Consider the following 229,745-nt stretch of genomic DNA (forward strand, 5'->3'; position numbering starts at 1 on the left):
GATGTGACGGCCTGCGCGCCTCGCTCGGCAATCCTGCACGCGGCCCCGGCCCCCGCCGGCGCTACGCTGCGCCAGTCACGGCGTACATCCGCCCTCAGCCGCCGGGCGGTTAAACCTGTATTGTGCCTGAAAACAGAAGCGCTCCCCTAAAATGGGGGCGAGTTCCGAAATAAACAGGTCGATTTTCGCTGCTTCCTGCCCAAATTTTGAGCAGCACCGCTGCGACTCCGAGGTTCTCCCCGGAGCCGCCCTCAGGTCAGCCCAGCCTTAGCCCTTCAGGGTCTGCTCGAGCACGTGCAGTTCGTGGTTCAACTGCGCGTCCTTGCTCCGCTCGTCGGCAATCTTGCGCACCGCGTGCAACACCGTCGTATGGTCGCGCCCGCCGAACAGTTCGCCGATTTCCGGCAAACTCTTCTGCGTCAGTTCCTTCGCCAGATACATCGCAATCTGGCGCGGCCGCGCAATGTTCGCCGGCCGCTTCTTCGAATACATGTCGGCGACCTTGATGCTGTAAAAGTCCGCCACCGTCTTCTGGATGTTTTCCACCGAAATCTGCCGGTTCTGCACCGTCAGCAGGTCTTTCAGCGCTTCTTTGGTCAGCTCGATGGAAATTTCGCGGCCATGGAACTTCGAGTACGCGAGGATCTTGCGCAGCGCGCCTTCCAGTTCGCGGACGTTCGAGCGCAGGTGCTTGGCGACGAAGAACGCCACATCCTCATTCAGGCTCACGCCTTCGGATTGCGCCTTGCGCATCAGGATTGCCACGCGCATTTCCAGCTCGGGTGGCTCGATCGCCACCGTCAGGCCCGAGTCGAAGCGCGAGATCAGCCGGTCGTCGATGCCCGATATTTCCTTCGGGTACGTATCGCTCGTAATGATCACCTGGGCCTTGTTGGCCACCAGCGCTTCGAACGCGTAGAAGAATTCTTCCTGCGTGCGCGACTTGCCCGAGAAGAACTGAATATCGTCGATCAGCAGCAGGTCGAGCGAATGGTAGTAGCGCTTGAAGTCGTCGAACGCCTTGCGCTGGTACGCCTTCACTACGTCGGACACATACTGTTCCGCATGGATATAACGAATCCGCGCGCCGGCCTTGTCCATCAACAGTTGATTGCCGATCGCATGAATCAGGTGGGTCTTGCCGAGGCCCACGCCGCCGTACAGAAACAGCGGGTTGTACGAGATGCCGGGGTTGTCCGCCACCTGGATTGCGGCCGCGCGCGCCAACTGGTTGGCCTTACCGGTCACGAAATTGTCGAAGGTCAGCACCGGGTTGAGCTTCGAGCGCTCGTACATCGAGTCGCTTTCGGCGTTGCCTTGCTGAGCGGCGCTCTGGCCCGGGCGCCACGTGCGGCGCGCCGCGGCGGCTTCGTTGGCGTCGAGGCTCGGCAGATCGAGGTCGGCGCCGTCGTCGGCGTCGTGCTGTTGCGCGCTGCGGGCGCCATTCCCGGCGTTTGAAGCGTACGCGGCAGCAGCGGCGCCGTTGCTGCGGGCGGCCTGCGCCGCCTGCACCGCGCCGACGGCCGCATCCACGGCAGCCGTGCTGCTGTTACCGGCAAATTGCGACGGACGCGCCGGTGCCGGCGCGGCAGCGGCGCGCATGCCGGCTTTCGGGTCGAGGACAAACTGGACATCGACAGGCGCGTGCCAAAAATCACGTGCCATATCGGAAATGCGGCCGGAAAACTGGCTTTTGACCCAGTCAAGCTTGAAGCGGTTGGGCGCTGCGATGCTCAGCGTGTTCGCTGCCGCGTCGAAGGCAACCGGGGCCAACGGTTTGATCCACGTCACATACTGCTGGGGCGTTAGCTCACGCTCTAGCAGTGCGGAACAGTGTTGCCAGAAATCGTTCATCGAGTTGCTGTCGTTATGTTTGCACGGCGGCCCGCCGGCGCCCCTGTTGCGGATACACAACAAGGCCCTGAGCGACCAGGCGAAACAGCTCCAGGCGCTTGTGCCACAAGGGTTTGCGGAGCAAGCGAGCCGGAGCGGCGTGCAGGATTTTTGGGAAGTAGGACGAGATTCTACCGCCAAAACAACCAGGAAAGGGAGTTATCCACAGGGACGGATCATTCGTCTGTCGCGGGCCCAGCCTGTGGAATACGTCGCTAAACTATTGACGACCAAAAGAAAACGGGTTTAAATAGCGGGTTCCGCGAAAACCAATTTTTGAACCACCGGCCATTGCACTTTCCGCGATGCTCGCGCGGTTATTTCTCTGCCAAGTGAGAGCAACATGAAACGTACTTACCAACCTTCCGTTACCCGTCGCAAGCGCACCCACGGCTTCCGCGTTCGCATGAAGACCGCTGGTGGCCGCAAGGTCATCAACGCACGTCGCGCAAAGGGCCGCAAACGCCTCGCCATCTAAGGCTGGCGAGCGGATTGCGCGCTCCGTCTGTGCAACCCGAGACCCGCGACAGCGCGGGAACGGCTGGAGCAGCGCAGCAACAGGGCTCGGTTCCGTTGCGAGCGCAAGCCGCCTTCCCCAAAGCCGCAAGGCTGCTAAAAACGGATGAATTCTCATCCGTTTTTCGTTTGCGCCCGTGGCGCCGCACCGCACACTTCGTTGTGTACGCCCGGCCTACCGGCAAGGACGCGCGCCTCGGCCTAGTAATCGGCAAGAAGTATGCGCCGCGCGCGGTCACACGTAATCTGGTGCGCCGTCTCGCGCGCGAGGCCTTCCGGCTGCGGCGCGCGGATTTCGGCGGTTGGGACGTGCTACTGCGTTTGCACACGCGCTTCGACAAGAAGGCAATGCCTGCCGCCTCGTCGCCGCCTTTAAAGGCGCTGTGCCGTAGCGAAATAGAGGCGTTGCTCGACAAGGCAGCGCGCGAAATTGCCCGTCGTGAGGCGCCACCCGCGGATGCGCCTGCGACGCAATGACGCTCATGGAGATGCTCGCGCGGCCCTTTAAGCGGTCCGGCCGCCTGAGCGTCGCCCGGTATCCTTTCTTGGGCGGCGCCGCCTGGCCGCACTAGTCATGCAAACGGTACTTTTCGCTTTATTGCGTTTCTACAAGGTTGCCGTGAGCCCTCTGCTCGGCAACCGGTGCCGTTTTTACCCTTCCTGCTCTGATTACGCGCGCGAAGCAATCCAGTATCATGGCGCCGCGCGTGGTAGTTACCTCGCCGCAAGGCGCCTGTGCCGCTGTCACCCGTTTTCGGCGGGCGGCATCGATCTTGTCCCGCCTCCCACTTCTGAAAAGCGCTGACGCGCCGTTCCATCGACACTGAGACAACGCATGGATATCAAACGCACCGTCCTATGGGTCATCTTCTTCATGTCAGCGGTCATGCTGTTCGACAACTGGCAACGCGACCATGGACGCCAGTCGATGTTCTTCCCGAGCGCCACGCCGACGCAAACCGCGGCCAGCGCTGCGCCGGGCACAACGACGCCGGGAACCCAGTCCGCGGACCTGCCGCAGACGAACACTTCCGCTCCGGGCAATGCCACAGCGCCCGCAGCCCAGGCCCAACTGATCCCGTTCACGACTGACGTCTACAGCGGCGAAATCGACACGCGCGGCGGTACGCTGTCCAAGCTGTCGCTGATCAACAAGGGCAACGGCACGCAGCCGGATCTCGTCATCACCCTGTTCGACCACACCGCCGATCACACGTATCTGGCGCGCACGGGTCTCTTGGGCGGCGATTTTCCGAACCACAATGACATCTACACGCCGGTCCCGAACCAGCCGCACGATCTGACGGGCGACGCCAAGTCGTTCCAGCTCAGCTTCGAATCGCCGGTCAAGGGTGGCGTGAAGGTCGTGAAGACCTACACGTTCACGCGCGGCAGCTACGTGATCGGCGTCGACACGAAGATCGTCAACGTGGGCACGGCGCCGGTGACGCCGACCGTCTATATGGAACTGGTGCGCGACAGCCAGCCGGTGGAAACGCCGCGCTTCTCGCACACCTTCATCGGACCGGCTGTCTACACGGATCAGCACCACTTCCAGAAGATGACGTTCAGCGACATCGACAAGAACAAGGAAGATTACGCGACCTCGGCCGACAACGGCTGGATCGCGATGGTCCAGCACTACTTCGCGACGGCATGGATTCCGCAACAAGGCGTCAAGCGCAACATCTATGTCGAGAAGATCGATCCGGCGCTGTATCGCGTGGGTGTGAAGGAACCGGTGCCGACCATTGCGCCGGGGCAATCGGCTGATGTGTCCGCGCGTCTGTTCGCCGGTCCGGAAGAAGAGCGCATGCTGGAAGGCATCGCCCCGGGTCTGGAACTGGTGAAGGACTATGGCTGGGTCACGATCATCGCCAAGCCGCTGTTCTGGCTGCTGGAAAAGATCCACAGCTATGTCGGCAACTGGGGCTGGTCGATCGTGCTGCTCACGCTGCTGATCAAGGCCGTGTTCTTCCCGCTGTCGGCGGCCAGCTACAAGTCGATGGCACGCATGAAGGCGATTACGCCGCGCATGCAAGCCCTGCGCGAACGCTTCAAGGGCGATCCGCAGAAGATGAACGCGGCGCTGATGGAGCTGTACAAGACCGAAAAGGTCAATCCGTTCGGCGGCTGTCTGCCGGTCGTGATTCAGATTCCGGTGTTCATCTCGCTGTACTGGGTGCTGCTGTCGTCGGTGGAAATGCGCGGCGCGCCGTGGATTCTGTGGATTCACGATCTGTCGCAGCAAGATCCGTTCTTCATCCTGCCGGTGCTGATGGCCGTCTCGATGTTCCTGCAGACGCGTCTGAACCCGACGCCGCCGGACCCGGTTCAAGCCAAGATGATGATGTTCATGCCGATCGCGTTCTCGGTCATGTTCTTCTTCTTCCCGGCCGGTCTGGTGCTGTACTACGTGGTCAACAACGTGCTGTCGATCGCCCAGCAGTACTACATCACGCGAATGATGGGGCAATCGAAGCCCAAGGCGGCGTAAGAAGCGCTACCGCCCGAGGGCTGGAAGCAAACCCGGCGGGTTTGCTTCCCCCACGGCAACAAGCGAGCTGCAAAAAAAGCCGCCCGGTGCGAAACCGGGCGGCTTTTTTACTGGGCGCGCGGTTCGCACGGGATTCACTCTTTGCCGGCGTCGTACAGGCTGTCGAGAAGTTCTTCGAGGAGATGGCGGCGCTTCGGATCGAGCGCCTCGATCTTCGAAGCAAGCTGGAGCGTTTCCGGTGTCAGCGGGTAGGTTTCGCCCGGGGCCAGCGGCTTGGTTTTCGTGCCGCCCACCGGCGGTGGCGGTCCATAATGAAGCCAATGCACACCTACGCCCAGCCAGTCGGCAAGCGTCTGCAGTTTATCCGGCGTTGGAATGGTTCGGCCCGTCAGCCACTTGTGCGCGGTCTGCGGCGACACAGGCGCCTCGCCGCGATGCAGCAGATTGAATTGCCTGGCGAGTTGAGTCCCGCCCTTGACGTTTTTCCGGGCAATCTGATCTTGCAGCCTTTTGGCAAACGCCAGTTTTTCTTTGGAGGTCGGCATGGACCAGATTGTGCAATCCGGCGCTCCATCAGTGGACAACCGTTTAGGCTATAAATTCGCGCAATTAAGCTATTTTTAGCCCAAGATAAGCGCCAGATAAAGCGTCGCGCAATTTCGGCGAGGTGGGCTTTTTTCCTTCTGCCGTGGACGTCTTGCGCCCCAAGCATCCATTTGACAATCGAACTTGCCTGACAGATTTATCTTAACTTATGTGAGATAAGTCTTTATTTGTCTGACAAAACGGTTGAAAATCCGACTCGCCGCTTCCACCCGGAGTCACGCGAACAGGCCGCGTTACAATGCCTCGCGCTCCTTTTAGGGGTCTCCCGTTCCTCCGTTTTCGCTCCTGAACCCATGCTCGCCACTGACTCCGATCCCATTGTCGCCATTGCCACCGCGCCCGGTCGTGGTGGCATCGGCGTAGTCCGGATTTCGTTCGGACGGGCCGGCGCGGCAGCAGCCGAACCGCTGATGCACGCGCTCACCGGCCAGTCGCTGGCGCCGCGGCACGCGAGCTACGTGCCGTTTCTCGATGCCGGCGGCAACGCACTGGACCGCGGCATCGCGCTGTACTTTCCGGCGCCGCACTCCTACACCGGCGAGCATGTGCTCGAGCTGCAAGGCCACGGCGGCCCGATCGTGCTGCAACTGCTCCTGCAGCGCTGCATAGACGCTGGGCGCGAGATCGGACTGCGTCTGGCGGAGCCCGGCGAGTTCACCCGCCGCGCCTTCCTCAACGACAAGCTCGATCTGGCCCAGGCCGAGGCCGTCGCGGATCTGATCGAGGCAAGCACCGAGGCGGCCGCGCGCTCGGCCGGCCGCTCGCTGGAAGGCGCGTTCTCGCGCGACATCCACGCCATGGTCGAAGACGTGATCACGCTGCGGATGCTGGTCGAGGCGACGCTGGATTTCCCCGAGGAAGAGATCGACTTCCTCGAAGCCGCGGATGCGCGCGGCAAGCTCGCCCGGATCCGCGAGCAACTGGCTCACGTGCTGAACGAGGCCCGCCAGGGCGCACTGCTGCGCGAGGGGCTGTCGGTGGTGCTGGCGGGGCAGCCGAACGTCGGCAAGTCGTCGCTGCTGAATGCGCTGGCAGGCGCCGAACTGGCCATCGTCACGCCGATCGCCGGCACGACGCGCGACAAGGTTGCGCAGACCATCCAGATCGAAGGCATTCCGCTGCACGTGATCGACACGGCCGGCCTGCGCGAGACCGAGGACGAGGTGGAGAAAATCGGCATCGAGCGTACGTGGAACGAGATCGAACGCGCGGACGTCGTGCTGCATCTGCTCGATGCACGGATCGGCATGACGGCCGAGGATGACGCGATTGGCGCCCGTTTCCCAACCGGTGTGCCGGTGGTGCGGGTGTTGAACAAGACGGATCTGACCGAACTCGCTCCTGCGGTGCAAACGCTGGATGACACCGCAGGTGTCGATTTGCGCGAAGTGCGCTTGTCCGCAAAGAAGGGCGACGGCATCGCGTTGTTGCGCACCGAGCTGCTACGGATCGCCGGATGGCAAGCCGGCGCAGAAAGCGTTTATCTGGCGCGTGAGCGGCACCTGATTGCCCTGCGCGCGGCCCAGGAGCATCTGGCAACCGCAGCGGCACATGCGGACCAGAATGCTCAGGCGCTCGATCTGTTCGCCGAGGAATTGCGACTGGCGCAGGAGCAACTCAATTCGATCACTGGCGAGTTTACGTCGGACGATCTTTTGGGGGTGATTTTTAGCCGATTCTGTATTGGGAAGTGACCGGTTGCTGCGAGCTGGTTACAAAAATCCATAAAACACCCAATTTCATGGGTCAAATCAACCGAGCATCGCTATACTTCAAGGCTCTTTCAGCCCTCATTGTTTGGTACACAAATCAGCGTTTCCCCGATTTCAAGTACTCTGTGTACCAAAAACCCAGCCATGCCGAAAAGAGTCCCTCCTCTCAGCGAAACCCAGATCCGCGCCATGGAACCCCGCGCAACCCGCTACTCCGTCGCGGACGGCAATGGGCTGATCCTGGAGGTCATGCCGACCGGCAACAAGGTGTGGCGCTTTCGCTATACGCTCGACGGCAAGCGGCAACCGCTCACAACCATTGGGGACTACAAACGGATTTCGCTGCGCGTCGCGCGTGAGCGGGCACGCAAATACGCTGAGATGGTCGCGGCGGGCGTATCGCCGGCGGCAACCGCGCGGCGCGACCGGGGCGCGGAAAAGCGCGTCGACCTGCTGCGCGACGCGGCCGAGCTGTACATGACGGCGGCCATGGCCAGCAAGTCCGACGAATACCAGCGTACGACGCGGCGCGCGCTCGACAAGGACGTGCTGCGAGCCATCGGCAACAAGCCGATCGGCGCGGTGACGTCCGACGACGTCCTCGCGATTTGCGAACGCATCAAGTCGCGCGGTTCGCCCAAGATGGCGCTGCATACGCGCAATGTCGTCAAGCGGCTATACGAATTCCTGATCGCGCGGCAGCTCGCCACTCACAATCCGGCAGAGATTATCCCGGCGCGCTTGATCGCCACGCCGGACAGCCGCACCCGCGTACTCACCGCCGAGGAGCTCGGCACCACGCTGCGCGCCATCGACGTCTCGCGCATTCGCCGGCCGTTGAAGCTCGCGTTGCATCTGCTCGTGCTGACGATGGTCCGCAAGTCCGAACTGATCGAAGCGACCTGGGCCGAGTTCGACCTCAAAGCGGCCCTATGGAAAATCCCCGCCGCACGGATGAAAAGCGGCCGCGAACACGAAGTGTATTTGCCGCATCAGGCCGTAGCGATGCTGCGCGAGTTACGCGGAACGAAGAGCAGCCGGACCTTCGTGTTTCCGACGGTCAGGGGTGAGGATCGTCCCATTGCGAAGAGCACGCTGAATCAGGCCGTCAAAGCGCTCGGACTCGACGTGGAGCACTTCGTTTTGCACGACTTCAGACGTACAGCGCAGGCACATTTGCAGACGATGGGCCTACCGACTGACGCTATCGAGATGGCGCTGGCGCGTACGCCTAAAGAGAACGCGTCAGACGCAGCGGAGCTGAGCGCCGGGCAGCGTAGTGTGTTGCAGCAATGGGCGGATTTCGTGGAGGCGCAGATCGCGCAAAGCCCGCAGGCCGGCGCAGACCGCGCTCGGGCGGTGTCCTAGCGGTTGGAGGCGCTGAACCTAGTAGGACAGATTGGAAGCATTGGCGTGTGTTGATTGAAGTACTTTTTTGGTACACAGCTTTATGCTTCAATCGATGTAACTCACGTCAGAAAACAAACAAATGTATTTTCGCAAGGTTACTTGACGTAGACACACCTGCGACGAATCTATCCAGCCGCAGGCGCTCCCGACCACCCGGTTGATCCGCAACTTCGCCCACGCCGCTCGTCCGCAATCGCTACGCACTCGCCCCTCGCGGCCTTGGAGCGGGATGCACTAAACATCCCACCCGGGCACCGCAATAACGTCTTACGGACGGCTATACATCGCGTTCCAGTCAGCGGTCGATACCTTGCTGCGGCCCGAGTCCGACACGCCGCTCCCGACTCCACCGTAACCGCTAGCCGCGCCGTTCAGAGCGGCAATGCGCGCTTCGGCGGCCTGCACGGCCACGGGGTAATGAATTTCGTCGTCACCCGGACGATAGCCGGCCTTTTCAACCTGAACGAGCTCGGCACGAACCTGAGCACGAGTCACAGGCGCATTCGATTGGGCAAACGACAAGGCCGGAGCGACCAAAGCAGCGGCAACCACAACGGCTTGAATCAGCGATTTCATGATGACTTACCTCGAGAATCTGTTCTTGTCCTGCTACGAACACCCTTGTTCGCAACCAGTGATGACAGTCTAGGTAAGTGCACACTTAAAATTAAGCATCGCGCCCGGAAGGGATTGTTATCGGATCAGGAGTAAACCCTGATCAAACCGGTGACGAGCCACAGCGCGCAAGGCTGCAACTGCGCCCCGACATGCCAGCGCCGCACATGGCGGGCGATCGCCACAAGAGCCGGTCACACCTGCAACCAAACCGCCGTACGCGGTTTCGTCGGATGGCTTTCGGCAGCCATGTTCACCGCCCGACCGTTAGCCATCCAGAACAATTCATCGCGCGCCGGATTGCCCGGTACGCGCGAGACATTTAACAGCCAATGCAGTCCGATTCCGACAAATCACAGAATGATGCGGCGCTCAAGACGCATCCTCAATTGCGATGGCTTAGAGTCAGTCCCGTGCGTGATCCCCCGCGCATGTTGTACCGTTTTTGGCCGCCGATTTGGCGGCCTTTTTGTTGACCTCCTTCACCGCGCATGTCCAGCGTGCTTTCCGCGGGCAATTCCCACGTGTTTTGCCACGCCGGACGCCACCGCGAAATTCAACCGTCACGCCTCCCCTCGCCCATTTCTGGCCGCCTAAACTACAAGCAAGGTTGCATGCTTGGGGGAGGCAGCCATGACAGAGTCAATGCTTGCGATATCGATGGCGGCCATCCTGGTCGTGTTCGGCACCGCGATACGGGCGACCCATATCAACCGCGACCGGCTGATCAAATGGTTCGAGAAACACAACATCCGCTGAGCGCACTCAGTGCCTGGGCCGGGTGAAATCGTACAGGCGCTGTCCATGCATCCCGCGAATCAAACGCCGCCGCAAGTGCTCGCGCCGGTAGTGTCCGATCACGAACAACACGGCAATCAGCAGCACCGAGAAGCCCATCGCGACACCCACTGTTGTCTCGTCCATGGTTGCCCCTTGTCTCGTCGGTAATCGTCACCAGACGTTGAAAACCGGTGAGATTCATCTTAGGTTGCCGCTAACGCTTTTAATAGGTAAATGTCCAATTACCAGGACATGGGTGAGGACGGCGATCGGGATCCCTCGAACCTCGATGCCGCCCGTCCTTCTGCGCACAAGAAAGAAGGCCCGCACGAGGCGGGCCAAGGGATACTGCTCTTCTCACACGCGCTATCCGGGGACCGGCGTAGCGCAGACGCATCGTCGCTCAGTCCGCTGCCCGCGGATGTGCGAAGGCAAACCAAGATTGCGCTTAAGTTTGGCGATTTTATGCTGGCCCACTGGCACGAATCGACTTCAGTTAACACCCTGCTTTCGCGCGGCGATCGCCTAAAATAAAACGATGAACGGTGCGGCGCTCGCGAGTTCGACGGAGGGTCTCATGAATGAATCGGTAATGGCTTATTTGCTGGGACCACTGGTCATGGCGGTGGTGGGAGTCGCGTTGTGGGCCGTTTCGCATTTCCGTCACGATGGTGACCACGGCGATCGGAGCGGGCGTCGGGAACGCTGGCTCGATACGCATCACGTGGACTGGATGCGGCACCGGCACTGAGGCGCGGCGCACGCGCAGGCAGCGTGCGCAGCCCGCGATGGGGGAACCGGCAGCCGGCCCAAGGTCTGAAGCCTGTGACCTATCGACCGTCGAGTATGCGCAATACGTCCCGCGCAAATTCCTCGTCCGCAGCCTCCCAATCGGGTGAGCCGACTGCGTAATCGACCGGATTTCTCTTTCCCTGAGCCTTGCGGATGGCAGCGACGCTCAGCGCGAGTGCTCGCGCCTCGAGATACTGCGAATCGTCCGGCCCGAAAGGGATGAATCGTTCGTTGTTCATTGCCAGGATGACGGCCAATTGTGCACAAACTTTAGTGCTCGGGCACAACACGCGGGTTTAACCCATAGAGTGAACCTACTAGGAGACGGCGGCCGCATTCATGCGGAATCGGTCACGCCGTCTCATGCACGAGACACTCTTTACAACCCGGCTTACCAACCCGGCTGGGGCGGCGGCGCATAGCCATACGGCCCCGCCGGAACCGGGCCGCATGCAACGTATGCCCCTTGGTACCGATCGTAGCAATATCCCGGCGGCGGCCCTGCATCCACAGGCGCGGGCTGGTACACCGGCGCCTGGTAGACGACCGGCGCCTGATACACGGGCGCATAGGCCGGTGCCTGATACACGACCGGCGGCGCAGGATTCAGCGCCGAGCTGACCACCGCGCCCAGCACCGCTCCGCCGATCAGCGCGCCGACCACATCCGCCCCGTCGTGAGCCGAAGCCTGACCGGCGACGACCAGACCGCCGACCATCAATACCGCTGCCGCTATTTTTCGCATTTTTTGCTCCGCCATCAGGCCATGTAAGCACATGGAGCGGATTGTGATCGCGAACGGCGGATACAGATGATGCAAGTGGTAACCGGGCATTACCGGCGTAAGCAGCGGGAAGCGCCGCCGCTTGACAGCGCGTCGCTCATGCAACGCCCCTCTGCTTGCGCCCGGCAGGCAGTCGCATCATGATCCTGTGGTAAAAAAATCCGCTGCGCTTCACGCAAAGACACGCAACCCTACGCAACCGCACACGCGACAACCCGACCCACTCAAGGAGCGCCATGAAATACGACGAAAGCAATCCATTCGCGAGAATTTTGCGGGGTGAACTACCGTGCATCAAAGTCGCGGAGACGGATGACACGCTGGCCTTCATGGACCTGATGCCGCAAGCGGACGGGCATGTGCTGGTGGTGCCCAAAGAAGCCGCCGCCGAGATCTTCGACCTCTCCGACGCGGCAACCGTGTCATGCATGCGCATGACGCAGCGAATCGCCCTCGCGTTGCGCGAGGCGCTGCGGCCGGACGGCATGTTTATCGGCCAGTTCAACGGCGCAGCGGCGGGACAAACCGTCGCGCATGTGCACTTTCACGTCATCCCGCGTTGGGACGGCGTGCCGTTGCGCATGCACGGGCGAGAAATAGCCGAGCAGGCGACGCTCGAAGGGTTCGCGCAACGCATCCGTGCCCAGCTAGGCAACGGAGCGCGCTGAACACCTCGACGCTCCATCAATGGCGATGCAACAGACTGCGCAAAGGATGATGCCAGTCGATATGCCACGGGTGATCTTTCTGAGCGCGCAGCCGATGTTCCTGCCATAACTCATCGGAGAAAAGGAATGCGACGATCAGCAGCGGCACGACCAGAAATGCGCCCAATATCAGGTGCTCCATCACAGCATCCTCCTATTGCCCAATCCTTGATTGCATTGTAGCCGCACTCCGTGTGTTCGGAATGTGTCCCCGCGCTCACAAGCATCCTGCCCCATCTGCGGCAACGCGCCGCCCCGCCTCTGCAAATCCCTTGCCACGCCTTGTCGCGCGAGCATCGCGGCGTCGCGGTCCGGAACGTCTGCCTCGAACTCCCTGGCGCGGCGCCGGACTAACCCTGACTCGCTGGAAATCAGGGCCGCTGGACATGCTGGTCATGTCGTTTCGTCGTGGTCAATCCGGCGCAATCAAAACCAATAATTCTCGAGGGGAATCCCATGACTATTGAACGCGATACCAGGCTGACCTTAAGGCCGCTGGAGCGCCACGATCTGCGCTTCGTCCATGAAGTGAACAACAACGCGAAGATCATGCGTTACTGGTTCGAAGAACCATACGAAACCTTCTCCGAACTGTCACAACTCTACGATCGGCACGTGCACGATCAGCGCGAACGCCGTTTCGTCGCGATCGATAACGACGGCGAGACGGTTGGTCTCGTCGAGCTGATCGAACTCGACTACATCCACCGGCGCGGCGAATTCCAGATCATCATCGCCCCGCAGGCACAGGGCCGCGGCTACGCGAGCGTCGCCACCCGGCTCGCGATCGATTACGCATTTTCGGTGCTGAATCTGCGCAAGATCTATCTGATCGTCGACAAGACGAATGCTGCCGCGATACACGTCTACGAGAAATGCGGCTTCAGGCATGAAGCCGAACTGATTGAAGAGTTTTTCGGCAACGGCGAGTACCACAATGCCTTGCGCATGTGCATGTTCCAGCAGGAGTTCTTTGCGGCGAATCCGCGCAACGATTGACGCAGGTTCCCGTAGCCACGAGCGAGCGCATCGCCGTCCCCCTCGCATGTCGAGTGCCAGCAGACCTGGCACTCTTTTTATTCTGCATTTACCCCCTTATCTGCCGCTTTTTAAATTATCTGTGGAATGACTTTGTGTGCGCCGCATCAAGTCTGCAGATTTTCGTATTAAGTCGCTTAATTAGGGGTGCTCGTTTACTCGTATGCACCCCGCGGAGGGTTGTCAGTTAAAGCAATGCGCGCTATCTGACTTTAAGGAATCCGTCACAACGCGGCCTTTTAACGTCATTCAGACGCTGCAAATACCCTGCGACAGCGGGTGCGGCAATTCGCCACTGTTGCGAGCGCACACAAGATGTGCTTGTCGCCCGCCCGGTTTCTTCTAAAGTGCAAGATGCGGGTGTGATCTAGAAGTTAAATACATAGCTAACCTGAGCAATTACCCGCACGGAGGCACATATGAAAGCACAAGTCGCTATTCTTTTCGCCGTTGCGGGATTGGTAGCCGCATCCGCGGTGCAGGCCCAAGACAGCGTGATCAAGCCGCAGCAAACTATCCAGTTCAAGCCGAACGCATATGGCTGCCTGTCGAAGGATAAGCTCGACGCCGCCGATCAGCATGCGCAGGCCGGCGAACAGCAGCAGATGCAGGAATTCTTCTCCGGCTACCAATGCATTTCGACTCCGGAGAATTCGAGTTTCCGCGTCGTCCGTGTAGTTGGACATGACGTGGAATTCGTCAATGCGGCCAATAGCGATACGCAAGGCCTCTGGGCTAACGATCGATTCATCAAGCAATAAACGCGCTACGACCGGGTTTTAAATCCGGCCTGCATGATTGCTACGCTGCGGTCCTTTAAACGGGCCGTGTGATGAATTGGTATGGATAAAAGTTTGCGTTGGCGATCGACGCCAATGAGAGCGGCTGGGCAATCGCCCGGCCGTTTCGTTTTCCAGGCTCAGTCCGCTCAACGAACTGATGCTCAGTGATACGTTTTAGCATCAAGTCTCTCGCAGGGAAATGCGACGAGCACTCACTCAGGCGCCGACTCCGGCGTGACCGGGCCGCCCACCTCTAACCGGCAGGCCGGCCTGAACCTGGCTGTAAATCTGGTACATCAATCGCTGCAACACGGCGACGTCCCGAAACCGATCCCAATGGTCCGACGATGCAGAATTGAGACGTTCCGGACCATCGACGCGCTCATCTCCGCGTTCGCCGTCAGCGGCGCCGACGGCGGGAAAGGGCGGGAAAGCTTGCGCACAGCGGCCGCACGCGTGTAAGGTGCGGCCTTCGACCTCGCGATGGCACGTTAAATGCTGAGGAATGGCTGCAGACAGCAGCCACGGCAAGCGACCCATCGTGCATGACCGACCTCGCCATCTAACGGCTGCAGCCCGGCCGGCGCCGTTTCGCTGTCATCTTCATCTGGCAACGTTGCACGGCCCCCGCAGCCTGTGGAGGAGCGAGCGATGTACAAACAACACGGCAAGCGGCAACAAGCCGCCGATGATTCCTTTTCTGTGCGGTCCGCCGGTGCGGGCCCCTGGTGTGGCATGGCTCTCAAATCGACGATTTACAAGGCGGAACTGCAGATTGCTGACATGGATCGGCACTACTACGCCGATCACGCGCTGACGATCGCGCGCCATCCGTCGGAAACCGACGAACGCATGATGGTGCGCGTGGCGGCGTTCGCGCTGTTCGCGCAGGAGCGGCTGGAATTCTGCAAAGGCTTGTCGGACACCGACGAACCCGATCTGTGGCAGAAAGACCTAACCGGCGCAATCGAAACCTGGATCGAGGTCGGCCAGCCCGACGAGCGGCGCATCGCCAAAGCGAGCGGCCGCTCCAATGAGGTCGTGGTGATCGCTTACGGCGGCCGGACTTCCGAGATCTGGTGGCAGGGGATTCGCAACAAGGTGGACCGGCTGCGTAACGTAACGGTCTGGACGCTCGGCGAAGACGTCGGCGCCGCGCTCGGCAAGCTGGCTGAGCGGACTATGCGGCTGCAATGCACGGTGCAGGACGGCGCAGCCTGGCTCGGCAGCGCCGATTCGGACCCGGTGCCGATCGAATGGACCGTGCTGAAGGCGCCGGCTAACGCCTGACGGGGCGGGGCGGCACGCCGCCCACGCCGGCCCGTCACGTTGCCTCACCTCACGGATCAGCTCTCTACAGCGACGTTGCTCGCGCCGCTTCCGGCGGACCCTTCAGTTCGACCATATTGCCCTCGGGGTCGAACAGATACAGCGACGGCCCGAATCCATCCGCGCCGTAGCGCACGCCCAGCTCGCCGATCCGCACGCCGTGCCCGCTCAAATGCGCCTTGAGCGCGTCGCCATCGAAGCCTTCGACCCGCAAGCACAGATGATCCATATTGCGTCCCGCGCCGGGCGTACCGCTGTCCGGCCGGTCGATTTTTGCGCCCACCTCCAGTAAATCGATCAGCGAGCGCCCGGCACGCAACTGGACGAGGCCGATCTCGCGCTGCTCTTTTTCGATGCTGCAGCCGAGCACGTCGCAATAGAAGCGGGTAACGGCTTCGAGATCCGCCACCCGGATGACCACGTGGTCGATCTCGCGAATATGGATTTTCATGAAAAAACGCCCTTTGGCCAGTTGTCGAAGCAATGACTGGGAATCACTCGAAGTGTAGGAGAAAGGCGGAGCCGCGAGGGGAACCGGGAAGCAGGGCGGATGGACGAGCCGCCAGGAAGGGCCCGGCCGGCACATAGCCGGCAAAATCGGCAAAACCCAATGGACAAAAGCAACCGCGCAAAAGCAGCGGGCAAAAAAAAGCCCGCTCTCTGGGAGCAGGCTGAATCCATATCAGGAGGAGACATGGAGGAGACAGGAACTACTATACACACGGGGTTGGTGCGACGCAATAACTTTTTAAGGGAAAACCCGATACGGTGGCGTTTTGTCGCATCCTTGCGGGAACTGACCCCGAAACCCCTGTCACAACAGGAGTCGAGCAATGACAGAGCAAGAACCGGAGCGTAGTGTGGGGACTTGCCAACTACATTGGTGACCATCGAAACTGTCTTTTCGAGGACATCATGAACCGCACCGTGACACCTGTCTGGTCTACCGACGCCGAACGCTGGGCCGCCGTGAACCAACGCGACCCGCATGCCGACGGCGCCTTTTTTTATGGCGTCAAAACCACCGGCGTGTTCTGCCGGCCGTCGTGCGCATCGCGTCAGCCGCGCCGCGAAAACGTCGATTTCTTCGCTACGCCGGAGGCGGCTCGCAGCGCCGGCTATCGCGATTGCAAGCGCTGTCAGCCGGGCGGCCTGCCGCGCGAGCTCGAGATCGTCAAGCGCGCCTGCGCCGCGCTCGACGCCGACCCGCAGCAACGGCTCACGCTCGCCCAATTGAGCGACGCCGTGCATGTGAGCCCGTTCCACCTGCAACGGCTCTTCAAGCGCGTCGTGGGAGTGTCGCCGCGCCAGTATCAGGCCGCCCAGCGCGGAGCGGCGCTGCGCGACGCACTCCAGCGCGGCACGGACGTCACGCGCGCCACCGTCGACGCCGGCTTCGGCTCGCCGTCGCGCATGTACGAATCCGCGCCAACCGAGCTGGGCATGGCGCCATCTGCCTACCGCCGCAAAGGCGCGGGCCTGACGGTGTATTACGCCAGCGCACCGACTTCGCTCGGCTTCGTGCTGGTGGCCGCTACCGCCAAGGGCATCTGCAAGATCGGCTTCGGCGATGACGCCGCAGTGCTCGCAAGCGAATTGCACGGCGAGTTCGTCAATGCCGAACTGGTCGAGGACGCCGGCCGGCTCGCGCCGTTCATCGCGCAAGTCGACGCGTACCTGCACGGCACCCGTCAGCGCTTCGACCTGCCGCTCGATATCGCTACGACCGCCTTCCGCCAGCGTGTTTGGGACGCTCTGCGGCGCATTCCGTACGGCGAGACGCGCACCTATTCGGAGATCGCGGAGGCGCTCGGCTCGCCGCGCGCAGTCCGGGCCGTGGGCAGCGCCTGCGCATCGAACCCGGTCGCGCTGGCGATCCCGTGTCATCGGGTCGTGCAAAAGAGCGGGGCGCTGGCCGGCTACCGTTGGGGCCTGCAGCGCAAGGCAGCGCTGCTCGAGGTCGAAGCGCAGCCCGCGGCCACCACCACCACTCCTGACCTGGATCATGCCGCGTGAGCACTGCCACCGACCTCGCCATCCTTGAACTGCCGTTCAAAGCGCCGTTCGACTGGCCGCGCATCCTGCGTTTTTTCGCCGGCCGCGCCACGCCCGGCGTCGAAGCGGTCGAGGGCGGCGCGTACCGCCGCGCCATCGACTGGGCCGGCGACAGCGGCACCCTGACGGTGCGGCCGCATGCCCGCAAGCGCTGCCTCGTCGCCACCATCGAAGGGCCGGCCGGGCGGCACGCCGAGACGCTGCGCGAGCCGATCGCGCGCATGTTCGACCTGCACGCCGACCCGAAGGCGATCGGCGCGTACTTCGCCTCCGACCCATGGCTTGCGCCGCTCGTCGAAGCCGCGCCGGGCCTGCGCGTGCCGGGCGCGTGGTCGGCCTTCGAACTGGTGGTGCGGGCCATCGTCGGACAGCAGGTCAGCGTGAAAGCCGCGACCACGATCATCGGCCGGCTGGTACAGCGCGCCGGCCGGCGAATCGAAGACCATCCGCACGAGGGCACCGCCTGGCGCTTCCCAACGCCCGCTGCGCTGGCGGCAGCGGACATGGCGCAGATCGGCATGCCGGGCAAGCGTGTCGCGGCCCTGCAGGGCCTTGCTGCGGCGGTGGCTAGCGGTGCGGTGCCGCTCGACACGCATACCGCCCAGAGCGCCGACACCACCGCCTTGCGCGCCGCGCTGCTGGCCTTGCCCGGCATCGGGCCGTGGACCGTCGAATACGTGGCGATGCGCGCCTGGCGCGACGCCGACGCATGGCCCGCGTGGGATCTGGTGCTGATGCAGTCGATCGCGTCGCGCGATCCCGCGCTGCGACGCCCGACCCAGCAGCGCGTGCGCACCGACGCGTGGCGTCCGTGGCGTGCCTACGCGGCGATGCATCTGTGGAATGAAGTGGTGGACCGCGCGGGCGGCGCGCGCGGCGGATAGCTCGCCAGCACCCGGCGCAGCGCCTTGCTGCGTCTGCCACAAGCCCGCTCGGCCGCGTCCGGGTGGACCTCAAGCAGGGCTTCTGGCGAGATGTTAAAGTGCCCGCTACTGAAAATTCCGCCGGATGTTGTCAACCGCACATAGCCTGACGTGAGCGGCACATGGCGGCCGACAACGTCCGACTCGTATCAATGCAAAACACAACCATTTCTCGCACGACCGATCTGCTTTCGCACCGCCTGTCCTTGCTGGCCGCCGGTGCGCAAAGCCATGTGCTCCTGACCGGCCTGCGCGGCATCGAGAGGGAAAGCCTGCGCGTCACACACGACGGCCAGCTCGCGCTGACGCCGCATCCGCGCGCGCTCGGCTCGGCGCTTACGCATCCGTCGCTGACCACCGACTATTCGGAGGCGCTGATCGAGTTGATCACACCGGCGGAACACGATCCTGAGCTCACGCTCGACAAGCTCGATCAGTTGCATCGTTTCGTCTACTCCAAGCTCGACGGCGAGATCCTGTGGAACAACTCGATGCCGGGCCTGCTGCCCGCCACCGACGACGGCATTCCGATCGCGCAGTACGGCTCGTCGAACATCGGCAAGCTGAAGTACGTGTATCGCGTCGGTCTCGCGCTGCGCTACGGCCGCGCGATGCAAACCATTGCCGGCATCCACTACAACTATTCGCTGAACGAAGAAGTGTGGCGGGTGCTGCATGCGGACCAGCAATCCACGGCAAGCGCGGTGGATTTCCAGTCCGAGCGCTATCTTGCGTTGATCCGCAATTTCCGCCGCACCAACTGGCTGCTGATGTATCTGTTCGGCGCCTCGCCGGCGCTGGACCGGCGCTTTCTGCGTGATCGCAAACACACGCTCGAAACCTTCGATGCCGACACGCTGTATCGCCCCTACGCGACCAGCCTGCGCATGAGCGACCTCGGCTATTCGAACACCACCGCGCAAGCAGCGCTGCATGCGGACTACGACACGCTGCCGGGCTACCTCGACGCGTTGGCCAAGGCCGTGAGCCAACCCTATCCGCCATACGAAGCGATCGGCACGCAGCGCAACGGCGAGTGGGTGCAGATCAACACCAACGTGCTGCAGATCGAGAACGAGTTCTATTCGACGATCCGCCCGAAGCGCGTCACCTATCCGGGCGAGCGTCCGCTGCATGCGCTTGCCTCGCGCGGCGTGCAGTATGTCGAAGTGCGCTGCATGGACATCGATCCGTTCGAGCCGAGCGGGATTGCGCTCGAAACCGCTCGCTTTCTCGACGCGTACCTGCTGGTCTGCGCGTTTGAAGACAGCCCGCCGCTGCCGCCTGCGGCCTACTGCGAAGCCAACCAGAACTTCGGCCGCGTGACGATGGAAGGGCGCAAGCCCGGCCTCGAACTGACGCGCGACGGCAAGCCGATTGCCATGACCGAGTGGGCCGAGGAGTTGTTCGCGAAGATCGAGATCGCAGCGAAAGCGCTGGACGCCTTGCACGGCGACGACATGCACGTACGCGCACTCGCTGCACAGCGGGCAAAGCTCGCCGATGTCTCGCTGACGCCTTCGGCGCGCGTGCTGCAAACGATGCGCGACAAGCAGCAGAGCTTCCTCGCCTTCGGCCTCGAACAGAGTGAAGCCCATGCGGCGTATTTCCGCGCGCGGCCGCTCGACGACGCAACCGAGCAGGCCTTCGCGGAACTCGCCGCGCAGTCGCTCGACGAGCAGGCGCGGCTCGAGCGTGAAGAGGTCGGCTCGTTCGACGCTTTCGTGGCCGCGTATCGCGCCTACACGTTGAACCGCTTTAGCGTCTGAGGGCGCGGCGCGCCGGCCACGCCGACAAAAGACCGGTAACGGCTACCCAACCGGCGCACCTCCGGTTGGGTGCTTCGGCAAGAAATGTCCCGCCGGGATGTTTCGACCACGCGTATGAAACACCGCCCGCTCACGCGAGTCCAACCCTTACTGGATGACCATCCGCGTGCCGGCTGCGCGCATCCTGTCGTCTCCAAGCAGGGAGGAAGCAACGCGATGAAGAAGGCTATCCTGGCAACATTGTGTGTTCTCGCCGCCTCCGGCTGCTCGACGCGCGGGCAGGTGGATCCCGACGTCATGCAGATTGCCACCACGCCGCTGACGTGCGCGAGTGCGAACGAATGCAATCTCTGGTGGCAACGCGCCCAGACGTGGGTCACGAATCATTCCACCTACAAGATCGAAGCCGTCACCGATTCGCTGATCCAGACCGCCGGGCCGGATGGCGGCAAACGCGCACTGGCTTATCAGATCACTAAAACGCCGAACAACGACGGCACGGCCACGATCGGCTTCGCTGCGCATTGCGACAGTTCACTCGGCTGCAAGCCGAATCCGTGGGAAGCCGGCGCCGATTTCAAGGAATTCGTGCGTAGCGGGACCGCGAGCAGCGTCCCGCCGCAAGGCACTAACGGCGCGGCGCCGACGAATCCATCGCTGGAGGCCGCGCCGGCGCAGTCGATGAGCCCGCCTGGCGCCGACCCTGTCACACAGTAATCGAACGCCCTGCGAGGCGGCGCCGCGCGTGCGCCGCTTGTGAGCAGGCGCGTGGCGCCGCTCAGTGACCCATCGACGGCCCCGCACCCTTGCGCGGCTTGGTGATCCACACCAGCCCAGCCAGCACGATGAAACTGACGCACGAAATCCGGAAGAAGTCGTTGGTCGCCATCATGTACGCCTGTTGCGTCACGGTCTGGTTCAGTTGCGCGGTCAGGCTCTGGCCGGCGAAACCGAGGCCCGTCAGCGCATCGCTATAAGCGTTCGTGTTCGGCGCGTAGGTGCTGACCGATTCCGTCAGCACCGCGTGATGATAAATCGTGTCGTTTTCCCAGAAGGTCGTGCTGATCGCAGTGCCGATTGCGCCCGAGAGCGTGCGGAAAAAGTTCGACAGACCCGAGGCGCTCGCGAGACGCTCGTCGGACACGCTGGAGAGCGTGATCGTCGTCATCGGCACAAAGAAGCAGGCAACGCCGATCCCCTGCACGAGACGCGGCAAGATCACCTGATTGAACGGCACATCGAGCGTGAAGGTCGAGTTCCAGAACGACACGAATGCGAACACGATAAAGGCGAAGCTCGCCACCATCCGCAGATTGAGACGGTGCATGTTGCGGCCGATCATCGGCGAGAGCACCAGCGCGAGTAAGCCGACGGGCGCCGTCGCCAGACCCGCGAGGCCGGCCGTGTAGCCCATCACCGTTTGCAGCCAGAGCGGGAAGATCACCACCGAGCCGAAGAACGCCATAAACCCGAACGAGATGATCAGCACGCCAAGTGCGAAGTTACGGTCCTTGAAGAGCGACAGATCGACGACCGGCTCCTTCTCGGTCATTTCCCAGACCAGCATGAAGGCAATCGAAATCACAGCGATGATCGCCAGCGCGACAATGAACTTCGAGTTGAACCAGTCGCGGTCCTTGCCAAGGTCGAGCATCATCTGCAGGCACGACACACCGATCACCAGGAGTGCGAGGCCGATCGCGTCGATTCGTTGCTGGGTTGTCTTCGTCTCGCGCCCGCGCAGCAGCAAAAATGCGCACGCCGCCGAAAACAGGCCGATCGGCACGTTGATGTAGAAAATCCACGGCCACGTGTAGTTGTCGGTGATCCAGCCGCCCATCACGGGCCCGAAGATCGGCGCGACGATCACCGTCATCGCCCATAGGCCGAGCGCTAGGCCGCGTTTTTCGGGTGGGTACGAGCGCATCAGGATGGTCTGCGAAAGCGGCACCATCGGCCCGGACACCAGCCCCTGAATCAGCCGGAAGGCGATCAGCGACTCGAAGTTCTGCGCGAAGCCGCACATCGCGGAGGCGATAGTGAAGAGCAGCACCGAGAGCGTAAAGAGGCGCACCTCGCCGACCCTGCGGGCGAGCCAGCCGGTCAGCGGCACGGCAATCGCGGAGGCGACCGAATATGACGAGATCACCCAGGTGCCCTGACTGGTGGCGACGCCGAGGCTACCGGAAATGGTCGGCACGGCAACGTTGGCGATCGACGTGTCGAGCACTTCCATGAACGTGCCGAGCGCAAGGCCGACGGTGAGCAACGCCAGCGTGCCGCCGGCGAGCGGGGCGGGTTCAGGGGCGGGTGCGGCAACTGCGGGAGCCGTAGCGGCCATGATTGAATCTCCTGTCGATCGGAGTTAGCGCTAAAGCTGTGACTCCGGTCCCATGCAAAGCTGCCGGCAAAAGCTTGACCGGGCATGCATATTTCGCCGCGAGACCTGATGGCTTGCATGTTCCGGCATCTTCTGCCCAGACAGATATTTACTTGAACCTCGACGCGGAAATCGCGCGTCTCGGGGTTACACCTCGCCGTCTTGCGGCGCCGGGAACTGCTCTGCTACCACTCGGGTCTCGCACGGCGTGAACCCGCATGCTTCTTCGCCGCAGCCCGAGCCGTTCGCAATCAGGCGGCCGAGCAGTTTCGTCAGCGTCACGATCTCCTCGGCGCTAAAACCTTGCAACTGCTCGTTCAGCACCGTCGAGCCGACGCGCGGCAACTGCTGGGCAACTTCGCGTCCGCGCGGCGTCAGTTCGAGCTTGACCATGCGACGGTCGGCATCGCTGCGCGTGCGGACAATAAAGCCTTTCTTTTCAAGGCGATCGAGCATGCGCGTCATCGACCCGCTGTCGTACGACATGGCGCGCGACAGTTCATACGGCGTATGCGCCCGCTCGCACGACAACATCAGGATCACGCCAATCTGCTGCGCGGTGAGCCCTAACGGCTTGACCGCCCGGTCCATCCGCTCGACCAGCACATTGCGCGCTTTCGACAGGTAATAGCCAAGACTCGACTCGAGATGAATCTCGTCGGCGTTGTAGGGACCGTCTGTCATCGAAATTCGCTTTGATACTTCAGTTGACGCCTGAGTGACTACAGCAGGAAGCTGACCGAATTTTAGCTGCCTAAGCAGACAAGTCAATCTGAGGTTTGGTGAGCTCGACTGTCACGCTGTCGAAAAAACAACACGGCAATCTGGCGTGATGAAGAGTATCTTGAAAATTAATTGCATAGTCAATATTATGACAGGCAACGAGTTACGCGCCACCAGCGCCACCCGAGACCATGTTCTGACCGCCTTGCCGCGCACCGTGCCTGCGCCGTGCGTAGAGGATTCCCCGTTATGCTGTACCTGAAAAACACCCTGGGCGGGCTGAGCCGCTCACTTCACGATTCCGCCGTGCAGTCCTTTCAAGGACCGAACCGCTGGTGGAAGCTGGCGCTGTACGTCGTCATGTTCGTGTTGCCGGGTGGATCGCTCGGGGTGTTGTTCTTTGCGTGGGTCGAGCATCGCCGCAACGGCAGTAAGGCCAAGCAGAGTCCGGCGGCGAGCGCTGCACCCGTAGTGGCGCTGCGCGCCGGCGCGGCAAGGGTGCTGGCGCCAGGAGCCGCTACCGCGCCGGGTCTCCCCACGGCCTCGGCCTGCCACGTCCGCGCCGACGCGCCGGCCTGCCGCGCCGCGGCAGGCAAACAGGCTCGCCAGGCTAGCGCCGATCTGCGCGCCTGAATTTCCCGCCTGAAGCCTTCGAGGGCGCGCCGCGCATCTGTTATGCGGCCACGTCGTAACGGCGCGTAACCGTCACCGCCGCGCCGGTTACACACCCGCAGCGCGCGGCGCATTACTCTTTCGGTTTGCCGCGCCGTCGGCGTCGCGTAAGCTACCATTCCGGATCGTCGCGACTTCCCGGCCCGTGTTGCCGGTTATTGCCAACGGGCCATCAGGGCGGCCGCCCGCCAATCCTTCCATGACCCGTGGATCTCTGCGCCGGGGTTTTGCGTCGGCCGAATCGACAGGAATTCATTGCATGCAGTTTGACCGAAGCTCGCGCGCGCGAACCCTTGCACCGCGCGCCCTGACCCTCGCCGTCTCCGCAACGCTGGCCACCGTGCTGGCCGGTTGCGCGGTCGGCCCTGACTACAAGCAACCCACCGCCAAGGTGCCGGCCTCCTATAAGGAAGCCGCGCCGGGCTGGAAGGTCGCGCAACCAGCCGATCAGCACGACCGTGGCGCGTGGTGGACCATCTACGACGACCCGCAGCTCAATGCGCTCGAAGACCAGTTGAACACCTCGAACCAGACCGTCGCGCAATACGCGGCCGCCTACCGCCAGGCCCGCGCGCTGGTCGGCGAAGCGCGCGCGGCGTATTTTCCGGTGATCAGCGGCTCGGCTGGCCTGACCCGCTCGGGCAACGGCTCGTCCGCCAGCACCTCGGGAAGCTCGCGTTCCAGCGTCAGCAACAGCTACAACCTGCAACTCGACGCCAGTTGGGAGCCGGACCTGTGGGGCAAGGTTAGCCGTACGGTCAGCGCGCAGGAAGCGAGCCAGCAGGGCGCTGCAGCAACGCTCGCCAACGCGCGACTGTCGGCGCAGGGCACGCTCGCCCAGACCTATTTCTCGTTGCGCTCGCTCGATGCGATGCAGAAGTTGCTCGACGACACCGTCGCTGCCTACGAAAAATCGCTGAAGCTCACGCAGAATCAGTATGCGCAGGGCGTCGCTGCGCGCTCCGACGTGATCCAGGCGCAAGCGCAACTGCAATCGGCTCAGGCCGCGGCGATCGACAACGGCATCGCCCGCGCCCAGGACGAGCATGCCATCGCCGTGCTGGTCGGCGAGCCGGCCTCGACGTTCTCGATTGCGCCGTCGCCGCTCACCGCCACGCCACCCACCGTCCCGGCGCAGATGCCGTCCGCGCTGCTCGAACGCCGGCCCGACATCGCGGCGGCCGAGCGTGCCGCCAAGGCTGCCAACGAGCAGATCGGCGTCGCCATCGCGGCGTTCTTCCCGTCACTGACGCTGTCGGCGACCGGCGGCTTCCAGAGCTCGGTGCTGTCGCAATTGCTTACCGCACCGGCGCGTTTCTGGACGCTCGGCCCGCAGCTCGCCGGCACGATCTTCGACGGCGGCCTGCGCGAGGCACAGACCAATGCGGCCCGCGCGACCTACGACGAGGACGTGGCGGTTTACCGTCAAACCGTGCTGGCAGCGTTTCAGGACGTGGAGGACAACCTCGCCTCGCAACGGATTCTCGCGCAGGAAATCGTCGTGCAGCAGCAGGCCGTCGCTTCCGCCCAGCAGGCGCTCGACATCGTCACGAATCAGTACAAGTCAGGCACCGTGGGTTACCTGAGCGTCCTGACTGCGCAAACCACGGCGTTCACTGCAGAGCAGAAACTGGCCAGTCTGGCGGGGCAGCGGATGGTGTCGTCGGTGGGACTCGTGAAGGCCCTCGGCGGTGGCTGGGATGTCTCGCAGATGGCGCGCGAGACGGGCAGCGTAGCCGCGCCAACGGCAGCCGCCAGTGCGGATGCAAAGGCAACCGGCGCAGCGGTTGCCCCTGCGGCAGCGCCCGCGCCGGCCGCGTCCAACGGATCCGGCTCAGCGGGCTAAAGGTTTCAACGAGAAGGTCAGCGAGCGAACGTCAGCGTCACCGTATTCGGACCGCTCGGCCGCCCGAGCAGATTCAGCAGGCCGGCGAGGTTATCGCGCTGCTCCGGGGCCGCGCTCGCCGTGCCGTTAAACGACGAGGCCGCACCGCCCAGCACGCCGTGGCCGTTCAGCATCAAGGGACCTTTCAGCGTCGAGAGATCGATCGTCGAACTGCCGCCTTCCGCCTGCACCACCACCCGGTAGGAACCAAGCGGCTTGACCAGCGAGACACGTGAGCTTGCGTCGCTCAGCGTGACCGTCAGTTGTCCGAAGGCTTGCTTGCCGAAGCTGCGCCAGTCGCTCCACGCGAGCCGCACGTCGCCCTGCAGATCGAGCGTGTTGAACGGCGCGCCGAGACCGGCGAGCAACGAGGCCGGCACGGCGATCGTCCCCTGCGACACCGTAGAACCGCGCCCAGTGGCATCGACGGTGATCGGGGTGGGCATCGCCTCGCTTTGCAGCATGGTCATCCGTACGCGGCCGGTGAAAAGCGGCCAGAACGCGGTATGCCATTCGATCCGGCCCGGCAGCAACGTCGAGGCGCTGGTGTCCGAGCCGGCGGCCAGCATCAGCGTGGCCGAGCCGTGCCACAGCGAGCCTGCCGGGTCGACCAGATTGACATGGCCGCCGCTTGCCCTGGTGAAGGCTGGCGTGATCCACGCCGCGGGTAATAGCACCAGCAATACGGTACCGCTCGATAACACCGCGACCAGCAGCCACGGCAGGGCAGCGCGCAAGCGCCGCATCCAGAAATTCATGCGAGATCCTGTGGCTGCACCGTCATTTCGCGGTCGACGGCTGCAGCGAGGCTGTCAGGTCGACCTGTCCATCGTCCTTGAGTGCGGTAATGTGCGCCTCGGCGATCTGCACCTTGAATTGCCGCCGCACGTCGTTCACCCACGTGGTCCAAACCGGGAACGACGCGTTTTTCAACTGGACCTGCACCGCATTGCCCAACAACTGCACCTGCAGCGGCGCGAGGCCGTGGTCGGTGAGCGAAGCGGTAAGGGCATCCTTGAGCGCGCCGCCGGTCGGCGTCACGCCTTGGGCCGCGCCCGACAGACGGCGCGCTTCCTCAGCCTGGGCGGTCATCTGCGCGAGTTGACGCTGCATCGCCGGCAGTGTTTCCCGCAAATGCGCGCGTCCGTCCTGGGCCGGAGCCCACAGGATCGACCACGCAATCACTACGCCCAACGCCGCGCCGCCCCATGTCAGCAGGTTCTTCTCGCGCTCGGTACGCCCGTCCCAGAATCCGGCCCATGTTTGAGCAAGTTCAGTTTTCATTGTCCGCTCCTGATGCTCCACTTGCCCGTATTGCTGTCGATCGCGCCGGCGAGGCCGTTGCCCGACAAGCGCTGCGCGAGGCCCGGGTCGACCTTGATTTCAGGCTTGAAGGTCACGTCGAGACGGTGATCGTGATAATCGAGCGCCGCGATCCCATTGACCGGCACCGGCCCAAGCGAGCGCGAGAGTCCGGCCGCGAGCGAAAGGAAATCGTCCGGCGACAGCTCACCCGCCGCCACGCGCAGTTGCTGCATCTGGCGCGACATCTGGTCGGGCGCGTCGAGCACGACAGTCGTTTTCGGGAAAGTGTTGAGCAACAACTCGGTCATCTGCGCGTTGATCGCGTCGCGTTGATGCGCGAGCATCAGCCACTGCACATTGGCGCCGATGATCGCGACCACCAGCGCGCCCGCGGCGAGCAGCACCGGCAAGCGCAGACGGCGCAGGGTGGCGCGGTCGAGACGCCAGGGCTGTGCTGCGAACTCGAACTGGCAGAGGTCGAAACGGCATTCGAGCGCGCGGCGAGCGAGCTTTTCGAACGGCAGCGGCTGCGCGCCGGCTATCTGGGCAGCGAGCTTCGCTTGTGCACTTGAACCCATGCCAGGTTCGTTGCCTGGTACTTCGGTGAGCAGATAGAGCGAGACCGGCGCGGCGCCGGACAGCGCCTCGAGGGTCGCGTTGACAGCCGTCGCGGGCACCGCGAGCCCTTCACCCTGGACGCCGCGCGCAATCGCCAGTTCCACGCGCGTGGTGCTGGACTCCTGGGTCATCTCGAGAAGCAGGGCGGGCGCAGTCGAGACTACGGTGCCGAGCACGGCCGCAACGACCGGCGACGGCGGCTCGACCTGCAAAGCGGCTGCGAGCTTGTCAGCCACGGCGGGCTGCGCGTCTGCTTCGGGTTGCGCAAGCGACGCGGTAGCGGCCGGCAGCGGCAAGCAGCGCGTGACCGGCACGGCGCGCATGCTGCGATGACCGGCCGTGGTAAAGGCTTCGCAAATGAAGCGGAACCAGCCGCGATCGACGATGGCGAGCAGATGCCGACCGCTGCCGAGCGGTTGCGGGTCGAGCGCGATATGACAGGTCTGCGGATCCTGGATCAGTTGATCCTCGACGATGTTCGGCAACGCCTGGCGCAAACGCGGCCCCTTCAGCGGGGGCAGGGTGGCGGGCATCATCAGGAGGTCGCGCGCGGCGACCATCAGGACCGTCGACGAGGCGCGCGGCAACAACGCGAGCGCGGAGCGGCCCGCGCGTTGCGTGCGGCCCGACTTGTCGAGCAGCAGGAACGGCAATTCCGGCAGTTGCCATTCCTGCGATGGCACCGCCGGGTCACGCGGCGGCAAAAGGACGATCAGCGTGCTCAAAGGCCACTCTCTCCGGGAAAAGCGTTATTCATAGTTGATCTTGTACGCGCACGATGCGGGTGGTGTGCGTCAGCGCATCGCGATAAACGAGGGTCGTGCGATCCACTTCCGCGCGTTCGTGATCGACACGGCCGTGGATGAAAAAGTAACTGGTATTGACGTCATAGAGACTGGAATCGATCGCCGTTTGCTGAACGCCGGTCGCTTGCAAGGCCAACAATACATCGCCGACGTTACGAAAGAACACCGTCGTGCGGCGCGCGACGAGCGCTTGCGCGGAGGACAGGTTCATCTCCGGCACGACGGCGGCGATCACTTCGGCCGGCGCGGTGTTCATGTTGACTGCCGTGGTGGTGGGCAGATAGGTCACGAACGGGCGCAGTCTGGCGATCATTTCCGGCGTGAAGCCGGGCACGTCGAGCAGCGAGTCGACGCGGGTCATCTGGAGCGGGGCGACATCGGGGTTGCTTTCGGTGTCGTCGAGGCCGGGTTTATCCGTGAAATTATTGCCGCCGATCGCGCCGCCCATGACGGGGGCGCCGGTAGCGCCGGTCGCCGCGGTTTGCGCCTGGAAACGCGTGGCGGATTGGGCCAGGCTATCGCGGATCTGAAGGGCGGCGGTTTTTGCCAACTGGCTGTTGAGGCTTAACAGGGCGAGCAGGCGCTGGAAGGCCTGGACTTGCTCCACGTTTACTTGCAGTACGCCTGGGGCCGGGCTCGAGACCAGGTTGCGCAGGTTGAATTTGCTTTGGGCGTCTTCGATCGAGCCTGATAGATAGGTTGAGGCGCCTTCGGCGGAGCGGACTTCGCCTATTTGGCCCAGGAAATCCGATAGGCGAGTTCGGGCTATGGGGACGCCCCATATGCCCCCCAGGTACGTGATGCCTGCTGAGGTGTCGCCTTCGGATCTCAAGATCAGTCTTGTCCAGTCTAAGGCGCCTCTGGAAATCCATTGGGCCTGGGATAGCAGGCGTTGGTTTTCTATCCGGCGGATTTGTACTTGCTGGCGCCAGAGGATGCCTGATACCAGGATTGCTGATAGGGCTACTACTAGTAATGCGCTGATTATGGCTACGCCGGTCTCGGTTTTTGTTTTTTGTTTGCCTGCGGCGGTTGTCGTTGTTCTTGGGGTGTTGGCCTTTCCTTGCTTTGTTATCGGTCTATTAGCTTCGCCCCTGTGCGGGGCGGCACTTACTTTCTTTGCCGCCGCAAAGAAAGTAAGCAAAGAAAGCGGGCTGACAACCGCCAGCCTGTAGGTGTCCACCACGTAAGCCACCTCGGAGGGGTCCGCACGAAGACCGGCCCTCGCACCACTCACGTTAGTGACACAGCACTCATCCATCCCGCCCTCGCACTCCGTGCGCGTCGGTTCGGCATAACCCTTTGTGGTTTGCAAGGCGTGCAGCCTGTTGGCAAAACCAGCAGTGGTTTGCGCGGGGCGTTGTGCCCTTCGGCGGGGCGCGAAGCGCGACGCTGGAGCGGATGACTGCTGTGTCACTAACGTGGGGAGATATGAGAGCAGGTCCTCGTGCGGACCCCTCCGTGTTGGCCTAAGTGGTGGACACCTAAAAGCTAGCGGGGTGAGCGGCTTTCTTTTGCCTACTTTTCTTTGCCGCGGCAAAGAAAAGTAGGTGCTGCCCCGCACAGGGGCGACGCTAATAGACCAAAAGCAAAACAAGGAAAGGCCAATGCCATAGGCAAACAGAAAAGCCTGCGCAGCAACAGGAGAGAAAGAAGAAAGAGCAAACCCCAACGGTAGTAAATCAACAAACATAAATTCACTCTCCGACGAGAAAAACCCGCGTAACAGGCCGCGCCAGCGAACTAGCCCCAATAATGACCTCAAGCCCCGTAACAGACCGCGGCAGCGGCGCATTGCCGAGCTGCGGCACTTTCAGGTTGTTATCGCTCTCGGTAATCGCGGCCTGCACATCCTTCATCTGCGTCGTCCACCCCACCTTCGGCACAAACAGTCGCGCATCGATCGAGCCAACGCCCCCCATCAAAGGCACCGCGCTCCAGTCGTCTCCCTCGCCGCCCCGCAGGGCCCGCCGCAACTCGCCAACATTGCCGAGCGGCGGCGATGCGTAGCGGATCACCCGGCCATCGGCCACCCGATACCGCACCACCTGCAAGCGTGGTGCCGTCTCCGGCATATCCAGTTCCCGCACGATCTGCAGGACATCGCCGTTCACCGACACCGCCGCTTGCCCCGATTCGTCATCGGTCGCGGCATGCCGCACATCAATGCGCATCTGGTCGAACAACTGCGCAAACACCCGCTCGTCTTCCATCGCGTTCGTAATCGTCTGGCGGCCACGGATGATCTGATCCAGGCCGCGCCACGACAACACCGCGATCACCGCCAGAATCGCAATCGCAACCAGCAGCTCGATCAGCGTAAAGCCATGCGCCGGCCGGCGGCCGCGGCGCTCAGAGCGAGCGGTTCGTTTCATTCGCCACCACCGTCACCATCTGGGCAAGATTGCCGGCGCGGCCCGGTGTCGTCACCAACACCTCAACGCGACGGAACACCGGATTCGGCGTCGCCGTCACCCGTTCCGTACAAAGCAACTGCAAATTCCCCTGCGAACAGTCAAAGCTGCTCGACCCCACATCCGGCCAGCTATGCGACAGCTTCAACTGCGCCAGCATGTTGTCCGCACTCCAGCCCGCCAACAACCGTTGATGCAACTCCACCTCGCTGCTCGCCAGATTGCCCACCGCGCGCAACGACGCCGCTAACGCCACCGCGATAATCGCCAGCGCCACCAGCACTTCGATCATCGTAAAGCCGCGCTGCGTCCCGCCGCATGACCGTGCGCGCACCTTCCCGAGCGGGCCGCCCATCTCAACGCACCTCATAGCGGCCATTACCTGTACCTACGATCGTCGCCTGTCCCGCGGCGGAAAACAGCGTGACCTGGACCGGCGCGTCGATGCTCTCCGTGCCGAACACCACCCGCGGCGGATGCATGTCCGAACCCGGATAGTCGATCGTCACGCTCGTCACGCCACCTTCCCAGCGGCGTGGTCCAAGCAGGTCGTCGCGCAACGGACGCCAGCCGTCATCGGTATGCATGTCGAATCGAAAACCGCCGTCCAACGGTTGCCATGCAATAGGCCGTGCGCGGACCTGCGCTTCATCGCCAGCCGATTCGAACAGCAAGGCCAACCGTTGCGCTTCTTCATTCAGATCCGTGCGCGGATTGCGCGTCATCGCGATCGACGCCAGCGATACCAGCAGCCCGGCAATCACCAGCACCACCAGCATCTCCAGCAACGTGAAACCCGCTTGCCGCGGCATGCGCTGACGATGCGCGCCGCATGCCCTGTGCGGCATCCTCGCCGCACGCGCCGCGGCAACACGAAACTTGCAATCGGGCAGGGACATGGTGCCGGCGTCAAGCGAGAGAGCGGGTAACAAGCTCAAGCGGTTAGTCCCACGAGCCTATGTCGGCGTCGTTGCCTTCACCACCTGGTTTGCCGTCGGCGCCGTAGCTGAAGACGTCGATTTCACCGTGCACGCCAGGGTTCAGGTACTGATACGGATTGCCCCACGGATCGTTCGGCAAGCGCTCTAGATAGCCGCCGTCCTTCCAGTTGTTCGGCACCGGATCGGTGGTCGGCTTTTCGATCAGTGCGCGCAGCCCCTGGTCCTGGGTCGGATAGCGGCCGTTGTCGAGACGGTACAGCTTCATGGCCTGCATGATCGTGCCGATGTCCTGCTTCGCAGCAACACGACGCGCCTCGTCCGGACGGCTCATGATCTTCGGTACGATCAGCGCGGCCAGAATCCCGAGAATCGCAATCACCACCATGATTTCGATCAACGTAAAACCGCGTTGACGGCGGTTACGCAGACCCGCAATTTCGGTGCGGCGAGTGGTCCACATTTGCATAGCTTGCTACCTCTTTTCAGGAAGATTTTCGTGTCAGGCGAGTGTTGCGCAAACCAGGGTCCGGGCGCGATTTAACACTGCCGTTCAGTCATTTTAATGTCATGCAGTTGAAGGGTTGTGAGAAAACACCGGGCCGCCTTACGTTTTCTCAATCCCTCGGGGGGCCTGGCGCGAAGCGCCAGGTTAGGGGCGCTTTCAACCAACGCAAAATTCACAATAGTCCGTACAATGATGTGCATGAACGCCATCCAGATCCGCCTTCTGTCGCTCGCGCTCTTCGCCGTATTCTGCGCGACGCTTACCTACTGGCTCGTCACGCTCACCGCGCTGCGCGGCGGTCCGTTGCCGGCGGCCGCCGTGCATGCGCCGATCTCGGTCGAACAGGCGGCCACGCTGTTCGGCGGGCAACTGCAGCGCAGCGCCAACCAGGACGTGAGCCTGTTCGGCATTCTGTCGCTGCAGGAAGGTGGCGCTGCCATCATCAGCGCGGGTGGCCAACCGCCGCGGGCCGTCGCGCTCGGCAGCACCATCATGCAGGGCGCCAAGCTCTACGAAGTGCGCCCCCGTTCGATCATCATCGACCGCAACGGCGTGCATTCCGAAGTGTTCCTGCCCGCCAACCCAGCCGGTCCCACCATCTACGTGCGTTGAGTCAGCCATGCGGCCGCAATCGCGGCCGCCGCGCCGCCTCACTGCACCAGGTTGTTCAACTCGATGATCGGCAGCATCACCGCCAGCACGATCACCAACACCACGCCCCCCATCGCCAGAATCAGCAACGGTTCGAGCAGGCTCGTCAGGAACATCGTGCGCCGTTCCAGTTCGCCCGCTTCGCCTTCCGCCGCGCGGTCGAGCATCGTCGTCACGTCGCCGGTCGCTTCACCTGAGCGAATCAGGTGCACCAGCACCGGCGGAAACGTCCGCGTATTGCCCAATGCGCGCGACAGCGACGTGCCTTCGCGCACCCGCACGATGGCGTCGTCGATGTTGTCGCGCATGGCCCGATTGCTGAGCGTTTCGCTCGCTGCCTGCAGCGCGCGCAAGATCGGCACACCAGCGGCCGTCAGGATCCCGAGCGTGCTGGCAAAGCGCACCGTGTTATAGCCGCGCACCAGCTTGCCGAGCAGCGGGGCGGTCAGGAGCCAGCGGTCGAAGGCGAGACGCGGGCCCGGCTGCGCCAGAACCGACCGCACGAGATACGCGAGCAGTGCGACTCCGATCAGCACCGCCCACCACCATTTCCGCACGAAGCCGGAGAGCGCCATCATCATGATGGTGAGAAACGGCAACTGCTGCTTGGTGCTGGTAAACACATTGACGACCTGCGGCACCACATAGCTCAACAGGAACGTGACGATGCCGAAGGCGATGATCGTGACGATAGCCGGATAGGTGAACGCCAGTACGATCTTCTGCTTGAGCGCGTTGCGCTGCTCGATGTAGTCGGCAAGGCGCGACAGCACCAGGCCGAGCTTGCCCGTGTGCTCGCCCGCCGCCACCAGCGCGCGATAGATCTCCGGAAAATCTTTCGGATGCTGCTGCAGCGCATTGGCGAGCGAGTGGCCGCCGAGCACTTCCGCGCGAATCGACGCCATCAGTTCGCGGATGTAGTCGCGCTCCGACTGTTCGGTCAGCACGGCGAGTGCTTCGTCGAGCGGTAAGCCGGCGATCAGCAGACTCGCCAGTTGGCGCGTGAGAATCGCCTGCTCGCGTTGCGACAAACGCCGCCCGAGCGAGAGCCGCTGATTGCGCTCGCCGCGCGTGCGGCTGGCGGCCGGCTCGACCAGCAGCGGCGTCAGTCCCTGGCCGCGCAGATGGGTACGGGCGCCACGCGCACTGTCCGCGTCGAGTACGCCTTTTTGCGCCTTGCCCGTCGCATCGATCGCTTCGAAACGAAATGCCGGCATGGACTTAGGCTCCGCCCGTCACGCGGATCACTTCCTCGAGCGAGGTCAGGCCCGAAGCGAGCCAGCGGTCGGCGTCCTCGCGCAGTGTGCGCATGCCCCGGCTGCGACCAGCGGTGAGGATCTCCGAATCGGCAGCGTTACGGTGAATCAGCGTACGAATCGCGTCGTCGATCAGCAGCAACTCATACACGCCGCGCCGTCCCGCATAGCCGGACTGGCCGCATTTGTCGCAACCCACCGGATGCCATTGCACGCGGCCGTCTTCATCCGTGCGCTCTTCGCGGCACACCGGACAGAGCCGGCGCACCAGCCGCTGCGCCAGCACGCCGAGCAGCGAGGACGCCAGCAGATACGGCTCCACGCCCATGTCGGTCAAACGCGTCACGGCCGAAGCCGCGTCGTTGGTGTGCAGCGTCGCCAGCACGAGGTGACCCGTCAGCGAGGCCTGCACGGCGATCTGCGCGGTTTCCAGATCGCGGATTTCACCGATCATGATGATGTCCGGATCCTGCCGCAGGATCGAGCGCAACGCCCGCGCGAAGCTCATGCCGATCCGCTCGTTGACCTGGGTCTGGCCGATGCCGGACAGATCGTATTCAATCGGATCTTCGACGGTCATGATGTTGGTCGTCGCAGTCTCGAGGCGCGACATCGACGCATACAGCGTGGTTGTCTTGCCCGAGCCGGTCGGCCCGGTCACCAGCACGATACCGTGCGGGCGGCCGATCAGCTTGTCGAATTTCACGAGCGTGTCCGGGCCCATGCCGAGCGCTTCGAGATTCAGACGCGAAGCATCCTTTTCCAGCAGACGCAGCACCGCACGCTCGCCGTGCCCGGTCGGCAGGGTCGACACCCGCACGTCGACCGGCCGGCCACCGACGCGCAGCGTAATGCGGCCGTCCTGCGGCAAACGTTTCTCCGCGATATCGAGCTGCGCCATGATCTTGATCCGCGAGATCAGCGCGCCGTGCAGCGCTTTCTTGGGCCGCACCACGTCGCGCAAGGTACCGTCGACACGGAACCGCACCACCGAGGCATTCTCGAACGGCTCGATATGAATATCCGAAGCCTGTTCGCGAGCCGCCTGGGTGAGCAGGGCGTTGATCATGCGGATGATCGGCGCATCGTCTTCCGATTCCAGCAGGTCCTCGACCTCGGGAATCTCCTGCATCAACCGCGACAGATCGACTTCGCCTTCCACCTCGCCGACCACTTGCGCGGCGGTGCCGTCCTGGCGCGCGTACGCCTGGTTGATCGCCAACGAGAGTTCGTCCGCCGGCAAACGCACCACCGTCAGCGCGCCGAAATTGCGCGCCACTTCGGCAAGTGCCGCATCGCTCGTGCGTTCGCTGATCCAGACTTCCAGTGCGTCGGCGTGCTGATGCGCAACCAGTATCTGGCCGCTGCGCGCAAAGCCATACGGCACGAGTCGCGCGGCGACCGCCGACGGCGTGATGCGCTCGGCAGGTTGCCCGGCAACCGCGGCACCGGCTCGCGCCGCCGCGGATGACGCAGAAGCTGACGGCGGCGTGGACGGCGTACTCACGGCTGCACTCCCGGCGATGCCGTGGAAGATGCGGCCGGTACAGGGCTGGCCTGCACGGCGCCGTTCGTTGCCGGCGCGGAGGTCGCCGGTGCGGGAGCGGGCCGCGGCGCCATCTGCTGACGACGCATCGCGTCGAGATTGAACAGGTTCATCTCGGCCGATCCGCCCTCGGCCGGACCAATCGGCTTCGGCGGAACCACCGGGTCGTCGTTGTCCTTGATCAGGTTATTGTCCGACTTGTAGGCACCCTGTACGCCCTGGATATAGTCGTAGCGGTTCGACGTGACGGCCTGCGCGGTATTGCGATCGCTGATGATCACGGGGCGCAGGAACACCATCAGGTTGGTCTTGTTGCGGCTCTTCGATTCCGAGCGGAACAACTGGCCGATCCACGGAATATCGCCCAGCAGCGGCACCTTGCTGTTGCTGACCTGGTAGTTGTCCTGCATCAGGCCGCCCAGCACGATGATCTCGCCGTTATCGGCGAGCACGGTCGACTGGATCGAACGCTTGGTGAACTCCGGGCCGGCCGGGTTGGTCGCCGCGTTGGTCGTGCCGTTGACGATCGCCGAGTCTTCCGTGTAGAGCTGCAGCTTGAGAATCCCGCCGTCGGTGATCTGCGGCTTGACGTGCAGCGTCAGACCGACATCGACGCGGTCGTAGGTATTGAACGCGCTGCTCGCGGTGCTGCTCGTGAGGTTCGAATACGAACCCGTCTGGATCGGCACGTTCGTGCCGACCACGATCTTGGCTTCCTCGTTGTCGAGCGTGATGAGGTTAGGTGTCGACAGCACGTTTGCGTCGGCGGTCTGCGAGAGCGCCTGCAGCAGCGCACCCAGTCCCTGCACACCGAAAATGTTGTGCACCCAGCCGACGTTGAGGCCTTGCTGGAGATTCGAGGCTCCAAGCGCTCCCGCCAGACCGCCGGTGGTCGCCGTCGCGGCCGCTGCGGTCAGATTGATGATGCTGTTGCCGGTGCCGGTGGCCAGGTTGGTGCCGGCAAGCACCGAACCGTTTGCGACCTGCCACTGAATCCCGAGATTGGCGTTCGTGTTCGAGTTCAGCTCGACGATCAGCGCCTCGATATAGACCTGGGCGCGCCGCGCATCGAGCTGGTCGATCACCGCCCGCAGGTTGCGGTACACCGGCTCGGGCGCCGTGATGATCAGCGAGTTGGTCGCCGCGTCCGCCTGGATCATGCCGCCCGGTTGATTCTCTTCCTTGTCCTTGTCGCCGCCAAGCAGCTCGCTGCTGGAACCATAGCCGCCGCTCGAGCCCGATGTCCCGCCGCTGCCGCCGAGCGGTGACGAGCCCGAGCTGCTGCCGAGACCGCCAGACGGCAGCGGCGGCGTACCCGAGGTGCCCGTCGAACTGCTGCCGTACGAGCCGCCGCCACCCTGGTTGAACGAATTCGCACTGTTCGAGGCGCCGCTCGACGAGCCGGAGTCGCTGCCTTTACCGAGCATTCCGCGCAAGGTCTTGGCGAGCGTCGCGGCGTCGGCGTTGCGCAGCGGCACGACGTGCATGTTGCCGGGCACGGCGCTCGGTGCATCGAGCTCCTTCGCCAGTTCCTTCGCGGCTGCGAGCCGCGAGCCGTTCGAGGCGCGAATCAGCAGCGAGTTGGTACGCGGGTCGGCCGTGATCGATACCTTGAGCGTCGCATCGGTGGCGCCGATCGCGCCCGGATCGAGCATCTTCGACAGTTGCGGCGCGATGTCGAGTGCATTGGCATTCCTCAGCGGCACCACCTGGACCTGGGTGCCCGCAGCCGTATCGATACCCGCGATGATCTGCCCGATGCGCCGCACGTTGTCGGCGTAATCGGTCACGACGATCGTGTTGTTGGACGGGTAAGCCGCCACCGTGTTGTTCGGAGAAATCAGCGGACGCAGCACCGGCAGCACGTTATTGGCCGATTCGTTCTTGAGCTGGAACACCTGCGTGATCACCTGATCGCCGCTCGCCACCGGCGTATTGCCGACGTAGGTCGGTACGCCCTGCAGCTTCGCATCGGCCTCCGGCACCACCTTCAGCACACCGTGATCCTGCACCAGCGCAAAGCCTTGCATCCGCAAGGCGGACTGCAAGGTCTTGAGCGCCTGGTCTTCGGGCACCGGGTTTTCGGAGACGAGATTCAACTGACCCTTGACGCGAGGGTCGACGATGATCGTTTTGCCGGTTGCGGCGCCAATCGCCTTGGCCACCTGATCGATGTCGGCGTTGACGAAGTTGAGTGTCACCTGAGCGTGTGCGATCTGCGCAGTGATCAATCCAGCCACCAGCAGCGCCGTTGCGACGCGACGCAATGCCATACGATTTCTTCTCATGGAGTGTGATGTCGATGCCGAGCGCCGAAGCGATCGACTGTCATGCGCAACGAACATAGGCGCGAACGAGAGGGTCCTTCGGCCTGCTCGCGCCCCCTCGGATGCGGGCAACCCAGACTACCTTTCAACCTATGTCCAAAAAGAAATGAACAGTAACAGCTTTTCATGTCGGATTTGTCACAAAACAACAGCTCCGGTGCGATTACTCTAATCAGCCATGCACACTGTCAAACTTTTGAAAGCTCTAGTAGGGACTTACTCAAGCGTTTTGCCATGTTCGTTTTTCGCGAGCTTATGTCGGGTAGCTAACTTGACGCTCGACCACCTGCCAGTATCATAGGGGCCGTTCTCCCTGATGACCGCCGCTTGCCTACACGGGTTTTCCCCGATGTCTGGCACAGGCTTGCTGTTGGCGGGTTTGCAAGCGATTGGGAGCGCATGCTACCCATGCAGAACGCCTTACGTAATCTTACCTTCGTGAATTGTTTAGTCATCTTGACCGATGAAACTGGCCTTTGTCACCGTTGGCGCGGTACTCGCTACGCTGCTCGCAGCGGGGCCGGCACACGCCGACTGTTTCGATGAAGCGGCCCGCTATCAGAAGGTCAACCCGCTGATCTTGCGGGCCATTGCCTGGCAGGAATCGCATAACCGGCCCGAGGCGCTGCATAAGAACGCCAATGGTTCGACCGATTACGGCCTGATGCAGATCAACTCGATCCATCTGCCCACGCTCGCCCAGTACGGCATCTCCAGCAACACGCTGATGGAGCCGTGCAAGAACGTCTATATCGCCGCCTGGCATCTGCGTCAGCAGATGAACAAGTACGGCAACACCTGGCAAGCTGTCGGCGCCTATCATTCGGAAACACCGGCATTGCGCGACAAGTATGCGCAACAAATCGTGGCTATCCTGCAGAAGTGGAACCTGATGCGCGCCTCGCGCTGAGCGTGGGCGGCGCGGTTTTGGGCGACCGGCGTGGGTTTGATGCACAATGCAGCTTCGTGCTGCCGTCGGCCATGCGTCTCGCTTGAACGTCCGGCACGCCTCCTAATCCTCTCCGTTTCCGTACTGCGATGAACCAGCCGACCTTGCCCGTCACCGTGCTCTCCGGTTTTTTGGGCGCCGGCAAGACCACGCTCCTGAACCATATTCTCGCGAACCGCGCCGGGCTGCGCGTGGCCGTGATCGTCAACGATCTGGCCGCCGTGAATATCGATGCGAGCCTCGTGCGCGATGCCGCCGCGCTCTCGCATGTCGAAGAACAACTGGTCGAGATGACCAATGGCTGTATCTGCTGCACGTTGCGCGACGACCTGCTGACCGAGATCCGGCGCCTTGCCGGCGAGCAGCGCTTCGACGCCATCCTGATCGAATCGACCGGCATTGCGGAACCCATGCCGATCGCCGAAACCTTCACCTTCGTGGACGATGACGGCGCCTCGCTCTCCGATGTCGCGCGGCTCGACACGATGGTCACGGTGGTGGATGCGTTCAACTTCCTGCGCGACTACGCCTGCGCCGACGCGCTCGCCGAGCGCGGCATTGCCGCGAACGAAGAAGACGACCGCACGCTGGTTGAATTGCTGATCGAGCAGATCGAGTTCTGCGACGTGCTTGTCGTGAACAAGGCGGATCTCGTCAGCGCGGACGACCTCACGCGCCTGCAACGGATTCTGGCGCGCATCAATCCGCGAGCAGTGCAGGTGGTGAGCCGTTTCGGCGTGGTGCCGCTAGATGAAGTGCTGGATACGAAGCGCTTCGATTTCGACGAGGCATCGAGCGCGCCCGGCTGGCTCGAATCGCTGCATCACGAACACGATCACAGCGGCGAAGCAGACGAGTTCGGCATCGGCAATTTCATCTATCGCGCGCGCCGGCCGTTTCATCCCGAACGTTTGTGGGCACTCCTGCACGAAGAGTGGCGGGGCGTGCTGCGCAGCAAGGGATTTTTCTGGCTGGCCACCCGCAATGACATTGCCGGTTCGCTCTCGCAAGCCGGCGGTGCATGCCGTCACGGCCCGGCAGGGATGTGGTGGGCGGCCCAGGATCGCAGCGAGTGGCCCGACGGCGATGACGAGCTCGCCGCGGAAATCGCCGCCGACTGGTACGGCGATGCGAACGATTTCAGCATCGGCGACCGTCGTCAGGAACTGGTGATGATCGGCGTCGGTATCGAACCCGCCGTGTGGCAGGCGAAGTTCGATGCGTGCCTGTTGAGCGACGATGAGTACGCGTTGGGCGCGCAAGGCTGGCAACAATTCACCGACCCGTTCCCGGCATGGGACCTCGACCCGGAAGAAGACCACGATCACGGCGAAGGTGAGATTGTCCATCACCACCACTGAGCGCACGCCGTAAAACCTCACGGCTAAACGCCAGGTCCGCGCACGGCATGCGCCATGCGCGGGCGAAAAAAAACCCGCCTGTGGCGGGTGTCAACATCCAAGCAGTGATGTGCTTAGCGCTTGTTGACTGCGTCCTTGAACGCCTTGCCAGCCGTGAACTTGACGGTCTTGGCGGCCGGGATCTTGATGGTCTCGCCAGTCTTCGGGTTGCGGCCCGTGCGTGCTGCGCGCTTGCCCGAACCGAAGCTACCAAAACCGATCAACTGGACCGCGTCACCCTTCGACACAGCCTTCTTGATGACTTCGAGCAACGTGTCCAGCGTTTCGCCGGTTTGAGCCTTGCTGGCGCCCGTCTGACCTGCGACGGCGTCGATCAGTTCCTGTTTGTTCATTAAGGTTCCTTTCTGGTTTAGGTTGACACGAACAGCGCGAACGCGCCGATTATACGTGCGCGGGCCGCGCCGTCGAGCAGCTACGGCTCCCGAGCGCGCCGGACAAACCCGTGGGGCAGGTCCGGCAAAACGGCCGTGCTGCCGCTTCCCTTCGCGGCGCTTGCTATGATAGCGCAGCGCAAACCCAATCTGGATAAGGGTTTCGAAGAATTACGCGGTTGCCAGGCGAAGTTAGGCAAGAAATGACGATTTTTGTTATTCCTGGAATCCAAACGGGCGCCAAAGCGGGGCTTTACGGGGGTCCGGCGTTGGTTTTTGCCAACGCTCCACGCGTCGAGCGACCCGCAATCGCCCGCTGCGCGATGGCCGGCGCGCTGTGTCCGGCGCAGATCGACCTGCCTGTCTGATGGTTTTTTGCCTCGCATGACCGACCCGCTGATCCCCGCCATCCTCGCGTTTCGCGACAACGGCACGCCGTTCTCGCCGCGCCACGACGACATCTATCACAGCGCCGTGGGCGGTCTTGCCCAGGCCGAATACGTCTTCCTGCAAGGCAACCGGCTGCCCGAACGGTGGCAGGGCAGGCGCCTTTTCACCGTGCTGGAAACGGGCTTCGGCATGGGCATCAACTTCCTGATGACCTGGGCCGCCTGGCGCGCCGACCCGGCCCGTTGCGAGCGGCTCCATTTCATTTCGACCGAAAAGCACCCGTTTTCAAGGGCTGATCTGCTTAGCGCCTATGCCGCAACGGTTGCGGACGCATCGATTGCCGAACTCGGCCAAACCTTGGCACAGGCGTGGCCAATCCTCGTGCCGGGCACGCACCGGCTCGAATTCGAAGGTGGACGGGTCGTCCTCACGCTGGTTTTCGGCGACGCCACCGAAACGCTGCCCACCCTCTGGCTGCGCGCCGACGCGTTCTATCTGGACGGCTTTGCTCCGGCGAAAAATCCCGAATTGTGGACACCGGCGATTTTCAAAACGCTTGCCCGGCTCGCCGGCGACGGCGCCACCTTTTCGACCTACACAAGTGCAGGCGACGTGAAGCGCACCCTCACGCAATCCGGCTTCGAATACCGCAAGGTCGAAGGCTTCGGCTGGAAGCGCGCCATGCTGGTGGGCCACTTTGCACCGCGTTGGCGTGTACGCCGCCACGAGCCGCCAGCCCCGCTCGCGGCAGACGAACGGCACGCGGTGGTAATCGGCGCAGGGCTGGCCGGCTGTGCCGTGATCGAGCGGCTCGCCGCGCGCGGTTGGCGCATCACGTCGCTCGAACGGCATGACGCACTCGCACGCGATGCTTCGGGAAATCCGGCCGGCGTGTTTCATCCGATGCTCTCGCGTGACGACGGCGTCGCCTCGCGCATCACGCGGGCCGGGTTTCTGTATGCATTGCAGCGCTGGGCGATGCTCTCGCAGGCGGGCCACGCGCTCACGCGTGGCGCTGAAGGACTGCTCCAGCTAGCCGCAAGCGCCGACGAAGCCAACACGATGGCCGAAGCATTGGCCAGGTTCGCGTATCCGCCTGAGTACGTGACGCTACTTGGTCGCGCCGAAGCAGAGAGGATTGCGAAGCTCCCAGTGAGCCAGGGCGGTTGGCTGTTTCCGCACGGCGGCTGGATCGACCCGGCGTCGTTGTGCGCCGCTCAGTGCGCCGCCGCCGGCGCGCAACTCGAGCGGCGTTTCGGTGTTGAAGCGGCGCGCGTCGAACGTGTGGGAGATCAATGGCGTGTGCTCGACGCGCACGGCCAAACGCTTGCCGAGGCGCCGGTGGTCGTTTTCGCGAATGCGCACGACGCCGCGCGTCTGGCCGGCCTGCAATACGCACCGACCCGCAGCGTACGCGGTCAACTGACGCTGCTGCCCGCCGGCAGCATGCCGCCGCTCGCCATGCCGGTGATCGGTGACGGTTACGCCGTGCCGCTCGCCGACGGCGTGACGCTAACCGGCGCGACCTACGATATCGACGACCCCGAACGCGCCGTGCAAACCGCCGGACACCGCGAAAATCTGCAGCGCCTCGCGCTGATGCTGCCCACATTGACGAGCGCTTTCGACGCGTTGGACCCTGCGTCCCTAGCCGGTCGCGTAGCGTTTCGCTGCGTCACCAGCGACCGGCTGCCGATGATCGGCGCACTGGCCGACGAAGCGGCCGCAATCCACGACAGCGAGCGCCTGCGCGGCGCCTGGCCGCTCGATCTGCCGCGCGCGACGGGTCTATACGGCGCCTTCGCATATGGCTCGCGTGGCCTGGTGTGGGCCGGCCTTGGCGCCGAGCTGATCGCCTCGCAAATCGAAGGCGAGCCTTGGCCGATCGGGCGCGATCTCGCCGAAGATCTCGACCCCGCCCGCTTTCTGCTGCGCGCTTTACGCCAGCGCACGGCCCGCTGAAATCATCCATGGTGCAAAAAGTTATCCACGGCTTGCTGTGGATAACTCGTCTGATTACAGGTGCAACTCGTGTGGACGGGATGTGGACGTAAACGGGGTAACTTCGATGCGCGCCGAAAACGCAAAAAGTTACCCACTTCCCACCATTGCAGCCGCACACGCTGTGCAGCGGGTTGTGCAGTCGGCAAGACACTGATTCGGTTCGGTAAACCTAAGTTATCCACAGAAACGGCGCGGACTTGTTAACTGCTACTACGTATACATACGAGTAAACCAATAAACAGAAAGGCCGTCGCCTCACAACGCTTATCGACCACGCACAACCCCTGATCGACTGAATCTTTCCAGCCGGCGAAGCACAACGAATGCTTTCCATTGGTCTGCTTTCGACCGGTCGCTTTTTCTTGTTCTTCTGCGAAACAGGTGCATTTTTACCGCTTCCAGCACCTAATCGAGCGTTTTCAATCGACGCGGAAAAGCTATGGCACAATCGCCATTCTTTCCGCGTCCTGCCTTCTGTCAAACGGCGGACGCGCCAATGGAACGGTGCCGGTCCATCAGACTCTGATTCAAGTCGACGGCGTTCTTTCACCTATACCGGGATCTGCTGCTATAGCGAGTCATGCTGCGGCAGCACACCGGAACTCACTGCTTGCAGGTTTGCAGGTCCGGCGCGTTCAGATTTCACCCGATCATTGATCGATCGCTGACAACACTCAACGCAGGTCGGCACCAGGCGAACGTCGCGATGAGGGCATTGCGCGTACGCGCGTACATACGCTTGCCGGTGTTTTTGCCAGTTCGTGTCGCCTGCCGACAAAGGAGAACCCACCAAGATGAAGTCGGCGTTTTCATTCTTTCCTGGCTGGCCGCTCTCACCTGATGCCATCTTTTGGGCAGGCCTTGCCTTGCTCGCAGCCGGTTTGTGCGGCGAACTTTGCTATCGCGCGTGGCGACTGCCACGCATTTCCGGTTATGCCGTGATCGGTCTGATTGCCGGCGGCGCCGGCTTCGGTGTGATCGATGCCGATTCGGCGAAAGCTGCCCGGCCGCTGCTCGACGTCGCACTCGGCCTGTTGCTGTTCGAACTCGGCAGCCGGCTCGACTTGCGCTGGATCCGCCGCAATCCCTGGCTGATTCTGTCGAGCATCGCCGAATCGACTTTGACGTTTGTGCTGGTGTTGCCGGCCCTGCTGTTTCTGCATGTGCCGCTCATCGTCGCGCTGGTGCTCGCGGCTATCGCAATGGCCACTTCGCCGGCGATGGTGATCCAGTTGAAAACGGAATTGCGTGCAGAAGGTCAGGTCACGCAACGGTTGATGACCTTAACCGCGCTCAACAGCATGTATGCGGTGGTGATAGAGAAACTCGTGTCGGGCTGGTTGCATCAGGAAGCCTACGGCAACGTATTCGCCACCATCCTGCAACCGCTGTATCTGCTGGTCGGCTCACTGGTTCTCGCGTTTGCGCTGGCGCGCACCTGTATCTTTTTCTATCGCCGCATGAACATGCAGGACGAGCATTCGTTCGTCGCGCTGTTCGGTCTCGTGCTGCTGGCGATTGCCATTGCGCATCTGTTCAAGCTCTCGACGATTCTCAGCCTGCTCGCCGCAGGCATCATCGTGAAGAACATGGAGGCGAGGCCGCAACTGTGGCCTCAGCATTTCGGCACAGCCGGCTGGTTGCTTACGGTGATTCTGTTCGTGCTCACGCTGACGTCATTCGAATGGCGTGATATCGCTATCGGCGGAGTCGCTGCACTGGGACTGATCGTTGCGCGCCTGATCGGCAAACTGGTCGGCGTGCTTGCGTTCGCGAAGCCGAGCGGCCTCGACTGGAAGCAGGGCGTGGCACTCGGTCTGTCGCTTTCGCCAATGTCGGCGCTCGCGTATTTGCTGGTCGACGACACCTACAGCCTGTATCCGAATCTGGATCCGAGCCTGCGCGCGATCATGATGTGCTCGATCGTCGTGTTGCAGATCGTCGGACCGTGGCTCGTCTATCGGTGCCTCGCTATGGTAGGCGAGCGGCGTGAGTGAACGGCTTGCCGTTGCGCATGCCATGCCGCACGCTGTTTTTCTGCACGCATTTGCGACATTGAAAACGGTGGGGCAGGCCGAGCCTGTCCTACCGACTTGAATCAGGGGACGCCATGTCACTCGAACGTTTCGTCGATTCGCAACCGTTCACCTTCGGTATCGAACTCGAGATGCAGATCGTCAATACCCATGACTATGATCTGACCAAAGCCGCTTCCGATCTGCTGCGGCTCATCAAGGATGAAAAGATTCCCGGCAACATCACGCCGGAAATCACCGAAAGCATGATCGAACTTTCCACCGGCATCTGCACCACGCACGAGCAGGCGCTGGCCGATCTGCGCACGATCCGCGATACGCTGGTGAACGCCGCCGATCACCTGAACGTCGGTTTGTGCGGCGGCGGCACTCACGCGTTTCAGCAATGGAGCGACCGGCAGATTGTCGATACGCCGCGTTTCCAGTACCTCTCCGAGTTGTACGGCTACCTCGCCAAGCAGTTCACGGTGTTCGGCCAGCACGTGCACATCGGCTGTCCGGATTCGAACAGCGCGCTGTATCTGCTGCATTCGATGTCACGTTTTATTCCGCATTTCATCGCACTGTCGGCATCGTCGCCGTTCGTGCAAGGTGTCGACACCGGCTTTCATTCCGCGCGTCTGAACTCGGTGTTTGCGTTTCCGCTCTCGGGCCGTGCGCCGTTCATGCTGACGTGGGACAGCTTCGAAGAATATTTTTCGAAGATGGTTCACACGGGTGTCGTGAACAGCATGAAAGATTTTTACTGGGACATTCGTCCGAAACCAGGCTTTGGGACGATCGAGGTGCGGGTGATGGATACGCCGCTGTCGGTCGACCGCGCCGCGGCGATTGCCTGCTACATCCAGACGCTCGCGCGTCATCTGTTGCTCGATAAACCGCTGACGCCGAGGGAGGACGATTACCTCGTCTATACCTTCAACCGTTTTGAAGCGTGCCGTTTCGGACTGGCCGGCACCTGTATCGATCCGCAAAGCGGCGAGCGCAAGACGATTTCGGAAGACATTCTCGAAACGCTCGAACGGATCGCGCCGCATGCCGAGGCGTTGGGATCGGGCAAGGCGCTGGCGGAAGTGGCGTCGATCGCACGTGGTCAGGTCAACGATGCAACCTGGCTGCGTACTGTGTTCGAGCATGAAAAATCGCTGCACGAGGCGGTTCGGCAACAGTGTCTGCAATGGCGCGCGTGATCACGTAAGGCTTGGTGAGGCAAACGAAAGGAGCGCCTGGCGCACTTCCCGAACCCGGAGAACCCGGGTTTTTGCAGATTTTTTTCGTGCTCCTGATTCCAGATAAGTCTTCCTTAGAAGTTTCTGAAGTTTACGTATACAAACGTAGTAGTAGTTAACAAGCATTGCAATCGGCTGTGGACAACTGAATAATTCCCTTCAAAGTCAATATCATGGGTAAATGATAACCATGCGGTTCCGGGGCGTATCCGGGCCGCAGGCTGCGGATAACTTTGGCGGATGAAAACAGTGCGAGAGGCTTGTCAAGAATCGGTGCACACGCTATTCCGGGCGTTTTACCGTGGTTATCCACAGGTTGCGGTGAATAAGTTAGCTGTACGATTCGCCGCTCTCGCATAGAATGTCGGTTTCGCAGCTCCGACGCATTGGTGTTGCCGGCCGGAAGTTTGGACGGCATGCGGGTCGGGGACGGCAAAAAGTGTTGTAGGGTGCGCCAGGATTGGCGTGCGAAGCGGTACATTTTCAAGGTAGTAGATTCGGTCCGCCCGTGATCCGGGCGAGGCTGCCCCCACACAGGCTGCCGGCGTGTTTGGCACCCGACGGCCGGCTAAGCAGCGGCATGCTGTCAACAACCAACGAAAGATTATGAGCGAAGGCGTATACGGAGAGCAGGCAACCGGGCGAGTCACCCACAGCCTATTGCGACTGAGCACGGCCATGCGAAGCCAGGCATGGGAGTGGGCAGAAGGCGCAGGCTTGACGCCCACCCAAGGCGAGATTCTGGTGTTGCTGATGCAACGCAAGGGTCCGATGCGCCTTGGCGAAATCGCACGTGAAACGGCGCTGACCGCCGCGACCACGAGCGACGCGGTCAGCACCCTGGAAAGCAAGGGGCTGGTCGAAAAGCGTCGTGCGCTCGACGACGGCCGCGCCCTCGCGGTGCGTCTGACGGCCCGTGGCCGCACGGCTGCCAAGCGCGCCGCGCAATGGCCGGACTTCCTGGCCAAGGCAGTCGGTACGCTGCGCGAGGACGAGCAGGCGGTGTTCTACCGCACGCTGCTGAAGACGGTGCGCCAGCTCGAAGAGCAGGAAGACATTCCGCCGCACCGCATGTGTCTGAGCTGCACGCACTTCGAGCCGAGCAAGAATCCGAAGAAAACGCCGCATTATTGCGCGTTGCTCAAGCTGAAGATGTCGGACACGGACGTGCGTCTCGATTGCTCGGTCCACGAAACCGCTGACGTCGCGACCCAGAAGAAGAACTGGAAGATCTACGCGGTATAAAGCGGGGTCTGCCACACTGCCAGGCCGGCCGCGGCAGCCGCTCGATGCGGCTTGTCCGGCCGGTCTTGCGCCGTTTTGCGGCGTGTCCTTTTGTCAAACTGAAGGTGGGCTGTGCCGATGATTCACGAAGTTCTGGCGATTCGCCATGTCCACTTCGAAGATCTGGGCAGTCTCGAGCTGGTGCTGGGAGAGCGCAGTCGGCCGGTACGCTATCTCGATGTCGGCCTGGCCCGCATCGAGGCGCCCAATCCCGTGGCGCCTTCGTTGATGGTCGTGCTGGGCGGCCCGATCAGTGCTACCGACGACGCTCGCTACCCGACGCTCGTGCCCTTGCTGTCGATGATCGAAAAGCGGATTGCGGCCGGTCTGCCGACCCTCGGCATTTGCCTCGGCGCGCAACTGATTGCCCGAGCGCTGGGCGCCCGGGTCTATCCGGCAGGGCAGACTGAGCTCGGCTGGACACCTCTCACGCTGAGCGACGCCGGTCGCCTGTCACCGCTTCGTCATCTGGACGGGGCGCAGACTTCCATGCTGCATTGGCACAGCGATACCTTCGAGCTGCCGGCAGGCGCCACACGCCTGGCCTCGACCCCTGCTTGCGAAAACCAGGCCTTCACGTGGGGGCAACACGTGCTGGCACTGCAATGTCACCCGGAAATCCGCGCGGATCGCTTCGAACCCTGGCTGATCGGTAACGCCGGTGAAATCGCCGCTGAAGGCCTTGACGTGCGCGAACTGCGTGCCGACACCGCCCGTTTCGGTCCTCGGCTGGAAGAGGCGGCGCGAAGCATGTTCGCCGAGTGGCTCGATCAGGTCGAGAAAAAGGCCTGAACCCTACGCACTGCCAGGCTCAATATCCCGCTCGTTTTCCTGCTCGGACGCCACCGCCGACGGACGCGGCCGGTTTGTCCGGGTGAACCCAGGCGCTGCGCCGTGGCCGACCTGCACCGGCACCTGTCCTGCAGCGAATCAGACCCGGTGCTATGCTCGTTCGCTCCTCGGCTTTCCTTGGGCGTAATCCATGAGCGCGCTTTTTTCTCCGCTCACGCTGCGTAGCGTGACGCTTGCCAATCGCATTGTCGTGTCGCCGATGTGTCAGTACTCCGCAGAACGCGGCGAAGCCACCGCATGGCACATGATCCATCTGGGCAGCATGGCGTTATCGGGCGCAGGACTGCTGTGCATCGAAGCCACCGCCGTCGAACCCGATGGCCGCATCACGCCGGGCGATCTCGGTCTGTGGGACGACGTCACCGAAGCCGCGCTGGTGCCCGTGCTGGCCGCCGTCCGCAAACATTCCTCGATTCCCGTGGCGATGCAACTCGCGCACGCCGGCCGTAAGGCCTCGAGCCATGCGCCCTGGGACGGCGGTCAACTGATTCCGGTCGCCGAGGGCGGCTGGTTGCCGCATGCGCCGTCGGCCTTGCCGCACAAAGCCGGCGAAGAGCCGCCACTGGCGCTCGATACGGCAGGCCTCAACCGGATCCGCGAAGCGTTCGCGGCGTCGGCACGGCGCGCAGCGCGTCTGGGCATCGACGCACTCGAAGTGCATGCCGCACACGGCTACCTGTTGCACCAGTTCCTCTCGCCGCTCGCCAATCAGCGTGAGGACGAATACGGCGGCTCGCGCGAAAACCGCATGCGCTTTCCGCTGGAGATCTTCGAGATCGTGCGCGCGGCGTTTCCGGCCGACAAGCCGGTCGGCGTGCGCGTCTCCGCAACCGACTGGGTGGAAGGGGGCTGGAGCGTCGACGATACGATCGCCTTCGCGCTCGAGCTGAAAAAACGCGGTTGCGACTGGATCGACGTGTCGTCCGGTGGTGTCTCGCCGTTGCAGAAGATCCCGCTCGAACCGGGCTATCAAGTGCCGTTCGCCCGCGCGGTGAAACAGGCCACGGGTCTCACGACGATCGCGGTGGGTCTCATCACCGATCCGCTGCACGCCGAGCAACTGATCGAAGAGGGCGATGCCGACCTGATCGCACTGGCGCGCGGCCTGCTCTACAATCCGCGCTGGCCGTGGCACGCCGCGGCTCAACTGGGCGCGACCGTCGAAGCGCCGCCGCAATACTGGCGCTCGCAACCGCGCGATCAAAAGGCGCTGTTCGGCGAGATTTCGTTCGGACAGCGTTAGGTTTGTCACGGGCAGAACGCGCTGATACTTGTTTGACGGTTGAAGGAAGCCATATCAAGCGTGTACGATGCCGGATGTGACGCATGTGCGTCGCAACCTGACGCGGCGCCCGCAAGGCGCCGCGTTTGCTATTCGCGTCAGAAAAGCTGGCCTTCATCATGCAGCCGGCGCTGACGAGAACCGAGATGTTCACCCCCAGTTCTTCACAAGGATTCATTCAATGAGTTCACGCAGGATCGCCGTGCGCCGTTCGGGAGTGCATGGCAAAGGCGTGTTTGCCCTCGAACCGATTGCGGCCGGCGAGCGCCTGATCGAATACAAGGGCGAGCGGATCTCGTGGAAGGAAGCTTTGCGACGTCATCCACACGATCCGAAAGAGCCGAATCACACGTTTTACTTCGCGCTTGACGACGGCGGCGTGATCGACGGTAAGGTGAACGGCAATAGCGCTCGCTGGATCAATCATTCGTGCGCGCCGAATTGCGAAGCCGAGGAGATCGACGGGCATGTCTATGTGCACGCCTTGCGCGACATCGTGGCCGACGAAGAACTGTTCTACGACTACGGCCTCGTGATCGACGCCCGCCAGACCAAGAAGCTGCAGAAGGAATACGAGTGCCGCTGCGGCGCGCGCAAGTGCCGCGGCACCATGCTGGCGCCGCCGGAAAAGGCCGGCAAGAAGAAGGACAAGAAAAAGAAGAAGTGATGAATCGACGCGCGGGCTGCGCTCATGCAGCCCGGCCGCGAGTGCGCGTCATCCCTCTGTGGAATGACGATTGCGGAACTACAGATCGATCGGCGCCGAGTGCGCCGATTTTTTTGCCGTGCGCCGGTTTTCGCCGTCGCGCAGCGGATCGGTGCTGGTCAGCGGAATCCGCACGATAAAGCGTGCACCGCCGTCGGGTGCGTCTTCGTAATGCACGCTGCCACGATGCAGCACCATGATGTCGTGGACGATGGCGAGGCCAAGACCCGCGCCGCTATCGACGCCGCTTTCGCTTTGGCCGTCGCCGCGGAAAAAGCGCTTGAAGAGATCGGCCTGCTGGCTCAACGGTACGCCCGGCCCGTTATCCTCGACGATGATCTCGGCCATGGCGACATTTTCGATCCGGCTCTGCGACACCGTGACCGTGATCCGGCCGCCGTCGAAACGCGAGGGCGGCACATACTTCAGCGCATTGTCGAGCAGGTTGGCGATCACCTCGTGCAGCAGCACGGGATTGCCGCGCACGGTCAGCGGACGATCGTTGGCCGGGTCGTCCAGCCGCTGGAAGCCGAGGTCGACGTGCACCCCGAGTGCGCGCGGCACCCATTCGGCACCGGTTTCGAAGGCGAGCGCCGCCATATCGACGTTGACGAAACGCGCCGCCTGCTCGCCCGGTTCGGCACGCGCGAGCGACAGCAACTGGTTCGACAGCCGCACCGCACGGTCGGCGGCGGCGCGCAGCTCGCGCACGGCAGCTAGCGTATGTTGCGGGTCGCGAGCCACGGCGGCCTGCTCCGCATGCAGTTTGACGGCGGTCAGCGGCGTGCGCAGTTGATGCGCGGCGTCGGCAATGAACTTGCGCTGCGCGTCGAGGGCGGTTTTCAGGCGATCGAGCAGGGCGTTCAACGCACCGGTAAGCGGACGGATTTCGACCGGCACATAGGTTTCGTCCACCGGCTCGAGCGACGTGTGCGTCTGCCGGTTCAGCGAATCGGCCAGGTCGGTCAGAGGATTGAGCTGCTGATTCACGACTCGCCACACGATCACCCAGCCGGCGAGCAGCAGCAACAGCAGCGGCATCATGATGGCAACGAGGAATTCGGCGGCGATCTGGATGCGATGCTGGACCGGCTGACCGACCTCGACGACGATCGGATTGCCCTGCGGCTGGTCGACCCGCACCTGCGCGACACGCATGGTGACGCCTTCGTACTGCGCTTCGAACACGTAGGCGTAATGCATGCGGCGCACGCTCTGGCCCTGCAGCGGCAATTTCGAGTCACCGGCGATCTCGCTTTCCCCGTCGCTGATGCGGTAGACCAGATGTTCGACAGGATCGGAGAACATCGCCTGGGCGAGCGGACGCACCGTGATCGAGGCATCCCGGCCGGCGATCTGGATCTGCTTGGAGATGGCGGTGGCGAGGTCGGCGAGCGACCGGTCGACCACATGCTGCGTGTATTGCCACGCGAGCCAGTAGGCGATCAGGCCGCTCATCAGTGCGAGCAGGGAAAGGGGAGCGGCGAGGCGGCGCAGCAGCGTGCGACGCAGGCTATTCGCGGCCGGGTGGGGCATGGTCGAACGCGATAAAAGAGGCAGGGCGGCAGAAGCGCCGCCAAAGCCGCTGGGAACCGGCATAGCGCGCATCCGTGCGATGCATGCGCCTGCCGGCCCAGCGCCGTCAGGTTATCGGACCATTACAGTTGCCATGGTCCAAGCCTTCATGGCCATTATGCGGCCTGACGGATTTCCTGCAACAGATAGCCGAAGCCACGTACCGTGACGATTTCGACACGGCAGTTTTCGAGCTTTTTGCGTACACGGTGCACGTAGACTTCGATGGCGGTATCGCCGAGGTCGCCGCCGAAGTGCGTCAGGTGGTCCTGCAATTGGGCCTTGCTGACCACGCGGCCATGGCGTAGCAACAGCATTTCGAGCACCGCGAATTCGCGCGGCGACAGTTCGAGCGGCTTGTCGTCATTGAAGATGCGGCGATCGACACCCGACAGGCGCACGCCGCCGAGCGACACTTCCGGACGCGGCATGTCGCCGTGCGGGCCGCTGCGACGCATCACGGCACGGATGCGCGCTTCGAGTTCAGCCGGCTCGAACGGCTTCAGCATGTAGTCGTCGGCGCCGGAATTCAGGCCCTGGACGCGGTCGTTCAGCTCGTCGCGCGCGGTCAGCACGATCACCGGCGTGTGCCGGTTGCTCTGACGAAAACGGGCGAGCAACGTCATGCCGTCGATGCCGGGCAGACCCAGATCGAGGATCACGAGTTCGTGGCGGTTTTGCGTGAGGGCCTGTTCGGCAAAAATGCCGTCGTGGACCATGTCGACCGTGAAGCCGGCTTGTTCGAGACTGCTTTGGATGCCGCGTGCGATGGGGCGGTCATCTTCGATCAGAAGGAGTCGCATGGATTTCGCTCAAGTACAATGGATTTAGGCGTTCGGGCACGCGGTTCGCCGGGGCGCCTGCTGCACAGGGTGCCTGGCGGCGTCGCCGTGCCTGCGCGGCCATCGAGCGATCACGAAAGTCATGTCCGATATTACGATCCACGAACTGGAAGCCGCGATCAACTTCTGGCGCGCCCGCTCACCTTCGAGCGGCGACGAACTCGTTCTGTGCAAGGAGGCAAGCGCGCTCTCCAAGCCGTATGCGCTGATGATTGTACAGCGTCAGAACACGCTATCACCGGAAGGTTTGGATGGGACCGCCCGGGAAGCATGGAATTCTTACGTTCGCCTTAAGAATGGCCTGTAGAAGTGAAGGTTTGCGCGCCGGAACCCCTGCAAAGTCCTTTCATCGTACTGCAAATGCCGGGCTCCGTGCGTCTTGTGGTTAGCCCTGCTGAGACCCTTTGGCGACCTGATCGATAAAACGGGCCAGGGCAATATCGCGCTCCGTGAGACCGTCAGCGTCGTGCGTCGAGAGCGTGATTTCCACCTTGTTGTAAACGTTGAACCATTCCGGGTGATGGTCCATTTCCTGGGCCTTGATCGCCACCCGCGTCATGAAGCCGAATGCCTCGTTAAAATCGGCAAACTTGAAGTGCCGCTGGATCGCGTCCCGGCCGGTCACGGCCACCCAGCCGTGCAGTTGGCCCAATTGCGTGGAACGCTCTTCGGAAGTGAGTTTGTGAATCATGAGGGTGCCTCGCTTGTCTGGAGGGGCGCGCTCAAGCGCGTCCCGGTGGCTGGCCACGCGCCCGCCACGAAGCGGTGCGCACGGCGCAGGCATCCAGCTATTTTTTCACGGATCGCGACGCGCCGCTCTCAGACATCCCCGTCAGCCTGCCAGCCTTGCTGGTTGCCGCGATTGAGCACGCGGTCGCCGTCCAGTACGGCGCCGGCCGGGTACGGCGGTGCGTCGGCCAGCTTTGCCAGCAAGGGGCCGAGATCGGTACTCGCCAGCTCGAACAGTTGCGCGAAATCGTCGAGGACGAAGTAGGTCTTCTGAAACGTGTCGATCCGGTAGCGCGTCTGCATGACGCGTGCGAGGTCGAAGCCGAGCCGGTTCGGCGCCGCGCTCTCCAGGCTGTAGAGCGTCTCGCTCTTGCTCGATACGATCCCCGCTCCGTAGATCTGCACGCCGCCCGGGCTCGCCGCATTGCGGATCAGGCCGAATTCGACGGTGTACCAGTAAAGGCGCGCGAGCAGCGGCAGGGCGCCGAGGTTGTCTGCCGCGAGCGCCGCGCGGCCGTAGGCCTGCATGTAGTCGGCGAACACCGGATTGATCAGCAGCGGCACATGGCCGAACAGGTCGTGGAAGCAGTCCGGCTCCTGCAGGTAATCGAGCTGATCGGGACGGCGCATCCACCATGTCACCGGGAAGCGGCGGTTCGCCAGATGCTCGAAGAACACCTGCTCGGGCACGAGCCCCGGCACCGCGACGATTTCCCAGCCGGTGGCCGGCGTAAGCTGGGCATTGATCGCGGCAAACGACGGCACGCGCTCGGCCGACAGGTTCAGACGCTCGACGCCCGCCAGAAACGCATCGCACACCCGGCCCTTCAGCAGGGCGGTCTGGCGCGTGTAGAGCTGCTTCCAGACGGCGTGATCGACCACGCCGTAGCGATGCAATGGCTGGTCGATGGTGAAGTCGGCACGGGTTTCGAGGCCGGCGTCGAATTGCTCCTGCAGTTTGGCGGTGTTGGGACTGGACATGATGCGGTTCGCTTGCGGCGCTGTTTCAATGTGACCAGTGTAGAGCGGGTGGGCCGCGGGAAGGGCGCAAAGAGAGCGTAGATATCACTAAATATGCAATAATCGTGCATTAAATACTGTATTGATGCGGAGATTCATCATGCTTGAACTCGATCACTTCGATCTCGCGCTGCTGGAGGTTTTGCAGCGCTTTGGCCGGGCGACTCATCAGCAACTCGGCGAGCAGGTGCCGCTGTCACCGTCGCAGATCGGCCGGCGGCTGCAGCGCCTCGAACAGGTGGGCGTGGTGGACGGCTATCGGGTTGTGCTGCGCCCGGAGAAGCTCGGTCTCGGCGTCACGGCGTTCACGAGTCTCAAGCTCAAGCATCACGGCGATTCGATCATCGAGCAGTTCCAGCAACAGATCGATGTGCTGCCCGAAGTGCTGGAGTGCCACGCGGTAGTGGGCGATGCGGATTATCTGCTGCGCATTGTCGCGCCGGATCTGAACGCGCTGTCGTCGTTCGTGATGAAGAAGTTGATGCGGGTGCCGGGTGTGGATAGTGTGCGCTCGAATATCGTGCTGACCACCTTCAAGCGCAATGGGCCGCTGCCGTTGGGACATCTAGCGCCGGGCGCAGCCGCTAGCTGAGACGGCGGGCGGGACCGCGCGTGACGACTCGCCCTGCCGGCGCCGAAGCAGCGCCGGCAAACCTCGCTGGCAAACCTGTTTACGCCGCCTGGCGCGGCTCGCTGTCCGGACTCAGCAGATCCACATACGCGACGGCCACCAGATCCGATTCCGGCACGCCGAGCTTGGCGAACATCTCACGTGCTTCGGCGTGACCGCCTTCTTCGTCGTCGTCCTGGGCGAGGAGCACTTCCAGTTCGACAAAGTCGCCAAGGCCGTCCACCCGGTCGAGGTGAATCCGCGTGCGTCCGGTCGTGAAGACGTGGCGTTCCTTGGTGACGATGCCGCGCGTGGTCAGGGCGGTGGCGAGCAGCGCGTGCATGGCTTCCGGATTGGTCACCGGGCTGCGCGTGTAGTACGACGCCTTCGGACCGTCACGGTCGTCGCGCTGGTAGAAGATCAGTTCGGCCGGGGTGCCGTCGTCGAACTGGCGCAGTTTCAGCCGTCCGCGCGGCACATCGTAGAAAAAGTCCTGCTGGCGGAAGATCAGCGGAGCCTCGGGCGAAAGTTCGGCGGCGCGTTCGCGAAGTTGATCGAAGTGCTGGGCGCGGGCTTTGATTTCGATGTTGCGTGCCATGTCAGGCTCCTGTGGAAGCATGGATTGTCGGCGGCCTCAGGTGGGGCGGAGGTGAAGCGCGCCGGAAAGGACAAACTCGAACGAAAGCAGAAAGCGGAGGCGGGCGCGGACCACACGCGCAAACCCTGAATCTAGCAAAAAGCGCGTGACGGTGGTGTTACGGCGTCCACGATCCTGTGCCGCAGGGAACGAAACTGTCATGAGCGCGACTCATATCGCCCATTGCTCCTCGATCAATCTGAGCGCAGCGGCAATCACCGGATCGTCCTGGCGGGCCGCCAGCGTAACGAAGCTCAACTGGGTTGGCACCGTGACGCCTTCGACGATCGTCAGCGCGTGCGCATGCGCTTCGGCGATAGCGATGGCGTCGCGCGCGAGCGTGAGGCCGACGCCCGATTTGACCAGATCGAGCATCGACGGCTCCTGATCCACTTCCGCGACCTTGACAGGCTTGACGCCGGCATCGGCAAAGCGCCGCGACAGCAGCCGGTGATGCGCGGAGGCGGGCGGCGTCCAGATCCACGGCAGCGCGGCAAGCGTGCGCCAATCGCGCGCGCCTTTCACGCGATCTTTCCAGCCGGCGGGCGCGAGTACGCGGTACTGGAAATGCGTGAGCGTGACGGCATGAAACGCGGCGCCGTCGCGCGCATCGTCTTCCGACGGCTGGCCGATGTAGTAACCGACATCGAGCTCGCCGGCGCGGATCTGCTCGAGCACCCAGCCGGACATGCCATGCCGCAAGGCCGTTTCGATATGCGGCCAGGTTTCGACGAGCTGCTTGAGAAAGCCGCCCAGGCGCAGGAATTCCGGATCGAGGATGGTGCCGATGCGTAGCCGTCCACGCACCTCGTGACGCAGCGAGGCGGCGGCGCGCTGCACGTCGCCGGCCGCGCCGAGCGCGCGTTCCGCATGCGGCAGCAAGGCCTGGCCATCGCGCGTCAGGGACAGCCCGTGGGAGGTGCGCGTGAACAGCGTCAAACCGAGCGTTTCCTGCAGATGCTTGATCTGCAGGCTGACGGCCGGTTGGGTGAGATGCAGTTGCAGCGCAGCACGAGTGAGGTTGCCCTCATTGGCGACGGTGACGAACGCACGCAGCAGGGTAAGGTCCATCCCCTGATATTAGCGCGCCTTATAGCGCAATTGAGCATTACTCATTGGATTTCGGAGGGGGTTGGCGATTACGCTGCGAACATCGCGAGGAAAGGCCGAGGTACGGCTATCAGGTCACTGACGCGAGCTATTTCATCGGACGAGGCAAACCAACATGAGCGAGACACATCGGAGCGAGACGCGCGCCCGCGCGCTGACGCATTTCATCAACGGCCATGCGATCGACGGTACCAGCGACCGTTACGGCGACGTGTTCAACCCGGCGCTCGGCTCGGTGAGCGCGCGTGTGCCGCTGGCGAGCGTGACGGAGGTCGACGTGGCGGTGGCGGCTGCCAAAGCGGCGTTTCCGGCATGGAGCGAAACGGCGCCGATCAAGCGCGCTCGCGTGCTGTTCAAGTTCAAGGAATTGCTGGACCGTCACCACGACGAGCTGGCTGAGCTGATCACGCGCGAACACGGCAAGGTGTTCTCGGACGCGAAGGGCGAAGTGATGCGCGGCATCGAGGTGGTCGAATTTGCCTGCGGCATTCCGAATCTGTTGAAGACGGATTTCACGGACCAGATTGGCGGCGGCATCGACAACTGGAACCTGCGCCAGCCGCTGGGCGTGGTGGCGGGCATCACGCCGTTCAACTTTCCGATGATGGTGCCATGCTGGATGTTCCCGGTGGCGATCGCCTGCGGCAATACGTTCGTGCTGAAACCCTCGGAGCGCGATCCATCGGCATCGATTCGTCTTGCTGAACTGCTGAAGGAAGCGGGTTTGCCGGACGGCGTGTTCAACGTCGTGCACGGCGACAAGGTGGCGGTGGACGCGTTGCTGGCGCATCCGGAGGTGAGTGCGTTGTCGTTTGTCGGCTCGACGCCGATTGCGGAATACATCTATACGGAAGGGACGAAGCGCGGCAAGCGGGTGCAGGCGCTGGGAGGGGCGAAGAACCATCTGGTGGTGATGCCCGATGCGGATCTGGACCAGGCGGTGGATGCGCTGATCGGCGCGGCATATGGTTCGGCGGGCGAGCGCTGCATGGCGATTTCGGTGGCTGTCGCGGTGGGGCATGTTGCCGACGAACTGGTTGAACGGCTGACACCGCGGGTGAAGACGCTGAAGATTCGCAATGGGATGGAGCCGGACGCGGAGATGGGGCCACTCGTGACTGGTGCGCATCGCGCGAAGGTCGAGGGGTATATCGATGCGGGTATTGCAGAGGGTGCGAAGCTGGTTGTGGATGGCCGTGGGCATCAGGTGGATGGGCATGAGCAAGGGTTTTTCCTTGGCGGCACGCTGTTCGATGATGTGCAGACCGATATGAAGGTTTATAGAGAAGAGATCTTCGGGCCGGTTCTCTGTGTGGTCCGGGTGCCGGATTTTGCATCGGCTGTTGAGCTTATTAATGCCAATGAGTTTGCTAATGGGGTGGCGTGTTTCACCTCCGATGGCGGTGTTGCCAGGGCGTTTTCACGGCAGATTCAGATTGGGATGGTTGGCATTAATGTGCCTATTCCTGTGCCGATGGCATGGCATTCTTTTGGTGGGTGGAAGCGGTCTCTCTTTGGGGATCATCATGCCTATGGGGAGGAAGGTGTCAGGTTCTACACCCGGTATAAGAGCATCATGCAGCGGTGGCCCGATAGTATTGCCAAGGGGGCTGAGTTTACGATGCCTGTGGCTAAGTAAGGTTTTGGGGGTTTTTTGCCTGCGCGGCGCTTTTGGTGGTTGTTCTTGTGGTGTTGGCCTTTCCTTGCTGTGTTATTGGTTTATTAGTGTTGCCCCTGTGCGGGGCGGCACCTACTTTTCTTTGCCGCCGCAAAGAAAAGTAGGCAAAAGAAAGCGGGCTGACAACCGCCAGCTCGTAGGTGTCCGCCACTCAGGTCACCGCGGAATGGTCCGCACGAGGACCTGCCCTTGCGCCGCTCCCGTTAGTGACACAGGGCTCATTCATCCCGCCAGCGCACTGCGTGCGCGGCGGATGGGTCTGCTAGTGGTGGGATGCCAGGTCTGGCTGGTGGTGCTGGGGCGACCAAGTACTTGGAAGGTCTGACTGGTGGTGCCAGGGCGGTAAGGTATTTGGATACCTAAGTATGAATGTGATGAAACGAGCGTATCGAGACAGAGTTATGCCCCTCGGCGGGGCGCGAAGCGCAACGCTGGAACGGATGACGGCCTTGTCACTAACGCGTGCGGTGCGAGGGCAGGTCCTCGTGCGGACCACTTCGTGTTGGTTTGAGTGGTGGACACCTAAGAGCTAGCGGTTGTCAGCCCGCTTTCTTTTGCCTACTTTTCTTTGCGGCGGCAAAGAAAAGTAGGTGCCGCCCCGCACAGGGGCAACACTAATAAACCAATAACACAGCAAGGAAAGGCCAACGCCTTAAGAACAACAACCAAAGCGCCGCGCAGGCAAAAAGAAGCATCACTAAGCTGTACATACCGCTTGAACCCCGGCGGAAGCCAACACAACCCGCTATGCCGAATGCCACGAACGGTGGCTCGACAAGGAGACAAAGGGTGAGCACGAACAGCAGGACAAGCACAGGCCCGCGCAGCGCGGCAACAAGAACGCTTGAGGGCGAATTCGACTACATCGTGGTGGGCGCCGGTACCGCTGGCTGCGTACTGGCAAACCGCCTGAGCGAAGACCCAGAAACCTCAGTACTTCTACTGGAAGCCGGCGGCAAGGACGACTACCACTGGATCCACATCCCGGTAGGGTACTTATACTGCATCGGCAACCCCCGCACAGACTGGCTCTACAAAACCCGGGAAGAACCCGGCTTGAACGGCCGCTCCCTCTCATACCCCCGCGGCAGAGTCCTGGGCGGCAGCTCATCCATCAACGGCATGATCTACATGCGCGGCCAGCGCGAAGACTACGACGAATGGGCTCGCCTCACCAACGACCCAACATGGTCCTGGAACAACGTCCTCCCCATCTTCAAACGCAGCGAAGACTACTACGGCGGCGCTAACGAATCCCACGGCGCGGGCGGTCCCTGGCGCGTCGAAAAGCAACGCCTCAAATGGAAAATCCTCGAGACCTTCTCGCAAGCCGCCCAACAAACCGGTATCCCCGCCACCGATGACTTCAATCGCGGCGACAACACCGGTGTCGGCTATTTCGACGTCAACCAGAAACGCGGCATCCGTTGGAACGCCTCAAAAGCCTTTCTGCGCCCCGCGCGCAATCGCCCCAATCTGACCATCATCACCGGCGCACTCACGCAGCGCGTCGTGTTCGAGGGGCGGCGCTGCAGCGGCGTCGAATATCGCGGCGGTGACACCGATTATTTCGCCAAGGCCCGTTGTGAAGTGATCCTCAGCTCAGGTGCGGTCAACTCGCCGCAATTGCTCGAGCTCTCCGGTATCGGCAACGGCACGCGGCTGCAAAACCTCGGTATCGACGTCGTTCAGGACCTGAGTGGCGTAGGTGAGAATCTCCAGGATCATCTGCAGTTGCGCATGGCTTACAAGGTCCAGGGCGTGCGCACCCTCAATACCGCCTCCGCGCATTGGTGGGGCAAGCTCATGATCGGGCTGCAGTACGCGCTGTTTCAAAGCGGACCCATGTCGATGGCGCCGTCGCAGCTCGGCGCCTTCGCGAAATCGGATCCCGAGGATCCGTCGCTGACGCGGCCCGATCTCGAGTATCACGTGCAGCCGCTGTCGCTCGACCGCTTCGGCGAACCGCTGCATCGCTTCAATGCGTTCACCGCCTCGGTGTGTCACCTACGTCCCACTTCGCGTGGCAGCATTCATATCACCTCGCCCGAACCCAACGCGCCGCCGCTGATCGCGCCCAATTATCTGTCCACCGATTACGACCGGCATGTTGCCGCCAATGCGCTGCGTCTCACCCGGCGGATCGCTGCCGCGCCGGCACTGGCCCCGTATCGGCCGCAAGAAATTCTCCCCGGCGTCGAGTTTCAAAGCGAAGCAGAGCTGCAGCAGGCCGCCGGTAAAGTGGGCACGACCATCTTTCATCCGGTCGGCACCTGCCGCATGGGTGCCGCCGACGATCCCGCGGCCGTCGTCGATCAGCGCCTGCGTGTAATCGGGGTCGAAGGTTTGCGCGTGGTCGATGCGTCGGTCATGCCTACCATTACCTCCGGCAACACCAATTCGCCGACGCTGATGATCGCCGAGCGCGCAAGCGAGATGATTCGCGAGGATCGTCGCGCACGGCTTGCTGCACAAGCGTCGCCGAATCCTTCGGCAGCTTCGATGTCCGTTGCGTGACAGACAGGTCCGGAGCGCGCTGCGGCTTACCGGCGCGTTCCAGATACTAAGTGCAAATCCCAATGAATGCGCTGCATCATTGGCGCGACAATGGCGCCATGCCGCGTGGCGCGCCATGGATTACCGTCCGCATTGGTGCACCACGCCAACGATCGACACGGGGGTGTCGTCGCCATCACACGTCGCGCAGCCTCTGGCGCGGAAGATCGTAGTGCTTCGCCTCACTTCGCATGGAAGGGAACATGATTCTCGGCGATACGATTCTGGAAACGCGCGGGCTAACGAGGGAGTTCAAGGGCTTTGTCGCCGTCAACGGCGTCAATCTGCGCGTACGCCGTGGCTCGATTCATGCGTTGATCGGCCCGAACGGCGCCGGTAAAACCACCTGTTTCAATCTGCTGACCAAATTCCTCGTGCCCACCTCGGGGCAGATCGTCTACAACGGCATCGACATCACCGGCGAACGGCCCGCGCAAATCGCCCGCCGCGGCATCATCCGCTCGTTTCAGATTTCCGCCGTATTTCCGCACCTGACAGCATTGCAGAACGTGCGCATCGGTTTGCAGCGCGCCTTGGGCACCGCATTTCACTTCTGGAAGAGCGAGCGTTCGCTGCATCAACTCGATGATCGCGCCATGGATCTGTTGACCCAGGTCGGTTTGACCGATTTCGCCGACGTGCTGACGGTCGAACTGTCCTATGGCCGCAAACGCGCCCTCGAAATCGCCACCACGCTCGCCATGGAACCGGAACTGATGCTGCTCGACGAGCCGACCCAGGGCATGGGGCATGAAGACGTCGATCGCGTCACCGCGCTGATCAAGAAGGTCTCGAGCGGCCGCACCATCCTGATGGTCGAACACAACATGAATGTGATTGCCGGCATCTCCGATACGATTACCGTTCTGCAGCGCGGCGAGGTGCTCGCCGAGGGCACCTACGCCGAAGTCTCGAAGAGTCCGCTCGTGATGCAGGCCTATATGGGGAGTGCCGATGCCGCGCTCGCCGGAGCGCATGCATGAATACGATTGCGGAGCGCGAGAACGTGGAAGTGAGCGGGGTCGCCAACGCGGAACCGGCGCTCGAGATTGCGGGCCTGCAGGCCTGGTACGGCGAATCCCACATATTGCATGGGGTCGACCTGACCGTGAACCGCGGCGAGGTCGTCACGCTGCTGGGCCGCAACGGTGCTGGGCGCACCACCACGCTGCGCGCGATCATGGGGCTCACGGGCCGGCGCACCGGCTCGATCCGCGTCGGCGGGCGCGAGACGATCGACCTGCCGACCCATCGCATCGCGCATTGCGGCATTGGCTACTGCCCGGAAGAGCGCGGCATCTTTTCGAGCCTCTCGTGTGAAGAAAACCTGCTGCTGCCGCCGCCGGTCGGCGACACCGCACACATGATGTCGCTCGACGAAATCTACGCGATGTTCCCGAACCTGCAAGAACGCCGCATGAGCCAGGGCACACGGCTCTCGGGAGGGGAGCAGCAGATGCTCGCGGTCGCGCGCATCCTGCGCACCGGCGCGAACCTGTTGCTGCTCGACGAAATCTCCGAGGGCCTTGCACCGGTCATCGTGCAGGCGCTCGCGCGCATGATTGTGACGCTCAAGGCGCGCGGCTACACGATCGTGATGGTCGAACAGAATTTCCGTTTTGCCGCGCCGCTCGCCGATCGCTTCTATGTGATGGAGCATGGCGGCATCGTCGAGCACTTCGGCGCCGGCGAACTCGAAAGCAAGATGCCGGCACTGCACGATCTGCTGGGCGTCTAGGCTATAGCGACAGGCGCCCGATTGCCTCTGATAACCACAAGCAAGAAAACCAGGAGACAGCAATGAAAATGAAAACCCTCGCGCGACTTTCGGCATTCTGCTTTGCAGCCGCGGCCGGCGCCGCGCTGACGATGAGTAGCGCGCGAGCCGCCGACGACGCAGTCAAGATCGGCTTCATCACGGATATGTCGGGCCTGTACGCCGATATCGACGGCCAGGGCGGCCTCGAAGCGATCCGCATGGCGGTGGCCGACTTCGGCGGCAAGGTCAACGGCAAGCCGATCGAGGTCGTGTACGCCGATCACCAGAACAAGGCCGATATCGCCGCCTCGCGGGCGCGCGAGTGGTTCGACCGCGATGGTCTCGATCTGCTGATCGGCGGCACCAACTCGGCCACGGGTCTGTCGATGAACCAGGTGGCGGGCGAAAAGCACAAGGTCTACATCAGCATCGGTGCGGGTGCGGACACGCTGACCAACGAGCAGTGCACGCCGTACACGATCCACTATGCGTACGACACGACCGCGCTCGCCAAGGGCACCGGCTCGGCGGTGACGAAGCAGGGCGGCAAGACGTGGTACTTCCTGACGGCCGACTACGCATTCGGCAAGGCGCTGGAGAAGGCGACCTCGGACGTGGTGAAGGCCAGTGGCGGCCAGGTGCTCGGTGAAGTGCGGCATCCGTTGTCGGCGTCGGACTTCTCGTCATTCCTGTTGCAGGCGCAAGCGTCGAAGGCGCAGGTGCTGGGCCTGGCCAACGCCGGTGGCGACACGATCAACTCGATCAAGGCGGCCAAGGAATTCGGCATCACCAAGACGATGAAGCTCGCGGCGCTGCTGATCTTCATCGACGATATCCACAGCCTCGGTCTGGAGACCACGCAAGGTCTCGTGCTGACGGACTCCTGGTACTGGAACAAGGACGCCACCACGCGCAAGTGGGCCGAGCGCTACTTCGACAAGATGAAGAAGATGCCGTCGAGCCTGCAGGCCGCCGACTACTCGGCGACCATGACGTATCTGAAGGCGGTGCAGACGGTCGGCTCGACCGATGCGGACAAGATCATGGCGCAACTGAAGAAGACGAAGATCGACGACTTCTACGCCAAGGGCTACATCCGCGAGGACGGCAGCATGATTCACGACATGTATCTGATGCAGGTGAAGACACCGGCCGAATCGAAAGAGCCGTGGGACTACTACAAGATCACAGCGACCATTCCGGGCGAGCAGGCGTTCACGACCAAGGCGGAAACGCGCTGCGCGTTGTGGAAATAACGCGGGGCTGAAGCGGTCTGCCCGCCGTCCCAGGGCGGCGCGGCAGGCGTAACCGTTCTTCATGCTGCGCGCGGGCTGTGTTCGGGGAGCCGCGCGTAGCCGCATCGCGCGCGTCTCGATCTCACCTTGACGAAGGGTTAAGGGCTAAGGGGTTCAATGGAAATCTTTGGCATTCCGCTCTCGGCGACGCTGAGCCAGTTGCTGCTCGGGCTCGTGAACGGCTCGTTCTACGCGATCCTGAGCCTCGGCCTCGCGATCATCTTCGGCCTGCTCAACGTGATCAACTTCGCGCACGGCGCGTTGTTCATGCTTGGCGCGATGCTCACGTGGATGGGGCTGTCGTATTTCAACCTGCCGTACTGGGCGATGCTGGTGCTCGCACCGCTGGTGGTGGGTGCGTTCGGCATCCTGATCGAACGCTCGATGTTGCGCTGGCTGTACAAGCTCGACCACCTGTACGGCCTGCTGCTGACCTTCGGGCTGACGCTGGTGGTGGAAGGGGTCTTCCGCTCCATCTACGGCTCGTCCGGCCAACCTTACGACGTGCCTGAGGCGCTCTCCGGCGCGACCAATCTCGGCTTCATGTTCCTGCCGAATTACCGCGCATGGGTGGTGGTGGCCTCGCTGGTGGTCTGCTTCGCCACCTGGTTTGTGATCGAGAAGACGCGTCTGGGCGCCTATCTGCGCGCCGGCACCGAGAACCCGAAACTGGTGGAGGCGTTCGGTGTCAACGTACCGTTGATGATCACGCTGACCTACGGTTTCGGCGTGGCGCTCGCGGCTTTTGCCGGCGTGCTCGCGGCGCCGGTGATCCAGGTGTCGCCGCTGATGGGGCAGCCGATGATCATCACCGTGTTCGCGGTGGTGGTGATCGGCGGGATGGGTTCGATCATGGGCTCGATCCTCACGGGCCTGCTGCTCGGCGTGATCGAAGGGTTCACGCGGGTGTTCTACCCCGAGGCCTCGGCGACCGTCGTCTTCGTCATCATGGCGCTGGTGTTGCTGGTGCGTCCGGCGGGTCTTTTCGGCAAGGAAAAATGATGCAAAGAAAAGCGCTCTACGGCCTGCTGTTGCTTGGTCTCGTCGCGGTGCCGTTCATCGGCATCTATCCGTTGTTCGTGATGAAGGTGCTGTGCTTCGCGCTGTTTGCCGCGGCCTTCAACCTGCTGATCGGCTACACCGGGCTGCTGTCGTTCGGACACGCCATGTTTCTGGGCATGGCCGGCTACACCACCGGCTATGCGATCCAGACGCTTGGCTATTCCCCCGAACTCGGCGTGCTTGCCGGCACGGCGGCGGCGGCCCTGCTCGGGCTGATCGTCGGCCTGTTCGCGATCCGACGTCAGGGCATTTACTTCGCCATGGTGACGCTCGCGCTCGCGCAGATGATCTACTTCGTGTTCCTGCAGGCGCCGTTCACGCAGGGCGAAGACGGACTGCAGGGCGTGCCGCGCGGCAAGCTGTTCGGCTTGCTGAGCCTGTCGTCGGATGTGGTGCTCTACTACGTGGTGCTGGTGGTGATGGTGCTGATGTTCCTGCTGATCGTGCGCATCGTGCACTCGCCGTTCGGCCAGGTGCTGGTCGCCATCAAGGAGAACGAGCCGCGGGCGGTCTCGCTCGGCTACGACACCGATCGCTTCAAGCTGCTTGCGTTTGTGTTGTCGGCAGGCATTGCCGGACTCGCGGGGGCGCTGAAGGTGCTGGTGCTCGGCTTCGAGACGCTGAGCGACGCATACTGGACCATGTCCGGTCTCGTGATCCTGATGACACTGGTGGGCGGCATGGGCACGCTGTTCGGACCGTTGCTCGGGGCGGCGCTGATCGTGTCGCTCGAAGACCGCCTGGGTGACATCGGCGGCGCCCTCGCAGCGGTGACCGGGGTGCAGTGGTTCAATTCGCTGGGCGAATCGGCCACCATCGTGACAGGTCTGATCTTTATTGCCTGCGTGCTGGCGTTCCGGCGCGGCATAGTCGGCGAGATCGTGGCGCGGGTCCGGCCGCTACGGGCTTAAGGCCCGGATGGCCGAAATGCTTCGGCCTCCGATATAAATTTCAATAAATAGGGCCGTGTGGCTGGCGCACCAAGGCTGCCTGTGGGTGCCTTAAAATGTGCCCCAATTCAGTGCTGCGATGCACCACTAGGGTAAATGCTAGTTGTCCGGATGGGAGCGGTTGTTTAATCTTCGTGCAGTTCTGATGAACACCGAATTTGCAGGTGGAGAACGAGGAGACATGAGGCACTAAGTGCCCAGACGAAAGCGCTGTTGGATATTGATCCAACAGCGCTTTTTATTTGTCTTTTCATAAAGTCGGCAATGCTGTTTTGCGGATTTTCGCCGGCTTCTTTCTGCGCATTTTTCCGTGGTTTTTTCATGCGCTTTCTTTCTTGACACGGCCCTCGTTTTTTAGCGCCGCTGATCCTCTGCCTTCCCCGCCAGTGCTTGCAAAACGCTTGCCGCAGGCCTCTTGCGTCCGCTACACTCGTTATTCACCGACCATTGAGTCGGGATATGAATGGGCAGATTCAATTTCAAGCGAATCACGGGGCAGCATGAGGAGCAGGATGAATTTGGTATGGCGGGCGTTGAATGCGGCATTGATAGCGGCCGACATGCCGGCTTCATATGGCATCTGCAAGATGAGCGCGAACGACCCATCTGGTTGTGGGCAGAGGGCGCGCACCATGGCGCGGAAGCTCGACGGCGGGTTCGAGCTCGTCGGCTGCTGAGCGAAGGCGAATTAGCGAATCTGAACCAGACACAAGGCGCGTGCAGTTGACGCGCCTTTTTTGTTGCACGCGAGACGGTGGGTTCGCGGCGTGCGATGGCTGCAGGGAAAACCATGCTAGGCACATCGGAACCCGATCAATAGATTCAGACACTCGGCCCACGAGCCGGATAACAGATGGCGCATCAAGCGTTTGGAGACAGGCAATGAAAAAGACAAAGCAGTGGGCACGCACGGCCATCGCGCTGGCGTTGGTATGCGGTACGAGTGCGGCGCTGGCACAAGTGAAGATCGGGGTGACGCTCTCGACGACGGGGCCGGCAGCCTCACTCGGGATTCCTGAGAAGAACACCATCGCCTTGCTGCCGCAGGAGATTGGCGGCAAGAGCGTGCAATACATCGTGCTCGACGATGCGTCCGACACCAGCAAGGCCGTGCAGAACACGCACAAGCTGATCGACGAGGATCATGTCGACGCGATTATCGGCTCGACGGTCACGCCGAATTCGCTGGCGATGCTCGACGTGGTCTCGCAGGGCAAGACGCCGATGATCTCGCTCGCGGCCTCGGCGGCGATCATCGCGCCGATGGATGCGAAGCGCGAATGGGCCTTCAAGACGCCGCAAAACGACAGCCTGATGGCTGACGCGATCGCCGGCTATATGGAGAAGCGCGGCGTCAAGACGGTCGGTTTCATCGGCTTTTCGGATGCGTATGGCGAGAGCTGGTACAACGTGTTCAACGCCGCCGCGGCCGCGCATCATCTGAAGCTCGTCGCCAATGAGCGCTACAACCGCACCGATGCATCCGTCACCGGCCAGGTGCTGAAGACGATGTCCGCGAATCCGGACGCCGTGTTGATCGGCGGTTCCGGCACGCCGGCGGCACTGCCCGCCAAGACGCTGAAAGAGCGTGGTTACAAGGGCGCGATCTATCAGACACACGGCGTAGCCAACAACGACTTCCTGCGCGTGTGCGGCAAGGACTGCGAAGGCGAACTGCTGCCGGCCGGCCCGATTCTCGTGGCCGACCAGTTGCCGGATTCGAACCCGGTGAAGCAGTCGTCCGAGGCCTATAAGAACGCCTATGAGAAGGCGTATGGCGCGGGCTCGGTGGCGACCTTCGGCGGCCACGCCTGGGACGCCGGCCAGATGCTGCAGCGGGCGATTCCCGAAGCGCTGAAGAAGGGGCAGCCGGGCACCGAGGCGTTCCGCGTGGCGTTGCGTGACGCGCTTGCCAACGTCAAGGAGCTGCCGCTCTCGCACGGCATCATGAACACCACGGCCGCCGACCACAATGGCCTCGATAATCGCGCTCGCGTGATCGTCGAGGTTGTCGACGGCAAGTGGAAGCTGCAGACCGAGTAACGCGCTTCATCGCGCGAGGCGCATAGCTCTTGCGCACAGCGTGCGGTGGATGACGCCGCACCGCCATTCTGTTCGATGACAATGACTTGAACCGCCTTACCGCGCCGCGCTCACACGCGGCGTGGCGCTCGGGTCGTGCTGTTGTGCTGCGGTCGAGTTGCGCCGCTTTTCGGCGGGCAGTCTGTCTTGCCGTCATCCCCGCCATGACAGTGTTCTCTAGTGTTGACCAGAGTTAGCGCTTTAGCGCGTCATAGCGGTCGATTTCGACGTTTCAGAACGAGGAAGTATGGATCTATCTATTGCGGCGATCCTCGCGCAGGACGGCATCACCACCGGGGCGATTTACGCGCTGCTCGCGCTCGCCTTGGTGCTGGTGTTTTCCGTGACGCGGGTCATCTTCATCCCACAGGGCGAGTTCGTCTCGTACGGTGCGCTGACGCTCGCCGCACTGCAGTCGCAGAAATTTCCGGCCACCTGCTGGTTGCTGGTGGCAATGGGCGCGGCGTGTTTCGTGATCGAGACCGCGGGGCTCGTGCGGCATCCGCCGCGGCGCGCTAATACGGCCCGAACGCTGGTGACGCTGGCGGCGAAATATCTGCTGTTCCCGATCGCTGTATACGCGCTCACGCACGGCCTGTTCGCGCAACCGTTGCCGATGCTCGCGCAGATTGCGCTGACACTGCTGATCGTGATTCCGATGGGACCGTTCGTCTACCGGCTGGCCTTCGAGCCGATCGCCGAAAGTACGACACTGTTGCTGCTGATCGTGGCGGTGGCGGTGCACTTTGCGATGGTCGGCTTGGGCCTCGTGATGTTCGGCGCGGAAGGCTCGCGCACCAACGCGTTCTCGGACGCCACCTTCAATCTGGGCAGCCTGTCTATCTCCGGTCAGAGCATTTGGGTGGTCGGCACGGCGGTGGTGCTGATCGCGGTGCTCTATCTGTATTTCGACCGCTCGATCTCGGGCAAGGCGTTGCGCGCGACCTCGGTCAACCGGGTCGGCGCGCGGCTGGTCGGCATCGGCACGACCCAGGCCGGCAGGCTCGCGTTCACGCTCGCAGCAGGGCTCGGGGCGCTGTGCGGCATCCTCGTCGCACCCCTGACCACCATCTACTACGACTCGGGCTTCCTGATCGGTCTGAAGGGCTTCGTGGGGGCGATTATCGGCGGGCTGGTCAGCTATCCGCTCGCGGCCGCCGGTTCGGTTCTGGTGGGGCTGCTGGAGTCGTATTCGTCGTTCTGGGCGAGTGCCTATAAGGAAGTCATTGTGTTCACGCTGATCATTCCGGTGCTGCTGTGGCGCAGTCTCGCCAGCCCGCACGCGGAAGAAGACGAGGAGTGACACGATGAAACGCATCTTGCAAAACAAGTTCTTCTGGTTGTTCCTCGTGGTGATGTTCGCGCTGCCGGTGCTGCCGCAGCCGCTTCATGTGCCCGAGTATTGGGTCACGCTGCTCAATTACATCGGCCTGTATGCGATCGTGGCGATTGGTCTCGTGCTGCTGACGGGCATCGGCGGCATGACGAGCTTCGGGCAGGCGGCGTTTGTCGGCGTCGGCGCCTATGCGACCGCATTTCTGACGACGCAGTACGGCGTCTCGCCGTGGCTCGCACTGATCGTCGGCGTGGTGCTGACGGCACTGATTGCGTTGATGCTCGGCGCAGTGACGATGCGGCTCTCAGGACATTTCTTGCCGCTTGGCACAATAGCGTGGGGGCTGGCGCTGTTCTACCTGTTCGGCAATCTCGACATCCTCGGCAAATACGACGGTATCAACGGCATTCCAGTGCTCAACGTGTTCGGCATCAATCTGGAGTCCGGACGCCATATCTACTACCTGATCTGGGTGGTGGTGCTCGGTGCGGTGGTTTCCGTTCAGAACCTGCTTAATAGCCGGCCGGGACGGGCGATTCGCGCGCTGCGCGGCGGCGGCGCGATGGCAGAAGCAATGGGCGTCAATACGGCGTGGATGCGCGTGGTGATCTTTGTCTACGCCGCCGTGCTGGCGTCGATCTCCGGTTTCCTCTACGCGCATTTGCAGCGCGCCGTGAATCCGACGCCGTTTGGTTTGAACCACGGCATCGAGTTTCTGTTCATGGCGGTGGTGGGTGGCGTCGCGCACGTCTGGGGCGCGGTGCTAGGTGCCGCGATCCTCACCATCCTGCAGGATTATCTGCAGACGCTACTGCCCAAGCTGCTGGGGGAGAGCGGCAATTTCGAAGTGATCGTGTTCGGTGTGCTAATGGTGGTGTTGCTGCAGTACGCGCGGCAAGGCGTGTGGCCGTTCGTGGCGCGCCTCTTTCCGCGCGGGCCGCAGGCTCACGTGCCGGAGCAGGCGGAGCCGTTGCCGCAGCGCAGCAAGCCGGCGGCCGGTGAAACGCTTTTGACCGTCGACAAGGCGCGCAAGCAGTTCGGCGGCCTGGTGGCGGTGAACGACGTCAGCTTCGAGATGAAGGCGGGGCAGATTATTGGCCTGATTGGGCCGAACGGAGCGGGTAAGTCGACGACCTTCAACCTCGTGACGGGCGTGCTGCGCGCAACCAGCGGCGAGATCACGTTCCGTGGCGAACGGATCGACGCGCTTACCTCCCGTCAGATCGTTAAGCGCGGCATTGGCCGCACGTTCCAGCACGTCAAGTTGCTGCCCAGTATGAGCGTGCTGGAGAACGTGGCGATCGGCGCGCATTTGCGTGGTCATGCGGGCGTGTGGCGCAGTGTCGCCAGGCTGAACGGCGCGGAAGAAGGACGCCTGATGGCGGAAGCGGCCCGGCAGATTCGCCGCGTGGGGCTCGAGGCGCATATGTACGACGAAGCGGGGAGCCTCGCTTTGGGGCAGCAGCGGATTCTCGAAATTGCTCGTGCCCTGTGCTGCGATCCGACGTTGCTGTTACTCGACGAGCCGGCGGCCGGTCTTCGCTATCAGGAAAAGCAGCAGCTCGCCGTCTTGCTGCGCAAGCTCAAGGAAGAGGGGATGAGTGTGCTGCTAGTCGAACACGATATGGATTTCGTGATGAACCTGACGGATCGGCTGGTGGTGATGGAGTTTGGAACGCGGATCGCAGAAGGCTTGCCGGAGGAGGTGCAGAAAGATCCGGCGGTTCTCGAAGCGTACCTGGGCGGGGTGGACTGATGAGAACGATGATGAATTCCGCTGTGCCGATCCTGGACGTCGAAGGCTTATCGGTCCGCTACGGCAAGATCGAGGCGCTGCATGGCGCCAGTATCAAGGTGAGGCCGGGACAGATTGTCTCGGTGATCGGTCCGAACGGAGCGGGCAAGTCGACGCTGCTGAACGCGATCATGGGCGCGCTGCCGGTGACTGGTCACGCAAAAGGCGCGATCGTGTATCACAACGAGGATGTCAGCGCGGTGCCGGTCGAAAAGCGGGTGGCGCGTGGCATGTGCCTGGTCCCGGAGAAGCGCGAGCTATTCGCGACGATGAGCGTCGAAGACAACCTGGTGCTCGGGGCGTATCGGCGCAAGCGGGCGGGCGAGCGCAATTATCTCGATCAGCTCGAACCGGTCTTTATGCTGTTTCCGCGCTTGAAGGAGCGTCGCAAGCAGGCGGCTGGAACGCTTTCCGGCGGCGAGCGCCAGATGCTGGCGGTCGGCAGGGCGCTGATGGGCAAGCCGGAATTACTGATGCTCGACGAGCCGAGCCTTGGGCTCGCGCCGCTGATCGTGAAGGAGATTTTTCACATCATTAGCGCGCTGCGGCAGACCGGAGTGGCGACGCTGTTGATCGAGCAGAACGCGCGCGCCGCGTTGCAGATTTCGGATTACGGCTACGTGCTGGAGACTGGCGAGTTGGCGCTCGAGGGCCCGGCGGCGGATTTGGCGCAGAATCCGCGCGTGATCGAGACATATCTCGGCTTGACGAAGAAGGTAGCGTAAAGCCTTCTGCTTCAACGGTTTGCGGTAGATCGGGCGGTGTGTTTCACGTGAAACACACCGCTTTTTTTATATCTGTCCCATTCGGACGAAATTCGGGCCAAAAGCGAACCCGCTATAATTCGCCCATACATTTTCCTTAGAAGGTTCACGCGGTGTCCTGGCGTGAGATCCGCGATGCTTTATCCCACAGAATTTGACGTAATCGTCGTTGGTGGCGGCCATGCCGGCACCGAAGCCGCTTTGGCTTCCGCTCGCATGGGCAACAAGACGCTCCTGCTGACGCACAACATCGAAACCCTCGGCCAGATGAGCTGCAATCCGTCGATTGGCGGTATTGGCAAGGGCCATCTGGTGAAGGAAGTCGACGCGCTCGGCGGTGCGATGGCCGCAGCCACTGACGAAGGCGGTATCCAGTTCCGCATCCTGAATTCCTCTAAAGGTCCTGCCGTGCGTGCAACTCGCGCGCAGGCCGATCGCTTGCTGTATAAGCAGGCGATTCGGCATCGGCTTGAGAATCAACCGAACCTCTGGTTGTTCCAGCAGGCGGTGGACGATCTGATGGTGGAAGGGGACCGGGTTGTGGGCGCGGTGACGCAGGTTGGAATTCGCTTCCGGTCGCGCGCTGTCGTGCTGACGGCGGGCACCTTCCTGGACGGCAAGATTCACGTGGGTCTGAACAACTACACCGGCGGCCGTGCGGGCGATCCGGCGGCGGTGTCGTTGTCGGCGCGTCTCAAGGAATTGAAGCTGCCGCAAGGCCGGTTGAAGACGGGGACGCCGCCGCGGATCGATGGCCGCACGATCGATTTTTCGAAGCTCGAGGAACAGCCGGGCGATCTGGATCCGGTTCCAGTATTTTCGTTCCTGGGGCGCGTCGAGCAGCATCCGCGTCAGGTGCCGTGCTGGGTCACGCATACCAACGAGCGTACCCACGACATCATCCGCGGCGGGCTTGACCGGTCGCCGATGTACACGGGCGTTATCGAAGGGGTGGGGCCGCGTTATTGTCCGTCGATTGAGGACAAGATTCACCGCTTCGCGTCGAAGGAATCGCACCAGATCTTCCTGGAACCGGAAGGGCTGACGACCAACGAGTTTTACCCCAACGGGATCTCCACCAGCCTGCCGTTCGACGTGCAACTGGAACTGGTTCGCTCGATGGTCGGCCTCGAGCACGCGCATATCCTGCGTCCGGGCTATGCGATCGAGTATGACTACTTCGATCCGCGCGGCTTGAAGGCCTCGCTGGAAACCAAGGTGATCAACGGGTTGTTCTTCGCCGGCCAGATCAACGGCACGACCGGATACGAAGAGGCCGCGGCGCAAGGCCTGTTGGCTGGGATCAACGCGGGCTTGCATGTACAGGGCCGGGATGCCTGGTGCCCGCGCCGCGATCAGGCGTACCTCGGGGTGCTGGTCGACGATCTGGTGACGCGCGGCGTGTCGGAGCCGTACCGGATGTTCACGAGCCGCGCCGAATATCGCCTGAGCCTGCGGGAAGACAACGCGGATATGCGTCTGACCGAGATTGGCCGTGAACTTGGCGTGGTCGACGACGTCCGCTGGGACGCGTTCAGCCGTAAGCGCGATGCTGTTTCACGTGAAACAGAGCGCCTGCGCACGACGTGGGTGAATCCCAAGTCGCTGTCCGCGGAAGAAGCGACAGCCTTGCTCGGCAAGCCGATCGACCACGAGTACAGCCTCGCCGATCTGCTGCGCCGTCCGGGGGTGACGTACGACGGCGTATGTGGCTTGCGTGAAGGCGTCTGTGCGCCGGCGGAAGCCTTGGCCGACGACGACGTTCTGCTGGCGCAGATCAAGGAACAGATCGAGATCGGCATCAAGTATCAGGGTTACATCGAGCGTCAGGCTGGGGAAATCGAGCGCAACGAGTCGCATGAGAACACCCGTTTGCCGGAAGGGCTGGACTACGCTGAAGTGCGCGGCCTTTCCTTCGAAGCGCGCCAGAAGCTGACCCAATTCCGCCCGGAAACCATTGGTCAGGCCTCGCGCATCTCCGGCATTACGCCGGCGGCGATCTCGTTGTTGATGGTTCACCTGAAGCGCGGTCTCGGGCGCCGCTCGACCCAATCCGCCGGCACCACCGATAGCGACACCACGCCGGTGACGCAATGACGGCTCGGCAGAAGGGGTTCGGCGGCGCGGACAGCAGGGAAGCGCTGGGCGCGTTGCTCACCGAGGGTGTTCAGGAACTGGGCCTCGGCCTGAGCGACGCGCAGATCGGCAAGCTGCTCGACTACGTCGCGTTGCTCGCGAAGTGGAATGCGGTGTACAACCTCACGGCCATCCGCGACCCGCGCCAAATGCTGATTCAGCACATTCTGGATTCGCTTTCGATCGTGCCGCATCTCGCCGGCCTGGGTCCGTCGTCCGCGCTCGACGTCGGCTCCGGCGGTGGCCTGCCGGGCATCGTGATGGCGATCGTCTTGCCTGACTGGACGGTCACGCTCAACGACATCGTTCATAAAAAGACCGCATTCCAGGCACAGGCAAAAGCGGAACTCGGCCTGACCAATCTCTCGGTGGTGACCGGCCGCGTCGAAACGCTGAAACCTGGCGTAGAAGTGCCGGCAAAGTTTGATGTAATCGTCTCACGTGCATTCGCAGAGCTCGCGGATTTCGTTACACTGGCCCGTCATCTGGTTGCGGAGCAGGGCGCGATCTGGGCCATGAAGGGTGTGCGCCCGGACGGCGAGATCGAACGGCTGCCGCAGGGCTCGCACGCGAAACAGATCATCCGGCTCAAGGTGCCGGCGCTCGATGCCGAACGCCACCTGGTCGAGGTGGTGCTGGACGCCGACAGTTGACGTCCCGGCGAAGCGAAAGCAAGAGCACTCCAATTCATCAAGGCAGCAAAAAGGGACACACCAACGATGGCAAAAATCTTCTGCGTTGCGAACCAGAAGGGTGGCGTCGGCAAGACGACGACAACGGTCAATCTCGCCGCGAGCCTCGCATCGCAGGGACAACGTGTCCTGCTCATCGACCTGGACCCTCAGGGCAATGCCACGATGGGCAGCGGTATCGACAAGGCCGCCTGCGCGAATACCGTCTACGAAGTGCTGGTGGATGGCGTGGCCGTGACCGATGCACGCGTGCGGCCCGAAGCGGTTTCGTATGATGTGTTGCCGGCCAATCGCGAGCTGGCGGGCGCCGAAGTCGAACTGGTCAATGTGCCGAATCGCGAGCGTCAGTTGAAGGACGCGCTCGCGCTGGTGATCGGCGAATACGACTTTGTGCTGATCGATTGTCCGCCAGCCTTGTCGTTGCTGACGCTCAATGGCCTGTGCGCCGCGCACGGCGTGGTGATCCCGATGCAGTGCGAGTACTTCGCGCTGGAGGGGTTGTCGGACCTCGTCAACACGATCAAGCAGGTGCACGCGAACCTGAATCGCGATCTGAAGGTGATTGGCCTGCTACGTGTGATGTTCGACCCGCGCATCACGCTGCAACAACAGGTTTCGGATCAATTGAAAGAGCATTTTGGCGACAAGGTGTTCGACGTCGTCATTCCGCGCAACGTCCGTCTTGCCGAAGCGCCGAGCTACGGGCTGCCGGGCGTGGTATTCGACCGGGCCTCGCGCGGCGCGCAGGCCTATGTGCAATTCGGCGCGGAAATGATTGAACGGGTGCGCGCGATCTGACGCGCGAGCATGGATAACTTGGGACCGCCCGGCGTTTTCCTGAAAGGAAGCACGATGAATGCAGTAGCAAGAAAGAAGGGATTGGGCCGCGGGCTGGAAGCTTTGCTCGGCGGCAGCGCGGACATCACCGAGGCCGTGAAGATCGACGGCGCGCCGCACGTGTTGCCGCTCGGCAAACTGCAGGCCGGCAAGTATCAGCCGCGCACGCGCATGGACGAAGGCGCGTTGCAGGAGCTGGCGGCCAGCATCCGCGCGCAGGGGCTGATGCAGCCGATCCTCGTGCGCCCGGTCTCGGCAGAGAAGTACGAAATCATTGCCGGCGAGCGGCGTTTCCGCGCGGCGCGCCTGGCCGGTCTGGACGAAGTACCGGTGCTGGTGCGGGATGTGCCCGACCAGGCCGCGGCCGCGATGGCGCTGATCGAGAACATTCAGCGCGAGGACCTGAATCCGCTGGAAGAGGCACAGGGTATCCAGCGCCTGCTCGACGAATTCAGCTTTACGCATGAGCAGGCGGCGGAGTCGGTGGGGCGCTCGCGCAGTGCGGTGTCGAATCTGCTGCGTCTTTTGAATCTGGCCACGCCCGTGCAGACGATGCTGCTGGCCGGCGATCTCGACATGGGTCATGCCCGCGCCTTGCTGGCGGTGGACGCCGCCACGCAGATCACGCTCGCCAACCAGGTGGTCAACAAGCGCATGTCGGTGCGTGAAACCGAAAAGCTCGTGACCACGACCACCAAGGCAGCGCCGGCGGTCAAAGCGAAGGCGAACAATGACGGCGGCCGCGATACGCGCCGCCTCGAAGAAGAGTTGTCGGATCTGCTGGCCGCCACGGTCAAAATCAAGCTCGGCCGCCGCGGACGCGGCCAGGTGCTGGTGGACTTCGGCGACCTCGACGCGCTCGAAGGCATCCTCGCCCGCCTGCGCGGCAATGCTACCGCCTGACCGATCGATTGCCGTGACGGTTGTCGAGCGCCGGTCCGAAACCACCCCACGTCATCCGCTGCATAAGCTGATTGTCCTCGCGACGAAGGAGCCGGTCCTCTCCGTGCTCGTCGTCGCGCTGATCGCGCTGCAGTGCCTGCACCCGCGCCCGTGGCGCTCGTTACCGGATCTCGTCGACTGGCAGACCGTCCTGACACTTGCAGGACTCCTGATCTTGACCAAGGCCATCGAATTATCAGGATTCCTGATGTGGATGGCGCATCGCGTAATCCATTCCATCCACTCGGAACGGGGTCTCGCCTTTTTGCTGATCGGGCTGGCGGCAGGGCTCTCGACGCTGCTGACCAACGACGTCGCGTTGTTCGTGGTCGTTCCGCTCACGTTGTCGCTGCACGAACTCGCGCCGTTCCCGCTCAAGCGCCTTGTGATCTTCATTGCGTTGTCGGTGAACGCGGGCTCGGTCCTGACGCCGCTCGGCAATCCGCAAAATCTCTTTCTCTGGCAAACCGGCGGGGTCTCATTTGGCCGCTTCGTCTGGGGCCTGGCTCCGCTGTGCGTCGCCTTGATGGCGATGCTTTACCTGCTGGCGGCGTTCAGTTTCCGCGCGAAGCCGCTCGATCTCTCGAAAGACGCGGGCGCCCACGACGTTGACCGGCGACTGGTCGGCGTTGCCGCGCTGCTGTTCGTCGCCTTCGTGCTGCTGGCGGATTCGCACCATGCGGGCATCGGACTCGCGGGCGTGATGGGCGGTTTCCTGCTGTGGCGGCGCGAGATCGTACTGAAGATCGACTGGCTGCTGCTGCTGATCTTCGTGTTCATGTTCATCGTGTTGCGCAGCGCCGCGGCGCTGCCGTGGGTGCATCAGACGGTCGGCCAACTGGGCCTGGCGACTCCGCTGCGTGCTTTTGCCGCAGGGGCCGTTCTGTCACAAGGCATCAGCAATGTTCCCGCGGCGATCATGCTCGCCGAGTTCACCAAAGACTGGCGTGCGCTGGCATTCGGTGTCAGCGTCGGCGGCTTCGGTATCGCGATCGGCTCGCTGGCGAATCTGATCGCCGTGCGGCTGTCGAAGCAGCGCGGCATGTGGTGGCCGTTTCACCTGTACGCCGTGCCGTTCTGGCTGGCCGGCGGGGCAGTGGGCGGCTGGCTCCTGTTGCATATTTGATACGGACGCCAGAGCGTCCTTCGTGCTAGTTATCCCTCGTTAATCTGGCCGATTCATCACGCATTTTTCTCCGCCGCCCGGCCGCCTTACAGTTGACGTCGTTTGACCTTCGAAACGGGTTTTCCCGCATCATGAGGTGCCTTTTCACACGGGTTATTGAACGGCCTAAAGTCTTGAATTGCCTGCAACTATCGCTTACAATCGCCCGGATTTAATTGCACGGCAACCCCGTAAGCGTCGCGTAAGCGGACGGGCGGCATCAGACTTTCGGAACACTGCGATGGCGGTCAAAACGTCGAATCAAGCGCCGCAAAATGGGCGCGACGAACACCGCGCAGAACGCAAGTTTTCCGCTGCGTCCGGCCACCAAGTCACGCATGACGAAGCGTGGGATGTCGAGCAACAAGATAACAATATCGTTCCGCTCACGCGGGCTGAGGCAGAAAAGCTGTTTGGCCCGAATGTGAGTCGTCCATCGCGTGTCACGCCTTTCAAGGTGGTGGCGGCGCAAATGGTTTTGTCCCTGGGTGCTACGCTGGTGTGGTGGCTGTTCTACAAGCCGCCGGGCGCTGCTGCGCTGTCCGCGTTCCTGGGGGGAGCGATCTGCTGGGTGCCGGGCGCGATGTTCGCGGCACGCCTAAGAACACTGAGCGGCGCCGAAACGGTGATGAGCTGGGTACTCGGCGAAGCGCTCAAGATGGGGACAACGATCGCGATGTTTGTAGCCATCGCTTTCTGGTATCACGACGTACGCTGGGTTCCGCTGCTCGTGACCTACCTCATAGCATTGAAGACGTACTGGATCGCGCTCGCCTGGCGGTGAGCGGTGAAGTAACGCAAAAAATACTGGCTGGCGCACGGCGCCGGCAAAACGGCGCGCGGGTAAGACATGACCTGCGCCGGCATGTTCCCGCAATACACTGTTGCGGCGGGAGCGGCCCGGAACGATTTTCGACAATTTGGGTGGCATTAACGATATGGCAGCTAGCGAAGGAACGCGCGCGATGGATCCGTCCGAGTACATCGCGCACCACTTGCAGAACCTCTCCACCGCGCACCAGACGTCGATTTTCGATATCCACGTCTGGAATCTCGACACCCTGTTCTGGTCGATCGCTTGCGGCCTGCTCACCATCTTCATCCTGCATCTCGCTGCCCGTAAGGCGACCCCCGGCGTGCCGGGCCGCTTCCAGTGCGCGATCGAAATGCTGGTCGAGATGGTCGAAGACCAATCGAAGGCCATGATTCACGGCAGCCGCACGTTCATTGCGCCGCTCGCTCTGTTCGTGTTCGTCTGGGTCGCCCTGATGAACTCGCTCGACTTTATCCCCGTCGACCTGCCGGGCCGCGTGATCGGCTGGCTGGGTCTCTCTCAAGTCATTCCGCACCACCGCATCGTTCCGACGGCCGACCTCAACGGCACGATCGGCATCGCGCTCGGCGTGTTCGTGCTGATGATTTACTACAACTTCAAGATCAAGGGCGCCGGCGGCTTCGTGCACGAACTGCTGTCCGCTCCGTTCGGCGCGCATCCCCTGCTGTGGATCCCGAACCTGGCACTGAACATCATCGAGTTCGTCGCAAAGACGGTTTCCCTGGGCATGCGGCTGTTCGGCAACATGTACGCGGGCGAACTGCTGTTCCTGCTGATTGCCCTCTTGGGCAGCATCTGGAGCTTCGGCGCGGACACGACGGTGCTTGGCTTCATCGGCCACGTGATCGCCGGCAGCGTGTGGGCCATCTTCCACATTCTGATCGTGCTGCTGCAGGCGTTCATTTTCATGATGCTGACGCTGGTATACCTCGGCCAGGCACACGACAAGCATTAATTTGCGCTGTCGAACCACGAATCGCTTTAGCTTTTTGGTTTTTTAAATCCTAGTTTTCAAAAGACTTTTCACAAAGGAGTGATCATGCAAGCTTTCATCGCCAACATCCAGGGTCTGACCGCCATCGGTATCGGCATCATCATCGGCCTGGGTGCTATCGGCGCCTGTATCGGTATCGGCCTGATGGGCGGCAAGTACATTGAAGCATGCGCTCGCCAGCCGGAACTGATGAACCCGCTGCAAACCAAGATGTTCCTGCTGGCTGGTCTGATCGATGCGGCGTTCCTGATTGGCGTTGGTGTGGCAATGCTGTTTGCGTTCGCGAACCCGCTGCTGTCGAAGCTGGCAGGCTGAGGTTCCTCGGAAGTTTGCGCCTGAGCTATAACTGGTAAAGGTGCAGGGCGGAACGGGCACTCGGGCGCTGATCGAATACAGAATCGATGAGCGCCTTGCCGTTTCACTTTCCGAACTAGCAACGTTTAAGGAAACACCGTGAATCTCAACGCAACCCTGTTTGCGCAAATGGTCGTGTTCCTGATCCTCGCGTGGTTCACGATGAAGTTCGTGTGGCCGCCGTTGGTCAACGCCCTCGACGAGCGCGCGAAGAAGATCGCCGAAGGTCTGTCTGCCGCTGAAAAGGGCAAGGCGGAGCTGGAAGCCGCGCACAAGCGCGTCGACCAGGAACTGGCACAGGCACGCAACGACGGCCAGCAACGCATTGCTGACGCCGAAAAGCGCGCAGTGACCCTCGCTGACGAAATCAAGGCCCAGGCCCAGGCTGAAGCCGCCCGCATCATCGCGCAAGCGAAGGCCGATGCCGAGCAACAAGTCGTCAAGGCGCGCGAAGCGCTGCGCGGCGAAGTCGCTACGCTCGCCGTCAAGGGCGCTGAACAGATCCTGAAGCGCGAAGTCGACCAGGCAGCTCACGCTGACCTGCTGAATCAACTGAAAGCCGAGCTCTGATCATGGCCGAACTTGCAACCATCGCCCGTCCGTACGCAGAAGCGCTGTTTGGCGTGGCCGAAGCTGGTGACATCGCCGCCTGGTCCACGCTCGTGCAGGAGCTGGCAGAGGTTGCGCGTCTGCCCGAAGTGCTGTCGATCGCCACGAGCCCGAAAGTAAGCCGCACCCAGGTCAGCGATCTGCTGCTGGCCGCGGTCAAGTCGCCGCTCAAGGACAACGCCCAGGCGAAGAATCTGGTGCAAATGCTGGTGGACAACCACCGTCTGCAACTGCTGCCGGAAATCGCCACGCAGTTCGAAGCGTTGAAGAACGCGCGCGAAGGCGCGGCCGATGCGCTGATCGTCAGCGCATTCCCGCTCGAAGGCGCGCAGTTGAACGACCTCGTCGCCAGTCTCGAACGCAAGTTCAAACGCAAGCTGAAGCCGGTGGTCGAGGTCGACTCGTCGCTGATCGGCGGCGTGCGTGTGACGGTCGGCGATGAAGTGCTCGATACCTCGGTCCGCGCGCGGCTTGCCAGCATGCAGACGGCTCTGACGGCCTGACGCGCTTCATAAGCGCTGAAGCGGCTGGCACGCAACAGAATTGACTATCAGGAGCGAATAATGCAACTCAATCCCTCTGAGATCAGCGAGCTGATCAAGAGCCGGATCCAGGGCCTTGAAGCGAGCGCAGACGTTCGCAACCAGGGCACCGTGATCTCCGTGACCGACGGTATCGTGCGTATCCACGGCCTGTCGGAAGTGATGCAGGGCGAAATGCTCGAATTCCCGGGCAACACCTACGGTCTCGCGCTGAACCTCGAGCGCGACTCGGTCGGCGCCGTGATTCTGGGTGAATACGAGCACATTTCGGAAGGCGACATCGTCAAGACGACGGGCCGCATTCTCGAAGTGCCGGTGGGTCCGGAACTGCTCGGCCGCGTGGTCGATGCACTCGGCAACCCGATCGACGGCAAGGGCCCGGTCAACGCCAAGATGACCGACCCCATCGAAAAGATCGCACCGGGCGTGATCTGGCGTAAGTCGGTGTCGGAGCCGGTCCAGACCGGCCTGAAATCGATCGACGCGATGGTGCCGGTTGGCCGTGGCCAGCGCGAGCTGATCATTGGCGACCGCCAGTGCGGCAAGACGGCCGTGGCTGTCGACGCGATCATCAACCAGAAGGGCAAGAACCTCTTCTGTATCTACGTCGCGATCGGCCAGAAGGCTTCGTCGATCATGAACGTGGTGCGCAAGCTCGAAGAAAGCGGCGCGATGGAATACACGATCGTCGTGGCCGCTTCGGCTTCGGAATCGGCTGCGATGCAATACCTCGCACCGTACGCCGGCTGCTCGATGGGCGAATACTTCCGCGATCGCGGCCAGGACGCGCTGATCGTTTATGACGACTTGACCAAGCAAGCCTGGGCATACCGCCAGATTTCGCTGCTGCTGCGCCGCCCGCCGGGCCGTGAAGCTTACCCGGGCGACGTGTTCTATCTGCACTCGCGTCTGCTCGAGCGTGCAGCTCGCGTCTCGGAAGAGTACGTCGAGAAGTTCACGAACGGCGAAGTGAAGGGCAAGAGCGGTTCGCTGACGGCACTGCCGATCATTGAAACGCAAGCAGGCGACGTGACCGCATTCGTTCCGACGAACGTGATCTCGATTACCGACGGCCAGATCTTCCTGGAAACCGACCTCTTCAACGCAGGTATCCGCCCGGCAATTAACGCCGGCGTGTCGGTGTCGCGCGTCGGTGGTGCGGCCCAGACGAAGGTTGTGAAGAAGCTGTCGGGCGGTATCCGTACCGACCTGGCGCAGTACCGTGAACTGGCTGCGTTCGCGCAGTTCGCTTCGGACCTCGACGAAGCCACCCGCAAGCAGCTCGAACGCGGCCGCCGCGTGACCGAACTGCTGAAGCAGCCGCAGTATCAGCCGCTGCAAGTGTGGGAACTGGCGGTTGCGCTGTTCGCTGCGAACAACGGTTACCTCGACGATCTGGAAGTCGCGCAAGTACTGCCGTTCGAAAAGGGCCTGCGTGATTACCTGAAGTCGAAGCACGCGGACCTGATCAAGCGCATCGAAGACACCAAGGAACTCTCGAAGGACGACGAAGGCACGCTGCACGCTGCCCTCAAAGACTTCAAGAAGTCCGGCGCTTATTGATCCGCGAGTGACCCGCAAGGCATAAACACCTTGAAGCGGCGCGGGCCGCATGTGAATGTCCCCGCGCTGCTTCGATCGCTTTGCATGGGCCCGAGTTACCGCTAAAGCGCTAATCCGGGCCGACAAGGAGCAAGCAATGGCTGGAATGAAGGAAATTCGCGGCAAGATCAAGAGCGTGCAAAACACGCGCAAGATCACGAAAGCGATGGAGATGGTGGCCGCATCGAAGATGCGCCGCGCTCAGGAGCGCATGCGCGCTGCTCGCCCGTATGCCGACAAGGTCCGCGACATCGCTGCGCACATGAGCCGTGCGAACCCCGAGTATCGCCACCCGTTCATGGTGGAGAACGAGGGCGCGAAGACGGCCGGCATCATCCTCGTGACGACCGACAAGGGTCTGTGCGGCGGCATGAACACGAACGTGCTGCGCGCTGCGCTGCAGAAGTTCAAGGAACTGGAAGGCCAGGGCAAGTCGATCGAAGCAACGGCGATCGGCAGCAAGGGTCTCGGCTTTCTGAACCGCCTGCGCGCGAAGGTCGTGTCGAACGTCGTGCATCTGGGCGACACGCCACACCTCGAGAAGCTGATCGGCGCGGTGAAGGTGCAGTTGGACATGTACTCGGAAGGCCAGATTTCCGCGGTGTACCTGGCGTACACGCGCTTCGTCAACACGATGAAGCAGGAAGCGGTGATCGAGCAACTGCTGCCGCTGTCGGCAGACCAGTTCGAGCGCAAGGAAGACGAAGGCACGACTCCGCGCACGTCGTGGGACTACATCTACGAGCCGGACGCACAGGCAGTGGTGGACGAGTTGCTCGTGCGTTATGTGGAAGCGCTGGTGTATCAGGCTGTCGCGGAAAACATGGCGTCGGAGCAGTCGGCACGGATGGTCGCAATGAAGGCCGCTTCGGACAACGCGAAGACGGTCATCAACGACCTGCAGCTCGTGTACAACAAGAGCCGCCAGGCAGCGATCACGAAAGAACTGTCGGAAATCGTCGGTGGTGCGGCGGCTGTCTGAGCGTAACGATCAGGCATACCGCTTCGTGTGCGCCCATGGGGGTGGCCCCACCGAAACTGCGCCTTTGCGCGAGTGAAGAATTGAGTATCTAAAGGAAAAGCGATGAGTACTACTGCTTTGGTAGAAGGCAAGATCGTACAGTGCATCGGCGCGGTGATCGACGTGGAATTCCCGCGTGAGCACATGCCGAAGATTTACGACGCGCTCGTTCTCGACGGTTCCGAACTGACCCTCGAAGTCCAGCAGCAGCTGGGCGACGGCGTCGTGCGGACCATCTGTCTGGGTGCATCCGACGGCCTGCGCCGCGGTACGACTGTGAAGAACACCGGCAAACCGATCAGCGTGCCGGTCGGCAAGCCGACCCTCGGCCGGATCATGGACGTGCTGGGTCGTCCGATCGACGAAGCCGGTCCGATCAACTCGGACGTCACGCGCGGCATTCACCAGAAGGCTCCGGCGTTCGACGAACTGTCGCCGTCGACCGAGCTGCTCGAAACGGGTATCAAGGTGATCGACCTGATCTGCCCGTTCGCCAAGGGCGGCAAGGTGGGTCTGTTCGGTGGCGCTGGTGTGGGCAAGACCGTGAACATGATGGAACTGATCAACAACATCGCCAAGGAACACGGTGGTTATTCCGTGTTCGCCGGTGTTGGCGAGCGTACCCGCGAAGGGAACGACTTCTATCATGAAATGAAAGACTCGAACGTTCTCGACAAGGTCGCGCTGGTGTACGGCCAGATGAACGAGCCGCCGGGCAACCGTCTGCGCGTCGCGCTGACCGGTCTGACGATGGCTGAGCATTTCCGTGACGAAGGTCTGGACGTGCTGTTCTTCGTCGACAACATCTACCGTTTCACGCTGGCCGGTACCGAAGTGTCGGCACTGCTCGGCCGTATGCCGTCGGCAGTGGGCTATCAGCCGACGCTGGCTGAAGAAATGGGTAAGCTGCAAGAGCGTATTACGTCGACCAAGACCGGCTCGATCACGTCGGTGCAGGCCGTGTACGTCCCTGCGGACGACTTGACCGACCCGTCGCCGGCTACGACCTTCGGCCACCTTGATGCAACCGTCGTGTTGTCGCGTGACATCGCTTCGCTGGGTATCTACCCGGCAGTCGACCCGCTCGATTCGACCTCGCGTCAGATCGACCCGAACGTGATTGGCGAAGAGCACTACTCGATCACGCGCGGCGTGCAGCAAACGCTGCAGCGCTACAAGGAACTGCGCGACATTATCGCGATTCTGGGCATGGACGAACTGGCGCCGGAAGACAAGCTCGCCGTCGCGCGCGCTCGTAAGATCCAGCGTTTCCTGTCGCAGCCGTTCCACGTCGCTGAAGTGTTCACTGGTTCACCGGGCAAGTACGTGCCGCTGAAGGAAACCATCCGCGGCTTCAAGATGATCGTTGGTGGCGAGTGCGATCACCTGCCGGAGCAGGCGTTCTACATGGTCGGCACGATCGACGAAGCCTTCGAAAAGGCCAAGAAGATCCAGTAACGGTCGGGTGTAACGAAGCGGGCGCCGGTCCGCGTGCAAATCTACCTTTGGGCTAGTTTTTGCAAAACCGGCGCCTCTTACTACGCTCAACCAGCGTTGCATGGGACGAGGCGCGCTCGCGCTGTATGGGACCGGAGCAAGTGCTAAGGTACTCACTCCGGTCGACATAAGCGCTAAAGCGCCAACACTCGTCGAGCGATGCATGGGACCAGAGTAAGCGCTAAAGCGCTAACTCTGGTCGACACAGGAGTCGATATGGCAACCATTAAAGTAGACGTCGTCAGCGCGGAAGAGCAGATCTTCTCGGGTCAGGCGAAATTCGTGGCGCTGCCGGGCGAAGCGGGCGAACTCGGCATTCTGCCGGGCCACACGCCGCTCATCACGCGGATTCGTCCGGGTGCGGTGCGCATCGAAGCTGAAAACGGCGAGGAAGAGTTTGTGTTCGTCGCCGGCGGTATTCTCGAAGTCCAGCCGGGTGCAGTGACGGTTCTCGCGGACACGGCTATTCGCGGCAAGGATCTCGACGAAGCCAAGGCCGAAGACGCGCGCAAGCGTGCGGAAGAAGCGCTGCAGAACACGGGTTCGAACCTCGAATACGCGACCGCTCAGGCGGAACTCGCGTACGCGACGGCTCAGCTCGCTGCGATCCAGCGTCTGCGCAAGTTGCGCGGTCAGCACTAAGCGAGAGTCGCAAGCATTAGGGAAAAAGCAGCCTTACCGGCTGCTTTTTTTTCGGCCAAGATTGACGTATACGGAAAGGGGGCGGAGTCATTGCCGTGCTGTGCCGAACGCCCCTGCGGGTAACACTTGATGCCGTGCGGTCGTACCCCAGTGGCACAATCGGCTTCAAATTCACGTCCCAGGAACTGGGCGGGTCACTCCCGCATTCGTGACCTCAGCGGGTGTCTGGAGCGAAGCGGCAGGCCTTGCGACGATTAACAGAGCGACAATCCGCTCACGGAGACAACACCATGGCAACGCACGCCTCGGGTGAGGGCGCACTCATCGAACCGAAGAATGGGCTGTCGTACGTACGCGGTTCAACCGACATTCCGCTGAGCGACGCGACGCTCGGACAGTTCCTGGCCGATACCGCGCGCCGCTTCGCCGGCCGGCCGGCCGCGGTGTTCCGCGAGCAGGGCATCCGCTGGACCTGGCAGGTCTTCGCGCAAGAGGTCGATGTGCTGGCGGCGGGGCTGCTGGCGCTGGGCATCGAGAAGGGCGATCGGGTCGGTATCTGGTCGCCGAACCGGGTCGAGTGGCTGCTTACGCAGTTCGCCACCGCGCGCATCGGCGCCGTGCTGGTCAACATCAATCCTGCGTACCGGCTTGCCGAACTCGAATACGCGTTAAACAAGGTCGGCTGCAAGGCGATCATCGCCGCCGACCGATTCAAGTCGTCGATGTATCTGCAGATGCTTGAGGAGTTGGCGCCCGAGCTGGCAACGCACGCCCCCGGCGATCTGCATGCCGCCCGCTTGCCCGATCTGCGCATCGTGATCCGCATGACCGACCGCGGCGCATCGGGCATGTTGAGTTTCTCCGATGTCATCGAGCAAGGGCGTGCGACGCTCGATCCCGCGAAGTTAAATGCAATTGCCGCCACGCTCTCGGCCGACGACCCGATCAACATCCAGTTCACCAGCGGCACGACCGGCAATCCGAAGGGCGCGACGCTCACGCACCGCAACGTCGTCAACAATGCGCGCTACATCGCGATGGCGATGCGTCTGTCCGAACAGGACGGGCTTTGCATTCCGGTGCCGCTGTATCACTGCTTCGGCATGGTGTTGGCGGTGCTGGCGTGCGTTTCGGTCGGCGCCAACATGGTGTTTCCCGGTGAAGCGTTCGATCCGGCTGCAACGCTCGCCGCTGTCGCTGAAGAAAGATGCACGGCGTTGCATGGCGTACCGACCATGTTCATCGCCGAACTGGATCACCGTGACTTCGCAAGCTTCGACCTGTCGCGTCTGCGAACCGGCATCATGGCCGGCTCGCCATGCCCGATCGAGACCATGAAGAAAGTCGTCTCCAGGATGCACCTTGCGGAAATCACGATCGCCTACGGCATGACGGAAACGAGTCCGGTGTCATTCCAGAGTTCGACCACCGACCCGCTCGACAAGCGCACTTCGACGGTGGGCCGTATCCAGCCGCATCTCGAAGTGAAGGTCGTCGATGCGCTCGGCAACATCGTGGCTGTGGGGGAGACGGGAGAGTTGTGCACCAAGGGCTACTCGGTGATGCAGGGTTACTGGGGCGACGAGGCCAAGACCCGCGAGAGTATCGTCGACGGTTGGATGCACACCGGCGACCTTGCCACGCTCGATGCGGACGGCTATTGCAACATTGTCGGCCGTCTCAAGGACATGCTGATTCGTGGGGGCGAGAATATCTACCCGCGCGAAATCGAGGAGTTCCTGTTCCGCCATCCGAAGATCCAGAGCGTCCAGGTGTTCGGGGTGCCGGACGCGAAATACGGCGAGGAGGTGTGCGCCTGGATCGTGCTGCGCGCTGGCGAGCAGTCGAGCGCCGAGGAGATTCAGGATTTCTGCCGTGGCCAGATCGCCCACTACAAGGTGCCGAAATACATCCGCTTTGTCGACGAATTGCCGATGACGGTTACCGGCAAGGTACAGAAGTTCGTGATGCGTGAGCGGATGATCCAGGAATTGCAGGCCAAGGAAGACAAAACGGCCTGAGGATTTGGCATAGCGACGACGTCACGCAACCTGTGCGTGAAGCCGCCGTACGCCACCATCCACTACACAAGAGGATAACCACCGTTTGCGAAGCCCGGCTGCAACAACCCGGCAAGGCCCACCTGAGCAACGCGCAAACGTTTGGCTAGAGAAAAAAAAAGCGGGCCTGGAGCCCGCTAAAAACCACACGCTACGGGGTTAGCGCGAGGAGACCATTGGAGGAACCGACTGGGTAAACGCACTACGCGTCGACCACGGCCCCAGCAGGGATGCCCCTTTCCAGGGCTTCGGCGTGACGCCGACCGGCAAGTGCATCGTATCCGCTCACACCACGCACCCAGCCACATCCGTGTTGAAACCGTTGAAAGGCATTGTGGGCGAATAACTCCAGCAACGCGGTAACAAAGTGTTTCAGGTTGTAACGCCCGCCAGATAAGGCTTTGCGGGATTTTTTGCCATTGAAAGGCGTTTAAAACGTAATAACTACCGATGTGTTGATTGATTGTTGCGAGAGTTCGATTGATGTTAGCTGCAGTGCATCATCCGCCGCTTCCGGTTCGGTTTTCACTGCATGAACGCGTGGGCTGCGCTGCCTTATGGCCGCTGCATAGGTACTAGGGTGGGTCGATCGAGGGCCAATAAGCTGAGGGATCGTAAGGAAAACGCGCCCGTGACGTTGCAGCGCACTCTTGAGTGCCCCCAGCTTATCGCCGGGCCCGGCCTTAGGAATTAACCACATCGGCCGGGCTATTCGCTACCGGCTCACATGTCGACCCGGGTTACAGGATTGTGGCGCTGAGCCCGGCAAACACGGAACTCTAACCGTTCACTTCAACCACTTATCCGAAATGGCCTGGTATTCCCCGGTGGCCCGGGCGAGATGCAGCCACTGATCCACGTACTGCTGGAACACCACATCGCCGCGCGGCAGCAGCCATGCCTTCTCGCCGTACTGGAACGGCTTGTCCGGATGGACCGAGCACAGCCCCGGATTGAGTTTCTGCTGCAGCAAGGTCTCGGACGCGTCGGTCACCATCACATCGGCCTTGCCGGCCAGGATCTGCTTGAAGATAGTGACGTTGTCCGGATACACGGTCAGGTTGGCATGCGGGAAATACTGCTTGGCAAAGCGCTCGTTCGTGCCGCCCGGGTTGACGATGACACGCACGGCCGGCTGGTCGATATCGGCGACGGTTTGATACTTGTTCACGTCGTCGCAGCGCGCGATCGGCGTTTTGCCGTCGACCATGTAGGGCTGCGTGAAGAACGCGCGCTTTTGCCGCTCGAGGGTAGGCGAGACGCCGCCTACGCCGATATCGCATTTCGCGATGAAGTCGTTCATCAGGTTCGACCACGAGGTCTTCACATACTCGGCCTTTACGCCCAGCGACTTCGCGAGCGACTCGGTCATGTCGATGTCGATGCCCTCGAATTGCCCGTCGCCTTTGTAGAACGAGTACGGCCGGTAGTCGCCGGTCGTACAGGCGCGCAATGTGCCGCGCGCCAGAATCTCGTCGAGCCGCGACGGCGCGGCCGCGGTGGCAGCACCGCCAGCCATGGCGCCAGGCGCGGATGCGGTTTGCGCGCTCGCCATATCCACACCACCGGCAGCGCCGCACAGCGCCACGATCAGGACCCAGCCTGCATTCTTCATCGCTTCTCCTCGAACAGCGTAATTGTTTGGTAAGGCTGCCGATCATAGCCCGGCAATTCCCGGTTGAACATTGGCCGAAGAGCTGAGGCGCACCATCGCAGCGGGCTGTTATCGCCTGCATCAACGAAGATGCACGATCGCTCGGGCAGGGTCCGGTAAAATGGCCCTTTGCTCTCAGTCGCATGCAACGTGGCCCATAACCTTCTCAACGACACTTTCCTGCGCGCGTTGCTGCGCCAGCCGACCGACTACACGCCGATCTGGCTGATGCGTCAGGCGGGTCGCTACCTGCCGGAATACAACGCCACGCGTAGCCGCGCCGGCAGTTTCCTCGGTCTTGCGAAGAACCCGGCGTATGCGACCGAAGTCACGCTGCAGCCGCTCGAGCGCTATCCGCTGGATGCGGCCATCCTGTTCTCGGACATCCTCACGGTGCCTGACGCAATGGGCCTCGGGCTGGAGTTCGTCGCCGGCGAAGGACCGACGTTTGCCCGCCCGGTGCGCACCGAAGCCGATGTCGCCCGTCTCGCCGTGCCGGATATCGACGCCACGCTGGGCTACGTGACCGACGCCGTGCGCGAAATCCGCAAGGCGCTGACGGACGCGCAGGGCCGCCAGCGGGTGCCGCTGATCGGCTTCTCCGGCAGCCCGTGGACGCTTGCGTGCTATATGGTGGAGGGCGGCGGTTCGGACGACTTCCGCACCGTGAAGTCGATGCTGTATGCGCGCCCGGATCTGATGCAGCGCATCCTCGAGGTGAACGCGCAGTCGGTGGCGGCGTACCTGAATGCGCAGATCGAAGCGGGCGCCCAGGCTGTGATGATTTTCGACACCTGGGGCGGCGCACTCGCCGACGGCATTTACCAGCGTTTCTCGCTGCATTACATCGAGCAGGTCGTCCGTCAGCTCAAGCGCGAACACGACGGCGAAAAGGTCCCGGTGATCACCTTCACGAAGGGTGGCGGCCTCTGGCTCGACGAGATCGCGGCGAGCGGCGTCGACGCGGTCGGCCTCGACTGGACGGTGAATCTCGCCGCGGCGCGCGAGCGCGTCGGCGGCCGGGTGGCGCTGCAGGGCAATATCGATCCTTCGGTGCTGTTCGCCCCGCCGTCGGCGATTCGTATGGAAGCGCGCGCGGTGCTCGACAGCTTCGGCAATCATCCGGGCCACGTCTTCAATCTCGGCCACGGCATCTCGCAATTCACGCCGCCGGAAAACGTCGCCGAACTGGTCGACGAGGTGCATCGCCACAGTCGCGCCATTCGCGCTGCTGGAGCAGGCGGCACGGCGCCAGACGCGTGACAGTTTTGTTGCACTGCGGCGAGCTGGGCTCTCGAGCTAAGGGACAAATTATGTTAACTGGGCCGCTGGATGGCGCTTCCGCCGTTGTCAAGACTTGACTTATACACATTCATCACGCTGCGGCGCGGTAGAGGCTTTCATCGCAGCATCACGCTTGCAAGTTGCGTGCGCATTTGATCAAGTCCTTGACTGGCAAGGGTTTTGCGGGTGCCGGAAGAAGTGTGCGAAAGCCCACACAACGCAGCAACGGCGCGGTTTTCCAGCCATCGGGGCGGAGTTGTTAACAAAGTTATCCACAGGTTGTACGGACCAGGCGCAATTGTTCAGTCGAATCCAAAACTTAGCGCAGGAAGTGAAGTTTTACTTTAACTTCGCCGGGCCTACTGCCTTTTCACGGTGCACCGTCCCGGTCAGCGTCTCGTATCTGCCGGTTTCGACTCCGAATCAGAACCCAACGTGAGCCCCGTCTTCGTCCGCGTCGCGCTCGATCATCCGCTGCCGACCCTGTTCGACTATCGCTGCGACGCCGTCGAGCCGCCACGGCCCGGCACGCTCGTGGCGGTGCCGTTCGGCAGGCGGCAGGTGGTGGGGCTCGTGTGCGAAGTGACCGCTCACAGCGACGTGCCGGCAGACAAGCTGCGAGCCGTGGACAGCATCTGCGAGGCGTGTCCGCCTTTATCGGCCGAATGGCTGGCGCTCGCCGCCTTCGCGGCGGACTACTACCAGCGAGGACTCGGCGAAGTGGCGCTGCCTGCGTTGCCGCAAGCGCTGCGCGACGCCTCGCGTTGGGGCCGCCTGCTCGCGCCGCAGGAGCGCTACCGTCTGTTGCCGGCGGGGCGCGCTGCGCTGCCGGACGTGTTGCCGGTCCGCGCGAACGCTTTGCGGCGCCTCGCCGAGGCGCTGCGGGAGAGCGAAGCGCTGCCGCTGGCCGACGCCCGCGTGATTCATCCGAAGGCCGCGGCCACGCTCGATGCATGGCAAACCCAAGGCTGGGTGGCGCTGCAAGTGACCGAAGCGGCTGCCGCGGTTGCGTCGCCGCTGAGCCAGACGGCGCAAGCGGCGGCCTTGCCCGTGCTGCCGACCCTCACCGGCGAACAGGACGCGGCCGTCGAGGCGATCCGCGACGCCCAGGGCTTCGCGCCGTTTCTACTGCACGGCGTCACCGGCAGCGGCAAGACCGAGGTCTACTTGCGCGCGCTCGCCGCGATCCTCGCGGCGCGACCCGACGCGCAGGCGCTTGTCCTCGTGCCCGAAATCAATCTCACGCCGCAATTCGAAGCCGCGTTCCGCGCCCGTTTCGCGGCGCTCGACGGCACCTCGATCGTCACCTTGCACAGCGGTCTCGCGGAGGGCGAACGGGCGCGCAACTGGTTCGCGGCGCACAGCGGGCGCGCGCGTATCGTACTCGGCACGCGCCTAGCGATCCTCGCGTCGCTGCCGAAACTGGCGATCATCGTCGTCGACGAAGAGCACGATCCCGCCTACAAGCAGCAGGAGGGCTTGCGCTACTCGGCGCGCGATCTGGCCATCTGGCGCGCCAAGCAACTCGAACTGCCGGTGGTGCTCGGCTCCGCCACGCCGTCGCTGGAAAGCTGGTGGCAGGCCGACCAGGGGCGCTACACGCGGCTCACGCTGTCGCGCCGCGCGGTCGCCGAAGCAGTGCTGCCCACCGTCAAGCTGATCGATCTCGAAGACGAGCGGCGGCGAGGCCGGGCGTCGGTGGAAGGGCTGTCCGGACCGCTCATCGCGGCCTTGAAAACGCGCCTCGAAAAGGGCGAACAAAGCCTCGTATTTCTCAACCGCCGGGGCTACGCGCCGCAGCTCGCCTGCGACGCCTGCGGCTGGGTGGCGGGTTGTCCGCGCTGTAGCGCCTATGTCGTGCTGCACAAGCCGGAGCGGGCGCTGCGCTGCCACCATTGCGGCTGGGAAGCGCGTATCCCGCGTTCGTGTCCGGAGTGCGGCAACGTCGACATTGCGCCGCTCGGGCGCGGCACGCAGCGCGTCGAGGAAACGCTGGCGAGCGCAGTGCCGGGGGCGCGCGTGCTGCGTATCGACGCCGACAGCACGCGCCGCAAAGGCAGCGCGCAGGCGCTGTTCTCGGACGTGCATGCCGGGGATGTCGACATCCTAGTCGGCACACAGATGATCGCTAAAGGCCACGATTTTCAGCGCGTCTCGCTGGTGGGCGTGCTCAATGCGGACACGGCGCTGTTTTCGCACGATTTCCGCGCGAGCGAGCGGCTGTTCGCCCAGTTGATGCAGGTGAGCGGCCGGGCCGGCCGCGCCGGGTTGCCCGGCGAGGTGCTGGTGCAGACGCGCTATCCGCGCCACGCGCTGTATCACGCGCTCGCGCGGCACGACTATGTCGGTTTCGCGAACTCCACGCTGACCGAGCGCCGCGACGCCCATCTGCCGCCGTTCGTCTATCAGGCCTTGTTGCGGGCCGAAGGGCGCACTCTCGAAGCCGCGCTCGTCTTTTTGCAGCAAGCGGCCGCGTCGCTGGCGGAGATGCCCTCGGCCGAACGCGTGACCGTCTACGACGCGGTGCCGCTGACCATCGTCAAGGTGATGCATGTGCACCGGGCCCAACTGCTGATCGAGAGCGCGTCGCGGGCCGCCTTGCAGGCGACGCTGCGCGCCTGGCAACCCGTGTTGCGGACCCTGAAGGGCGTGCTGCGCTGGAATCTCGAAGTCGATCCGCTCGATATCTGAGGCGAGCCGCCTCCGTCTCTGCCGGCGCAACGAACTTTCAGCGCGAGTCGCCCCGGAAACCGCCGTGCGTGCAAATCCCTTTCAGTCATATTCATAGAGCGAAAGGTCGTTTCAATTCTGAAAGCCGCTCGACTATATTTCGCTCGAATCGGCGCAGTTTCAACAACAATCCCAACTTCTCCCGCGCCGACGCACCTCACCTTTCGGGGCCTTGCGATGAGCGATACCAATCACAGCCTGCCGGCGGGCGCAGCACCGGCGAAACCCGATTCCAACCACGAGACCGCTACGAGGCGCGGCGGCGGCCTGTTCGCCACCGAAGACTGGTGGGCCGTCTGGATCGGCCTGCTGGTGATCGTCGTCGCGTGGGCCTTGTTCGCTTCAGGCAGCAGCATCAAATGGCTCGCGGTTGCGCCGGCGAAATGGTCGGACCCGGGTCTCGCCGCTCAGGACCTGCTCAAGCATCTGCCGAATTACGTGGCGCTGTTCGTTGTCTTTGCGGTGCTGTTCGGGGTGAGCCTTGCTGCTTTGAAGCAGCGGCTCGCGCATTTCCTGCCTGCGTTCCTGATCCTGTTCGTCGTCTCCGTGCTGATTTTCACGCTGGGTGCATGGACCAACGCGTCGAAGTACAACCTCGAGCCGCCGCTGGTTGCACTCGCGCTCGGTCTGGTGATCTCGAATGTGTTCCGGTTGCCCGAATGGTTCTCAGCGGGGTTGCGCGTCGAGTTTTACATCAAGGTGGGGATCGTGCTGCTCGGCGCGACGCTGCCGTTCACCTTGCTCGTCTGGGCCGGCCCGGTCGCGGTCGGGCAGGCGAGCATCGTTTCGCTGGTGACGTTCTTCGTGATCTTCTTCGCCGGCAAGGCGTTCGGCCTCGAGCGCCGCTTTGCCGCGGTGCTCGGCGTGGGTGGCGCGGTGTGCGGCGTGTCGGCGGCCATTGCGATTGCGGGCGCCGTGCGCGCCAAACGCGAGCAGGCTTCGGTGGCGATCACGCTCGTGATCCTGTGGGCCATCGTGATGATCTTCGTACTGCCTTTCGTGTCGCGTTCGCTCGGACTTTCGACGGCGGTTGCCGGCGCCTGGATCGGCACGTCGGAGTTCGCGGATGCGGCCGGCATCGCTGCCGCCCAGGCCTATGGGGATTTTGCGAAGCATGCCGGCGGTGCGATTGCCGGCGCGCCCGAAGCCTCGTTGCAGGCGTTCACCCTGATGAAGGTGGTGGGCCGCGACATCTGGATCGGCATCTGGGCGTTCGTGCTGGCGCTGGTTGCAACGACGCGCTGGGAGAGCGAGGACAGCGGCGTCAAAGCCACCGCAAATGCGGGCGAGATCTGGGCGCGCTTTCCGAAATTCGTGATCGGCTTCGTGATTGCGTCGGCGCTCGTGACGTGGATCGCGAGCCACTATTCGCTGGCGGATTACCGCAAGGTGGTGACGCCGGAGTTCGTCGCGCCGATTACCGCGCTGCGCACCTGGGCGTTCATTTTCTGCTTCCTGAGCATCGGCTTGACGACGCGGTTGCGCCTGCTGAGCGCCACCGGCGTCAAGCCGTTCCTCGCGTTCACGGCCGGCGTCGTCGTCAATATCGCCATCGGCTACGCGCTGTCCGCGCACGTGTTCGCATCGTATTGGAATAGCTTGGGGCAGGGATCGTGAGCGCAGTCCCGCAACGGGCCGAGGCCGCCGAGGCTGCCACGCGGGCGCTGCGTGCGTGGCGGCCAAGTTGCGCCGGCTGCCGGTATCGCGCTGACGATCGAGAAACGCTTGAGCAGAGCATCCCGGGCCTCGCTGTGTTCAGTTCAGGGTTTGGGGCAAGCGTGGCGGCGAGCCGGCTCTGTCGTCTGCACGACCGGTTCGTCTCGCCGGAGGACGCCTGCGGCCAGTTCGCGCCGCCCGCCTGAGGGCGCTTATTCCCGGACGGCGTCGCCGCGTGCGTCGTCGGAGGAACTGCGGGTGCTGACCGCTTCCCGCGCCACCGAGGCGGTTGCTCCGCGGATGAAGAACACCGCGCACATGGCGCACATCGTCCAGATTCCTGCCACTACCAGTAATTTTTCCATCTTGATCACCCCTTGAAGCCCCGTAACCTGCACTTTTTACGTATCCATGAACTGGATAACGGCACGGTTTGCATTTCGATAAGGGTTGTCAAAAAAGAAATTTCTAAGGGAAAGTACTGAGGCCGGATGACGCCGGCCCGGTGCGCCGCCACCCGCCGCAAACCCCGGTGGCACAAGGCTTTGCCAATGGTGCAACCATGCTGGTTGAATGGTTGCACCTTTTTATTGGGAGGCGTACGATTCGGCCAACTTTTTAGTCTTTGGCCGGTGCGGGTTGGCTGGCATCTGAAGAAGGAAACATGGCTAGCACCACCCTTGGCGTCAAGGTCGACGACCTCCTGCGTTCCCGGCTGAAAGATGCCGCCACCCGTCTCGAACGCACTCCGCACTGGCTGATCAAGCAGGCCATCTTCGCCTACCTCGAACGGATCGAGCACGGCCAGTTTCCCGCCGAGCTGTCCGGCGTGCATGGCTCGGCCGATCTGGCCGACGCTGCGAGCGTCGAATCCGAAGAGGACGGCGCCTCACACCCGTTCCTCGACTTCGCGCAGAACGTGCAACCGCAATCGGTGCTGCGTGCCGCGATCACCGCGGCTTACCGTCGTCCCGAGCCGGAATGCGTGCCGTTCCTGCTCGGTCAGGCGCGCCTGCCGTCGAATCTCGCCAACGACGTCGAGGCGCTGGCGAGCAAGCTGGTCGAAACGCTGCGCGGCAAAAGCCGCGGCGGCGGCGTCGAAGGGCTGATCCACGAGTTTTCGCTGTCGAGCCAGGAAGGCGTCGCGCTGATGTGCCTCGCCGAAGCGCTGCTGCGGATTCCCGATCGCGCCACCCGCGACGCGCTGATCCGCGACAAGATCAGCAAAGGCGACTGGAAGTCGCATGTTGGCCAGGCGCCGTCGCTGTTCGTCAATGCTGCCACGTGGGGCCTGATGATCACCGGCAAGCTGGTGACGACCAATAGCGAAACGGGTCTGTCGTCGGCGCTTACGCGTCTGATCGGCAAGGGCGGCGAGCCGCTGATCCGCAAGGGCGTCGACATGGCGATGCGCCTGATGGGCGAACAGTTCGTCACGGGCGAGAACATCTCGGAGGCGCTCGCCAACAGCCGCAAGTTCGAAGCGCGTGGTTTCCGCTACTCGTACGACATGCTCGGCGAAGCGGCCACCACCGAAGCCGACGCACAGCGTTACTACGCGTCGTACGAGCAGGCGATCCACGCTATCGGCAAGGCGGCCGGCGGACGCGGCATCTACGAAGGCCCGGGCATCTCGATCAAGCTGTCGGCGCTGCACGCGCGCTATTCGCGCTCGCAGTACGAACGCACGATGAACGAACTGCTGCCGCGCGTGCGTTCACTCGCGATCCTCGCGCGCCGCTATGACATCGGTTTGAACATCGATGCCGAAGAAGCCGACCGCCTCGAAATCTCGCTCGACCTGCTCGAAGCGCTGTGCTTCGATCCGGAGCTGGCGGGCTGGAACGGCATTGGTTTCGTGGTCCAGGCGTATCAGAAGCGCTGCCCGTTCGTGATCGACTACATCGTCGATCTGGCGCGCCGCAGCCGTCACCGCATCATGGTGCGCCTCGTGAAGGGTGCGTACTGGGACAGCGAAATCAAGCGGGCGCAAGTGGACGGCCTCGAAGGCTATCCGGTCTACACGCGCAAGATCTACACCGACGTGTCGTACCTCGCCTGTGCGAAGAAGCTGCTCGGCGCGCCGGATGCGGTCTATCCGCAGTTCGCCACGCACAACGCGCATACGCTGTCGGCGATCTATCACCTCGCGGGCCAGAATTACTATCCCGGCCAGTATGAGTTCCAGTGCCTGCACGGCATGGGCGAGCCGCTCTATGAAGAAGTCACCGGACGCGACAAGCTGAACCGGCCATGCCGCGTGTATGCGCCGGTCGGCACGCACGAAACGCTGCTGGCGTATCTGGTGCGGCGTCTGCTGGAAAACGGCGCGAACACCTCGTTCGTGAACCGCATCGCAGACGAAAACGTCGCGATCAAGGAGCTGGTGGCTGACCCGGTCGAAGAAGCCTCGAAGATCGTGCCGCTCGGTGCGCCGCACGCCAAGATTCCGCTGCCGCGCAATCTGTATGGCGCCGAGCGTCTCAATTCGATGGGCCTCGATCTGTCGAACGAACATCGTCTCGCGTCGCTGTCGTCGGCGCTCTTGGCGAGCGCGCATCATCCGTGGCGCGCGGCCCCGATGCTCGAAGACAACGAAATCGCCGTAGGCACGTCGCGCGACGTGCGCAATCCGGCCGATCATCGCGACCTGGTCGGGACCGTTGTCGAAGCCACTTCGGAGCACGTGAGCGCCGCGCTTGCGCATGCCGTGGCCGCCGCGCCGATCTGGCAGGCGACGCCGGTGGAAGCTCGCGCCGATTGCCTCGCGCGTGCTGCCGACCTGCTCGAAGCGCAGATGCATACGCTGATGGGTCTGGTGGTGCGCGAAGCGGGCAAGTCGCTGCCGAACGCCGTGGCGGAAATTCGCGAGGCGATCGACTTCCTGCGTTACTACTCGGCGCAGATCCGCACCGAGTTTTCGAACGACACGCATCGCCCGCTCGGTCCGGTCGTCTGTATCAGCCCGTGGAATTTCCCGCTGGCGATTTTCATGGGCCAGGTGGCGGCTGCATTGGCTGCCGGCAATACGGTGCTGGCGAAGCCGGCCGAACAGACTCCGCTGATCGCGGCGCAAGCCGTGCGCATTCTGCGCGAAGCCGGCGTGCCGGCCGGCGCGGTGCAACTGCTGCCGGGCGACGGCGAAACGGTCGGTGCGGCGCTGGTGGCCGATGCCCGTACGCGGGCGGTGATGTTCACCGGTTCGACGGAAGTCGCGCGTCTGATCAACAAGACGCTGTCCAGCCGTCTGGATGCCGATGGCAAGCCGATTCCGCTGATCGCCGAAACCGGCGGCCAGAACGCGATGATCGTCGATTCGTCGGCGCTCGCCGAACAGGTGGTGGCGGACGTGTTGAACTCCGCGTTCGACTCGGCCGGCCAACGCTGCTCCGCACTGCGCGTTCTCTGTTTGCAGGACGACGTCGCGGAGCGCACGCTCGAAATGCTGACCGGCGCGATGCGCGAGCTGGCCGTGGGCAACCCGGATCGCCTCTCGATCGACGTCGGTCCGGTGATCGACGTGGACGCAAAGCGCGGTATCGACGCGCATATCGTCTCGATGCGCGACAAGGGCCGCAAGGTCGTGCAACTGCCGATGCCGGAAGGCGCCACTGCCGGCACCTTCGTGCCGCCGACGCTGATCGAGCTCGACAGCATCGACGAACTGAAGCGCGAAGTATTCGGCCCGGTGCTGCACGTGGTGCGCTATCGCCGCAGCGCGCTCGACAAGCTGCTCGAACAGATCCGCGCGACCGGCTACGGCCTGACGCTCGGCATCCACACGCGCATCGACGAAACGATCGCGCATGTGATCAGCCGCGCGCATGTGGGCAACATCTATGTGAACCGCAACGTCGTGGGCGCGGTGGTCGGCGTGCAGCCGTTCGGCGGCGAAGGCCTCTCGGGTACGGGTCCGAAGGCCGGCGGCGCGCTGTATCTGCAGCGTCTGCTGGCGACGCGTCCGGCCGGGTTGCCGAAAACGCTGGCGCAGGCGCTTGTCACCGATACCCCGCAGGCGGCGGAAAACAGCGACAATCCGTCCTCGGCGCTGACGGTGCTGCGTGACTGGCTGATCAGCGAGCGCCAGGCGTCATTGGCGGCGCGCTGCGACGGCTACCTGTCACAAGGCCTCGCGGGCGCGACGGCCGTGCTGCCCGGACCGACCGGCGAACGCAACACCTACACGCTCGGCGCGCGCGGCACGGTGCTGTGCGTGGCGTCGACGGCAAGCGGTGTGCGCGTGCAGTTCGCGGCGGCGTTGGCCACCGGCAATCGCGCGCTGTTCGAAGGCGCCGCCGGCGAGCAACTGGTGTCGGTGCTGCCTGCCGCGCTCAAGCCGTACGCGAGCGTGAAGAAGAGCGCCGACACGCCGTTCGACGCAGTGCTGTTCGAAGGCGACAGCGACGAGCTGCTGGCGCTGGTGAAGGAAGTCGCCAAGCGCGCCGGCCCGATCGTTTCGGTGCAGGGCGTGGCGGCGCGCGCGCTGGAAAGCGGCGAAGAGGACTATGCGCTCGAACGTCTGCTGACGGAGCGTTCGGTTAGCGTGAACACCGCGGCAGCAGGCGGTAATGCGAATTTGATGACGATCGGTTGAGCGAACCTTTAACGGTCGATTCAATAAAAGGAAGCGGTACGGCGACCCCGAAACCGCTCCACTCACACCTGGTACCAAGGAGAAGCTATGCAACACAAGATGAAACAGCTGGCAGGCGCGGCGCTCGTCGCAGCAATGTCGCTGGCGGGGACGGCACACGCACAGCAGGTCGAAGACGTGAAGGTTGGCTTTGCGGGCCCGATGACGGGCGCACAGGCTCACTACGGCAAGGACTTCCAGAACGGCATCACGCTGGCCGTGGAAGAAATCAACGCCACCAAGCCGGTGATCGGCGGCAAGCCGGTGCGCTTCGTGCTGGACGCAGCCGACGACCAGGCTGACCCGCGCACCGGTACGACCGTCGCGCAGAAGCTGGTGGACGACGGCATCAAGGGCATGCTCGGTCACTTCAACTCGGGCACGACGATCCCGGCTTCGCGCATTTACGCGAACGCGGGCATCCCCGAAATCGCCATGGCGACGGCGCCTGAGTACACGCAACAAGGCTTCAAGACGACCTTCCGGATGATGACGTCCGACACGCAGCAAGGTTCGGTGGCCGGCACGTTCGCGGTGAAGAGCCTCGGCATGAAGAAGATCGCGATTGTTGATGATCGTACTGCTTATGGTCAGGGTTTGGCTGATCAGTTTGAGAAGGCTGCTAAGGCATCGGGTGCGACTATCGTTGATCGTGAGTTCACCAATGACAAGGCTGTTGACTTCAAGTCGATTCTGACGAAGCTGAAGTCGGCTAACCCGGACCTGATCTATTACGGTGGCGCGGATTCGCAAGCTGCTCCGATGGTCAAGCAGATGAAGACGCTGGGGATCAAGGCTCCGCTGATGGGCGGCGAGATGGTGCATACGCCGACGTTCCTGTCGCTCGCTGGCGATGCGGCTAATGGGACGGTTGCTTCGCTCGCGGGGTTGCCGTTGGAGCAGATGCCTGGTGGTGCTGATTACGTTGCCAAGTACAAGAAGCGCTTTAATGAGGATGTGCAGACGTATTCGCCGTATGCCTATGATGGCGCTATGGCTATGTTCGATGCCATGAAGAAGGCTAATTCCACCGATCCGGCTAAGTATTTGCCTTTCCTCGCCAAGACCGATATGCCGGCTGTTACTACTACTCATCTTGAGTATGACACCAAGGGTGATCTTAAGAATGGTGGGATCACGCTTTATAAGGTTGTTGATGGGAAGTGGGCTACTTTGCAGAGTGTGGGTGGGAAGTAAGGTTTTTTTTGCCTGACGGCGCTTTGGGTTTGGCTGTTTAGCCGTTTCTATCGCGTTGGATGTTTGGCTTAGTGTTGTTGCCCTGCGGGTCTTCTGGTCCGTGGGGCTTTTCTTTTTTTGTTTTGGCCTTTCCTTGCTGTCTTATCGGTCTATTAGCGTTGCCCCTGTGCGGGGCGGCACTTACTTTCTTTGCCGCCGCAAAGAAAGTAAGCAAAGAAAGCGGGCTGACAACCGCAAGCCTGTAGGTGTCCGCCACTTAGGTCAACACGGAATGGTCCGCACGAAGACCGGCCCTCGCACCACCCTACTTAGTGACAAAGCACTCTTCCGTTCCAGCGTTGCGCTCCGCGCTCCGCCGCTGGGCATAACCTTTGCCGCACCTCGCACCTCGCACCTCGCACCTCGCACCTCGCACCTCGCACCTCGCACCCGTCACTTGTGCCCCGCATTGGCCATTCGAACGACTCCCCGTTTGATAAAAACTCCTCAACAATTGTGACGTGTCCACGAACAAGTTGCAGTTGACAGTTCGTACGATAACTGTCGTACAATTTGGAGGTGCTTTTGACGGTGCCAGTTAAATATAGCGAGGTGAAGCGGGCGGTCATCGCGGCGCTTAGGTCCGGCAGGTTTCAGCATGAGTCGCGTCACGACATCGAAGTCAAAAACCTGCTTGCCATGGGAAGCGTGACGCAGCAGTTCGTGGAGCGCCTGATCGTCAAAAGCGACGGGACGCAGCACACATCGTCGCCGCATCACAGCATTGAGGCGGTCGATGTTCATGTGATCGCGTCAGGTGGCTGGTACGTGAAGTTTTACTTTGTCGGCGATCCAGACACCCTGTTTATCAGCGTTCATCAGTGAGCGGAGCCATGAACACGAAACTGTATGAAGAAGGCGAGAAGAGCAAGGCGATCTGCCACAGTTGCAAGCAGATCGTGAGCACGACCTTCGCCCGGCGCGATGTGCCGTTTAGTGGCGGTAAGGGCGAGGTGAAAGACATCCTTGTTGCGGTCTGCGACCTGTGCGATCAAGTCGTCGCTATTCCGGCCCAGTCCACGCCGGCTATTCGCGAAGCGCGTCTGAAGGAAGCGAAGTCCATCGAAGCGCAACTGCCCGCCATTTATCTCGACATGCTTGACTTCGCCGCCTACACGATTGATAGCGAGAGTTCCACCGAGTTTCGCAAGGTTCTAATGACCTTGTACCTGCATCGCTTTGCCTCCGGCGAATATCCCAGAGCGCGGTTGCTGAAGGCGCATCGTTCAGCCGTGGCACGCTTCAAGGAGCAACGTGGAGCAACACGCAGGCGCCTCTCGATGAAGGTGACGCCGCGCATCGCCGAAGACATCAAAACGCTCACTGAGGAGACGGCGATGAATCAAACGGAAGTGCTGAAGTCCGTCATCTACCAGATCCAGGCGGACGTCGTCGAAGCGCGCAAACCGGCTCTCATGAGGGAGCTCAGCGCCTTGTCTGTGATTTCCGCCTAGCGGCGGCGGAGCGCCGCTAGCGCGTTCGAAGGCCCAGGTAAGCAGGACCGTCCTATCACCCGTTATTTCGCCTCACCCCGCAGCCTGCGCCCCTGCTCCCGAATCTGCTCCAAGGTTGCGCCAGGCGTGCTCGCCTCCTGCGGCATGCGAATCTCGATCACCGCCGCGCGTTTCGCCGCCAGCGAGCGCTCGAGCGCCGGCAGGAAATCATCGGTGCGTTCCACCGTCTCACCATGCGCGCCGAATGAGCGCGCGAACGCCGCGAAATCGGGATTGGTGAGGCCTGTGCCATGCACGCGGTTCGGATAGTGCCGTTCCTGGTGCATGCGGATCGTGCCGAAGTGACTGTTGTTCACGACGATGAACAGCACATGCAGGTCGTACTGCATCGCCGTCGCCAGTTCTTGGGCAGACATCATGAAACAACCGTCGCCCGCCAGCGCCACCACCGCGCGTTGCGGATAGAGCGACTTCGCCGCAATCGCCGCCGGCACGCCGTAGCCCATTGCGCCGCTGGTCGGCGCAAGTTGGGAGCGGAAATGCCGGTATGAGAAGTGCCGATGCAGCCACGTGGCGTAGTTGCCGGCGCCGTTGGTGACGATCGCGTCCTCGGGCAAATGCGCGCGTAGTTGCTGGATCACTTCGCCCATCTGCACGTCGCCGGGAATCGGGCGTGGCACCCGCCAGTCCAGATACGCGCGGTGAGCCTCTTCCGCACTGCCTGCCCAAGCCGGTGTTCCCGCCGGTTTTAGCGTCGCCAGCAGCGCGGCGAGTTCCGGCATCCCGGATACGATCGGCAGGTCCGCGGCGTACACGCGGCCCAACTCCTCTGCGCCTTGATGCACATGAATCAGCGTCTGCCTGGTCTTCGGAATATCGAGCAGCGTGTAGCCGCCGGTTGTCGCTTCTCCCAGGCGCGGTCCGAACGCGAGCAGCAGGTCAGCGTCGTTGATGCGTTTGGCCAGCGCGGGGTTGATGCCGAGGCCCACATCGCCCGCGTAGTTCGGGTGCTCGTTGTCGAGCGTGTCCTGAAAGCGGAACGCGAGGCCAACCGGCAACTGCCAGCTTTCGACGAAGCGCTGCAGATCGGCACACGCTGCAGGCGTCCAGCCGCTGCCGCCGGCAATCACCATGGGACGCTGCGCGCGTTCGAGCAACGAGCGAAGCTGATCGATCTGCGCAGCCGACGGCGACGCCGCCACCCGGTGATACGCAGGCGCGCCAGGCATCGCAGCACACGCATCGCTCAACACGTCTTCCGGCAACGACAGCACAACCGGGCCAGGCCGTCCGGAGGTGGCCGTATGGAATGCATGACTGAGATATTCGGGAATGCGCCGCGGGTCATCGATCTGCGCGACCCACTTCGCCATCTGGCCGAACATGCGTCGATAGTCGATTTCCTGGAAAGCCTCGCGGTCCAGATGCTCGCGTGCGCATTGGCCGATCAGCAGGATCATCGGCGTCGAATCCTGGAACGCGGTGTGTACGCCGATCGAGGCATGTGTGGCGCCGGGGCCGCGCGTGACCAGCGCCACGCCGGGACGGCCGGTCAGCTTGCCGACCGCTTCGGCCATATTGGCCGCCGCGGCTTCGTGCCGGCAGACAACGGTCTGAATGCGTTCGGTCTCGTCGTGCAGCGAATCCAGTACGGCAAGGAAACTCTCGCCGGGTACACAGAAAACACGTTCGACACCGTGCGTCAGCAGGGCATCGACTACAAGGCGCGCACCAGTGGTGGTGGCGGAAGCAGGCATGTTCGGCAGCGGCATTGCGATGAAGCCTCCAGTCGGGTCGTCGGTCGGCTGGTCGGCCACGTGGGGCCGACGGGCTTCGACAGCTTACGCCGACTCGGCAGCCGGTGTCACTGGAAAGGCAATGCCGCAGCGCGGTAACGGCGTGGCGCGGCAAGCAGATATTCGCCGCGACTCAGTGAGGTTCGGCGCTGCAAGCGAGCACTCGCCGCGATTCAAATAGAGAGCGAAAGCCGCACGCCACGCGGCTTAACTACCCCGCTCCGACATCAACATTCGACGATATTCACCGCCAACCCGCCGCGCGAGGTTTCCTTGTACTTGGTCTTCATATCCGCGCCGGTTTCGCGCATCGTCTTGATGACGGAATCGAGCGACACATAGTGACTACCGTCGCCACGCAGCGCCATCCGCGCTGCATTGACCGCCTTCACCGACGCCATCGCGTTACGCTCGATGCACGGAATCTGCACCATGCCGCCGACCGGATCGCAGGTCAGCCCAAGGTTATGTTCCATGCCGATTTCAGCCGCATTCTCGACCTGTTCCGGCGTGCCGCCCATGACCGCCGCGAGCGAGCCCGCTGCCATCGAGCAGGCCACGCCCACTTCACCCTGGCAGCCCACTTCCGCACCCGAAATCGACGCATTCAGCTTGTACAGAATGCCGATGGCCGCAGCCGTCATCAGAAAATCGATCACACCTTGCTGGTTCGAGCCCGGCATAAAGCGTGTGTAGTAATGCAGCACCGCCGGAATGATGCCGGCCGCGCCGTTGGTCGGCGCCGTGACCACCCGTCCGCCCGCCGCATTCTCTTCATTGACGGCAATCGCGTACAGATTGATCCAGTCCACCATCGACAGCGGATCGCGCAACGCCAGTTCCGGGTTGCCGGACAAGGAACGGTACAACTGCGGCGCGCGCCGCTTCACCTGGAACGGCCCGGGCAGATTGCCGTCCGCATCCGGATTGCCGATGCCGCACCCGCGCGCCACACACGACTGCATCACGTCCCAGATCTTCAGCAGACCCGCGCGTGTCTCCTCTTCGGTATGCCACACGCGCTCGTTTTCCCACATCAACTGCGCGATGCTCTTGCCGGTGGCCTTGCACAGCGCGAGCAGCTCATTGCCGCTGCGGAACGGATGAGGCAACTGATCGACGGCGCTCAGCACCTTGGTATTCGGCGCGCCCGCCGTAACCACGAAGCCGCCGCCGACCGACAGATACGTCGATTCGCGCAACGTCTCATCTTGCGCATCGAACGCGCGCAGCTTGAGCCCGTTCGGATGCTCGGTGAGCGCCTGGCGATAAAACGAAATGTGGTCCTTCTGCACGAACGGCACCGGGTGCGTGCCGAGCAGCGCCAACGTGCGCGAGGTGCGCACGGCTTCTAGGCGCTGCGCGATCGTGTCCGGGTCGACGGTATCCGGCGCGTCGCCCATCAGGCCGAGCATCACGCCGCGATCGGTGCCGTGGCCCTTGCCGGTCGCGCCGAGCGAGCCGTACAGGTCCACCTTCACAGAAGCCGTGCGCGTCAGCAGTCCGTCGCGCTCGAGCCCCTGGACGAACATCAGCGCCGCGCGCATCGGCCCGACCGTATGCGAACTGGACGGCCCAATGCCGATTTTGAAAAGGTCGAACACACTGACTGCCATTACTGCTCCTGCAAATAGAAGTATCGGTTTAACGTGCCGGCAACGGCAGGCACACGGCCAGCCATGCGGGCGGCGTCGGCGCCAGCCGCAGCGCGATCGGCGTATAGCGGCCATCGAGCCGCGCTGCCAGGTGAAACAGTTCGGTCGCGTTCTTCGGATCCCACTCGCCCGAATAGCCAGGCAAGCCGGCTTCGCGACGTTTTGCATCGAACGATACGTTCGAATGCACAAATTCCTCATGCGTCTTCGTGCCCACCGCGTACGGCGTCAGCCAGTTCAGCGCGGCGGCCAGCGTCGCGCCGTTGATGGCTTTCTCCGGCAACCAGTTGCGGTTGTGGCGGCGCGCCGCCAGCGCCGCCGTCACGAGCGGCTGCAGATCGTAGGTCACGTAATGCAGCGCATCGCGTTCCTGGAAGTCGATCGTCGAACCGTCCGGCTCGATGTTGTCGCCAATGTGCTCGACAAACAGCCGCTGCGCCCCATTGATCATCTTGCGGTTGTCGAGCGTGAAGGCGGCCATCGCAATCAGCTTGACCCGGTGGCTCTGCCAGTTGTTGCGAAACGTGCCGGTGAGCGGGCGCGGCTGCGCGTCGATCTGCGCGATGTAACCGTTGCCGAGTTTCGTCAGAAACGCCATCGACGCGTTACGCGTTTTCACCGGCAGCGCGCTCGCGGTCATGTCGTAGGCGAGGATCAGGCCTTCGAAATGGGTTTCGTCGATCGGGTTGAAGCTCGGCTCATAGGTGGTCACCCAGGCGTACAGCAGACGGTCGACCAGCTTCAGATAGCGATCGTCGCTGGTGGCGCGCCAGGCCAGCGCGGCGTCGCGCAGCAGGTCGAGATCCTTCTCGGCTTCGACGCTCTGATCGTAGATACCTTCGTGCGGCAAGGTGCCTTCGGTATGCAGCTTCGCCACGGCGTGCGCAGGCTCGTTCAGATGCGCTTCCACATTGGCGACCAGTGCCTTGACGCCGGGATCGGCATTCGTGCGCTCGCTGGTTTGCAGCGCAGGCGCTGCACAAAAATTCATCGCTGCGCGGGCGTGCCGCACCGGCAGCATGACGGCGCCGCACACCAGCAGCAGGGTCGCGAGCGGCGTGCCCGCGGCCTGCCAGGACGGCATGCGCCGTGAATAGCTCCGGCTTTCCATCATTAGCACCTTTCGCACCATGCGAAACTCCTTCGTTGGGCTGATTCGGTGTGTGATGTTAGCCGTTCCCGGGCGCGAACGACAGGACCGCACGCCGCCGTAAGGCGGTGCGCGGTTCAAGGCAGCTACTGCGGCGGCGTTACGCGTAATCCGCGATCGGCACGCAGGAGCAGAACAGATTGCGGTCGCCATACACGTTGTCTGCACGGCCGACAGGCGGCCAATACTTCTTCGCGATCAGCGACGGCAGCGGGTATGCGGCGGTTTCGCGCGTATACGCATGCTTCCAGTCGTCGGCAATCACGACGGCCGCGGTGTGCGGCGCATGCTTGAGCGGATTGTCTTCGCGGTCCGAGCGGCCTTCTTCGACGGCGCGGATTTCCTCGCGGATCGCAATCATCGCTTCGATAAAGCGGTCGAGTTCTTCCTTCGATTCCGATTCGGTCGGCTCGACCATCAGCGTGCCCGGCACCGGGAAGCTCATCGTCGGGGCGTGGAAGCCGTAGTCGGCGAGGCGCTTGGCGACGTCGTCGACGGTGATGCCGCTGGTTTCCTTGAGCGGACGCAGATCGAGAATGCACTCGTGCGCGACCAATCCGCCGGGGCCCGAGTACAGCACCGGGTAGTGCGGCGCCAACTTGTTGGCGACGTAGTTGGCGTTGAGGATCGCGGTTTCGGTGGCAGCGGTGAGGTTCTTCGCGCCCATCATTGCGATGTACATCCACGAGATCGGCAGGATCGAAGCGGAGCCGTAAGGCGCGGCGGAGACTGCGCCGATGCCGTCAGGCGTGCGTTCATAGCCCGACGAAACCTGGTTCGGCAGGAACTTCGCGAGGTGCGCGCCGACCGCGACCGGACCGACGCCCGGGCCGCCGCCGCCGTGCGGAATGCAGAAAGTCTTGTGCAGGTTCAGGTGCGAGACGTCGCCGCCGAACTGGCCCGGCGCCGTGAGGCCGACCATCGCGTTCATGTTCGCGCCGTCCACATACACCTGGCCGCCGTGCGCGTGCACGATTTCGCAGATTTCGCGCACGTTCGCTTCGAACACGCCGTGCGTCGACGGGTACGTGATCATGATCGCGGCCAGCTTGTCCGCGTGTTGCGCGGCCTTCGCCTTCAGGTCTTCGATATCGACGTTGCCTTGCGCGTCGCAAGCCACCACGACGACCTGCATGCCGGCCATCTGTGCCGACGCCGGGTTCGTGCCGTGCGCCGAAGCGGGAATCAGGCAGACGTTGCGATGACCTTCGCCGCGCGAAGCGTGGTACGCGTGGATGATCAACAGACCCGCGTATTCGCCTTGCGAGCCGGCGTTCGGCTGCAACGAGACCGCCGCGTAGCCGGTTGCCGCCACCAGCATCTGCTCGAGCTGATCGATCATTTCGCGGTAGCCGACGGTTTGCTCAGCCGGCGCGAACGGGTGAATCTGACCGAACTCGGGCCAGGTGACCGGCAGCATCTCCGAGGTCGCGTTCAGCTTCATCGTGCAGGAGCCGAGCGGGATCATCGAGCGGTCGAGCGCCAGATCCTTGTCGGAGAGGCTGCGCAGGTAGCGCAGCATTTCCGTTTCCGAATGATGACGGTTGAACACATGGTGCGTGAGGTACGCGCTGGTGCGTTCGAGCGCCGCCGGCATCGTGCTTTCCACCGGCAGTTCGGCGTCGAGCGCGTCGATTTGCGGCGCTTCGTCGACGAACGCCGCTTGCGCGAACGCTGCCAGCAGATCGGCCAGGTCGCTGCGCTTGGTGGTTTCGTCGATCGAGATGCCCACGCGTGTGTCGCTCACGCGGCGCAGGTTGATGCGCTTCGCAGTCGCGGCGTCATGCAGCGCCTGGGTACGGGCGCCGGTTTCGAACGTGAGCGTGTCGAAGAAGGTTTCGTTGACGAGCGTGTAGCCGAGTTTTTTCGCACCGGCTGCAAGCAGCGCAGCGATGCGGTTCACGCGCTGGGCGATCGTCTTCAGGCCGTGCGGGCCGTGATAGACCGCGTACATGCTGGCCATGATCGCGAGCAACGCTTGCGCGGTACACACGTTCGAGGTCGCCTTTTCGCGGCGGATGTGCTGTTCGCGCGTTTGCAGCGCGAGACGCAGGGCGGGCTTGCCTTGGGCATCGACGGTCACGCCGACCAGACGGCCCGGCATTTGCCGCTTGAATTCGTCGCGCACGGCAAGGTACGCCGCGTGCGGGCCGCCGAAGCCGACCGGCACGCCGAAACGCTGCGTATTGCCGACGGCCACGTCCGCGCCCCATTCGCCCGGGGGAGTGAGCATGGTGAGGGCGAGCAGATCGGCGGCAACGACCACATGGCCGCCCGCTGCATGGATCGCTTCAGCGAGCGCGCGGTAGTCGCGCACATCGCCGTTCACGCCGGGGTACTGCAGCAGCACGCCGAACGCGTTGGCGTTCGCGGCCTCCGCAGCCGGACCGACCTTCACTTCGATGCCGACCGGGATGGCGCGCGTCTTCACCACTTCGATGGTTTGCGGCAGCACGTCGTCGGCGACGTAGAAGATATTCGACTTCGGCTTGCCCACGCGCTGCAGCAGCGTCATGGCTTCGGCGGCGGCGGTCGCCTCGTCGAGCAGCGACGCGTTGGAAATGGCGAGGCCGGTCAAATCGATGATCATCTGCTGGAAGTTCAGCAGCGCTTCGAGACGGCCTTGCGAGATTTCCGGCTGATACGGCGTGTAAGCCGTGTACCACGCCGGGTTTTCGAGGACGTTGCGCAGGATCACCGTCGGGGTGTGCGCGTTGTAATAGCCCTGTCCGATATACGAGCGGAACACCTGGTTCTTGTCCGCCAGTTCACGCAGCGCGGCGAGCGCTTCGGCTTCGCTCTTCGGTTGGGCGAAGGGGCCGAGCGGCAGCGTTTCGCTGCGGCGGATCGTCTGCGGAATCACGGCGTCGATCAGCGCGGCGCGCGAGGCGAAGCCGAGGGCTTCGAGCATCGCTTGCTGGTCGGCCGAATCCGGGCCGATGTGCCGTTCAGCGAAGGCGTCATGCACTTCGAGCGCGGCGAGCGAGAGAGGAGTGCGGTTCATCAGACGATCCGGGTGTTCGAGCTTCATGAGGTGTTCCTGGCGGTGCGGCCGTCCGCGTTCAGCGGACGCCGCACCTGACGGTTAAATATTTAGGCGCCGATCGACTTGCTGTACGCGTCGGCGTCGATCAGGCGGTCATGCGTTGCGTCCGCTGCCGGCTTGATCTTGAACAGCCAGCTTTCGTACGGCGTCGTGTTGACGGCGTCCGGGGTGTCGGCGACGGTCGTGTTCGCTTCGATGATTTCGCCCGAGACCGGCGCGTAGATATCGGAAGCGGCTTTCACGGATTCGATGACCGCGACGGTGTCGCCGGCGCTGACGGTCTTGCCCAGTTCCTGGACTTCGAAGAAGACGATGTCGCCGAGCGCTTCTTGCGCGTGGTCGGTGATGCCGACCGTCAGCGTGCCGTCTGCTTCGGTGCGGACCCATTCGTGCGATTCGGTGTATTTCAGATCGGCCGGGATGCTCATCGGATGCTCCTATGCGGTGTGTTCGGTATTGACTTAAAAGAGAAAGCGCACGCGACGACGCTTAAGCAGCAAGCACTTTGCCGTTGCGCACGAACGGCAGTTTTACCACGCTTGCGGGAAGGGCTTTATCACGGATTTGCACGTGGACGATATCGCCGGGTTTCACGTCCTTCGGCACACGTGCGAAGGCGATGGATTCCTGCATGGTGGGCGAGAACGTGCCGCTGGTGATTTCGCCGTCGCCGTAAGGCGTGACGACCTTCTGATGGGCGCGCAGCACGCCGCCTGCCTTGCCGTTTTCCTTTTGCAGGATCAGGCCGACGAACGCGGAGCGGCAACCGTCGGCTTCGAGCTTCGCCTTGCCGACGAAGTCGCGCGGCGAGGTCAGATCCACGGTCCAGGCGAGGCCGGCGTCGAGCGGCGAGACGTTGTCGTCCATATCCTGGCCGTACAGGTTCATGCCGGCTTCGAGGCGCAGCGTGTCGCGTGCACCGAGACCGGCCGGGCGCACGCCCTGGCGCTGCAGCGCGTCCCAGAACTCGCATACGGAAGTGGCCGGCAGCACGATTTCGAAACCGTCTTCGCCGGTATAGCCGGTGCGGGCAATCATCAATTCGCCAAACGGCGTGTTGTCGACGATTGCGGCGTTAAACGGCTTGAGTAGTTCGGTCGAGGTGCGGCTGGACGGCGCGACTTGCCAGACTTTTTCGCGCGCATTCGGACCTTGCACGGCGACGATCGACAGATCGCGGCGCGGCGCGATGGTCAGGCCGTAGCTGCCTTCGGTGTTGAGCTGGCTGAACCAGACGACGTCTTTCTCGGCGGTGCCGGCGTTGACGACGAGGCGGAAGTGCGTCTCGCTGAAGTAATAGACGATCAGATCGTCGATCACACCGCCGTTCGGGTTCAACAGGCAGGAATAGAGCGCGCGGCCCGGCGTTTGCAGCTTGCCGACATTGTTGGCAAGCGCGTGTTCGAAGAAGGCGCGCACGCGCTCGCCGGTGAAATCGACCACGCACATGTGCGACACGTCGAACATGCCGGCGTCGCTGCGCACGGCGTGGTGTTCGTCGATTTGCGAGCCGTAGTTGACGGGCATGTCCCAGCCGCCGAAATCGACCATGCGGGCTTTCAGCGCGCGATGGGTGGCGTTAAGCGGGGTGTGTTTGAGTTCGGTCATCAGGGCCTCAGGCAATTCGACGGATAGCAAAAAGGCCATGCGGTTTGATCCCTCGCGGCAAGAATGCCTGCGAGCGATGCCATGCATGACCCCTCTGTCCTCGATACCTGAGAGATTGCGCCGCCGTGCGGATTTGCAATGCTTTGCAAGCCGTCACGGTGAAACGCGCGCCCCTTCGGTGGGCAGCCTGCCTGGTTCGACGAGAGTCGAGACCGCTGGCTACTGCCGCTCTCCAGAGTGCGAAAAACCGGTGTCTGAAGAAAGCCCGGAACATGCCGGAATCAGACGGGTTTTTCGACGCGGTCGGTCCTTTTGCCTGAGAGTTTGCGGGTGTGCCCCTTCGGCGGCGCGGCCTGCTAAAAACATGGCGGCCAGCGCGCTCTCCCGACGCGTGCGGCGAATGTACGCGAGGCCCACAGGCTTGTCAATTGAAGGCTTCGCAGCGTGGCGCGGCGGCGCGCTGCGCTTGGCGCGCGCCAAAAAAAAGCGCGGGGAGTGACTCCCGCGCCTTTGCCGTGACAGCAGATTGCTGCAGGCTTACTCGCCGATTGCGTGAGCTGCGCCGTCGAGTTCCTGGTTCAGCACGCGCTGTTCGTCGCCGGACAGGCCGCCACCATGCTGAGCCGACATGTCGTGCGCTTCCTGACGGATCACGTCGAGGCGGTGATGCAGTGCGCCGCCTTGCGGGGGCGGGTAGTAGCCTTGATTGACGTGATTGTCGATGCGGCGGTTCAGGTTGTCGATGCGGCCAAAAACCTGATTCAGGCGCTCAATGGCGATTTCGTGCTGGTCAGGGTGCGGCGCCGGCGCCTGCGGAGGCGGCGAGACCACGCAAGCGGCCAGCGAGGAAGCCAGCGCCAAACCAGCCAGCGCACGGATGAAACGTTGCATACCCACTCCTTGTCTTGTCGTCATCTTTTGTGATCGATGCTCAGATCGATACCGTGTAGCAACGGCTAGCCGCTGCTACACGATGACCTGAAAACGGCAATATATTGTAACGGGGCGTTCCTTTCGGAACTGTTAGCAGCGGCTGCTGGCATGTAAGTCGTGAATTGTGCTGACTTGGGCGGCAATCTCAGCGGATTCGTTCGAACGGCAGACGACAGCCTTCCGCCTCGCTGCGCGCGGCCAGTTCGATGATCGTCATGACGTCGACAGCATCCTGCGGACTGACCGGGAAACGCTCGCCGTCGAGGATGGTGGCCGCGAGCGCGCGATAGAAGCCGACGTAGTCGCCGTCGCGGGTCGGCAGGGCACGTTCGACCTCCTGACCCGCGGCGTCGAGCACCCGCAGCAGGCCTGCTGCATTGCCGCCGGCAAAACCGGCGTCGCCGGGGCGCAGGCCGGCCTTCAACTGATCTTCCTGGGTGTCGAGTTCGCGTTTGACGTAGCTGCCGCGCGTGCCGTCGATGGCGAAGCGCGGCGGCGCCAGCGCGGTGAGGGCGCTCGCGTGCAGCACGACTTCGAGATCGGCATAGCCGAGTTGCAGATGCACATAGTCGGGCGCGCCGCCGCCGTCGCGATGGGTCTTGACCGTCGCCGATACGGTGGCCGGCGTGCCGAACAGCGTGAGCGCCTGGTCGATCAGATGCGGCCCGAGATCGAACAGCAGGCCGCCGCCGCGCGACGCTTCCTCGCGCCAGCGCGGCCGCACATCCGGACGGAAGCGGTCGAAGTGCGACTCGTAGTGGGTGATGCGGCCCAGCTCGCCGCTCGCCAGCAAGTCGCGAACGGTGAGGAAATCGCCGTCCCAGCGGCGGTTGTGAAACGGCGCAAAGGTGAGGCCGTGCGCCAGCGCCAGGTTGGCGAGCGTGAGCGCTTCGGTGGCCGTCAGCGTGACTGGCTTGTCGACCACGACGTGCTTGCCGGCTTCGAGCGTGCGTTTGGCGAGTTCGAAATGGGTGTCGTTCGGCGTGGCGATCACCACGCATTGGATATCGTCGAGCGCGAGCAGTGCGTCGAGGTCCGACACGACGGCGGCGCGCGGATAGTCGGCGCGGGCCTGCTCGGCCTTGCTGGTCGCAATCGCGGCGACGGTGGCCCGGCCGCAGTGTTCGATGACCGGCGCGTGGAAGGTCGCGCCGGCGAAACCGTAACCCATCAATCCTGTTTTGAGCGGTGCAGACATGTGAGTTTCCTGCAAGAAGGCGCGCCGCTTTGCCACCGCGGCGGCGGCGCGTGGCCTGTCATTGTGGCATGCCTCGCGCGGGAGGACTTGGGCGAGGGCGTGTCACGGGGTTCGTCAGGTGTTCGTGTTAACATCGCTGCTCTCGCGCGAGACGGATTGGCCGGCAGGTCCATCGCAGCACCGCACCGCGCCCTCAACCGCTACACCCCCGCCCACACACGATGTCTGCAGGCCTGAATCCCGCTCAAAACGAAGCGGTGCGCTATCTCGATGGTCCTTGTCTTGTGCTCGCCGGCGCAGGAAGCGGCAAGACGCGCGTGATTACGCAGAAGATTGCGCACCTGATCGAAGTCAAAGGTTTCGAGCCGCGCCATATTGCGGCCGTCACCTTCACGAACAAGGCCGCTGCGGAAATGCGCGAGCGCGTCGGCAAACTGCTCGAAGGCAAGACGCTGACGACGCCCGGCAAGGAAGGCCGCAAGGTGCCCGTCAATCAGTTGACGGTGTGCACGTTCCACTCGCTCGGCGTGCAGATTCTGCGCCAGGAAGCGGAGCACGTCGGCCTGAAGCCGCAATTCTCGATCATGGATTCGGACGACTGCTTCGGCATGATCCAGGAGCAGGTCGGCTCCACCGATAAGGGCTTCATCCGCAAGATCCAGTCGATCATCTCGCTGTGGAAGAACGGCCTGATCATGCCGGAAGAGGCGATGGCGATCGCGGCGAACGAGGACGAGCATCAGGCGGCGATTGTCTACCGCAACTACGTCGCCACGCTGCACGCGTATCAGGCGGTGGACTTCGACGATCTGATCCGCCTGCCCGCCGAACTCTTCGCCAGGAACGAACAGGTGCGCGAGCGCTGGCAGAACAAGCTGCGCTATCTGCTGATCGACGAGTACCAGGACACGAATGCGTGCCAGTACGAGCTGCTGAAGCAACTGGCTGGCCCGCGCGCCGCGTTCACGGCGGTGGGCGACGATGACCAGGCCATCTACGGCTGGCGCGGCGCGACGCTGGAAAACCTCGCGCAGCTCGGCAAGGACTTTCCGAAACTGCATCTGGTGAAGCTGGAGCAGAACTACCGGTCGACGGTACGGATTCTGACCGCTGCCAACAACGTGATCGCCAACAATCCGAAGCTGTTCGAGAAGAAGCTGTGGTCCGAACACGGCATGGGCGACACGATTACCGTGACAGGCTGCAACGACGAAGAGCACGAAGCCGAATCCGTGGTGTTCCGGTTGTCGGCGCACAAGTTCGAGCGGCGCGCGCAGTTTCGCGACTACGCGATCCTGTATCGCGGCAATTTCCAGGCGCGCATCTTCGAACAGGTGCTGCGGCGCGAGCGGATTCCCTATGTGCTGTCGGGCGGGCAATCGTTCTTCGACAAGGCGGAGATCAAGGATATCTGCGCGTATCTGCGCCTGATCGCCAATGCCGACGACGATCCCGCGTTCATCCGCGCCATCACCACGCCACGGCGCGGCGTGGGCAATACGACGCTGGAAGCGCTTGGGTCGTTTGCGGGTCAGGCGAAAGTGTCGCTGTTCGAGGCGGTGTATATGGGCGGCATCGAGGCGCGCTTGTCGGCGCGCCAGGTCGAGCCGCTGCGGACCTTCTGCGATTTCATGCAGCGCCTCACCGACCGCGCGGAAAAAGATCCCGCCAGCGAGGTGCTCAACGACCTGATGGACGCGATCCACTACGAAGCCTACCTGTACGACGCGTTCGACGAGCGCCAGGCGCAGTCGAAATGGCAGAACGTGCTCGAGTTTATCGAGTGGTTGAAACGCAAGGGCACCAAGCCCGAGCCCGAGGCGGGCAGCGAAGCCACCGGCTACGACAATGCGGACGGCCTCGCCGACACCGGCAAGAACCTGCTGGGGCTGATCCAGACGGTCGCGCTGATGTCGATGCTCGAAGGCAAAGAGGAAGATCCGGACGCGGTGCGGCTCTCCACCGTGCACGCGTCGAAGGGACTCGAGTATCCGCACGTGTTTCTGGTGGGCGTCGAGGAAGGCATCATGCCGCACCGAGGCGGCTCGGACGATGCGCCGATCGACGATGCCCGCATCGAGGAAGAACGCCGCCTGATGTACGTGGCGATTACGCGGGCGCAGCGCAGCTTGCATCTGAACTGGTGCAAGAAGCGCAAGCGGGCGCGGGAGACGGTGGTGTGCGAACCGTCGCGCTTCATTCCCGAAATGGGGCTGGACGAGGCGCCGCCGCCGACGGCTGAGGAAGCGCCGATGTCGCCGAAGGACCGGCTGGCGAGTTTGAAGGCGTTGCTGCAGAAGCCTTGAGCAGGATGGCGGCGGGGTTCTTCGGCAAGACCCCGCTTGCGGCAGGTCCATCGGCGCTGCCGGAGCGGCGGCACGCTACAGTGGCGCGGCCCGCTCAACGGAGATCCGCCCGCATGACCAGTTTGCCGCTCGCGCGCTACCGCAGCGCGCTCGAAACCTATATTGACGCGAAGGACAACACGCGTGCCGAGCGCATCGCCGAAGTGTTCGCGTCCGACGCCGTTCTCACCTTTTCTCTCGCAACCTCGAATATCGCGTTCCCGGCCCGCACGGTCGGGACGGCGGCGATCGCGAGGACGCTGGTCAGCGATTTCGGAGCGCAGTATGCGCAGTGCCGTACCTACTATGTGTGCGATTCGCTGGCGGTGGTGAACGACGTGATCGAAGCGTTGCCGTGGCTCGTGGTGATGCGCGAGCCGGCGACGCAGGCGTTGCGCGTCGGGCATGGGGTGTACCGGTGGACGTTCGGTTCGGATGCGACGGCGGATGCCGGGCGCGTGAGCGCTTTTCATATCCACATCGAGCGGATGGATGTGGTGCCCGATCCTGAAGGCGACTTGCTGGCGGCGTTGCAGGAAGGGTTGAGTTATCCGTGGCTGGCGCCCGCCGCGCTGCGTGAGCATCTTGAGGCGCTGGCCGGGTCGATCCCGGCGCTGGCTTTTGTCCGTGCCTTCGCTGTGCCCGCCATGCCCGTTGCGCCACGGAGCAACGCCTGAACGTAAAAAATCCCTGCCCGTGTTGTTGTCACGTTGCAGGGATTTCTTTTTAGTCTGCAAGTCTTGCTGGCTGGTGTCGAAGCTAAAGCCGCCGCGCCACCCGCCGCTTATTTTGCCGCGCTGATCATGTAGTCAACAGCTGCCTTCACGTCGGCATCGGATGCGTTCGACCCGCCTTTAGGCGGCATCGCGCCCTTGCCATGCAGGGCGTAGTTGTAAATCGTGTCCATTGGGTCCTTGAGACGCGGCGCCCACGCATCCTTGTCGCCGAACTTCGGCGCATTCAGGACCCCGGCGGCGTGACACGCCTGGCAGACCGTCTGGTAAAGCACCTTGCCGGCCTGCGAAGCGTCCGCGCTCTCGGTCGCGCCGCTGGGCGCGGCTGCCGGTGCGCTGGCAATCGCGGCCAGCGCCGCCGCTGCCTGGGACGCCGCTGTGCCTGCGTCGGCAGTGGCGCCGGACGCGGGGGCCGCCGCCGCGGTCGCGCCTGACGCCGCTTGCGCCGCGGTGGGCACCGGCGGTTCGGCAAAGCTGGCGCCCGAATTGTTCGCCATATAGACGACGGCGCGGGCAATTTCGTAGTCGCTATAGTCGTCCGGGCTGGTGCCGCCGCGTGCCGGCATCGCACCCTTGCCGGTCAAGGCGGTGTGCCAGAGCGTGTCGAAGCCTTGCGCGATGCGTGGCGCCCAGTCGGCGGAGTTGGTGAATTTCGGGGCGCCTGCTGAGCCGGTGGCGTGACAGGCCGAGCAGACGGCCTTGTAGACTTCCTCGCCGGTCTTGTAGGCGCGCGGCGCGTTGGCGTCGCGAATGTCGACCTGGGCGAGCGGCGCGATGCGGGCGCTGACCTCGGCGTCCGAGAGACTGTCGGTACCGGCACCGGTGCGGATCCAGTTGTCCGCGTAGACCGCGAGCAGGACGATGATGACGATCGGAACAGCAAAACCAGCGATGATCGCGGCAACGAGCTGCGCGGGGGTTTTGATCGGGGCTTCGTGATTATTTGGTGCTTCGCTCATGCTTGTCTCGTCTCCCGTGGGTATTGTGAGCGGTACAGCGTGACGGCAACGACCTTTTCTTTTTTCTTTATCAGCCACGGACGATTATAGACGGAAGGTTTCGGCGGCGGCGAGCCGGCGCTGGGGGTCTTCAGCGGGCGTTTACCCGTATCGGTGGTGTTGGATGGCGGTGCGGCGTGGAGGCTGGCGGGGCCTCTCCAGGGCGGTCGGTGGACGGGTCGCCGGAAACCGGGTATTCTCTCGGTCTCGCTTTAGCGCTGCTTTCGTGGCGCTTTCGTGTTTTTCGTTTCTCATGTCGATGCGCCCGTAGCTCAATGGATAGAGTACTGCCCTCCGAAGGCAGGGGTTGCTGGTTCGATCCCAGCCGGGCGCGCCAATTTGTCGTTTGGAATCATGGGCTTGCGTCCTTCAAGTCTGCGCTATCCGGTACAAATTCTATCCCTTTCTACCCGCTTAGTGTCCGACAGCAGTCCGACGATTTCCGCTAGGTTGCGCCCTATCGGAATTGACTAGGCCCACTCAGTTTACCAGCGGTGACCACTGCCTACATGGAGCCATGATGTGATGCGCTCGGTCTGTAGCGACTTCTTCCACTCGCCCGTACGAATTCTGCGCTCGGCTTCTAGTGTTACCTTCCGGAAAACTTCACTAGGATTTGTAATCGGAATTTCCGCCTCGTGCCCGCACCCATTGCACTGACAGACCATTTGCAAAGGCCCTCTAAATGCGAAGTTCTGCAGTTCATAGTCGCATTCGGCGCAGAACATTTTTAGATTACCTACGTGACCATTCGGCAATACAACCCAACGCCAACGAATTCCGTAAATCACATCGGTCAGATAGTCCCTCTGAGGCAGCAGTGGCGAACGTGGATTTGCCGTTCCGACGCGCGTCGGAAGATCGCCTATCAGTTGCTCAGTTCGTCTTAAGTAGGAACGCATTCCCCAAGCGCCGATAATCAGTGCGGCAAGGGTAATGAAAGAGAACAGCAAAACGGTCATGTGTGTGTCTGTCATCGCGAGATCACGCACGGCCGCTGCGATCCTTTGCGGGGTGGATACGGTTAAATATCCCTCGACGCGAACCCACATAACTCCGCTGAAGGTCGCAATAACCCCTGCGATTAGTTTGCTCCATACCGGGTCTTTCCACACCCGCTTGACCGCTTCCATACGGTGACGCTCCTTTAAGCGCGCTTCGATATCAGTAATGTGCCAGCAATCGCCGCTTTTTTGGCTAAGTAGTTGAGGCTGTCCAGGGCGTTGAGTGATAGTAGAAGGGGGAGCCCAAGGGCGGCGCCGCGCAAGCGCTCTCAGGCCGTTTTAACGAAGCCGCGCCCGTCAAGCGCCCTTCACGCGTCCCGTTAGGTATGACGCCGATGCACGGCACGGCTGTAACTGCCCGGTCAAGGCAGTTGTCATTAGTTAGCCGTTTCGCGCTGGTTTCGTGGCAGCATAGTCAAGCGCATTTCGGAGTGCGCCAGTTGTCGGAGTGTCATCGATCCTCGCCCACGATTCGGGGTCTGCTCGCTCTTCGGGTGGTGCAAGCGCCTTGACAACCGCCGTAGACGCCGCAAAGTAATAGTCCGACAGCACATATCCGATCGCCGCAGCTATGAGATCAGCTTCCCAACGATCCGGGTCGCGATGTTCGCCAGCTACTTGATCGAGAACCGCTCTGATAAGGTTTTCGACAATTTCCTTCTTTCCGTAGTTTGGCTCGGCCCGAAATTCTTCCTCACTCGGAAGCGCATCCAAAATTTCGTCTCGATTCATGTCGTCTCCTAGTGGGCGTAATCAAGCTGGAGGGGAGCACTTCAGCATAGCACCGCCGTTCGATTACACTCAGCCGTGGCCCATTCGAACGAGGATAAACATGGCTGAGCTCAATGCCGCGCTGATCGCGATTGCTGGCGTGTTGGCGGGCGGATACGTCAATAACTTTCTGGCCGAAGATTACAAGCGCTTTCGCGATGGCCGTGCGCTGGCGGGTGCGCTCGCAGGCGAACTCCAATCGCATAGTGAGGCGATACCTTGGATTAAGACAGGCTTGGAGAACATGGAGAAGGGTCTGCGTGATGGGCAAAAGCTCACCTTGCCAGAGTGGCCTGCTCCGCCAAGCCCGCTGTTCGATGAGAACGCGGGAAAGATCGGCCTGTTAGGCCCGGCCATGTCCGGGGATGTGGCCTATGTCTATGAGAATCTTCGCGCGTTCCGACAAAGTTTCCATCAACTATCGAAGAATCACGAGACGATGCCGGTCTTGTGGAGCCAAGCCAGCATCATAGGCTGTTTGGCGGCAATAACGCGGGCGGAAGCCAGAGGCGCGCAGTTAGTCGTGAACCTGAGGAATCATGCCGAATCGAGATATTGGAATCTCCCCGAAACGAGAATGCAACTGAAATGGGCCGGTGTGGGACTAGCCGCGTTTCTGATCGTGTTGAAGCTATTCGCGTGATTGAAGTCCAGCCCGCGCCCCGCGATGGCTTCGTATCTTGCCGCGTGGGGCGTGGACTGCCCAAGCTAGGCGGTCGTGGGTTCGGCTATGGGTGGTGTGTCGCTGTATGTGATGAAAGACCTGCTTGGGCACTCGTTTATTATTGTGACGGAGAGATACACGCATCTTGCACTGCATGTTGGCCGGTCGGTTGTACAGCTACTGTTGCCGATGATTTAAAGATGTCGGACATTTTGACGATTTGGCTGGGTTTGTATTATGCGTCCCCGGCCCTTATCGTTTTCCCGGGTGAGCTGGCAACCGAATTCAAGCAGAGCACACTCCGTGTCGTTAACGTGACTAATGACTGATTGCCTGATGGCACTACAATCGCTGTTCGGAAAAACAATGCAGCAGGGATAACACTTATAACGCCAGGAGCTTTGATGGGTGCGGGCGGGTCCAATAATAATTGGAAGCGCTGTGAGAGGTACCCTCTTTCGTCCGGGCAACTGGTAACGCCACTTCAGAGGGGCAGATGGCAGAAACCGTAAATATTGGCGAGATTGCGAATCGTCTTTCCGAAGATATTTTTTCGTTCTTTCGCTGGAACGTTCATCCAAGACGTGATCAAAATTTCCCATGCCACAACAAGGGGCATACCTCAAAAGGCAAAAAACCAACGCCGAAACTGACTCATCCGGCAGATGTGATCTTCTTTTACGATGATCCATATCTAGATCGACGCGTCTATTTGCTAACCGATCTAAAGAGTTACGCTAAAACGTCAATTGGAACGGTGAAGATACGAGCAGCAATCGAGTCGCTCGCGATGACTGTGGAATGTGCTCAAGGCTCGAACGCGTGGCGACAGGCCTACTCCATCCCCGATGATGAGCAATTTGATATTCGTGGTTTGTTATTCGTACACAATCACGACGGCAAACATGTTGACGAATTCCAAAAGGCCATCGCGAAGACGGACCTATCGACTGTTCCTATTGCTCCTAATGTATATGTTCACTTTTTAGGCCCCACTGACATCAATCGTCTCTATACGATTACCAATGATATCGTTCGATTGAAATATCAAAAGTTGGTGCCAGAGAAATATTCTTTCTATTATCCTGACCTTGTTATGTCACGTCGACGTGGTGAAGTGTCAGGACAAGCTGCCACCATCGAAGCACTTACGGCGCCGTACTTTATTCTTACCTTCGAGGCATATGACGGAAACCCGCAAGGTTTCGTGGTGTATTACAACCGCCCCGGGGCTTCCGCGCCAGAATTCGAGTACTTTTTGGATAGTCTTTCGCGGTATCAACTCCTCGATGAGAATAAAGAGATTCGAATCAGGATGGTCGACGAAAATCCGAATGCGGACTACCTTAGCAATTTCTCGGCCGCGAAAGAGCGATATGTGAAGTCGTGGGGCCTCGACCCGGCACGTAGGGAGATTCTCAATAACATTCTCTTGGAGCGTGTCGTCGCAGTCACGACTTCATACAGTGTGTCGGAAATCGGTTGGAGAGAATCATGAATAATGGTCCGTCGCTTTACTACGCGTCCGATAAGAATGTTTTTGATGCTTTGAATCAGTCCAAGGTGGATCAAGATACTATTCAGGCAATGTTCCGACGCCGGAATATAGTTTGTTCAAAGCAGACAGGCCGCCAAGAATTGGCAATGTTCTTCAGCAGGCTGACCCACGATTCCATTGATCATCAGGATTTGTCGCGTCGGCTCGGTATTAATAAACGCCAAGAGCGAGTAACCGCGCTTGATCTGAAAGGGGAAATTTCGAATGATTCGATTGCCCGCGCTGTCGAAGTTGTGCGCCAAAAGGTATTGAGTAACGGCGATACGCTGCAAGTCGTGAACACTGGTTCATCAATTGTGTTGAATTTCCGATATACAGAGGTCGATTTTCGTCGCTCGGAATTCAGTCAAGTACAGCATAAAGAGGGATACATCGAGCTCATACGTGAGAAGGATGAAATCGTTATCCGAAGCACTCAATCTGGTCATGTCGAAATCGTTCGAGATCAATTGGTTCGGGCCATGGAAGATGACGCACTGGTGAAGTTTGAACGATCAGAGATAACTCTTTTTCATCAAAAGAGTCATACCGTTCGAAGCAAGTTTTTTTATGATCTCATGACGGGCTTGGCCGACTATATTCACCGAGATGTCACAGATGTTTTTGTTTACAAAGCAAAGCCTGACAATTCGGAAGAAGACGATACGGTCATCGATGAGGGTGGAGAAAGCCACATAGAAAAAGTGCTTCTTCGCGGGAATGGGGTATCGCGGTCTGATCTGCTTCGCGAACTTACACAAGAGAAATCCTACTACATCGTAAGAGCAAGGTGGATCGCAACTGAGCGTCTCGGCCTAGGATTTGGGTTTGACATCGAAGCTACTTTTGCGAACCCGACCGACTGCACGGGTTTCTCCTATATTCTTCACGGCGTTCATGAGCTCGACGATAACGGTCGGCTGCTGAGGCAGCGTCGAGGCCCGACGACCGTCGAAATCGACGCCGTGGCACGTGCAATTGAGGTTCGAGCACGAGAGCAAATACGCGTCCTCAACTCCTCGCTTCAGGAGGACAAACCGTGACACGTTTAAAGTGGTATCGGATTCGGGTGGCGGGCGCTCCTGGGGCATTTTTACGTCGTATAAAGGCCGCCAAATTTTCGATCGACGCAAATTCAGGTTTTTTGCCCGCTTTTGAAGGCGGAGCGGGAGCGAACAATCTGCGCTTTCTGTGGCGCTCCTCCATTGTCGCAATCAGCTTCGACGAAGCGGGTAATCGGACGAGTCAAACTTTCAGGAGCGTCGAACAAATTACGCTCAATTTGTACCCGAGTAGCGACTTCTTGTGGATGCGAATTACTGATCCACCTAGAGGAACTCGCGAACTATTTAACGCGCTAGAGCGCATTGGAGGGATGGGCATGTCCATCGAGCCAGAGGTGTTCACGCCGAAACAGCAAGCGCAGATGCTGAAGCGCTGTGATGACTTCCGGCTTGTGGGCCTTCGTGGTGTAGGCACGTCGACTGAGCATCGCGTAGTAGCGCGTATTGAACTCGCCTCCAAGGAGGGTATAGAGCCAGAGCGATTGCTATTTCTCGATCAATTGCAATTTGCGGCCGATCACTCGTCCTATGAAATTGTGGAACAAGGCTTGAAGGGGCAGGTGACGTTTACAGCGACTGGAGCAGTGCGGATTACCGGTGGAATCCTACCGTTTATCCTCAGCCAGCTTGAGGCTCAGTTAGGTATTGGCGAATAACCGCAACGAGTCGTCGCGCAAATAAGCGGCCGCGTGCGGCAAGAAGCTGGTGATTTCGTTTGCCTGATTGTGGGGCGTTGTAATGCTGGTCAAGGTGCACGCAACTCTATAACTGCAAGCGGCTTCGTCCGTCAGATGTCCCACGGTGGCTTCGAGCGTTGCCGCGCGGGACGTGGGCTGCCCTGATTAGGCAGGGGGAGTTCGATCTCATCCGGCTGCGCCAATTCTGGCACATGTCCAACACGACTTGCCCCTGTTTTTCTCGTTCTTGAATTGCGACTACCTGCTGCCCTTCTCCAAACAAGGCACACGCAGTCGCAGCTAACAGAACCAAAACCCCCGCCAACCGCCCCTCACCACCCCCTCCGCCTCCTCCCGAATCCGCCCCAACATCCGCCTCCGAATAAGCCCACTAACCGGCCGAATGACATACCAATAAGGAGCAAATCTCCGCCGCACCTCATCAGTCGGACAAAGCACCCGCGTCTCAGTACTCAACACCGCCGCCCCCGCTACCCCAGCTTCGACCGTGAAGCCCATCACAAGCCGACAAACATCCACCCGATCATTCGCCACAAACTCCTCCGCAGACCGAACCTCAACCAACCCATAATCCGTCTGCCAAAACGCCCCGGTCAGCCCAAACGCAACCCCACGATCCCCATCACGCCCAAGAAACGTGAAATCGTCGAGATCAAACGGCCGCGGGCGCGGCGTATTCATCAGTCGAGAGGGCAATTCCCGCAATTCTTCTCCTTGACGGACGTTTCTTGACTAACAGCGGCCTTGCGGGACGAGGATAGCAACTACAGCAGCCGCCAGTCATTTGCGGAGAAGAGGCGGACGATGTCGTCAGCGGGTAGCATGCCGAGGCCACCGTAAAATCCAAGTGGAGTATCCGGGGGCCGGGTAGGGGAGAGTGGGCCGCGCCACGGCGACCACCGTGTGGTCCTCTCGCCGCATTCGGGTTCCGCTTGGCTGAGTGGTTTTTGTGCACCTAGCCGCTGGATGCGATGCTCGCGGCCTTGAGGCATGTCTTTTCGTTGAATTACTTTCGCGCAAAAATGATATGTATTGATGCACGTCGGCGCACTTCGATGCGAGCTGAGGTCAGCGCGCGCAACTGAGAGTCGCGATTTTGTCGGCATAGATTTGTTTGGCTCATCGGGTCGCGTCAGTTCCCCGATAGTGACGTTCGACCGTGTCGCCTTGCAGGATACAGCCTATGCGGCTTCGGTATCTTCCCCCATACATGAGCTCGTTGCGGGACGGGATACGATTCGGTGATGAATTGCTCAATTTTCAATTTACGGCTCCTTGACCGTTGGTATGCACAATGCAGTTGCCGTCCCATCCATTCGCGCGGTGCTGCTGCGGCGCAGCTTGATTTTCTTTGACGCTATAAAGGAGGCGTTTCCATGAACCCGTTGTTCCACATGATTGCCGGTGCGCCTGATCCAGTTGCGCCTTTCAGTCACGCCGTTGAATCCGAAGGCTGGGTGTTCGTCACCGGACAGATGCCGTTTAGCGGGTCTTCAATCGACAGCCCGTACCCTGAAGGCGTCGAGGCGCAGACGCACGCCGTGATGGCCAACCTGAAGACGGTGCTGGCGGGGTGTGGCCTCGATCTGTCGCATGTATTGTGTGCGCGCGTGTTCCTCACGCATTTCAATGAGGATTACGATCGAATGAACGCGGTTTACAGCACCTACTTCCAGGCTGGACGATTTCCCGCTCGGACCTGCATTGGTGTCACCGGTCTGGCGAAAAACGCCCGCGTCGAGATCGATTTCATCGCGCGGCGGTAGATCCCGGCCGGCATGGGCCGGGTAGTCTGGACGGTGCCCTTGCCGCGGCGAAGGCAGCATCCGTCGTCCGCCCGGCCCGAACACCACGTTTTCGTTGCTGAAGACGCCTGCTAGCCCGGCCTGGATCAATGTCCGCTGGGCGACTCGCCTCGAGAAAGCGGCAAACACAGGAACAGTGCCTGCCGATGCCGCCGAGCTGACGAGAAACTGCGGTGAGCTCCAGAACACCAGAACAACACTCACGGGTGCTCACCCATCTCCGCGCGTGGCGACTGCGCGTCACATAACCTCCGACAGTACGTTTGGCCCATTCAGCTTCAAGCACACCCCATCTAACCTTGTGCTGCGAGCGCGGTTCACACAAAGCATCCAGCGCTCGCCATCAAGTCAAACTTTATTTTGGAGGTGTTTATGCCTGCATTGAAGATAGAGAAAGTCGGCGGTCTTTGGACCGCGTCCGTCCCAGATTCGAACGTCCACTACCAGTTTCTCGGCGCGCGCGAATCGGATCAAGAACCGAACTTGCACCAGTTCGTCGCCGCAATCGACGATGGGAGGAATGCGCTCATCGCGGGGGCTTCCGAGATTTTCGTACTCCCACCGGGGGTAACGGCCACCGCGGCAATCGATTCCCTATTCACTACCACTGATTCCCTGAATTATGAGGGGCGGCCGATCTGGAGTTGCGTCGGAAACGACACGCTGCTCGACGATCACCACGACGTCGCGGAAGTTTTGCGAAGGGCGCTGCGCGGCGAGTACGCGGGCTAAATCCTCGCAGCGACGGGTGCGGTTAGTTGACCGCGGTGCAGCGGATTTATCCGCTGCTTCGGAAGTTCGACCGGTGCCGCTCGGTCGTCGGATTTAAGGACGTTCTGCATCAAATCGACACGAACCAAGTCGATGCGACTGCTCTTTGAAAAAGCATGCCGCCCACCGGCGAGGTGTATTTCGACAGCCTGTGAGGGCATCACTCGTCCCCAAGGAGCGTTTACGCCTCACAAACCCAAAGCCAACCCCTCCGCCTCGTCCCGAATCCGCCCCAACATCCGCCGCCTGATAAGCCCACTAACCGGCCGAATCAGATACCAATAAGGCGCAAATCTCCGCCGCACCTCATCAGTCGGACAAAACACCCGCGTCTCAGTACTCAAAACCACCGCCCTCGCCACCCCACCCGCCATGGCAAACACGCTCACCCCGAATGAGCGCATCGAACATCGAACCCCTTTCCCAGATTGCCTAAACTCATAAGAGACCAGCGCGCGCTACAACGCGCGCCGGCGCGGCGTTCGTCCGGCTACCCCGGGCGAGCAGCCTATCAGCGTGAGACACAATCAAGCGTGGAGACACACAATGAGCCCAACGAGCCAGCCTGAGCCGTTGCGTCTGCATGTGCCGGAGCCAACCGGGCGCCCTGGCCGCAGAACCGACTTTTCCTACCTGCATCTTTCCCCCGCCGGCGCGGTACGCAAACCGCCAATCGACGTCAGCCCCATCGAAACCAGCGACCTCGCGCGCAGCCTCGTGCGCGTCCTCGACGATCAAGGCCACGCAGTCGGCCCCTGGGCTCCGGATCTCACTGACGAGCAACTGCTCGCCGGCATGCGTGCCATGCTCAAGACGCGCATCTTCGATGCCCGCATGCTGATCGCCCAGCGCCAGAAAAAAATCTCGTTCTACATGCAAAGCCTCGGCGAAGAGGCGATCGGCGCGGCCCAGGCCATGGCCTTGCGGCGCGACGACATGTGCTTTCCGACCTACCGGCAGCAGAGCATCCTGATGGCGCGCGAAGTGTCGCTGGTCAGCATGATGTGCCAGTTGATGTCGAACGAAGCGGACCCGCTCAAAGGCCGCCAGTTGCCGGTGATGTATTCCGACCGTGAAGCCGGCTTCTTCTCGATCTCCGGCAACCTCGCCACGCAGTTCATCCAGGCGGTGGGCTGGGCGATGGCTTCGGCCATCAAGGGCGACACGAAGATCGCCTCGGCGTGGATCGGCGACGGCGCGACCGCCGAGTCCGATTTCCACACCGCGCTCACCTTCGCCCACGTCTATCGCGCTCCGGTCATCCTGAACGTGGTCAACAACCAGTGGGCCATCTCGACCTTCCAGGCCATCGCCGGTGGCGAAGGCACGACCTTTGCAGGGCGCGGCGTCGGCTGCGGCATCGCCTCGCTGCGCGTCGACGGCAACGACTATCTCGCCGTGTACGCGGCCTCGTGCTGGGCGGCGCAGCGCGCCCGCCGCAACCTCGGGCCGACGCTGATCGAGTGGGTCACCTACCGCGCAGGCGCGCATTCGACCTCCGACGATCCCTCGAAATACCGCCCCGGCGACGACTGGAGCGATTTCCCGCTGGGCGACCCGATCGCGCGTTTCAGGAAGCACCTCAACGCGAAGGGCATCTGGTCGGATCAATTGCACGACGAGCTGGTGGCCTCGCTCGAAGCCGAGGTCATCGCGGCGCAGAAGGAAGCCGAACAATTCGGCACGCTGAACGACGAACGCTTTTGGAGTCCGGCCACCATGTTCGAAGATGTCTATAAAGACATGCCGGAACACCTGCGCCGTCAGCGCCAAGAACTGGGAGTATGAACATGGCGGAATTCGACACGATCAAAGAGACGAACTCGGCCACCAAACCGATGACGATGATCCAGGCGCTGCGCTCGGCGATGGATGTGATGCTCGGGCGCGACGACAACGTCGTGGTGTTCGGCCAGGACGTGGGCTATTTCGGCGGCGTGTTTCGTTGCACCGAGGGTCTGCAGGCGAAGTACGGCACCTCGCGCGTGTTCGACGCGCCGATCTCCGAAGGCGGCATTGTCGGCGCGGCGGTCGGCATGGGGGCGTACGGCCTGCGGCCGGTGTGCGAGATCCAGTTCGCCGACTACTTCTACCCGGCGTCGGACCAGATCGTCTCCGAGGGGGCGCGCTTGCGCTATCGCTCCGCAGGGCAATTCACCGCACCGATGACCATCCGCATGCCGTGCGGCGGCGGCATCTACGGCGGCCAGACGCACAGCCAGAGCCCCGAGGCGATGTTCACCCAGGTCTGCGGATTGCGTACGGTGATGCCTTCGAATCCGTACGACGCCAAAGGACTCCTGATCGCCTCCATCGAGAACGACGATCCGGTGATCTTCCTCGAACCCAAGCGGCTCTACAACGGACCGTTCGACGGCCATCACGAACGGCCGGTCACGTCGTGGGCGAAGCATCCGTCGAACGCGGTGCCCGAGGGCTACTACACCGTGCCGCTCGATACGGCGGCGGTCGCGCGCCCCGGCAATGCGGTGACGGTGCTGACGTACGGGACCACGGTCCACGTGTCGCTCGCGGCGGCGGAAGAAACCGGCATCGACGCGGAGGTGATCGACCTGCGCTCGTTGTGGCCGCTCGATCTCGACGCCATCGTCAAGTCGGTGCGCAAGACGCGGCGTTGCGTGGTCGTCCACGAGGCGACGCGCACCTGCGGCTACGGCGCGGAATTGGTGTCGCTTGTGCAGGAGCACTGCTTTTACCATCTGGAAGCGCCGATCGAACGGGTCACCGGCTGGGACACGCCGTATCCGCATGCGCAGGAATGGGCCTATTTCCCCGGCCCTCGCCGGGTTGGGGAAGCACTACGACGCGTGATGGAGGCCTGAGATGGGTGTGCACATAATCAAGATGCCGGATATCGGTGAAGGCATTGCAGAAGTGGAACTCGGCGCCTGGCACGTCGAAGTGGGCCAGATGGTCAAGGAAGACGGACCGCTCGCCGACGTGATGACGGACAAGGCCGCGGTCGAGATTCCGTCGCCGGTCGCGGGCAAGGTGATTGCGCTTGGCGGCAAGGTTGGGGATGTGCTGGCGGTCGGCAGCGAGTTGATCCGTCTGGAGGTGGAAGGCGAGGGCAATCTGAAGCCGGATGCGGCAGCGCAAGGAGCGAGTGGAACGAAAGGCGCGAACGGAACGAATGGAGCGCATGGGGCCACTGACTCTAACGGAACACACAGCGCCAATGGTACGCACGACGCGCAAAACGCTGCGGCGGCGAGCAGCGCGGCTGCCCAGCAGCACGGGAACGAAGCGAACGTGGCATCCGCATCTGCAGCCGCGGGTGGTGCCGTCGCTCCGGCTACACCCGTGGCAACCTCGGCGCCACGCCCGCGTGACGAATACACCGCGTCTACTTCAGCGACGCCAGCCACGTCCTCCACATCCCGCGCGTTAGCCACAAATCAGCCCGCGCTTGTCCGCCAGCCCGACGAACGTCCGCTCGCATCACCGGCGGTCCGTCAGCGTGCATGGGACATGGGCATCGAACTGCGCTTCGTGCACGGCACCGGCGAAGCAGGGCGCATCCTGCATGCGGACCTCGACGCCTACGCACAGAATCGCGGCGCGACGTCCTCGCCGTTGCAGGCACGCTCGGGTTATGCGGAGCGCCTCGACGAAACCGAGGTGCCCGTGATCGGCATGCGGCGCGCCATCGCCCGCAAGATGCAGGAGGCCAAGCGACGCATTCCGCATTTCAGCTATGTCGAAGAGATCGACGTCACCGAACTCGAAGACCTGCGCGCGCAACTGAACAAGCGCTGGGGCGAGGCACGCGGCCGTCTCACCATGCTGCCGCTGCTGATTCGCGCGATGGTGATCGCGCTGCGCGACTTCCCGCAGATCAACGCGCGCTTCGACGACGAGGCCGGCGTGGTCACGCGTTATGGCGCGGTGCACGTCGGCGTCGCCACGCAGACCGACGCGGGCCTGACCGTGCCGGTGCTGCGTCACGCCGAGACGCGCGACGTCTGGTCGATGGCGGCCGAGATCGTGCGGCTCGCCGAAGCGGTGCGCAGCGGCAAGGCCAGCCGCGATGAACTGGCGGGTTCGACCATCACGATTTCCAGCCTCGGCGCGCTCGGCGGGATCGTCTCGACACCGGTCATCAATCATCCCGAAGTCGGCATCGTCGGCGTCAATCGCATGGTGGAGCGCCCGATGATCCGCGATGGCGCCGTGGTGGCACGCAAGATGATGAATCTGTCGTCGTCGTTCGATCACCGGGTCGTCGACGGTATGGATGCCGCCGAGTTTATCCAGTCGGTTCGAGCGCTGCTGGAGCAACCCGCGCTGCTGTTCGTGGAGTGAGCATGAGTCAGATTGAGAACACAACCTTGCTGGTCATCGGCGGCGGGCCGGGTGGCTACGTTGCCGCAATCCGCGCCGGACAGCTCGGCATTCCGACCGTGCTGGTCGAGCGCGAGTACCTGGGCGGCACCTGTCTGAACATCGGCTGCATTCCGTCCAAAGCCCTGATTCATGTGGCCGAGGAATTCGACAAGACCTTGCAGTACGCGGAAACTTCGCCGCTCGGCATTCGTGTCCGCGCGCCGGAGATCGATATCGAACGCACGGTGGCTTGGAAAGACGGCATAGTGCAGAAACTGACGCGCGGTGTCGGCGCGCTGCTCAAGAAGCATGGCGTCAAGGTCGTGCAAGGCGAGGCGCGCGTGATCGACGGCAAGACGGTGGATGTCACCACGAGCGGTCAAGCGCAAGATGAGCGCGTCCGTATTCACTGCGAGCACCTGCTGCTGGCGGCCGGCTCTGAGCCTACCGCGCTGCCGTCGATGCCGTTCGGCGGCAAGGTGGTGTCGTCGACGGAAGCGTTGTCACCTAAGACGCTGCCGAAGCGTCTCGTGGTGGTCGGCGCGGGCTACATCGGCCTCGAATTGGGCACGGTGCACCACAAGCTCGGCGTCGAGGTGAGCGTGGTCGAGGCGCTGGACCGCGTTCTGCCCGCCTACGACGCCGAACTGGTCAAGCCGGTGGCCGATGCCCTCACGCGCAAAGGCGTCGCGGTGCTGCTCGGGCATAAGGTGCTGGGCCTCACCGCCGACGGCCATGCGGTGCGTGTCCAAGACCGCGAAGGCGGCGAAAAGGCGTTGCCGGCCGATCAGGTGCTGGTGGCGGTAGGCCGTCGTCCGCGCACGCAGGGCTGGGGGCTGGAGAGCCTGCAACTCGATCGCAACGGTGCCGCGCTACGCATCGACGATCAGTGCCGCACCTCGATGCGTGACGTGTGGGCGATCGGCGATCTGGCCGGCGAGCCGATGCTCGCGCATCGTGCGATGGCGCAAGGCGAGATGGTGGCGGAGCTGATTGCCGGCAAAGCACGCCGCTTCGTACCGGCGGCGATTCCTGCGGTGTGCTTCACCGATCCGGAAATCGTGACCGCGGGGATGTCGCCGGCCGACGCGCAAGCGGCCGGTCTCGACTGCGTGAGTGCGTCGTTCCCGTTCGCGGCGAACGGCCGCGCGATGACGCTCGAAGCCACTGACGGTTTCGTGCGCGTCGTGGCCCGTCGCGACAACCATTTGGTCGTCGGTTGGCAGGCAGTGGGACGGGGTGTGTCGGAACTGGCTGCGGCGTTCTCGCAGTCCATGGAGATGGGGGCGCGTCTGGAGGACATCGGCGGGACCATCCACGCGCATCCGACGCTAGGCGAAGCGGTCCAGGAAGCGGCGTTGCGTGCGCTGGGGCACGCGCTGCACATTTAAGCTGACCGGCGATCGAGTCCTAAGCAGCAAGGTGCCGGCTTCATCCCGGTGCCTTGCCCCGACCGTCCATGTAGCGATGCAGCAACGCACCCGCACAGCGCGCGACCGCCCCGCTTCATTTACCAGACGCCGCCGCCGCGTCCTCGCCCTTGAACACCGAGCGCCAATCGTCCTTCATATCGACGATCAGCCACCCCTTCACGTTTGCCTCTTCCAGCCCCTTATCCAGCTTGCCGGTGTGCGCCGTGCGGTCATACGCATACTCGCGCTGCGCATCCGTGTGATGCACGAGCGCCGCAAACCGCGGCCCGTCGCCTGAGGTGGTCCATTCGAGCATCGGCAGATCGGCGTCCGAGTTTCCAAACGCCATCAACGGCCGCCGTCCGGCTACGGCCTGAATCGTCTGCGGCTTCGTCGTGCCGTCGTTGAGGGTCTCGACCTGTGCGAGCCGCGTCAGCGTTGCCGCGCCGTTCGCCGTCCCGTACTGATAGCGGACGGTGCTGCCGATTACCTCATCGGGCGGCACGCCGTACATGCTCTGCGAGATCGCGCGAATGAACTCGACGCTGTCTGCCGACACGATATAAGTCTTGAAGCCGTTGGCGTGCAGGTAGGCCAGCAATTCGACCATCGGCTGATAAGCCAGACCGCTATAAGGACGGTTGAAGCGCGGATCGCTGGCGCTGTCGAACCAGTCATGCACGATCGACGCAAAACTGTCCGTCGTCATCCCTGCGTGAGTGGCCGCCAGCAGTTTCATCGAACCTGCGTCGCCGCTGTTGGCCACGCTCTTCAGATTGCCCCGCAGGATCGAGCGGTACGGCTCTTGGCGCTTCCATTCCGGATGGCGCACCGCGAGCGTCTTCACCCGTTGCAGCGTAAACACGAGCTGCACCGGAGCCGGCTGTTCGGGCCACAGCGTTCCGTCCAGATCGAAGACCGCGATCCGCTCCGCACGCGGCACGAAGTCCTTCGACTCCGGCGTCGTCACGCGCGTCACAAAGTCGACAATCGAGCGTTCCGCCGGCGTGTCGTTCCATGCGGTGAGCGTGGCATTCCCGGACGCTGCACGGGCCGGCCGGGCGGCCTGGGTGTTGCTGGAATGCGGTGTGGTGGTGCAGGCGCAGAGAGCGGCGACGGTCAAGCCGATCCAGCGTCTGCGCATCAAGCCAGTCATGAGAGCCTCGTTGGTATGTGATTCATGCGGCGCGTCATGCTTCGCCATTTTTATTTCGCGCCTACTAGATATCACATTCCGGGAGTTTGTTTAATGGTCTGTCTCGCATTTCGTCGACCGTAAGCGGGTCCGTGCCAAGCGCGGGAGGCTCGTCTGGCCGCCTTGCACCCGAAATGCACCCCAAACTAGCGCCTGTTTTCCGAATTGAAGTGCGCCCACCGGGCGTAATCTCCATCAGTCAAAAGAGGAGCGATGCCCGTGAGCGGCCTTGCCGCCCTCGAGCAGACAATCGGCCGTTGCCCGCCTGGCGGACAAATCTCGGCCGACTACAGGAGATTTCGGTTAATGCCAGTCGTCAGTATTCTGATCCCCGCTTACAAGCGTCAATACCTCGAGCGTGCCATCACCAGTGCACGAGCCCAGACTCTCCAGGACATCGAGATTCTGGTCGGGGATGACACAGCCGACGCAGCGCTGGCGGACCTCGTTAACGGAATCGGGGATCCGCGCATCCAGTACTTTCATCATGGCTTTGGAAAGGGCTCCCGGAATTGCCAGGCGCTGTGGGAGCGTGCGCGCGGCAAGTATGTCAAGTGGCTGTTTGACGACGACTTGCTGATGCCGGGTTCGGCTGAAGCGCTGGTTATGGCGTTGCAGGCGAATCCCGATGCTGCGATGGCTTTCCATGAGCGCGTCTTTATCGATGGCGACGACAACATGACGTCGGCTCCGCCGCAGATGCTCAAAATCGGGCAGACGGTTCGGCTCGATCGGGCGTTTCTCGTCCACCGTATGGTCGGCGAGGCGAGCAACTTCATCGGCGAGCCGAGCAACGTCATGCTCGATCGCGAGCGCTTCGACGGGACGCGCCTGTTTTTCTACGGTTCCTCGCAACTCGGCTTTCTCGGTGATGTAGCGACCTACCTGAATGCGGCAGAATACGGCCCGGTTATCGCGGTGGGCGGCTATATGAGTGCGTTCCGACAGCATGCGAACCAGGCTTCCGACAGGCTGAGCCCGCATGTCAGCGCCGGCATGTACGAATGGGAGCTCATAATCCGCAGCGAAGCGGCGGCAGGGCGTTTGAGCCCCGCTGCCCTCGACGGCGCCCGTCGGCGCCTCGCGCTGCTCTACAAGCTCTGGGGCGGTCCGTTTCCTGAGATCGCTCGCTTTGCCGCCAATCTTGACGAATTGCTTGAACTTGAACCTTCCAAACTGCTCGAGTCTGAGCGGTTCCAGCGCGATCTGGCACATGCGCGTACCGCGCTCGCGGCGCGTATCGCCAACAGCAGAAAGAGCAAGAGTCCGCAGCAGAGCACGTGCGCCGTGTGCGAGAGCCCTGTGGGAGGGTGGCTACCCCATCCCGCGCTGAATAGCGACCGTGCTTTTATGAAACAGGTTGGTTCGGTTGGCTCGACGCTTGAGCGCCACTTCTGTCCGAATTGCGGCTGTAACGACCGCGAACGGCATCTCTGGCTCTACCTTGGCCGCACGAAGCTGCTCGCGGACGCTTCGCAAAAGCGCATTCTGCACGTTGCGCCTGAGCGCGGGCTCGAGCATAAGATTCGCGCGCTGCAGCCGCTCGAGTACGTCACGGGCGATCTGTCGCCGCAACGCCCGGACCAGCGGAAGATCAACGTCGAGAAGCTCGACTTTCCCGACGGCTATTTCGATCTTGTGATCTGCAATCACGTGCTCGAGCATGTCGACAGGCCGGATGCGGCGCTGGCCGAATTCAAGCGTTGCCTTGTGCCCGGCGGACATCTGATCGCGCAAACACCTTATTCGCCGATGCTTAAGTACACGTTCGAGCTGACGACCCGGCCCGACGAGGACTTTGCCACCCGATACTTCGGCCAGAACGATCACATCCGGCTGTTCGGCATGGATATCGTCGAGCGTTTCCGCGCGGCAGGCCTGAACGGCGATCTGTATCCGCATACGACCGTGCTTGGTGACATCGATGCGGATAGCTGGGGTTGCAACGCACGCGAGCCGTTCTTCCTGTTCGCCAACGGTGCGGCGCCGACGTTCCCTTGCTGATGAAACGCGGCGCGAAATAGCGCCAAAAACCGATTCTGTTTCGCTGATTGATACAGGGCATCCGTCGTTAAGCTCATATCGGCGCTCAGTTTTCCCTTTGAAAGTGGCCTGCCTCGCATGGAATATCCAAAATCCGATTACAAGGAGTACCCGAAGCTCCTCCCGCCGGACGACCTGTGGGGGCAGGTGCGCCGCACGGTCTATGGCAAGCCGGTATCTGACGAGCAGATCCAGATGATCGTCGATTCGATCCGGGCCGGCCTCGCATTGACTGGCGATGACCGGCTGCTCGAACTGGGCTGCGGCAACGGTGCACTTTCACATTTCCTGTTCGATGGCTGCGTCGAATATCTCGGCGTCGATTTCTCGGACTATCTGATTTCGGTAGCACAGCGCAAATTCCAACGGCCGGGTTTTGCATTTGCCGCGAATGATGCGATCGCCTATTTGCGGGCCGAAACCGAGCCTGCCCGCTTCAATAAGGTGCTGTGCTACGCAATGTTGTCGTATTTCTCGGATGAGCAGGCGCAAGTCCTGCTGACCGAACTTGCCATCCGCTTTACCGGCATCACCACCCTGTTCATTGGCAACCTGCCGGACCGTGAGCTCGCGTATCGGTTCTTCCCCGAAGGCAAGGACTTCAGCGCTGAACTCGACGACCCGGCCTCGCAGATCGGCCAATGGCGCTCGCCGGCGCAGCTCGAAGCGCTCGCAGCCCGAGTGGGGTGGACCACACGTATCGAACGGATGCCCGATGCTTTTTATCAGTCGCACTACCGCTATAACGCCGTGCTCGAACGTGCACGCTAATCGGATCGGGGAGTAACGGTTCCATGTTCAGCAAGACCCAGCCTGCGGATCTCGCAGTCTTCGGCGGGCCACCTGTGTTCGAGACGATCCGGTCGATCTCCAACCTGGTTCAGCCTGACATCGAGCAATTCCTGGCGTATTCCAAGGTGTTTTATGAGGCGCGTCAGTACACCGACCACGGGCGGGTCGAGCAGATGCTCGAGCGGCGCCTCGCCGAGTTTCACCAGGTTGAGCATTGCGTGTCGTTCGCCGGTGGCTTCTGGGGCCTGGTGCTCGCGATGAAATGCCTGGCGTTGCCTGGAAAGACTGAAGTGGTGATGCCGTCGCTCACCTATCGGCGGCTTGCGGACATCGTGGCGTGGGCGGGACTTGTTCCGCATTATTGCGAGGTCGATCCGGTCAAACTTTCGATTACGGCGGAAACGGCTGCGCCGTGCATCAACGAGAACACCGCACTGATTCTCGGCGTGCACCCGATCGTCAACTGTTGCGACGTCGATGGGCTTGAACAATTGTCGGCGCGCACGGGCATTCCGCTGCTGTTCGACGCAGTGGAGTCGGTGTACGAATCGTATCGAGGACGCAAAATCGGCTCGTGCGGCAGTGCCGAATGCTTTTCGATGCAGTCGAGCAAGCTGTTCAACGCTTTCGAAGGCGGTTACGTCACCACCAACGACGCCGCGCTAGCGGCACGCTTGCGTGACATGCGCCACTTCGGCCTCAAGGCTGATGGCGCGCTTGACGACGTCGGTATCGACGCGAAGCAAAACGAAATTCACGCCGCGATGGCGCTGGCCGCGATCGACGACGTAGACGCGCAGGTGCTGCGCAACCGGGATCGTTACCACGCCTATCGGCGCCTCATGCCTTCAGTGCCCGATCTGCGGCTCCTTGAGTTCGATGAAAGCGAGCGTTGCGGCTACAAGAACATCGTCGTCGAACTGCTGGACCACTGGCCTGTGAGGCGTGACCGTCTGCTGGCGATCCTGCATGCCGAACACATGCTGACGCGCCCCTACTACTTTCCGGCGCTGCATCAGAAGCGCACTGAATATCCGACGGTGGCGGGCGACCTGAGCGCGACCGAACGCCTGGCCGAGCGATTCCTGATGTTGCCATGCGGTCATTTCGTCGACGAGTCCGACATCGAGGCAATCGTGTCGCTGCTCGGTTTCGTTCACCAGCACGCGGCTGAAATCAACGAACGTTTCCCGACATGAACACACGCGCCCACACCCACGGCGACCTGGCGATCTTCGGCGCGGCGCCGGCGCTGTCCCGCCCGTTGTCGCTCGGCCAGCACAATTTCCCGAGCTGGGAGCGCTACGAAGCCGCGTTTCGCGACATCTTCGCGCGCCAGTACTACACCAACCACGGCCCGCTTGCCCAGGCACTCGAAGCACGCCTTGCGCAGATGCTGAATGTCGGACACGCGATCTGCGTGACCAATGCGACGATTGCCCTCGCGCTCGCGGCGCAGGCGCTGGGCTTCAAGGGTAAGGTGATTGTGCCTGCCTTCAGCTTCGTCGGCACCGCACAGTCGCTCGCGTGGGCTGACGTCGAGGTGGCGTTCTGTGACGTGTCGCGCGAGACTGGGCATCTCGCCCCGGAAACCGTCGAACCGCTGCTGCAAAGCGATGACATCGGCGGTATTCTCGCGGTCAACCTGTGGGGCGACGCAGCCGATGTCAGGGGCCTCCAGCAGCTTGCGGACAGCTACGGTGTGCCGCTGTATTTCGACTCGGCACAGGCTTTCGGTTGCGAGATCGAGGGCAAGCCGGTCGGTGGCTTCGGCCGCTTGGAGGTGATCTCGTTCCACTCGAGCCAGATTCTGAGCGCAACAGAAGGCGCGGTTATCTGCACCAATGACGACGATCTTGCCGCACACATTCGCAACATACGCAGCAACTACGGAATGGGCCACCCAGTACCAGTCGGCAAGACCGGCAATGGTCGATTGTCGGAAGCACAGGCCGCCATCGCCCTGATGAATCTGGATGACCTGCCGGTGCTTATCGAGCGCAACCGGCAGGCCTTCGACATGTACGCCGCGCTGCTCGCGGATGTGCCGGGGCTGCGCCTGCGCAAACCCCAGCAGGTCAGCAAGAGCAATTACCAGAACGTCGTCTGCGAGGTGGACTCGAACCTGTTCGGTCTGTCACGCGACGCCTTGGTTGCCGTGCTCCGCGCAGACAATATCGAGGCCGCGGGCGACCGCGGACTCGGCGCACGGCGCCACGATGACGCACGTGCTGATCACGCACTGCCGAACACAGCGCAGCTTTGCGAATCGATCCTGCAGTTGCCGATCGGAGCACAGGCGGACGCGGCGAGCATCGAGCGCATCGCGGAAGTGATTCGCCTCGCTCAACGCCATGCGGCGCACGTTGCCGGGAAGCTCGGATTCGGAGCCTGATGTGAAGCTGGGCATCATGCAGCCGTATTTTTTTCCGTATCTGGGCCACTTTGCCCTGATCGCCCACGTAGACGCGTGGGTGGTATTCGACGTCACGCAGTACACCCCCAAGACGTGGATGAACCGTAACCGGGTTCTGCATCCGAAAGAGGGCTGGAATTACGTCAACGTACCGCTGACCAATTCGTCGATCTCGATCCGTACGAACGAGGCACGCGTGCTCGATCTCGCCGAAACGCGCAGCAATGTACTCGGCAAGCTCACTCACTACAAACGTAAGGCGCCCTACTATCGGGCCGTAGAGGCGCTTGTCGAGTCGACCATGGCGAACTCCGACGATCCATCGCTCGTACACCTGAATGTGCGTGGCTTGCGTGCCGTGTGCGAGTACCTCGGATTGCCGTTCGATTACCGGATCTGCTCGGACCTCGATTTGCCCCTGCCTGAAAAGATGGCACCCGGCGAATGGGCCCCCGCGATTTGTTCGATGCTCGGGGCGAGCGGCTACATGAACCCGGAGGGCGGTCGCGAACTGTTTGCGCTGGAGGATTTTGCCGCGCGCGAGATCTCGCTGGAATTTCTGTCGTTCAAAGGATTCGTCTATGAAACGAACCCTTATCAGTTTGAAGCCGGTCTTTCGATTCTCGACGTGCTGATGTGGAATTCACCCGAGGTGGTAGTGGACGCGATACGAACCGGCACGACCCTGCTGCCGGCCTAAGTCTATTCACCGCCGGCCTTCGATAGCCGCGCGCAATTCGGCCACCACTAAGTCGATCTCCTCGTCGCCGTAGCGCTGGTCGCACGGTAGCGCCAGACACTCGTTCGCCAGACGGAACTCGAGGTCCTCTGGTGTGCCGCTCGCACCCCGCATGTTGGGCCAATACCGGGCGACAAATATCCGCTTGGCCGCGAGCGCCGCATGCAGGTCATTGCAGCCATTCCAGAATGGATAGCTAAGCGGCGCGTGGATGGCGTCGTTACCAAGCGGGAACTGATTTTCGCCGCCGAGCAGTTGATGGTACCTGCTGAAGTTGTGGTTGCGACGCGCGATCGCTGCGGGATAGTCGATGTGTTCAAGCAGGCGCTGGGTCAGTGTCGACATGCGCTTCGGGGTCTGGCTTCGCAGAGTGGCCCGTGCGGCGCGAATCCCTTCATATCCCGCTTCCGCCCCTTGATCGATCCGGATGAGCAACGGTGCAAAGCGGTCGATCGAGCCGGTATCCTGTTCCTCGGGCAACGCAACCGGAAGCTGGGTGACAAGATACCCACCGTCTGGGATGCCAAAGAACTTGCGCGGCGAATACAGGGTCGCGAGGCACTCGCGCGGTGACGCAAACAGGGCTTGTGAGTTGTCGACCACAACCCGCTCGCGGGGAAACCGGGCGAGCACCCGTTCTATGCGGCTATCGCACAGCCCATGGTAGTTGACGTAGAGGAGCCAGTCGTTCTCACCGAGTTCAATGTCGTCGGCAATGCCCAACTGCTCGTCTATCCGATACCGATGCACGGGAATGCCCGCCATGGCCGGCGGTTCAAGCATCGTTTTGCAGTTGTACCAGGGCATCCATATGCGCTGTGGCCGCCCCGCCTGGAGCAACGCTAAGAACGCGGCGCGAGCGGACTGGAAGCGTAGTGCGTTGGGATAGAGTTCACCGTGACCGGGCGGCAATTCCAGTTCGAAGTATCCGCCAATGGCGTCGCGCTTCCTCATGTCGATTCCGGCCTAAGGCATGTTCGGGTTGGGTCAGGCGCATTCCAGAACGATTTCGATGATGCGGTTCTGTACGCTTTCTCCCATGGTCGGGAAGATTGGCAGACAGAGTACTTGCCGAGAGATGGCGCTGGCAACCGGCAGGTTGAGTGCATTGGACGAGGGCAGGCCGCGATAAGTCGGGAATTCGCTGATGAGCGGATAGAAATAGCGGCGTGCAGCGATCTGATTGGCGCGCAATTTCTCGTACAACGCATCGCGGCTCAAACCGAACTCGGGCGTGACGAGGAGCGGAAAATACGCGTAGTTCTTCGTACATTCCTCTGGCACCTCGTGCATCTCGAGCCCGCGTACGTGACGGAACGCCTCGCGGTAGCGCGCGTCGATTTCCGCCCGCTGCGCAAGCACATGATCCATATACTTCAGTTGCAAGACCCCGAACGCCGCCTGCACTTCGTTCATCTTGCCGTTGATGCCCGGGGCGACTACCGTCGTCTCATCAACAAAGCCGAAATTCTTCAGATTGTCGATGCGCCGCTTGGTCTTTTCGTCGCGCGAGATGATCGCGCCACCCTCGAAGGTATTGAAGACCTTGGTGCCGTGAAAGCTGAGCACCGACATATCGCCGTATTCGAGGATCGAGCGGTCGCGAATCCGTACGCCGAACGCGTGTGCGGCGTCGTAAATGACGCGCAGGCCGTAGGTATCGGCGATGGTCTCGATCCGTTCGACATCGCAAGGATTGGCGTAGACGTGCACCGGCAGCAGCGCGGTGGTTTGCGGCGTGATGGCCGCCTCGATCTTTTCCGGATCGAGATTCATGCTTTTCGGATCGATGTCCGCGAATACGGGTTTGATGCCGTTCCAGTGCAGAGCATGCGTCGTGGCTACGAAACTGAACGGCGTGGTAATCACTTCACCGGTGATCTTCAATGCCTGCAGCGCGGTGATCAAAGCGAGCGTGCCGTTCGAGAACAAGGACAGATGCTCGACGCCCAGGTAATCGCACAGTTGTTGTTCAAGCAGCCGGTGGAAGGGCCCGTTGTTGGTCACCCATTTGTTGTCCCAGATTTCCTGCAAATACGGCTGGAACTCTTCCAGGGGCGGCAGAAACGGCTGGGTAACAGGAATGAAGCCGCGTTGCGGGGGCGCTTTGGATATCTTCGAAGGCGCGGCCGACACAGGACGTGCGGGGATGTCGGGAGTTGTCGCTGCTTCGCACGGCTCGCTGTTGTCGAGCAAGAGATTCATGGCCATGAAGGGCACCGCCATTGGAGTTGCCCTTCGGGCGCGCGCGCCGGAGAGCTGGGAATATCGCCTTCGCCGGCAGGCGAAGGAGGGCTTTCTATAGTGTGTCCCCGGGACCGTCTGGATGATTGGTCAAATAAGCGGGTGGAAGCGCGCCAATTCGTCAAAATGGGCGCTGCTTCGGAGCGGTTTTAGTGGGGCACGCCCGCAGGCGCATCGTCCGGCGCCGAGCTACGTCTTGCCGCCCGCCGCCACAGACGCCTTCAACCGTTCGTTCACGCTATTGCGCAACTGCAGATACGCGGACACGTACTCGGGAAAGCCCGTCGCATTGGCGGCGTACTTCAGCGCGTCGAGCGCGACAAGATCCGCACCGAAACGACTCAGCGGTGCGCTTGCGGTCGGCAGCGTCATCGGATTGAAGTTGCGGATTTTCCACTTGGGCTGCGTACCGAGTATCAACGACGCGATGCGCTCGATGATGAACACCTTGGCCGGTGCGCGCTCCTGTTCATACTTCACTTCTGCGTTGAGCCGCAGGGCGAGTTCGGTGTCGCGTGCTTCGGCGGCCCTGAAGATGATCTCGCATTTTTGCAGCCACTGTTGCCAGAACGCAGGCTTCGCAATCAGATAATTGCAAAAGACGGTCTGCATGGAACTCATGAAGGTGGCGCCGACGTTCAGCTCCGGTGCGATCAGGCGCAGCGCGCCGCCAATCGCGTGTTCGATGCCCGGATGGCAGGCGGTGGCGTGCTCAAAGACGTTGGTGAAGAACGCGGCCTGATCGAAGTACAGCGAGAAGGTGATCACATCCACGTCGTCGGGCGTGGCATTCACAAACTCTCTCACCTGCGCCGACGTCAGTCCTGTCTTTTGCGTGAACTTCGGCGAAAAGAAGCCATAGCGCGCTTCCGGGTTCAGCGTGTTGTTGAGGAAGAACTGGCGCATCGGCCAGTATTCACGCCAGTCGGGGCGCTGTCCCGTGTTGTCGAGCGGGATGAAATCCGGAGCGATCAGCTTGCGCGTGTCGTCCGAATAGAAGATCTGGTAAATGTCGTTGTTCACGGATGGTCCGCATTGATGGGAGTTAGCCGGCTACGTCGAACGACTGCGCGGGCAGTCCTTCGCACCAGCGATGCCACATCGTGCGCAGCGCGCGGCTCATGCCGTCCGCGATCTTTTCCGGGCGGAACATCGGCGATTGCTCGCAGCGTTCGCGCATGGTGGAACGCAACTGGGCGAGCGCCGGCAAATCGGCGGCCAGAGCGGCCGCCTTGCGTACATAGTCGTCCTTGTCCTCGGCGATGAATTGCGTGAGGCCGACGTGCGACATCGCGGTGAAGCCGCTGCGGCCCGGTACGGTGTGAGCGGGCAGCGTCAGGGTCGGCACGCCCATCCACAGCGAGTGAAGCACGGTGGTGAGGCCCGAGAACGGGAAACTGTCGAGACAGATGTCGACATGGTGATGCTGTTGCAGGTACACCGCCACGCTCGAGCGAGCGCGGAAATCGAGTCGCTCGCGGACGATGCCTTCTTCAGCGAACCATTCGACCAGCTCGCCCAGCCCCCCGTCGCGTGGCATCGCGCCGATCAGCAGGCGCGAGTTCGGTACCTCGCGCAGCACCCGCGCCCACAGCGCGATGACGTCGCGCTGCAGCTTGTCGAGGCGGTTGAAACTGCCGAATGTGACGTAGCCGTGATGCAGCGCGGGCAACAGGTTGACCGGCGGGCACATCTTGTCGGCTTCGAACGGCGCCACGGCAGGCAGGTAGGCGATCTGCTCGGAGAACTGGCTGCTGAACTGTTCGGGCACCCAGAAACGGTCGGCGAAGAAATAGTCCACCGCGTCGAGACCCGTCGTCCCAGGATAGCCGATCCAGCTGGCCTGCAGCGGCGCTGGTTTGCCGGCCATGCAGCGCAGGCGGTTCTCCGCGGTGTGACCGGCCAGGTCGATCAGAATGTCGATGCCGTCCGCGCGAATCAGCTTGGCGACCGCTTCGTCCTGCATGCCGACGATGTGGTGCCAGCGGCCAAACAGACCGCGTAGCCGCGTCGTCGTTTCGTCGTCGATCTGCGTATTGGAGTAGGCGTGCAGCGACAGGCTGCTGTCGCGCGACAGGTGCATGAGAACCGGCTCGAAGAAGTTCGCCACCGCGTGGCGGCAGAAATCCCCCGAGATGAAGCCGACGCGCAGGGTCCGGCCCGGGTCGCGCGCATTGGCATGCGCCGGCCAGTTGGGCTTCAACGGTGTTTCGAAACGTTCGGCAAAACGGCGATGCTCGGTGAACAGTTCGGCCGGTGTGACGTTCTCGCTGTGCGTGAGACAGAAGGCCAGGTTGCTGTAGGCGAGGTCGCTGTCAGGATCGACTTCGATCGCGTAGCGGAATACCTCGGCGGCTTCGCTGAGCCGCCCCTGCTTCATCAGGACCACCCCGAGCGGGTTGCAGGTGATGCCGGACGCGCCGGCCAGCTCCAGCGCCGTCCGGCAGAGCCGTTCCGCTTCGTCGAAGCGCCCCGTCGACGACATGATGACGCCCATCACGCGGTGGGCTTCCGCGTACGTCGGCCGCAGTTCCATCCAGCGGCGGCAGAGCGCTTCGGCCGGCTCGTAGCGGCCTTTCGATGTCAGTATGCCGGTTGCCACCTGCAGCACGTCGGTATCGTCGGGATTCAGCTCGAGCGAGGTCCGCGCGTGCTGGAGCGCTTCGTCGTACTGCCCCGCTTTGTGCAGGGCGACCGAGAGTACCTTCCAGCCGAATCCATGCTCAGGAAAGCGTTGCGTGAATGCGCGCGCGGCCGCGAGGGCTTTTTCGACCCGCTGCGAGTTGTACAGCTCGGCCAGTTCACGCATCTGCTGCTCGGTCGGCACCGCCCGCGGAACCTTTTTCTTGACCGCCGGCGTCTTGTCGCCGTTGCCGGCCGGCTCGTCCGATAGCGCGATCTGCGGTGTTGCGGCGTCGTCCGGCTGCGCCGGCTGGGTCATCTTGAAAGTGGGCTCCGTCGACACCTTGGTCATGATGCCGATCAGCTTGTCGATCGAGGGACCGGCAAGGCCGCGTTGCTGCGCCATTTCGAGCGCAACCCAGGCTGCCTTCAGGCGGTCGGCCTGGAGCAGGCCGTCGATGTAGTTGGCCCAGTACTGCAACTGATTCGGATTGGCGCCCAGCGCTTTTTCCAGGTAGGGCAGCGAGGCCTCGGGCTGGCACAGCCTGATGGCGATCACGCCGAGCTTGTGGTTCGCGTCGGGATGCTCGGGGTAGGCCTCGAGTACGACCTGATAAAGCGACCCGGCCAATTGGTATTCGCCGCGGCTGTCCGCGGCGAGCCCGTCTCGCATCGCGTACGCAGCCTTCAGGTGGCGCTGCACCTCGGTGTCGTCATGCAGCAGGGCGGACGCGTTTTCGAGGGGGGCGATAGCGTTCGCAAGATCGCCGCGCCGCAGATGCGCGTAGGCCAGCGTTTTCCAGCCGAAGCCCTGGTTCGGCAGCACCTGCACCATCTGTTGCGCCAGCGCTTCGGCATTGTCGTGCAGATTGCGCGCCGACAAGGTCGCTATGGTTTCGATAAATTCGCTCGCCAGCGCGTCAAGCTCGCCAGGCGCAGGGTCTGCGGCCAGCGGCGCCGCTGCCGGGATCAGCACATGACCGTGTTGCAGCCCCAACTCGCAGGCGCGGCTCACTTCCTCAGTCTCTCCGAGCAGAACCAGGGCGTCGATGTAGCTTGACCAGAACTCGCGCCGCTCGGGCGATGACTCAACGGCCGCCTTCAGAAACGGCAGGCCCTCGGCCGGCTGTCCTTTCTGGAGCGTCAGCAAGCCGAAATTGTGGTTGGCCTCCGGGTGATCCGGCTCCAGCAGCAGTACGGCGCGATAAGCCTGCTCTGCCTCGGGGAGGCGCTGAGCCAGGTGGTGGTGTACGGCCTGCTGCAGTTCGACATCGGTGGTCATGTGTGTCCTTGAGTACCCGGACGAAGCGCGTCGGCGAGCCTCGCCCCGATCCGGGCGGGCTGGCGGCGGACGCAATATCCTTCAGGTAGTCTAGCGACGCGCGCCGCAGCCCATCGAGCGAGTAAAGGCCTGATTTCCCCCCATTTCGGTGCTCGCGCAAGTGCACCGGCGCCCGGGCGCAGACGAAAAAAAGCCCGCATGACGCGGGCTCGAGTCGAACGAGCGCGCCTTTGCTCCGGCGCGTTTTAGTTATTCTGGAAAGCTGGCGACAGCCTGTGCTCTGGTTCAGGCTATTGGGTTCGGACCGTTCGGTCTCCGCCAGAGGGGTGCGGTTATCAGAACATGGCGACGCGGTTGTACTGCTGCGCCGCGCGTGTGCTTTCCATCGCGGCCTGGAACTCCTTGGTCAGCTCCGCTTCGGTGACGCGGGCGTTGTCCATGAGGGCGCTGTCGATAGCCTGAATACGGCGGATCAACGCGAGTGCGGCCGGATCCTGTTGCGCTTCGATCGCATGTACCAGCGGCGAGCGCTCTTCGGCCAGACGCGCCGCCAGTTGCCAGTCGGAGAGCTGCCCGGCCTGGCTGATCGCCTCGGTCAGTTCCAGCACGCGCTGGATCAGTTGCGTCTGACCCGTTTCGTTGCGTTCTGCGGTCATATGCCAGGTCTCCCGTTATGACGAGTTCTTGGCCAACGCACCGGCGCTATAGGTACCGCCGAACAACTGGGTCAGGTACTGCGTATCGTTGTTGGTGGTTGCCATCAACGAGTTCAGTGCGGTGAACTGGTTGTTGTATTGCGACGTCAGTTGCTGTGTGTAGGCCGTCAGCGCGGTCGTCTGGGTCGTCACGTTCTTCAGGTCGTCGCTCAGCGCCGTGGTGCGCTGGTCGATGATGCCGCCAGTCTGCGTGAACACGCTGATACTGCTGTTCAACTGCTGACCAATGCCGTTGGTCAGGTTAAAGAGTGCCGATACCTGCGTTGGATTGTTTTGCAGCGCGGTGTTAAGCGTGTTCGTATCGACCGACAGCGTACCGTCCGAATTCAGCGTCACGCCGATCGACGACAGCGTCGCCGTGACGCCGGAGGCCTTGACGCTGCCGCTGACGATGCCCCCGAGCGCGGACTGGATGATATTGACCGTCGAGTCGCCGAGCAACGGACCGCCTTGCGAACCCGCAGTGGCGGCCGAGTTGAACGAGGTCAACGAACTGATGGTGCTCACGACCGTGTTGTAGTCGCTAACGAAGTTCTCGATGTCGGTCGCCTGAGTCGACGTATCGGATGCAACCGTAAGCGTCTGCGGCGACTTCCCGGTGGAATCCACCGCGGCCGAGGTGAGGTTGAGCGTCACGCCTTTCAGCACGCTGGTCACGGTGTTGGTGGAGCTTGTCGCGGACGTGCCGTTGACCGTGAATAAGGCGTCGAGCGCGGCTGAACTTTGTGTCCAGCCGGTTGCCGTGCTGATGGTCGACGTGCTGCCGGAGGTGGTGTCCGTCGCCGCCGTGGTCGTCACGGCGAGACTGTTCAGCGGCGACGTGGTCGAGGACGCATTGCTAACGCTGACGTTGATCGTGTTTGACGCGCCTGTCGCGGTCGAGCTGAGCACCAGGTGGGCGCCGTCGCTGCCGGTGACGACCGAGGCCGAGATGCCGGGGTTGCTATTCGACGAGTTGATCGCGGAGGCGACATCGGCGAGGGTGTCGTTCGACGACGTAATGTCGAGACTCATCGACTTGCTGCCGACCGCGACGGTCAGCGTACCGGTGCCCAGCGCTGCGGCGTCCGTCGAATTGAATGCTTTTGAGGTGATGCTTTGCGCCGACGCAATTTGCGACACGTCGACCGAATAGGTGCCGGCCACCGCTCCCGAGCCTGCTGTTGCGGTCAGTCCGGTGCCGCTGGCGGTCGCGGTAAACGACGTCAGCAAGGAACCGTTGGTGAGCGGGGAGAGACCGACCTGCAATTCGGACAAGGCTGCGGAAAGCTTGCCGATTGCGGAAATCTGGGTGTTGTCGTTGGTTGCTTCAGCGGTCAATGCGGCGGTCTGGCCTGCCGTTTTTGCGCTGACGAGAGCCGAGACAAGCGACGAAACGTCCAGTGAACTGTTACCCGTCGAGCCGCTGATGATGGACTGGGCTGCTTGCTGAAGCGCCGACTGGGCTGCGGCCTGGACTGAGGCGACCGATGCGCTTGAACTCGTTCCGGTAATCGTCGACATGTAAGGCTCCCTGCTTGCTGGACCGCGCGACTGAAGTGTCGTGACTGATGTGCCAGGTCCGGACGTGGTGACGGGAGGACGAGCCTCCCGGTGAAATAACTGCGCGGATGAACCGTGATACTACGCTACGGTTCATCCGCGTGACTGCTGGAGACTACCTTATTGCAGCAGCTTCAGAACTTGCTGCGGGTTCGAGTTCGCTTGAGCCAGCACCGAGATACCAGCTTGTTGCAGAACTTGCGCCTTGCTCAGGTTCGCGGTTTCCTGTGCGAAGTTCGCGTCGGTGATCTGCGATTGTGCGCTCGACAGGTCGGTCGACTCGGCTTGCTGCGACGTTGCGATACCGGTCATACGGTTTTGAGCCGCACCGAGCGTTGCCTGGATGTTGTTGATCGTCGTCAGTGCGTTGTCGATCGACTCCATCGCCAGGTTAGCACCAGCGGTGGTGCTGACGTCGATGTTCGCAACCGACGACGGCGTGTTGTTGTAGTTGATCAGGTTCAGCGACGTGGCACCCGTGGCGGCGCTAGCCGTGCTGACGCCCGATGCACCGATCGTGCTGGTCGGCGTGGTCGCGAAAGCGAGTGTGCCGGAGCTCGACGATGCTGCAAACAGGCCGCTTGCTGCGGAGCTGGACAACTGGTTGCCGTTCTGGTCGAGGTACTGGAAGCCGCCGCTGCCGTTCGATTCGACCGTGATCGACGTGATGGCGTTGGCCGTGCCCGCACTTGCGGCGAGGCCGGTCGTCGGGTTGAGGTTCAGACCCGACAGCGTGCCCAGCACCGTGCCCGACGTGGCGGTCGAGCCAAAGCCCGTTTCAGCGCTGTTGATCGAGCTCAGTTCGTTGGCGATGGTGAGACCGCCGCCGGAATTGACTGCGATGCCGTCGATACCGCTGCTCGTAGCCGTGATCGTGAACAGGGCAGCCGCTGCCGTGCTCGAAATCGCCTGGTTGTTCTGGTCCGTGAACGTGTAGCCGCCCGTACCGTTAGCCAGCACGTTGATCGAGGTGATCGCGCCCGTGCCGCCCGACGAGTTTGCCGCGCCGGTCGACGTCAGGTCGAGGCCGGTGATCGTGCCGACCGTGTTGCCAGCCTGCACCGGGCCGCTGCCGAGCGATGCTGCCGACACGCCTTGGCTCAGGTTGAGGCTGATCGTTTGGCCAACGCTTGCGCCAACTTGAACCGAAACTTGACCTGCCGTACCGTTCAGCAGGTTGATACCGTTGTACGTGGTTTGCGAAGCAAGACGGTTCACTTCAGCGACTTGCTGGGCAACTTCCTGTTGCAGCGCTGCCTGGTTGCTTGCGGACAGCGAACCGCCCGCGGCTTCGTTCGCCAGCGAACGGATGGTTTGCAGCGATTGCGTGATTTGCGACAGGCCCGTGCTGGCCGTCTGCACCATCGACACACCGTCGTTTGCGTTCGACACGCCTTGGTTCAGGCCGTTGATGGCCGTTTGCAGCGTGGTCGAAATTGCCAGGCCTGCTGCATCGTCCGCTGCGCTGTTGATGCGCTTGCCCGAGGACAGGCGGGTAATAGCTTGCGAGAGTGCGTTGCCGGAACTGTTCAGGTTTTCCTGAGCGGTCAGCGACGAGATATTACTGTTGATGCTGAGCATGAAAATCTCCCAAGAGGCTGTTGCCCTAAAGTTACTGCCACGTTGACATGGGCGGTGCACTCGTTCTTTGCTGGCCGCCTCTGAGCAGGATTTCGGCGCGGGAAAAAAAAACTTGAGGGACTTTGTTCAATTCGGACCCAATTGCTTTACTGCAAATTACCGGGATGGTTGCCCGAAAGGCCGCTTGAGCCGCCTGTTGGCCGGGTGTCCGGGTCGAGCGCAGAGCTTGAAAAGTCGGCGTATTCTTTTTGTCTCCAGAGTCGCATTTCTCGGAGAAATCATGCAAAGACGCAGGATTGGCAATTCTGAATTGCAGGTTGCACCGCTCATGTTCGGCGGCAATGTGTTCGGCTGGACCGCCGACGAGGCGACGTCGTTTGCGATCCTCGATGCGTTCGTCGACGTCGGTCTCAACTTCATCGACACCGCGGACGTTTACTCCGCCTGGGCGCCGGGCAACCAGGGCGGCGAGTCGGAAACCATTCTCGGCAAGTGGTTTCGGGCGAGCGGCAAGCGCGGACAGATCGTGCTGGCGACCAAGGTGGCCAAGCACCCGCAGCGCAAGGGGCTGTCCGCCGGCAATATCCAGGCGGCGGTGGAAGATTCGCTGCGCCGTTTGCAAACCGACTACATCGACGTGTATTTCTCGCACGAAGACGCGCTCGACACGCCGCTCGCCGAAACGCTCGGCGCCTATCAGCGCCTGATCGAGGCGGGCAAGGTGCGGGTGATCGGAGCGTCGAACTATAGCGGCGCGCGCATCCGCGAGGCGCTGGCGGTATCGCGGCAGCACGGCCTGCCCGAGTACCAGATCATTCAGCCCGAATACAATCTTTACGACCGCGAAGCCTATGAAACCGATCTCGAGCCGGTGTTGCAGGCCGAGCATCTGAGCGCGGTGGTGTATTACAGCCTTGCAAGTGGCTTTCTGTCAGGTAAGTACCGTTCGCCGGCGGATCTGGCGAAGAGCGCGCGCGGCAGCCGCGTCGAAAAATACCTGAACGAGCGCGGTACGCGGATTCTCAAGGCACTCGACACGGTCGCCGACCAGCACGGCAGCACGCCCGCCACCGTGGCGCTGGCGTGGCTGATCGCACGGCCGAGCGTCACGGCGCCGATCGCCAGCGCGACCTCGGTCGCGCAACTCGAGAGCCTCGCTGCGTCCGTACACCTGATGCTGACCGGCGCCGACATGCGTCTGCTGGGTGACGCAAGTGCCTGGCGGAATGGCTAAAATGGTGGTAGGCACGGTATTTTCCTGATATTATCGGGAGTGAATTGAGATCTTTGCCTGTTTCGTCCGCTTTCGGGCGGATGAAACGGTAACAGACGCGGCGCTTGTGATGTGCGTCTGGCCGCGTTAAGCGGTGAACTCCCCACCTCTCTTTTCCGGCCTCCGTGGCCGCTTGCCTCACGCTTCGTGCATGGTTTCGTTTTCCTGTTATTGGCCATGAAATCGAAGCGACCGGAGGGCCGGCGCGTGAGCGGCGCATTTTCTTGTGTCGCCACGCAATTACCCGTATCCAGCGATTTAGTTAGGAATTACATGACGACGATTCTTCTGAAGGAAAACGAGCCGTTCGAAGTGGCGATCCGCCGCTTTCGTCGCGCAATCGAAAAGAACGGCCTGATCGCAGAACTGCGTGAACGCCAATCGTACGAAAAGCCGACGACGGCTCGCAAGCGTAAGAAAGCTGCTGCTGTGAAGCGCCTGCACAAGCGCCTGCGCAGCCAGCAACTGCCGAAAAAGCTGCACTAAGCACGCTTTTCAAGCACAGCCGAACGGCGGTGTGAGCTTCGTAAGAAGCCACACCGCCGTTTTGCATTCTGCGGGGAAAATTGGTGCGATGTCAGGCAGCGCGGTAACGGTGGTGGTAAAGGGGCAGCGATCAGGCTGCGTCCTTGATCTGCGCCGTGGACAGTCCGAACTGGCGGGCGATCGACACCAGCCGCTCCTGCCATTCCCACGTGCCGAACACGTCGTGCACGTTTTGCAGGCAGCTAAGCAGATCGACCGTGGCCGGATCGTAGATATTGATGCGGGCGCGCAGCAGGGCTTTCTTCAGCGCGGCAATGCCGACATCCATATAGGCGGGCACTTCGGCCGGCGCCTTACCTACGTAGCGCACCGGAACACCTTCCATCGCCGTCATATAGTCGCGCGGCTTGATGAAGCTGCCGACCGGGCAGCCGCCGCAGTAACCCCGGTAGGCGCCGCCGCCGCGTGGCAGCAGGGCGGTCCGTCCCTGGCTGTCGAGGTGGCTGACGGCCCGGTTGAATATCTCCTGATGCGTCAGGAAGTTTTGACTTTTCATGGTGCTTCTCCCCTGCGCCGTGCGTGCAGCGGTTCTTTCATGGGTTATTCGAGTGCATCGGCTGTCCCTTCAATCGTTATAACGACTGAAATCGGTAAAAACGCAGCAGTGCTTTTCCGTAGCGCGCAATTTTGACACGGCGAAGCGGTGCATGCAGCTTGCTGGCCTCCGGCAAAGCCACGTGGGATAAGGCTTCCGCCTGCCGCCACGGGCCCGCTCGGGACTTTCCCGCAGACACCGAATTTCGCTTCCGAAGTGTGGTGAAAACCACACTGGCTGGCCGGCGTTTCGCGGTACTTCTTCAGCCCGCCTTCCGGCTGCGGCCCTTTTTGCCGAGCGCGGCGCAGCGTGCGCGACAGTCGCAATCGGCCTGATGGTCGTTGACCATGCCCACCGCCTGCATGAACGCGTAGCAGATGGTGGTACCGACGAACTTGCAGCCATAACGCTTGAGCCCTTTACTGAGCGCGTCCGAGATTTCGGTCGAGGCCGGCGCGTGCTGGTAAGAGCTCCAGTCGTTCTGGAGCGGCGTCTGGTCCACGAATGACCAGACGAAATTGGCGAGCGATCCGTGCTCCGCCTGAATCTGTTGCACGGCGCGCGCGTTGGTGATGGCCGCTTCAATCTTGCCGCGGTGGCGCACGATGGACTCGTCGAGCACGAGGGCATCCACGTGCTTCGGCGTGAAGCGGGCGACCTTGTCGATCTCGAAGCCGGCGAACGCCCGGCGATAGCCGGCGCGCTTGTTCAGGATGGTCGACCAGGACAACCCCGCCTGCGCGCCCTCCAGTATGAGCATTTCGAAGAGGTGCTGGTCGTCGCGCGAGGGCACGCCCCACTCGGTGTCGTGATAGTGTGCGAGCGCTTCGCTCGATACCCAGCTGCATCTCTGTGTCACGTTGCGGCTCCTGCGTGGTCATGTGTCGAAGGCCCGGTCCGTCCGGGCTTTGCCAGCATATCGGAATGCTCGTAAGCCGCAACTAGGCCGTTCGGCCAGTTGCCGGATCGAAACGGACCTGCCACGCTATGCGGCAATCCCTGTACGGCAACTCCTCTCTACTTACTCTTCTCCGATGAACACAGACCTCTTTCTGATCGGCATCGACGGCGGCGGCACCGGCACCCGGGTCGTGCTCGGCGACGCGCACGGCCGCGAACTGGCGCAGGCGGCGAGCGGTCCGTCAGGGCTTGGCCTTGGCGTGGAGCGGGCGTGGCAGGCCATTCAAACGGGCTGCGGCGAAGCGTTCAAGCTGGCCGGCATCGAACCGCAATGGGAGCGTTGCGTGCTCGGTTGCGGCCTCGCCGGGGTCAACAACCGCGACTGGCTCGCCGCGTTTCGGGCTCAGGCGCCCCGGCTGACGGGACTCGCGGTGGAGAGCGACGCCTACACGACGCTGCTCGGCGCGCACGGCGGCGCCCATGGGGTGATCGTGGCGCTCGGCACTGGCAGCATCGCGGCGGCTGCAGACGGCGCGGGGGAGTGCCGGATCGCCGGCGGTTTCGGCTTCCCCTCGGGCGACGAGGCCAGCGGCGCGTGGCTCGGCTTGCGTGCGGTCGTGCACGCGCAGCAGGCGCTCGACGGCCGCGCTTCTCTCGACGAGTTCGCCACGGCGTTGCTCGAGCGGGTGGGCGCGTCGGACCGCGATAGCCTGGTCGTGTGGTTGTGCTCGGCCAATCAGACGGCTTACGCGAGCCTCGCGCCGGTCGTGCTTGCACACGCCAGCCATCCGTTCGCCGCACACCTGCTCGCCAAAGCGGGTGTGGAAATCGGCAAGATCATCGAGGCCCTCGATCCATCGGCACAGTTGCCGGTCGCCCTGTGCGGCGGTCTCGGCGGACCGTTGCGCAACTATGTGCCGCAACGCTTCCAGGCGCGGCTGCGTGCACCGCTGGCCGATTCCGCGCATGGCGCGCTGCAACTAGCGTTGCAGGAGGCTGCGCGGCTCGGGGTGAAACCGGCGTGACAGCGCAGCTAAATTGCAGGCGCATCTTGATCCGCTGAAATCGGGACTCCGTCGGCGGCTCCGAAATCGAAGCGAAAGCATCGAGCGAAACTCCCGGCGACGCTAAAATACGCCCTTTGACGCTGCCGGGCCGCCTCCATCATGTACAAAGTCATCGCCACCGATCTCGACGGCACCTTGCTCAACGGCGACCATCAGGTCGATCCGTTTACCGTCGCCACGGTGCGCCGGCTGGAAGCCGAGGGGCTGCAGTTCATCATCGCGACCGGCCGGCACTACCGCGACGTGGCGGGCATTCGCGATCTGCTGGGCGTGCGCGCCTATCTGATCACGTCGAACGGTGCACGCGTACACGCGCCCGACGACACCATGATCTATGCCGACGATCTGCCGCCTGCCGCCGTGCACCGCCTGGTGCAGCCGGAAATCGCCGGTGCGCACGGCCGGGTGATAGTCAACCTGTTTGCCGATCAGGAGTGGCTGATCGACCGGCATGCGCCGGAGCTGCTGCGTCTGCATCAGGACTCGGGCTTTAGCTACGAGGTGACGGACCTGCGTCAGCACGACGGCGCCGGCATTGCGAAGGCGTTGTATATCGGCGAACCCGCCGACCTGGCGCCGGTCGCGGCGAACCTGCAACGCGAGTTCGGCGACGCGCTATACGTCACCTACTCGCTGCCGGACTGTCTGGAGGTCATGACCTCGAACGTCTCGAAGGGCCGCGCGCTGAAGTTCGTGCTGGACCGGCTGGGCGTGGAAACGGCCCGCTGTGTTGCCTTCGGCGACAACATGAACGATATCGATCTGCTCGAAACCGCTGGCCATCCGTTCATGATGAACAACGCCAATCCCGATCTGATCAAGCGTTTGCCGAATGTGCCGCGAATCGGCAACAACTTCGAAGCGGGCGTCGCGCATCACTTGCGCAAGCTGTTCGCGCTGGATGACGAACTCACGTCGTGACGCGCCAGTGACGACCTGAACCGCCGCCTACTGCGCTGCGCCGGAAGCCGCAGCCGGCGGTAGCGTCGCGCAAGGGCAATCCGCCGACCGGCCGTTCAGGCCTTCCGTGCTGTGTTCGAACGTCGCGCGTGGCGTGCCGCCGCGCCAGTCGAGCTTGACGATATAGATGCTGTCGAAGTCGTCGTTATGCCATTTGGGTACGTCGCCGGCGCTGCCGCCGTGGGTGCTCACGATCTGCCGCACCAGCTTTTCGATCAGCTTGTGCTCCCATGCCAACACGACCAGCTTGTTGCGATACGCGGGATCGAGCAGCGCACTGCCGAGCTTGTCGATCTGCGCGTAGCCGTACGGCGTTTGCACCGGCATCTGGAACTGGATGGCGGTCGGCTCGATAGTCGCCAGCGGCCGCACATAGTAGTAAGGCTTTCCGCCGTCGTTCTTTCGCTGGCCGGGATCGGGCGCGAAGATCGCATCGGGCTTGCCGAACTTGGCCGCGATTACCGCGGGCAGCGCCAGCGAGCGGTTGAGGCCTTGGCAATCAAGTTGCCCGAAGCCTTGAGCCGGCTTCTCGCCGTGACGGACAAACACCAGGGTCTCGACCTGGCTGTCAGCCGCTTGCGCTGTGGCGGGCAGCATGGCGCCGCCGCATGAAGCGGCGAGCCAGAGCGCGACGCCGCGCAGGTAACGGCGGGAACGGATCATCGGGAGCCTCTTTGCGAGCCGTGTGAAAGTCGGACGATTCTAGCAGCGGCTTGGCGTCTGGCAGCGAATCGGTCGCACCCAACGCCAGTTCGAATGCAGCGCTACACATCGGCGCAAATGCAAAGCGGGCGCCGCAGCGCCCGCTTTGCAGAGCCTGTCTCGCAGCCCGTCAGTCGGCCAGCGCGGCGCGCGAGTCGAGCGGTTCGCGGTCTGCCGCGATAGCGGGATAGACGAGGCCGGCAATCACTGCGCCGAGGATCGGGGCGACCCAGAACAGCCAGAGCTGGTCGATCGCCGCACCGCCGACGAACAGCGCCGGACCGGTGGAGCGCGCCGGATTGACCGAGGTGTTCGTCACCGGAATCGAGATCAGGTGAATCAGCGTCAGGCACAGGCCGATGGCGATAGGCGCGAAGCCGGCCGGCGCGCGCTTGTCGGTCGAGCCGAGAATGACGAACAGGAAGAACGCGGTCATCACCACTTCGCAGATGAAGGCGGCCATCAGCGAGTAGTGGCCGGGCGAGCGGTCGCCGTAGCCGTTGCTGGCGAAGCCGCTCGCCACCAGGTCGAAGCCCGGCTTGCCGCTCGCGATCAGCGACAGCACGAACGCGCCGAGCACCGCGCCGATCACCTGGGCGACGATGTACGGCACGAGGTCGCGCGCCGGAAAGCGGCCTGCGACGGTCAGCCCGACGCTCACGGCCGGATTCAGGTGGCAGCCCGAGATATGGCCGATTGCATACGCCATGGTCAGCACGGTGAGGCCGAAAGCGAACGCAACACCCACGAAACCGATGCCCAGCCCATGCACCGGGCCGGCGAAGTTGGCGGCGAGGACGGCGCTGCCGCAGCCCCCGAGGACAAGCCAGAAGGTGCCGAACAGCTCGGCAGCGAGGCGCTTTGACAACTGCATGGTGTGGAATCCTAAAAAGTTTGACTTGCTGGAGGCGGTACCGGGCGAATTCAGTTATCCACCTTCGAGCGCGGAATTTTAGGCAAATATTGACGAACCGGGTGTCAAGAATTGTCAATCGTCCGGCGTGTGGGCTGAATTGTTTCTCGATAAAGAACAAGCCGATTTAACAATTCATCAATCGATAATAAATTTATCAGACGATATCTCGAATTGTGAGTATTACTGTCCATTGCGAAATTCGCTAATTGCAGCTAGTCTCCGTGACAATGCGTTCTACAAAAAGGGAGAACTGAAATGTCGCAATATGCTGAACTTAAGGCGCAGATCGCCAAATTGCAGGCTCAGGCGGACGAAGCGCGGCGTACCGAACTCGACAATGTCATCGAAGAGATTCGCGGCAAGATCGCCGAGTATGGTTTGACGGCTCAGGATCTGGGTTTCGCGGTGGCCGCCCGGCGCGGACGCCCGCCCAAGAAGGCGCCGTTGCCGCCGAAGTATCAGGATCCGAAGTCGGGCAATACGTGGAGTGGCCGCGGCAAGCCGCCCAAATGGATCGCCGGCAAGAACCGCGAGCGCTTTCTCATCGAACACGTTTAGTCGCGGCTGGCGTTTTTCGCCACGAAAGCTTCCTGACGGTCGGTGCCATTCGGGAGGCTTTATCGTTCCTAATATGTATCGAATTTGTGGCGGAATTGGACGGTAAAAAGCCACCTCTGGGAGGTGGCTTTTTAGAAGAAGGCCGGTTTATCTGTGCGGTTCCGCTCGCGCAAACGATTCACATGGCGCTTTTCGACGCATTTTGGGCGCAATTAGCCGGCCGAGGGCAGGCAAACTTAACCCGCCGCCACCCGGCGCAAGAGCGGGCGGCCTTCCGCGGGGCGGCCCTCCGCTTCGATCAGCGCGGTATAGCCGTCCAGATAGTTCTGCGCCATGGTTTTCGCACTGAAACGGCGTTCGAACTGGGCGCGGATTTCCGTGCGCGACAGTTCGTCCAAGCGCTGCAGCGCGGCTACCGCCCCTTGCACGTCTTCGACCACGAAGCCCGTCACACCGTGATCGATCACCTCGGGCACCGAGCCGCGGTTGAAGGCAATCACCGGCGTGCCGCAAGCCATCGATTCGATCATCACGAGGCCAAACGGCTCCGACCAGTCGATCGGAAACAGCAGTGCCTTGGCTCCCGAGAGGAATTCCGGCTTCTGCGCTTCGTTGATCTCGCCGACGAATTCGACGTGCGCCTGTGACAGCAGCGGTTCGATCTCCGTCTTGAAGTATTCCTGGTCGACCTTGTCCACCTTGGCGGCGATCTTCAGCGGCAGACCGCTTTGTGCAGCGATCCTGATGGCTGTATCGACGCGCTTCTCCGGACAGATACGGCCGAGGAACGCCAGATATTCGGGCTTCTTGTGCGGCTGCGGCGTGAGCAACCGCTCGGGCAGGCCGTGATAGATGGTGTCGAGCCAGTTGGCCTGCTTGAGCGGCAGACGCTGCGAATCGGAGATCGACACCACCGGCACTTGCGAGAACGTGTCGAACACCGGCTGCAGCTCGGGCAGGTCGAGACGCCCATGCAGCGTGGTGACGAACGGCGTGTCGAGCGTGGAGAACAGCGGGAACGGCAAGTAGTCGAGGTGAAAGTGCAGCACGTCGAATTCATGAGCGATGCTGCGCACCTTTTCCAGCAGCAGGATGTGCGGAGCCATCGCGTCGCGCACGGTCGGGTCGAGACGCAGCGCGCGCGGCCAGGAGGCCTCGAGTTTGGCCGAGGTGACCGAGTCGCCGCTGGCGAACAGCGTCACGTCGTGGCCGAGTTCGACCAGCGCCTCCGTCAGGTAGGACACTACCCGTTCGGTGCCGCCATAGAATTTCGGCGGCACGGCTTCGTATAAAGGCGCAATTTGTGCGATTCGCATGCGTACTCTCCTTTTTCGACCGGAGTTAGCGCATTAGCTCTTACTCCTGCCCTATGCAACATGGTTGCGGTAGCGGCTTCGCACAACGGCGCCCGGGTCGAGCGAGGGGCGAATGCCTTGCGGACGGTTGGGCGCGGTAGGCTGCCGCCCGGAGGTCACCCGACCCTGCATCGGGTCATCCCTGAAGGCCATTATCGGGATCGCGCGGTGCAATTCGAGTTATTTTTCAAACGCTTAATGTTGTTACAGCGCGATACATGATGCGTAACAGGTCGTGCCGGGCCGCTCCACGGCTGGCAGCCGCCCGAGCAGCAAACACTGTGCCGCGCCCGGCGGCTTCGGGCGCCAGACAATCCAATGCGTCGCGCATAGCCAGGGTTTGTTGCGCTAGCATGAAAAACATCTATAATTCGCTCGCCTGGATCAAAGGTGCGTAAAATAGATCAAGATCACGCACCGATCGATCCCCCAAAAGCGCCTCCCTTCTTTCACTCCCCTTTCGATCTCTGTTTTGTAGGAAAAACTCCTACAAGATATATGGAGCATTCCGTCAGTCTGACGGGGTGTCTGTCCGATTTCCGTTCGCTTTTCCTTTCGACACAATGCTGGCAAGACCATAAACGGGCCGTTCGTGCGTTTGTAGCGCGCGCGTTCGAGCAAACGTTTCCGCAACGGCCTGACCAGCCAGATCGACTCGGGGGAATCATGAGCACCACTAGTGAAATGCTCAACGAGATAAGAGAAGTGAACCTTTCTTATCTCCTGCTCGCTCAGCGTCTGCTGCGTGAAGATAAGCCCATGGGCATGTTCCGCATGGGCATTTCGGATCAGTTGGCCGATGTGATTGCGAATCTGTCGTTGGCGCAGACCGTCAAGCTGGCCGCGTCCAGCCAGGTTCTATGCCGCTTCCGCTTCGACGACCATGCCGTTCTGTCGACGCTTGCCGACAAGGGCAAGACCAGCGCCATTGCTCAGGCGCATTCCGCGATCCTGATGGCTAGCCAGCCCGTCGAGCAGGTCGGCTGATGCCGGCACTCCACGGCAGCAACACCGACCAGCAACACCAGGACGCGGGAAGCCGAGCGGATGGCCACTAAAAGCGTAGTACTCGAAGTCAGGGAAATTACCCTGGCGATCGAACTGATCGAACTCGGCGCGCGTTTGCAATTGCTCGAGGCCGAGACCAGCCTGTCACGCGACCGGCTCATCAAGCTGTACAAGGAACTGAAAGGGGTGTCGCCACCCAAGGGCATGCTGCCGTTCTCCACGGACTGGTTCATGACCTGGCAGCCGAATTTTCATTCGTCGCTGTTCTATAACATTTACCGCTTCATGGCGGACCACGGCGGTTGCGAGACGATCCAGTCGATCGTCAAGAGCTACCGGCTGTATCTGGAACACGTCCAGTTGCACGACGATGAACCGGTGCTGAGCCTGACCCGTGCGTGGACGCTGGTGCGCTTTTTCGACTCCGGCATGCTGCAGATGACATCGTGCTGCCGCTGTAGCGGGCATTTTGTCGCACACGCGCATGATCCTCAGCATGGATTTGTCTGCGGATTGTGTCAGCCGCCGTCCCGCGCAGGTAAGACAAAGAAAGTTGCCGAAGCCAAGGTGCGCGCGAGCCAGCTCGCCGAACTGGAACTTTGAGCCGGGGCGCGGGCAGCCCCGCCCCGCTTGCATCGCAGCCCGGGCACCCGGCCCGGCTCCAGCGCATCCCTCCTGTGGTTTACACCGCCTCGCGATCTCGCTTTTACGCCAAAGTTTTCCGCCTGGTTGCCGTAAACCAGATTAACGACGGTAACCGTCGCTTCCTTGTGAGGGCTCGGCTGTGCTGATTTTCGTGGGAACACTCGTGACGCTGTTGTCCGTTTTCGGCGGTTATGCGCTGGAAGGCGGTCATTTGGGCGCGCTGCTTCAGCCAGTCGAACTGCTGATGATCGGAGGCGCAGGGGTAGGCGCATTCGTTCTCGGCAACGGGATGAAAACGATCAAGGCGACGCTGGGCGTGCTTCCGACCCTTTTCAAGGGATCCAAGTACAACAAGGACGTCTACATGGAGTTGATGGCGCTCCTCTACGTCCTGCTGGCGAAAGCGCGCAAGGAAGGCACGCTGACGCTCGAAGCCGATATCGACGATCCGTCGAAGAGCCCGATCTTCACGCAGTACCCGAAGATCCTCGCCGACAAGCACATCATCGAGTTCCTGACCGACTACCTGCGTCTGATGGTGGGCGGCAACATGAACGCGTTCGAAATCGAAAGCCTGATGGACGAGGAAATCGAAACCCATCACACCGAAGGCGAAGCGCCGGCGCATGCGCTGGCCAAGGTCGGCGACGCGATGCCGGCGTTCGGGATTGTCGCGGCGGTGATGGGCGTGGTGCACACCATGGCGTCGGCCGACAAGCCGCCCGCCGTGCTCGGCGAGATGATCGCCCAGGCGCTGGTCGGCACCTTCCTCGGCATTCTGCTTTCGTACGGTCTGATCGGGCCGCTGTCGAGCGTCGCGGAACAGCGCGTCGCCGAGTCGACCAAGATGTTCCAGTGCATCAAGGTGACGATTCTCGCGAGCCTGAATGGCTACGCGCCGGCGATCGCCGTCGAATTCGGCCGCAAGGTGCTCTTCTCGACTGAACGCCCGTCGTTCAGCGAGCTGGAAGAGCATGTGCGCCGCGTGAAAGCCAAGTAACCGCGCGGGCCAGGAACTGATTCGATGAGCAAGGACAAAGACCGCGCAATCGTCGTCAAGCGCTCCGCACCGAAGAAGGCGGGCCATCATGGCGGCGCCTGGAAGCTCGCGTATGCGGACTTCATGACCGCGATGATGGCGTTCTTCCTGCTGATGTGGCTGCTCAGCTCGGCTTCGACCGTGCAGTTGAAGGGCATTGCCGATTACTTCAACCAGCCGCTCAAGATCACGCTGTGGGGCGGCGACCGGAGCGCGGAAGATTCGAGCATCCTGAAGGGCGGCGGCCGCGATATTTCGACCGACCAGCAAGGCATCACGCGTCAGAGCGACGGCTCGACGATCCGCGCCGACCACACCATGGCGCATAACGACGACGAGTCGGTGAACCAGACCCGGGGACAGCTCGAGCGGCTGGAGCAGGTCCGCCTGCACGACCTGCAGGTCAAGCTGATGGCGGCGATCGAAGCCAATCCGGTGTTGCGCCAGTTCAAGCAGCAGATCCGCATCGACTCGACCCTGGAGGGGCTGCGCATCGAGATCGTGGACTCGCAGAAGCGGCCGATGTTCGCCACCGCGAATGACGAAGTGGAGCCGTACATGCGCGACATTCTGCGCGCCATCGGCAACACGCTGAACGATGTGCCGAACCGCATCATCGTGCAAGGACACACCGACGCCGTGCAATACGCCGGCGGCGAGAAGGGATACAGCAACTGGGAACTGTCGGCGGACCGCGCGAACGCATCGCGTCGCGAGCTGATTGCGGGCGGGATGGACGAAGCGAAGGTGATGCGCGTGCTAGGCCTCGCGTCGACGCAGAACCTGAACAAGGCCGATCCGCTCGATCCGGAAAACCGCCGCATCAGCATCATCGTGCTGAACAAGAGGTCGGAGGACGCGTTGGAGCACGACGACTCCACCACGACCACCTTGTCCGACGATGCAGCCGGTTCCGCGCAGCCGCCCTTGCTGCAACAGATTACGCAACCGGCGACGGTTGCACCCAAGGCGCCCAGCGTGGCGCCGCATTGAAGGACACGATGGCCTGAGCCGCGTCGCCGTCCATCCGGCGCGCGGTCCCAGGCGATCCATAGTGAGCGCAGCGAGGTTTTAATGATCAGGCACATTCTGGCAATCGACGACTCGGCAGCGATGCGGCAGATTCTCGCCGCCACGCTGACGACAGCCGGCTATCAGGTGACGCTCGCGGCCGACGGAGACGAGGGCTTGGAGAATGCGCTCGCGATGCCGTTCGACCTCGTGCTGACGGACCAGCACATGCCGGGCAAGACCGGCCTGGATCTGATCACCGCGTTGCGCGGCAACCCGGCTTACCAGGTGACGCCAATCCTCGTCCTCACGACGGAATCCGGCGAGCCTTTCAAGGCGGCGGCGCGGGCGGCGGGGGCGACTGGCTGGATCGAAAAGCCGCTCGACCCCGACATGCTGACCGAACTGGTCGCGGCGCTGGCCGAGTCCGGCGACGACTGAGCCCACTCACGTTTACACAAGCGGCACGGCTGACAAAGCCTAGACAGGAACTCTCGCGGTGACCCAGGCATGACACTCGACATCACTCAGTTCTATCAGACGTTCTTCGACGAAGCGGACGAACTGCTCGCGCAGATGGAGCAGTTGCTGCTCAATCTGGACATCGGCCATCCCGATCCGGAAGACCTCGCGGCGATTTTCCGCGCGGCTCACTCGATCAAGGGCGGTGCGGCGACGTTCGGCTTCACCGCGCTGACCGAAACGACCCACATCCTCGAATCGCTGCTCGATCGCGCGCGCAATAACGAACTCGTGCTGCGCAAGGACATGATCGACACGTTCCTCGAAACCAAGGACGTGCTGTCCGGCCAGCTCGCGGACTACCGCGCGAGCGCCGAGCCGGATGCGGCGGTGGCCCGCGCGATCCAGGCCAAGCTCGAGCAGCTCTATGCGGAAAGCCGCTTCGGCGAGACGCATGCGGCGGCGGCGCCCGCACCGGCTGCAGCGCCGGCCGCACCGGCACCGACGCCCGCGCCGGCAGCGGTTGCAGGCGGCGATGGCCATCCGCCCGAGCATGTGGTCGAGCAGGCGGTTCAGGCAGCAGGCGAACTATCAGGCAACGAACCGGCACAGACCGGTGCGGCAACGACAAGCGGGGCGGCGGACGCAGACGGCGGCCCCCATCTGAAAATCACGCTACGGGGTGTAGGTGAGAAGGACCAGGAACTGCTGACCGAAGAGCTCGGCAACCTGGGGCATATCGTCGGGCAGGTCAAGGCGGGCGGCGATCTGACGCTGTGGCTGCAGACCGATGTCACGTCCGACGACATTATTGCCGTGTGCTGCTTCGTGATCGACGACAGTCAGATCTCGATCGGCCGCGGCACGGCGCCGGTGGATGAAGCGCAGCAAGGCGAACCTGGAGCGCCTGCCGCTGAGCAACAAGCCCCGGCGCCCGCGCCGGCTGCCGCACCGCCGGCAAGCACAGCCGCGCCGACGCATGGGCTGTTCAATGCACCGGCCCCGGCGCCCGCGCCGGCGGCCCCGCCGCCGCCGGTTGCAGCCGCACCCGCTCCTGCGGCGGCCCCGGCGGCACCCGTTGCCGCAGCCCCGGCTGCCGCAGCCCCGGCTGCCGCGGCAGCGGCCGGCGCGGAAACCGAGCGCAAGGCGCGTCCGGCAGCGGCCGCCGCGGCCGAAGGCAGTTCGATCCGGGTCGGCGTCGAAAAGGTCGATCAGCTGATCAACCTGGTCGGCGAACTGGTGATTACCCAAGCCATGCTGGCCGAGACCACCAGCACCTTCGATCCGGCGTTGCACGACCGCCTCTTCAACGGCATGGCGCAACTGGAGCGCAATGCCCGCGATCTGCAGGAAGCGGTGATGTCGATCCGCATGATGCCGATGGACTACGTCTTCAGCCGCTTCCCGCGTCTGGTGCGCGATCTGGCGGCGAAGCTGGGCAAGGAGGTCGAACTCGTCACCTTCGGTCAGGCGACCGAACTCGACAAGAGCCTTATCGAGCGGATCATCGACCCGCTGACCCACCTCGTGCGCAACAGTCTCGATCACGGCATCGAAACGGTGGAAGCACGGCGCGCGGCGGGCAAGGATTCGACCGGGCAACTGGTGCTGTCGGCCGCGCACCATGGCGGCAACATCGTCATCGAAGTGAGCGACGACGGCGCCGGCCTGCGCCGCGACAAGATTCTCGCCAAGGCGGCGAAGCAGGGCATGCAGGTCAGCGAAAGCATGACCGACGACGAAGTCTGGAACCTGATCTTCCTGCCGGGCTTCTCGACCGCGGAGCAGGTGACCGACGTGTCGGGCCGCGGCGTCGGCATGGACGTGGTGAAGCGCAACATCCAGTCGATGGGCGGTCACGTCGAAATCAGCTCGCAGGCAGGCAAGGGCAGCACCACGCGGATCGTCTTGCCGCTGACGCTGGCGATTCTCGACGGCATGTCGGTGAAGGTCGGCAACGAGATCTTCATTCTGCCGCTGAACTTCGTCATGGAGTCGCTGCAGCCGCGCGCCGAGGACATCTATACGGTGGCCAACGGCGAGCGGGTGGTGCGGGTGCGCGGCGAATACCTGCCGCTCGTCGCCCTGCATGAAGTGTTCTCGGTGGCGGACGCGAAGTCGGAGCCGACGCAAGGCATCGTCACGATCATGCAGACCGAAGGACGGCGCTTTGCGATGCTGATCGACGAACTGGTCGGCCAGCAGCAGGTGGTCGTGAAGAATCTGGAAACGAACTACCGCAAGGTGCACGGCATTTCCGCCGCGACCATCCTCGGCGACGGCAGTGTCGCGCTGATCGTGGACGTGGCGGCACTGAATCGCGAGACGCGCAACGCGCATGGCGCAATGAGCCTCGCGTAAGCCTCGGGCAACTTTTTACTTAACTCATTTCATCCCAACCGTTTGGGGGCTAACGTGGCAGAAGTCCAATCCAACAATTCGAGCGTCGCAAACGCGAGCGGTACGAATGGCCGCCGCGACGCGCTGCAGGCAGATGCCGGCGGTCAGGAGTTTCTGGTCTTTACGCTCGGCGCCGAGGAATACGGCATCGACATTCTCAAGGTGCAGGAAATCCGCGGCTACGACAGCGTGACGCGCATCGCGAACGCGCCCGAGTTCATCAAGGGCGTGATCAATCTGCGCGGCATCATCGTGCCGATCGTCGACATGCGGATCAAGTTTCATCTGGGCCGCGTCGAGTACGACCACCAGACCGTCGTGATCATCCTGAACGTCGCGCATCGCGTGGTCGGGATGGTGGTGGACGGCGTGTCGGACGTGCTGACGCTGCAGATGGACCAGATCATGCCGGCGCCGGAATTCGGCGCCACGCTCACGACCGAGTACCTGACGGGTCTCGGCACGGTCGACGGCCGCATGCTGATCCTGATGGACATCGAAAAGCTGATGACCAGCCGCGAAATGGCGCTGATCGAATCGCTCGGCGGCTAAGCGCCGCCAGCGTGCATATGACTGGACAACAGGGAGCATCAAGATGCTAAGCAGGTGGTCGATTCGTACGTCGTTGACCGTGGTCGGGATCGTTCTGGTTGCGCTGACGATCGTGGTCGGCGCGCTCGGCCTAACCGCGCTGAACCGCGCAAGCCAGTCGCTCGACGGCATTGCGCGGGGCGACCTGGTGGCGATTCATGCGCTCGACGATGCGTCGGCGTATCTGTTGCGCTCGCGGATCGCGATCGACCGGTACAACACGCTGATCGCCGCCGGCAAGGCCGACGACGCGAAGACGGTGCTGGACCGGGCTCAGGAGCTGCTCGGCACTGGCAACACGAGCTGGCAAGCGTTTTTGGATGCGCCCAAGGCCGGCATCGACCAGGCATTGCTCGACGATCTGCAGGCGCGTCGCGCAACGATGATGCATGACGGCGTGGAGCCGGAGTTCGCGGCGCTGCGCGCCGGCGACCAGGCGGGCTTTCACGCGATCGCGGACACCAAGATCAGCCCGCTTTTCATCGCTTACGACAAATCCGCTTCGGCGGTCGTGAAGGCCTTGCAGGACCGCGCGGCCGATCAGCAGGCTCAGGCGCAGTCGAACGTCACGCTCATGACCACGCTGATCGTCGCGGTGGGCCTGTTCGCGCTGGTGCTGGTGGTGCTGATTCGCTTTGCGCTGCGTGGCCTGATCGTGCAGCCGCTGCATGATGCGACGGTCTGCTTCGAGCGGATCGCCGCGGGCGACCTGACGCAAACGGTGAACGTGTTCAGCACCAACGAGATCGGGCGTCTGTTCCGCGGCATCAAGCAGATGCAGGAGAGCCTCGCGACGATGGTCACGGCGGTGCACACCAGTACCGAGTCGATCGACACCGGCGCGCGCGAAATCGCCATGGGCAACACGGATCTGTCGCAGCGCACCGAACAGCAGGCCGCTTCGCTGCAGCAGACCGCCTCGAGCATGGAGCAACTGACCGGCACCGTGCGGCAGAACGCCGAGAACGCGCGCCAGGCAAGCCAGCTTGCGGTCAACGCCTCGGACATCGCCACGCGTGGCGGCGACGTGGTGGGCCAGGTCGTGCATACGATGCAGGACATCGCCAGCAGCTCGAACAAGGTGGTGGACATCATCGGCGTGATCGAAGGCATCGCCTTCCAGACCAACATCCTCGCGCTCAACGCGGCGGTCGAAGCGGCGCGTGCGGGCGAGCAGGGCCGCGGCTTCGCGGTGGTGGCGGGCGAAGTGCGCAGCCTCGCGCAGCGCAGCGCGAGCGCCGCCAAGGAAATCAAGGAACTGATCGGCGACTCGGTCGACAAGGTGCAGAGCGGCTCGGCGCTGGTGGGCCGGGCAGGCACGACGATGGAAGAGATCGTCCAGGCCGTACGTCGCGTGACTGACATCATGGGCGAGATCAGCGCGGCGTCGGAAGAGCAGTCCACCGGCATCGAGCAGGTCAACCGCGCCGTGGTGCAGATGGACGAAGTCACGCAGCAGAATGCGGCGCTCGTCGAAGAGGCGGCCGCCGCGGCGGCGTCGCTCGAAGAGCAGACGCGCCAGTTGCAGACGGTGGTCGGCGGCTGGCGGGTGGACGGCGGCCAGCGTGCTGTCGCTGCCGTGCGCAGCAGCGCTGCTCCGGCCGCACGCAGCAAGGCCGTGCCGCGCGCGCGGGCTGCTGCGGCGGCGCCGAAAGCGCTCGCGGCTCCGGCGGCTGCCGTGGCTCCCGCGGCTGCGGCACCCAAACTGGACGCGCCGCGCACGGCTGCGCCGGCGCGCACCGAACCTGCGCTCAGGCCCAGGTCTTCCACAGGCGCGGCCGAACCCGCCGCACGGCCGGCCGTAACCGGCGCCGCTTCGGCAGGCTCGGATGCGGACTGGGAAACGTTTTAAGGAATGGCATTCGGATATGCAGGCTTTCGGCTCCTCGCCGCAGTACGGGCGATTCATTGAAGCACGCTCACAAGGCGTGATTCGGGCCGCCGGCCGGTTGGAAACATTCGCGGGCGGGCGCGACCCCGCGGTGCAAGTCCTCGCACGGGACGTTTCGTATCGCAGGCAGGAAACCTCATGATGGCAACGCGCGCACAGCATCGTCCCGACAAGGCGGAACCGGCGAAAGCAGGGGATCAGGGACGTGATTTCGAATTCACCTCGGCGGACTTCGCTCGCATTCGCGAACTGATCCACCGCGGCGCCGGCATTTCGCTGTCGGATCACAAGCGCGACATGGCGTACAGCCGGCTTGCGCGGCGTTTGCGTGCGCGCGGGCTCGACAGCTTCCGGGAATACCTCGACCTGCTCGAATCCGAGAACGATCCCGCCGAGTGGGAAGCGTTCACCAATGCGTTGACCACCAACCTGACCGCGTTCTTCCGCGAGGCGCATCACTTTCCGATCCTCGCGGAGTTCGTCGCCAAACGGCAGCAGCCGGTTTCGGTGTGGTGCTCGGCGGCTTCGACCGGCGAAGAACCGTATTCGATCGCCATGACGCTGATCGAAGCGCTCGGCGACAGCGCCGCGCGCCAGGCGACCGTGCTCGCCACCGACATCGACACCCAGGTGCTGGCCAAGGGTGAAGCGGGCATGTACCAGTTCGACCAGGTCAAGCACCTCTCGCCCGAACGGCTCAAGCGTTTCTTCCTGAAGGGCACCGGCGCCCATGCGGGGATGGTGAAAGTGCGGCCGGAAGTGCGCGCGATGATCCGCTTCCAGCAACTGAACCTGACGGACCGCGATTACGGTCTGCGCTCGCAGTTCGACGCGATCTTCTGCCGCAACGTGATGATCTACTTCGACAAGCCGACCCAGTCGCAGGTGCTGTCGCGCTTCGATCCGCTGATGAAGCCGGGCGGCCTGCTGTTCGCCGGCCACTCGGAAAACTTCACCTACGTTACGCAGTCGTTCCGTCTGCGCGGCCAGACCGTCTACGAACTGACCCGCGACGCGGGCGCCGCGCGCGCTCCGCAACGCAGTGCGGCACCGGCTCACCCTTCGACTAGTGGGGTGAGCGCATGAGTAGCGGCCTGCCCATCGCCACCAATCTTTACTACGACAACCACTTCCAGCGCCCCGGCGTGAAGCTGTTGCCGAACGAGTTCTATACGACCCATGAGGACATGGTGCTCGTCACCGTGCTCGGCTCGTGCGTGGCGGCCTGCATTCAGGACCGCACCGCGGGCATCGGCGGCATGAACCACTTCATGCTGCCCGACGACGGCGCCGATGTCGGCCAGGCCGCCTCGGACTCGATGCGCTACGGCGCCTACGCGATGGAAGTGCTGATCAACGAGCTCATCAAGGCCGGCGGCCGGCGCGAGCGCTTCGAAGCCAAGGTGTTCGGCGGCGCGGCCGTGCTGGCGGGCATGACGACGATGAATATCGGCGATCGCAATTCGGAGTTCGTGCGCCGCTACCTGGCGCTCGAAAAAATTCGCATCACCGCCGAGGACCTGCAAGGCGGTCATCCGCGCAAGGTAGCCTTCATGCCGCGCACCGGCCAGGTGATGGTGAAAAAGCTTCGCCTGCAGCAGGAAGCGGGCGTGGCCGAACGCGAGCAGGCGCTCGCCCGGCAGACCTCCGAGCAGCGCGCCGAGCGGCTCGCGCGGGCCCGCGAACGGGTCGAGCTGTTTGCCGCGCCGGCCGGCCAGGGCAGCCCGGCTGCGCGGCCACGGGTCGAACTGTTTGGCGCAGGTTCGACCGCGGGTGGGGGATCAGGGACGAGCGGCACGGCCGCCAAGCCGCGCATCGAGCTATTTGGCGCAACCCCGCGCCCGATTAATTCAAACAACGCCAGAACTGCCGAGGAGGCGTGAGAGCTGTGCAAAAGATCAAGGTATTGTGCGTCGACGATTCGGCGCTGATCCGCAGCCTGATGACGGAAATCATCAATGGCCAGCCGGACATGACCGTCGTTGCAACTGCGCCCGACCCGCTGGTCGCGCGCGAACTCATCAAGCAGCACAACCCGGACGTGCTGACGCTCGACGTCGAAATGCCGCGCATGGACGGTCTCGACTTCCTCGAGAAGCTGATGCGCCTGCGGCCGATGCCGGTCGTGATGGTGTCGTCGCTGACCGAGCGCGGCAACGAAATCACGCTGCGCGCGCTGGAACTGGGCGCGGTCGATTTCGTGACCAAGCCGAAGGTCGGGATTCGCGACGGCATGCTCGACTACTCGGAGAAGCTCGCCGACAAGGTGCGCGCCGCTGCCCGTGCGCGCGTGCGCCAGGCCGCTCCGGTGCAGCATGCCGGCACGCCGGCTGGGGCGGGCGCCCAGGCGGCCGCGCCGGCGCCGAACTTCAACAACCCGCTGCTCAGTACGGAAAAGCTGATCATCGTCGGTGCCTCGACAGGCGGCACCGAAGCGATCCGCGAAGTGCTGGTGCCGCTGCCGCCCGACGCGCCTGCGGTGCTGATCGCGCAGCACATGCCGCCGGGTTTTACGAAATCTTTTGCGCAACGCCTTAATGGCTTGTGCAGAATTACCGTTAAAGAGGCAGAGCACGGCGAACGCGTGTTGCCGGGACATGCTTATATCGCCCCTGGCCACGCTCACCTGTTGCTGGCACGTAGCGGCGCGAACTATATTGCACACCTGTCCGACGACCCGCCGGTCAACCGGCATCGTCCGTCTGTCGACGTGTTGTTCCGCTCCGCTGCGCAGCACGCCGGCAAGAACGCCGTAGGCGTGATCCTCACGGGGATGGGCCGCGATGGTGCGGCCGGACTGCTGGAGATGAAAAAAGCAGGCGCGTATACGCTTGCGCAGGACGAAGCGAGCTGTATCGTGTTCGGCATGCCGCGCGAGGCCATCGCGCTGGGCGCCGCCGACGAGATCGCCTCGTTGCCCGAAATGAGCCGGCGTGTCATGGCGCGCCTCTCGTCAATGGGCGATCGCGTACAGCGCGTATGATGCGCGGGGCCGAATAAAAAAGCGCCTTGCGTGGCACCATCTGGGATAAGGGAAAGGGAATTGAAATGGATAAGGGAATGAAGATTCTGGTCGTGGATGACTTTCCGACGATGCGCCGGATTGTGCGCAATCTGCTGAAAGAGCTGGGCTATACGAACGTCGACGAGGCGGAAGACGGTGCTGCGGGTCTGGCGCGCTTGCGCAGCGGCGCGTACGACTTCGTGATTTCCGACTGGAACATGCCGAATCTCGACGGTCTGGCGATGCTCAAGGAAATCCGCGCCGACGCGAGCCTCACGCACCTGCCGGTGCTGATGGTGACCGCCGAGTCGAAGAAGGAAAACATCATCGCGGCAGCCCAGGCCGGCGCAAGCGGCTACGTGGTCAAGCCGTTCACCGCGGCGACCCTCGACGAGAAGCTGAACAAGATTCTCGAGAAGATGGCGAAAGCCGGGAGCTGACGTGGACCAGCCGACCAACGCGGCAGCCGTCGACGCACACGACGGCAGCGGGGATATTGCAAGCGACCGCATCCTCGCCCGGATCGGGCAACTGACGCGCACCTTGCGCGACTCGATGCGCGAACTCGGGATTGACAAGCACGTCGAGCGGGCGGCCGAAGCCGTGCCCGATGCGCGCGACCGTCTCAAGTACATTGCCAACATGACCGAGCAGGCCGCCGAAAAGGTGCTGAGCGCGATCGAAGTGGCGAAGCCGATGCAGGAACAGTTGCAGCAGGACGCAGCCGTGCTGGATGCGCGCTGGGAACAATGGTATGCGGCGCCGATCGAGCGCGAGGAAGTACGCGCGCTGATGAGCGATACGCGCGCCTTCCTGAGCGGCGTGCCCGAAGTGACGACGGCGACCAACGCCCAGTTGCTGGAGATCATGCTGGCGCAGGACTTTCAGGATCTGACCGGTCAGGTGATCAAGAAGATTACCGAGGTCGTGTACCTGATCGAGCAGCAACTGCTCGGCGTGTTGATCGAGAACATCGCGCTCGAGCGGCGCGAACAGTTCGCGGCGACTGCTGCGGCGCTGGCGGCCGAACCGGCGTCGACCGGCAGCCCGCAAGGCCTGCTGAACGGGCCGCAGATCAACCCGGAAGGCAAGGCCGACGTGATGCAGGATCAATCGCAGGTCGACGATCTGCTCGCGAGCCTCGGTTTCTAGGCGGGCGTCCAAGCCCGCTTGCAAGCCGGCTTCCGGCTTGCGCCCAGGTTGGCTTCCTGGTTTGCTTCTTGGTTTGCTTTCCGGCGGGGCACGGCTGAGCTTTCAGCCGGCCCCGGTTGCCCCACCGTCGGTCCGGCCCCCTCACTTCCTCCTCGGTTTATGCATGGTGCATCGCCGTCCCGCGTCGAACCGCGGCACTGGCTGTGCCTTGATCCGGCCCGATCGCGTCGCGGACATGGCGGGGATTCCTCCTCGAACAATCCTTCATACGACGGAGCGCTGCCGTGCCGTATGATCTTGGATAAATGCGGGCGCCCATGCGATGCTTGGGCCGTTGCGCAGTCGACCGGGAGGAGCTTCGCCATGCCGAGCCGTGTTCGCCGCGCCGTCTTCATGACAGCGCTGGGATTATCCTGTGTGTTGCCCGCCGTTCAGTCCGCCCATGCGGCGTTGGGCGGCACTCCAATGACGCCGCCTGCCGGCGCCTCAGTCGTTACCCAAACCGTTTCACCTACTGCCGTTCTGCACGCCGCCTCCGGCGCGGCGTCCGCGGCCAGCGCCAGCGCTTCGTACACCGTGCGGGAGACGACGCTCGGCAACGGCACCGTCGTGCGCGAGTATCTGGCCGCGGACGGCACCGTGTTCGGCCTCGCCTGGCGCGGGCCGCAAATGCCCAATCTGACCGATCTGCTCGGCACCTATTTCCCGCAGTACCTCGCCGGCGTCGAAGCTGTGCGCGCGGCGCGCGGCGGACATGGACCGGTGGCGGTCGAGCAGAGCAGCCTCGTGGTCCACTCCGGTGGCCATATGGGCGCATTCACGGGGCAGGCGTGGCTGCCGCAGGCGTTGCCTGCCGGCGTCAGCGGTACCGACATCCAGTGACAGAGACGGGCGGGAGACGAGCCATGCAAGGTGCAGCAAAGCTCAGAGGGTGGTTGCGGGTAGCGGCCACGGCCGCGCTGGTGTCGCTGCTGGCGGCATGCGGCGGCGGAGGCGGCAGCAACAGCAGCAGTAGTAACAATTCAAGCTCGTCGAGCGTGGCGAACACCACGAGCGTGACGGTTGCCCAGGGCGTGGCGAGCGTCATCAACATCCCGACCGTCACCGTGACGGTCTGCGTGCCGGGCACGAGCACTTGCCAGAGCATTCCCAATGTGCAGGTGGATACCGGCTCGTTCGGGCTACGGATTGTCTACAGCGTGCTGAATTCGTCGCTGCAAAGTGCGCTGACGGCGGAGACCGCGTCGAATGGGAACAAGCTGGTGGAGTGCACCAGTTTCGCCGACGGCTATTCGTGGGGCACGGTGCGCACGGCCACAGTACAGATTTCCGGCGAGACCGCCTCGAGCATCCCGATCCAGGTGCTGGGCGACATGCCGACCGGCAGTGTGCCGACCGCCTGTGCCAATGGCGCTGAAGAGGACACCACCAGCGCGATCGGCGCCAACGGCATTCTCGGCATCGGCGTGGCGCCGGTCGACTGCGGCGCGACCTGCGCAAATTCCTCCACGGTCGCCCAGTACTACGCGTGCAGCGGCTCGAGCTGCGCCACCACCCAGGTGGCCACCACCAGCCAGGTGACGAACCCTGTGTCGCGCTTCGCCACCGACAACAACGGCGTGATCGTGCAGATGCCGCCCATTTCGAGCACGGGAAGCGGCTCGGCTACCGGCACCCTGGTGTTCGGGATCGGCACGCAGTCGAACAACACGCTCGCGGCGGCGCAGACGTTCACGACCGACAGTTTCGGCGATCTGAACAACAGTACGTTTAACGGCACCAAGCTGGCGGTGTTCTTCGATTCGGGCTCGAACGCGTATTTCTTTACCGACAGCACGTTGCCGCTGTGCAGCAGCACGTACAGCGGGTTCTACTGCCCGAGCTCCGGGCAGACCCGGTCGGTTAATCTCGTGGGCCTGAACGGCGCGACTGCCACGGCCAACATGGACATCCTGAGCGCGGCAACCCTGTTCGCCAACGGCAGCAATTACGCGTTCAACGACCTGGCTGGCCAGATCGGCACGTCCGGCAGCTTCGATATCGGTTTGCCGTTCTTCTACGGCCGCAATATGTACTTCGGCATCGACCAGACGGCGAGCGGCGGCCAGTCGCCATACGTCGGCTACTGAGCGCCCTCAGGCCTGCCGCTTACGCGTCAGGCCCCCCGAGGGGGCAATCCCCCAATCCTCCAATCCCCCAAGGGGAGACTTCCTGTGGGGCGGGAAACTTGGGGCGGCCCGGCGTTTCCTTGAGAGCCGAGGCAAAACGACCGGTTCCGCGCGTCGCCGCACCGGACCGGGTAGAGCGCCTGCACACCCGCCTCTCCCCAGCGCGCCCCCTGCCGGACAGCCCGCGCCCGCCCGCCGGGCTGCGGGCGTCCCCATCTCTCGAAATGCCGCCGTTTCCCCGTCCTTATCCGCCGATCGTGGCTTGAGTTCAGCAGGAATAATCGCTCTCACTGGAAATGGGCATGGTGCCCTTACCGTCTGGAGAGCTGCGTGGCAGGGGAAAGCGACCTCGAAAAAACCGAATCGGCCACTCCCAGGCGCCTCGAAAAGGCGCGGGAAGAGGGGCAGATCGTACGTTCGCGGGAGCTGGTCTCGTTTGCGCTGCTGTCGGCTGGCTTTTTCGGCGTGTGGGCGCTCTCCGGGATCATCGGCGATCACATGGAGTCGATGCTGCGCGGCGCCTTCACGTTCAATCACGAAACCGTCTTCGAGCCCCGGCGCATGCTGATCGGGGCCGGTTCCGCCAGCCTCGAGGGACTGCATGCGCTGGCGCCGATCCTCGCCTTGACCGGTCTTGCCGCCTTGCTGTCGCCGCTCGCGCTGGGCGGCTGGCATGTGTCGACCGCATCGCTGGAACCCAAATTCAGCCGGCTCGACCCGATCGCCGGGCTTGGCAGGATGTTTTCGATCAACGGGCCGATCCAGCTCGGCATGTCGCTCGCCAAGACCATCGTGGTGGGCGGGATCGGCGGGCTGTCGATCTGGAAGCGCCACGACGAGATTGTCGCGCTGGCCACCCAGCCGCTCACCATGGCGTTTGCCAACGCGACGCACCTGATTGCGGTGTGCTGCGGCATGACGGTGGCTGGCATGTTTGTCGTGGCGGCGCTCGACGTCCCGTATCAGCTCTGGAATTACCACAAGAAGCTCCGGATGACGAAGGAAGAAGTGAAGCAGGAACACAAGGAAAACGAAGGCGATCCCAAGATGAAGGGGCGCATCCGTCAGCAGCAGCGCGCGATTGCGCGGCGCCGGATGATGAGCAACGTGCCGAAAGCCGACGTGGTCGTGACCAACCCGACGCACTTCGCGGTGGCGCTGCGCTACAGCGACGGCGAGATGCGCGCGCCGAAGGTGGTCGCCAAGGGCGTGAACCTGGTGGCCGCGCGGATTCGTGAACTTGCGGTGGAGAACAACGTGCCGCTGCTCGAAGCGCCGCCGCTCGCGCGGGCGCTGTATCACAACGTCGACCTCGACCGCGAGATTCCCGGCGCGTTGTACGGCGCGGTCGCGGAAGTGCTGGCGTGGGTCTATCAATTGCGCCGTTTCAAGACCGAAGGCGGCGTGGCGCCGGTCGCGCCGACCGACTTCGACGTGCCCGCCGAGCTCGACCAAGGGCCGGTATCCGACGAAGAGGCGAGCGAAGAAGCCGCCGAAGCCCTCAACGACGACAAGGCACTTGGAGCCTCCGCATGAACGCACGCGCCGGTTTCCTGGCCCGACGGCCGGACGCACTGAGCAGCACCAACCTGCGCGCGCTCGCAGGTCCGGTGCTGATCGTGATGATCCTCGGCATGATGATTCTGCCGTTGCCGCCGTTTTTGCTGGATCTGCTGTTCACCTTCAATATCGCGCTGTCCGTGATGGTGCTGCTGGTCAGCATGTACACGATGAAGCCGCTCGACTTCGCGGCCTTCCCGAGCGTGCTGCTGTTCTCGACGCTGTTGCGCCTGTCGCTGAACGTCGCCTCGACCCGGGTGGTGCTGCTCGAAGGGCACACCGGGCCGGATGCGGCCGGGCAGGTGATCGAATCGTTCGGCCACTTCCTCGTGGGCGGAAATTTCGCGGTCGGGATCGTGGTGTTCATCATCCTGATGGTGATCAACTTCATGGTGATCACCAAGGGTGCGGGCCGGATCGCCGAAGTGTCCGCGCGCTTCACGCTCGATGCGATGCCCGGCAAGCAGATGGCGATCGACGCCGACCTGAACGCCGGCATCATCAACGAAGACCAGGCCCGCAAGCGCCGTCTGGAAGTGGGCCAGGAAGCCGAGTTCTACGGCTCGATGGACGGCGCCAGCAAGTTCGTGCGCGGCGATGCGATTGCCGGCCTGCTGATCATGGTGATCAACATCATCGGCGGCCTGATTGTCGGCGTGGTCCAGCACAACATGGATTTCGCCGCGGCCGGCAAGGTCTATACGCTGCTCACCATCGGTGACGGCCTCGTCGCGCAGATTCCGTCGCTCGTGATCTCGACGGCCGCCGGTGTGATCGTGTCGCGCGTGGCGACCAACGAGGACATCGGCACCCAGTTGACCGGGCAGTTGTTCACGAATCCGCGCGTGCTGGTCATCACGGGCTGCATTCTGGTGCTGATGGGCCTGATCCCCGGCATGCCGCACTTCGCCTTCCTGCTGCTGGGCGGCGGCCTGATCCAGCTTGGCCGGATGATGAAGAAGCGCGCCACCGAGCGCAAGACCTCCGCGGCGCTCGTCGATGTGGCGCCGGCCGCGCTCGCGCCGGTCGAGAACGCCGAGGCGAGCTGGGAAGACGTGACGATGATCGACACGCTCGGCCTCGAAGTCGGTTACCGGCTGATTCCGCTCGTCGACAAGAACTCGGACGGCGAACTGCTCAAGCGGATCAAGAGCATCCGCAAGAAGTTCGCCCAGGAAATCGGCTTCCTGCCGCCGGTGATCCACATTCGCGACAACCTGGAACTGCGGCCGAACGGCTACCGGATTGCCCTGAAGGGCGTCGAAGTAGGTGTCGGCGAGGCCTATCCGGGCCAGTGGCTGGCCATCAATCCAGGGCAGGTGAGCGCGGCGCTGCCGGGCACACCGACCCAGGACCCGGCCTTTGGCCTGCCTGCGATCTGGATCGATACCAACCTGCGCGAGCAGGCTCAGGTGTACGGCTACACGGTGGTCGATTCGAGCACGGTGGTGGCCACCCACCTGAACCATCTGGTGGTCACGCATGCCTCCGAACTGCTCGGCCGCCGCGAGATCCAGGCGCTGATCGAACGGATGCAGAAGGACACGCCGTCGCTGGTCGACGATCTGATTCCGAAGTCGCTCTCGCTCACCACGCTGCAGAAGGTGCTGCAGAACCTGCTGGAAGAAGGCGTGCCGATCCGCGACTTGCGCACGATTCTGGAAGCGCTCGCCGAACATACGCCGAAGGTCAGCGATCCGCACGAGCTGACCTCCGCCGTGCGCCTCGCGCTGGGCCGCGCGATCACCCAGCAGTGGTTCCCGGGGAGCGGCGACATGCAGGTGATGGGCCTCGATTCGAACCTCGAACGCGTGCTCTCGCAGGCGCTCTCGACCGGTGCGAACCCCGGCCTCGAACCGGGTCTCGCCCATACGCTGCTGACCGAGACGCAGAAGGCGATGACGCGCCAGCAGAACATCGGACTCGCACCGGTGCTGCTGGTGCAGCACGCGTTGCGGCCGATGCTGGCGCGCTTCCTGCGCCGCAGCCTGCCGCAGTTGAAGGTGCTGTCGTATGCGGAAGTGCCCGACACCCGCAACGTCAAGGTGGTGAACCTGATTGGCGGGCAGGGATAAGTGCGGGGGAGCGATTTGCTCCCTGTGGCCGCGGGGCGGCTCTCGTTGACGAACCGGCGCTCGAGGCGCCGGTTTGCTTTTCAGGCATCCCGCATCACCTCCATCACGCGAATTGCCTACCTTTCCAGGCTTTTATCAAGCGATCGTCGCTCGACATCTTTCGCAATAATCGATCTCAATGGAAAGCGGTATGTTGCCGGTCCGTCAACCTCATCGGGGGTCGAGCTTGAATATTCGTAAATTTGTCGGTGCTACCAGTCGCGATGCGCTGCGTCTCGTACGCGAGGCACTGGGCTCGGACGCGGTCGTGCTGTCGACCCGCACGATAGAGGACGGCACGGTCGAAATCGTTGCGCTCGCGGATAGCGATCTGGCGGCGATCACCCCGAAGGCGCGCGACGGCGCGAGCAACGCGGCAGCCAAGCCGGGCTACCCGGCAGCGGCTCCCCGCAGCACGCAGCCGATGCAGCCGAATCCGTACGCGAGCGGCATGCCGGACGTGTTTTCGTCGGTGTTCGGCGCGAGCCCGGAAGCCGGTACCGAGAGCATGTCGTCGAGCAACTCGCCGGCTCATCCTGCGGCGGTGTCCGCTGTACAGGCCGCCGTGCCGCCCGCCGCGGCAAGCGCCGCCGAACAGCCGGCCGCCGTCCCGCACCCGGCTCCGCTGTTGCCGGAAGCCGCCCACACGCCGCAAAGCAAACCTGCGCCGCAGGCCGCGTCTGTGCAAGCTGCGGCACAACCCGCCGCGCAGATCCCCCAGGTGCCGCGTTCGAGCGACGACATCCGCGCCGACGTCCTCAAGGCCGCCGGCGTCCCGCCCGCGCCGATCGCACCGATCGTCCCGTCCGCGCCGCGCACCATGGCGGAGTCGAACCCCTGGCTGATCGATCACGCCCGCAGCATCGCCGGCAAGCAGCAGGGCGCCTACAGCGCCCGCCCGTCGTCGATGACGCCGGCCGCCGCGATGGCCAAGGGCCTCGGCGCTCCGGTTGAGATTCAGGTCGGCGCCCGGCAGCCGGCGCACCACCCCGACACGCCCGAGTGGGCGCGCGAAGCCGCCCAACTGGCCGCGCGCCGCGCCTCCCAGAAGCTGAGCGCGCCGGACGAGGTCCGCGCCACGGGCAGCACCGCGGCAAGCGTCACCGAAGCCATCAAGACGCGCATGGAGCAGGTCGTCAACGAAACGGTGATGAGCGAGCTCTCCTCGATGCGCGGCATGATGGAGGAACACTTCGCCGGCCTGTTGTGGGCCGACCGCCAGCGCCGCAGCCCGGCGCGCGCCTCGCTCACCAAGCACCTGTTCGCTGCGGGCTTCTCCGCGCAACTGGTGCAGATGCTGGTCGACAACCTGCCGGCTGAGATCGACAACATGGACGGCGGGATGGACTGGGTGCGCAGCGTACTCGAGTCGAATCTGCCGGTGATGGAAAACGAAGACGCGCTGATGGAGCGCGGCGGCGTGTTCGCGCTGATGGGCCCGACGGGGGTCGGCAAGACGACCACCACCGCCAAGCTCGCCGCGCGTTGCGTGATGCGCTTCGGCGCCAGCAAGGTGGCGCTGCTCACCACCGACAGCTACCGGATCGGCGGCCATGAGCAACTGCGCATTTTCGGCAAGATCCTCGGCGTCTCGGTGCATGCGGTGAAGGACGGCGCCGATCTGCAACTGGCGCTCGCCGAGCTGCGCAACAAGCACATCGTGCTGATCGACACGATCGGCATGAGCCAGCGCGACCGCCTCGTGTCCGACCAGATCGCCATGCTGTGCCGCGCCGGACAGCCGGTGCAGCGCCTGCTGCTGCTGAACGCCACCTGCCACGGCGACACGCTCAACGAAGTCGTGCAGGCCTATCAGCGCGCGCCGGATCAGCAGGCGCTCGCCGGCTGCATCCTGACCAAGCTCGACGAAGCCACTAACCTGGGCGGCGTGCTCGACACGGTGATCCGCTACAAGCTGCCGGTGCACTACGTCTCGACCGGTCAGAAGGTGCCCGAGAACCTGTACGTCGCGACGAGGAAATTCCTGATCAAGAGCGCTTTCTGCATTCCTCGCGACAGTTCACCGTTCGTGCCGCACGACGACGATATTCCGGCTTTGCTTTCCGCACTTTCCGCACGCTCGACGGCCGAACTGCACGAGGTACGCTTTGGATAAAGTCGTCTCGGATCAGGCAGAAGGACTGCGCCGCCTGCTGGCGCGCAGCGGCTCACGCGTGCTGGCGGTGACGGGCGGCTCGATCAGCGTCGGCCGCACCACGACCGTCGTCAATCTGGCGGCCGCACTCGCTGAGCAGGGCAAAGACGTGCTCGTGATCGACGAGTGCCTTGACGATTACTCCGTGAGCGCGATGCTCGGCGGCATGCACGGCGCGGGCAATTTCGCGGCCGTGATGCGCGGCGAGATGCCGCTTGAAGCCGCCGTCGCACGTCATGCACTGGGCTTTTCAGTGCTGGCCGCCTCGCGCAGCAATCGCGAAGGCTACAGCGCGGCACAACTGGGCGCGGTGCTGACCGGACCCGCCGACGTGGTTCTGATCGACGCGCAGCTCGACGAGTTCGGCCAGCTCTCGGCATTGGCCATGCAGGCGCATGACCTGATGATCGTCACGCGTGTCGCCGCGCAGGCGATCACCGACGCGTATGCCTGCATGAAGCGCTTGCACTACGCACACGGCCTCGCGCAGTTCCGTGTGCTGGTGAATCACGTGCAGAGCGTGACGGACGCGCATACCGCGTTCGAAAACCTGGCGGGGGTGGCAGGGCGCTATCTGGCCGTGTCGCTGGAAGACGCGGGCTGTATCGCCGCCGATCCGCGCATGGCGCGGGCGCAGGAATTGTCGCGCTGCGTGGTCGACGCCTTTCCGTCGACGCCCGCCGCGCGCGATTACCGGCATCTTGCCGCCGAATTGCAGTATTGGCCGATGCGGTCAGCGATGTCGTCACGGCACCACTGGGTGGCGCCGACGACGGCAGTAACAGCGGCGCAACACGCCGACCAACCGTCTGCGCAGCTCGCCTGAAGGCGCGGCGCGGACAAGGGGAGCACGATGTACAACGCTCAGGGAAAGATTTCCCAAGCCGAGGTTCTGACGAAGTACGCGCCGCTCGTGCGGCGGCTCGGCTTGCAGCTTGTGGCCAAGATGCCGGCGAGCGTCGATCTCGACGATCTGATTCAGGCCGGCATGATCGGGCTGCTGGACGCGGCGAGCCGCTACAAGGAAGACCAGGGCGCGCAGTTCGAAACCTATGCGAGTCAGCGGATTCGCGGCGCGATGCTCGACGAGCTGCGCAGCAACGACTGGCTGCCGCGCAGCCTGCGCCGTACCTCGCGCGAGGTGGAGACGGCCGTGCATCAGGTGGAACAGACGCTCGGCCGCTCGGCGAGCGAAACCGAGATTGCGGGTCACCTGAACATGCCGCTCAACGAGTATCAGGCGATGTTGCAGGACCTGCACGGCAGCCAGTTGATCTATTACGAAGACTTCGATCGCTCCGCCGACGACGAGCCGTTCCTCGACCGTTATTGCGTCGACCACTCGGACCCGCTCTCGGCGCTGCTCGACGAAAGCCTGCGTGCGGCGCTGGTCGAGGCGATCGAGCGTCTGCCGGAGCGCGAAAAGCTGTTGATGTCGCTGTATTACGAGCGCGGCATGAACCTGCGCGAGATCGGCGCGGTGATGGAAGTCAGCGAATCGCGGGTTTGCCAGTTGCATAGCCAGGCCGTCGCGCGGCTGCGTACGCGCCTGCGCGAGATGGCGTGGGCCAAGGCCGAAGCGGAATGAATGACAGCGGTGGGCGGCTGATGGTTTAGCGTGGCTGCCGCGCATCGACCCAACGCGATTTGCGCCGTCCTTGTGACGGCGCTTTTTTTTTGCGGTGGGACCAGGCGGGGGAAGGAAAAGCGCAGAGAGGTCACGCAGAGCGATAAAGCTCGGAGCGAGAGGTAAAGCGGAGCGGGGCGCCGGCCTGGCAGCCGCCCCGCCTGGCGGCGCTTACAGCGAGCCGAATCCCGGCACGCGCCCATCGGGACCATACAGCGCGGGCTTGGGCGGACGGACCTGCAGCACGTCGAGGGCGCGCTGGTTGTAGTCCATGCGGGTTCGGATCAGTACGCCGTTGATCTTGTTCGAGCGGCGCGCGCGTTCTACGGATTGCTGCAGCAGCGACCACTGCGCGGCCAGCTTCGGATCGCCTCCGGCAGCCAGTTCGATGCCGTTCCAGCCGGCCGGCAGACCCATTTCGGCGAGCTGCGTGTCGCGGATCTTCTCCAGCGAGGCCAGCTTGCCGACCAGTTCGGTCTTCTTCTCGACGATCGGCCCCAGCATCTCGGCCGGGTCCACCTGGGTCAGCGCTTTCTGTTCGACGACGAGCACCGAGGCGAATTCCTCGATCGTCGCGTATTCGTCGATAACGGTTGCCAGCAGTGCGTCTTTCATCACAACTCGCTCTCACAGCGCCCGCGCATGACGCGTGGGCCGGTTTTCAAGGGGATCGCCTGACGGCGTCCAGCCTTAATTGCCGGTCGCCGGGGCTCTCGTTTGCAGCAGACTGCGTGTCGTTTCCAGCACGCCGTCGGCAATCTTGTTCGGGTCGATGGTCAGCGTGCCGCTCTTGATGGCCGCCTTGATCGATTCGACGTGAGCGGTGTCGATGTCTGCCGAACCCGATGCTGTCTGGTTGCGCAGATCGGACGACAAGCCCGACAGGCTCACGTTCGCGTCGCCCCCCGAGCTGGTGGCGGCTTGCACGGCGCTTCCCGTGCCTTGGGCGGTGGTAGCCGCCGGGGCCAGGCTGTCCTGCTGGGCGCGCGTGGCGCTGCCCGTCAGGCTGTCCGGCATGGTGTTGGTGGTGGAATCGATTTTCACGATTGGCTTCCTGTGCGATTTGATTCTTATAACGGCATTCAAGAATCCAAACTTTAGCGCAATCGATGTATCCGTTTGTAACGGCTTGCCCAGTCGGCTTTCCGCGTGAATCCCGCCACCACCCCCACTTTCAGGTCCGGATCACATCTGGATCTGGACCGTCGAACTGTCCTTCACGATACCCATGATGATCTGGCCGGCCGAGGTTTTCACCCTGACCGGCTGGCCGGGCGTCGCGTTACTGAGCGCGCTGCCTTCCGACGAAATCGAAAAGCCGTTGCCCTGCGCCACCACCCGCACCGTCTGGCCCGCCGTCACCTGGGCGGCGTTCTTCAACATGTCCTGACGCAGCGGCAGGCCCGCGCCCACCCGCATCAGGGTGACCGAGCCGACCGCCTGCGAGGGCGCCGTGACGATCGACGTCGGCAGCAGCGTCAGGTCGCCGTCGCGGCTCACCAGATCGGCTTCCGAGATCACTTCGCCGGGCAGCATGGCGCGGGCGGCGACATAGTAAGTGGTATGGATCGAGACCTTCGCCTGCAGCCACACCGTCCACGGATGCCCGCTCGTGCAGCGCACGCCGACCGTCGTGCGGCCCCACATGCGCGCGCCGTTCGGCATGAACGGCTGCAGCGTGGCGCAGGCCGCGAGGCCGCGCGGGAAGGCCGGCGCCACCGTCAGTTCGACGCGGCCCGGCAGGCCGGCGGCCTGCTGCTTGAGGAAATCCAATGCGGCGGCGTGGATCGCCTCGCCGTCTTGCTGGCCTTCCGGCACCGGCTGCGCGGCTAGGGCGGCTTGAGTGGCCTGAGCGGCTTGAGTGGTCTGCACCGCTTGAACTGCCTGCTTTGCCTGAACTGCTTGAGTCGCTGGAGCCACTTGAACTGCCTGAGCCGCCTGAGCCGTTTGCGACGCTGCCACGGCCCGAGCCGGCTGCGTCCGCGGATTTGCGGCCACTTGCGCGGCCTGCGCCTGACTCAGCGCCTGAATCGCCTGCGCACGCTGTGCCGCTTCGGCGAGCGCCTGCGCCTGGTTGGGCAGCGCCGCTTGAGTCTGTATTTGCGCGACGCCACGCGGCGCGGGCGCGTGGCTCGGCGCGCTGGCGCCCAGTTCGGGCGGCTCGCCGCGCGAGGCGAGACTGTCGATTTCGATGTTGCCGGACGACGCCGCGCCGGGCGCCTCGGCAGGCGCGGCATTCACGGGCCGCACCGCGCCGGCGTAGGCCGAACGCGGCGGCGTCGAACTCACGATCACCGGCATGACCTGACTCGCGGCCAGCGACGGATTCAGATTCACACGGGTCAGGCCGGCGGCGTTCGCCGGGGCGGCGGGAGCCTCGCCAGGACCCGGAATCACGATCGCGCCGCTGGCGTTCTCCAGCGCGGCAAAGCGATCGGTGACAGGCGCGGCGGGTGTTGCCGGAGCCGAAGGCGCCGCCGCGCGGGCGCTGCTGTTGCCGTTGCTGCTGGTCGCCATCTGCGTCATCCGTGCGAGATCGGCGGAATTCTGTTCGCCGGGACCGGGGATCACGATCGGTCCGCCGGCTGTCTGGGCGAGCGCCGCGGGCGCGCTCCACGCACCGGCCACCGCGCACACCAGCCAGACGGCAGTGTGACGCGCAACGATGCGGCGCAGCGGCTGCGGCACATCGAAAGTGGATCGGGACATCGCGATTCTCCAGCGTGAGGCAACGGTACGAATTGCATTCTAGTGACATGGATCGAGCCGCAAACGTTGAATAGAGGCGACCTTCCCCGGTTATTCCGACGATTGCCGCTTGCACGGCCCGCCTAAGATGCATCACATGCAAAAAGCCCTTTTGGGTGGCCGCAGGTGGAGTGCGTGCTGCAGCGCGCCAGGTGCGGGAACGTTATCCGGAGATTTCCATGCTCGACAAACTCGATGCCGAATTTGCCTTTGGCCGTCAGGCGCTCGATGTCCGCTCGTACCGGCAGGAACTGCTGTCTTCGAACATCGCGAACGCCGACACGCCGAACTACAAGGCGCGTGACGTCAATTTCTCGTCGACCCTCGCGGGCGCCTTGAGGAAGACGGACGGGACCACCGGCACGGGCGCATCGAACAACTCGACGCTGGCGCTGAGCCAGCCCGCGGGCGTGACGAGCGGCATGACGATGGCTTCGACCGAGCCGGGCCACATGGCCGGCAAGGCGAGCCTGATCGCCACGGGCGGCCCGAGCGACGACTACGGCCAGTTGCAGTACCGCATTCCGACGCAACCGGCACTCGACGGCAACACGGTGGACCTCGACGCGGAGCGCGTGCAGTTCGCCGATAACTCGCTGCATTTCGAATCGACCATGACGGAACTGTCGGGCCAGATCAAAACAATGCTGTCGGCGATCACGTCCGGCTCCTGATCGAGCCATGACGCGACGACCCGCAGACACTGGATGTAACCGCTAAAAACCACGCCCACGGGAAGTAATCACGCCGGAACTTGCCGGCACGAGAGGTCAGAGAAGCCATGCCATCGCTGATGAACATATTCACCGTCGCCGGTTCGGCCATGTCGGCCGAGTCGCAGCGGCTCAACGTGACGGCGTCGAACCTGGCGAACGCCGACAGTACGACAGGCCCCGACGGCAAGCCGTACAAGGCCAAGCAGGTGGTGTTCGCGGTCAACCCGATCGGCGGCGCGCGTTCCGCGTCCGGCCAGCAGGTGGGCGGCGTGCAGGTGACCGGCGTGGTGGACGACCCGTCGCCGATGAAAACCACCTACGACCCGGGCAACCCCGCGGCCGACGCGAACGGCTACGTCACGATGCCGAACGTCGACCCGGTGGAAGAAATGGTCAACATGATCTCGGCGTCGCGCGCGTACCAGGCGAACGTCGAAACCCTGAACACGGCAAAGCAGTTGATGCTGAAAACTCTCACGATCGGAACCTGAGGAGCACTTCCTTGACCAGCTCAACCACAATCGGCAACAGCGGGACGACGGTCTCGAAGACGCTGCTCGATACGATGAACGGCACGAACTCGGCGACCAGCGCGTCGAGCAGTTCGGGCAGCAGTTCAGCCAATTCGGGTTCGTCGTTGCAAAACACCTTCCTGCAACTGCTCGTCACGCAGTTGCAGAACCAGGATCCGACCAACCCGATGGACAGCTCGCAGATGACCTCGCAGCTCGCGCAGATCAACACCGTGACCGGCATCAGCCAGTTGAACACCTCGCTGACCTCGCTGGCGACGCAGCTCAATGCGGGCCAGACCTCGCAGGCGGCGCTGCTGATCGGTTCGAGCGTGCTGGCCCCGGGCAGCTCCATTACCGTGGCGAGCGGCAAGACCACCGAGTTCGGCGTGCAGCTCGCCAACGCGGCGTCCGACATGAAGGTCAACGTCGTCAACTCGGCCGGCAAGATCGTCAACACGATCGACCTGGGCGCACAGCCGGCGGGCACCGTGCCGGTCTCCTGGACGCCGGTCGATTCGACGGGCGCCACGCTGCCGGACGGCACCTACACGATCACCGCGACCGGCACCGTGAACGGCGCCGCGGGCACCGGCACCACGCTGACCGCCGGCACTGTCGAGAGCGTCGTGCAGGGTACGGGCGGCGCACCGAGTCTCGTGCTGTCGAATGGCAATACGGTTGCCCTGACCTCGGTCGCGGCAGTCCTCTAAAGCAACCAGTTCAACCGATTTACGACATTCCCCGGAACGGAGACCGTCATGGGTTATCAGCAAGGTTTGAGCGGCCTGTCGGCTGCATCGAGTGATCTCAACGTGATTGGCAACAACATTGCCAACGCGGACACGATCGGCTTCAAGAGCGGCACCGCGGTGTTCGCCGATATGTATGCGAATTCGGTGGCGACGGCCGTCAACAACCAGGTCGGCATCGGCACGCAGCTCGCGGAAGTGCAGCAGCAGTTCTCGCAAGGCACGATCAATACGACCAATCAGGCGCTCGACGTCGCGATCAACGGCAACGGCTTCTTCCAGATGTCGAACAACGGCGCGCTGACGTATTCGCGTAACGGCGTGTTCCAGTTGAACAGCAGCGGTCAGATCGTCAATGCCCAGGGGCTGCAGTTGATGGGTTATGCGGCGAATTCCAGCGGCATCATCAACAGCGCGCAGACGGTGCCGCTGACCGTGCCGACCACCAATATCGCGCCGACGCCCACCACCAGCATTTCCGCGCAGCTCAACCTGAATGCGCAGGATGCGCTGATGCTGGGCACGCCGAAGGCGGTAGTCACAACGACGGGCTCGCTCGCGAGCAGCGGCGCGACGATTACGACCGCTTCGGCCGGCACGAATGCCGACAGCTACACGGTCAACTTTACGAGCCCGACCTCGTACACGGTCACCAACACCACGACGGGCACGACGGGCGCAGCGACCACCTACACGGCAGGCACTGCGATCACGCTTGGCACGGGTGAAGAAGTCACGCTGACCGGCACGCCGGTCGCAGGCGATTCGGTCGCGATTACGCCGACCCCGACCACCTTCGACGCGACCAATTCGTCGACCTACAACTACTCGACCTCGACCCAGGTGTACGACTCGCTGGGCGGCTCGCAGACCGTGAACATGTACTTCGCGAAGACGGGTTCCGGCGCATGGGACGTCTATGCGGGCGTCTCGGGCGGCACGGCAAGCCTGATCGGTACGGCGAGCTTCAGCACCTCCGGCGCACTGAGCGGCGTCACCAGCGTGTCGCCGACGACCACCTCGGACGCGTTCGCTTTCACGATCCCGAACACCGACGGCTCAGGCACGCCGCAGAGCCTCACGCTGAGCATCGCCGGCACCACCCAGTACGGCAGCACGGACGGCGTCAACAACCTGACGCAGAACGGCTTCGCCGCGGGCCAGCTGACGAACTTCACGGTCGGCACCAACGGCATACTGACCGGCAACTATACGAACGGTCAGACGTCCTCGCTCGGTCAGATCGTGCTCGCGAACTTCAACGACCCGAACGGCCTGGTCGACCTCGGCAATAACGAGTATCAGCAGACCGCGCAGTCGGGCTCCGCGCAGATCTCCACCCCGGGCAGCACGAACCACGGCACGCTGCAAGGCGGCGCGGTGGAAGAGTCGAACGTGGACCTGACCAGCGAACTGGTCAATCTGATCACCGCGCAACGCAACTATCAGGCGAACGCGCAGACGATCAAGACGCAGCAGACCGTCGACCAGACGTTGATCAACCTGTAAGCATCACAGGAGCCGAACGCATGACCGACCGTCTGATTTATACCGCGATGTCGGGCGCCACCCAGGCGCTCGAGCAGCAGGCCATTGTCGCGAACAATCTCGCGAATACCTCGACCACCGGGTTTCGCGCCCAGCTCGAGACGTTTCGCGCGGTACCGATGTCGTTCGGCGACGGCAGCACTGTCAACGACCAGACCACGCGTACCTTCGTGCTGTCGTCGACACCGGGCGCGGACGAAACGCCCGGACCGATTCAGCAGACCGGCAACCCGCTCGACGTCGCGGTGCAGGGCGACGGCTGGTTGTCGGTGCAGACCGCCGACGGCGGCGAAGCGTACACGCGCGGCGGCAATCTGCACATCGACCAGAACGGCCAACTGGTGAATGCGGGCAACCTGCCGGTGCTCGGCACGGGCGGCCCGATTTCGGTGCCGCCGGGTGCGGCGATCACGATCGGCAAGGACGGTACGGTCTCGGCGCTCGCGGCGGGAGATCCGGCCTCGGCCATCGCGGTGATCGACCAGTTGAAGATGGTGAAGCCGACGGCCGGCACGCTCACGCGTGGCGACGACGGCCTGTTTCGCACGGCCGACGGCAACCCGGCCGACGCCGATCCGACTGTGACGCTCGCGCCGGAATCGCTCGAGGGCAGCAACGTGAATCCGGTGAACGCGATGGTCTCGATGATCACCAACGCGCGGCAGTTCCAGATGCAGACCAAGATGATCGAAAGCGCGGACCAGAACGACCAGACCGCCAACCAGTTGCTCAGTTTCAGCTAACGGGCGGCGCGCCAGACGTGCACCCAGGAGAATCCACACCGTGAACCGCTCACTCTATATCGCTGCGACCGGCATGAACGCGCAGCAGTCCCAGATGGACGTCATCTCGAACAACCTCGCGAACGTCAGCACCAACGGCTTCAAGGGTTCGCGCGCCGTGTTCGAAGACCTGCTGTATCAGACGGTCCGTCAGCCGGGCGCCAATTCGACCCAGCAGACCGAAGTGCCCTCGGGGATCCAGCTCGGCACCGGTGTGCAACAGGTCGCCACCGAGCGCCTCTACACGCAGGGCAACCTGCAGCAAACCGGCAACTCGAAAGACGTCGCCATCAACGGCAACGGCTTCTTCCAGGTGCAGATGCCCGACGGCACGACCAGCTACACCCGCGACGGTTCGTTCCAGACCAACGCGCAGGGCCAACTGGTGACTTCGAGCGGCTACCCGATCACTCCGACGATCACGGTGCCGCAGAACGCCACCTCGCTGACGATCGGCACTGACGGCGCGGTGTCGATCACGCAGGCCAACAGCTCGACCTCGACGCAGATCGGCTCGCTGCAGCTCGCGACCTTCATCAACCCGGCCGGCCTCGACGCGCAGGGCGAAAACCTGTTCGCGGAAACCAGCTCGTCGGGCACGCCGAACGTCACGACGCCGGGTTCGAACGGCGCGGGTTCGCTGCAACAGGGCTACGTCGAAACCTCGAATGTGAACGTCGTGCAGGAACTGGTCAACATGATCCAGACCCAGCGCGCGTACGAAATCAACAGCAAGGCCGTTACCACGTCCGACCAGATGTTGCAGACGTTGTCGCAAATGCAGGTTTAAGCGCTCGGAACGTGAGACGCCAGGTAAATACGATGTCGCAATTCAATCCCAATCCGGTAGCCGGCGAGGCGCGCAGCGCGCTCCTCGCCACCGCCAGCGCGCTGGTTCTGGCGCTCGGCGGCTGCGCGCAGATGCCGAAGCAGCCGATCGTGCAGCAGCCGATGACGGCTGTGCCGCCGGTGCCGCCGCACGCGCAGACGCCGGGCTCGATTTTCAACCCGGGCTATGCGGGCCGGCCGCTGTTCGAAGACCAGCGGCCGCGCAATATTGGCGACATCCTGACTATCGTCATCCAGGAAAACATCAACGCGACCAAGTCGTCGGGCGCCAACACCAACCGGAGTTCGGCCACCTCGTTTTCCACCACGACCGCCGGTTTTCTCGGCGGCCTGTTCGGCAAGGCGAATCTCAACTCGCAGGGCGCCAACGTGTTCCAGGGCACGGGCGGAGCGAATGCGTCGAACACGTTCAACGGCGTGATCACCGTCACGGTGACCAACGTGCTGCCGAACGGCAACCTGATAGTGAGCGGCGAAAAGCAGATGCTGATCAACCAGGGCAACGAGTTCGTGCGTTTCTCGGGCGTGGTCAACCCGAACACGATTTCCGGCCTGAACGCGGTGTATTCGACCCAGGTGGCCGACGCCAAGATCGAGTATTCGGCGAAGGGCTATATCGACGAGGCGGAAACCATGGGTTGGCTACAGCGCTTCTTCCTTAACGTGGCGCCGTGGTGATCATGAGACTCCCATCTTTCCACCGTCTGCGCCGTTTCGGCCTCGCCTGCGTGGTGTTCGCGCTCGCCTGCGGCGCACTGCCGCCCGCCACACCTGCCGCCCACGCCGAACGGCTGAAAGATCTCGTGGCGATTCAGGGCGTGCGGGACAACCCGCTGATCGGCTACGGCCTCGTCGTCGGTCTCGACGGCACCGGTGACCAGACCACGCAGACGCCGTTTACGACGCAGACGCTGGCGAACATGCTGGCCAACCTCGGTATCTCGATCAACAACCAGTCGGCCGGTTCGTCGAACAGCAGCACCTCGTCGCTCACCAGCATCCAGTTGAAGAACGTCGCCGCCGTGATGGTGACCGCGGTGTTGCCGCCGTTTGCCCGGCCGGGCGAGGCGATCGACGTGACGGTCTCGTCGCTTGGTAACGCCAAGAGCCTGCGCGGCGGCACGCTGCTGCTCACGCCGATGAAGGGCGCGGACGGCGCCGTGTACGCGCTCGCCCAGGGCAACATGGCGGTGGGCGGCGCCGGCGCCAGCGCGAACGGCAGCCGCGTGCAGGTGAACCAGCTCGCTGCGGGGCGCATCGCCGCCGGGGCGATCGTCGAACGCGCGGTGCAGAGCAGCATTACGCAAGACGGCACGATGCAGCTCGAACTGAACGACATGGACTACGACACGACGCAGCGCATCGTCGCCGCAGTCAACAACGCGTTCGGCCAGGGTACCGCCACGCCGCTCGACGGCCGCACGATCCAGTTGCGTGCCCCGACCGATCCGGCCCAGCAGGTGTCGTTCATGGCGCAACTCGAAGATCTCGATGTGAAGCCCGCGCAAGGCGCGGCGAAGGTCGTGCTGAATGCGCGCACCGGCTCGATCGTGATGAACCAGATGGTGACGCTGGAGAATTGCGCCGTGGCGCACGGCAATCTCTCGGTGGTGGTCAACACGCAGCCGGTGGTCAGCCAGCCGGGCGCGTTTTCGAACGGCCGCACCGTGGTGGCCCAGCAGTCCCAGATCCAGTTGAAGCAGGACGACGGCGCGTTGAAGTACGTGAAGGCCGGTGCGAACCTGGCCGACGTCGTCAAGGCGCTCAATGCGCTCGGCGCGACACCCGCCGACCTGATGTCGATCCTGCAGGCGATGAAGGCAGCAGGTGCCTTGCGCGCCGAACTTGAAATCATCTAAGGAGCCGCGATGACTACCGATTCCACTTCAGGCCCGAATGATCTGACGCAGCGCTTTGCGCTCGATGTGCAGGGGTTCGACAGCCTGCGTGCCAAGGTCGCCGCGTCGCCCCAGCAGGGCGTCAAGATGGCCGCCAAGCAGTTCGATGCGAGCTTCATCACGATGATGCTGAAAAGCATGCGGGATGCGACGCCGCAGGACGGCCCGCTCGATTCGCGCGACGGCTCGCAGTTCACCTCGATGATGGACGAGCAGATGGCGCAGCAGATGTCGTCCAAGGGAATCGGCGTGGCCGATGCGATGCTCAAGCAGTTGATGAACAACGCCGGCATGCAGAGCGGCGACGCGGGAGGCGGCAGCACCGCTGCGCTGAACGCGCTGGCCAAGGCCTACGGCAACCCGCAGGCAAACGGCTCGCTCGCGAGCGGCGTGGGCTACTCGCGCAACAGCGCCTTGACGCCGCCGCTGCACGGCGACGGCACGACCAACGTCAACGCGTTCGTCGACAAACTGGCCGCCTCCGCGCAGGCCGCGAGCGAAACCACCGGCGTGCCGGCGCGTTTCATCATCGGCCAGGCTGCGCTCGAATCGGGTTGGGGCAAGCGCGAGATCATGAAGGCGAACGGCGAGCCCAGCCACAACGTATTCGGCATCAAGGCGACCAAGGACTGGACCGGCAAGGTCGTTACGACGATGACCACCGAGTACCACAACGGCAAGCCGCAGCGCGTGGTCGAGAAATTCCGCGCCTATGACTCGTACGACGAGGCCATGGCCGATTATGCGCAACTGCTGAAGAACAATCCGCGTTATGCGCAGGTGCTGAACGGTTCGCACGACGCCGCGGGTTTTGCGATCGGCATGCAGCGCGCCGGTTATGCAACCGATCCGCATTATGCGAAAAAGCTCATGTCGATCATGGACCGCATGAGCTAAGGGCGCCGCGCCCGGTGGGCCTAGGCGTCCGGTTTAACGTTTGCGGGAAATATTTGCTTCAATTACCCTAAACTTTGGGTTCAGACTGCCGCTATTCAGTCAGACCTTAATACCGGGGTAGCTTTTCCTGGTCAAACGCACGTGTCACGGGCCCCGGCACTGGACCTCGGGCACGGGCCCGTACGAACATGCAAACCGGCAAGCCCATGGATACCACTGAGACGAACGGCCAGACGGACGGCTCTATTGAAACCGGCAACGATTTCGGTCGCCGCAATCCGCTCGAGATCGGTGTCCAGTTGCGCAATCTCGTCAACCGCGGCGACTTTTTGACCGCGCAGTACAAGGGAGGCCAACTCGTCACCCGGATTCTCGACGTTAACGTGCGCGAGCGCACCTTCACCTTCGATTGGGGCGCACTGGCCGAACAGAACCGCGGTCTGATCGCGGCTCCCCGCTGCACCTTCCATGCCCAACCCGACGGCGTGCGTGTCGAATTCGCCACCGGTACGCCGCGCGAAACCACGTTCGAAGGCCACCCGGCATTCGAAGCCGATTTCCCGGAAGTGCTGTTTTACATTCAGCGCCGCGAGTTTTTCCGCGTCGACGCGCCGGTGCTCGATCCGTATACCTGCACGGGCCGCTTGCCCGACGGCGAGCGCTTCCGCTTCGAAGTGCATGACCTGTCGCTCGGCGGGGTCGGCATGCGCACCACCGATACGCGCGTCGCGGACCTGCCGATGGGCTGCGTGCTGGAAGATTGCGAACTGAGCCTCGGGGCGCCGGGCAAGCTTTCGCTGGATCTGCAACTGGTGTCGTTCCGCGCCATCGACCTGCCGAACGGCACGCTGCGCTATCAGCTCGGGCTGCGCTTCGTGAGGCTGCCGGGCAGCGCCGAGAACACCTTGCAGCGCCTGATTACGCAACTTGAAATGAAGCGTCGCTCGCTGGTGCGAACCTGATTTGACGCGCGCCGCCACCTCGTTGCGGCGCGCGTATAAAAACCGGTTGCCCCCTCAATTTTGTCGCCAGTGCGCCGATATACATAGAGTCTTGGCAACTCGGTGGGCGCGTTGCCAGCCCTTCAGGATGACGCATGTCCAGCAACCTTATCAATATCGGTCTCAGCGGACTTAACGCAGCCCAATGGGGGCTGACGACGACCAGCGAGAACATCAGCAATTCGACGACGCCCGGCTACGATGTCGAGCGGCCCGTCTATGCGGAAACCAACGGCGAGTACACCGGCTCCGGTTATCTGCCGCAGGGCGTGTCCACCTCGACGATCCAGCGCGCATACAGCCAGTATCTCAACACCGAGCTGAACAACGCCCAGTCGCAAAGCGGCTCGCTCACCACCAACTACACGATGCTCGCGCAGTTGAATAACCTCGTCGGCAGCCCGACGTCGGGGATTTCGACCGCGATCACCAGCTATTTCACGGGTCTGCAGAACGTGGCGAGCAGCCCCGCGAATTCCGCGACGCGGCAGACGGCTGTAAGCGATGCCCAGACGCTCGCCGGCGAGTTGAACTCGGTCGGCTCGCAATATGCGCAAATGGGCCAAAGCGTGAATACGCAACTGGCCTCCACGGTGTCGCAGATCAATACGTACACCGCGCAGATCGCGACGCTCAACCAGCAGATTACCGCCGCCAGCTCGCAGGGCCAGCCGCCCAACCAGTTGCTCGACCAGCGCGACCAGGCGATCTCCAGCCTGTCGTCGCTCGTCGGCGTCCAGGTGGTGTCGAACTCGAGCGGGGACAGCGTGTTCCTGCCCAGCGGCCAGGCGCTCGTAACCGGCACGACCAGCTTCAACCTCGGCACGGCCCCCTCGCCGGCGAATTCCGGCGAGACTTCGGTGACCTATCTGGGCGCCGCGGGTACCACGGCGAGCTCCGCAACGACCCAGTATCTGTCCGACAGCAGCATGCAGAGTGCCGGCGGCACGCTCGGCGGCCTGATCACGTTCCGCACGCAGTCGCTCGATCCCGCGGAGGCGCAACTGGGCGCGATCGCGACCAGCTTTGCTGCCCAGGTCAACAACCAGAACGAACTGGGTCTCACGCTGTCCGGCGGTGCCGGCGGCGCGTTGTTCTCGGTGGCGTCGCCGGTGACCAGCGCCAATACGAACAACACGGGAACGGCGTCGCTCAGCGTCTCCTTCGTCAACGCCACCCAGCCTACGACCAGCAACTACACGCTGTCGTATAACGGCTCGGCCTACACGCTGACGGACAACCAGACAGGCGACACGGTCGGTTCGGCCACCAGCCTGTCGCAGCCGATCGACGGTCTGAATTTCTCGATGACCGGCACGATGAACGCCGGCGACTCGTTCAACGTTTCGCCGACGAGCGGTGCGCTGAGCAGCTTCGCCCTCACGACCACCAGCGGCTCGGCGATCGCGGCAGCTTCGCCGGTGCTGGTGACCGCAGGCTCGAGCAATACCGGGACGGCGACGATTTCGCAGGGCGCCGTCTCGGCCGGTTATTCGCTGCCCTCGACGACGACCACGCTGACATACAGCTCCGCTTCCGGTGGCCTGACCGGCTTTCCGGTCGGCTCGGTGGTGACGGTCAACGGCACCAGCACGACGATTGCCTCGGCCACGACGGTGGTGCCCTATTCGCCCACCAGCGGCGCCACGATGACGATCGCCACGACACCGGTCACCGCCGGCTCGATGAACGGCATCAGCCTGACGCTGAGCGGCGCCCCGGCGAATAACGATACCTTCACGATCGCGGCCAATACCGGCGCGCAGAGCGACGGCCGCAATGCAACGCTGATGTCGAACATCGTCAGCGCACAGACGCTCAACGGCGGCACCACCACGCTCACGACCGCCTACGCGAACTACGTGAACACGGTGGGTAACACGACCAATTCGGTTAACGCATCCAACACGACCCAGACTGCGCTTGTGACACAGATCACGTCGGCGCAGCAGTCGGTCTCGGGTGTGAACATCAACGAGGAAGCAGCGAACCTGTTGCAGTACCAGCAACTGTACCAGGCCAACAGCAAGGTCATTCAGACCGCTGACACGCTGTTCCAGACCATTCTCGGCATATTCCAGTGAGGCGTTGAGCGATGCGCATCTCTACTACGCAGTTTATGAACATGAATGTCCAGACCATGGACAATCAGCAAAGCGAACTGACCCAGTTGTACGGCGAGATCTCGAGCGGCGTGAGCCTCTCCACGCCGGCCGACAATCCTTTGGGCGCAGCCCAGGCCGTGCAGTTGAGCATGCAGGGCGCGACGCTGTCGCAGTACGCCACCAACCAGAGTTCCGCGCTGACCCAACTGGGCTCGGAGGATTCGACGCTCTCCAGCGTCACCCAGACCCTGCAAAGCGTGAACACGCAGTTGCTGAGCGCCGGCGACGCGACGCTCAACGATACGAACCGCAGCGCCATTGCGGCGACGCTGCAGCAGTTGAACACCAGCTTGATGACGCTCGCGAACACCAAGTCGCCGTCCGGCAGCTATCTGTTCGGCGGCTTCCAGACATCGTCGCAACCGTTCACGCAGAATTCGGCCGGCGCGATTGTCTACAACGGCGATAACGGCGTATCGAGCACACAGGTCTCGGACTCGACTTCGATCGCGACCGGCGATAGCGGTGCGTCGGTATTCATGAGCGTGACGCCGGAGACGGCCAGCCCGGTCGCCTGGGCGGCGGCGGCCAATACCGGTACGGCGGTGATCGGCCCGGTCAGCACGACCAATGCGGCGGCTTCGGCAAACGCCGACACCTACGGGATCACCTTCAGCGTGACGGGCACACCCGCCGTTACGACCTACACCGTGTCGGACACCACCAGCGCGGGCGTCACCACGACCGGCGCGGCGCAGACTTATACGACGGGATCGGCGATCACGCTCGGCACGAGCGGCCAGACCGTGTCGATTACCGGCACGCCGGCCAACGGCGACGCGTTCACCGTGACGCCGGCCACCCAGGTGCCGGCCTCGCAAGGCGGCACCAACATCTTCACGACGATCCAGAACATGATCACTGCGTTGCAAACCCCGGCCGATACGCCGGCGACGGCCGCGGCGCTCACCAATTCGCTGAATGTGGGGCTGACGCAGGTGCAGAACACGCTGTCCAACGTCACGACGGTGCAGGCGACGGTGGGCGGGCGCGAGCAGCAGATTCAGGCGATGCAGACGGTGAATCAGAACCAGACGCTGCAGAATACGAGTTCGCTCGCCGATCTGACCTCGACCAACCTGACCTCGACCATCAGCAAGTACACGCAGACGCAATACTCGCTGCAGGCTTCGGAGCAGGCCTTCGCGAAGGTTCAGCAGATGTCGCTGTTCCAGTACCTGAGCTAGTCAGGCAGCCGGGCAGTAGCAGTTAACGAAGGGGTCGGCTGGGCAAGACGGGAGGCGCTGCGGCGGCCTCCCGTTTTTGTTAGCGCAGCCCGGCCGCGACCCGCCCCATCTGCTCGATACCGCTGTCGAACAGCCGCGAGAAGAACGGAATCATGTTCGGCACCATCAACTGCAACAGCAGCATGCCGACCAGCATGGTGAGCGGAAAGCCGATCTGGAACACGCCGATCTGCGGCGCGGCGCGGTTGAGAATGCCGAGCGCGAGGTTGGCGATCAGCAGGGCGGCGACCACCGGCAGCGCCAGCAGCAGCCCCATCGAAAAGATCATGCTGCCCCAGTTCGCGAGCGAGCGCCAGCCGGCTGCGCCGAGCAGATTGCCCGACACCGGCAGGGTCTGGAAGGTGGCGATCAGCGCGCTAATGATCTGCAGATGGCCGTCGAGCACGAGGAACACCAGCATCGCGAACACGTTCATGTAGCTCGAGAGCACCGCGCTCGAACCGCTCGCCTGCTGATCGAAGAAGGTCGCGAAGCCCAGCCCCATGCCGAGCCCGACAAATTCGCCGGTCGCCTGAATCGCCGTGAAGACGAGCTGCATGGTCAGGCCGAGCGCGGCGCCGATCAGGAACTGGTTGACGATGATCCACACGCCCATCGCCGAAAACACGCTGACCTGCGGCAGCGGACCGAGCGTGGGCGCGACGATGACCGTGATGAAGCAGGACAGGCCGATCTTCACGCGCGTCGACACCGACATGTTGCCGAATACCGGGGCGGTCGCCACCAGCGCCAAAATCCGCACGAGCGGCCACAGAAACGCGGCCATCCACGTGTTCAGTTGTGCGTAAGTGACGGAAAACATGGCGGGGGCCTAATGCTTGGTTCGGCTCAGTTGGTGAGCGTCGGAATGTTCGTCAGCATCTCGCGCAGATAGTCGAGTATGGTCGACAGCATCCACGGACCGGCAATCACCAGCGTGACGGCGATCGCCAGCAGCTTGGGGATGAACGAGAGGGTCGATTCGTTGATCTGCGTGGCCGCCTGAAACAGGCTCACCAGCAGACCGACGACGAGCGCCACCAGCAACAACGGTGCGGCCAGCAGCATGGCGACGTACATCGCCTGGTGCGCCAGCGCCATGACTGATTCGGGTGTCATGATGAATGGGCCGGATGCGTTAAACGTTAAAAGGACTAGACGAAGCTCTGCGCGAGCGAGCCGATCAGCAACTGCCAGCCGTCCACCAGCACGAACAGCATCAGTTTGAACGGCAGTGAGATCGTCGCGGGCGACACCATCATCATCCCCATCGACATCAGCACGCTCGCCACCACCATGTCGATGATGAGGAACGGAATGAAGATGGTGAAGCCGATCTGGAAACCGGTCTTCAGCTCGCTCGTGACGAACGCCGGCACCAGCATCGGCAGCGGCACGTCTTCGGGCCCCTGCATCGGCGCGGCGTGCGAGATCCGGGCGAACAGCGCCAGATCGGTTTCGCGGGTCTGCCGCAGCATGAAGGTCTTGAACGGCGCGAGTCCGCGGTTGACCGCCTGATCCATCGGCAGCGTACCTTCGGAGAAAGGCTTGTAACCGTCGTTATACGCCTTGTCGAGCACCGGCGACATCACGAACAGCGTGAGAAACAGCGCGAGTCCGATCAGCACCTGGTTGGGCGGCGTGGTGGTGGTGCCGAGCGCCTGGCGCAGCAGCGACAGCACGATGATGATGCGCGTGAAGCTCGTCATCATCAGCACCATCGCCGGCAGGAACGACAGCACCGTGAGCAGCAGCATGGTCTGCACGCTCAGCGAATAGGTGGTGCCGCCGTTCGGTCCTGGGCTCGTGTTGAAGGCGGGCAGGCCGGCCGCCTGGGCGAACGACAGCGACGGCAGCGCCATCAGCAGGGTCGGCAGCGCGAACGGGGCGAAGCGCCGCAGCACGGTGAGAAGCGTCACAAGGAATTGGCGCCGGCTGGTGACAGGCGCGCGGCCTGAGGCCGCGTGCTCGTGGCGCGCTGGTCGATGACTGAACTGCATTTACTGATCCCTGCCGTCTGGCCGGTTGAAACGTTTGCCGACTTCGCCTTTCAGGGCGTCGCGAAAGCGTTGTCCGAAGGTGCCGGGCAACGCGCTGCCCGGATGCGTGGCAGTACCGGGGTCGGTTGCGCCGAAGGGCAGCGCCGTGCCGGACGGTCCAGCGCCGCCGGCCGAGCCGGCCGGCATGGTGTGCAGCAGGCGCACGTTGCCGGGCGCTGCGCCCAGTACCAGCCAGGTATCGCCGATCTCGACGACCGCGACCCGTTCCTTGCCGCCAAGCGAGGTGCCGCCGACGGTCTTCACGATGCCGCCGCGGCTGCCCGGCTGCAGGCCGAAGCGGCGCGCGAGCCAGGCACAGGCGAACACCAGGCCGATCACGACCAGCAGGCCAAAGACGGTTTGCAGAACCGCGCCGATTCCGAGCGACGGCACAGCCGCGCCGGCGCCGACTGCGGAGGCGACCTGGGCGGGGTGGTTGACCGCATTCATGTCGGCGGCGCTGGCGCTCGACGAAGCGAGGGCGAGCGGCGCGGACAGGATGACGCCAAGGGCGGTGAGGGCGGCGGCTACGGTGTCGAAGCCGCGAGCGCCGGCGCGTGCCATGCTGCGGCTGCGCTTTCCTGACAGCCGGTGCGCAGCGCTGCGCCCACGAGGGCGCGCACTGCGCCCGGCAAGGCGTTTCATCGATTCAGCTTCCGGATGCGCTCGGACGGCGTGATGATGTCGGTCAGACGGATACCGAACTTGTCGTTGACCACCACGACTTCACCCTGCGCGATCAGACAGCCGTTGACCAGCACGTCCATCGGTTCGCCGGCGAGGCCGTCGAGTTCCACCACCGAGCCTTGCGCGAGTTGCAGCAGGTTGCGGATGGCGATCTTGGTGCGGCCGAGCTCGACCGTCATCTGGACCGGAATGTCCAGAATCATGTCGATGTCGTTGCGGGTGGTGTTCGGCTCGACCTTCGAGAGCGGCTGGAACACCCCGGCGGTCGTGGCGCTGACCGTACCGTTGTCGTTCTGTTCGGCGAGGGCGCTGGCCCAGTCGTCGAGCGCGGCCTCGTCGGCGGACGTATCCGCGCCGGCCAGTTGCGCCTCGCCCGGCAGTTCCTTCTCCGGCGTTGCATTCAGCTCAGTCATATCCACCATCCTTAATCGTGTCCGCTGCGCTGATCATTTTCTGGACCCGCAACGCATATTGACCATTGAAAATACCGTAGCCGCATTCCATCACCGGGACACCGTCGACCTTGGCGGTGATGTGTTCGGGGACGTTGATCGGCAGAACATCGCCTTTGCGCATGTTCAGGATCTGTTCGAAGGTGACCGGGACCTGCGCGAGATCGGCGGTCAGCTCGACTTCCGCGGCCTGCACCTGCTGCGACAGCACGCGCACCCAGCGGCGGTCGACATCCACCGCTTCGCCCTGGATCGGCGAGGAGAGGATGTCGCGGATCGGCTCGATCATCGAATACGGCATGCAGATGTGCAGCGTGCCGCCGGTCGAGCCGAACTCGATCGAGAACTGCGTGACGATGACGATTTCGTTCGGCGTCGCGACGTTGGCGAACTGCGTGTGCATCTCCGAGCGCACGAACTCGAACTGCAGCGGCCGCACGCTCTTCCACGACGTCGTGTAGTGCTCGAACACGAGGTTGAGCAGCTTGCCGATGATGCGTTGTTCGGTGGCCGTGAAGTCGCGGCCTTCGACGCGGGTATGGAAGCGCCCGTCGCCGCCGAACAGGTTGTCGACGACGAAGAACACCAGATTCGGATCGAAGACGAACAGCGAGGTACCGCGCAACGGCTTGACGTGGACCAGATTCAGGTTGGTCGGGATCGGCAGGTTGCGGGTGAATTCGCTGTACTTCTGTACCTTCACCGGGCCGACGGAAATCTCCGCGGTGCGCCGCATGAAGTTGAAGATACCGACGCGCAGAAGACGCGCGAAGCGATCGTTGATGATTTCGAGGCCGGGCATCCGGCCGCGGACGATGCGTTCCTGCGTGGCGATGTTGTATGGCCGGACTCCGGCGCGGTCGGACTGCTCCGCTTCCGAGTCGGACTCGCCGGTTACGCCCTTGAGGAGGGCATCGACCTCCTCCTGGGACATGAACTCTTCGTGGCCCATTCCTATTCCTCGTGCGTCCCTTGGCGGTTGATGATGGCAGCAGCGTAAAGCGGCGTCACTGCACGACGAATTCGGTGAACAGCACGTCTTCGACGTTGATGGGCGCGGCGCCCTTGTCGTTCGGCTGTTCGATCAGCGTTTTCAGTTCGGTGGCGAGGGCGCGCTTGCCGTCGAGGGGCGCGAGATCGTCGGGGTGTTTGTTCGACAGCGCGAGCAGGACGCGGCTGCGGACTTCCGGCATATGGTCGGTGAGCTCCTGCTGGACCTTGGGGTCATTCAGCTTGAGGGTGAGACCGATGCGCAGATAGTGTTGCTGGCCGTCGTCGGACTGCAGGTTGACGGTCATGGGTTCGAGCGGGAAGAACACCGGCACGGCGGGCGGAGCGGGAGCTGCGGCGGCCGCCTGGGTTCCGGTGGGGGCCGGCTGATGCCGGGACATGAAGAACCAGACGCCGGCGCCGGCTGCGCCTGCGGCGATCAGGGCGATCAGCGCGATGAGGATGATGCGCTTCATCGGGCCGGGAGCGGCCGGCTGAACGGGGGCTTGCTGGTTTGCGGTCGTCGATGCCATGGATTCTTGCTTGCCTCAGTGCTGGTAGGGTGAATTGTTGTTTAATTGCGCGTCGCGCGATGGGTCGAAAAGAAGGGGGTTTGGGGGGTATCTCTTGTCTTTGCTGTTTTTCGTTTGTCTGGGTTGTTTTGTTTTTTTGCCTGCGCGGCGCTTTGGTTGTTGTTCTTGCTGCGTTGGCCTTTCCTTGCTTTCTTATCGGTCTATTGGCGTTGCCCCTGTGCGGGGCGGCACCTACTTTTCTTTGCCGCCGCAAAGAAAAGTAGGCAAAAGAAAGCGGGCTGACAACCGCTAGCCCGTAGGTGTCCACCACTCAAACCACTGCGGAATGGTCCGCACGAAGACCGACCCTCGCACCACCCTACTTGGTGACAAAGCACTCATCCGTTCCAGCGTCGCGCTTCGCGCCCCGCCGACGGGCATAACGCTTTCTGCAAGCTCTATAGGTATTCCAACGATCTCGGGCTTTGCTTACGGTCGGTATGCTGGCGCCGACGGCATGCCGAGCACATCGCAAATTGCGCGTTGAGCAATTGCTCATGCGCCGTGCGCTAGCCGGGTGAGGAGGTGTCCATCCCATTGCTCCTGGTGCTACTGCGCGGCCGGACCATTGGCCGCAAACCTTGGTAGCTCCGCCTTCCCACGCATACCTACCTACGATGTTTGAAGAAGGAGTTATGCCCTTCGGCGGGGCGCGCAGCGCAACGCTGGAACGGATGACAGCCTTGTCACTAAGGGGCAGTGTGCGAGGGCAGCTCCTCGTGCGGACCACTCCGTGAAGGTCTGCGTGGAGGACACCTACGGGCTAGCGGTTGTCAGCCCGCTTTCTTTTGCCTACTTTTCTTTGCGGCGGCAAAGAAAAGTAGGTGCCGCCCCGCACAGGGGCAACGCTAATAGACCAAAAGCAAAACAAGGAAAGGCCAACACCCCAGGAACAACAACCAAAAAGCGCCGCGCAGGCAAAAAAAATCAAGCAAACGTATCGACTAACCCAACAGACCGCCGAACGGCAACATTAGCGACAGTGGATGCATCACCCTCAGAATCCCCGCCGGAGGCAAGTCCAGACCCAGACCCGCGATTACCGGAGGACCCACCCGACGATTGCCCTTGCTGCCCAGCCTGCCTAGCAAACCCATCACTAACACTGGCACTCCCCAACCCAATTCCGTTCTGCTCCATCGCCTCCCGCAACTTCGGCAACGCCGCCTCCACCGCCTCCCGCACCTGCGGATGCTGCGAAACAAACAGCGCATGCGCATGGTTATCGGAAACCTGCAACACCACCTGCAGCGGCCCCAGGTCCTTCGGGTTCAGCGTCAACTCCGCACTCTGCTGATGCGCGTTCGACAGGAACACCACCTTCTGTCCCAACGCATCTTCCCAATCCGATGTCCCCACCGTCGGCGCCAGTGTGTTCGCCGCCGCTGCCGCCGCCGCCGGGTTCGCGCTCTGTGCCGCCGCCGTCGTTGCGTTCGAGGCACTAGCGGCTGCCGCCGCCTGGCTCGCCGCCAGCGCCGCATTCGCTGCGTCCGCCGTGCTCTTTAGCGTCGACAGGCTGTTCTGCGTATCCGTCGTGCTCGAGGCCGCCAGCGTGTCAGCCGCATTCTTCGCCAGCGTGTCCGCCGTGCTCGTCGTTGTCGTCGCCGTCTGCTCGAGCTTGTCGCCCAGCTTGCCCTTCGCGTCGCCCAGCATCGAGCCGGTCGTCTGCGCCTTGCCGCCCGTCGACGCACGCAGCGCCAAGCCGCTGTCGCCGCTCAGGCCACTTGTGCCGCTCGTGCCCGTCGTCGCGCTAGTCGCGTTGCCCACGTTCGCCGCCTGCGTCGCTACCGCGCCCTGTGCGCCGCTCATCGCGGCCAGCGCCGCCTGCAGTGCGTCGCTGACCGATTTCGGGTCGGAGTCGCCCACGTGCTTGCCGTGGTGCGTGCCGTCCGTCGTAGTGCCGGTCGCGCCCGCCGCGTCGGTTAGCGAACTGGTCGCGTCGTCCGTCGCGGTGGTGTTGGCGCCGTTGGCATTGGCGTTCGCGCTGGCCTGGAGTTGGGCCTGTGCCTGCAACTGGGCCGCTATCGCGGCGGCCGCCGCCGAGGTCGTCGTGTTGCCGGAATTGCCGGTGCTTTGCTGCGTCGCGCCGTTGCTGCTGGTCCCGGTGCTCTGCTGCGTGTTGCCCGACGACGAGGCTGAGGTCGTGCCGCTGTTGCCGGCGCTGTTGTCCGTCGTGCCGGCAGCGCTGCTGCTCTGGCTGCTGGTCGCGCTGCTGCTATCGCTGCTGTTCGAGCTCGGGTCGCTCGGCTGCGCAGCCGCTTGCGCGCTCGCGGAGGCGGCGGCCGTCGATGCCGAGGGCGCAGGTGTCGGCGCCGGGGCCGGGGCCGGGTCGCTCGGCACCGGGTCGCTCGCGCTCGACGATACGTCGTTCTGCAAGTCGATGCTCTGTTGCAAGGTCTGCGCGAATGGCTGGGCGCCGGAGGTGTCCGGTGTGCTGCTCGTCGGTGAACTACTGCTCGAAGAATCGAACAGCGAGCTGATAAACGATAGTGGCGACATGGCTGATCCTGTCTATCCGGTAATCCCGGTCAATGCAATGTGCGGTCAAGGTCCGCCCGAGCGCTCGTGCTTCAGCGCCTGGGTGCTGAAACCGGCGCGCGGGTCAAACGCCCTCGGTGCGCATCCTGAGAATTCGTGCGGCATGTTCGTCGGCGTCGCGCTGTTCGCGCCGCGCAAGCTGCTGCGCTTCCGCCGCGTCGCCGCGTGCCTGCAGTACTTCGTAAGAGCCTAACTTCTGTTTGTGACGCTGCCATTCCGGTTTCGCTGCTTCCACCCGCGCGTCGGCCGCCTGCAGCAGCTTGCGCTGCTGTTCGATGGCGGCGTCGAGCGTATCGATGAAGGCCTGGAAATTGCGCATGTTGCCGGCCGGCATGCCGCTTTGTGCGGTGGCGTTAAAGCGCGCGTGGTATTCGTCGCGGTAGCGCACCAGCGCGTCGAGCTGGGCCTGCACTTCGCTCGCCTCGCGCTGCGCGCGGCCGAGCCGTTGCGCCGCGGCGTCCACGTCGTCCTGGGCGAGGCCGATAAGCGTCTTGATCGGAAAGTGTTTCGCCATCCTCAGGCTCCTTGGGTAAACAGCGCATCGAGTCTCTGCAGACTCGCGTCGAATCCCGCGCACTCGCGGAACCCTTGCTGCAAAAACGCCTCGATGCGCGGATACAGCGCGATTGCGCGGTCGAGCAACTGGTCGCGCCCGCTGGAATAGGCGCCCACATTGATCAGGTCGCGGTTACGTTGGTAACGCGACAGCATCTGTTTGAAAAGACGGGTCTTCTCGAGGTGCGGCTCGTCGATCAGCGCGGTCATCGCGCGGCTGATCGAGGCTTCGATGTCGATGGCCGGATAGTGGCCGGCCTCGGCGAGCGAGCGCGACAGTACGATATGGCCGTCCAGAATCGCGCGCGCCGAATCGGCGATCGGATCCTGCTGATCGTCGCCTTCGGTCAGCACGGTGTAGAACGCGGTGATCGAGCCGCCGCCCGCCGGGCCGTTGCCGGTGCGCTCGACCAGCGCCGGTAGCTTGGCGAACACTGACGGCGGATAGCCCTTGGTGGCCGGCGGCTCGCCGACGGCCAGCGCGATTTCCCGCTGCGCCATCGCATAGCGGGTCAGCGAGTCCATCAACAGCAGCACGTGCTTGCCCTGATCGCGGAAATATTCGGCGAGCGAGGTCGAGTAGGCGGCGGCCTGCATCCGCAAGAGCGGCGAAACGTCCGCGGGCGCGGCGACCACCACCGAGCGCGCGAGGCCGTCCTCGCCGAGAATCTGTTCGATGAATTCCTTCACTTCGCGGCCGCGCTCGCCGATCAGGCCGATCACGATCACTTCGGCGCTGGTGTAGCGCGCCATCGTGCCGAGCAGCACCGACTTGCCGACGCCCGAGCCGGCGAACAGCCCCATGCGCTGGCCGCGGCCGACCGTCAGCAGCGCATTGATCGCGCGCACGCCGACGTCGAGCACCTTGTGAATCGGTTCGCGGTTCAGCGGGTTGATGGTCGGCGCGGAGAGCGGCGCGTCGGTTTTGGCGCCGAGCGGACCGAGCCCGTCAAGCGGCCGGCCCGAGGCGTCGAGTACCCGGCCGAGCAGTTCCCAGCCGACCGGCAAGCGCTTGGCGCCTGCCATCGGATCGGCGATCGGCGCGCTTTCGAGCGGATAGACGCGCGCGCCGGGCAGCAGGCCGATCACTTCGGTGGTCGGCATCAGGAACAGCTTGTCGCCGGCAAAGCCGACCACTTCGGCTTCCGCCATCGGCAGCGAGCTGCCCTGCGGTAGTTCGATCATCACTTCGGCGCCGACCGACAGGCGCAACCCGACCGCTTCGAGCACGAGGCCCGCTGCCCGCGTGAGCCGGCCGCAGGCGCGCATGGGCCGTGCGATCGCATTGCGGGCGCGCAGTTCGTCCAGATGGCCGCGCCAGGCGTTCATGTGCGGGTTGTTGGCGAGCGCCGGATTCGATGCGGGGCGGCTGGCGTTCGCAGTGCCGGCCAATGCGTCGCGGCTGGCGGCGGCAAACGCGGAGGTCGAATGACCGTGGCGGGAGTCGTGTGGCGCGACCTTCGGACGCGGCGCTTCCTGGGGCGCAGGCGGATCGAGCGGCGCCTGGGCGCCGAACGAGGCCAGCGCCAGCTCCTGTTCGAGCGGCGTCAGATCGCTGGCGCGGATCTCCGCGATGGTCGGCTTCACCATGTGCTTGCCTTGCCCAGCGCGGCGGCAACCCGCTGCCAGCGTGTGTCAATCCCGGCATCCACTTCGCCGGTGCTGGCGTGGGCGCGGCAACCGCCGCGCTCGACCGCCGGGTCGGTGCGCACGGACCAGCCGCGCGCCTGCAATTCTTCCATCAGATACGCCTCGACCACCGGCAGGTCGGCCGGGCTCACGACGAGGTGCGGTGCGCCCGTCAGCGCGGGCTCCGCCGCCAGCACTTCGCGGGCGGCGGCGATCAGCGCGGTGGGGTCGTGCTGCACGTGCTGGCGCACCACCTGCTGCGCGATGTCCAGCGCGAGCGCGACGAGGGTTTCCGAAATTTCATGCTGGGCGCCTTCCAGCGCGGTCTTGAAAGTCTCGGCGAGAGCCGCGAGCCGGGCGGCTTCTTCACGCGCTTCGGTCTGGCCCTGGGCGAAACCTTGCGCATGTCCCTGATCGTAGCCGGCCTGGTAGCCGAGCGCCTGGCCGGCCACGTGGCCGGAGGCGACGCCCTGGGCGTGCGCGGCATCGCGCAGGCGCTGCAGTTCGGCTTCGAAAGCGCCGCTGTCGTCGATCTGCTCGGGCGGCGCCGGCGGCACCGGGTCGAACGAGGCCATCTCCCAGCGCTGGTAGGCCGAGAGGCTCGCCTTGCGCGTGGGATCCTGATCAGACATATGCATCTTCCGCCTTGCCGCCTATCGCGATCTGGCCGCTTTCCGCCAGGTTGCGCACGATCTGCAAAATGCGGCGTTGCTGCGTTTCCACTTCGGAGACGCGCACCGGGCCGCGGGCATCGAGGTCTTCCGCCAGCAGTTCGGCGGCACGCTGCGACATGTTCGACAGGAACTTCTGGCGCAGCGCAGGCTGGGCGCCCTTGAGCGAGATGATCAGCGCTTCCGATTCGACTTCCTTCAGCAGCAACTGGATCGCACGGTCTTCCAGGTCGAGCAGGTTCTCGAACACGAACATCTGGTCGATGATCTTCTGCGCCAGTTCCGCGTCGTACTGGCGCACGTTCTCGAGCACGCCTTCTTCGTGGTTGCTCGACATGAAGTTGAGAATTTCCGCCGCCGTGCGGATGCCGCCCATCGGGCTGCGCTTCAGGTTGTCGCTGCCGGACAGCAGGCCGGTCAGCACGTCGTCCAGTTCGCGCAGCGCCGCCGGCTGGATGCCGTCGAGCGTGGCGATCCGCAGCAGCACGTCGTTGCGCAGCCGTTCGGTGAAGCAGGCGACGATTTCCGAGGCCTGGTCGCGGTCCAGGTGCACGAGGATCGTCGCGATGATCTGCGGGTGCTCGTTTTTGATCAGCTCGGCCACGGCCGCCGAATCCATCCACTTCAGGCCTTCGATACCGCTCGTGTCGCTGCCCTGCAGGATCCGGTCGATGATCGCACCGGCCTTGTCGTCGCCGAGCGCCTTGGTCAGCACCGAGCGGATGTATTCGCTCGAATCGAGCGACAGCGCCGTGTGCTGCTCGGCCTCGCGGACGAACTCGTGCAGCACCTCGTCGACCTGTTCGCGCGTCACGTTCTTCAGCGCCGCCATCGCGACACCGATCTTCTGGACCTCGCGCGGTCCGAGAAACTTGAATACCTGCGCCGCTTCCTCCTCACCGATCGACATCAGGAGGAGCGCGCTTTTCACCACGCCTTCAGCGCTCATCGGACACCCAGCTCTTAACGACCGTTGCGACAATCTTCGGATCCTGGCGCGCGATGTTGCGCGCGTATTCCAGGTTCCGCTCGAATTTGTGTTTGTCGCTCTCGAGCGACATCAGGTCGGACTCGCCGTCGTCCTCTTCCGCGGCGCCGCCGCGCAGGCCAGCCGGCAGGCCGTCGAGCAGCATCGGCTCGTCCGGCGACGGCAGGGCGGCAGCGGCGGCCGGCTCCGGCGGCGGGAAGGCGCGGCGCAGGGCCGGCTTGACCATCACGAAGTACAGGAACAGGGCGACGGCGCCAATGCCCAGGTAGGTCGCGATCTGCTTGGCGAGCGCGATCATCTCCGGCGTACGCCACCACGGCACGTCCGCGTTCGGGTCGATCTCGGCGGTGAACGCGCTGTTGACCACGTTCACCGAGTCGCCGCGCTGGGCGTCGAAGCCCATCGCGTCCTTCACTAGCTGGTTGACCTGGGCGAGCTTGTCGGCCGTGAGCGGCTGCATGGTCGCGTGACCCTTGGCATCCACGACGCGCATGTAATTCACCACCACCGCCACCGACAGCCGCTTGATGTTGCCCATCGACTGCTGGACGTGACGCACCGTCTTGTCGAGTTCGTAGTTGGTGGTGGCGTCCTTGCGGTCGCTGACCGGCGTCGTGCTCGTGCCGCTCGCGCCGTTGGGCGCGTTGATCGGCGCGGAGGCGGGCTGCGGCGGCTGGTTCGAGAGCGCGCCCGGCACGCCCGAGGCGCCGCCTTGCGAGAGTTCCGTGTCGGAGCTGGTCTGCTGGCTGCGGATCGCCGCCTGTTGCGGATTGCCGTTCGGGCCGTAGTTTTCCGAAGTCTGCTCGATCTGCGAGAAATCGACGTCGGCGCTCACTTGCGAGTGCGCATTGCCGGCGCCGAACAGCGGCGCGAGGATCGTGTCGATGCGCTGCTGCGTGTTGCGTTCGATCTGCTGGACGTATTTGAGCTGCGAGGCGTCGAGCCCGGCGCCGGAGGGCGGCTGGGTCAGCAGGTTGCCGTCCTGGTCGACGATCGTCACGCCGCGCGGCGGCATGTCGGGCACCGCCGAGGCCACCATATGGGTGATCGCCACCACCTGGCCTTCGTCGAGCATGCGGCCCGGGTAAAGGTTCACCAGCACCGAGGCGGACGGTGCTTCATGATCGCGCACGAATACCGATGGCTTCGGGATGGCCAGATGCACGCGCGCCAGCTTGACCGTCGAGAGCGATTCGATGGTGCGTTCGAGCTCGCCTTCCAGCGCGCGCTGGTAGTTCACCTGCTCGGCGAACTGGCTGATGCCGAACTTCTCGTTGTCCATCAGTTCGAAGCCGACCGAGCCGCTCTTCGGCAGACCCTGCGAGGCGAGGCGCAGGCGCATTTCGTGCACCTGCTCGGACGGCACCAGAATGGCGCCGCCGCCGTCGGAGAACTTGTAGGGGATGTTGGCTTGCTGCAGCGCGGTAATGATGGCGCCGCCGTCCTGGTCGGACAGGTTGCTGTACAGCACCTTGTAGTCCGGTGCGCGCGACCAGAGCCACAGGCCGACGACCACGGCGATCAGCACGGCCACCGCGAAGATCAGCGGGGCGCGCGGATTGCCGCGCATCTGCGTCAAACCGGACAGGCGCTGCGAAAAGTTGCCGCCGAGGCCGCCACCGCCCAGGTCAGCGGCGCCGCCGGCCTGGCCGGCGCCAGGCGTGGCGCCGCCTGGCGCCTGCGCGCCGGCGAGGCCCATGCGGGCGTCGGGGTTGATCAACGAGTTGGCTGACGAATCCATGCGTCGGGTATCTCCGGGATGCCTGGGGTCCTGCCGCCTGCCGCCACACCAGGGTTGGCGGGCGCACGGACAGAGACTTTCACGATTGGAATTATGCGCAGGCACGGACAACCCGATTGCTCGAATAGAGCAGGGTTTCCCCCCTAGTTTCGCGGCTTTCGAAATGGGCCCGCTGATATTCTCTCGGTCAGATCGGCAAAGGCCTTGCTGCGCCGTTCTACCTTCCATCTGGAGAGAACATGACAATGCCCGTGAACGCGCTCTCGTCGGCGCTGCAGCAGATGCAGGCGATGGCCGCGCAAGCCGCCGGCGGCACTGAATCGGTGGCGGACCAGTCCGGTGCGGCGACCTCGAGCGGTTTTGCCTCGGCGCTCAAGGCCTCGCTCGACAAGATCAGCGGCGATCAGCAAACCGCAGCCGGTGAAGCTCGCGCGTTCGAAATCGGCGCGTCCAACGTCTCGCTGAACGACGTGATGATCGACGGGCAGAAGGCCAATCTGGGCTTCCAGTTCGGCCTGCAGGTGCGCAACAAGCTGGTCTCCGCCTACAACGACATCATGCAGATGTCGGTTTGACGGCGTAGCGACTGGCAGGTGTGCCGGCGGGTCTGGAGGTGCCGGAGCCGCCGGTAATCGGTCCGCGAGCGGGGCTCGCGGCCGGGATCTGTTGCGCGGCTTCGCTTCGCCTATGCCTGCTAAATTTTGCAGCATTTCGCCTTAAACCTCCTTACAGCGGCCTAAAGCTTTTCGGTTGCCCATCCGATAACCAGGTACAGGCAGACATCCGGGTGCAACAACGTGCCGCGGAGAGACGTCTCATACTTTCCGATTCCGCAGCAAAGGAGGAGCGCCGATGTTTTCCCCAGGACACGCTGGAGCCAACGCATACGCACGTGTCGGCGTCGAGACAGGGGTGATGGGTGCCAATCCGCATCGTCTGATCGTCATGCTGTATCAAGGCGCCCGCCAGGCTATCGCCCAGGCGCGCATGCATATGCAGCAAGGCGGTGTGACGTCGGTGGCGGCGCGCGGGGAGGCCATCAGCAAGGCAATCCGGATTATTGAAAGCGGGCTGCAGGCGTCGCTCAACGTCGAAGCGGGCGGTGAGATCGGCGAACGTCTGAACGCGCTGTATGGGTATATGTCGCGCCGTCTGTTCGAAGCCAACGTAAAGCAGAGCGAAGCCATGCTGGTCGAAATCGACCGCTTGCTGGCCACGCTCGAAGAAGCCTGGATCGGGATAGCCCCGGAGATCGCGCGGATGGCGGTACAGCCAGCCGCGGAAAGTATGAGATGACTTCGAACGCAGAATATTTTGCCCGCTACGAGGCGATCGCAGCGATTTCCGCACGCATGCTGACAGCAGCGCGCCGCGCTCTGTGGAACGATCTGGTGCCGTTGCAGGAAGAATATCGGCACCTGGTCGACGCGCTGCAAGACGCGGAAACCGGGGTGAACCTCGACGAAGTGGAGCGTGCGCGCAAGTACGACCTGATCCGCCAGATTCTGGCGGATGATGCGGCCATCCGGGATCTCGCGAATCCGCGTATGGCGAACCTGTCGGCGCTGTTCACGGGCCGGCCGGCTCGGGTGCTCAAGGAATTGTACGGAGCCCGCTGAGCTTTTTTGATTGCGATAGATTGACTGCGTTAGCCGCGCGCAGCCAACAGCATCCCCAAAGGAACCGGCATGAACGGAATCGACACGGCCATCGCTTCGCTGCTTGCGAGCCGGGTCGACAGTCTGGTCAACATTGCACCTGGCGCCACCGGCGCCTCGCAAACCGGGGCGTCCGCGTTGAGCACGGATGCCCCGGTCACGCCGGGCGTGCCCGAAGTCCCGGCGCCGCCACCGGCTTCCGCGCAGACGGACCTGTCGGCCGTGGCGCTGGCGCTGAACGCGATTGCCTTGTCCGGCGGCGAGGCGACCCCGGCCGTGCTCGGCCAGTTGCCGATCTGGCCCGCCGCACCGGCGCTCGACGTCGAGATGGCCGAACTTCCCCTCTTCGAATCGATTGATGCCCAGACGGCGGGCGCCGCTGGCGCCGCCGCGCCGGGCGATGCCAATGCGGCCAATGCCGCCGGCACGGTGAACGGCGCGAATGGCGCGAACCTCGCGAATGGCGCAACCGGTGCAACCGGCACGGGCGGCGCCACGACCGGAGCCGCCACGGCGACCACCGCCACCAGCGTGGCGGCCTCGCCGGTACCGGTAGCGGCGCTCGCGGCGGCGCTCGAACATACCGTATCCGGCAGCGGTCTCTTCTACGAGTCGCATCTTGCTCAATGGCTGGCCGGCCAGCTCACGCCCGCCGATCTCGCCAGCGAACCGCAAAACCGTCTTCTCGATGGCGCCGCTCAGTTGCCGCTCAACTGGGTCAACGACGCCGACGGCGTCGGTCAGTTCGGCGCGGCCGCGGCGCAACAGGGCAGGCCGGGGGCGATGCCAGCCGGCAACGGCGGCCCTGACGGCAACGCCGCCACGCGCTCGGCAACCTCGATCCAGTCGCCCCAAGCCGCGCGTTTTGCCGCCGGCGAAGTGCTGGCGAATTCGTTGTCCGAACTGTCTTCGCCGCCCGAGCGCGCGACGCTGCATAGCGCCACCGCGCAGATGGGCGATACGCCGGCCCAAAGCACCCAATCGGTGGCCGCGGCGGTCAATGCGGCGACGGTGCCGCTGGTGCGCCAGCAGCTCGACATGCTCGCCACCGGCCAGTTTCGCTGGAGCGGCGAAGCGTGGCCGGGCGCGAGACTCGACTGGACCATCCAGCAGGAAGGCGACGAATGGGAGCGCGGCGGCGGCGGCGCCGGCACGGAGGAGGACTACCCGTGGCGCACCCGCCTCACGCTGTCGTTACCGCTGCTCGGCACGGTGGATGCTGAGCTGGTCCTCAGCGGCAACCGGCTGTTGGCAAGGGTGCTGGCCAGTCCGCTCGGCGCGACGCGGCTTTCCGAGCAAAGCGATGGTTTCCGGCAGCGTCTTGCCGCGGCCGGGATCGAACTGAGCGGCCTGTCGATTCGCGAGATCGGCGGCGGCGCGCCGGGGACGACGGCGAACGCCGCCGCTGCCGCCGCGGCGGCCCAGGCGGCGGCTTCGGCCTATGCGCGCACGGCGCCGGCCAGCGAGGCGGCGGACGCCCCGCGGCGCGGCTCGAAGCCGGAGCGGCCTGAGCGCAAGGAACGCGCCGAGTGGCCGCAGCGTCAGCCGCGTGCGGTCCGCCCCGAGCGCGCCCAGTGGCCGACCACGACGACCGACACCGATTTCGACTGGGACATGTGATGAGCCGCAGGCATCGCAAAAGCGCGGCCGCGCTCGTCTATGACGCCCAAAGCAGCGAGTTCGCCCCGCGCGTGATCGCCAAGGGCTATGGGCTCGTCGCGGAGATGATCGTGCAGCGCGCCAAGGAAGCGGGCCTCTACGTGCACGAGGCGCCTGAGATGGTGTCGCTGCTGATGCAGGTGGATCTCGATTCACGCATCCCGCCGCAGCTCTATCAGGCGGTGGCGGAACTGCTGGCGTGGCTGCACCGGCTGGAAAGCGGCGCGGCGGACGAGCCGCCGTCTACCGCCGTCGAACCGGTTGACGCCAAGCGCTTCTAGGCGCCCGGGACAGCGGAGCCCGCCCGCGGCCTGGCCTACAGCCGCAGCATCAGCTTGAGCAGTGCATTGACGCGTTTGCCGTACGGCGGCGCGATCAGCCCGCGGGCATTCCAGCGCGCCTGGGTGAGCACCGGCTTCATCTTCGAGAAGGTCACGAAACCCTCATAGCCGTGATAGGCGCCCATGCCGCTCGCGCCGACTCCGCCGAACGGCAGGCTCTCGCAAGCCAGATGCATCAGCGTTTCGTTGATTGCCATGCCGCCGGCGATGGTTTCCTGTTCGACCCGCTCGATGGTCGCCGCGTCGTCGTCGTACAGATACAGCGCGAGCGGCCGTGGCCGGGCGTTGATCCAGGCGATCGCTTCGTCGAGCGTGTCGTACGGCACGATCGGCAGCAGCGGCCCGAAGATCTCCTCCTGCATCAGCGCGCTCTGCTCGGACGCCTCGGTCACGGCGATCAGCGGAAAGCGCCGGGTGGCCGGATCGGCCGCGCCGTCGGCGAGCGGATGGAGTTGCGCGCCGGCCGCCTGTGCTTCGTCCGCGAGACGCTGCAGCCGGGCGAAATGACGCTCGGAGATGATCGACGTGTAGTCGCGATTGCGCGCGAAATCCGGGTACATCGCGGTCATCCGTGACCGCGCCCGTTCGATGAAGGCCTGCTCCTTGCCGCGCGGCACCAGCACGTAGTCCGGCGCCACGCAGGTCTGGCCGGCGTTCATGGTCTTGCCGGCCAGCAGGTTGTCGACGGCGTTGTCGAAGCGCGCATGCGGGCCGATGATGGCGGGCGACTTGCCGCCCAGTTCGAGCGTGACCGGCGTCAGATGCTCGGCCGCCGCGCGCATCACTTCGTGTCCCACCTTGGTCGAACCGGTGAACAGCAGGTGATCGAACGGTTGCGCGCTGAAGGCGGCGGCGAGTGCGGCGTCGCCGTTGACGACCGTGACCTGGTCGCGGGCGAAGGTCTGCGCGATCAGTTGTTCGAACAGTGCCGAGGTGCGCGGCGTCAACTCCGACATCTTGACGATGGCGCGGTTGCCGGCGGTGAGGGCGCTTACCAGCGGACCGGCGGCGAGCAGGATCGGGTAATTCCACGGCACGATGATCCCGACTACGCCGAGCGGCTGCGGCACCACCTTGGCGCGCGCAGGCAGCAGCCATTTATTGGTGCTGCGCCGCTGGGCTTTCATCCAGCGCCTGCCGTGCTTGAGCGCGGCGTCGATTTCCTCTTTCACCACGAGGAACTCCGCGAGCAGGATCTCCTCTTTCGCGCGATTGCCGAAGTCCGCGTTCATGGCCTCGGCGAGCGCGTCGCGGTTGTCGAGCAGCATTTTGCGCAGTGCCTTCAGATGCGCCGCACGCGTCTCCCATGAAGGGTACGGCGCGCGCAGATAGCTGAGCCGCTGCTCGTGCAGCAGCGCTTCGAGCGCGGTAATCCCAGACAGATCGTTCTTCATCTCCACTCCCTTGCTGGATGGTTCGGTGCGCGGTGGGCCGCGCTTATTCGCCGTAGTGCTGCAGGGTGCTGCAGTGCCGTGTGCCGGCTGTAGAACCGGCGGGCGCGCCGTTCGTCAGGCCGCTCATCAACCCGGGAAGGCCCGCTCGATAATCGCCGCATGATCGAAGCTGGCCGGCAAGGTGCCGTACACGCGGCCGCTTTCGCCGCAGCCGTCGGCGAGACGCGTGGCGATGAAGGCATCGGCGACGGCTGCCGGGGCGTGGCGCACGAGCAGCGTGGCCTGGGCGATCAGCACCAGTTGCTGGGCGATCCGCCGCGCCGAGGCTTCACGCGCGTGCGGCGCATCGCTGAGCGCGGCGGCAAGGCGCTGCAGCGCCGCGGCGAGCGCGGGGTGCGCCTGCGCCTCGCTCTGCCACGCGGCGAACAGTGCTTGCGCGGCGTCGGCTTCGCGCTCCATGGCGCGCAGCACGTCGAGGCACATCACGTTGCCCGAACCCTCCCAGATCGAGTTGACCGGCGCCTCGCGGTAGAAGCGCGCCATCGGCCCTTCTTCGACATAACCGTTGCCGCCCCACACCTCCATGGCCTCGCCGGTGAATTCGAGCGTGCGCTTGCAGACCCAGTACTTGGCCGCCGGTGTGACGATGCGCCGCCACGCGCGTTCCTCGGGGGCGCCGGCGGCATCTTCGAATGCACGCGCGAGACGCATGAACAGCACCGTAGCCGCTTCGGATTCCAGCGCGAGATCGGCGAGCACATTGCGCATCAGCGGCTGTTCGGCCAGATGCCGGCCAAAGGCGCTGCGATGCCGCGCGTGGTGAATCGCCTGCACCAGCGCGGCTCGCATCAGCGCCGCGCTGCCGATCACGCAATCGAGCCGCGTGTAGTTCGCCATTTCGATGATGGTCGGCACACCGCGCCCCTCATCGCCGATCAGGATGCCGTATGCATCGAGGAACTCCACCTCGCTGCTCGCGTTCGAGCGATTGCCGAGCTTGTCTTTCAGACGCTGGATCTGGACGGCGTTCTTGCTGCCGTCCGGGGCGAAGCGCGGCACGAAGAAACACGACAGGCCTGCGTGATCGCCGGTGCGGGCGAGCACCAGGTGGGCGTCGCATTGCGGCGCGGAAAAGAACCATTTGTGGCCGACCAGGCGGTATTCGCCGCCTCTTCCACCACCCGTGCCGGTGGCATAGGCGTGGGTCTGATTGCTGCGCACATCCGAGCCGCCCTGTTTCTCGGTCATGCCCATGCCGATCATCGCCGAGCGTTTCTGCGCGAGCGGCAGGTCGCGCGGATCGTGTTCGCGGGCATAGAGCTTGTCGCGCAGCGTGGCGAAGAGCGCCGGCTCGCGCTGCAGCACCGGAATGCTGGCGAAGGTCATGGTGAGCGGACACAGCGAGCCGGACTCGATCTGCGCATGCAGGAAGTAGCCGGCACAGCGCGCCGCCATCGCGCCGCGTTGCGGATCGGAAAACGGCAGGGCATGCAGACCCTCGCGCCGCAGCAGCGCGAGCAGGCTGTGCCATGCCGGATGAAATTCCAGCGCGTCGATGCGCTCGCCGCGCGGACTGTGCGTGAACAGTTCGGGGGTATGGCGGTTCGCCAGTTCGGCGAGTGCGAGCGTCTCCGGCGTGGTCAGCGCGGCGCCGTGGCGCAGCAGCGCGTCACGATGCCAGCCGGCGCCGTCGCGCTCGAGGGCGGCGACGAGGGCGGTATCGCAGGCGAACAGGTTGTAATCCGCGAGAGGCGGAACCTGATTCGTGACGTCGTGCGTTTTGCCGGGGCCATGCCGTTCCATCTGCTGTCTCCGTTTTAGCCGGGTGCGCGCCGAGGGCCGATCGAGGGGGCGCTGTTTTAGCGTTGCGTGCGGTGCCGCTTGTCATCGCGCTCGTGCATGTCGTACCGCGTTTGAATGCCGCCTTTGAACGCTGTCTCCGAATGCCGCAGGACCATGCGATGCCGGCGTTTATGGGCACCGAGCGCTGCCGGGTTGACCTCGTCAAGCACCTTTCATCATAGGGTCGCGCTGCGCATTTCGTTTAGAGGGATCGCTCTGGCGCGAACCCGCCGCGCGCCGGTAACCGTCCCTACAATGCGCAGGAGCACACGTAGACAAGTGTGCACTAGACAGCAACAAGTTGCATGGGATCGGAGTAAACGCCAACGCGCTGACTCCGGTCGCCATCGTGCGCGGGCAACGCGGCCCGCCTCAGGAGGAGCACATGCATTACGACTACATCATCGTAGGTGCGGGGTCCGGCGGCTGTTCGCTGGCGGGCCGGCTGGCGGACACCTGTCCCGACGCGACGATCGCGCTGATCGAAGCGGGGCCGCATACGGAGCACAATCTGTTCGTCAACATGCCGGTCGGCGTTGCGGCGGTCGTGCCCAACAAGCTCAAGACCAATTACGGCTACGAGACCACGCCGCAACCGGCGCTCGCCGGGCGCCGCGGCTATCAGCCGCGCGGGCGTGGCTTCGGCGGTTCGAGTGCGATCAACGCGATGATCTACACGCGCGGCCATCCGCTCGATTACGACGAATGGGCGCAACTCGGCTGCGACGGCTGGGCGTGGGCCGACGTGCTGCCGTACTTTCGCCGCGCCGAGGGCAATCAACGCGGCGCCGATGCGTGGCACGGCGCGGATGGCCCGCTCACCGTCAGCGATCTGCGTTATCGCAATCCGTTCTCGCAGCGTTTCGTGCAGGCGGCGCTCGAAGCGGGCCACCGGCCGAATGCCGACTTCAACGGCATCGACCAGGAAGGAATCGGCTTCTACCAGGTCACTCAGCGCGACGGGCGGCGCTGCAGCGTGGCGCGCGCTTATATCTACGGCCGCAAGCGGCCCAATCTGCACACGCTGGCCGATGCGACGGTGCTGCGGGTGCTCTTCGACGGCAAGCGGGCGAGCGGCGTCGAGATCGTCCGCGGCGGCCAAACGGAAACGCTCGAAGCGCGTGCCGAAGTGGTGCTCGCGGCGGGCGCGTTCAATACGCCGCAGTTGTTGATGTGCTCGGGAATCGGACCGGCCGCGCATCTGCAATCGTTCGGTGTGACGGTGATTCACGATGCGCCGCAGGTCGGTCAGAACCTGATCGACCATATCGACTTCACGATCAACAAACGGGTGGCGTCGATCGAACCGACCGGCTTTTCGCTGCGCGGGATTGCGCGGATGCTGCCGCAGTTCGTCACGTTCATGCGGCACGGCACGGGCATGCTGTCGAGCAACGTCGCCGAGGCGGGCGGCTTCCTGAAGAGCCGCCCCACGCTCGAACGGCCCGATCTGCAACTGCATTTCTGCGCTGCGCTGGTCGACGATCACAACCGCCATATGCATTGGGGGCACGGCTATTCACTGCACGTCTGCGTGCTGCGTCCGCACAGCCGCGGCACGGTGACGCTCGCGAGTCCGGATGCGCGCGAGGCGCCGGTGATCGATCCGCGCTTCCTCGGCGATTCACGCGACCTCGATCTGCTGCTGGAGGGCGCACAGATTGCGCGGCGGATTCTCGACGCACCGTCGCTCGCGGTGTGCGGCGGCAAGGAGTTGTACACGCATCCCGGCCAGAGCCACGCCGAGTTGCGCGAGACGATCGCGGCGCACGCCGATACGATTTATCACCCGGTGGCGACCTGCCGGATGGGCAGCGATGCCGCGTCGGTGGTCGATCCGCAGTTGCGGGTGCGTGGCGTGACGGGACTGCGGATCGTCGATGCGTCCGTAATGCCGACCTTGATCGGCGGCAACACGAATGCGCCGACGGTGATGATCGGTGAACGGGCTGCCGAGTTCATGGCGACGGCGCGGCGCGCAGCAGCAGCGGTGCCGGTAGGAGTGGCCGCGAGCGCGGTGGTTTGAAGGGGTGACCAGGTGAGGCGGCTCCGGCGGCCTTGCTTGCGCAGGTTATTTCAATTATTTCAATATAACGCCGGATGATTTTCTGGATAGCGCGTGCTGTATTAATTAAAGGAGGCTCGTGCCTCGTCCAATCGCTTCACGTAAATGCGCTGTGACGGTTAAATTGGATGGATTGGTGCTTACTTGTCGGATTAATCTGATAAGTCCGATGGCAATCTGTCATTGGCAGGGTCGTCCTGCAAGCGTGGCGTGGGATGAATCCCTAAGAAATAAAACAGCCATCGGAAAATGCCCGAAGATAATTCCGAATTTCTCTCATTAATCTTGCTGAAGCATTTTTGATATTTTCACGACTCTATACTCTCGCGTTGAAAAAGGGCGTGTCAGGTGACGCGCTCAGAAAATCAAGGAAGCGAGTCGATGAGTATTAACGTGATTCAACTGATTCAGTCCGCGTTCCCGGACAGCGTGGTGCGGCAACTGTCCGGGCGTTTCGGGCTGCTGGAGGAGGCTACGGGGAAAGTCATTGCGGCTGCGGCGCCGCCGCTCGTCGCTGCGCTGATGCATAAGGGCGCGACGCTGGATGGCGCACGCTCGCTCTTTACCGCCATCATGGCGCCGGACGTTGACGCACACATTGGCGAACAACTGCCGCAGTTGCTCGCCACGACCGCCGGCCTCAGCCAGCTCGAAGGGGCCGGCCGACAATTGCTCGAGCGCGTGACCGAACGCCGGATCGATGCGTTGAGCGACACGCTCGCCGCGCAAACCGGCGTGCCGGCGCAGTCGACGCATGCCCTGACGGGAATCGTCGGTGCGGCTGTGTTCGGCGTTCTGAAGCGCCACTTCCTTAACGCGCATGGCAGCGTTGGACAACTGCCGCCGCTGCTCGGTCAGCAATTGCCGAATATTGCCCCGTATCTGAACGACCGCCTGCTGTCGGCGCTCGGTTTGGGCGGTTTCGCGACCTTCATGGACACTATCCTGCCGCAACTGACAGCGGTCTCGGCGCATATCGCGCATCCAGTGGCGCCCGCTGTGCCGGCCGCCACGCCGGTGCATGCCGCTCAGCCAGTGCCGCATGTGCCGGTCGACGCCGTTCTTCGTGATGAGCGGCGTTCCCACAAGTGGTTGTGGTGGCTGCTCGCCGCCATCGCCGCGGTGCTCGCGTTCCTGTTCCTGCGAGGCTGCGAGCATGAGCAGGGCGCAGAAGTCGCGGCGCCGGTTGCGTCCGCACCTGCTGCGGTCGCTGCCTCGGCTGCGGGCGTTGCGGCAAGCGATGCTGAGGCTTCGGCCGCTTCAGAAAGGGCGATGTTGGCCGCCGCCGCTGCAACTGCCGCTGCGAGCGCCACCGAGGTCCAACCGCCCGCAGCCGCACCGGCGCCCACCAAAGACAGCCGGTTGAGCTTCACGGTCGATCCCGCCGGCAAGCCGGCACTTACGGCGATTGTCGGCAGTGCGGCTGAGAGAGCCGCATTGCTTGATGCACTGACGAAGAAATTCGGTGCTGAGGGCTTCACCGCCAATATCGCCGTTGACCCGAACACGAAGCCGGCCGACTGGCTCTCGCACCTCGACGCACTCATGCCTCTGATGGCGCAGCCAGGCGCGGAAGTGAAGCTGGACGGCGCGCATATCGAACTGAGCGGTGCGGCTGCCGATGCCAAGCTCGGCTGGCCCGAGCGTCTGAAGTCGCTGTTCGGCGCGTCGTACCAGATCGGCTCGTTCAACGCGGCTCAGGCAGTGGCCGACGTGACGCAGACGTTCCGTGGCGCGATCAAGGGCTTGCTCGCGCCGGATGGCTCCTGCGCGGCGGCCGATGTGGCCAAGGTGCTGAACCTGCAGGTGATCAACTTCGCGAGTGCGGGCGTTCGTGTGCCGGCATCCGCCGTCGACGATCTGCGTCAGTCCGCCAAGGTGCTGATGGCCTGTTCGCTCAAAGGCAAAGCCGTCAAGCTCGAAGTGGCGGGCTACTCGGACAACCTCGGTGGTACGCGGGCGAATCTGCAACTGTCGAAGCAACGCGCTCAGTCGGTGCGGGCGTTCCTCATCAAGACCGGCGTGCCGGCTGATTCGCTGACGGCGCAAGGCTACGGCGAGGTGCGTCCGGTGGCGAGCAACGACACTGCAAGCGGCCGCTTTGCGAACCGCCGCATTGAGTTCATCGACGCCCAGCAGCAACCGTAAATCGTAGTGGCAACCTAAGCGTTTCCCGGCCCGGCGTCCTGTGGCGCAAGCCCAGTGATGCCGATGTCGGGCCAGTGCATCAGGTCATCGCCGGCTTGCTCGCGCAGGGTCTCACGCGCCACTTCGAGCCACGCGCGCGCCGCATGCGAGAGGTAGCCGTCACGCCGCCAGCCGATCGCCATTTCCCACGGAATTTCCGGCTCGACCACTGGCCGGCAGGTGAACTGCGTGGCGTCGAGCCGCCGGCAATAGGGCGCCGGCAACAGCGCGATGCCCACGCCCGCCAGCACCAGCGCCGCCATGAAATCCCAGTGCCCGCTGCGCCCGACGATGGTCGGCGCAAAGCCGGCTGTCCGGCAAGCGTTCAGCACGACGTCGTTGAGTGCGAGGCTTTCGCCATAGAACACGAACGGCTCGCTCGCCAGATCCGCGAGAGGCACCTGCTGCAGGGCGTCCCAGCGCGAGTCGCGGCGTGCGACCAGCCAGAGCAACTGGTGCGTCATCGGCAGCACGTCGATATGTTCGGGGTCGACCGGCTGCAATACGCCGCCCAGTTCGAGCTCGCCGCTGATCAGGGCGGCCTCGATAGCCCGCGAGCCTTGCTCGAACAGCTTCAGTTCGATCTTCGGATAGCGTTGCCGGAAGGCGGCGATGGCCGGCGTGAAGAGCGAGCCGCCCATCGGCGGGATGCCGATGGTCAGTTCGCCACGGCCGAGCGTGTCGAGGTCGTTGAGTTCGGCCTGCAATTGTGCGTGCGCGGCGAGCACATCCTGACCGCGCTGATAGACGATGCGCCCGGCGTCGGTCAGCACCATTTGACGGCCGTCGCGCAGCAAGAGGGGCGAGCCGATCTCATCTTCCAGCGACTTCACCATCTTGCTGATGGTCGGCTGGGTCACGAACATCTGCTCGGCAGCCACGGTGAAGCTTTGCTGGCGCACGACTTCAACGAAATAGCGCAGGGCGCGAAGTTCCACGGTCTCAGCTCCACAATTCCAATCTGGAATGTTCTTTACGGTAGTCAGTCATTATATTTATGTCGGGTCGCAAACGGTCATCCTTTCGACCAACGTCGCCTGTCGGGTTGAACGGGCGAAAAAAGTCGGTCACGAGGTGCGGCCAAACGGCTTGGCAGACGCCACTCCGAGGCATGGAAACGCGCCAGTCGGCGTATGGGCGATGGATGAGCTGCGCGAACGCCTCATGGAAGGCGCTGCTTTGGGAATGGTCCACCGGCCGGTCTGGCCAGCGCATCAACGAACAAGCCGACCCTCGCGGGTGACTGCTGCGTTCGTCATGTGACATGTGCGTAGTCGAATCTGAACAATCCGAAAGTCGTTTATGCCTTCGTTCCTGCTGCTTTGCTCGACCTCGGCATTGCCGCCGATGTGATGACGTGACACCGGTTGCACGCAACACGAATCGTTCAGGGCCGACTACGTAGTCGACGGTTCAGGCGCTTGCAGAATTCTCGCTCTTACCCGCGGCGACGCGCTCGATGAATCGTTCGGCCGCTAAAGTAAACGACTGGCGCCAGATCCGCTCGGCAGCCGCGAAGTCCTTTTCCTTCAACGCTTTTGACAATGCATCGATTCGCTCCTCCGCGTCCTTCTCCCGATCGGTGTAAGACATCTTCAGAAGGTTGTTGAAGCGCACCACTTCGGCTGTCAGCTCCTCGAAATAACGTGTGGTCTTCTCGAGATTGCTCGCCCTGACGATTGCATCCTGGAACTCGAGGTGATTGCTAATCGACTCGCTCTGATCCGGCTCCTTCGCGAATCGAAGCGCGTTTCGAGCAAGACGCTCGAGGTTGCGCAGAACGGCGCTGGTCAGAAGCTCCGGGCTCTTTTCCAGCGCGCCGAGTGCGATCGATCCCAATGCGGAGCGTAGGGCATACACTTCGAGGATGTTCTCCGGGTTAATCTCCGCCACGATAGCGCCGCGGTTTGGCCGCACTTCGACGAAGCCTTCCCGGCTCAGCCGCTTCAGCGCTTCCCGCACAGGATGCCTGGAAACATTCAGTTGATCCGTCAACCGGGCTTCGATCAGGCGCATCCCCGGAGTGAATCGCCCCGAGACAATCGCATCACGGATTTGCTGGGCAGCGTACTCGACGCTGTCCAGCGCTGATTTCGGGACCAGTCCTCCGAAATCAGCCTTCGTCTTGAGAACCACTGCGGATCACCTTGGAGAATGTTGATAATCGACATTATACGGTAGCCCCGGCAATACAAAATTGCAGGGGTAAACGTGTGTCGAAGTCTGTCCGGCGGTTCTCGAATATTCACGAATTGCGGCGCTACGTGATGACTTCGTGGCGTGACGCCGCATCGGCGCCCTCACGCAATCAGAGCGCCATGCGCGCCTCCACTCGACCCATTAAAGCGAGATGCTGAGCCGCTGCTGCGCTTGCTCGCCTGCGCCCTTGTACGCGGTGATCTCGATCTCGAACAGATACTCTGGACCGCCGAGCGGCGAACACGTGACACAGCTCGCCGGATCGATTCCGCGAAAGCGCTCGCCGATGAACTGCATGACTTCAGGCACATCCGATTGCCGCGGGATGAACACGCGCGAGCGCACCACATCCTTGAGCGTCGCGCCGACCGACGCCAGTGCGCCTTCCACGTTCCTGAATGCCTGCTCGGCCTGCCCGACCGCTGTCTCGGGCATCTTGCGCGTCTTATAGTCGCGACCCGCGGTCAGCGACATGAACACCCAGTTGTCGACCACAACCACACGCGAATAACTTTCGCGATCCTCAAGAATGCTTCCCGACTTCACCTTCGTAATCTGCGTCATCTTACTTTTCCCATGGATTTCTGCCTGCTTGTTAAAAACCGGCTGGACTCAACTCCAGCCGCCATCCACCACGAAGCTCTGCGCGCTGCACATGCGGCTGTCGTCGGATGCGAGCCAGAGCGCCATGCGCGCGACGTCGTCGGGCATGACGAGATCTTTCAGACACTGACGGCGCGCAATCTCTGCCTTGCCTTCTTCCGTCACCCAGAGTTCGAGTTGCCGTTTGGTCATGATCCAGCCCGGCACGAGCGTGTTGACGCGCACGCCGTGCACGCCGAGGTCGCGCGCGAGCCCGCGTGTCAATCCCTCGATGCCCGCCTTCGCCGCCGTATAAATGGGCATTCCGCCCAGGCCGACGCGCCAACTGAACGAGCCGACATTGATGATCGATCCCGTTGCGCGCTGGATCATGCCCGGCACGACCGCCTGCGCGCAAAAGAACAGATGCCGCAGATTCAGCGCGATGCGCTCGTCCCAATACTCGACCGAGACGCTCTCCAACTGATGCCGCTCATCGTGCGCGGCGTTGTTCACCAGTACCTCGATGTCGCCGTGCGTCGTGCAATGCTTCGCAATCGCCGCCTGCACCGCGCCGATATCGCGAAGATCCTCATGCAGGAACACAGGCTTCTCGTGGCCAGGCTCGTTCAGCGTATCGAGCAGCGCGTGCGCCGCCGTTTCGTCGCGTTCGATAAAGACGACGCGCGCGCCTTGCCGGTAGAACTGCTCGACGTGCGACGCGCCAATGCCGCCGCCCCCACCCGTGACCAGCACATGCCTGCCTTCGAGGCTCGGATATCGTGCGAACTTCATCCCTATTCCTCCCGTTGCTTGGCCGATGACGCTGCGCGTGCGGCGTCGCCGGCCGGAAACATGCCGCGCGTCGTTCAGTGCGCAGCCGCGATGACTTTGCCGAGCCGCTCATCACCGATGTTTTCGAGCGGCCCGACTTCCTTCTCCACGAGCGGCAGGACGTCGGACACGAAGCGCTCCATCGAGCGCCGCGCGCGGTTCAGCGGCATGCATCCGAACTGGAAATTGCACGCGTAGTGCGTCGGATTGAGGCGACGCAAATCCTTGACGATGCGATCGGCAACCTCTTCCGCGCTACCGACCACCGTGTTGGCCGCGTACTGCTCGATCGTCTGCTCGTCCTTGAACGGCTCGTCCTTGATAAAGCTGCCATCCATCGGCAAATCGTTGAAGCGCAGATGATTCGCCATGCGCCCGACATAGCGCGCGCGCTCGCCCGCATCCAGCGCCTCCGCGCGGCTGTCCGTCACGTGCACGTATTGCATGACCGAGAGCGGTTTGGTTTTCGGATCGACGCCGATGGAGCGCCAGTTCTCGTCCAACTGATCGACCATCTTGTAGAGCACCGGCGATCCGAGCGTGCTTGCCGCAAGGAACGGCGTTGCATCGGTGTTCTTGATGCGCTCGAGCAGCGGAACCTGGCTCGTCGTCACGTACACGGGCGGCATCGGCGACTGCACCGGCCGGACCGCGAACGTCGATCGCGGAATCTTGATGTACTTGCCGTCGAACTCGACTTCACCGTGTTTGAGTACGCTCTCCACGACGTTCCAGTATTCGAGGAACATGTCGACCTTCTCTTCGATCGGCAGACGGAAGCGCTCGAACTCGAATTGCTGATAGCCCGTGCCCACGCCAATCACGGCGCGCCCTTCCGACTGCACGTCCAGCAGCGCGATTTCCTGTGCGACGCGCAGCGGGTTGTACAGAGGCAGCACGATGACGCCGGTGCCAAGCTTGATACGTTTGGTCCAACCTGCCGCGTGCGATGCCATCATCAAGGGCGACGGGCACATCGAGTAGTTGCAGAAGTGGTGTTCCGCGAACCATGCGATGTCGAAGCCCAGTTCCTCCGCGCCCTGGACCATCGCCTTCGTGTCGCGCATCACCCCGACGGCGCCGTCCGGATGATCGCGCAGCGTCATCAGGCTGAAAATACCGAATTTCATATGTTCTCCTTGCTACAGTCGATTCAATTGATCAAATAGGGACAAGCGCGAGCCTCGCTGCCGGTGAGCTCGCGCGGCCGTTTCAGGCACGCAGTTCCAGCGCGCCGGCGTACGTGCCGTTCTGGTAGATGAGCGGGCTCACCTCGTCGGCGAAGCGCACTTCACTGACTTCGCCAATCACGATGACGTGCGTACCGAACTCGACCGTCTGGCGCACCGTGCATTGCAGCGTGGACTGGGCATCGGCCAGATAGGGAATGCCGGATTCGTCGCTACGCCAGTTGCCGACGCCGAACCGGTCGCCGCCTTTCAGCTTCCCGCCGAATGCACTGGACACCTCCACGTGTGATTGCTTGAGCACGTTCACGTTGAATCGCCCCGACGCCAGCAGCGGCTGGATGACCGACGACGACGCATTCAGACACACCACCATCGAGCAAGGCTCGGTCGATAACGACGTCACGGCCGTCGCGGCCATGCCGAACCAGTTCCCCTCGTGCGCACAACTGATGACGCTGACGCTGGCCGCCAGCCTGCGCATGCATTGGCGGAAATCATGAGAAAGATCTTGGGTAGTCATGGCCTGCCCGATAACTGTTCGTGAGACTCTAATATTGTGGATTATCTACAATTTGTCAAACTGAAATTCGTTGTTTGACGGACACTTACGATGCGATGCTGCTGGTCAGAACCGGTACGTCATGCCGATGTGGCACGTCCGCTTGCGTGCAGGAGACTTGCCGGTACGCAGGCGCGAAGACTGGCTGTTTCCGCTGCCTTACACCGATCTAGATTGGTGATTGCCTACATTTATCGCGCACGAGAAACGCCCGCCTAAATGCCTGCGCACGTTGCGCTACCGCTCTCCCAACGTCAGAGACTGATCCCGCCGTCGATGATGATTGTCTGACCGGTCATCATCCGTGCGCCGAAGCCGAGATAGAGGATCGACTCGGCCACGTCGGCCGGCGTCGCCCAGCGCTTGAGCGGCGTCTTCTCGATGGATTCCGTCTTGTGCTGCTCGGTCCAGCCGATGCCCCACGAGCTGTCCACGACACCCGGCGCGACCGCATTGACGCGCACATTCGGGGCGAGCGCGCGCGAGAGGTTCTTGGTGAGATTGATCACGCCCGCCTTGGCCGCGCTATAGCAGATCGTGCTGGCCACGGACCCGAAGCCCGCAATCGACGCTGTATTGACGATCGCGCCCTTCGCCTCGACCAGTGCGGGCGCCGCGGCCTTCGAGCAGCGGAACACGCTCAACAGATTGGTGTTCAGCATGAACGACCATAGCTCTTCCGTGATCGACTCGAGATCGGTGACGGGAATCGCTTTTGTCACACCCGGCGCGCCCGCATTGTTGACGAGGAGGTCGAGACGCCCCAGCTCACTGACAGCCTTCTTCACCATCGCGTCGGCGCTGTCCGGATTGCCAACATCGCCGGGCGCGGCAATCGCACGGCCGCCTTCTTCGATGATCGATTTGACGGCTTCCGGGCCACGCGAATCGTCCGGCAGAAAGTTGATGGCGACCGTCGCGCCCGAGCGCGCGAGCATCCGCGCCGTTTCCAGGCCGATGCCCGAAGCGCCGCCCGTGACGAGCGCCGTACGATTCTTGAGGTCGAACGAAATCATGATGTTCCTTGCGTTATTCAGAATAGAACTGCTTAAAAAAGAGAGCGGGCCCGAACCGGTCAGGCCATCTGTTCGCGGTGCAGGAAGCGCTGCGTTCGCTCGTCGCCCGGTTGCTCGAACATCTGCTTGACCGTGCCGACCTCGCACACGCGCCCCGAATGCAGAAACGCGATGCGATCGCCCGACTGCCGCGCGAACGAGATGTCGTGCGTGACGACGACCATCGTCATGCCTTCCGATTTCAGCAGGCGCATGGTGTCGAGCACTTCGCCGACCAGTTCGGGGTCCAGCGCCGAGGTGACTTCGTCGAAGAGCATGTATTCGGGCTCCATCGCGAGCGCGCGCGCAATCGCGAGACGCTGCTGCTGACCGCCCGACAGGCGCGAAGGCAGCAGATCGGCCTTGTCGCCCAAACCGACGTGCGACAGATGCTTTCTCGCGATCGCATTGGCATCGGTGCGATTGCGTTTGGCCACCAGCCGCAGCGCAAGCGCCACGTTTTCCAGCGCCGTCAGATGCGGAAACGCGTTGTATTGCTGGAACACGATGCCGAGCTTCCTGCGCAGCTTGTTCACGTTGGTGTCCTTCGCATGCACGTTGACGCCATCGACCGTGATGCTGCCCTGCTGAATCGGCTCGAGCCCGTTGATGCACTGAAGCAGCGTGGACTTGCCCGAACCGCTCGGGCCGAGCAGGCATAGCAGTTCGCCCTTGTTCACGTCGAGGTCGATGCCTTTCAGTATCTCCACCTCGCCGAATTTCTTGTGGACCGAACGGATCTCAATCATGATGCGAAGCCTTTTTGCAGATGCGCGCTGTAGCGCGAGACCGAGTAACAGATGACGAAGTAGAACAGCCCGACGCCCATCAGGAGCGGCAGCGTTTCATTCGTGCGTGAGATGAGGATCTGTGCCGATTTCATGAAATCCACATAGCCGACCACGCTGACCAGAGCCGTGTCGCGCGTCAGGCCGAGCAGCAGCCCGATCCACGCGGAGAGGCCGGTTCGCAACGCGAGCGGCGCGCTGATATGAAAGAGCGTCTGAAAATAGTTCATACCCAGCGAGCGCGCCGCGCGAATATAGGCATACGGCACCGTCGACAGCGCGCCTCGCACGACTTCGGCCGTCACCACCGTCATCGACGAACTCAGCACGATGATGCTCAGCCAGAACGTGCTGAACTGCGCACCGGCCATCGCCAGCGTGCTGTTCGCAAGGATCAGTTGAATGATCAGCGGAACGCTGCGCGTGACATCGACGTACGGCGCCGTCACGATCCGGATTGTCGAAGAAGCATGCCGAAGCCAGCCCAGCACGATTCCGGCTATCGTCCCGACGGCACCCGCGAGCACCGAAACCAGTAGCGTATGCATTGCTCCGATGAACAGGAAATGCAGGTCGCCCCAATGGAGGCCCTGATCGGGCAAGACGAATTCCATATTCATGTCCTCAGTGCACGGCGAAACACGAGCCGCGAGCCGAACTCAACTGCCTTGGCGAGCACGTAATAGATGGCCGCAGTCACGATGAAGAACTCGAAGCTGCGAAACGAGACGGATTGCGCCGCATTGGCCGCGCCGCTCAGTTCCTGGAGACCGATCAGCATGCCGAGCGATGAGTTCAGCAAGGCCCACACCGCCTGATTCGTGAACGGCAGGATCACGTGGCGAAACACTTGCGGGAAGATCACCTGCTGGTATGCCTGCACCTGCGTCATGCCGAGCGAACGCGCCGCCCTCAACTGCTGCGCCGGCACGGCCGCAAGACCGCCGCGAAAAATCTCGGCGAGATAGCCCGCGTTATTGAAGGACAACGCAATGAGCACGGCCAGATAGCTCGAAATATTGAGGCCGAGCGCACCGATGCCGAAATACATCACGTAGACCTGGAACACCGTGGGCGTATTTCGCGCGAGTTCGATCCATGCCGCCGCCGCCGCGTGCGCAGCGCCCTTCGTGCTCTGCCGCGCCACCGACATCGGCATGGCGAACAGCGTCCCGAACAGCATGGAAAGACACGCGATCTGCACCGTCAGCCAGACGCCTGCCGCCAGTTCAGGCAGCGCGTCCCACACGAGCGACCAGTAAAAGGTATAACCGAACACATCTCCTCCCGAAATTTCGACAGCACCTTCCTCCAGCCCGGCCGCCCGCTCAGAAATCCACGCCCTTCACATTGAGCGGTGCGGGGTCGCCCGGTGCGATGTATTTGTTATACAGCTCCTTATAACGGCCCGACGAAACCTGGTTCCACACGAACAGCTTCACCCATTGCAGGAACTGGTAATCGTCGCGCTTGACCGCGATCGAGTCGAGATCGGGAAGATCGACCGGCGAGCCGACGACAAAGTTCGGAAACTTGCCGCTCTTTACCAGCAGATTCGCAGTCGACGCCGACACGAGAATCGCATCGACCTTGCCCTGCTGAAGCGCGAGATAGGCTTCCGTATCGGACGCGAAGCCCGTATAGGTGGTTTTGGAGTCCTGCCAGTCGGCGATGTTGCGCTTGATGAACTGCTCTGTCGATGTGCCGTTTACGCCGCCCAGCGGATGGCCCTTCATGCTCGCGGCATTCTGGATGTTGGCGCCTTTGCGGGACAGCACGACCGTCACGTAGTTGATGTACGGCTGGCTGAACGCGACGGAAATGCCGCGCTGCGCCGTGTTCGTCGTCGATGCGATGAGTACGTCGACCCGGTTCGACACGAGCGCCGGAATGCGATCCTGGGACGGCGTTTCGACCACTTCCGCCGTCGCACCGAGCTCCTTCGCCATGTCG

The 229,745-nt window shown here is 63.1% G+C and carries 210 protein-coding genes, 1 tRNA gene and 2 riboswitches (1 of these 213 cut by a window edge); of the genes, 127 read left to right on the plus strand and 84 right to left on the minus strand.

Annotation, left to right across the window (positions count from 1 at the left end; all coding sequences use genetic code 11):
* Positions 1–267: 267 nt before the first annotated feature.
* Entirely contained in the window at positions 268–1,854 is a 1,587-nt protein-coding gene (gene dnaA, locus AC1ECK_RS03610) for a chromosomal replication initiator protein DnaA (protein ID WP_480315946.1), read from the minus strand.
* A 382-nt stretch (positions 1,855–2,236) separates the two neighbouring features.
* Between dnaA and rpmH the strand changes: the two genes are divergently transcribed.
* From rpmH to yidC, 4 genes are all read left to right on the plus strand, one after another.
* Positions 2,237–2,371 carry a 50S ribosomal protein L34 gene (gene rpmH / locus AC1ECK_RS03615; protein ID WP_004198824.1) on the plus strand — a complete coding sequence of 45 codons (135 nt, stop codon included), beginning with the start codon at positions 2,237–2,239 and terminating at the stop codon, positions 2,369–2,371.
* A 14-nt stretch (positions 2,372–2,385) separates the two neighbouring features.
* Entirely contained in the window at positions 2,386–2,886 is a 501-nt protein-coding gene (gene rnpA, locus AC1ECK_RS03620) for a ribonuclease P protein component (protein WP_480315948.1), read from the plus strand.
* Positions 2,887–2,983: 97 nt separating this feature from the next.
* Positions 2,984–3,214, plus strand: coding sequence for a membrane protein insertion efficiency factor YidD (gene yidD, locus AC1ECK_RS03625; protein ID WP_480315950.1), 231 nt, complete (start codon positions 2,984–2,986; stop codon positions 3,212–3,214).
* 30 nt (positions 3,215–3,244) lie between these two features.
* Positions 3,245–4,906: a membrane protein insertase YidC gene (gene yidC, locus AC1ECK_RS03630; protein WP_480315952.1), complete on the plus strand. Its 1,662-nt coding sequence runs from the start codon at positions 3,245–3,247 to the stop codon at positions 4,904–4,906.
* 134 nt (positions 4,907–5,040) lie between these two features.
* Here the strand turns inward: yidC and AC1ECK_RS03635 are convergent, their stop codons facing one another.
* Positions 5,041–5,451 (minus strand): XRE family transcriptional regulator, encoded by a 411-nt coding sequence (locus AC1ECK_RS03635; protein WP_480315954.1) that lies wholly within the window; start codon positions 5,449–5,451, stop codon positions 5,041–5,043.
* 354 nt (positions 5,452–5,805) lie between these two features.
* Between AC1ECK_RS03635 and mnmE the strand changes: the two genes are divergently transcribed.
* Positions 5,806–7,206, plus strand: a complete 1,401-nt coding sequence (gene mnmE / locus AC1ECK_RS03640; RefSeq protein ID WP_480315956.1) for a tRNA uridine-5-carboxymethylaminomethyl(34) synthesis GTPase MnmE — start codon at positions 5,806–5,808, stop codon at positions 7,204–7,206.
* 162 nt (positions 7,207–7,368) lie between these two features.
* Positions 7,369–8,592, plus strand: coding sequence for a tyrosine-type recombinase/integrase (locus tag AC1ECK_RS03645; protein ID WP_480315959.1), 1,224 nt, complete (start codon positions 7,369–7,371; stop codon positions 8,590–8,592).
* A gap of 309 nt (positions 8,593–8,901) precedes the next feature.
* Here the strand turns inward: AC1ECK_RS03645 and AC1ECK_RS03650 are convergent, their stop codons facing one another.
* On the minus strand, positions 8,902–9,210 hold the full coding sequence (locus AC1ECK_RS03650; RefSeq protein WP_480315961.1) for a DUF4148 domain-containing protein: 309 nt from the start codon (positions 9,208–9,210) through the stop codon (positions 8,902–8,904).
* A 672-nt stretch (positions 9,211–9,882) separates the two neighbouring features.
* On the opposite strand from AC1ECK_RS03650, the gene AC1ECK_RS03655 reads away from it, so the two are divergent.
* A complete protein-coding gene (locus tag AC1ECK_RS03655) occupies positions 9,883–10,008 on the plus strand; it encodes a hypothetical protein (protein WP_480315963.1) in 126 nt (41 codons plus the stop codon).
* Positions 10,009–10,014: 6 nt separating this feature from the next.
* Here the strand turns inward: AC1ECK_RS03655 and AC1ECK_RS03660 are convergent, their stop codons facing one another.
* Positions 10,015–10,173 (minus strand): hypothetical protein, encoded by a 159-nt coding sequence (locus AC1ECK_RS03660; RefSeq protein ID WP_480315965.1) that lies wholly within the window; start codon positions 10,171–10,173, stop codon positions 10,015–10,017.
* 90 nt (positions 10,174–10,263) lie between these two features.
* On the opposite strand from AC1ECK_RS03660, the gene AC1ECK_RS03665 reads away from it, so the two are divergent.
* Together AC1ECK_RS03665 and AC1ECK_RS03670 are read left to right on the plus strand one after the other, a co-directional pair.
* On the plus strand, positions 10,264–10,563 hold the full coding sequence (locus AC1ECK_RS03665; RefSeq protein WP_480315967.1) for a hypothetical protein: 300 nt from the start codon (positions 10,264–10,266) through the stop codon (positions 10,561–10,563).
* Positions 10,564–10,606: 43 nt separating this feature from the next.
* Positions 10,607–10,780, plus strand: a complete 174-nt coding sequence (locus tag AC1ECK_RS03670) for a hypothetical protein (protein WP_480315969.1) — start codon at positions 10,607–10,609, stop codon at positions 10,778–10,780.
* A 79-nt stretch (positions 10,781–10,859) separates the two neighbouring features.
* Here the strand turns inward: AC1ECK_RS03670 and AC1ECK_RS03675 are convergent, their stop codons facing one another.
* Together AC1ECK_RS03675 and AC1ECK_RS03680 are read right to left on the minus strand one after the other, a co-directional pair.
* A complete protein-coding gene (locus AC1ECK_RS03675; protein ID WP_480315971.1) occupies positions 10,860–11,078 on the minus strand; it encodes a hypothetical protein in 219 nt (72 codons plus the stop codon).
* A 134-nt stretch (positions 11,079–11,212) separates the two neighbouring features.
* A complete protein-coding gene (locus AC1ECK_RS03680; RefSeq protein ID WP_480315973.1) occupies positions 11,213–11,566 on the minus strand; it encodes an ecotin precursor in 354 nt (117 codons plus the stop codon).
* Positions 11,567–11,841: 275 nt separating this feature from the next.
* On the opposite strand from AC1ECK_RS03680, the gene AC1ECK_RS03685 reads away from it, so the two are divergent.
* Entirely contained in the window at positions 11,842–12,273 is a 432-nt protein-coding gene (locus tag AC1ECK_RS03685; protein ID WP_480315975.1) for an HIT family protein, read from the plus strand.
* A 16-nt stretch (positions 12,274–12,289) separates the two neighbouring features.
* On the opposite strand, the gene AC1ECK_RS03690 is transcribed toward AC1ECK_RS03685, so the two are convergent.
* The gene (locus tag AC1ECK_RS03690) at positions 12,290–12,457 is read right to left on the minus strand and encodes a hypothetical protein (RefSeq protein ID WP_480315977.1); all 168 of its coding nucleotides are present in this window, start codon (positions 12,455–12,457) and stop codon (positions 12,290–12,292) included.
* Between the two features lie 311 nt (positions 12,458–12,768).
* Between AC1ECK_RS03690 and speG the strand changes: the two genes are divergently transcribed.
* The 3 genes from speG to AC1ECK_RS03705 all read left to right on the plus strand — a co-directional run bounded on the left by speG (position 12,769) and on the right by AC1ECK_RS03705 (position 15,422).
* Positions 12,769–13,311 carry a spermidine N1-acetyltransferase gene (gene speG / locus AC1ECK_RS03695; RefSeq protein WP_480315979.1) on the plus strand — a complete coding sequence of 181 codons (543 nt, stop codon included), beginning with the start codon at positions 12,769–12,771 and terminating at the stop codon, positions 13,309–13,311.
* Positions 13,312–13,769: 458 nt separating this feature from the next.
* A complete protein-coding gene (sap1, locus tag AC1ECK_RS03700; protein ID WP_480315981.1) occupies positions 13,770–14,111 on the plus strand; it encodes a surface attachment protein Sap1 in 342 nt (113 codons plus the stop codon).
* A 756-nt stretch (positions 14,112–14,867) separates the two neighbouring features.
* Positions 14,868–15,422 (plus strand): YaeQ family protein, encoded by a 555-nt coding sequence (locus tag AC1ECK_RS03705; protein ID WP_480315983.1) that lies wholly within the window; start codon positions 14,868–14,870, stop codon positions 15,420–15,422.
* Positions 15,423–15,486: 64 nt separating this feature from the next.
* On the opposite strand, the gene AC1ECK_RS03710 is transcribed toward AC1ECK_RS03705, so the two are convergent.
* Complete coding sequence (locus AC1ECK_RS03710; protein ID WP_480315985.1) at positions 15,487–15,912, minus strand: VOC family protein; 426 nt, start codon at positions 15,910–15,912, stop codon at positions 15,487–15,489.
* A 464-nt stretch (positions 15,913–16,376) separates the two neighbouring features.
* Between AC1ECK_RS03710 and ada the strand changes: the two genes are divergently transcribed.
* The 4 genes from ada (at position 16,377) to AC1ECK_RS03730 (ending at position 20,925) form a co-directional block, all read left to right on the plus strand.
* Positions 16,377–17,477: a bifunctional DNA-binding transcriptional regulator/O6-methylguanine-DNA methyltransferase Ada gene (gene ada, locus AC1ECK_RS03715; protein ID WP_480315987.1), complete on the plus strand. Its 1,101-nt coding sequence runs from the start codon at positions 16,377–16,379 to the stop codon at positions 17,475–17,477.
* Positions 17,474–18,400, plus strand: a complete 927-nt coding sequence (locus AC1ECK_RS03720) for a DNA-3-methyladenine glycosylase family protein (protein ID WP_480315989.1) — start codon at positions 17,474–17,476, stop codon at positions 18,398–18,400. Before ada ends, AC1ECK_RS03720 begins: the two co-directional genes overlap by 4 nt.
* Positions 18,401–18,591: 191 nt before the next feature.
* Positions 18,592–20,208: a glutamate--cysteine ligase gene (gshA, locus tag AC1ECK_RS03725; RefSeq protein ID WP_480315992.1), complete on the plus strand. Its 1,617-nt coding sequence runs from the start codon at positions 18,592–18,594 to the stop codon at positions 20,206–20,208.
* 216 nt (positions 20,209–20,424) lie between these two features.
* Positions 20,425–20,925, plus strand: a complete 501-nt coding sequence (locus tag AC1ECK_RS03730; RefSeq protein ID WP_480315994.1) for a hypothetical protein — start codon at positions 20,425–20,427, stop codon at positions 20,923–20,925.
* Positions 20,926–20,986: 61 nt separating this feature from the next.
* Here the strand turns inward: AC1ECK_RS03730 and AC1ECK_RS03735 are convergent, their stop codons facing one another.
* Both AC1ECK_RS03735 and AC1ECK_RS03740 read right to left on the minus strand, forming a co-directional pair.
* Positions 20,987–22,549 (minus strand): DHA2 family efflux MFS transporter permease subunit, encoded by a 1,563-nt coding sequence (locus AC1ECK_RS03735; RefSeq protein ID WP_480315996.1) that lies wholly within the window; start codon positions 22,547–22,549, stop codon positions 20,987–20,989.
* Positions 22,550–22,735: 186 nt separating this feature from the next.
* Positions 22,736–23,272 carry a MarR family winged helix-turn-helix transcriptional regulator gene (locus tag AC1ECK_RS03740; RefSeq protein ID WP_480315998.1) on the minus strand — a complete coding sequence of 179 codons (537 nt, stop codon included), beginning with the start codon at positions 23,270–23,272 and terminating at the stop codon, positions 22,736–22,738.
* A gap of 288 nt (positions 23,273–23,560) precedes the next feature.
* On the opposite strand from AC1ECK_RS03740, the gene AC1ECK_RS03745 reads away from it, so the two are divergent.
* Together AC1ECK_RS03745 and AC1ECK_RS03750 are read left to right on the plus strand one after the other, a co-directional pair.
* The gene (locus AC1ECK_RS03745; RefSeq protein ID WP_480316000.1) at positions 23,561–23,944 is read left to right on the plus strand and encodes a hypothetical protein; all 384 of its coding nucleotides are present in this window, start codon (positions 23,561–23,563) and stop codon (positions 23,942–23,944) included.
* A gap of 298 nt (positions 23,945–24,242) precedes the next feature.
* A complete protein-coding gene (locus AC1ECK_RS03750) occupies positions 24,243–25,829 on the plus strand; it encodes an efflux transporter outer membrane subunit (protein ID WP_480316002.1) in 1,587 nt (528 codons plus the stop codon).
* Positions 25,830–25,846: 17 nt separating this feature from the next.
* Here the strand turns inward: AC1ECK_RS03750 and AC1ECK_RS03755 are convergent, their stop codons facing one another.
* The 8 genes from AC1ECK_RS03755 to gspG all read right to left on the minus strand — a co-directional run bounded on the left by AC1ECK_RS03755 (position 25,847) and on the right by gspG (position 32,418).
* Positions 25,847–26,626, minus strand: a complete 780-nt coding sequence (locus tag AC1ECK_RS03755; RefSeq protein WP_480316004.1) for a type II secretion system protein N — start codon at positions 26,624–26,626, stop codon at positions 25,847–25,849.
* 22 nt (positions 26,627–26,648) lie between these two features.
* Positions 26,649–27,152 (minus strand): type II secretion system protein GspM, encoded by a 504-nt coding sequence (gene gspM, locus AC1ECK_RS03760; RefSeq protein ID WP_480316006.1) that lies wholly within the window; start codon positions 27,150–27,152, stop codon positions 26,649–26,651.
* Entirely contained in the window at positions 27,149–28,516 is a 1,368-nt protein-coding gene (gspL, locus tag AC1ECK_RS03765) for a type II secretion system protein GspL (RefSeq protein WP_480316008.1), read from the minus strand. The genes gspM and gspL overlap by 4 nt, the downstream gene beginning before the upstream one ends.
* A 28-nt stretch (positions 28,517–28,544) precedes the next feature.
* Positions 28,545–29,585 carry a type II secretion system minor pseudopilin GspK gene (gene gspK, locus AC1ECK_RS03770; RefSeq protein WP_480316465.1) on the minus strand — a complete coding sequence of 347 codons (1,041 nt, stop codon included), beginning with the start codon at positions 29,583–29,585 and terminating at the stop codon, positions 28,545–28,547.
* A 709-nt stretch (positions 29,586–30,294) separates the two neighbouring features.
* Entirely contained in the window at positions 30,295–30,972 is a 678-nt protein-coding gene (locus AC1ECK_RS03775) for a PulJ/GspJ family protein (protein ID WP_480316010.1), read from the minus strand.
* The gene (gene gspI / locus AC1ECK_RS03780) at positions 30,950–31,366 is read right to left on the minus strand and encodes a type II secretion system minor pseudopilin GspI (RefSeq protein WP_480316013.1); all 417 of its coding nucleotides are present in this window, start codon (positions 31,364–31,366) and stop codon (positions 30,950–30,952) included. The genes AC1ECK_RS03775 and gspI overlap by 23 nt, the downstream gene beginning before the upstream one ends.
* A 1-nt stretch (position 31,367) precedes the next feature.
* Positions 31,368–31,859 (minus strand): GspH/FimT family pseudopilin, encoded by a 492-nt coding sequence (locus tag AC1ECK_RS03785; protein WP_480316015.1) that lies wholly within the window; start codon positions 31,857–31,859, stop codon positions 31,368–31,370.
* A 94-nt stretch (positions 31,860–31,953) separates the two neighbouring features.
* Complete coding sequence (gene gspG / locus AC1ECK_RS03790) at positions 31,954–32,418, minus strand: type II secretion system major pseudopilin GspG (RefSeq protein WP_480316017.1); 465 nt, start codon at positions 32,416–32,418, stop codon at positions 31,954–31,956.
* A 228-nt stretch (positions 32,419–32,646) separates the two neighbouring features.
* Here gspG and AC1ECK_RS03795 point away from each other — a divergent pair, with 228 nt between their 5' ends.
* A complete protein-coding gene (locus AC1ECK_RS03795; RefSeq protein WP_480316019.1) occupies positions 32,647–33,069 on the plus strand; it encodes a type II secretion system protein N in 423 nt (140 codons plus the stop codon).
* Positions 33,070–33,107: 38 nt separating this feature from the next.
* Here the strand turns inward: AC1ECK_RS03795 and gspF are convergent, their stop codons facing one another.
* From gspF to gspD, 3 genes are read right to left on the minus strand one after another with little or no spacing between them, the layout of a single operon-like run.
* Positions 33,108–34,325 carry a type II secretion system inner membrane protein GspF gene (gspF, locus tag AC1ECK_RS03800; protein WP_480316021.1) on the minus strand — a complete coding sequence of 406 codons (1,218 nt, stop codon included), beginning with the start codon at positions 34,323–34,325 and terminating at the stop codon, positions 33,108–33,110.
* 4 nt (positions 34,326–34,329) lie between these two features.
* The gene (gspE, locus tag AC1ECK_RS03805) at positions 34,330–35,871 is read right to left on the minus strand and encodes a type II secretion system ATPase GspE (protein ID WP_480316023.1); all 1,542 of its coding nucleotides are present in this window, start codon (positions 35,869–35,871) and stop codon (positions 34,330–34,332) included.
* A complete protein-coding gene (gspD, locus tag AC1ECK_RS03810; RefSeq protein WP_480316025.1) occupies positions 35,868–38,183 on the minus strand; it encodes a type II secretion system secretin GspD in 2,316 nt (771 codons plus the stop codon). The genes gspE and gspD overlap by 4 nt, the downstream gene beginning before the upstream one ends.
* A 517-nt stretch (positions 38,184–38,700) precedes the next feature.
* On the opposite strand from gspD, the gene AC1ECK_RS03815 reads away from it, so the two are divergent.
* Positions 38,701–39,147: a lytic transglycosylase domain-containing protein gene (locus AC1ECK_RS03815; RefSeq protein WP_480316027.1), complete on the plus strand. Its 447-nt coding sequence runs from the start codon at positions 38,701–38,703 to the stop codon at positions 39,145–39,147.
* A 128-nt stretch (positions 39,148–39,275) separates the two neighbouring features.
* Positions 39,276–40,547 (plus strand): GTP-binding protein, encoded by a 1,272-nt coding sequence (locus AC1ECK_RS03820; RefSeq protein ID WP_480316029.1) that lies wholly within the window; start codon positions 39,276–39,278, stop codon positions 40,545–40,547.
* 113 nt (positions 40,548–40,660) lie between these two features.
* Here AC1ECK_RS03820 and AC1ECK_RS03825 read toward each other — a convergent pair whose 3' ends face one another.
* Positions 40,661–40,939: an HU family DNA-binding protein gene (locus AC1ECK_RS03825; RefSeq protein ID WP_074262967.1), complete on the minus strand. Its 279-nt coding sequence runs from the start codon at positions 40,937–40,939 to the stop codon at positions 40,661–40,663.
* 423 nt (positions 40,940–41,362) lie between these two features.
* Here AC1ECK_RS03825 and mnmC point away from each other — a divergent pair, with 423 nt between their 5' ends.
* From mnmC to AC1ECK_RS03860, 7 genes are all read left to right on the plus strand, one after another.
* Positions 41,363–43,330, plus strand: a complete 1,968-nt coding sequence (gene mnmC / locus AC1ECK_RS03830; protein WP_480316032.1) for a bifunctional tRNA (5-methylaminomethyl-2-thiouridine)(34)-methyltransferase MnmC2/FAD-dependent 5-carboxymethylaminomethyl-2-thiouridine(34) oxidoreductase MnmC1 — start codon at positions 41,363–41,365, stop codon at positions 43,328–43,330.
* Between the two features lie 836 nt (positions 43,331–44,166).
* Positions 44,167–45,369, plus strand: coding sequence for a cation:proton antiporter (locus tag AC1ECK_RS03835; RefSeq protein WP_480316034.1), 1,203 nt, complete (start codon positions 44,167–44,169; stop codon positions 45,367–45,369).
* A 113-nt stretch (positions 45,370–45,482) separates the two neighbouring features.
* Positions 45,483–46,598, plus strand: coding sequence for a YbdK family carboxylate-amine ligase (locus AC1ECK_RS03840; RefSeq protein ID WP_480316036.1), 1,116 nt, complete (start codon positions 45,483–45,485; stop codon positions 46,596–46,598).
* Between the two features lie 645 nt (positions 46,599–47,243).
* A complete protein-coding gene (locus tag AC1ECK_RS03845) occupies positions 47,244–47,882 on the plus strand; it encodes a MarR family winged helix-turn-helix transcriptional regulator (protein ID WP_480316038.1) in 639 nt (212 codons plus the stop codon).
* A gap of 117 nt (positions 47,883–47,999) precedes the next feature.
* Positions 48,000–48,713 carry a glutamine amidotransferase gene (locus AC1ECK_RS03850; RefSeq protein ID WP_480316040.1) on the plus strand — a complete coding sequence of 238 codons (714 nt, stop codon included), beginning with the start codon at positions 48,000–48,002 and terminating at the stop codon, positions 48,711–48,713.
* A gap of 190 nt (positions 48,714–48,903) precedes the next feature.
* Positions 48,904–50,016, plus strand: coding sequence for an NADH:flavin oxidoreductase/NADH oxidase (locus AC1ECK_RS03855; RefSeq protein WP_480316042.1), 1,113 nt, complete (start codon positions 48,904–48,906; stop codon positions 50,014–50,016).
* A 220-nt stretch (positions 50,017–50,236) separates the two neighbouring features.
* A complete protein-coding gene (locus tag AC1ECK_RS03860; protein WP_480316044.1) occupies positions 50,237–50,722 on the plus strand; it encodes an SET domain-containing protein in 486 nt (161 codons plus the stop codon).
* A gap of 78 nt (positions 50,723–50,800) precedes the next feature.
* Here AC1ECK_RS03860 and AC1ECK_RS03865 read toward each other — a convergent pair whose 3' ends face one another.
* Positions 50,801–52,297 (minus strand): sensor histidine kinase, encoded by a 1,497-nt coding sequence (locus AC1ECK_RS03865; protein ID WP_480316046.1) that lies wholly within the window; start codon positions 52,295–52,297, stop codon positions 50,801–50,803.
* Positions 52,298–52,452: 155 nt separating this feature from the next.
* Positions 52,453–53,139, minus strand: a complete 687-nt coding sequence (locus AC1ECK_RS03870; RefSeq protein WP_480316048.1) for a response regulator transcription factor — start codon at positions 53,137–53,139, stop codon at positions 52,453–52,455.
* A gap of 121 nt (positions 53,140–53,260) precedes the next feature.
* On the opposite strand from AC1ECK_RS03870, the gene AC1ECK_RS03875 reads away from it, so the two are divergent.
* Complete coding sequence (locus AC1ECK_RS03875; RefSeq protein ID WP_480316050.1) at positions 53,261–53,485, plus strand: DUF3717 domain-containing protein; 225 nt, start codon at positions 53,261–53,263, stop codon at positions 53,483–53,485.
* 78 nt (positions 53,486–53,563) lie between these two features.
* Here AC1ECK_RS03875 and AC1ECK_RS03880 read toward each other — a convergent pair whose 3' ends face one another.
* Complete coding sequence (locus AC1ECK_RS03880) at positions 53,564–53,869, minus strand: 4a-hydroxytetrahydrobiopterin dehydratase (protein WP_480316052.1); 306 nt, start codon at positions 53,867–53,869, stop codon at positions 53,564–53,566.
* Between the two features lie 128 nt (positions 53,870–53,997).
* Positions 53,998–54,888, minus strand: a complete 891-nt coding sequence (gene phhA / locus AC1ECK_RS03885; RefSeq protein WP_480316054.1) for a phenylalanine 4-monooxygenase — start codon at positions 54,886–54,888, stop codon at positions 53,998–54,000.
* Between the two features lie 139 nt (positions 54,889–55,027).
* Between phhA and AC1ECK_RS03890 the strand changes: the two genes are divergently transcribed.
* Complete coding sequence (locus AC1ECK_RS03890; RefSeq protein WP_480316056.1) at positions 55,028–55,519, plus strand: Lrp/AsnC family transcriptional regulator; 492 nt, start codon at positions 55,028–55,030, stop codon at positions 55,517–55,519.
* Positions 55,520–55,598: 79 nt separating this feature from the next.
* Here the strand turns inward: AC1ECK_RS03890 and AC1ECK_RS03895 are convergent, their stop codons facing one another.
* Both AC1ECK_RS03895 and AC1ECK_RS03900 read right to left on the minus strand, forming a co-directional pair.
* A complete protein-coding gene (locus AC1ECK_RS03895; protein WP_480316058.1) occupies positions 55,599–56,135 on the minus strand; it encodes a class IV adenylate cyclase in 537 nt (178 codons plus the stop codon).
* Between the two features lie 210 nt (positions 56,136–56,345).
* Positions 56,346–57,245 carry a LysR family transcriptional regulator gene (locus tag AC1ECK_RS03900; protein WP_480316060.1) on the minus strand — a complete coding sequence of 300 codons (900 nt, stop codon included), beginning with the start codon at positions 57,243–57,245 and terminating at the stop codon, positions 56,346–56,348.
* Positions 57,246–57,399: 154 nt separating this feature from the next.
* Between AC1ECK_RS03900 and AC1ECK_RS03905 the strand changes: the two genes are divergently transcribed.
* The 7 genes from AC1ECK_RS03905 to AC1ECK_RS03935 all read left to right on the plus strand — a co-directional run bounded on the left by AC1ECK_RS03905 (position 57,400) and on the right by AC1ECK_RS03935 (position 66,545).
* Complete coding sequence (locus AC1ECK_RS03905; RefSeq protein WP_480316062.1) at positions 57,400–58,923, plus strand: CoA-acylating methylmalonate-semialdehyde dehydrogenase; 1,524 nt, start codon at positions 57,400–57,402, stop codon at positions 58,921–58,923.
* Positions 58,924–59,751: 828 nt separating this feature from the next.
* On the plus strand, positions 59,752–61,479 hold the full coding sequence (locus AC1ECK_RS03910) for a GMC family oxidoreductase (protein ID WP_480316064.1): 1,728 nt from the start codon (positions 59,752–59,754) through the stop codon (positions 61,477–61,479).
* Positions 61,480–61,721: 242 nt separating this feature from the next.
* The gene (locus AC1ECK_RS03915) at positions 61,722–62,501 is read left to right on the plus strand and encodes an ABC transporter ATP-binding protein (protein WP_480316066.1); all 780 of its coding nucleotides are present in this window, start codon (positions 61,722–61,724) and stop codon (positions 62,499–62,501) included.
* Positions 62,498–63,256 (plus strand): ABC transporter ATP-binding protein, encoded by a 759-nt coding sequence (locus tag AC1ECK_RS03920; protein WP_480316068.1) that lies wholly within the window; start codon positions 62,498–62,500, stop codon positions 63,254–63,256. Before AC1ECK_RS03915 ends, AC1ECK_RS03920 begins: the two co-directional genes overlap by 4 nt.
* A 62-nt stretch (positions 63,257–63,318) precedes the next feature.
* A complete protein-coding gene (locus tag AC1ECK_RS03925) occupies positions 63,319–64,533 on the plus strand; it encodes an ABC transporter substrate-binding protein (RefSeq protein ID WP_480316070.1) in 1,215 nt (404 codons plus the stop codon).
* 156 nt (positions 64,534–64,689) lie between these two features.
* Positions 64,690–65,574 (plus strand): branched-chain amino acid ABC transporter permease, encoded by an 885-nt coding sequence (locus AC1ECK_RS03930; RefSeq protein WP_480316072.1) that lies wholly within the window; start codon positions 64,690–64,692, stop codon positions 65,572–65,574.
* A complete protein-coding gene (locus AC1ECK_RS03935; RefSeq protein ID WP_480316467.1) occupies positions 65,574–66,545 on the plus strand; it encodes a branched-chain amino acid ABC transporter permease in 972 nt (323 codons plus the stop codon). The genes AC1ECK_RS03930 and AC1ECK_RS03935 overlap by 1 nt, the downstream gene beginning before the upstream one ends.
* A 472-nt stretch (positions 66,546–67,017) precedes the next feature.
* On the opposite strand, the gene AC1ECK_RS03940 is transcribed toward AC1ECK_RS03935, so the two are convergent.
* A complete protein-coding gene (locus AC1ECK_RS03940) occupies positions 67,018–67,218 on the minus strand; it encodes a hypothetical protein (RefSeq protein ID WP_480316074.1) in 201 nt (66 codons plus the stop codon).
* Between the two features lie 248 nt (positions 67,219–67,466).
* Here AC1ECK_RS03940 and AC1ECK_RS03945 point away from each other — a divergent pair, with 248 nt between their 5' ends.
* From AC1ECK_RS03945 to AC1ECK_RS04035, 19 genes are all read left to right on the plus strand, one after another.
* Positions 67,467–68,627 carry an ABC transporter substrate-binding protein gene (locus tag AC1ECK_RS03945; RefSeq protein ID WP_480316076.1) on the plus strand — a complete coding sequence of 387 codons (1,161 nt, stop codon included), beginning with the start codon at positions 67,467–67,469 and terminating at the stop codon, positions 68,625–68,627.
* Between the two features lie 286 nt (positions 68,628–68,913).
* On the plus strand, positions 68,914–69,969 hold the full coding sequence (locus AC1ECK_RS03950) for a branched-chain amino acid ABC transporter permease (RefSeq protein ID WP_480316078.1): 1,056 nt from the start codon (positions 68,914–68,916) through the stop codon (positions 69,967–69,969).
* A 4-nt stretch (positions 69,970–69,973) separates the two neighbouring features.
* Positions 69,974–71,758, plus strand: a complete 1,785-nt coding sequence (locus AC1ECK_RS03955) for a branched-chain amino acid ABC transporter ATP-binding protein/permease (RefSeq protein ID WP_480316081.1) — start codon at positions 69,974–69,976, stop codon at positions 71,756–71,758.
* Positions 71,759–71,769: 11 nt separating this feature from the next.
* Complete coding sequence (locus AC1ECK_RS03960; protein ID WP_480316470.1) at positions 71,770–72,522, plus strand: ABC transporter ATP-binding protein; 753 nt, start codon at positions 71,770–71,772, stop codon at positions 72,520–72,522.
* Positions 72,523–72,696: 174 nt separating this feature from the next.
* The gene (gene mnmG, locus AC1ECK_RS03965; RefSeq protein ID WP_480316083.1) at positions 72,697–74,658 is read left to right on the plus strand and encodes a tRNA uridine-5-carboxymethylaminomethyl(34) synthesis enzyme MnmG; all 1,962 of its coding nucleotides are present in this window, start codon (positions 72,697–72,699) and stop codon (positions 74,656–74,658) included.
* A complete protein-coding gene (gene rsmG, locus AC1ECK_RS03970) occupies positions 74,655–75,350 on the plus strand; it encodes a 16S rRNA (guanine(527)-N(7))-methyltransferase RsmG (RefSeq protein WP_480316085.1) in 696 nt (231 codons plus the stop codon). The genes mnmG and rsmG overlap by 4 nt, the downstream gene beginning before the upstream one ends.
* Before the next feature lie 66 nt (positions 75,351–75,416).
* Positions 75,417–76,187, plus strand: a complete 771-nt coding sequence (locus AC1ECK_RS03975) for a ParA family protein (RefSeq protein ID WP_480316087.1) — start codon at positions 75,417–75,419, stop codon at positions 76,185–76,187.
* 54 nt (positions 76,188–76,241) lie between these two features.
* Complete coding sequence (locus tag AC1ECK_RS03980; protein ID WP_480316089.1) at positions 76,242–77,129, plus strand: ParB/RepB/Spo0J family partition protein; 888 nt, start codon at positions 76,242–76,244, stop codon at positions 77,127–77,129.
* A complete protein-coding gene (locus AC1ECK_RS03985) occupies positions 77,116–78,294 on the plus strand; it encodes an SLC13 family permease (protein ID WP_480316091.1) in 1,179 nt (392 codons plus the stop codon). The genes AC1ECK_RS03980 and AC1ECK_RS03985 overlap by 14 nt, the downstream gene beginning before the upstream one ends.
* Before the next feature lie 280 nt (positions 78,295–78,574).
* Positions 78,575–79,117 carry an ATP synthase subunit I gene (locus tag AC1ECK_RS03990; protein WP_480316093.1) on the plus strand — a complete coding sequence of 181 codons (543 nt, stop codon included), beginning with the start codon at positions 78,575–78,577 and terminating at the stop codon, positions 79,115–79,117.
* A gap of 154 nt (positions 79,118–79,271) precedes the next feature.
* Entirely contained in the window at positions 79,272–80,123 is an 852-nt protein-coding gene (atpB, locus tag AC1ECK_RS03995) for a F0F1 ATP synthase subunit A (RefSeq protein WP_480316095.1), read from the plus strand.
* Positions 80,124–80,207: 84 nt separating this feature from the next.
* A complete protein-coding gene (atpE, locus tag AC1ECK_RS04000; protein WP_007180033.1) occupies positions 80,208–80,477 on the plus strand; it encodes a F0F1 ATP synthase subunit C in 270 nt (89 codons plus the stop codon).
* Positions 80,478–80,615: 138 nt separating this feature from the next.
* A complete protein-coding gene (locus tag AC1ECK_RS04005) occupies positions 80,616–81,086 on the plus strand; it encodes a F0F1 ATP synthase subunit B (protein WP_480316097.1) in 471 nt (156 codons plus the stop codon).
* A 2-nt stretch (positions 81,087–81,088) separates the two neighbouring features.
* Positions 81,089–81,628, plus strand: a complete 540-nt coding sequence (locus AC1ECK_RS04010; RefSeq protein ID WP_480316099.1) for a F0F1 ATP synthase subunit delta — start codon at positions 81,089–81,091, stop codon at positions 81,626–81,628.
* Positions 81,629–81,688: 60 nt separating this feature from the next.
* A complete protein-coding gene (atpA, locus tag AC1ECK_RS04015) occupies positions 81,689–83,230 on the plus strand; it encodes a F0F1 ATP synthase subunit alpha (protein WP_480316101.1) in 1,542 nt (513 codons plus the stop codon).
* Between the two features lie 136 nt (positions 83,231–83,366).
* On the plus strand, positions 83,367–84,251 hold the full coding sequence (gene atpG, locus AC1ECK_RS04020; RefSeq protein ID WP_480316103.1) for a F0F1 ATP synthase subunit gamma: 885 nt from the start codon (positions 83,367–83,369) through the stop codon (positions 84,249–84,251).
* 102 nt (positions 84,252–84,353) lie between these two features.
* On the plus strand, positions 84,354–85,748 hold the full coding sequence (gene atpD / locus AC1ECK_RS04025) for a F0F1 ATP synthase subunit beta (RefSeq protein WP_480316105.1): 1,395 nt from the start codon (positions 84,354–84,356) through the stop codon (positions 85,746–85,748).
* Positions 85,749–86,003: 255 nt separating this feature from the next.
* Positions 86,004–86,429 (plus strand): F0F1 ATP synthase subunit epsilon, encoded by a 426-nt coding sequence (locus AC1ECK_RS04030; protein WP_011490288.1) that lies wholly within the window; start codon positions 86,004–86,006, stop codon positions 86,427–86,429.
* A gap of 290 nt (positions 86,430–86,719) precedes the next feature.
* Positions 86,720–88,450: an AMP-binding protein gene (locus tag AC1ECK_RS04035; protein WP_480316107.1), complete on the plus strand. Its 1,731-nt coding sequence runs from the start codon at positions 86,720–86,722 to the stop codon at positions 88,448–88,450.
* 826 nt (positions 88,451–89,276) lie between these two features.
* Here the strand turns inward: AC1ECK_RS04035 and AC1ECK_RS04040 are convergent.
* Positions 89,277–90,044: a transporter substrate-binding domain-containing protein gene (locus AC1ECK_RS04040; protein ID WP_480316472.1), complete on the minus strand. Its 768-nt coding sequence runs from the start codon at positions 90,042–90,044 to the stop codon at positions 89,277–89,279.
* A gap of 249 nt (positions 90,045–90,293) precedes the next feature.
* Between AC1ECK_RS04040 and hemE the strand changes: the two genes are divergently transcribed.
* The 4 genes from hemE (at position 90,294) to AC1ECK_RS04060 (ending at position 96,019) form a co-directional block, all read left to right on the plus strand.
* Positions 90,294–91,406: a uroporphyrinogen decarboxylase gene (gene hemE, locus AC1ECK_RS04045; RefSeq protein WP_480316109.1), complete on the plus strand. Its 1,113-nt coding sequence runs from the start codon at positions 90,294–90,296 to the stop codon at positions 91,404–91,406.
* 456 nt (positions 91,407–91,862) lie between these two features.
* Positions 91,863–94,118, plus strand: a complete 2,256-nt coding sequence (locus tag AC1ECK_RS04050) for a primosomal protein N' (protein ID WP_480316111.1) — start codon at positions 91,863–91,865, stop codon at positions 94,116–94,118.
* A 216-nt stretch (positions 94,119–94,334) separates the two neighbouring features.
* A complete protein-coding gene (locus AC1ECK_RS04055; protein ID WP_480316113.1) occupies positions 94,335–95,774 on the plus strand; it encodes a YeiH family protein in 1,440 nt (479 codons plus the stop codon).
* The gene (locus AC1ECK_RS04060; RefSeq protein ID WP_480316115.1) at positions 95,771–96,019 is read left to right on the plus strand and encodes a hypothetical protein; all 249 of its coding nucleotides are present in this window, start codon (positions 95,771–95,773) and stop codon (positions 96,017–96,019) included. Before AC1ECK_RS04055 ends, AC1ECK_RS04060 begins: the two co-directional genes overlap by 4 nt.
* Positions 96,020–96,025: 6 nt before the next feature.
* Here the strand turns inward: AC1ECK_RS04060 and AC1ECK_RS04065 are convergent, their stop codons facing one another.
* Positions 96,026–96,178 (minus strand): hypothetical protein, encoded by a 153-nt coding sequence (locus AC1ECK_RS04065; protein WP_480316117.1) that lies wholly within the window; start codon positions 96,176–96,178, stop codon positions 96,026–96,028.
* A 299-nt stretch (positions 96,179–96,477) separates the two neighbouring features.
* On the opposite strand from AC1ECK_RS04065, the gene putA reads away from it, so the two are divergent.
* The 4 genes from putA to AC1ECK_RS04085 all read left to right on the plus strand — a co-directional run bounded on the left by putA (position 96,478) and on the right by AC1ECK_RS04085 (position 103,136).
* On the plus strand, positions 96,478–100,407 hold the full coding sequence (gene putA, locus AC1ECK_RS04070; protein ID WP_480316119.1) for a trifunctional transcriptional regulator/proline dehydrogenase/L-glutamate gamma-semialdehyde dehydrogenase: 3,930 nt from the start codon (positions 96,478–96,480) through the stop codon (positions 100,405–100,407).
* A gap of 87 nt (positions 100,408–100,494) precedes the next feature.
* The gene (locus AC1ECK_RS04075) at positions 100,495–101,643 is read left to right on the plus strand and encodes a branched-chain amino acid ABC transporter substrate-binding protein (protein ID WP_480316121.1); all 1,149 of its coding nucleotides are present in this window, start codon (positions 100,495–100,497) and stop codon (positions 101,641–101,643) included.
* A gap of 570 nt (positions 101,644–102,213) precedes the next feature.
* The gene (locus AC1ECK_RS04080) at positions 102,214–102,507 is read left to right on the plus strand and encodes a hypothetical protein (RefSeq protein ID WP_480316474.1); all 294 of its coding nucleotides are present in this window, start codon (positions 102,214–102,216) and stop codon (positions 102,505–102,507) included.
* Positions 102,508–102,515: 8 nt separating this feature from the next.
* On the plus strand, positions 102,516–103,136 hold the full coding sequence (locus AC1ECK_RS04085) for a hypothetical protein (RefSeq protein WP_480316123.1): 621 nt from the start codon (positions 102,516–102,518) through the stop codon (positions 103,134–103,136).
* Positions 103,137–103,198: 62 nt separating this feature from the next.
* Here the strand turns inward: AC1ECK_RS04085 and AC1ECK_RS04090 are convergent, their stop codons facing one another.
* The 8 genes from AC1ECK_RS04090 to AC1ECK_RS04125 form a co-directional block, all read right to left on the minus strand.
* The gene (locus AC1ECK_RS04090; RefSeq protein WP_480316125.1) at positions 103,199–104,908 is read right to left on the minus strand and encodes a thiamine pyrophosphate-binding protein; all 1,710 of its coding nucleotides are present in this window, start codon (positions 104,906–104,908) and stop codon (positions 103,199–103,201) included.
* A 251-nt stretch (positions 104,909–105,159) separates the two neighbouring features.
* Positions 105,160–106,548, minus strand: a complete 1,389-nt coding sequence (locus AC1ECK_RS04095) for an L-serine ammonia-lyase (RefSeq protein WP_480316127.1) — start codon at positions 106,546–106,548, stop codon at positions 105,160–105,162.
* 28 nt (positions 106,549–106,576) lie between these two features.
* Positions 106,577–107,719, minus strand: a complete 1,143-nt coding sequence (locus tag AC1ECK_RS04100) for an alginate lyase family protein (protein WP_480316129.1) — start codon at positions 107,717–107,719, stop codon at positions 106,577–106,579.
* Positions 107,720–107,837: 118 nt separating this feature from the next.
* Positions 107,838–110,768, minus strand: a complete 2,931-nt coding sequence (gene gcvP / locus AC1ECK_RS04105; protein ID WP_480316131.1) for an aminomethyl-transferring glycine dehydrogenase — start codon at positions 110,766–110,768, stop codon at positions 107,838–107,840.
* 62 nt (positions 110,769–110,830) lie between these two features.
* Positions 110,831–111,211 (minus strand): glycine cleavage system protein GcvH, encoded by a 381-nt coding sequence (gene gcvH / locus AC1ECK_RS04110; RefSeq protein ID WP_480316133.1) that lies wholly within the window; start codon positions 111,209–111,211, stop codon positions 110,831–110,833.
* Positions 111,212–111,272: 61 nt separating this feature from the next.
* On the minus strand, positions 111,273–112,391 hold the full coding sequence (gene gcvT / locus AC1ECK_RS04115) for a glycine cleavage system aminomethyltransferase GcvT (protein WP_480316135.1): 1,119 nt from the start codon (positions 112,389–112,391) through the stop codon (positions 111,273–111,275).
* 84 nt (positions 112,392–112,475) lie between these two features.
* A riboswitch (glycine riboswitch) is annotated at positions 112,476–112,637 on the minus strand.
* 48 nt (positions 112,638–112,685) lie between these two features.
* A riboswitch (glycine riboswitch) is annotated at positions 112,686–112,788 on the minus strand.
* Positions 112,789–112,928: 140 nt separating this feature from the next.
* The gene (locus AC1ECK_RS04120) at positions 112,929–113,282 is read right to left on the minus strand and encodes a hypothetical protein (protein WP_480316137.1); all 354 of its coding nucleotides are present in this window, start codon (positions 113,280–113,282) and stop codon (positions 112,929–112,931) included.
* Between the two features lie 187 nt (positions 113,283–113,469).
* A complete protein-coding gene (locus AC1ECK_RS04125) occupies positions 113,470–114,522 on the minus strand; it encodes an oxidoreductase (RefSeq protein WP_480316139.1) in 1,053 nt (350 codons plus the stop codon).
* A gap of 221 nt (positions 114,523–114,743) precedes the next feature.
* Between AC1ECK_RS04125 and AC1ECK_RS04130 the strand changes: the two genes are divergently transcribed.
* Both AC1ECK_RS04130 and AC1ECK_RS04135 read left to right on the plus strand, forming a co-directional pair.
* Positions 114,744–116,828: a UvrD-helicase domain-containing protein gene (locus AC1ECK_RS04130; RefSeq protein WP_480316141.1), complete on the plus strand. Its 2,085-nt coding sequence runs from the start codon at positions 114,744–114,746 to the stop codon at positions 116,826–116,828.
* A 113-nt stretch (positions 116,829–116,941) separates the two neighbouring features.
* The gene (locus AC1ECK_RS04135; RefSeq protein WP_480316143.1) at positions 116,942–117,544 is read left to right on the plus strand and encodes a hypothetical protein; all 603 of its coding nucleotides are present in this window, start codon (positions 116,942–116,944) and stop codon (positions 117,542–117,544) included.
* A 107-nt stretch (positions 117,545–117,651) separates the two neighbouring features.
* Here AC1ECK_RS04135 and AC1ECK_RS04140 read toward each other — a convergent pair whose 3' ends face one another.
* Positions 117,652–118,560 (minus strand): c-type cytochrome, encoded by a 909-nt coding sequence (locus AC1ECK_RS04140; protein ID WP_480316145.1) that lies wholly within the window; start codon positions 118,558–118,560, stop codon positions 117,652–117,654.
* 300 nt (positions 118,561–118,860) lie between these two features.
* Here AC1ECK_RS04140 and AC1ECK_RS04145 point away from each other — a divergent pair.
* A tRNA-Arg gene (locus AC1ECK_RS04145) sits at positions 118,861–118,936 on the plus strand.
* Between the two features lie 148 nt (positions 118,937–119,084).
* On the opposite strand, the gene AC1ECK_RS04150 is transcribed toward AC1ECK_RS04145, so the two are convergent.
* A complete protein-coding gene (locus AC1ECK_RS04150) occupies positions 119,085–119,732 on the minus strand; it encodes a hypothetical protein (RefSeq protein ID WP_480316147.1) in 648 nt (215 codons plus the stop codon).
* 252 nt (positions 119,733–119,984) lie between these two features.
* Positions 119,985–120,335 carry a hypothetical protein gene (locus tag AC1ECK_RS04155; protein WP_480316149.1) on the minus strand — a complete coding sequence of 117 codons (351 nt, stop codon included), beginning with the start codon at positions 120,333–120,335 and terminating at the stop codon, positions 119,985–119,987.
* A gap of 100 nt (positions 120,336–120,435) precedes the next feature.
* Here AC1ECK_RS04155 and AC1ECK_RS04160 point away from each other — a divergent pair, with 100 nt between their 5' ends.
* The 10 genes from AC1ECK_RS04160 (at position 120,436) to lpdA (ending at position 132,651) form a co-directional block, all read left to right on the plus strand.
* On the plus strand, positions 120,436–121,017 hold the full coding sequence (locus tag AC1ECK_RS04160) for a hypothetical protein (protein ID WP_480316151.1): 582 nt from the start codon (positions 120,436–120,438) through the stop codon (positions 121,015–121,017).
* Between the two features lie 517 nt (positions 121,018–121,534).
* Positions 121,535–122,536, plus strand: coding sequence for a PD-(D/E)XK nuclease domain-containing protein (locus tag AC1ECK_RS04165; RefSeq protein WP_480316153.1), 1,002 nt, complete (start codon positions 121,535–121,537; stop codon positions 122,534–122,536).
* Complete coding sequence (locus AC1ECK_RS04170; protein ID WP_480316155.1) at positions 122,533–123,618, plus strand: hypothetical protein; 1,086 nt, start codon at positions 122,533–122,535, stop codon at positions 123,616–123,618. The genes AC1ECK_RS04165 and AC1ECK_RS04170 overlap by 4 nt, the downstream gene beginning before the upstream one ends.
* Positions 123,615–124,295 carry a hypothetical protein gene (locus AC1ECK_RS04175; protein WP_480316157.1) on the plus strand — a complete coding sequence of 227 codons (681 nt, stop codon included), beginning with the start codon at positions 123,615–123,617 and terminating at the stop codon, positions 124,293–124,295. Before AC1ECK_RS04170 ends, AC1ECK_RS04175 begins: the two co-directional genes overlap by 4 nt.
* Positions 124,296–125,713: 1,418 nt before the next feature.
* Positions 125,714–126,103 carry a RidA family protein gene (locus AC1ECK_RS04180; protein WP_480316159.1) on the plus strand — a complete coding sequence of 130 codons (390 nt, stop codon included), beginning with the start codon at positions 125,714–125,716 and terminating at the stop codon, positions 126,101–126,103.
* A 411-nt stretch (positions 126,104–126,514) separates the two neighbouring features.
* Positions 126,515–126,874: a hypothetical protein gene (locus AC1ECK_RS04185; RefSeq protein WP_480316161.1), complete on the plus strand. Its 360-nt coding sequence runs from the start codon at positions 126,515–126,517 to the stop codon at positions 126,872–126,874.
* 585 nt (positions 126,875–127,459) lie between these two features.
* Positions 127,460–128,701, plus strand: coding sequence for a thiamine pyrophosphate-dependent enzyme (locus AC1ECK_RS04190; RefSeq protein WP_480316163.1), 1,242 nt, complete (start codon positions 127,460–127,462; stop codon positions 128,699–128,701).
* Positions 128,702–128,703: 2 nt separating this feature from the next.
* Positions 128,704–129,756 (plus strand): alpha-ketoacid dehydrogenase subunit beta, encoded by a 1,053-nt coding sequence (locus AC1ECK_RS04195; RefSeq protein WP_480316165.1) that lies wholly within the window; start codon positions 128,704–128,706, stop codon positions 129,754–129,756.
* A gap of 1 nt (position 129,757) precedes the next feature.
* Positions 129,758–131,239 (plus strand): dihydrolipoamide acetyltransferase family protein, encoded by a 1,482-nt coding sequence (locus tag AC1ECK_RS04200; RefSeq protein ID WP_480316167.1) that lies wholly within the window; start codon positions 129,758–129,760, stop codon positions 131,237–131,239.
* A gap of 2 nt (positions 131,240–131,241) precedes the next feature.
* A complete protein-coding gene (gene lpdA, locus AC1ECK_RS04205; protein WP_480316169.1) occupies positions 131,242–132,651 on the plus strand; it encodes a dihydrolipoyl dehydrogenase in 1,410 nt (469 codons plus the stop codon).
* A 115-nt stretch (positions 132,652–132,766) separates the two neighbouring features.
* Here the strand turns inward: lpdA and AC1ECK_RS04210 are convergent, their stop codons facing one another.
* On the minus strand, positions 132,767–133,828 hold the full coding sequence (locus AC1ECK_RS04210) for an HAD family hydrolase (RefSeq protein ID WP_480316171.1): 1,062 nt from the start codon (positions 133,826–133,828) through the stop codon (positions 132,767–132,769).
* 345 nt (positions 133,829–134,173) lie between these two features.
* On the opposite strand from AC1ECK_RS04210, the gene AC1ECK_RS04215 reads away from it, so the two are divergent.
* The 5 genes from AC1ECK_RS04215 to AC1ECK_RS04235 all read left to right on the plus strand — a co-directional run bounded on the left by AC1ECK_RS04215 (position 134,174) and on the right by AC1ECK_RS04235 (position 139,818).
* Complete coding sequence (locus tag AC1ECK_RS04215) at positions 134,174–135,871, plus strand: glycosyltransferase (protein ID WP_480316173.1); 1,698 nt, start codon at positions 134,174–134,176, stop codon at positions 135,869–135,871.
* Between the two features lie 117 nt (positions 135,872–135,988).
* Positions 135,989–136,681, plus strand: a complete 693-nt coding sequence (locus AC1ECK_RS04220) for a class I SAM-dependent methyltransferase (protein WP_480316176.1) — start codon at positions 135,989–135,991, stop codon at positions 136,679–136,681.
* A 23-nt stretch (positions 136,682–136,704) separates the two neighbouring features.
* A complete protein-coding gene (locus AC1ECK_RS04225; RefSeq protein ID WP_480316178.1) occupies positions 136,705–137,901 on the plus strand; it encodes an aminotransferase class I/II-fold pyridoxal phosphate-dependent enzyme in 1,197 nt (398 codons plus the stop codon).
* A complete protein-coding gene (locus tag AC1ECK_RS04230; RefSeq protein ID WP_480316180.1) occupies positions 137,898–139,097 on the plus strand; it encodes a DegT/DnrJ/EryC1/StrS family aminotransferase in 1,200 nt (399 codons plus the stop codon). The genes AC1ECK_RS04225 and AC1ECK_RS04230 overlap by 4 nt, the downstream gene beginning before the upstream one ends.
* Before the next feature lies 1 nt (position 139,098).
* The gene (locus AC1ECK_RS04235) at positions 139,099–139,818 is read left to right on the plus strand and encodes a WbqC family protein (RefSeq protein WP_480316182.1); all 720 of its coding nucleotides are present in this window, start codon (positions 139,099–139,101) and stop codon (positions 139,816–139,818) included.
* A gap of 6 nt (positions 139,819–139,824) precedes the next feature.
* Here the strand turns inward: AC1ECK_RS04235 and AC1ECK_RS04240 are convergent, their stop codons facing one another.
* From AC1ECK_RS04240 to AC1ECK_RS04270, 7 genes are all read right to left on the minus strand, one after another.
* Complete coding sequence (locus AC1ECK_RS04240) at positions 139,825–140,811, minus strand: hypothetical protein (protein ID WP_480316184.1); 987 nt, start codon at positions 140,809–140,811, stop codon at positions 139,825–139,827.
* A 33-nt stretch (positions 140,812–140,844) separates the two neighbouring features.
* Positions 140,845–142,062, minus strand: coding sequence for a DegT/DnrJ/EryC1/StrS family aminotransferase (locus AC1ECK_RS04245; protein WP_480316476.1), 1,218 nt, complete (start codon positions 142,060–142,062; stop codon positions 140,845–140,847).
* Positions 142,063–142,290: 228 nt separating this feature from the next.
* Positions 142,291–143,124, minus strand: a complete 834-nt coding sequence (locus AC1ECK_RS04250) for a hypothetical protein (protein WP_480316186.1) — start codon at positions 143,122–143,124, stop codon at positions 142,291–142,293.
* Between the two features lie 22 nt (positions 143,125–143,146).
* Positions 143,147–146,005, minus strand: coding sequence for an O-linked N-acetylglucosamine transferase family protein (locus tag AC1ECK_RS04255; RefSeq protein WP_480316188.1), 2,859 nt, complete (start codon positions 146,003–146,005; stop codon positions 143,147–143,149).
* 335 nt (positions 146,006–146,340) lie between these two features.
* The gene (fliT, locus tag AC1ECK_RS04260; RefSeq protein ID WP_480316190.1) at positions 146,341–146,661 is read right to left on the minus strand and encodes a flagellar protein FliT; all 321 of its coding nucleotides are present in this window, start codon (positions 146,659–146,661) and stop codon (positions 146,341–146,343) included.
* 15 nt (positions 146,662–146,676) lie between these two features.
* Positions 146,677–148,224, minus strand: coding sequence for a flagellar filament capping protein FliD (fliD, locus tag AC1ECK_RS04265; protein ID WP_480316192.1), 1,548 nt, complete (start codon positions 148,222–148,224; stop codon positions 146,677–146,679).
* A gap of 159 nt (positions 148,225–148,383) precedes the next feature.
* Positions 148,384–149,844, minus strand: a complete 1,461-nt coding sequence (locus tag AC1ECK_RS04270) for a flagellin N-terminal helical domain-containing protein (protein WP_480316194.1) — start codon at positions 149,842–149,844, stop codon at positions 148,384–148,386.
* 280 nt (positions 149,845–150,124) lie between these two features.
* On the opposite strand from AC1ECK_RS04270, the gene AC1ECK_RS04275 reads away from it, so the two are divergent.
* Entirely contained in the window at positions 150,125–151,078 is a 954-nt protein-coding gene (locus AC1ECK_RS04275; RefSeq protein WP_480316196.1) for an aldo/keto reductase, read from the plus strand.
* Between the two features lie 312 nt (positions 151,079–151,390).
* Positions 151,391–151,603 carry a 30S ribosomal protein S21 gene (rpsU, locus tag AC1ECK_RS04280; protein WP_074262890.1) on the plus strand — a complete coding sequence of 71 codons (213 nt, stop codon included), beginning with the start codon at positions 151,391–151,393 and terminating at the stop codon, positions 151,601–151,603.
* A gap of 130 nt (positions 151,604–151,733) precedes the next feature.
* Here rpsU and AC1ECK_RS04285 read toward each other — a convergent pair whose 3' ends face one another.
* Positions 151,734–152,159: a hypothetical protein gene (locus AC1ECK_RS04285; protein WP_480316198.1), complete on the minus strand. Its 426-nt coding sequence runs from the start codon at positions 152,157–152,159 to the stop codon at positions 151,734–151,736.
* Between the two features lie 301 nt (positions 152,160–152,460).
* Positions 152,461–153,057, minus strand: a complete 597-nt coding sequence (locus AC1ECK_RS04290) for a DNA-3-methyladenine glycosylase I (protein WP_480316200.1) — start codon at positions 153,055–153,057, stop codon at positions 152,461–152,463.
* A 175-nt stretch (positions 153,058–153,232) separates the two neighbouring features.
* Between AC1ECK_RS04290 and AC1ECK_RS04295 the strand changes: the two genes are divergently transcribed.
* The gene (locus tag AC1ECK_RS04295) at positions 153,233–154,123 is read left to right on the plus strand and encodes a glucosamine kinase nucleotide-binding domain-containing protein (protein WP_480316201.1); all 891 of its coding nucleotides are present in this window, start codon (positions 153,233–153,235) and stop codon (positions 154,121–154,123) included.
* Positions 154,124–154,264: 141 nt separating this feature from the next.
* Positions 154,265–155,086 (plus strand): Cof-type HAD-IIB family hydrolase, encoded by an 822-nt coding sequence (locus AC1ECK_RS04300; RefSeq protein ID WP_480316203.1) that lies wholly within the window; start codon positions 154,265–154,267, stop codon positions 155,084–155,086.
* A 27-nt stretch (positions 155,087–155,113) separates the two neighbouring features.
* On the opposite strand, the gene AC1ECK_RS04305 is transcribed toward AC1ECK_RS04300, so the two are convergent.
* Complete coding sequence (locus AC1ECK_RS04305; protein ID WP_480316205.1) at positions 155,114–155,788, minus strand: histidine phosphatase family protein; 675 nt, start codon at positions 155,786–155,788, stop codon at positions 155,114–155,116.
* A gap of 169 nt (positions 155,789–155,957) precedes the next feature.
* Positions 155,958–156,701, minus strand: coding sequence for an aquaporin Z (aqpZ, locus tag AC1ECK_RS04310; RefSeq protein ID WP_480316207.1), 744 nt, complete (start codon positions 156,699–156,701; stop codon positions 155,958–155,960).
* 297 nt (positions 156,702–156,998) lie between these two features.
* Between aqpZ and AC1ECK_RS04315 the strand changes: the two genes are divergently transcribed.
* Complete coding sequence (locus tag AC1ECK_RS04315) at positions 156,999–157,301, plus strand: H-NS histone family protein (RefSeq protein ID WP_480316209.1); 303 nt, start codon at positions 156,999–157,001, stop codon at positions 157,299–157,301.
* 236 nt (positions 157,302–157,537) lie between these two features.
* Here AC1ECK_RS04315 and AC1ECK_RS04320 read toward each other — a convergent pair whose 3' ends face one another.
* Positions 157,538–158,617, minus strand: a complete 1,080-nt coding sequence (locus AC1ECK_RS04320) for a glycosyltransferase family 4 protein (protein WP_480316211.1) — start codon at positions 158,615–158,617, stop codon at positions 157,538–157,540.
* Positions 158,618–159,322: 705 nt separating this feature from the next.
* On the opposite strand from AC1ECK_RS04320, the gene flhD reads away from it, so the two are divergent.
* The 20 genes from flhD (at position 159,323) to AC1ECK_RS04420 (ending at position 181,444) form a co-directional block, all read left to right on the plus strand.
* Positions 159,323–159,643, plus strand: a complete 321-nt coding sequence (gene flhD, locus AC1ECK_RS04325) for a flagellar transcriptional regulator FlhD (RefSeq protein ID WP_480316213.1) — start codon at positions 159,323–159,325, stop codon at positions 159,641–159,643.
* A gap of 60 nt (positions 159,644–159,703) precedes the next feature.
* Complete coding sequence (flhC, locus tag AC1ECK_RS04330) at positions 159,704–160,267, plus strand: flagellar transcriptional regulator FlhC (RefSeq protein WP_480316215.1); 564 nt, start codon at positions 159,704–159,706, stop codon at positions 160,265–160,267.
* 181 nt (positions 160,268–160,448) lie between these two features.
* Positions 160,449–161,309 (plus strand): flagellar motor stator protein MotA, encoded by an 861-nt coding sequence (gene motA, locus AC1ECK_RS04335; RefSeq protein WP_074301290.1) that lies wholly within the window; start codon positions 160,449–160,451, stop codon positions 161,307–161,309.
* Between the two features lie 24 nt (positions 161,310–161,333).
* Positions 161,334–162,341: a flagellar motor protein MotB gene (motB, locus tag AC1ECK_RS04340; RefSeq protein WP_480316218.1), complete on the plus strand. Its 1,008-nt coding sequence runs from the start codon at positions 161,334–161,336 to the stop codon at positions 162,339–162,341.
* Positions 162,342–162,422: 81 nt separating this feature from the next.
* Positions 162,423–162,800 carry a response regulator gene (locus tag AC1ECK_RS04345; RefSeq protein ID WP_480316220.1) on the plus strand — a complete coding sequence of 126 codons (378 nt, stop codon included), beginning with the start codon at positions 162,423–162,425 and terminating at the stop codon, positions 162,798–162,800.
* Between the two features lie 69 nt (positions 162,801–162,869).
* A complete protein-coding gene (gene cheA / locus AC1ECK_RS04350; protein WP_480316221.1) occupies positions 162,870–165,182 on the plus strand; it encodes a chemotaxis protein CheA in 2,313 nt (770 codons plus the stop codon).
* A 54-nt stretch (positions 165,183–165,236) separates the two neighbouring features.
* A complete protein-coding gene (gene cheW, locus AC1ECK_RS04355) occupies positions 165,237–165,773 on the plus strand; it encodes a chemotaxis protein CheW (RefSeq protein WP_480316223.1) in 537 nt (178 codons plus the stop codon).
* 43 nt (positions 165,774–165,816) lie between these two features.
* A complete protein-coding gene (locus AC1ECK_RS04360; RefSeq protein WP_480316225.1) occupies positions 165,817–167,664 on the plus strand; it encodes a methyl-accepting chemotaxis protein in 1,848 nt (615 codons plus the stop codon).
* 177 nt (positions 167,665–167,841) lie between these two features.
* The gene (locus AC1ECK_RS04365) at positions 167,842–168,789 is read left to right on the plus strand and encodes a CheR family methyltransferase (protein WP_480316227.1); all 948 of its coding nucleotides are present in this window, start codon (positions 167,842–167,844) and stop codon (positions 168,787–168,789) included.
* A complete protein-coding gene (cheD, locus tag AC1ECK_RS04370; protein ID WP_480316229.1) occupies positions 168,786–169,586 on the plus strand; it encodes a chemoreceptor glutamine deamidase CheD in 801 nt (266 codons plus the stop codon). The genes AC1ECK_RS04365 and cheD overlap by 4 nt, the downstream gene beginning before the upstream one ends.
* 5 nt (positions 169,587–169,591) lie before the next feature.
* On the plus strand, positions 169,592–170,686 hold the full coding sequence (locus tag AC1ECK_RS04375; RefSeq protein WP_480316479.1) for a protein-glutamate methylesterase/protein-glutamine glutaminase: 1,095 nt from the start codon (positions 169,592–169,594) through the stop codon (positions 170,684–170,686).
* 65 nt (positions 170,687–170,751) lie between these two features.
* Entirely contained in the window at positions 170,752–171,147 is a 396-nt protein-coding gene (gene cheY / locus AC1ECK_RS04380; protein WP_480316231.1) for a chemotaxis response regulator CheY, read from the plus strand.
* A 1-nt stretch (position 171,148) separates the two neighbouring features.
* Positions 171,149–171,859: a protein phosphatase CheZ gene (gene cheZ / locus AC1ECK_RS04385; protein WP_480316233.1), complete on the plus strand. Its 711-nt coding sequence runs from the start codon at positions 171,149–171,151 to the stop codon at positions 171,857–171,859.
* A gap of 363 nt (positions 171,860–172,222) precedes the next feature.
* Positions 172,223–172,741: a DUF2844 domain-containing protein gene (locus AC1ECK_RS04390; protein ID WP_480316235.1), complete on the plus strand. Its 519-nt coding sequence runs from the start codon at positions 172,223–172,225 to the stop codon at positions 172,739–172,741.
* A gap of 23 nt (positions 172,742–172,764) precedes the next feature.
* The gene (locus tag AC1ECK_RS04395) at positions 172,765–173,988 is read left to right on the plus strand and encodes a DUF3443 domain-containing protein (RefSeq protein WP_480316237.1); all 1,224 of its coding nucleotides are present in this window, start codon (positions 172,765–172,767) and stop codon (positions 173,986–173,988) included.
* A gap of 369 nt (positions 173,989–174,357) precedes the next feature.
* Entirely contained in the window at positions 174,358–175,563 is a 1,206-nt protein-coding gene (gene flhB / locus AC1ECK_RS04400) for a flagellar biosynthesis protein FlhB (protein WP_480316239.1), read from the plus strand.
* Positions 175,560–177,662, plus strand: a complete 2,103-nt coding sequence (flhA, locus tag AC1ECK_RS04405) for a flagellar biosynthesis protein FlhA (RefSeq protein WP_480316241.1) — start codon at positions 175,560–175,562, stop codon at positions 177,660–177,662. Before flhB ends, flhA begins: the two co-directional genes overlap by 4 nt.
* A gap of 226 nt (positions 177,663–177,888) precedes the next feature.
* Positions 177,889–179,817 (plus strand): flagellar biosynthesis GTPase FlhF, encoded by a 1,929-nt coding sequence (flhF, locus tag AC1ECK_RS04410; RefSeq protein WP_480316243.1) that lies wholly within the window; start codon positions 177,889–177,891, stop codon positions 179,815–179,817.
* A complete protein-coding gene (locus tag AC1ECK_RS04415) occupies positions 179,810–180,682 on the plus strand; it encodes a MinD/ParA family ATP-binding protein (protein ID WP_480316245.1) in 873 nt (290 codons plus the stop codon). The genes flhF and AC1ECK_RS04415 overlap by 8 nt, the downstream gene beginning before the upstream one ends.
* A gap of 27 nt (positions 180,683–180,709) precedes the next feature.
* The gene (locus tag AC1ECK_RS04420) at positions 180,710–181,444 is read left to right on the plus strand and encodes an RNA polymerase sigma factor FliA (protein ID WP_480316247.1); all 735 of its coding nucleotides are present in this window, start codon (positions 180,710–180,712) and stop codon (positions 181,442–181,444) included.
* A 210-nt stretch (positions 181,445–181,654) separates the two neighbouring features.
* Here the strand turns inward: AC1ECK_RS04420 and AC1ECK_RS04425 are convergent, their stop codons facing one another.
* From AC1ECK_RS04425 to flgA, 3 genes are all read right to left on the minus strand, one after another.
* A complete protein-coding gene (locus tag AC1ECK_RS04425) occupies positions 181,655–182,098 on the minus strand; it encodes a flagella synthesis protein FlgN (RefSeq protein WP_480316249.1) in 444 nt (147 codons plus the stop codon).
* Positions 182,099–182,173: 75 nt separating this feature from the next.
* Entirely contained in the window at positions 182,174–182,527 is a 354-nt protein-coding gene (gene flgM, locus AC1ECK_RS04430; protein ID WP_480316251.1) for a flagellar biosynthesis anti-sigma factor FlgM, read from the minus strand.
* A gap of 141 nt (positions 182,528–182,668) precedes the next feature.
* Positions 182,669–184,192, minus strand: coding sequence for a flagellar basal body P-ring formation chaperone FlgA (gene flgA, locus AC1ECK_RS04435; protein ID WP_480316253.1), 1,524 nt, complete (start codon positions 184,190–184,192; stop codon positions 182,669–182,671).
* A 218-nt stretch (positions 184,193–184,410) separates the two neighbouring features.
* Between flgA and flgB the strand changes: the two genes are divergently transcribed.
* The 12 genes from flgB (at position 184,411) to flgL (ending at position 196,538) form a co-directional block, all read left to right on the plus strand.
* Entirely contained in the window at positions 184,411–184,905 is a 495-nt protein-coding gene (gene flgB / locus AC1ECK_RS04440) for a flagellar basal body rod protein FlgB (protein WP_480316255.1), read from the plus strand.
* Positions 184,906–185,012: 107 nt separating this feature from the next.
* Positions 185,013–185,438, plus strand: a complete 426-nt coding sequence (gene flgC / locus AC1ECK_RS04445) for a flagellar basal body rod protein FlgC (RefSeq protein ID WP_480316257.1) — start codon at positions 185,013–185,015, stop codon at positions 185,436–185,438.
* An 11-nt stretch (positions 185,439–185,449) separates the two neighbouring features.
* Positions 185,450–186,172 (plus strand): flagellar hook assembly protein FlgD, encoded by a 723-nt coding sequence (locus AC1ECK_RS04450; RefSeq protein ID WP_480316259.1) that lies wholly within the window; start codon positions 185,450–185,452, stop codon positions 186,170–186,172.
* Positions 186,173–186,220: 48 nt separating this feature from the next.
* The gene (locus tag AC1ECK_RS04455) at positions 186,221–187,720 is read left to right on the plus strand and encodes a flagellar hook protein FlgE (RefSeq protein WP_480316261.1); all 1,500 of its coding nucleotides are present in this window, start codon (positions 186,221–186,223) and stop codon (positions 187,718–187,720) included.
* Positions 187,721–187,740: 20 nt separating this feature from the next.
* Positions 187,741–188,502 carry a flagellar basal-body rod protein FlgF gene (flgF, locus tag AC1ECK_RS04460; protein WP_480316263.1) on the plus strand — a complete coding sequence of 254 codons (762 nt, stop codon included), beginning with the start codon at positions 187,741–187,743 and terminating at the stop codon, positions 188,500–188,502.
* A 40-nt stretch (positions 188,503–188,542) separates the two neighbouring features.
* Positions 188,543–189,331: a flagellar basal-body rod protein FlgG gene (gene flgG / locus AC1ECK_RS04465; protein ID WP_480316265.1), complete on the plus strand. Its 789-nt coding sequence runs from the start codon at positions 188,543–188,545 to the stop codon at positions 189,329–189,331.
* Positions 189,332–189,363: 32 nt separating this feature from the next.
* Positions 189,364–190,068 carry a flagellar basal body L-ring protein FlgH gene (gene flgH, locus AC1ECK_RS04470; RefSeq protein WP_480316267.1) on the plus strand — a complete coding sequence of 235 codons (705 nt, stop codon included), beginning with the start codon at positions 189,364–189,366 and terminating at the stop codon, positions 190,066–190,068.
* Positions 190,069–190,070: 2 nt separating this feature from the next.
* Positions 190,071–191,249 carry a flagellar basal body P-ring protein FlgI gene (locus AC1ECK_RS04475; protein ID WP_480316269.1) on the plus strand — a complete coding sequence of 393 codons (1,179 nt, stop codon included), beginning with the start codon at positions 190,071–190,073 and terminating at the stop codon, positions 191,247–191,249.
* A gap of 9 nt (positions 191,250–191,258) precedes the next feature.
* Positions 191,259–192,185 (plus strand): flagellar assembly peptidoglycan hydrolase FlgJ, encoded by a 927-nt coding sequence (flgJ, locus tag AC1ECK_RS04480; protein ID WP_480316271.1) that lies wholly within the window; start codon positions 191,259–191,261, stop codon positions 192,183–192,185.
* A gap of 206 nt (positions 192,186–192,391) precedes the next feature.
* Positions 192,392–193,147 (plus strand): flagellar brake protein, encoded by a 756-nt coding sequence (locus tag AC1ECK_RS04485; protein WP_480316273.1) that lies wholly within the window; start codon positions 192,392–192,394, stop codon positions 193,145–193,147.
* Positions 193,148–193,281: 134 nt separating this feature from the next.
* Positions 193,282–195,270 carry a flagellar hook-associated protein FlgK gene (gene flgK, locus AC1ECK_RS04490; protein ID WP_480316275.1) on the plus strand — a complete coding sequence of 663 codons (1,989 nt, stop codon included), beginning with the start codon at positions 193,282–193,284 and terminating at the stop codon, positions 195,268–195,270.
* Between the two features lie 11 nt (positions 195,271–195,281).
* The gene (flgL, locus tag AC1ECK_RS04495; RefSeq protein WP_480316277.1) at positions 195,282–196,538 is read left to right on the plus strand and encodes a flagellar hook-associated protein FlgL; all 1,257 of its coding nucleotides are present in this window, start codon (positions 195,282–195,284) and stop codon (positions 196,536–196,538) included.
* Positions 196,539–196,617: 79 nt separating this feature from the next.
* On the opposite strand, the gene fliR is transcribed toward flgL, so the two are convergent.
* From fliR to fliF, 13 genes are all read right to left on the minus strand, one after another.
* Positions 196,618–197,400: a flagellar biosynthetic protein FliR gene (gene fliR / locus AC1ECK_RS04500; RefSeq protein ID WP_480316279.1), complete on the minus strand. Its 783-nt coding sequence runs from the start codon at positions 197,398–197,400 to the stop codon at positions 196,618–196,620.
* A 26-nt stretch (positions 197,401–197,426) separates the two neighbouring features.
* The gene (gene fliQ / locus AC1ECK_RS04505; RefSeq protein WP_480316281.1) at positions 197,427–197,696 is read right to left on the minus strand and encodes a flagellar biosynthesis protein FliQ; all 270 of its coding nucleotides are present in this window, start codon (positions 197,694–197,696) and stop codon (positions 197,427–197,429) included.
* A 35-nt stretch (positions 197,697–197,731) separates the two neighbouring features.
* Entirely contained in the window at positions 197,732–198,577 is an 846-nt protein-coding gene (gene fliP, locus AC1ECK_RS04510) for a flagellar type III secretion system pore protein FliP (protein WP_480316283.1), read from the minus strand.
* The gene (gene fliO / locus AC1ECK_RS04515) at positions 198,578–199,180 is read right to left on the minus strand and encodes a flagellar biosynthetic protein FliO (RefSeq protein WP_480316285.1); all 603 of its coding nucleotides are present in this window, start codon (positions 199,178–199,180) and stop codon (positions 198,578–198,580) included. It abuts the gene before it with no gap.
* Between the two features lie 77 nt (positions 199,181–199,257).
* Positions 199,258–199,716, minus strand: coding sequence for a flagellar motor switch protein FliN (gene fliN, locus AC1ECK_RS04520; RefSeq protein ID WP_480316287.1), 459 nt, complete (start codon positions 199,714–199,716; stop codon positions 199,258–199,260).
* Entirely contained in the window at positions 199,709–200,707 is a 999-nt protein-coding gene (fliM, locus tag AC1ECK_RS04525) for a flagellar motor switch protein FliM (RefSeq protein WP_480316289.1), read from the minus strand. Before fliM ends, fliN begins: the two co-directional genes overlap by 8 nt.
* A gap of 55 nt (positions 200,708–200,762) precedes the next feature.
* Positions 200,763–201,278, minus strand: a complete 516-nt coding sequence (gene fliL, locus AC1ECK_RS04530) for a flagellar basal body-associated protein FliL (protein ID WP_480316291.1) — start codon at positions 201,276–201,278, stop codon at positions 200,763–200,765.
* 966 nt (positions 201,279–202,244) lie between these two features.
* Entirely contained in the window at positions 202,245–203,816 is a 1,572-nt protein-coding gene (locus tag AC1ECK_RS04535) for a flagellar hook-length control protein FliK (protein WP_480316293.1), read from the minus strand.
* A gap of 103 nt (positions 203,817–203,919) precedes the next feature.
* Entirely contained in the window at positions 203,920–204,369 is a 450-nt protein-coding gene (gene fliJ / locus AC1ECK_RS04540) for a flagellar export protein FliJ (RefSeq protein ID WP_480316295.1), read from the minus strand.
* A 2-nt stretch (positions 204,370–204,371) separates the two neighbouring features.
* Positions 204,372–206,000, minus strand: coding sequence for a flagellar protein export ATPase FliI (gene fliI, locus AC1ECK_RS04545; protein WP_480316297.1), 1,629 nt, complete (start codon positions 205,998–206,000; stop codon positions 204,372–204,374).
* The gene (gene fliH / locus AC1ECK_RS04550) at positions 205,994–206,677 is read right to left on the minus strand and encodes a flagellar assembly protein FliH (protein WP_480316299.1); all 684 of its coding nucleotides are present in this window, start codon (positions 206,675–206,677) and stop codon (positions 205,994–205,996) included. Before fliH ends, fliI begins: the two co-directional genes overlap by 7 nt.
* Positions 206,664–207,659 carry a flagellar motor switch protein FliG gene (gene fliG / locus AC1ECK_RS04555; protein ID WP_480316301.1) on the minus strand — a complete coding sequence of 332 codons (996 nt, stop codon included), beginning with the start codon at positions 207,657–207,659 and terminating at the stop codon, positions 206,664–206,666. The genes fliH and fliG overlap by 14 nt, the downstream gene beginning before the upstream one ends.
* On the minus strand, positions 207,649–209,439 hold the full coding sequence (gene fliF / locus AC1ECK_RS04560) for a flagellar basal-body MS-ring/collar protein FliF (RefSeq protein WP_480316303.1): 1,791 nt from the start codon (positions 209,437–209,439) through the stop codon (positions 207,649–207,651). The genes fliG and fliF overlap by 11 nt, the downstream gene beginning before the upstream one ends.
* Positions 209,440–209,678: 239 nt before the next feature.
* On the opposite strand from fliF, the gene fliE reads away from it, so the two are divergent.
* The 5 genes from fliE to AC1ECK_RS04585 all read left to right on the plus strand — a co-directional run bounded on the left by fliE (position 209,679) and on the right by AC1ECK_RS04585 (position 213,037).
* Positions 209,679–210,014, plus strand: a complete 336-nt coding sequence (gene fliE, locus AC1ECK_RS04565) for a flagellar hook-basal body complex protein FliE (RefSeq protein ID WP_480316305.1) — start codon at positions 209,679–209,681, stop codon at positions 210,012–210,014.
* A gap of 277 nt (positions 210,015–210,291) precedes the next feature.
* The gene (fliS, locus tag AC1ECK_RS04570; protein WP_480316307.1) at positions 210,292–210,735 is read left to right on the plus strand and encodes a flagellar export chaperone FliS; all 444 of its coding nucleotides are present in this window, start codon (positions 210,292–210,294) and stop codon (positions 210,733–210,735) included.
* A complete protein-coding gene (locus AC1ECK_RS04575) occupies positions 210,732–211,058 on the plus strand; it encodes a flagellar protein FliT (RefSeq protein ID WP_480316309.1) in 327 nt (108 codons plus the stop codon). The genes fliS and AC1ECK_RS04575 overlap by 4 nt, the downstream gene beginning before the upstream one ends.
* A 69-nt stretch (positions 211,059–211,127) precedes the next feature.
* Positions 211,128–212,717 (plus strand): flagellar hook-length control protein FliK, encoded by a 1,590-nt coding sequence (gene fliK, locus AC1ECK_RS04580; RefSeq protein WP_480316311.1) that lies wholly within the window; start codon positions 211,128–211,130, stop codon positions 212,715–212,717.
* Positions 212,717–213,037 carry an EscU/YscU/HrcU family type III secretion system export apparatus switch protein gene (locus tag AC1ECK_RS04585; protein ID WP_480316313.1) on the plus strand — a complete coding sequence of 107 codons (321 nt, stop codon included), beginning with the start codon at positions 212,717–212,719 and terminating at the stop codon, positions 213,035–213,037. The genes fliK and AC1ECK_RS04585 overlap by 1 nt, the downstream gene beginning before the upstream one ends.
* 35 nt (positions 213,038–213,072) lie before the next feature.
* Here AC1ECK_RS04585 and AC1ECK_RS04590 read toward each other — a convergent pair whose 3' ends face one another.
* Both AC1ECK_RS04590 and AC1ECK_RS04595 read right to left on the minus strand, forming a co-directional pair.
* Complete coding sequence (locus tag AC1ECK_RS04590; protein WP_480316315.1) at positions 213,073–214,491, minus strand: coniferyl aldehyde dehydrogenase; 1,419 nt, start codon at positions 214,489–214,491, stop codon at positions 213,073–213,075.
* Positions 214,492–214,617: 126 nt separating this feature from the next.
* Complete coding sequence (locus AC1ECK_RS04595) at positions 214,618–216,294, minus strand: isovaleryl-CoA dehydrogenase (RefSeq protein WP_480316317.1); 1,677 nt, start codon at positions 216,292–216,294, stop codon at positions 214,618–214,620.
* A 424-nt stretch (positions 216,295–216,718) separates the two neighbouring features.
* Between AC1ECK_RS04595 and AC1ECK_RS04600 the strand changes: the two genes are divergently transcribed.
* Both AC1ECK_RS04600 and AC1ECK_RS04605 read left to right on the plus strand, forming a co-directional pair.
* Positions 216,719–218,359, plus strand: a complete 1,641-nt coding sequence (locus AC1ECK_RS04600) for a GMC family oxidoreductase (protein ID WP_480316319.1) — start codon at positions 216,719–216,721, stop codon at positions 218,357–218,359.
* A gap of 420 nt (positions 218,360–218,779) precedes the next feature.
* On the plus strand, positions 218,780–220,546 hold the full coding sequence (locus AC1ECK_RS04605) for an OmpA family protein (protein WP_480316321.1): 1,767 nt from the start codon (positions 218,780–218,782) through the stop codon (positions 220,544–220,546).
* A 14-nt stretch (positions 220,547–220,560) separates the two neighbouring features.
* Here the strand turns inward: AC1ECK_RS04605 and AC1ECK_RS04610 are convergent, their stop codons facing one another.
* The 11 genes from AC1ECK_RS04610 to AC1ECK_RS04660 all read right to left on the minus strand — a co-directional run.
* The gene (locus AC1ECK_RS04610; RefSeq protein WP_480316323.1) at positions 220,561–221,523 is read right to left on the minus strand and encodes a LysR substrate-binding domain-containing protein; all 963 of its coding nucleotides are present in this window, start codon (positions 221,521–221,523) and stop codon (positions 220,561–220,563) included.
* 475 nt (positions 221,524–221,998) lie between these two features.
* A complete protein-coding gene (locus AC1ECK_RS04615) occupies positions 221,999–222,721 on the minus strand; it encodes a GntR family transcriptional regulator (RefSeq protein WP_480316325.1) in 723 nt (240 codons plus the stop codon).
* A 204-nt stretch (positions 222,722–222,925) separates the two neighbouring features.
* On the minus strand, positions 222,926–223,348 hold the full coding sequence (locus AC1ECK_RS04620; RefSeq protein WP_480316327.1) for a RidA family protein: 423 nt from the start codon (positions 223,346–223,348) through the stop codon (positions 222,926–222,928).
* A 48-nt stretch (positions 223,349–223,396) separates the two neighbouring features.
* Positions 223,397–224,161 (minus strand): SDR family NAD(P)-dependent oxidoreductase, encoded by a 765-nt coding sequence (locus tag AC1ECK_RS04625; RefSeq protein WP_480316329.1) that lies wholly within the window; start codon positions 224,159–224,161, stop codon positions 223,397–223,399.
* A gap of 74 nt (positions 224,162–224,235) precedes the next feature.
* The gene (locus AC1ECK_RS04630; RefSeq protein ID WP_480316331.1) at positions 224,236–225,330 is read right to left on the minus strand and encodes an LLM class flavin-dependent oxidoreductase; all 1,095 of its coding nucleotides are present in this window, start codon (positions 225,328–225,330) and stop codon (positions 224,236–224,238) included.
* 82 nt (positions 225,331–225,412) lie between these two features.
* Positions 225,413–225,910 carry a flavin reductase family protein gene (locus tag AC1ECK_RS04635; protein ID WP_480316333.1) on the minus strand — a complete coding sequence of 166 codons (498 nt, stop codon included), beginning with the start codon at positions 225,908–225,910 and terminating at the stop codon, positions 225,413–225,415.
* A 293-nt stretch (positions 225,911–226,203) separates the two neighbouring features.
* The gene (locus tag AC1ECK_RS04640) at positions 226,204–226,965 is read right to left on the minus strand and encodes an SDR family NAD(P)-dependent oxidoreductase (protein ID WP_480316335.1); all 762 of its coding nucleotides are present in this window, start codon (positions 226,963–226,965) and stop codon (positions 226,204–226,206) included.
* Positions 226,966–227,024: 59 nt separating this feature from the next.
* Complete coding sequence (locus AC1ECK_RS04645) at positions 227,025–227,753, minus strand: amino acid ABC transporter ATP-binding protein (RefSeq protein ID WP_480316336.1); 729 nt, start codon at positions 227,751–227,753, stop codon at positions 227,025–227,027.
* Positions 227,750–228,406, minus strand: coding sequence for an amino acid ABC transporter permease (locus AC1ECK_RS04650; protein WP_480316338.1), 657 nt, complete (start codon positions 228,404–228,406; stop codon positions 227,750–227,752). The genes AC1ECK_RS04645 and AC1ECK_RS04650 overlap by 4 nt, the downstream gene beginning before the upstream one ends.
* Positions 228,407–228,408: 2 nt before the next feature.
* Positions 228,409–229,071: an amino acid ABC transporter permease gene (locus AC1ECK_RS04655; RefSeq protein ID WP_480316340.1), complete on the minus strand. Its 663-nt coding sequence runs from the start codon at positions 229,069–229,071 to the stop codon at positions 228,409–228,411.
* A gap of 49 nt (positions 229,072–229,120) precedes the next feature.
* Positions 229,121–229,745, minus strand: the 3' portion of a protein-coding gene (locus AC1ECK_RS04660; protein WP_480316342.1) for a transporter substrate-binding domain-containing protein. The gene runs 197 nt beyond the window's last position; 625 of the gene's 822 nt are visible here — the last part of the coding sequence; its start codon lies off the right edge, out of view; its stop codon occupies positions 229,121–229,123.

Source organism: Paraburkholderia sp. SSBN10T (assembly GCF_056619545.1).

Bases quoted from the DNA above. Each gene is read 5' to 3' on its own strand.
- AC1ECK_RS04630 (WP_480316331.1), bottom strand. From the start codon at position 225,330: ATGAAATTCGGTATTTTCAGCCTGATGACGCTGCGCGATCATCCGGAC.
- AC1ECK_RS03900 (WP_480316060.1), bottom strand. From the start codon at position 57,245: ATGGACCTTACCCTGCTGCGTGCGTTCGTCACCGTCGCCAATGAGGGC.
- AC1ECK_RS04275 (WP_480316196.1), top strand. From the start codon at position 150,125: ATGCAAAGACGCAGGATTGGCAATTCTGAATTGCAGGTTGCACCGCTC.
- AC1ECK_RS04255 (WP_480316188.1), bottom strand. From the start codon at position 146,005: ATGACCACCGATGTCGAACTGCAGCAGGCCGTACACCACCACCTGGCT.
- AC1ECK_RS03645 (WP_480315959.1), top strand. From the start codon at position 7,369: ATGCCGAAAAGAGTCCCTCCTCTCAGCGAAACCCAGATCCGCGCCATG.
- ada (WP_480315987.1), top strand. From the start codon at position 16,377: ATGAACCGCACCGTGACACCTGTCTGGTCTACCGACGCCGAACGCTGG.
- AC1ECK_RS03685 (WP_480315975.1), top strand. From the start codon at position 11,842: ATGAAATACGACGAAAGCAATCCATTCGCGAGAATTTTGCGGGGTGAA.
- AC1ECK_RS03880 (WP_480316052.1), bottom strand. From the start codon at position 53,869: ATGATTCACAAACTCACTTCCGAAGAGCGTTCCACGCAATTGGGCCAA.
- cheA (WP_480316221.1), top strand. From the start codon at position 162,870: ATGACACTCGACATCACTCAGTTCTATCAGACGTTCTTCGACGAAGCG.
- AC1ECK_RS04620 (WP_480316327.1), bottom strand. From the start codon at position 223,348: ATGACGCAGATTACGAAGGTGAAGTCGGGAAGCATTCTTGAGGATCGC.
- AC1ECK_RS03955 (WP_480316081.1), top strand. From the start codon at position 69,974: ATGAAACGCATCTTGCAAAACAAGTTCTTCTGGTTGTTCCTCGTGGTG.
- AC1ECK_RS04160 (WP_480316151.1), top strand. From the start codon at position 120,436: ATGGCTGAGCTCAATGCCGCGCTGATCGCGATTGCTGGCGTGTTGGCG.
- AC1ECK_RS03940 (WP_480316074.1), bottom strand. From the start codon at position 67,218: ATGGTGCGCGCCCTCTGCCCACAACCAGATGGGTCGTTCGCGCTCATC.
- AC1ECK_RS04240 (WP_480316184.1), bottom strand. From the start codon at position 140,811: ATGAGGAAGCGCGACGCCATTGGCGGATACTTCGAACTGGAATTGCCG.
- fliD (WP_480316192.1), bottom strand. From the start codon at position 148,224: ATGTCGACGATTACCGGAACGAGTTCAAGCGCATCGGTCGCCTCAGTC.
- AC1ECK_RS03745 (WP_480316000.1), top strand. From the start codon at position 23,561: ATGCTGTACCTGAAAAACACCCTGGGCGGGCTGAGCCGCTCACTTCAC.
- rsmG (WP_480316085.1), top strand. From the start codon at position 74,655: ATGACGGCTCGGCAGAAGGGGTTCGGCGGCGCGGACAGCAGGGAAGCG.
- AC1ECK_RS04320 (WP_480316211.1), bottom strand. From the start codon at position 158,617: ATGCGAATCGCACAAATTGCGCCTTTATACGAAGCCGTGCCGCCGAAA.
- putA (WP_480316119.1), top strand. From the start codon at position 96,478: ATGGCTAGCACCACCCTTGGCGTCAAGGTCGACGACCTCCTGCGTTCC.
- AC1ECK_RS03835 (WP_480316034.1), top strand. From the start codon at position 44,167: ATGAAGTCGGCGTTTTCATTCTTTCCTGGCTGGCCGCTCTCACCTGAT.
- gspM (WP_480316006.1), bottom strand. From the start codon at position 27,152: ATGAAAACTGAACTTGCTCAAACATGGGCCGGATTCTGGGACGGGCGT.
- fliM (WP_480316289.1), bottom strand. From the start codon at position 200,707: ATGGGCCACGAAGAGTTCATGTCCCAGGAGGAGGTCGATGCCCTCCTC.
- speG (WP_480315979.1), top strand. From the start codon at position 12,769: ATGACTATTGAACGCGATACCAGGCTGACCTTAAGGCCGCTGGAGCGC.
- AC1ECK_RS04180 (WP_480316159.1), top strand. From the start codon at position 125,714: ATGAACCCGTTGTTCCACATGATTGCCGGTGCGCCTGATCCAGTTGCG.
- AC1ECK_RS04120 (WP_480316137.1), bottom strand. From the start codon at position 113,282: ATGCAACGTTTCATCCGTGCGCTGGCTGGTTTGGCGCTGGCTTCCTCG.
- AC1ECK_RS04640 (WP_480316335.1), bottom strand. From the start codon at position 226,965: ATGATTTCGTTCGACCTCAAGAATCGTACGGCGCTCGTCACGGGCGGC.
- AC1ECK_RS04125 (WP_480316139.1), bottom strand. From the start codon at position 114,522: ATGTCTGCACCGCTCAAAACAGGATTGATGGGTTACGGTTTCGCCGGC.
- fliT (WP_480316190.1), bottom strand. From the start codon at position 146,661: ATGACCGCAGAACGCAACGAAACGGGTCAGACGCAACTGATCCAGCGC.
- atpD (WP_480316105.1), top strand. From the start codon at position 84,354: ATGAGTACTACTGCTTTGGTAGAAGGCAAGATCGTACAGTGCATCGGC.
- fliF (WP_480316303.1), bottom strand. From the start codon at position 209,439: ATGGATTCGTCAGCCAACTCGTTGATCAACCCCGACGCCCGCATGGGC.
- flgJ (WP_480316271.1), top strand. From the start codon at position 191,259: ATGACTACCGATTCCACTTCAGGCCCGAATGATCTGACGCAGCGCTTT.
- AC1ECK_RS04090 (WP_480316125.1), bottom strand. From the start codon at position 104,908: ATGCCGCTGCCGAACATGCCTGCTTCCGCCACCACCACTGGTGCGCGC.
- AC1ECK_RS03840 (WP_480316036.1), top strand. From the start codon at position 45,483: ATGTCACTCGAACGTTTCGTCGATTCGCAACCGTTCACCTTCGGTATC.
- AC1ECK_RS03865 (WP_480316046.1), bottom strand. From the start codon at position 52,297: ATGCCCCACCCGGCCGCGAATAGCCTGCGTCGCACGCTGCTGCGCCGC.
- AC1ECK_RS04625 (WP_480316329.1), bottom strand. From the start codon at position 224,161: ATGAAGTTCGCACGATATCCGAGCCTCGAAGGCAGGCATGTGCTGGTC.
- AC1ECK_RS04360 (WP_480316225.1), top strand. From the start codon at position 165,817: ATGCTAAGCAGGTGGTCGATTCGTACGTCGTTGACCGTGGTCGGGATC.
- AC1ECK_RS04195 (WP_480316165.1), top strand. From the start codon at position 128,704: ATGGCGGAATTCGACACGATCAAAGAGACGAACTCGGCCACCAAACCG.
- AC1ECK_RS03905 (WP_480316062.1), top strand. From the start codon at position 57,400: ATGAGCGAGACACATCGGAGCGAGACGCGCGCCCGCGCGCTGACGCAT.
- AC1ECK_RS03985 (WP_480316091.1), top strand. From the start codon at position 77,116: ATGCTACCGCCTGACCGATCGATTGCCGTGACGGTTGTCGAGCGCCGG.
- fliE (WP_480316305.1), top strand. From the start codon at position 209,679: ATGACAATGCCCGTGAACGCGCTCTCGTCGGCGCTGCAGCAGATGCAG.
- AC1ECK_RS03950 (WP_480316078.1), top strand. From the start codon at position 68,914: ATGGATCTATCTATTGCGGCGATCCTCGCGCAGGACGGCATCACCACC.
- fliR (WP_480316279.1), bottom strand. From the start codon at position 197,400: ATGTTTTCCGTCACTTACGCACAACTGAACACGTGGATGGCCGCGTTT.
- AC1ECK_RS03635 (WP_480315954.1), bottom strand. From the start codon at position 5,451: ATGCCGACCTCCAAAGAAAAACTGGCGTTTGCCAAAAGGCTGCAAGAT.
- rpsU (WP_074262890.1), top strand. From the start codon at position 151,391: ATGACGACGATTCTTCTGAAGGAAAACGAGCCGTTCGAAGTGGCGATC.
- AC1ECK_RS04155 (WP_480316149.1), bottom strand. From the start codon at position 120,335: ATGAATCGAGACGAAATTTTGGATGCGCTTCCGAGTGAGGAAGAATTT.
- fliK (WP_480316311.1), top strand. From the start codon at position 211,128: ATGAACGGAATCGACACGGCCATCGCTTCGCTGCTTGCGAGCCGGGTC.
- atpA (WP_480316101.1), top strand. From the start codon at position 81,689: ATGCAACTCAATCCCTCTGAGATCAGCGAGCTGATCAAGAGCCGGATC.
- flhA (WP_480316241.1), top strand. From the start codon at position 175,560: ATGAACGCACGCGCCGGTTTCCTGGCCCGACGGCCGGACGCACTGAGC.
- AC1ECK_RS04600 (WP_480316319.1), top strand. From the start codon at position 216,719: ATGCATTACGACTACATCATCGTAGGTGCGGGGTCCGGCGGCTGTTCG.
- AC1ECK_RS04230 (WP_480316180.1), top strand. From the start codon at position 137,898: ATGAACACACGCGCCCACACCCACGGCGACCTGGCGATCTTCGGCGCG.
- AC1ECK_RS04130 (WP_480316141.1), top strand. From the start codon at position 114,744: ATGTCTGCAGGCCTGAATCCCGCTCAAAACGAAGCGGTGCGCTATCTC.
- phhA (WP_480316054.1), bottom strand. From the start codon at position 54,888: ATGTCCAGTCCCAACACCGCCAAACTGCAGGAGCAATTCGACGCCGGC.
- AC1ECK_RS04100 (WP_480316129.1), bottom strand. From the start codon at position 107,719: ATGGTGCGAAAGGTGCTAATGATGGAAAGCCGGAGCTATTCACGGCGC.
- AC1ECK_RS04040 (WP_480316472.1), bottom strand. From the start codon at position 90,044: ATGGCGAGCGCGCAAACCGCATCCGCGCCTGGCGCCATGGCTGGCGGT.
- mnmC (WP_480316032.1), top strand. From the start codon at position 41,363: ATGACCGACCCGCTGATCCCCGCCATCCTCGCGTTTCGCGACAACGGC.
- AC1ECK_RS04165 (WP_480316153.1), top strand. From the start codon at position 121,535: ATGGCAGAAACCGTAAATATTGGCGAGATTGCGAATCGTCTTTCCGAA.
- atpE (WP_007180033.1), top strand. From the start codon at position 80,208: ATGCAAGCTTTCATCGCCAACATCCAGGGTCTGACCGCCATCGGTATC.
- flgL (WP_480316277.1), top strand. From the start codon at position 195,282: ATGCGCATCTCTACTACGCAGTTTATGAACATGAATGTCCAGACCATG.
- AC1ECK_RS03845 (WP_480316038.1), top strand. From the start codon at position 47,244: ATGAGCGAAGGCGTATACGGAGAGCAGGCAACCGGGCGAGTCACCCAC.
- AC1ECK_RS04010 (WP_480316099.1), top strand. From the start codon at position 81,089: ATGGCCGAACTTGCAACCATCGCCCGTCCGTACGCAGAAGCGCTGTTT.
- AC1ECK_RS04475 (WP_480316269.1), top strand. From the start codon at position 190,071: ATGAGACTCCCATCTTTCCACCGTCTGCGCCGTTTCGGCCTCGCCTGC.
- AC1ECK_RS04035 (WP_480316107.1), top strand. From the start codon at position 86,720: ATGGCAACGCACGCCTCGGGTGAGGGCGCACTCATCGAACCGAAGAAT.
- gcvP (WP_480316131.1), bottom strand. From the start codon at position 110,768: ATGAAGCTCGAACACCCGGATCGTCTGATGAACCGCACTCCTCTCTCG.
- AC1ECK_RS04170 (WP_480316155.1), top strand. From the start codon at position 122,533: ATGAATAATGGTCCGTCGCTTTACTACGCGTCCGATAAGAATGTTTTT.
- AC1ECK_RS04345 (WP_480316220.1), top strand. From the start codon at position 162,423: ATGATCAGGCACATTCTGGCAATCGACGACTCGGCAGCGATGCGGCAG.
- flgH (WP_480316267.1), top strand. From the start codon at position 189,364: ATGTCGCAATTCAATCCCAATCCGGTAGCCGGCGAGGCGCGCAGCGCG.
- fliO (WP_480316285.1), bottom strand. From the start codon at position 199,180: ATGGCACGCGCCGGCGCTCGCGGCTTCGACACCGTAGCCGCCGCCCTC.
- AC1ECK_RS04030 (WP_011490288.1), top strand. From the start codon at position 86,004: ATGGCAACCATTAAAGTAGACGTCGTCAGCGCGGAAGAGCAGATCTTC.
- AC1ECK_RS03915 (WP_480316066.1), top strand. From the start codon at position 61,722: ATGATTCTCGGCGATACGATTCTGGAAACGCGCGGGCTAACGAGGGAG.
- AC1ECK_RS03990 (WP_480316093.1), top strand. From the start codon at position 78,575: ATGGCGGTCAAAACGTCGAATCAAGCGCCGCAAAATGGGCGCGACGAA.
- yidD (WP_480315950.1), top strand. From the start codon at position 2,984: ATGCAAACGGTACTTTTCGCTTTATTGCGTTTCTACAAGGTTGCCGTG.
- dnaA (WP_480315946.1), bottom strand. From the start codon at position 1,854: ATGAACGATTTCTGGCAACACTGTTCCGCACTGCTAGAGCGTGAGCTA.
- cheD (WP_480316229.1), top strand. From the start codon at position 168,786: ATGAGTAGCGGCCTGCCCATCGCCACCAATCTTTACTACGACAACCAC.
- AC1ECK_RS03730 (WP_480315994.1), top strand. From the start codon at position 20,425: ATGAAGAAGGCTATCCTGGCAACATTGTGTGTTCTCGCCGCCTCCGGC.
- gspD (WP_480316025.1), bottom strand. From the start codon at position 38,183: ATGGCATTGCGTCGCGTCGCAACGGCGCTGCTGGTGGCTGGATTGATC.
- AC1ECK_RS03710 (WP_480315985.1), bottom strand. From the start codon at position 15,912: ATGAAAATCCATATTCGCGAGATCGACCACGTGGTCATCCGGGTGGCG.
- AC1ECK_RS04055 (WP_480316113.1), top strand. From the start codon at position 94,335: ATGAGCGATACCAATCACAGCCTGCCGGCGGGCGCAGCACCGGCGAAA.
- gcvH (WP_480316133.1), bottom strand. From the start codon at position 111,211: ATGAGCATCCCGGCCGATCTGAAATACACCGAATCGCACGAATGGGTC.
- flgA (WP_480316253.1), bottom strand. From the start codon at position 184,192: ATGTCCCGATCCACTTTCGATGTGCCGCAGCCGCTGCGCCGCATCGTT.
- AC1ECK_RS03785 (WP_480316015.1), bottom strand. From the start codon at position 31,859: ATGCCGCACAGGGCATGCGGCGCGCATCGTCAGCGCATGCCGCGGCAA.
- atpB (WP_480316095.1), top strand. From the start codon at position 79,272: ATGGCAGCTAGCGAAGGAACGCGCGCGATGGATCCGTCCGAGTACATC.
- gspI (WP_480316013.1), bottom strand. From the start codon at position 31,366: ATGGGCGGCCCGCTCGGGAAGGTGCGCGCACGGTCATGCGGCGGGACG.
- AC1ECK_RS03975 (WP_480316087.1), top strand. From the start codon at position 75,417: ATGGCAAAAATCTTCTGCGTTGCGAACCAGAAGGGTGGCGTCGGCAAG.
- AC1ECK_RS03655 (WP_480315963.1), top strand. From the start codon at position 9,883: ATGACAGAGTCAATGCTTGCGATATCGATGGCGGCCATCCTGGTCGTG.
- AC1ECK_RS03775 (WP_480316010.1), bottom strand. From the start codon at position 30,972: ATGAAACGAACCGCTCGCTCTGAGCGCCGCGGCCGCCGGCCGGCGCAT.
- fliN (WP_480316287.1), bottom strand. From the start codon at position 199,716: ATGACTGAGCTGAATGCAACGCCGGAGAAGGAACTGCCGGGCGAGGCG.
- AC1ECK_RS03815 (WP_480316027.1), top strand. From the start codon at position 38,701: ATGAAACTGGCCTTTGTCACCGTTGGCGCGGTACTCGCTACGCTGCTC.
- AC1ECK_RS03825 (WP_074262967.1), bottom strand. From the start codon at position 40,939: ATGAACAAACAGGAACTGATCGACGCCGTCGCAGGTCAGACGGGCGCC.
- lpdA (WP_480316169.1), top strand. From the start codon at position 131,242: ATGAGTCAGATTGAGAACACAACCTTGCTGGTCATCGGCGGCGGGCCG.
- AC1ECK_RS03920 (WP_480316068.1), top strand. From the start codon at position 62,498: ATGAATACGATTGCGGAGCGCGAGAACGTGGAAGTGAGCGGGGTCGCC.
- motB (WP_480316218.1), top strand. From the start codon at position 161,334: ATGAGCAAGGACAAAGACCGCGCAATCGTCGTCAAGCGCTCCGCACCG.
- AC1ECK_RS04085 (WP_480316123.1), top strand. From the start codon at position 102,516: ATGAACACGAAACTGTATGAAGAAGGCGAGAAGAGCAAGGCGATCTGC.
- gspF (WP_480316021.1), bottom strand. From the start codon at position 34,325: ATGCCGGCATTTCGTTTCGAAGCGATCGATGCGACGGGCAAGGCGCAA.
- AC1ECK_RS03665 (WP_480315967.1), top strand. From the start codon at position 10,264: ATGTCCAATTACCAGGACATGGGTGAGGACGGCGATCGGGATCCCTCG.
- AC1ECK_RS04270 (WP_480316194.1), bottom strand. From the start codon at position 149,844: ATGCTCAGCATCAACAGTAATATCTCGTCGCTGACCGCTCAGGAAAAC.
- AC1ECK_RS03870 (WP_480316048.1), bottom strand. From the start codon at position 53,139: ATGCGACTCCTTCTGATCGAAGATGACCGCCCCATCGCACGCGGCATC.
- flgB (WP_480316255.1), top strand. From the start codon at position 184,411: ATGCTCGACAAACTCGATGCCGAATTTGCCTTTGGCCGTCAGGCGCTC.
- AC1ECK_RS03895 (WP_480316058.1), bottom strand. From the start codon at position 56,135: ATGGCACGCAACATCGAAATCAAAGCCCGCGCCCAGCACTTCGATCAA.
- AC1ECK_RS04140 (WP_480316145.1), bottom strand. From the start codon at position 118,560: ATGAGCGAAGCACCAAATAATCACGAAGCCCCGATCAAAACCCCCGCG.
- AC1ECK_RS03705 (WP_480315983.1), top strand. From the start codon at position 14,868: ATGGCTCTCAAATCGACGATTTACAAGGCGGAACTGCAGATTGCTGAC.
- AC1ECK_RS03735 (WP_480315996.1), bottom strand. From the start codon at position 22,549: ATGGCCGCTACGGCTCCCGCAGTTGCCGCACCCGCCCCTGAACCCGCC.
- aqpZ (WP_480316207.1), bottom strand. From the start codon at position 156,701: ATGCAGTTGTCAAAGCGCCTCGCTGCCGAGCTGTTCGGCACCTTCTGG.
- AC1ECK_RS04245 (WP_480316476.1), bottom strand. From the start codon at position 142,062: ATGAATCTCTTGCTCGACAACAGCGAGCCGTGCGAAGCAGCGACAACT.
- gcvT (WP_480316135.1), bottom strand. From the start codon at position 112,391: ATGACCGAACTCAAACACACCCCGCTTAACGCCACCCATCGCGCGCTG.
- AC1ECK_RS03660 (WP_480315965.1), bottom strand. From the start codon at position 10,173: ATGGACGAGACAACAGTGGGTGTCGCGATGGGCTTCTCGGTGCTGCTG.
- AC1ECK_RS04590 (WP_480316315.1), bottom strand. From the start codon at position 214,491: ATGAAGAACGATCTGTCTGGGATTACCGCGCTCGAAGCGCTGCTGCAC.
- fliH (WP_480316299.1), bottom strand. From the start codon at position 206,677: ATGCATATGTCTGATCAGGATCCCACGCGCAAGGCGAGCCTCTCGGCC.
- AC1ECK_RS03945 (WP_480316076.1), top strand. From the start codon at position 67,467: ATGAAAAAGACAAAGCAGTGGGCACGCACGGCCATCGCGCTGGCGTTG.
- AC1ECK_RS03935 (WP_480316467.1), top strand. From the start codon at position 65,574: ATGCAAAGAAAAGCGCTCTACGGCCTGCTGTTGCTTGGTCTCGTCGCG.
- AC1ECK_RS03960 (WP_480316470.1), top strand. From the start codon at position 71,770: ATGAATTCCGCTGTGCCGATCCTGGACGTCGAAGGCTTATCGGTCCGC.
- AC1ECK_RS03930 (WP_480316072.1), top strand. From the start codon at position 64,690: ATGGAAATCTTTGGCATTCCGCTCTCGGCGACGCTGAGCCAGTTGCTG.
- AC1ECK_RS04650 (WP_480316338.1), bottom strand. From the start codon at position 228,406: ATGGAATTCGTCTTGCCCGATCAGGGCCTCCATTGGGGCGACCTGCAT.
- yidC (WP_480315952.1), top strand. From the start codon at position 3,245: ATGGATATCAAACGCACCGTCCTATGGGTCATCTTCTTCATGTCAGCG.
- flgC (WP_480316257.1), top strand. From the start codon at position 185,013: ATGCCATCGCTGATGAACATATTCACCGTCGCCGGTTCGGCCATGTCG.
- AC1ECK_RS04300 (WP_480316203.1), top strand. From the start codon at position 154,265: ATGTACAAAGTCATCGCCACCGATCTCGACGGCACCTTGCTCAACGGC.
- fliI (WP_480316297.1), bottom strand. From the start codon at position 206,000: ATGGTGAAGCCGACCATCGCGGAGATCCGCGCCAGCGATCTGACGCCG.
- gshA (WP_480315992.1), top strand. From the start codon at position 18,592: ATGCAAAACACAACCATTTCTCGCACGACCGATCTGCTTTCGCACCGC.
- AC1ECK_RS04215 (WP_480316173.1), top strand. From the start codon at position 134,174: ATGCCAGTCGTCAGTATTCTGATCCCCGCTTACAAGCGTCAATACCTC.
- AC1ECK_RS03860 (WP_480316044.1), top strand. From the start codon at position 50,237: ATGAGTTCACGCAGGATCGCCGTGCGCCGTTCGGGAGTGCATGGCAAA.
- flhC (WP_480316215.1), top strand. From the start codon at position 159,704: ATGGCCACTAAAAGCGTAGTACTCGAAGTCAGGGAAATTACCCTGGCG.
- AC1ECK_RS03855 (WP_480316042.1), top strand. From the start codon at position 48,904: ATGAGCGCGCTTTTTTCTCCGCTCACGCTGCGTAGCGTGACGCTTGCC.
- AC1ECK_RS04420 (WP_480316247.1), top strand. From the start codon at position 180,710: ATGTACAACGCTCAGGGAAAGATTTCCCAAGCCGAGGTTCTGACGAAG.
- fliS (WP_480316307.1), top strand. From the start codon at position 210,292: ATGTTTTCCCCAGGACACGCTGGAGCCAACGCATACGCACGTGTCGGC.
- AC1ECK_RS03875 (WP_480316050.1), top strand. From the start codon at position 53,261: ATGTCCGATATTACGATCCACGAACTGGAAGCCGCGATCAACTTCTGG.
- AC1ECK_RS04390 (WP_480316235.1), top strand. From the start codon at position 172,223: ATGCCGAGCCGTGTTCGCCGCGCCGTCTTCATGACAGCGCTGGGATTA.
- AC1ECK_RS04190 (WP_480316163.1), top strand. From the start codon at position 127,460: ATGAGCCCAACGAGCCAGCCTGAGCCGTTGCGTCTGCATGTGCCGGAG.
- AC1ECK_RS04425 (WP_480316249.1), bottom strand. From the start codon at position 182,098: ATGAAAGACGCACTGCTGGCAACCGTTATCGACGAATACGCGACGATC.
- fliQ (WP_480316281.1), bottom strand. From the start codon at position 197,696: ATGACACCCGAATCAGTCATGGCGCTGGCGCACCAGGCGATGTACGTC.
- AC1ECK_RS04305 (WP_480316205.1), bottom strand. From the start codon at position 155,788: ATGATCCGTTCCCGCCGTTACCTGCGCGGCGTCGCGCTCTGGCTCGCC.
- AC1ECK_RS04185 (WP_480316161.1), top strand. From the start codon at position 126,515: ATGCCTGCATTGAAGATAGAGAAAGTCGGCGGTCTTTGGACCGCGTCC.
- AC1ECK_RS04220 (WP_480316176.1), top strand. From the start codon at position 135,989: ATGGAATATCCAAAATCCGATTACAAGGAGTACCCGAAGCTCCTCCCG.
- AC1ECK_RS04135 (WP_480316143.1), top strand. From the start codon at position 116,942: ATGACCAGTTTGCCGCTCGCGCGCTACCGCAGCGCGCTCGAAACCTAT.
- AC1ECK_RS03820 (WP_480316029.1), top strand. From the start codon at position 39,276: ATGAACCAGCCGACCTTGCCCGTCACCGTGCTCTCCGGTTTTTTGGGC.
- fliG (WP_480316301.1), bottom strand. From the start codon at position 207,659: ATGAGCGCTGAAGGCGTGGTGAAAAGCGCGCTCCTCCTGATGTCGATC.
- AC1ECK_RS04150 (WP_480316147.1), bottom strand. From the start codon at position 119,732: ATGGAAGCGGTCAAGCGGGTGTGGAAAGACCCGGTATGGAGCAAACTA.
- AC1ECK_RS04585 (WP_480316313.1), top strand. From the start codon at position 212,717: ATGAGCCGCAGGCATCGCAAAAGCGCGGCCGCGCTCGTCTATGACGCC.
- gspG (WP_480316017.1), bottom strand. From the start codon at position 32,418: ATGCAAATGTGGACCACTCGCCGCACCGAAATTGCGGGTCTGCGTAAC.
- fliL (WP_480316291.1), bottom strand. From the start codon at position 201,278: ATGGCATCGACGACCGCAAACCAGCAAGCCCCCGTTCAGCCGGCCGCT.
- AC1ECK_RS03980 (WP_480316089.1), top strand. From the start codon at position 76,242: ATGAATGCAGTAGCAAGAAAGAAGGGATTGGGCCGCGGGCTGGAAGCT.
- AC1ECK_RS04075 (WP_480316121.1), top strand. From the start codon at position 100,495: ATGCAACACAAGATGAAACAGCTGGCAGGCGCGGCGCTCGTCGCAGCA.
- AC1ECK_RS04225 (WP_480316178.1), top strand. From the start codon at position 136,705: ATGTTCAGCAAGACCCAGCCTGCGGATCTCGCAGTCTTCGGCGGGCCA.
- fliJ (WP_480316295.1), bottom strand. From the start codon at position 204,369: ATGGCGAAACACTTTCCGATCAAGACGCTTATCGGCCTCGCCCAGGAC.
- AC1ECK_RS04535 (WP_480316293.1), bottom strand. From the start codon at position 203,816: ATGTCGCCACTATCGTTTATCAGCTCGCTGTTCGATTCTTCGAGCAGT.
- AC1ECK_RS04645 (WP_480316336.1), bottom strand. From the start codon at position 227,753: ATGATTGAGATCCGTTCGGTCCACAAGAAATTCGGCGAGGTGGAGATA.
- AC1ECK_RS03740 (WP_480315998.1), bottom strand. From the start codon at position 23,272: ATGACAGACGGTCCCTACAACGCCGACGAGATTCATCTCGAGTCGAGT.
- AC1ECK_RS04485 (WP_480316273.1), top strand. From the start codon at position 192,392: ATGGATACCACTGAGACGAACGGCCAGACGGACGGCTCTATTGAAACC.
- AC1ECK_RS03755 (WP_480316004.1), bottom strand. From the start codon at position 26,626: ATGAATTTCTGGATGCGGCGCTTGCGCGCTGCCCTGCCGTGGCTGCTG.
- AC1ECK_RS04395 (WP_480316237.1), top strand. From the start codon at position 172,765: ATGCAAGGTGCAGCAAAGCTCAGAGGGTGGTTGCGGGTAGCGGCCACG.
- AC1ECK_RS04595 (WP_480316317.1), bottom strand. From the start codon at position 216,294: ATGGAACGGCATGGCCCCGGCAAAACGCACGACGTCACGAATCAGGTT.
- AC1ECK_RS03925 (WP_480316070.1), top strand. From the start codon at position 63,319: ATGAAAATGAAAACCCTCGCGCGACTTTCGGCATTCTGCTTTGCAGCC.
- flgF (WP_480316263.1), top strand. From the start codon at position 187,741: ATGACCGACCGTCTGATTTATACCGCGATGTCGGGCGCCACCCAGGCG.
- rpmH (WP_004198824.1), top strand. From the start codon at position 2,237: ATGAAACGTACTTACCAACCTTCCGTTACCCGTCGCAAGCGCACCCAC.
- AC1ECK_RS03850 (WP_480316040.1), top strand. From the start codon at position 48,000: ATGATTCACGAAGTTCTGGCGATTCGCCATGTCCACTTCGAAGATCTG.
- AC1ECK_RS04575 (WP_480316309.1), top strand. From the start codon at position 210,732: ATGACTTCGAACGCAGAATATTTTGCCCGCTACGAGGCGATCGCAGCG.
- AC1ECK_RS04295 (WP_480316201.1), top strand. From the start codon at position 153,233: ATGAACACAGACCTCTTTCTGATCGGCATCGACGGCGGCGGCACCGGC.
- AC1ECK_RS03680 (WP_480315973.1), bottom strand. From the start codon at position 11,566: ATGCGAAAAATAGCGGCAGCGGTATTGATGGTCGGCGGTCTGGTCGTC.
- atpG (WP_480316103.1), top strand. From the start codon at position 83,367: ATGGCTGGAATGAAGGAAATTCGCGGCAAGATCAAGAGCGTGCAAAAC.
- AC1ECK_RS03750 (WP_480316002.1), top strand. From the start codon at position 24,243: ATGCAGTTTGACCGAAGCTCGCGCGCGCGAACCCTTGCACCGCGCGCC.
- flhD (WP_480316213.1), top strand. From the start codon at position 159,323: ATGAGCACCACTAGTGAAATGCTCAACGAGATAAGAGAAGTGAACCTT.
- sap1 (WP_480315981.1), top strand. From the start codon at position 13,770: ATGAAAGCACAAGTCGCTATTCTTTTCGCCGTTGCGGGATTGGTAGCC.
- AC1ECK_RS04285 (WP_480316198.1), bottom strand. From the start codon at position 152,159: ATGAAAAGTCAAAACTTCCTGACGCATCAGGAGATATTCAACCGGGCC.
- mnmE (WP_480315956.1), top strand. From the start codon at position 5,806: ATGCTCGCCACTGACTCCGATCCCATTGTCGCCATTGCCACCGCGCCC.
- AC1ECK_RS04065 (WP_480316117.1), bottom strand. From the start codon at position 96,178: ATGGAAAAATTACTGGTAGTGGCAGGAATCTGGACGATGTGCGCCATG.
- fliP (WP_480316283.1), bottom strand. From the start codon at position 198,577: ATGCAGTTCAGTCATCGACCAGCGCGCCACGAGCACGCGGCCTCAGGC.
- flgK (WP_480316275.1), top strand. From the start codon at position 193,282: ATGTCCAGCAACCTTATCAATATCGGTCTCAGCGGACTTAACGCAGCC.
- AC1ECK_RS04365 (WP_480316227.1), top strand. From the start codon at position 167,842: ATGATGGCAACGCGCGCACAGCATCGTCCCGACAAGGCGGAACCGGCG.
- cheY (WP_480316231.1), top strand. From the start codon at position 170,752: ATGGATAAGGGAATGAAGATTCTGGTCGTGGATGACTTTCCGACGATG.
- AC1ECK_RS04605 (WP_480316321.1), top strand. From the start codon at position 218,780: ATGAGTATTAACGTGATTCAACTGATTCAGTCCGCGTTCCCGGACAGC.
- AC1ECK_RS04455 (WP_480316261.1), top strand. From the start codon at position 186,221: ATGGGTTATCAGCAAGGTTTGAGCGGCCTGTCGGCTGCATCGAGTGAT.
- AC1ECK_RS03650 (WP_480315961.1), bottom strand. From the start codon at position 9,210: ATGAAATCGCTGATTCAAGCCGTTGTGGTTGCCGCTGCTTTGGTCGCT.
- AC1ECK_RS04095 (WP_480316127.1), bottom strand. From the start codon at position 106,548: ATGGCAGTCAGTGTGTTCGACCTTTTCAAAATCGGCATTGGGCCGTCC.
- mnmG (WP_480316083.1), top strand. From the start codon at position 72,697: ATGCTTTATCCCACAGAATTTGACGTAATCGTCGTTGGTGGCGGCCAT.
- AC1ECK_RS03795 (WP_480316019.1), top strand. From the start codon at position 32,647: ATGATGTGCATGAACGCCATCCAGATCCGCCTTCTGTCGCTCGCGCTC.
- AC1ECK_RS04315 (WP_480316209.1), top strand. From the start codon at position 156,999: ATGTCGCAATATGCTGAACTTAAGGCGCAGATCGCCAAATTGCAGGCT.
- AC1ECK_RS04210 (WP_480316171.1), bottom strand. From the start codon at position 133,828: ATGACTGGCTTGATGCGCAGACGCTGGATCGGCTTGACCGTCGCCGCT.
- AC1ECK_RS04635 (WP_480316333.1), bottom strand. From the start codon at position 225,910: ATGACTACCCAAGATCTTTCTCATGATTTCCGCCAATGCATGCGCAGG.
- AC1ECK_RS03890 (WP_480316056.1), top strand. From the start codon at position 55,028: ATGCTTGAACTCGATCACTTCGATCTCGCGCTGCTGGAGGTTTTGCAG.
- AC1ECK_RS03670 (WP_480315969.1), top strand. From the start codon at position 10,607: ATGAATGAATCGGTAATGGCTTATTTGCTGGGACCACTGGTCATGGCG.
- AC1ECK_RS04200 (WP_480316167.1), top strand. From the start codon at position 129,758: ATGGGTGTGCACATAATCAAGATGCCGGATATCGGTGAAGGCATTGCA.